211 protein-coding genes, 6 tRNA genes, 5 pseudogenes and 1 riboswitch (1 of these 223 only partly in view) are annotated in these 224,679 nt (G+C 60.2%); of the genes and pseudogenes, 141 read left to right on the top strand and 81 right to left on the bottom strand.

Annotation, left to right across the window (positions count from 1 at the left end; all coding sequences use genetic code 11):
• Nucleotides 1-660 carry the 5' portion of a PQQ-dependent sugar dehydrogenase gene (locus tag AC6I6U_RS29515; RefSeq protein ID WP_497879483.1) on the bottom strand. Its footprint begins 654 nt before the window's first position, so the window shows 660 of its 1,314 coding nt (coding positions 1-660); it begins with the start codon at nt 658-660; its stop codon lies off the left edge, out of view.
• A 292-nt stretch (nt 661-952) separates the two neighbouring features.
• Nucleotides 953-1,172: riboswitch (cobalamin riboswitch) on the top strand.
• An 83-nt stretch (nt 1,173-1,255) separates the two neighbouring features.
• Between AC6I6U_RS29515 and cobO the strand changes: the two genes are divergently transcribed.
• From cobO to AC6I6U_RS29445, 14 genes are all read left to right on the top strand, one after another.
• The gene (cobO, locus tag AC6I6U_RS29510) at nt 1,256-1,867 is read left to right on the top strand and encodes a cob(I)yrinic acid a,c-diamide adenosyltransferase (RefSeq protein WP_497879482.1); all 612 of its coding nucleotides are present in this window, start codon (nt 1,256-1,258) and stop codon (nt 1,865-1,867) included.
• Nucleotides 1,864-3,252 (top strand): cobyrinic acid a,c-diamide synthase CobB, encoded by a 1,389-nt coding sequence (locus AC6I6U_RS29505; protein WP_497879481.1) that lies wholly within the window; start codon nt 1,864-1,866, stop codon nt 3,250-3,252. The genes cobO and AC6I6U_RS29505 overlap by 4 nt, the downstream gene beginning before the upstream one ends.
• Nucleotides 3,249-3,899 (top strand): 5,6-dimethylbenzimidazole synthase, encoded by a 651-nt coding sequence (gene bluB, locus AC6I6U_RS29500; protein ID WP_497879480.1) that lies wholly within the window; start codon nt 3,249-3,251, stop codon nt 3,897-3,899. Before AC6I6U_RS29505 ends, bluB begins: the two co-directional genes overlap by 4 nt.
• Complete coding sequence (cbiB, locus tag AC6I6U_RS29495; RefSeq protein ID WP_497879479.1) at nt 3,896-4,804, top strand: adenosylcobinamide-phosphate synthase CbiB; 909 nt, start codon at nt 3,896-3,898, stop codon at nt 4,802-4,804. The genes bluB and cbiB overlap by 4 nt, the downstream gene beginning before the upstream one ends.
• Nucleotides 4,797-5,789: a threonine-phosphate decarboxylase CobD gene (gene cobD, locus AC6I6U_RS29490; protein WP_497879478.1), complete on the top strand. Its 993-nt coding sequence runs from the start codon at nt 4,797-4,799 to the stop codon at nt 5,787-5,789. Before cbiB ends, cobD begins: the two co-directional genes overlap by 8 nt.
• Nucleotides 5,786-7,240 (top strand): cobyric acid synthase, encoded by a 1,455-nt coding sequence (locus AC6I6U_RS29485; protein WP_497879477.1) that lies wholly within the window; start codon nt 5,786-5,788, stop codon nt 7,238-7,240. Before cobD ends, AC6I6U_RS29485 begins: the two co-directional genes overlap by 4 nt.
• A gap of 15 nt (nt 7,241-7,255) precedes the next feature.
• On the top strand, nt 7,256-7,777 hold the full coding sequence (gene cobU, locus AC6I6U_RS29480; RefSeq protein WP_497879476.1) for a bifunctional adenosylcobinamide kinase/adenosylcobinamide-phosphate guanylyltransferase: 522 nt from the start codon (nt 7,256-7,258) through the stop codon (nt 7,775-7,777).
• Nucleotides 7,774-8,829, top strand: coding sequence for a nicotinate-nucleotide--dimethylbenzimidazole phosphoribosyltransferase (gene cobT / locus AC6I6U_RS29475; RefSeq protein WP_497879475.1), 1,056 nt, complete (start codon nt 7,774-7,776; stop codon nt 8,827-8,829). The genes cobU and cobT overlap by 4 nt, the downstream gene beginning before the upstream one ends.
• A complete protein-coding gene (cobC, locus tag AC6I6U_RS29470; protein WP_497879474.1) occupies nt 8,826-9,404 on the top strand; it encodes an alpha-ribazole phosphatase family protein in 579 nt (192 codons plus the stop codon). The genes cobT and cobC overlap by 4 nt, the downstream gene beginning before the upstream one ends.
• A 2-nt stretch (nt 9,405-9,406) precedes the next feature.
• Nucleotides 9,407-10,138 carry an adenosylcobinamide-GDP ribazoletransferase gene (locus AC6I6U_RS29465; protein ID WP_497883131.1) on the top strand — a complete coding sequence of 244 codons (732 nt, stop codon included), beginning with the start codon at nt 9,407-9,409 and terminating at the stop codon, nt 10,136-10,138.
• 170 nt (nt 10,139-10,308) lie between these two features.
• Nucleotides 10,309-10,722 carry a MarR family winged helix-turn-helix transcriptional regulator gene (locus tag AC6I6U_RS29460; RefSeq protein WP_497879473.1) on the top strand — a complete coding sequence of 138 codons (414 nt, stop codon included), beginning with the start codon at nt 10,309-10,311 and terminating at the stop codon, nt 10,720-10,722.
• Nucleotides 10,723-10,775: 53 nt separating this feature from the next.
• Entirely contained in the window at nt 10,776-11,984 is a 1,209-nt protein-coding gene (locus tag AC6I6U_RS29455) for an MFS transporter (RefSeq protein ID WP_497879472.1), read from the top strand.
• Nucleotides 11,981-12,103, top strand: a complete 123-nt coding sequence (locus AC6I6U_RS29450) for a hypothetical protein (protein WP_497883164.1) — start codon at nt 11,981-11,983, stop codon at nt 12,101-12,103. Before AC6I6U_RS29455 ends, AC6I6U_RS29450 begins: the two co-directional genes overlap by 4 nt.
• Nucleotides 12,104-12,188: 85 nt before the next feature.
• Nucleotides 12,189-12,740 (top strand): glutathione peroxidase, encoded by a 552-nt coding sequence (locus AC6I6U_RS29445; RefSeq protein WP_497879471.1) that lies wholly within the window; start codon nt 12,189-12,191, stop codon nt 12,738-12,740.
• 76 nt (nt 12,741-12,816) lie between these two features.
• Here AC6I6U_RS29445 and AC6I6U_RS29440 read toward each other — a convergent pair whose 3' ends face one another.
• The 3 genes from AC6I6U_RS29440 to AC6I6U_RS29430 form a co-directional block, all read right to left on the bottom strand.
• Nucleotides 12,817-14,097 (bottom strand): OmpP1/FadL family transporter, encoded by a 1,281-nt coding sequence (locus tag AC6I6U_RS29440; RefSeq protein ID WP_497879470.1) that lies wholly within the window; start codon nt 14,095-14,097, stop codon nt 12,817-12,819.
• 144 nt (nt 14,098-14,241) lie between these two features.
• Entirely contained in the window at nt 14,242-14,724 is a 483-nt protein-coding gene (locus AC6I6U_RS29435; protein ID WP_497879469.1) for a hypothetical protein, read from the bottom strand.
• A 280-nt stretch (nt 14,725-15,004) separates the two neighbouring features.
• Nucleotides 15,005-15,229, bottom strand: coding sequence for a hypothetical protein (locus AC6I6U_RS29430; RefSeq protein WP_497879468.1), 225 nt, complete (start codon nt 15,227-15,229; stop codon nt 15,005-15,007).
• A 943-nt stretch (nt 15,230-16,172) separates the two neighbouring features.
• On the opposite strand from AC6I6U_RS29430, the gene AC6I6U_RS29425 reads away from it, so the two are divergent.
• Nucleotides 16,173-16,496, top strand: a complete 324-nt coding sequence (locus tag AC6I6U_RS29425; protein WP_497879467.1) for a sel1 repeat family protein — start codon at nt 16,173-16,175, stop codon at nt 16,494-16,496.
• 180 nt (nt 16,497-16,676) lie between these two features.
• Nucleotides 16,677-18,041 (top strand): DNA recombination protein RmuC, encoded by a 1,365-nt coding sequence (locus AC6I6U_RS29420; protein ID WP_497883130.1) that lies wholly within the window; start codon nt 16,677-16,679, stop codon nt 18,039-18,041.
• Nucleotides 18,042-18,166: 125 nt separating this feature from the next.
• Here the strand turns inward: AC6I6U_RS29420 and AC6I6U_RS29415 are convergent, their stop codons facing one another.
• Nucleotides 18,167-21,637 (bottom strand): hybrid sensor histidine kinase/response regulator, encoded by a 3,471-nt coding sequence (locus AC6I6U_RS29415; RefSeq protein WP_497879466.1) that lies wholly within the window; start codon nt 21,635-21,637, stop codon nt 18,167-18,169.
• Nucleotides 21,638-21,757: 120 nt separating this feature from the next.
• Nucleotides 21,758-22,306, bottom strand: a complete 549-nt coding sequence (locus AC6I6U_RS29410; protein WP_497879465.1) for a TetR/AcrR family transcriptional regulator — start codon at nt 22,304-22,306, stop codon at nt 21,758-21,760.
• Nucleotides 22,307-22,397: 91 nt separating this feature from the next.
• Between AC6I6U_RS29410 and AC6I6U_RS29405 the strand changes: the two genes are divergently transcribed.
• Together AC6I6U_RS29405 and AC6I6U_RS29400 are read left to right on the top strand one after the other, a co-directional pair.
• Nucleotides 22,398-23,594, top strand: coding sequence for an MFS transporter (locus AC6I6U_RS29405; protein WP_497879464.1), 1,197 nt, complete (start codon nt 22,398-22,400; stop codon nt 23,592-23,594).
• Nucleotides 23,595-23,684: 90 nt separating this feature from the next.
• Nucleotides 23,685-24,440, top strand: a complete 756-nt coding sequence (locus AC6I6U_RS29400; protein ID WP_497879463.1) for a hypothetical protein — start codon at nt 23,685-23,687, stop codon at nt 24,438-24,440.
• On the opposite strand, the gene AC6I6U_RS29395 is transcribed toward AC6I6U_RS29400, so the two are convergent.
• A complete protein-coding gene (locus AC6I6U_RS29395; RefSeq protein ID WP_497879462.1) occupies nt 24,427-25,383 on the bottom strand; it encodes a GlxA family transcriptional regulator in 957 nt (318 codons plus the stop codon). The genes AC6I6U_RS29400 and AC6I6U_RS29395 overlap by 14 nt on opposite strands.
• A 122-nt stretch (nt 25,384-25,505) precedes the next feature.
• Here AC6I6U_RS29395 and AC6I6U_RS29390 point away from each other — a divergent pair, with 122 nt between their 5' ends.
• The 4 genes from AC6I6U_RS29390 to AC6I6U_RS29375 all read left to right on the top strand — a co-directional run bounded on the left by AC6I6U_RS29390 (nt 25,506) and on the right by AC6I6U_RS29375 (nt 29,667).
• Complete coding sequence (locus tag AC6I6U_RS29390; RefSeq protein WP_497879461.1) at nt 25,506-26,132, top strand: cysteine hydrolase family protein; 627 nt, start codon at nt 25,506-25,508, stop codon at nt 26,130-26,132.
• Entirely contained in the window at nt 26,129-26,440 is a 312-nt protein-coding gene (locus AC6I6U_RS29385) for a cupin domain-containing protein (RefSeq protein WP_497879460.1), read from the top strand. The genes AC6I6U_RS29390 and AC6I6U_RS29385 overlap by 4 nt, the downstream gene beginning before the upstream one ends.
• 104 nt (nt 26,441-26,544) lie before the next feature.
• Nucleotides 26,545-27,699, top strand: a complete 1,155-nt coding sequence (locus AC6I6U_RS29380) for a TDT family transporter (protein WP_497879459.1) — start codon at nt 26,545-26,547, stop codon at nt 27,697-27,699.
• A 90-nt stretch (nt 27,700-27,789) separates the two neighbouring features.
• The gene (locus tag AC6I6U_RS29375; RefSeq protein WP_497879458.1) at nt 27,790-29,667 is read left to right on the top strand and encodes an MFS transporter; all 1,878 of its coding nucleotides are present in this window, start codon (nt 27,790-27,792) and stop codon (nt 29,665-29,667) included.
• 59 nt (nt 29,668-29,726) lie between these two features.
• Here AC6I6U_RS29375 and sugE read toward each other — a convergent pair whose 3' ends face one another.
• The 3 genes from sugE to rdgC form a co-directional block, all read right to left on the bottom strand.
• Nucleotides 29,727-30,044, bottom strand: a complete 318-nt coding sequence (sugE, locus tag AC6I6U_RS29370; protein WP_497879457.1) for a quaternary ammonium compound efflux SMR transporter SugE — start codon at nt 30,042-30,044, stop codon at nt 29,727-29,729.
• Between the two features lie 117 nt (nt 30,045-30,161).
• Nucleotides 30,162-31,112 carry a bile acid:sodium symporter family protein gene (locus tag AC6I6U_RS29365; RefSeq protein WP_497879456.1) on the bottom strand — a complete coding sequence of 317 codons (951 nt, stop codon included), beginning with the start codon at nt 31,110-31,112 and terminating at the stop codon, nt 30,162-30,164.
• A 143-nt stretch (nt 31,113-31,255) separates the two neighbouring features.
• A complete protein-coding gene (gene rdgC / locus AC6I6U_RS29360) occupies nt 31,256-32,176 on the bottom strand; it encodes a recombination-associated protein RdgC (RefSeq protein ID WP_497879455.1) in 921 nt (306 codons plus the stop codon).
• 159 nt (nt 32,177-32,335) lie between these two features.
• Between rdgC and AC6I6U_RS29355 the strand changes: the two genes are divergently transcribed.
• The 4 genes from AC6I6U_RS29355 (at nt 32,336) to AC6I6U_RS29340 (ending at nt 32,843) form a co-directional block, all read left to right on the top strand.
• A tRNA-Val gene (locus tag AC6I6U_RS29355) sits at nt 32,336-32,411 on the top strand.
• 19 nt (nt 32,412-32,430) lie between these two features.
• Nucleotides 32,431-32,507: transfer RNA gene (locus tag AC6I6U_RS29350), tRNA-Asp, on the top strand.
• Nucleotides 32,508-32,672: 165 nt separating this feature from the next.
• A tRNA-Val gene (locus tag AC6I6U_RS29345) sits at nt 32,673-32,748 on the top strand.
• An 18-nt stretch (nt 32,749-32,766) separates the two neighbouring features.
• A tRNA-Asp gene (locus AC6I6U_RS29340) sits at nt 32,767-32,843 on the top strand.
• A 278-nt stretch (nt 32,844-33,121) separates the two neighbouring features.
• On the opposite strand, the gene AC6I6U_RS29335 is transcribed toward AC6I6U_RS29340, so the two are convergent.
• Together AC6I6U_RS29335 and AC6I6U_RS29330 are read right to left on the bottom strand one after the other, a co-directional pair.
• Complete coding sequence (locus tag AC6I6U_RS29335; RefSeq protein ID WP_497879454.1) at nt 33,122-34,258, bottom strand: catalase family protein; 1,137 nt, start codon at nt 34,256-34,258, stop codon at nt 33,122-33,124.
• Nucleotides 34,259-34,295: 37 nt separating this feature from the next.
• A complete protein-coding gene (locus tag AC6I6U_RS29330; RefSeq protein ID WP_497879453.1) occupies nt 34,296-36,104 on the bottom strand; it encodes a di-heme-cytochrome C peroxidase in 1,809 nt (602 codons plus the stop codon).
• 268 nt (nt 36,105-36,372) lie between these two features.
• Here AC6I6U_RS29330 and bamJ point away from each other — a divergent pair, with 268 nt between their 5' ends.
• The 4 genes from bamJ (at nt 36,373) to AC6I6U_RS29310 (ending at nt 38,710) form a co-directional block, all read left to right on the top strand.
• Nucleotides 36,373-37,134 carry a BamJ family beta-barrel-assembly machinery protein gene (gene bamJ, locus AC6I6U_RS29325; protein WP_497879452.1) on the top strand — a complete coding sequence of 254 codons (762 nt, stop codon included), beginning with the start codon at nt 36,373-36,375 and terminating at the stop codon, nt 37,132-37,134.
• Nucleotides 37,135-37,431: 297 nt separating this feature from the next.
• Nucleotides 37,432-37,887, top strand: coding sequence for a YkvA family protein (locus AC6I6U_RS29320; RefSeq protein ID WP_497879451.1), 456 nt, complete (start codon nt 37,432-37,434; stop codon nt 37,885-37,887).
• Between the two features lie 113 nt (nt 37,888-38,000).
• A complete protein-coding gene (locus tag AC6I6U_RS29315) occupies nt 38,001-38,342 on the top strand; it encodes a helix-turn-helix domain-containing protein (protein WP_497879450.1) in 342 nt (113 codons plus the stop codon).
• Complete coding sequence (locus AC6I6U_RS29310; protein WP_150640253.1) at nt 38,339-38,710, top strand: hypothetical protein; 372 nt, start codon at nt 38,339-38,341, stop codon at nt 38,708-38,710. The genes AC6I6U_RS29315 and AC6I6U_RS29310 overlap by 4 nt, the downstream gene beginning before the upstream one ends.
• 15 nt (nt 38,711-38,725) lie before the next feature.
• On the opposite strand, the gene AC6I6U_RS29305 is transcribed toward AC6I6U_RS29310, so the two are convergent.
• Complete coding sequence (locus AC6I6U_RS29305) at nt 38,726-40,501, bottom strand: bifunctional diguanylate cyclase/phosphodiesterase (protein ID WP_497879449.1); 1,776 nt, start codon at nt 40,499-40,501, stop codon at nt 38,726-38,728.
• 135 nt (nt 40,502-40,636) lie between these two features.
• On the bottom strand, nt 40,637-42,721 hold the full coding sequence (locus AC6I6U_RS29300) for a carboxy terminal-processing peptidase (RefSeq protein WP_497879448.1): 2,085 nt from the start codon (nt 42,719-42,721) through the stop codon (nt 40,637-40,639).
• A gap of 182 nt (nt 42,722-42,903) precedes the next feature.
• On the opposite strand from AC6I6U_RS29300, the gene AC6I6U_RS29295 reads away from it, so the two are divergent.
• Complete coding sequence (locus AC6I6U_RS29295; protein ID WP_497879447.1) at nt 42,904-43,866, top strand: zinc-binding dehydrogenase; 963 nt, start codon at nt 42,904-42,906, stop codon at nt 43,864-43,866.
• Nucleotides 43,867-43,884: 18 nt separating this feature from the next.
• Here the strand turns inward: AC6I6U_RS29295 and AC6I6U_RS29290 are convergent, their stop codons facing one another.
• Complete coding sequence (locus tag AC6I6U_RS29290) at nt 43,885-44,889, bottom strand: DUF4917 family protein (RefSeq protein ID WP_497879446.1); 1,005 nt, start codon at nt 44,887-44,889, stop codon at nt 43,885-43,887.
• Nucleotides 44,890-45,042: 153 nt separating this feature from the next.
• Between AC6I6U_RS29290 and yiaY the strand changes: the two genes are divergently transcribed.
• Nucleotides 45,043-46,191, top strand: a complete 1,149-nt coding sequence (gene yiaY / locus AC6I6U_RS29285; RefSeq protein WP_497879445.1) for an L-threonine dehydrogenase — start codon at nt 45,043-45,045, stop codon at nt 46,189-46,191.
• Nucleotides 46,192-46,296: 105 nt separating this feature from the next.
• Here yiaY and AC6I6U_RS29280 read toward each other — a convergent pair whose 3' ends face one another.
• On the bottom strand, nt 46,297-46,791 hold the full coding sequence (locus tag AC6I6U_RS29280; RefSeq protein ID WP_497879444.1) for a DMT family transporter: 495 nt from the start codon (nt 46,789-46,791) through the stop codon (nt 46,297-46,299).
• Nucleotides 46,792-46,903: 112 nt separating this feature from the next.
• On the opposite strand from AC6I6U_RS29280, the gene AC6I6U_RS29275 reads away from it, so the two are divergent.
• Nucleotides 46,904-47,800, top strand: coding sequence for a LysR family transcriptional regulator (locus tag AC6I6U_RS29275; RefSeq protein WP_497879443.1), 897 nt, complete (start codon nt 46,904-46,906; stop codon nt 47,798-47,800).
• A gap of 66 nt (nt 47,801-47,866) precedes the next feature.
• Here AC6I6U_RS29275 and AC6I6U_RS29270 read toward each other — a convergent pair whose 3' ends face one another.
• Nucleotides 47,867-49,390, bottom strand: a complete 1,524-nt coding sequence (locus tag AC6I6U_RS29270) for a fumarate hydratase (RefSeq protein WP_497879442.1) — start codon at nt 49,388-49,390, stop codon at nt 47,867-47,869.
• 332 nt (nt 49,391-49,722) lie between these two features.
• Between AC6I6U_RS29270 and AC6I6U_RS29265 the strand changes: the two genes are divergently transcribed.
• From AC6I6U_RS29265 to AC6I6U_RS29255, 3 genes are all read left to right on the top strand, one after another.
• Nucleotides 49,723-50,829, top strand: a complete 1,107-nt coding sequence (locus tag AC6I6U_RS29265; protein WP_497883129.1) for a GGDEF domain-containing protein — start codon at nt 49,723-49,725, stop codon at nt 50,827-50,829.
• On the top strand, nt 50,822-51,760 hold the full coding sequence (locus tag AC6I6U_RS29260; RefSeq protein WP_497879441.1) for an iron-sulfur-binding ferredoxin reductase: 939 nt from the start codon (nt 50,822-50,824) through the stop codon (nt 51,758-51,760). Before AC6I6U_RS29265 ends, AC6I6U_RS29260 begins: the two co-directional genes overlap by 8 nt.
• Nucleotides 51,761-51,822: 62 nt before the next feature.
• A complete protein-coding gene (locus AC6I6U_RS29255) occupies nt 51,823-52,572 on the top strand; it encodes an enoyl-CoA hydratase-related protein (RefSeq protein ID WP_497879440.1) in 750 nt (249 codons plus the stop codon).
• A 9-nt stretch (nt 52,573-52,581) separates the two neighbouring features.
• On the opposite strand, the gene AC6I6U_RS29250 is transcribed toward AC6I6U_RS29255, so the two are convergent.
• The 3 genes from AC6I6U_RS29250 to pyk all read right to left on the bottom strand — a co-directional run bounded on the left by AC6I6U_RS29250 (nt 52,582) and on the right by pyk (nt 54,776).
• On the bottom strand, nt 52,582-52,902 hold the full coding sequence (locus AC6I6U_RS29250) for a hypothetical protein (protein WP_497879439.1): 321 nt from the start codon (nt 52,900-52,902) through the stop codon (nt 52,582-52,584).
• Between the two features lie 24 nt (nt 52,903-52,926).
• Nucleotides 52,927-53,112, bottom strand: coding sequence for a hypothetical protein (locus tag AC6I6U_RS29245; protein ID WP_497879438.1), 186 nt, complete (start codon nt 53,110-53,112; stop codon nt 52,927-52,929).
• 212 nt (nt 53,113-53,324) lie between these two features.
• Nucleotides 53,325-54,776 (bottom strand): pyruvate kinase, encoded by a 1,452-nt coding sequence (gene pyk / locus AC6I6U_RS29240; RefSeq protein ID WP_497879437.1) that lies wholly within the window; start codon nt 54,774-54,776, stop codon nt 53,325-53,327.
• Nucleotides 54,777-54,948: 172 nt separating this feature from the next.
• Here pyk and AC6I6U_RS29235 point away from each other — a divergent pair, with 172 nt between their 5' ends.
• Together AC6I6U_RS29235 and AC6I6U_RS29230 are read left to right on the top strand one after the other, a co-directional pair.
• Complete coding sequence (locus AC6I6U_RS29235) at nt 54,949-55,323, top strand: tetratricopeptide repeat protein (protein WP_497879436.1); 375 nt, start codon at nt 54,949-54,951, stop codon at nt 55,321-55,323.
• 226 nt (nt 55,324-55,549) lie between these two features.
• On the top strand, nt 55,550-55,909 hold the full coding sequence (locus AC6I6U_RS29230) for a PilZ domain-containing protein (protein ID WP_497879435.1): 360 nt from the start codon (nt 55,550-55,552) through the stop codon (nt 55,907-55,909).
• 178 nt (nt 55,910-56,087) lie between these two features.
• Here AC6I6U_RS29230 and AC6I6U_RS29225 read toward each other — a convergent pair whose 3' ends face one another.
• From AC6I6U_RS29225 to AC6I6U_RS29200, 6 genes are read right to left on the bottom strand one after another with little or no spacing between them, the layout of a single operon-like run.
• Complete coding sequence (locus AC6I6U_RS29225) at nt 56,088-57,419, bottom strand: DUF58 domain-containing protein (protein ID WP_497879434.1); 1,332 nt, start codon at nt 57,417-57,419, stop codon at nt 56,088-56,090.
• Between the two features lie 13 nt (nt 57,420-57,432).
• Nucleotides 57,433-58,449, bottom strand: a complete 1,017-nt coding sequence (locus tag AC6I6U_RS29220; protein WP_497879433.1) for an AAA family ATPase — start codon at nt 58,447-58,449, stop codon at nt 57,433-57,435.
• A complete protein-coding gene (locus tag AC6I6U_RS29215) occupies nt 58,446-59,609 on the bottom strand; it encodes a DUF4350 domain-containing protein (protein WP_497879432.1) in 1,164 nt (387 codons plus the stop codon). Before AC6I6U_RS29215 ends, AC6I6U_RS29220 begins: the two co-directional genes overlap by 4 nt.
• Entirely contained in the window at nt 59,606-61,138 is a 1,533-nt protein-coding gene (locus tag AC6I6U_RS29210) for a DUF4129 domain-containing protein (protein WP_497879431.1), read from the bottom strand. Before AC6I6U_RS29210 ends, AC6I6U_RS29215 begins: the two co-directional genes overlap by 4 nt.
• Entirely contained in the window at nt 61,125-62,105 is a 981-nt protein-coding gene (locus tag AC6I6U_RS29205) for a stage II sporulation protein M (RefSeq protein WP_497879430.1), read from the bottom strand. Before AC6I6U_RS29205 ends, AC6I6U_RS29210 begins: the two co-directional genes overlap by 14 nt.
• A complete protein-coding gene (locus AC6I6U_RS29200; protein ID WP_497883128.1) occupies nt 62,102-62,827 on the bottom strand; it encodes an RDD family protein in 726 nt (241 codons plus the stop codon). The genes AC6I6U_RS29205 and AC6I6U_RS29200 overlap by 4 nt, the downstream gene beginning before the upstream one ends.
• Nucleotides 62,828-62,982: 155 nt before the next feature.
• Between AC6I6U_RS29200 and sbcB the strand changes: the two genes are divergently transcribed.
• Nucleotides 62,983-64,419, top strand: coding sequence for an exodeoxyribonuclease I (gene sbcB, locus AC6I6U_RS29195; RefSeq protein WP_497879429.1), 1,437 nt, complete (start codon nt 62,983-62,985; stop codon nt 64,417-64,419).
• Between the two features lie 93 nt (nt 64,420-64,512).
• Here the strand turns inward: sbcB and mvaT are convergent, their stop codons facing one another.
• Nucleotides 64,513-64,890, bottom strand: a complete 378-nt coding sequence (gene mvaT, locus AC6I6U_RS29190) for a histone-like nucleoid-structuring protein MvaT (RefSeq protein WP_497879428.1) — start codon at nt 64,888-64,890, stop codon at nt 64,513-64,515.
• 338 nt (nt 64,891-65,228) lie between these two features.
• On the opposite strand from mvaT, the gene purU reads away from it, so the two are divergent.
• From purU to AC6I6U_RS29175, 3 genes are all read left to right on the top strand, one after another.
• Nucleotides 65,229-66,077 (top strand): formyltetrahydrofolate deformylase, encoded by an 849-nt coding sequence (gene purU / locus AC6I6U_RS29185; protein ID WP_054061143.1) that lies wholly within the window; start codon nt 65,229-65,231, stop codon nt 66,075-66,077.
• A gap of 29 nt (nt 66,078-66,106) precedes the next feature.
• A complete protein-coding gene (locus AC6I6U_RS29180) occupies nt 66,107-66,283 on the top strand; it encodes a hypothetical protein (RefSeq protein ID WP_497879427.1) in 177 nt (58 codons plus the stop codon).
• A 285-nt stretch (nt 66,284-66,568) separates the two neighbouring features.
• The gene (locus tag AC6I6U_RS29175; protein ID WP_497879426.1) at nt 66,569-68,056 is read left to right on the top strand and encodes a helicase HerA-like domain-containing protein; all 1,488 of its coding nucleotides are present in this window, start codon (nt 66,569-66,571) and stop codon (nt 68,054-68,056) included.
• Nucleotides 68,057-68,060: 4 nt separating this feature from the next.
• On the opposite strand, the gene AC6I6U_RS29170 is transcribed toward AC6I6U_RS29175, so the two are convergent.
• The gene (locus AC6I6U_RS29170) at nt 68,061-68,516 is read right to left on the bottom strand and encodes a DUF721 domain-containing protein (protein WP_497879425.1); all 456 of its coding nucleotides are present in this window, start codon (nt 68,514-68,516) and stop codon (nt 68,061-68,063) included.
• Between the two features lie 308 nt (nt 68,517-68,824).
• On the opposite strand from AC6I6U_RS29170, the gene secA reads away from it, so the two are divergent.
• The 3 genes from secA to AC6I6U_RS29155 all read left to right on the top strand — a co-directional run bounded on the left by secA (nt 68,825) and on the right by AC6I6U_RS29155 (nt 73,922).
• Nucleotides 68,825-71,566: a preprotein translocase subunit SecA gene (gene secA, locus AC6I6U_RS29165; RefSeq protein ID WP_497879424.1), complete on the top strand. Its 2,742-nt coding sequence runs from the start codon at nt 68,825-68,827 to the stop codon at nt 71,564-71,566.
• 120 nt (nt 71,567-71,686) lie between these two features.
• Nucleotides 71,687-72,904 (top strand): bifunctional glutamate N-acetyltransferase/amino-acid acetyltransferase ArgJ, encoded by a 1,218-nt coding sequence (argJ, locus tag AC6I6U_RS29160; RefSeq protein WP_497879423.1) that lies wholly within the window; start codon nt 71,687-71,689, stop codon nt 72,902-72,904.
• 76 nt (nt 72,905-72,980) lie between these two features.
• Nucleotides 72,981-73,922 (top strand): Nudix family hydrolase, encoded by a 942-nt coding sequence (locus tag AC6I6U_RS29155; RefSeq protein ID WP_497879422.1) that lies wholly within the window; start codon nt 72,981-72,983, stop codon nt 73,920-73,922.
• Nucleotides 73,923-74,110: 188 nt separating this feature from the next.
• Here the strand turns inward: AC6I6U_RS29155 and AC6I6U_RS29150 are convergent, their stop codons facing one another.
• From AC6I6U_RS29150 to AC6I6U_RS29135, 4 genes are all read right to left on the bottom strand, one after another.
• Nucleotides 74,111-74,695 (bottom strand): cob(I)yrinic acid a,c-diamide adenosyltransferase, encoded by a 585-nt coding sequence (locus AC6I6U_RS29150; RefSeq protein WP_497879421.1) that lies wholly within the window; start codon nt 74,693-74,695, stop codon nt 74,111-74,113.
• A gap of 2 nt (nt 74,696-74,697) precedes the next feature.
• Entirely contained in the window at nt 74,698-76,734 is a 2,037-nt protein-coding gene (locus AC6I6U_RS29145) for a sensor histidine kinase (protein ID WP_497879420.1), read from the bottom strand.
• 156 nt (nt 76,735-76,890) lie between these two features.
• Nucleotides 76,891-77,808 carry a putative 2-dehydropantoate 2-reductase gene (locus AC6I6U_RS29140; RefSeq protein ID WP_497879419.1) on the bottom strand — a complete coding sequence of 306 codons (918 nt, stop codon included), beginning with the start codon at nt 77,806-77,808 and terminating at the stop codon, nt 76,891-76,893.
• The gene (locus AC6I6U_RS29135) at nt 77,808-78,761 is read right to left on the bottom strand and encodes a diguanylate cyclase domain-containing protein (RefSeq protein ID WP_497879418.1); all 954 of its coding nucleotides are present in this window, start codon (nt 78,759-78,761) and stop codon (nt 77,808-77,810) included. Before AC6I6U_RS29135 ends, AC6I6U_RS29140 begins: the two co-directional genes overlap by 1 nt.
• 117 nt (nt 78,762-78,878) lie before the next feature.
• Here AC6I6U_RS29135 and AC6I6U_RS29130 point away from each other — a divergent pair, with 117 nt between their 5' ends.
• Complete coding sequence (locus AC6I6U_RS29130; RefSeq protein WP_497879417.1) at nt 78,879-79,364, top strand: YajQ family cyclic di-GMP-binding protein; 486 nt, start codon at nt 78,879-78,881, stop codon at nt 79,362-79,364.
• 123 nt (nt 79,365-79,487) lie between these two features.
• Nucleotides 79,488-80,330: a mechanosensitive ion channel family protein gene (locus AC6I6U_RS29125; protein WP_497879416.1), complete on the top strand. Its 843-nt coding sequence runs from the start codon at nt 79,488-79,490 to the stop codon at nt 80,328-80,330.
• A gap of 275 nt (nt 80,331-80,605) precedes the next feature.
• On the opposite strand, the gene AC6I6U_RS29120 is transcribed toward AC6I6U_RS29125, so the two are convergent.
• Nucleotides 80,606-81,958, bottom strand: a complete 1,353-nt coding sequence (locus AC6I6U_RS29120) for an OprD family porin (protein WP_497879415.1) — start codon at nt 81,956-81,958, stop codon at nt 80,606-80,608.
• Nucleotides 81,959-82,919: 961 nt separating this feature from the next.
• Between AC6I6U_RS29120 and AC6I6U_RS29115 the strand changes: the two genes are divergently transcribed.
• Together AC6I6U_RS29115 and AC6I6U_RS29110 are read left to right on the top strand one after the other, a co-directional pair.
• A complete protein-coding gene (locus AC6I6U_RS29115; protein WP_497879414.1) occupies nt 82,920-83,351 on the top strand; it encodes an HIT family protein in 432 nt (143 codons plus the stop codon).
• On the top strand, nt 83,348-83,554 hold the full coding sequence (locus tag AC6I6U_RS29110; RefSeq protein WP_497879413.1) for a SlyX family protein: 207 nt from the start codon (nt 83,348-83,350) through the stop codon (nt 83,552-83,554). The genes AC6I6U_RS29115 and AC6I6U_RS29110 overlap by 4 nt, the downstream gene beginning before the upstream one ends.
• Nucleotides 83,555-83,634: 80 nt before the next feature.
• Here AC6I6U_RS29110 and AC6I6U_RS29105 read toward each other — a convergent pair whose 3' ends face one another.
• Complete coding sequence (locus AC6I6U_RS29105) at nt 83,635-84,237, bottom strand: cold-shock protein (RefSeq protein WP_497879412.1); 603 nt, start codon at nt 84,235-84,237, stop codon at nt 83,635-83,637.
• A 308-nt stretch (nt 84,238-84,545) separates the two neighbouring features.
• Here AC6I6U_RS29105 and AC6I6U_RS29100 point away from each other — a divergent pair, with 308 nt between their 5' ends.
• The 22 genes and pseudogenes from AC6I6U_RS29100 (at nt 84,546) to AC6I6U_RS28995 (ending at nt 112,297) form a co-directional block, all read left to right on the top strand.
• Nucleotides 84,546-85,016, top strand: coding sequence for a Dps family protein (locus AC6I6U_RS29100; protein ID WP_497879411.1), 471 nt, complete (start codon nt 84,546-84,548; stop codon nt 85,014-85,016).
• 240 nt (nt 85,017-85,256) lie between these two features.
• Nucleotides 85,257-85,592, top strand: coding sequence for a ribbon-helix-helix domain-containing protein (locus AC6I6U_RS29095; RefSeq protein WP_497879410.1), 336 nt, complete (start codon nt 85,257-85,259; stop codon nt 85,590-85,592).
• Between the two features lie 180 nt (nt 85,593-85,772).
• Complete coding sequence (locus AC6I6U_RS29090; RefSeq protein ID WP_010444257.1) at nt 85,773-85,994, top strand: FmdB family zinc ribbon protein; 222 nt, start codon at nt 85,773-85,775, stop codon at nt 85,992-85,994.
• Nucleotides 85,995-86,088: 94 nt separating this feature from the next.
• Nucleotides 86,089-87,864, top strand: a complete 1,776-nt coding sequence (gene aspS, locus AC6I6U_RS29085; protein WP_497879409.1) for an aspartate--tRNA ligase — start codon at nt 86,089-86,091, stop codon at nt 87,862-87,864.
• A 135-nt stretch (nt 87,865-87,999) separates the two neighbouring features.
• Nucleotides 88,000-88,746 carry a YebC/PmpR family DNA-binding transcriptional regulator gene (locus AC6I6U_RS29080; RefSeq protein ID WP_497879408.1) on the top strand — a complete coding sequence of 249 codons (747 nt, stop codon included), beginning with the start codon at nt 88,000-88,002 and terminating at the stop codon, nt 88,744-88,746.
• 149 nt (nt 88,747-88,895) lie between these two features.
• Nucleotides 88,896-89,420: a crossover junction endodeoxyribonuclease RuvC gene (gene ruvC / locus AC6I6U_RS29075; RefSeq protein WP_177057207.1), complete on the top strand. Its 525-nt coding sequence runs from the start codon at nt 88,896-88,898 to the stop codon at nt 89,418-89,420.
• Nucleotides 89,421-89,534: 114 nt separating this feature from the next.
• Nucleotides 89,535-90,149, top strand: a complete 615-nt coding sequence (gene ruvA, locus AC6I6U_RS29070; protein WP_497879407.1) for a Holliday junction branch migration protein RuvA — start codon at nt 89,535-89,537, stop codon at nt 90,147-90,149.
• On the top strand, nt 90,150-91,208 hold the full coding sequence (gene ruvB / locus AC6I6U_RS29065; protein WP_497879406.1) for a Holliday junction branch migration DNA helicase RuvB: 1,059 nt from the start codon (nt 90,150-90,152) through the stop codon (nt 91,206-91,208).
• A gap of 138 nt (nt 91,209-91,346) precedes the next feature.
• Nucleotides 91,347-91,814: a tol-pal system-associated acyl-CoA thioesterase gene (gene ybgC / locus AC6I6U_RS29060; protein ID WP_497879405.1), complete on the top strand. Its 468-nt coding sequence runs from the start codon at nt 91,347-91,349 to the stop codon at nt 91,812-91,814.
• Nucleotides 91,804-92,499 carry a protein TolQ gene (gene tolQ, locus AC6I6U_RS29055; protein WP_497879404.1) on the top strand — a complete coding sequence of 232 codons (696 nt, stop codon included), beginning with the start codon at nt 91,804-91,806 and terminating at the stop codon, nt 92,497-92,499. The genes ybgC and tolQ overlap by 11 nt, the downstream gene beginning before the upstream one ends.
• A gap of 14 nt (nt 92,500-92,513) precedes the next feature.
• Nucleotides 92,514-92,966: a protein TolR gene (tolR, locus tag AC6I6U_RS29050; RefSeq protein WP_010444249.1), complete on the top strand. Its 453-nt coding sequence runs from the start codon at nt 92,514-92,516 to the stop codon at nt 92,964-92,966.
• Nucleotides 92,966-94,042, top strand: a complete 1,077-nt coding sequence (tolA, locus tag AC6I6U_RS29045; RefSeq protein WP_497879403.1) for a cell envelope integrity protein TolA — start codon at nt 92,966-92,968, stop codon at nt 94,040-94,042. The genes tolR and tolA overlap by 1 nt, the downstream gene beginning before the upstream one ends.
• A gap of 47 nt (nt 94,043-94,089) precedes the next feature.
• Entirely contained in the window at nt 94,090-95,340 is a 1,251-nt protein-coding gene (gene tolB, locus AC6I6U_RS29040) for a Tol-Pal system beta propeller repeat protein TolB (RefSeq protein ID WP_497883127.1), read from the top strand.
• A 52-nt stretch (nt 95,341-95,392) separates the two neighbouring features.
• Nucleotides 95,393-95,890 (top strand): peptidoglycan-associated lipoprotein Pal, encoded by a 498-nt coding sequence (gene pal / locus AC6I6U_RS29035; RefSeq protein WP_177057203.1) that lies wholly within the window; start codon nt 95,393-95,395, stop codon nt 95,888-95,890.
• A gap of 6 nt (nt 95,891-95,896) precedes the next feature.
• A complete protein-coding gene (gene ybgF / locus AC6I6U_RS29030) occupies nt 95,897-96,721 on the top strand; it encodes a tol-pal system protein YbgF (protein ID WP_497879402.1) in 825 nt (274 codons plus the stop codon).
• 164 nt (nt 96,722-96,885) lie between these two features.
• The gene (gene queE, locus AC6I6U_RS29025) at nt 96,886-97,533 is read left to right on the top strand and encodes a 7-carboxy-7-deazaguanine synthase QueE (protein WP_497879401.1); all 648 of its coding nucleotides are present in this window, start codon (nt 96,886-96,888) and stop codon (nt 97,531-97,533) included.
• 1 nt (nt 97,534) lies between these two features.
• A complete protein-coding gene (gene queC, locus AC6I6U_RS29020; protein WP_497879400.1) occupies nt 97,535-98,224 on the top strand; it encodes a 7-cyano-7-deazaguanine synthase QueC in 690 nt (229 codons plus the stop codon).
• 63 nt (nt 98,225-98,287) lie between these two features.
• A tRNA-Lys gene (locus AC6I6U_RS29015) sits at nt 98,288-98,363 on the top strand.
• A gap of 363 nt (nt 98,364-98,726) precedes the next feature.
• Nucleotides 98,727-110,120, top strand: coding sequence for a two-partner secretion domain-containing protein (locus AC6I6U_RS29010; protein ID WP_497879399.1), 11,394 nt, complete (start codon nt 98,727-98,729; stop codon nt 110,118-110,120).
• 47 nt (nt 110,121-110,167) lie between these two features.
• Complete coding sequence (locus tag AC6I6U_RS29005) at nt 110,168-110,557, top strand: hypothetical protein (RefSeq protein ID WP_497879398.1); 390 nt, start codon at nt 110,168-110,170, stop codon at nt 110,555-110,557.
• Between the two features lie 225 nt (nt 110,558-110,782).
• A pseudogene (locus AC6I6U_RS29000) lies at nt 110,783-111,220 on the top strand (cache domain-containing protein); the annotation flags it as partial.
• Between the two features lie 213 nt (nt 111,221-111,433).
• Nucleotides 111,434-112,297 carry a methyl-accepting chemotaxis protein gene (locus AC6I6U_RS28995; RefSeq protein ID WP_497883126.1) on the top strand — a complete coding sequence of 288 codons (864 nt, stop codon included), beginning with the start codon at nt 111,434-111,436 and terminating at the stop codon, nt 112,295-112,297.
• Between the two features lie 39 nt (nt 112,298-112,336).
• On the opposite strand, the gene coaA is transcribed toward AC6I6U_RS28995, so the two are convergent.
• Nucleotides 112,337-113,263: a type I pantothenate kinase gene (coaA, locus tag AC6I6U_RS28990; RefSeq protein ID WP_497879397.1), complete on the bottom strand. Its 927-nt coding sequence runs from the start codon at nt 113,261-113,263 to the stop codon at nt 112,337-112,339.
• A 248-nt stretch (nt 113,264-113,511) separates the two neighbouring features.
• Between coaA and nadA the strand changes: the two genes are divergently transcribed.
• Complete coding sequence (gene nadA / locus AC6I6U_RS28985) at nt 113,512-114,570, top strand: quinolinate synthase NadA (RefSeq protein WP_497879396.1); 1,059 nt, start codon at nt 113,512-113,514, stop codon at nt 114,568-114,570.
• A gap of 19 nt (nt 114,571-114,589) precedes the next feature.
• On the opposite strand, the gene AC6I6U_RS28980 is transcribed toward nadA, so the two are convergent.
• Nucleotides 114,590-116,023 (bottom strand): M48 family metalloprotease, encoded by a 1,434-nt coding sequence (locus AC6I6U_RS28980; protein ID WP_497879395.1) that lies wholly within the window; start codon nt 116,021-116,023, stop codon nt 114,590-114,592.
• 129 nt (nt 116,024-116,152) lie between these two features.
• On the opposite strand from AC6I6U_RS28980, the gene AC6I6U_RS28975 reads away from it, so the two are divergent.
• Both AC6I6U_RS28975 and AC6I6U_RS28970 read left to right on the top strand, forming a co-directional pair.
• Nucleotides 116,153-116,392 (top strand): sulfurtransferase TusA family protein, encoded by a 240-nt coding sequence (locus AC6I6U_RS28975; protein WP_497879394.1) that lies wholly within the window; start codon nt 116,153-116,155, stop codon nt 116,390-116,392.
• Nucleotides 116,393-116,424: 32 nt separating this feature from the next.
• Nucleotides 116,425-117,495 (top strand): AI-2E family transporter, encoded by a 1,071-nt coding sequence (locus tag AC6I6U_RS28970; RefSeq protein ID WP_497879393.1) that lies wholly within the window; start codon nt 116,425-116,427, stop codon nt 117,493-117,495.
• Nucleotides 117,496-117,642: 147 nt separating this feature from the next.
• Here AC6I6U_RS28970 and AC6I6U_RS28965 read toward each other — a convergent pair whose 3' ends face one another.
• On the bottom strand, nt 117,643-118,116 hold the full coding sequence (locus AC6I6U_RS28965) for a peroxiredoxin (RefSeq protein WP_497879392.1): 474 nt from the start codon (nt 118,114-118,116) through the stop codon (nt 117,643-117,645).
• A gap of 9 nt (nt 118,117-118,125) precedes the next feature.
• Nucleotides 118,126-118,686, bottom strand: coding sequence for a glycine cleavage system transcriptional repressor (locus AC6I6U_RS28960; RefSeq protein WP_497879391.1), 561 nt, complete (start codon nt 118,684-118,686; stop codon nt 118,126-118,128).
• Nucleotides 118,687-119,013: 327 nt separating this feature from the next.
• On the opposite strand from AC6I6U_RS28960, the gene dapA reads away from it, so the two are divergent.
• The 5 genes from dapA (at nt 119,014) to AC6I6U_RS28935 (ending at nt 122,703) form a co-directional block, all read left to right on the top strand.
• Nucleotides 119,014-119,892 carry a 4-hydroxy-tetrahydrodipicolinate synthase gene (dapA, locus tag AC6I6U_RS28955; protein WP_497879390.1) on the top strand — a complete coding sequence of 293 codons (879 nt, stop codon included), beginning with the start codon at nt 119,014-119,016 and terminating at the stop codon, nt 119,890-119,892.
• A 17-nt stretch (nt 119,893-119,909) separates the two neighbouring features.
• Complete coding sequence (gene bamC / locus AC6I6U_RS28950; RefSeq protein WP_497879389.1) at nt 119,910-121,022, top strand: NlpB/DapX family lipoprotein; 1,113 nt, start codon at nt 119,910-119,912, stop codon at nt 121,020-121,022.
• Between the two features lie 6 nt (nt 121,023-121,028).
• Nucleotides 121,029-121,829, top strand: coding sequence for an MBL fold metallo-hydrolase (locus AC6I6U_RS28945; protein WP_497879388.1), 801 nt, complete (start codon nt 121,029-121,031; stop codon nt 121,827-121,829).
• Complete coding sequence (purC, locus tag AC6I6U_RS28940) at nt 121,816-122,529, top strand: phosphoribosylaminoimidazolesuccinocarboxamide synthase (RefSeq protein WP_010450180.1); 714 nt, start codon at nt 121,816-121,818, stop codon at nt 122,527-122,529. The genes AC6I6U_RS28945 and purC overlap by 14 nt, the downstream gene beginning before the upstream one ends.
• An 84-nt stretch (nt 122,530-122,613) precedes the next feature.
• A tRNA-Ser gene (locus AC6I6U_RS28935) sits at nt 122,614-122,703 on the top strand.
• 111 nt (nt 122,704-122,814) lie between these two features.
• Here the strand turns inward: AC6I6U_RS28935 and AC6I6U_RS28930 are convergent.
• The 4 genes from AC6I6U_RS28930 to AC6I6U_RS28915 all read right to left on the bottom strand — a co-directional run bounded on the left by AC6I6U_RS28930 (nt 122,815) and on the right by AC6I6U_RS28915 (nt 125,104).
• Nucleotides 122,815-123,282: a tyrosine-type recombinase/integrase gene (locus tag AC6I6U_RS28930; RefSeq protein WP_497883125.1), complete on the bottom strand. Its 468-nt coding sequence runs from the start codon at nt 123,280-123,282 to the stop codon at nt 122,815-122,817.
• A 240-nt stretch (nt 123,283-123,522) separates the two neighbouring features.
• Complete coding sequence (locus AC6I6U_RS28925) at nt 123,523-123,945, bottom strand: hypothetical protein (protein ID WP_497879387.1); 423 nt, start codon at nt 123,943-123,945, stop codon at nt 123,523-123,525.
• Nucleotides 123,946-124,406: 461 nt separating this feature from the next.
• Entirely contained in the window at nt 124,407-124,784 is a 378-nt protein-coding gene (locus AC6I6U_RS28920) for an addiction module antidote protein (protein WP_497879386.1), read from the bottom strand.
• On the bottom strand, nt 124,781-125,104 hold the full coding sequence (locus AC6I6U_RS28915) for a type II toxin-antitoxin system RelE/ParE family toxin (protein WP_497879385.1): 324 nt from the start codon (nt 125,102-125,104) through the stop codon (nt 124,781-124,783). The genes AC6I6U_RS28920 and AC6I6U_RS28915 overlap by 4 nt, the downstream gene beginning before the upstream one ends.
• Before the next feature lie 353 nt (nt 125,105-125,457).
• Here AC6I6U_RS28915 and AC6I6U_RS28910 point away from each other — a divergent pair, with 353 nt between their 5' ends.
• The 7 genes from AC6I6U_RS28910 to AC6I6U_RS28880 all read left to right on the top strand — a co-directional run bounded on the left by AC6I6U_RS28910 (nt 125,458) and on the right by AC6I6U_RS28880 (nt 132,027).
• Complete coding sequence (locus AC6I6U_RS28910) at nt 125,458-126,381, top strand: LysR family transcriptional regulator (protein ID WP_497879384.1); 924 nt, start codon at nt 125,458-125,460, stop codon at nt 126,379-126,381.
• A gap of 74 nt (nt 126,382-126,455) precedes the next feature.
• Nucleotides 126,456-126,815 (top strand): 5-carboxymethyl-2-hydroxymuconate Delta-isomerase, encoded by a 360-nt coding sequence (locus AC6I6U_RS28905; protein ID WP_497879383.1) that lies wholly within the window; start codon nt 126,456-126,458, stop codon nt 126,813-126,815.
• Nucleotides 126,816-127,200: 385 nt separating this feature from the next.
• Nucleotides 127,201-128,583, top strand: a complete 1,383-nt coding sequence (locus AC6I6U_RS28900; RefSeq protein ID WP_497879382.1) for a glutamine synthetase family protein — start codon at nt 127,201-127,203, stop codon at nt 128,581-128,583.
• A 142-nt stretch (nt 128,584-128,725) separates the two neighbouring features.
• The gene (locus AC6I6U_RS28895) at nt 128,726-129,403 is read left to right on the top strand and encodes a class I SAM-dependent methyltransferase (RefSeq protein WP_497879381.1); all 678 of its coding nucleotides are present in this window, start codon (nt 128,726-128,728) and stop codon (nt 129,401-129,403) included.
• Nucleotides 129,404-129,544: 141 nt separating this feature from the next.
• A complete protein-coding gene (gene rnd, locus AC6I6U_RS28890) occupies nt 129,545-130,678 on the top strand; it encodes a ribonuclease D (RefSeq protein ID WP_497879380.1) in 1,134 nt (377 codons plus the stop codon).
• A complete protein-coding gene (locus AC6I6U_RS28885) occupies nt 130,675-130,968 on the top strand; it encodes a YcgL domain-containing protein (protein WP_497879379.1) in 294 nt (97 codons plus the stop codon). The genes rnd and AC6I6U_RS28885 overlap by 4 nt, the downstream gene beginning before the upstream one ends.
• A 126-nt stretch (nt 130,969-131,094) precedes the next feature.
• On the top strand, nt 131,095-132,027 hold the full coding sequence (locus AC6I6U_RS28880; RefSeq protein ID WP_497879378.1) for a D-2-hydroxyacid dehydrogenase: 933 nt from the start codon (nt 131,095-131,097) through the stop codon (nt 132,025-132,027).
• Nucleotides 132,028-132,216: 189 nt separating this feature from the next.
• Here the strand turns inward: AC6I6U_RS28880 and AC6I6U_RS28875 are convergent, their stop codons facing one another.
• On the bottom strand, nt 132,217-132,810 hold the full coding sequence (locus AC6I6U_RS28875; protein WP_497879377.1) for a nitroreductase family protein: 594 nt from the start codon (nt 132,808-132,810) through the stop codon (nt 132,217-132,219).
• 279 nt (nt 132,811-133,089) lie between these two features.
• Here AC6I6U_RS28875 and AC6I6U_RS28870 point away from each other — a divergent pair, with 279 nt between their 5' ends.
• Nucleotides 133,090-133,539: a YcgN family cysteine cluster protein gene (locus AC6I6U_RS28870; protein ID WP_497879376.1), complete on the top strand. Its 450-nt coding sequence runs from the start codon at nt 133,090-133,092 to the stop codon at nt 133,537-133,539.
• A 25-nt stretch (nt 133,540-133,564) separates the two neighbouring features.
• A complete protein-coding gene (locus tag AC6I6U_RS28865) occupies nt 133,565-134,803 on the top strand; it encodes a hypothetical protein (RefSeq protein ID WP_497879375.1) in 1,239 nt (412 codons plus the stop codon).
• Between the two features lie 151 nt (nt 134,804-134,954).
• Here AC6I6U_RS28865 and AC6I6U_RS28860 read toward each other — a convergent pair whose 3' ends face one another.
• From AC6I6U_RS28860 to AC6I6U_RS28850, 3 genes are all read right to left on the bottom strand, one after another.
• Nucleotides 134,955-135,329, bottom strand: a complete 375-nt coding sequence (locus tag AC6I6U_RS28860; protein WP_497879374.1) for a YgaP family membrane protein — start codon at nt 135,327-135,329, stop codon at nt 134,955-134,957.
• A gap of 70 nt (nt 135,330-135,399) precedes the next feature.
• Nucleotides 135,400-135,867, bottom strand: a complete 468-nt coding sequence (locus AC6I6U_RS28855; protein ID WP_011059840.1) for an RNA methyltransferase — start codon at nt 135,865-135,867, stop codon at nt 135,400-135,402.
• A 120-nt stretch (nt 135,868-135,987) separates the two neighbouring features.
• Nucleotides 135,988-136,362: a YajD family HNH nuclease gene (locus tag AC6I6U_RS28850; RefSeq protein WP_010450148.1), complete on the bottom strand. Its 375-nt coding sequence runs from the start codon at nt 136,360-136,362 to the stop codon at nt 135,988-135,990.
• 179 nt (nt 136,363-136,541) lie between these two features.
• On the opposite strand from AC6I6U_RS28850, the gene AC6I6U_RS28845 reads away from it, so the two are divergent.
• Nucleotides 136,542-136,814, top strand: coding sequence for a hypothetical protein (locus AC6I6U_RS28845; RefSeq protein ID WP_497879373.1), 273 nt, complete (start codon nt 136,542-136,544; stop codon nt 136,812-136,814).
• Here AC6I6U_RS28845 and AC6I6U_RS28840 read toward each other — a convergent pair.
• Nucleotides 136,811-137,284 carry a cyclic nucleotide-binding domain-containing protein gene (locus AC6I6U_RS28840; RefSeq protein ID WP_497879372.1) on the bottom strand — a complete coding sequence of 158 codons (474 nt, stop codon included), beginning with the start codon at nt 137,282-137,284 and terminating at the stop codon, nt 136,811-136,813. The genes AC6I6U_RS28845 and AC6I6U_RS28840 overlap by 4 nt on opposite strands.
• 83 nt (nt 137,285-137,367) lie before the next feature.
• On the bottom strand, nt 137,368-139,419 hold the full coding sequence (locus tag AC6I6U_RS28835; RefSeq protein ID WP_497879371.1) for a S9 family peptidase: 2,052 nt from the start codon (nt 139,417-139,419) through the stop codon (nt 137,368-137,370).
• Nucleotides 139,420-139,509: 90 nt separating this feature from the next.
• Between AC6I6U_RS28835 and AC6I6U_RS28830 the strand changes: the two genes are divergently transcribed.
• From AC6I6U_RS28830 to AC6I6U_RS28820, 3 genes are read left to right on the top strand one after another with little or no spacing between them, the layout of a single operon-like run.
• Nucleotides 139,510-140,010 carry an MFS transporter gene (locus AC6I6U_RS28830; protein WP_497879370.1) on the top strand — a complete coding sequence of 167 codons (501 nt, stop codon included), beginning with the start codon at nt 139,510-139,512 and terminating at the stop codon, nt 140,008-140,010.
• Nucleotides 140,011-140,042: 32 nt separating this feature from the next.
• Nucleotides 140,043-140,819, top strand: a complete 777-nt coding sequence (locus AC6I6U_RS28825) for a class II glutamine amidotransferase (RefSeq protein ID WP_497879369.1) — start codon at nt 140,043-140,045, stop codon at nt 140,817-140,819.
• A 12-nt stretch (nt 140,820-140,831) separates the two neighbouring features.
• On the top strand, nt 140,832-141,365 hold the full coding sequence (locus AC6I6U_RS28820) for a DUF2937 family protein (protein ID WP_497879368.1): 534 nt from the start codon (nt 140,832-140,834) through the stop codon (nt 141,363-141,365).
• A 41-nt stretch (nt 141,366-141,406) separates the two neighbouring features.
• Here AC6I6U_RS28820 and AC6I6U_RS28815 read toward each other — a convergent pair whose 3' ends face one another.
• Entirely contained in the window at nt 141,407-142,327 is a 921-nt protein-coding gene (locus tag AC6I6U_RS28815) for a LysR family transcriptional regulator (RefSeq protein ID WP_497879367.1), read from the bottom strand.
• A 142-nt stretch (nt 142,328-142,469) separates the two neighbouring features.
• Between AC6I6U_RS28815 and AC6I6U_RS28810 the strand changes: the two genes are divergently transcribed.
• From AC6I6U_RS28810 to AC6I6U_RS28800, 3 genes are read left to right on the top strand one after another with little or no spacing between them, the layout of a single operon-like run.
• The gene (locus tag AC6I6U_RS28810) at nt 142,470-143,222 is read left to right on the top strand and encodes a 5-oxoprolinase subunit PxpA (RefSeq protein WP_497879366.1); all 753 of its coding nucleotides are present in this window, start codon (nt 142,470-142,472) and stop codon (nt 143,220-143,222) included.
• 11 nt (nt 143,223-143,233) lie between these two features.
• On the top strand, nt 143,234-143,938 hold the full coding sequence (locus AC6I6U_RS28805; protein ID WP_497883124.1) for a 5-oxoprolinase subunit B family protein: 705 nt from the start codon (nt 143,234-143,236) through the stop codon (nt 143,936-143,938).
• Nucleotides 143,935-144,852 (top strand): 5-oxoprolinase subunit C family protein, encoded by a 918-nt coding sequence (locus AC6I6U_RS28800; protein ID WP_497879365.1) that lies wholly within the window; start codon nt 143,935-143,937, stop codon nt 144,850-144,852. Before AC6I6U_RS28805 ends, AC6I6U_RS28800 begins: the two co-directional genes overlap by 4 nt.
• 51 nt (nt 144,853-144,903) lie before the next feature.
• Here the strand turns inward: AC6I6U_RS28800 and AC6I6U_RS28795 are convergent, their stop codons facing one another.
• The 3 genes from AC6I6U_RS28795 to AC6I6U_RS28785 all read right to left on the bottom strand — a co-directional run bounded on the left by AC6I6U_RS28795 (nt 144,904) and on the right by AC6I6U_RS28785 (nt 148,178).
• Nucleotides 144,904-146,082 carry a vWA domain-containing protein gene (locus tag AC6I6U_RS28795; RefSeq protein WP_497879364.1) on the bottom strand — a complete coding sequence of 393 codons (1,179 nt, stop codon included), beginning with the start codon at nt 146,080-146,082 and terminating at the stop codon, nt 144,904-144,906.
• 20 nt (nt 146,083-146,102) lie between these two features.
• On the bottom strand, nt 146,103-146,948 hold the full coding sequence (locus tag AC6I6U_RS28790; RefSeq protein ID WP_497879363.1) for an AAA family ATPase: 846 nt from the start codon (nt 146,946-146,948) through the stop codon (nt 146,103-146,105).
• 147 nt (nt 146,949-147,095) lie between these two features.
• Nucleotides 147,096-148,178, bottom strand: a complete 1,083-nt coding sequence (locus AC6I6U_RS28785; RefSeq protein ID WP_497879362.1) for a DUF748 domain-containing protein — start codon at nt 148,176-148,178, stop codon at nt 147,096-147,098.
• Between the two features lie 129 nt (nt 148,179-148,307).
• On the opposite strand from AC6I6U_RS28785, the gene cysK reads away from it, so the two are divergent.
• Together cysK and AC6I6U_RS28775 are read left to right on the top strand one after the other, a co-directional pair.
• A complete protein-coding gene (cysK, locus tag AC6I6U_RS28780; protein WP_497879361.1) occupies nt 148,308-149,282 on the top strand; it encodes a cysteine synthase A in 975 nt (324 codons plus the stop codon).
• A 247-nt stretch (nt 149,283-149,529) separates the two neighbouring features.
• On the top strand, nt 149,530-150,468 hold the full coding sequence (locus AC6I6U_RS28775) for an aspartyl/asparaginyl beta-hydroxylase domain-containing protein (RefSeq protein ID WP_497879360.1): 939 nt from the start codon (nt 149,530-149,532) through the stop codon (nt 150,466-150,468).
• A gap of 57 nt (nt 150,469-150,525) precedes the next feature.
• Here the strand turns inward: AC6I6U_RS28775 and AC6I6U_RS28770 are convergent, their stop codons facing one another.
• A complete protein-coding gene (locus tag AC6I6U_RS28770; RefSeq protein ID WP_497879359.1) occupies nt 150,526-150,651 on the bottom strand; it encodes a hypothetical protein in 126 nt (41 codons plus the stop codon).
• 174 nt (nt 150,652-150,825) lie between these two features.
• On the opposite strand from AC6I6U_RS28770, the gene AC6I6U_RS28765 reads away from it, so the two are divergent.
• The gene (locus AC6I6U_RS28765) at nt 150,826-151,689 is read left to right on the top strand and encodes a DMT family transporter (protein ID WP_497879358.1); all 864 of its coding nucleotides are present in this window, start codon (nt 150,826-150,828) and stop codon (nt 151,687-151,689) included.
• Between the two features lie 119 nt (nt 151,690-151,808).
• On the opposite strand, the gene AC6I6U_RS28760 is transcribed toward AC6I6U_RS28765, so the two are convergent.
• A complete protein-coding gene (locus AC6I6U_RS28760; protein ID WP_497879357.1) occupies nt 151,809-152,717 on the bottom strand; it encodes a DMT family transporter in 909 nt (302 codons plus the stop codon).
• Nucleotides 152,718-152,861: 144 nt separating this feature from the next.
• Here AC6I6U_RS28760 and aceK point away from each other — a divergent pair, with 144 nt between their 5' ends.
• The 7 genes from aceK to AC6I6U_RS28725 all read left to right on the top strand — a co-directional run bounded on the left by aceK (nt 152,862) and on the right by AC6I6U_RS28725 (nt 163,879).
• Nucleotides 152,862-154,583: a bifunctional isocitrate dehydrogenase kinase/phosphatase gene (gene aceK / locus AC6I6U_RS28755; RefSeq protein ID WP_497879356.1), complete on the top strand. Its 1,722-nt coding sequence runs from the start codon at nt 152,862-152,864 to the stop codon at nt 154,581-154,583.
• 107 nt (nt 154,584-154,690) lie between these two features.
• The gene (hrpA, locus tag AC6I6U_RS28750) at nt 154,691-158,602 is read left to right on the top strand and encodes an ATP-dependent RNA helicase HrpA (protein ID WP_497879355.1); all 3,912 of its coding nucleotides are present in this window, start codon (nt 154,691-154,693) and stop codon (nt 158,600-158,602) included.
• 202 nt (nt 158,603-158,804) lie between these two features.
• A complete protein-coding gene (locus AC6I6U_RS28745; protein WP_497879354.1) occupies nt 158,805-159,926 on the top strand; it encodes a beta-ketoacyl-ACP synthase III in 1,122 nt (373 codons plus the stop codon).
• Nucleotides 159,927-159,928: 2 nt separating this feature from the next.
• Nucleotides 159,929-160,531 (top strand): RNA polymerase sigma factor, encoded by a 603-nt coding sequence (locus AC6I6U_RS28740; RefSeq protein ID WP_497879353.1) that lies wholly within the window; start codon nt 159,929-159,931, stop codon nt 160,529-160,531.
• Nucleotides 160,525-160,764 (top strand): anti-sigma factor family protein, encoded by a 240-nt coding sequence (locus AC6I6U_RS28735; protein ID WP_497879352.1) that lies wholly within the window; start codon nt 160,525-160,527, stop codon nt 160,762-160,764. Before AC6I6U_RS28740 ends, AC6I6U_RS28735 begins: the two co-directional genes overlap by 7 nt.
• A 253-nt stretch (nt 160,765-161,017) precedes the next feature.
• On the top strand, nt 161,018-162,385 hold the full coding sequence (locus AC6I6U_RS28730; protein ID WP_497879351.1) for an OprD family porin: 1,368 nt from the start codon (nt 161,018-161,020) through the stop codon (nt 162,383-162,385).
• A 369-nt stretch (nt 162,386-162,754) separates the two neighbouring features.
• Nucleotides 162,755-163,879, top strand: coding sequence for a GNAT family N-acetyltransferase (locus AC6I6U_RS28725; RefSeq protein ID WP_497879350.1), 1,125 nt, complete (start codon nt 162,755-162,757; stop codon nt 163,877-163,879).
• Between the two features lie 218 nt (nt 163,880-164,097).
• On the opposite strand, the gene AC6I6U_RS28720 is transcribed toward AC6I6U_RS28725, so the two are convergent.
• From AC6I6U_RS28720 to AC6I6U_RS28705, 4 genes are all read right to left on the bottom strand, one after another.
• The gene (locus tag AC6I6U_RS28720) at nt 164,098-165,930 is read right to left on the bottom strand and encodes an ABC transporter ATP-binding protein (protein ID WP_497879349.1); all 1,833 of its coding nucleotides are present in this window, start codon (nt 165,928-165,930) and stop codon (nt 164,098-164,100) included.
• 84 nt (nt 165,931-166,014) lie between these two features.
• Nucleotides 166,015-166,581: a peptidylprolyl isomerase gene (locus AC6I6U_RS28715; protein ID WP_497879348.1), complete on the bottom strand. Its 567-nt coding sequence runs from the start codon at nt 166,579-166,581 to the stop codon at nt 166,015-166,017.
• A 3-nt stretch (nt 166,582-166,584) separates the two neighbouring features.
• Nucleotides 166,585-167,388: an alpha/beta fold hydrolase gene (locus AC6I6U_RS28710; protein ID WP_497879347.1), complete on the bottom strand. Its 804-nt coding sequence runs from the start codon at nt 167,386-167,388 to the stop codon at nt 166,585-166,587.
• Between the two features lie 14 nt (nt 167,389-167,402).
• Nucleotides 167,403-168,326: a PA3225 family LysR-type transcriptional regulator gene (locus AC6I6U_RS28705; protein ID WP_497879346.1), complete on the bottom strand. Its 924-nt coding sequence runs from the start codon at nt 168,324-168,326 to the stop codon at nt 167,403-167,405.
• Nucleotides 168,327-168,375: 49 nt separating this feature from the next.
• On the opposite strand from AC6I6U_RS28705, the gene AC6I6U_RS28700 reads away from it, so the two are divergent.
• From AC6I6U_RS28700 to AC6I6U_RS28690, 3 genes are all read left to right on the top strand, one after another.
• Entirely contained in the window at nt 168,376-168,690 is a 315-nt protein-coding gene (locus AC6I6U_RS28700; protein ID WP_497879345.1) for a 3-phosphoglycerate kinase, read from the top strand.
• Nucleotides 168,691-168,837: 147 nt separating this feature from the next.
• Entirely contained in the window at nt 168,838-169,437 is a 600-nt protein-coding gene (locus AC6I6U_RS28695) for an FMN-dependent NADH-azoreductase (RefSeq protein WP_497879344.1), read from the top strand.
• A gap of 407 nt (nt 169,438-169,844) precedes the next feature.
• A complete protein-coding gene (locus AC6I6U_RS28690; RefSeq protein ID WP_497879343.1) occupies nt 169,845-170,702 on the top strand; it encodes a carboxylate/amino acid/amine transporter in 858 nt (285 codons plus the stop codon).
• 10 nt (nt 170,703-170,712) lie between these two features.
• On the opposite strand, the gene AC6I6U_RS28685 is transcribed toward AC6I6U_RS28690, so the two are convergent.
• The 3 genes from AC6I6U_RS28685 to AC6I6U_RS28675 all read right to left on the bottom strand — a co-directional run bounded on the left by AC6I6U_RS28685 (nt 170,713) and on the right by AC6I6U_RS28675 (nt 173,755).
• The gene (locus tag AC6I6U_RS28685; RefSeq protein WP_497879342.1) at nt 170,713-171,159 is read right to left on the bottom strand and encodes a hypothetical protein; all 447 of its coding nucleotides are present in this window, start codon (nt 171,157-171,159) and stop codon (nt 170,713-170,715) included.
• Between the two features lie 90 nt (nt 171,160-171,249).
• Complete coding sequence (locus tag AC6I6U_RS28680) at nt 171,250-172,572, bottom strand: NAD(P)/FAD-dependent oxidoreductase (protein WP_497883123.1); 1,323 nt, start codon at nt 172,570-172,572, stop codon at nt 171,250-171,252.
• A 532-nt stretch (nt 172,573-173,104) separates the two neighbouring features.
• Nucleotides 173,105-173,755, bottom strand: coding sequence for an LbetaH domain-containing protein (locus tag AC6I6U_RS28675; RefSeq protein WP_497879341.1), 651 nt, complete (start codon nt 173,753-173,755; stop codon nt 173,105-173,107).
• Between the two features lie 200 nt (nt 173,756-173,955).
• Between AC6I6U_RS28675 and AC6I6U_RS28670 the strand changes: the two genes are divergently transcribed.
• Entirely contained in the window at nt 173,956-174,288 is a 333-nt protein-coding gene (locus AC6I6U_RS28670; RefSeq protein ID WP_497879340.1) for a hypothetical protein, read from the top strand.
• 273 nt (nt 174,289-174,561) lie between these two features.
• Nucleotides 174,562-174,942 (top strand): NUDIX hydrolase, encoded by a 381-nt coding sequence (locus AC6I6U_RS28665; protein WP_497879339.1) that lies wholly within the window; start codon nt 174,562-174,564, stop codon nt 174,940-174,942.
• Nucleotides 174,943-174,953: 11 nt separating this feature from the next.
• Here AC6I6U_RS28665 and AC6I6U_RS28660 read toward each other — a convergent pair.
• The 4 genes and pseudogenes from AC6I6U_RS28660 to AC6I6U_RS28645 form a co-directional block, all read right to left on the bottom strand.
• Nucleotides 174,954-175,529 (bottom strand): annotated as a pseudogene (locus AC6I6U_RS28660) (mechanosensitive ion channel family protein); the annotation flags it as partial.
• Between the two features lie 351 nt (nt 175,530-175,880).
• On the bottom strand, nt 175,881-176,468 hold the full coding sequence (locus AC6I6U_RS28655; protein WP_497879338.1) for an HAD family hydrolase: 588 nt from the start codon (nt 176,466-176,468) through the stop codon (nt 175,881-175,883).
• Between the two features lie 32 nt (nt 176,469-176,500).
• On the bottom strand, nt 176,501-177,496 hold the full coding sequence (locus tag AC6I6U_RS28650; protein ID WP_497879337.1) for a Gfo/Idh/MocA family protein: 996 nt from the start codon (nt 177,494-177,496) through the stop codon (nt 176,501-176,503).
• 190 nt (nt 177,497-177,686) lie between these two features.
• Nucleotides 177,687-177,989, bottom strand: a complete 303-nt coding sequence (locus tag AC6I6U_RS28645) for a putative quinol monooxygenase (RefSeq protein WP_497879336.1) — start codon at nt 177,987-177,989, stop codon at nt 177,687-177,689.
• Between the two features lie 150 nt (nt 177,990-178,139).
• Here AC6I6U_RS28645 and AC6I6U_RS28640 point away from each other — a divergent pair, with 150 nt between their 5' ends.
• The 3 genes from AC6I6U_RS28640 (at nt 178,140) to AC6I6U_RS28630 (ending at nt 180,533) form a co-directional block, all read left to right on the top strand.
• Nucleotides 178,140-178,865, top strand: coding sequence for an IclR family transcriptional regulator (locus tag AC6I6U_RS28640; protein ID WP_497879335.1), 726 nt, complete (start codon nt 178,140-178,142; stop codon nt 178,863-178,865).
• Between the two features lie 82 nt (nt 178,866-178,947).
• Entirely contained in the window at nt 178,948-179,337 is a 390-nt protein-coding gene (locus AC6I6U_RS28635; RefSeq protein WP_497879334.1) for a GlcG/HbpS family heme-binding protein, read from the top strand.
• Nucleotides 179,334-180,533 (top strand): MFS transporter, encoded by a 1,200-nt coding sequence (locus tag AC6I6U_RS28630; RefSeq protein ID WP_497879333.1) that lies wholly within the window; start codon nt 179,334-179,336, stop codon nt 180,531-180,533. The genes AC6I6U_RS28635 and AC6I6U_RS28630 overlap by 4 nt, the downstream gene beginning before the upstream one ends.
• A 22-nt stretch (nt 180,534-180,555) precedes the next feature.
• Here AC6I6U_RS28630 and AC6I6U_RS28625 read toward each other — a convergent pair whose 3' ends face one another.
• Entirely contained in the window at nt 180,556-181,593 is a 1,038-nt protein-coding gene (locus tag AC6I6U_RS28625; protein WP_497879332.1) for a LacI family DNA-binding transcriptional regulator, read from the bottom strand.
• A gap of 511 nt (nt 181,594-182,104) precedes the next feature.
• Between AC6I6U_RS28625 and AC6I6U_RS28620 the strand changes: the two genes are divergently transcribed.
• The 11 genes from AC6I6U_RS28620 (at nt 182,105) to AC6I6U_RS28570 (ending at nt 196,177) form a co-directional block, all read left to right on the top strand.
• On the top strand, nt 182,105-183,691 hold the full coding sequence (locus tag AC6I6U_RS28620; protein WP_497879331.1) for an acyl CoA:acetate/3-ketoacid CoA transferase: 1,587 nt from the start codon (nt 182,105-182,107) through the stop codon (nt 183,689-183,691).
• Nucleotides 183,688-184,470: an enoyl-CoA hydratase/isomerase family protein gene (locus AC6I6U_RS28615; RefSeq protein WP_497879330.1), complete on the top strand. Its 783-nt coding sequence runs from the start codon at nt 183,688-183,690 to the stop codon at nt 184,468-184,470. The genes AC6I6U_RS28620 and AC6I6U_RS28615 overlap by 4 nt, the downstream gene beginning before the upstream one ends.
• Before the next feature lies 1 nt (nt 184,471).
• Entirely contained in the window at nt 184,472-185,983 is a 1,512-nt protein-coding gene (locus AC6I6U_RS28610; RefSeq protein WP_497879329.1) for an aldehyde dehydrogenase family protein, read from the top strand.
• A 58-nt stretch (nt 185,984-186,041) separates the two neighbouring features.
• Nucleotides 186,042-186,827 (top strand): 3-ketoacyl-ACP reductase, encoded by a 786-nt coding sequence (locus AC6I6U_RS28605; protein WP_497879328.1) that lies wholly within the window; start codon nt 186,042-186,044, stop codon nt 186,825-186,827.
• Between the two features lie 8 nt (nt 186,828-186,835).
• Nucleotides 186,836-188,470 carry a GMC family oxidoreductase gene (locus AC6I6U_RS28600; RefSeq protein WP_497879327.1) on the top strand — a complete coding sequence of 545 codons (1,635 nt, stop codon included), beginning with the start codon at nt 186,836-186,838 and terminating at the stop codon, nt 188,468-188,470.
• Nucleotides 188,445-189,617, top strand: coding sequence for a dihydrodipicolinate synthase family protein (locus tag AC6I6U_RS28595; RefSeq protein WP_497879326.1), 1,173 nt, complete (start codon nt 188,445-188,447; stop codon nt 189,615-189,617). Before AC6I6U_RS28600 ends, AC6I6U_RS28595 begins: the two co-directional genes overlap by 26 nt.
• 78 nt (nt 189,618-189,695) lie before the next feature.
• On the top strand, nt 189,696-191,024 hold the full coding sequence (locus AC6I6U_RS28590; RefSeq protein ID WP_497879325.1) for an MFS transporter: 1,329 nt from the start codon (nt 189,696-189,698) through the stop codon (nt 191,022-191,024).
• Nucleotides 191,025-191,066: 42 nt separating this feature from the next.
• Nucleotides 191,067-192,299 carry a sugar MFS transporter gene (locus tag AC6I6U_RS28585; RefSeq protein WP_497879324.1) on the top strand — a complete coding sequence of 411 codons (1,233 nt, stop codon included), beginning with the start codon at nt 191,067-191,069 and terminating at the stop codon, nt 192,297-192,299.
• A gap of 253 nt (nt 192,300-192,552) precedes the next feature.
• Nucleotides 192,553-193,779 (top strand): maltoporin, encoded by a 1,227-nt coding sequence (locus tag AC6I6U_RS28580; protein ID WP_497879323.1) that lies wholly within the window; start codon nt 192,553-192,555, stop codon nt 193,777-193,779.
• A 78-nt stretch (nt 193,780-193,857) separates the two neighbouring features.
• The gene (locus AC6I6U_RS28575; protein ID WP_497879322.1) at nt 193,858-195,216 is read left to right on the top strand and encodes an MFS transporter; all 1,359 of its coding nucleotides are present in this window, start codon (nt 193,858-193,860) and stop codon (nt 195,214-195,216) included.
• A 199-nt stretch (nt 195,217-195,415) separates the two neighbouring features.
• Nucleotides 195,416-196,177: a helix-turn-helix domain-containing protein gene (locus AC6I6U_RS28570; RefSeq protein ID WP_497879321.1), complete on the top strand. Its 762-nt coding sequence runs from the start codon at nt 195,416-195,418 to the stop codon at nt 196,175-196,177.
• Nucleotides 196,178-196,261: 84 nt separating this feature from the next.
• On the opposite strand, the pseudogene AC6I6U_RS28565 reads toward AC6I6U_RS28570, so the two are convergent.
• A pseudogene (locus tag AC6I6U_RS28565) lies at nt 196,262-196,684 on the bottom strand (transposase); the annotation flags it as partial.
• A 50-nt stretch (nt 196,685-196,734) separates the two neighbouring features.
• Here AC6I6U_RS28565 and AC6I6U_RS28560 point away from each other — a divergent pair.
• The gene (locus tag AC6I6U_RS28560) at nt 196,735-196,950 is read left to right on the top strand and encodes a hypothetical protein (RefSeq protein ID WP_497879320.1); all 216 of its coding nucleotides are present in this window, start codon (nt 196,735-196,737) and stop codon (nt 196,948-196,950) included.
• Nucleotides 196,951-196,953: 3 nt separating this feature from the next.
• Nucleotides 196,954-197,604, top strand: coding sequence for a DUF7002 family protein (locus AC6I6U_RS28555; RefSeq protein ID WP_497879319.1), 651 nt, complete (start codon nt 196,954-196,956; stop codon nt 197,602-197,604).
• A gap of 216 nt (nt 197,605-197,820) precedes the next feature.
• Here AC6I6U_RS28555 and AC6I6U_RS28550 read toward each other — a convergent pair whose 3' ends face one another.
• From AC6I6U_RS28550 to AC6I6U_RS28535, 4 genes and pseudogenes are all read right to left on the bottom strand, one after another.
• Nucleotides 197,821-198,165, bottom strand: a complete 345-nt coding sequence (locus AC6I6U_RS28550) for a DUF6124 family protein (RefSeq protein ID WP_497879318.1) — start codon at nt 198,163-198,165, stop codon at nt 197,821-197,823.
• 435 nt (nt 198,166-198,600) lie between these two features.
• Nucleotides 198,601-199,206, bottom strand: a pseudogene (locus tag AC6I6U_RS28545) (mechanosensitive ion channel family protein); the annotation flags it as partial.
• A 212-nt stretch (nt 199,207-199,418) separates the two neighbouring features.
• Entirely contained in the window at nt 199,419-200,714 is a 1,296-nt protein-coding gene (locus tag AC6I6U_RS28540; protein ID WP_497879317.1) for a restriction endonuclease, read from the bottom strand.
• An 81-nt stretch (nt 200,715-200,795) separates the two neighbouring features.
• Nucleotides 200,796-201,287 carry a helix-turn-helix domain-containing protein gene (locus tag AC6I6U_RS28535; RefSeq protein WP_497879316.1) on the bottom strand — a complete coding sequence of 164 codons (492 nt, stop codon included), beginning with the start codon at nt 201,285-201,287 and terminating at the stop codon, nt 200,796-200,798.
• A 191-nt stretch (nt 201,288-201,478) separates the two neighbouring features.
• On the opposite strand from AC6I6U_RS28535, the gene AC6I6U_RS28530 reads away from it, so the two are divergent.
• The 4 genes from AC6I6U_RS28530 to AC6I6U_RS28515 all read left to right on the top strand — a co-directional run bounded on the left by AC6I6U_RS28530 (nt 201,479) and on the right by AC6I6U_RS28515 (nt 203,445).
• Nucleotides 201,479-201,871: a DUF6957 family protein gene (locus AC6I6U_RS28530; RefSeq protein ID WP_497879315.1), complete on the top strand. Its 393-nt coding sequence runs from the start codon at nt 201,479-201,481 to the stop codon at nt 201,869-201,871.
• 48 nt (nt 201,872-201,919) lie between these two features.
• Nucleotides 201,920-202,390 carry a hypothetical protein gene (locus AC6I6U_RS28525; protein ID WP_497879314.1) on the top strand — a complete coding sequence of 157 codons (471 nt, stop codon included), beginning with the start codon at nt 201,920-201,922 and terminating at the stop codon, nt 202,388-202,390.
• 2 nt (nt 202,391-202,392) lie between these two features.
• Nucleotides 202,393-202,767: a hypothetical protein gene (locus AC6I6U_RS28520; protein WP_497879313.1), complete on the top strand. Its 375-nt coding sequence runs from the start codon at nt 202,393-202,395 to the stop codon at nt 202,765-202,767.
• Nucleotides 202,768-202,863: 96 nt separating this feature from the next.
• The gene (locus AC6I6U_RS28515) at nt 202,864-203,445 is read left to right on the top strand and encodes a hypothetical protein (RefSeq protein ID WP_497879312.1); all 582 of its coding nucleotides are present in this window, start codon (nt 202,864-202,866) and stop codon (nt 203,443-203,445) included.
• 168 nt (nt 203,446-203,613) lie between these two features.
• Here the strand turns inward: AC6I6U_RS28515 and AC6I6U_RS28510 are convergent, their stop codons facing one another.
• The gene (locus tag AC6I6U_RS28510) at nt 203,614-206,595 is read right to left on the bottom strand and encodes a TrlF family AAA-like ATPase (protein WP_497879311.1); all 2,982 of its coding nucleotides are present in this window, start codon (nt 206,593-206,595) and stop codon (nt 203,614-203,616) included.
• A 391-nt stretch (nt 206,596-206,986) separates the two neighbouring features.
• On the opposite strand from AC6I6U_RS28510, the gene AC6I6U_RS28505 reads away from it, so the two are divergent.
• Complete coding sequence (locus AC6I6U_RS28505; RefSeq protein WP_497879310.1) at nt 206,987-207,922, top strand: restriction endonuclease; 936 nt, start codon at nt 206,987-206,989, stop codon at nt 207,920-207,922.
• A gap of 110 nt (nt 207,923-208,032) precedes the next feature.
• Here the strand turns inward: AC6I6U_RS28505 and AC6I6U_RS28500 are convergent, their stop codons facing one another.
• The 3 genes and pseudogenes from AC6I6U_RS28500 to AC6I6U_RS28490 form a co-directional block, all read right to left on the bottom strand.
• Nucleotides 208,033-208,893: a DUF4238 domain-containing protein gene (locus tag AC6I6U_RS28500; protein ID WP_497879309.1), complete on the bottom strand. Its 861-nt coding sequence runs from the start codon at nt 208,891-208,893 to the stop codon at nt 208,033-208,035.
• A gap of 221 nt (nt 208,894-209,114) precedes the next feature.
• Nucleotides 209,115-210,179, bottom strand: a complete 1,065-nt coding sequence (locus AC6I6U_RS28495; protein WP_497879308.1) for a hypothetical protein — start codon at nt 210,177-210,179, stop codon at nt 209,115-209,117.
• Between the two features lie 339 nt (nt 210,180-210,518).
• Nucleotides 210,519-210,617: pseudogene (locus tag AC6I6U_RS28490) on the bottom strand (DNA-binding response regulator); the annotation flags it as partial.
• Nucleotides 210,618-211,247: 630 nt separating this feature from the next.
• Here AC6I6U_RS28490 and AC6I6U_RS28485 point away from each other — a divergent pair.
• The 6 genes from AC6I6U_RS28485 to AC6I6U_RS28460 all read left to right on the top strand — a co-directional run bounded on the left by AC6I6U_RS28485 (nt 211,248) and on the right by AC6I6U_RS28460 (nt 215,755).
• Nucleotides 211,248-211,547: a hypothetical protein gene (locus tag AC6I6U_RS28485; protein WP_181088199.1), complete on the top strand. Its 300-nt coding sequence runs from the start codon at nt 211,248-211,250 to the stop codon at nt 211,545-211,547.
• Between the two features lie 3 nt (nt 211,548-211,550).
• Nucleotides 211,551-212,141 carry a hypothetical protein gene (locus AC6I6U_RS28480; protein ID WP_497879307.1) on the top strand — a complete coding sequence of 197 codons (591 nt, stop codon included), beginning with the start codon at nt 211,551-211,553 and terminating at the stop codon, nt 212,139-212,141.
• A complete protein-coding gene (locus AC6I6U_RS28475; RefSeq protein ID WP_497879306.1) occupies nt 212,138-212,374 on the top strand; it encodes an ABC-three component system middle component 6 in 237 nt (78 codons plus the stop codon). The genes AC6I6U_RS28480 and AC6I6U_RS28475 overlap by 4 nt, the downstream gene beginning before the upstream one ends.
• Nucleotides 212,365-214,059: a DUF2326 domain-containing protein gene (locus AC6I6U_RS28470; protein WP_497879305.1), complete on the top strand. Its 1,695-nt coding sequence runs from the start codon at nt 212,365-212,367 to the stop codon at nt 214,057-214,059. The genes AC6I6U_RS28475 and AC6I6U_RS28470 overlap by 10 nt, the downstream gene beginning before the upstream one ends.
• 136 nt (nt 214,060-214,195) lie before the next feature.
• The gene (locus tag AC6I6U_RS28465) at nt 214,196-214,564 is read left to right on the top strand and encodes a histone-like nucleoid-structuring protein, MvaT/MvaU family (protein WP_497879304.1); all 369 of its coding nucleotides are present in this window, start codon (nt 214,196-214,198) and stop codon (nt 214,562-214,564) included.
• A gap of 75 nt (nt 214,565-214,639) precedes the next feature.
• Entirely contained in the window at nt 214,640-215,755 is a 1,116-nt protein-coding gene (locus tag AC6I6U_RS28460; protein ID WP_497879303.1) for a GIY-YIG nuclease family protein, read from the top strand.
• A gap of 29 nt (nt 215,756-215,784) precedes the next feature.
• Here AC6I6U_RS28460 and AC6I6U_RS28455 read toward each other — a convergent pair whose 3' ends face one another.
• Nucleotides 215,785-216,222 (bottom strand): hypothetical protein, encoded by a 438-nt coding sequence (locus AC6I6U_RS28455; RefSeq protein ID WP_497879302.1) that lies wholly within the window; start codon nt 216,220-216,222, stop codon nt 215,785-215,787.
• A gap of 274 nt (nt 216,223-216,496) precedes the next feature.
• Between AC6I6U_RS28455 and AC6I6U_RS28450 the strand changes: the two genes are divergently transcribed.
• The 3 genes from AC6I6U_RS28450 to AC6I6U_RS28440 all read left to right on the top strand — a co-directional run bounded on the left by AC6I6U_RS28450 (nt 216,497) and on the right by AC6I6U_RS28440 (nt 219,698).
• The gene (locus tag AC6I6U_RS28450) at nt 216,497-219,079 is read left to right on the top strand and encodes a UvrD-helicase domain-containing protein (RefSeq protein WP_497879301.1); all 2,583 of its coding nucleotides are present in this window, start codon (nt 216,497-216,499) and stop codon (nt 219,077-219,079) included.
• A 190-nt stretch (nt 219,080-219,269) separates the two neighbouring features.
• Complete coding sequence (locus tag AC6I6U_RS28445; RefSeq protein WP_497879300.1) at nt 219,270-219,458, top strand: hypothetical protein; 189 nt, start codon at nt 219,270-219,272, stop codon at nt 219,456-219,458.
• Between the two features lie 30 nt (nt 219,459-219,488).
• Nucleotides 219,489-219,698, top strand: coding sequence for a hypothetical protein (locus AC6I6U_RS28440; protein ID WP_497879299.1), 210 nt, complete (start codon nt 219,489-219,491; stop codon nt 219,696-219,698).
• 342 nt (nt 219,699-220,040) lie between these two features.
• On the opposite strand, the gene AC6I6U_RS28435 is transcribed toward AC6I6U_RS28440, so the two are convergent.
• Nucleotides 220,041-220,202, bottom strand: coding sequence for a hypothetical protein (locus AC6I6U_RS28435; RefSeq protein ID WP_497883122.1), 162 nt, complete (start codon nt 220,200-220,202; stop codon nt 220,041-220,043).
• 64 nt (nt 220,203-220,266) lie between these two features.
• Between AC6I6U_RS28435 and AC6I6U_RS28430 the strand changes: the two genes are divergently transcribed.
• Nucleotides 220,267-221,435 (top strand): IS3 family transposase gene (locus AC6I6U_RS28430; protein WP_497878044.1). Its coding sequence is split into 2 segments (ribosomal slippage): nt 220,267-220,528 and nt 220,528-221,435, totalling 1,170 coding nucleotides; the frame shifts between segments, so codons are not numbered across the junction.
• Here the strand turns inward: AC6I6U_RS28430 and AC6I6U_RS28425 are convergent.
• The 4 genes from AC6I6U_RS28425 to AC6I6U_RS28410 all read right to left on the bottom strand — a co-directional run bounded on the left by AC6I6U_RS28425 (nt 221,366) and on the right by AC6I6U_RS28410 (nt 224,369).
• Nucleotides 221,366-222,184, bottom strand: a complete 819-nt coding sequence (locus tag AC6I6U_RS28425) for an abortive infection family protein (RefSeq protein WP_497879298.1) — start codon at nt 222,182-222,184, stop codon at nt 221,366-221,368. The genes AC6I6U_RS28430 and AC6I6U_RS28425 overlap by 70 nt on opposite strands.
• Nucleotides 222,185-222,286: 102 nt before the next feature.
• Nucleotides 222,287-223,096 carry a DUF5677 domain-containing protein gene (locus AC6I6U_RS28420; protein ID WP_497879297.1) on the bottom strand — a complete coding sequence of 270 codons (810 nt, stop codon included), beginning with the start codon at nt 223,094-223,096 and terminating at the stop codon, nt 222,287-222,289.
• Nucleotides 223,093-223,284, bottom strand: a complete 192-nt coding sequence (locus AC6I6U_RS28415) for a hypothetical protein (RefSeq protein WP_497879296.1) — start codon at nt 223,282-223,284, stop codon at nt 223,093-223,095. Before AC6I6U_RS28415 ends, AC6I6U_RS28420 begins: the two co-directional genes overlap by 4 nt.
• 74 nt (nt 223,285-223,358) lie before the next feature.
• Nucleotides 223,359-224,369, bottom strand: a complete 1,011-nt coding sequence (locus AC6I6U_RS28410) for a metallophosphoesterase (RefSeq protein WP_497879295.1) — start codon at nt 224,367-224,369, stop codon at nt 223,359-223,361.
• Nucleotides 224,370-224,679: the final 310 nt, after the last annotated feature.

The following is a 224,679-nucleotide window of genomic DNA, read 5'->3' as shown; positions in this document are numbered from 1 at the left end:
GGTGACGTAGAGCCTGCTGCCGTCCCGGCTGGCGATGACGTTTTTGGTCCAGTGGTGGTTGAGGGTGCCGCCGGGCAGATCGACGACCTTCTGTGGCTGGGCCTTGATTGCGATTTCGCCCTCTTCGTAGTGAAAGCGCAGCAGGGCATCGGTGTCGGCCACATACAGGTCATTGCCCACCAATGTCATGCCGAACGGAGAGTTCAGGCCTTCGATGAAGGTCGTGCGTGTTTCCGCGATCCCATCGTGATTGGCATCGCGCAACAGGGTGATGCGATTCGCGCTGGGCACGCCGGCTCCGGCGCGATCCATGACCTTGTTTGCAATCCAGCCGCGCAGCCCCTGATTGTCATCGGGTCTGGAGGGGGCATTGCTCTCGGCGACCAGCACATCGCCATTGGGCAATACGTACAGCCAGCGTGGATGGTCGAGGTTTTCGGCGAATGCGTTGACCTGGGTTCCGCTGGCAGCCATGGGGCGGGTGCCTTCGGGCCAGCCGACGGCCGGGGCGATGTTGACTGTGGGAATCAGGGTCTTGTTCGGTTCCGGGAGCTTGGGCGATGGGCCGGTTCCATCGGACACAGACAGGCTGGAACTTTCGCCACAAGCAGCCAATCCGCTGGCAAGCAGAATGATCACGGCGTGTTTCTGCTGGAACATGTTGAATCTCCATTAATCCTTGTATTTGCCCAGCAGTAGATGGGGTGGATTGACGCAGGTTCAATCCCTCCTTTGGCGAGTTGCTCCTGGCCGCCTTGGAAATGGTCATCCGTCATGACAGGTATTCCCGGAGCTCGTTGGGCAGGGCCAGATATCCAGGGCCCCGGTGATGGGTTCGATGAGCAAGGCCGCCACGGCGTCGGCACCGACCTGGCCCATTTCGCCTGTTCATGTCCCGGTTCGCCGAGGTTGGCGGTCGGCTTCAATTGACGCTCCCCCCCCAACCCTCTAACCTTCGCGGTTTGTTTCAGGTGCTCTGTGGCGATCCGTCGACAGGGTGAAACAGGGAAGCCGGTGAGCCCTCAGGTAGGCGCGAGCCCGGCGCTGCCCCCGCAACGGTAAATGAGTCAAGACTGCGCTTTTTGCCACTGTGCCACTGGCACGGGAAGGCGCGCGGTCCCGCGTTCGCGCCGCTCATGAGTCCGGAGACCGGCCTGATCCATTCCACAGCGTCACGGCGGGCGATGCTGGACGGCTTCGGCCGTGCCTGTGTCTGCTCGCCGTTTGCCTTATCCAGCCCCAACGGAGAGCTGCCATGAACGAATCCCCCGATCGCGACGAACGCCACCTGGCGCGCATGCAGCGCAAGAAGGCGGTGATCGACGAGCGTATCGCCAACGCCCCGAATGAATGCGGCCTGCTGCTGGTGCTGACCGGCAACGGCAAGGGCAAGAGCAGCTCGGCCTTCGGCATGCTCGCCCGGGCCATGGGCCACGGCATGCAGTGCGGCGTGGTGCAGTTCATCAAGGGCCGCAACAGCACGGGAGAGGAGCTGTTTTTCCGCCGTTTCCCCGAGCAGGTGCGCTTTCACGTGATGGGCGAGGGCTTCACCTGGGAGACCCAGGACCGCCAGCGAGACATCGCGGCCGCCGAAGCTGCGTGGGCGGTCTCTCGGGAAATGCTCGCCAATCCGGACATCGGCCTGGTGGTACTGGATGAGCTGAACATCGCCCTCAAGCACGGTTATCTGGATCTGGACCAGGTGCTCAGCGACTTGCAAGCACGACCGCCGATGCAGCATGTGCTGGTCACCGGCCGCGGTGCCAAGCCGGAACTGATCGACCTGGCCGACACCGTCACCGAAATGGGCCTGCTCAAGCACGCGTTCCAGGCCGGGATCAAGGCGCAGAAAGGCATCGAACTATGAGTCAGCCGCGTCATTGCCCGGCGGTGCTGATCGCCGCGCCGGCTTCCGGCCAGGGCAAGACCACGGTGACGGCCGCGCTGGCGCGCCTGCACCGGAACCAAGGGCGCAAGGTCCGGGTGTTCAAGTGTGGCCCGGACTTTCTCGATCCGATGATTCACGAGCGTGCCAGCGGTGCGCCGGTGTACCAGCTCGACCTGTGGATGGTCGGTGCCGAGGAAAGTCGTCGGTTGCTCTGGGAGGCGGCGGGCGAGGCTGACCTGATCCTGATCGAAGGCGTCATGGGGCTGTTCGATGGAACGCCGTCGAGCGCCGATCTGGCGCGGCACTTCGGCGTGCCGGTGCTGGCGGTGATCGATGGCACGGCCATGGCCCAGACCTTTGGTGCCCTGGCCCTGGGCCTGGCGCGTTACCAGGCGGACCTGCCGTTTGCCGGGGTGTTGGCCAACCGGGTCGGCACCCCGCGGCATGCGCAATTGCTTGAAGGCAGCCTGACCGAAGGCCTGCGCTGGTATGGCGCACTCTCCCGCGAGACCGGGATCGAGCTGCCGAGCCGCCATCTCGGGCTGGTCCAGGCCAGCGAACTGAATGATCTGGACCGCCGCCTCGATGTTGCGGCCGAGGCCCTGGGGGCCAGTTGCGAAGTCGCCTTGCCGCCGGCGGTCGAGTTCGCAGCACCGCAGGTCGTCTCCATCGAGCCGCTGTTGGCCGGAGTACGTATCGCGGTCGCCCACGACGAGGCGTTCGCTTTCATCTATGGCGCCAACCTGGATCTGTTGCGGACATTGGGCGCTGAGCTGAGCTTCTTCTCGCCGATTCACGATCACGGGCTGCCGGACGCCGATAGTCTGTACCTGCCGGGTGGTTACCCGGAGCTGCACCATCTGACACTGACGCAGAACCAGCTGATGTTGGCGGCGATCCGTGCGCACCATGCCGCAGGCAAGCCGCTGCTCGCCGAATGCGGCGGCATGCTTTACCTGCTCGATGCGTTGACCGACGTCGACGGCCAGCGTGCCGAACTGCTTGGCCTGCTGGCCGGCGAGGCGGTGATGCAGAAGCGCCTGGCGGCCCTGGCCTTGCAGACCGTGGAACTGCCGGAAGGCGTGCTGCGTGGGCATACCTATCACCACTCGTTGACCAGCACCGAGCTGACGCCGATTGCCCGTGGGCTGAGCCCCAATGGCGGGCGCGGGGCAGAGGCGGTCTACCGTGTGGGGCGCACGACTGCCTCCTACGTGCATTTCTATTTTCCGTCCAATCCCCGGGCGGTTGCCGCGCTGTTGGCACCGCAGTCGGTGGATTGCTCTCCTGATCATGCCAAGGCCGGCGGTTTCGATGTGGACGCAGGCTTGCCGGGATGCCGGGCCACTGCGAAGAGGCAATGACAGACAAGGTTTTTTCCCTAGAGGAGCGCGAGGCAATCTACCGCGCCATCGCCGAGCGCCGCGACATGCGGCACTTCGCCGGCGGCACGGTGGCGCCAGAGCTGTTGGCGCGGTTGCTGGAAGCTGCACACCAGGCACCGAGTGTTGGCCTGATGCAGCCCTGGCGATTCATCCGGATCAGTGATCGCGCCTTGCGCGGGCAGATCCAGCAGTTGGTGGAAGAGGAGCGGGTGCGTACTGCCGAGGCCCTGGGCGAGCGCTCAGATGAGTTCATGAAGTTGAAGGTCGAGGGCATCAACGACTGTGCCGAGGTATTGGTTGCGGCGCTGATGGACGGACGTGAGCGGCATATTTTCGGTCGTCGGACACTGCCGGAGATGGACATGGCATCGTTGTCCTGCGCGATCCAGAACCTCTGGCTGGCCTCGCGGGCCGAAGGCCTGGGCATGGGCTGGGTATCATTGTTCGAGCCGCAGGCACTGGCCGACCTGCTCGGGCTGCCGGCCGGAGCCAAGCCGCTGGCGGTGCTGTGCCTGGGGCCGGTCGAGGCATTCTACCCGGCACCGATGCTGGTGCTGGAAGGCTGGGCGCAACCGCGTCCGTTGAGCGAGTTGCTGTACGAAAACTATTGGGGAGTGAGTCAATGAGTGTGGCGTTGTTGAGTGTCGCCGGGGTTGCGCTGGATGCGCTGCTGGGCGAACCCAGACGCTGGCATCCGCTGGTGGCGTTCGGTCGCCTGGCCGATCGCATCGAACAACGTTTCAACTCCGGCGGCCGTGGCTGGCGCAGCCATGGCGTGACCGCCTGGGTGCTGGCGGTGGTGCCGTTGACGCTGCTGGCCACCGCGCTGTCGTGGGCGCCCTATGTCGGCTGGGTTGTCGAGATCCTGTTTCTCTACTGTGCCCTCGGCATGCGCAGCCTCGGCGAACACGTGGCGCCGGTGGCCCAGGCTTTGCGCGGTGGCGACCTGGAACGGGCTCGCCAGCGCGTCGGCTACCTGGTCAGTCGCCAGACCTCGGAGCTGGATGAAGCTGCGGTGGCTCGCGCGGCGACCGAATCGGTACTGGAGAACGGCAGCGATGCGATTTTCGCCGCGCTGTTCTGGTTCGCGGTGGCCGGGGTGCCAGGTGTGGTGTTGTACCGGCTGAGCAATACCCTTGACGCAATGTGGGGCTATCGTAACGAGCGCTTCGAGCGTTTCGGCTGGGCGGCGGCCAGGATCGACGACTTGCTCAACTATATTCCTGCCCGGCTGGTGGCGTTGACCTACGCTCTGCTGGGTAAAACCCGACTGTCGCTGAAGTGTTGGCGTACTCAGGGACCGACCTGGGACAGCCCGAATGCCGGGCCGGTGATGGCCGCTGGTGCGGGTGCCTTGGGCGTCGAACTGGGTGGTGCGGCGATCTATCACGGCGAGCTGCACCAGCGCCCGCGGTTGGGTGAAGGCCCGGCTGCGGATGCCGACGCGATCGACCGCGGCTGGCAATTGGTGCAGCGCGGGGTATGGCTATGGTTGCTGATTCTCTGTCTGGGAGCTGAGTTTTATGCTTGAGCACGGCGGGCGGTTGCGCAAGGCGGCGGAACACTACGGGATTGCCGAGGCGGATTGGCTGGACCTGTCCAGCGGCCTGGCACCCTGGCCCTGGCCGATCCCGGCGATTCCCGAGCGTGCGTGGGCGCGCCTGCCGGAAACCGATGACGGTCTGGAGCGGGCCGCCTGCACCTATTACGGTGCACCGTTGGCGCTGCCCGTACCCGGTTCCCAGGCGGCGATCCAGGCGTTGCCGCAATTGCGCCGCACCGGCAAGGTCGGCGTGCTCTCGCCCTGCTATGCCGAACATGCCGAGGCCTGGCGTCGTAGCGGCTACATTGTCCGTGAAGTGCTGGAACACGAGATCGACTTCTTTCTCGACAGCCTCGACGTGCTGGTGGTGGTCAACCCGAACAATCCCACGGGTCTGCGGCTGTTGCCGGAACAGCTGCTGGAGTGGCATGGGCGGCTGGCCCAGCGCGGCGGCTGGCTGGTGGTCGACGAAGCGTTCATGGACAACACCCCGGAGCAGAGCCTGGCGGCGCATACCCACAAGGTCGGCCTGATCGTACTGCGTTCGTTCGGCAAGTTCTTCGGCCTGGCCGGTGTGCGGCTGGGTTTCGCCCTGGCCGAACGCAAGCTGCTCAAGCTGCTGGCCGAGCAGATCGGCCCCTGGGCCGTTGCCGGGCCGACGCGGGTGCTGGGGCAGGTCTGCCTGGCTGACGGTGAAGGTCATGTTCGGCAACGGCAACGCACGGAACAGGCCAGTCAGCGCCTGGTGGCCCTGTTGACGGAGCACGGCCTTGCTCCTCAGGGCGGCTGTGCACTGTTCCAATGGCTGATCACCAGCCGTGCCGAACATTTGCATGAATTCATGGCACGGCGCGGGATCCTGTTGCGCCTGTTTGTCCAGAACAGCAGCCTGCGTTTCGGCCTGCCACCGGATGAGGCCGGCTGGTCGCGACTGGAGCAGGCGTTCAAGGCCTATAACGAGGAACATCCATGAGCACCCTGATGGTCCAGGGCACCACTTCGGACGCCGGCAAGAGTACGCTGGTGACGGCCCTGTGCCGCTGGCTGACTCGCCAGGGCGTCCGGGTGGTGCCGTTCAAGCCACAGAACATGGCGCTCAACAGCGCGGTCACCGCCGACGGTGGCGAAATCGGTCGGGCCCAGGCGGTCCAGGCCCAGGCCGCCGGGCTGCAACCGCACACCGACATGAACCCGGTGCTGCTCAAGCCCAACAGCGACACCGGGGCCCAGGTGATCGTCCATGGCCGCGCCGTGACCACCATGAACGCTGTCGCCTATCACGACTACAAGGCCATCGCCATGCAGGCAGTGCTGGCCTCGCACCAGCGCTTGAGCCGCGACTATCCGGTGGTGATGGTCGAGGGCGCCGGCTCGCCGGCGGAGATCAACCTGCGTGCCGGTGATATTGCCAACATGGGCTTTGCCGAGGCGGTGGATTGCCCGGTACTGCTGATCGCCGATATCAATCGCGGCGGTGTGTTCGCCCATCTGGTGGGCACCCTGGAGCTGCTGTCGCCGAGCGAGCAGGCACGGGTCAAGGGCTTCATCATCAACCGTTTTCGCGGTGACATCGCACTGCTGCAGCCCGGCCTGGACTGGCTGGAAGCGCGTACCGGCAAGCCGGTGATCGGCGTGTTGCCCTATGTCATGGACCTGCACCTGGAAGCCGAGGATGGCCTGGATCGACGCCAGACCGAAAAGCTCGACCAGGTCTTGAAGGTGGTGGTGCCGGTGTTGCCGCGCATCAGCAACCATACCGATTTCGATCCGCTGCGCCTGCACCCGCAGGTCGACCTGCAGTTTGTCGGCCCTGGCGAGGCAATCCCGGCGGCGGACCTGATCGTCCTGCCCGGCTCGAAAAGCGTGCGCAGCGACCTGGCCTATCTGCGCCAGAACGGCTGGGAAACCGCGATCAACCGACACCTGCGCTATGGCGGCAAGCTGCTGGGAATCTGTGGTGGCCTGCAGATGCTCGGCGAACAGGTGCACGACCCGTTGGGTCTTGAAGGGCCTGCGGGTTCCAGCGACGGTTTCGGGCTGCTGGCCTTCAGCACCGAGCTGGAGCGGGAGAAGCAGTTGCGCAATGTACACGGGCACCTGACGCTGGAGAATGCCGAGGTCAGCGGCTACGAGATTCACGCTGGCGTGACCACCGGGGCGGCGCTGGAGCAGCCGGCGGTATTGCTGGATGACGGCCGTTGCGATGGTGCCCGCAGTGTCGACGGACAGATTCTGGGTACTTATCTGCACGGCCTGTTCGAATCGCCGATGTCCTGCGCCGCGCTGTTGCGCTGGGCAGGCCTGGAGGCGGTGCAGGAAGTGGACTACCACGCCCTGCGCGAGCGGGATATCGAACGCCTGGCCGATCTGGTCGAGCGGCATCTGGACACGGCTCGCCTGCGCGAGCTGTGCGGTCTTGGTTAAGCGGATCGACTGAATATGCAGCAACTGATTCTGGGCGGTGCCCGTTCCGGCAAGAGTCGCCTGGCCGAGCGCCTGGCGGCGGAAAGCGGGCGACAGGTCATCTATGTCGCCACCAGCCAGCCGCTGGATGGCGAGCTGAGTGCTCGGGTCGCCTTGCATCGCGAGCGGCGCCCGGCCCATTGGGGGCTGGTCGAGGAGCCGTTGCAATTGGCGCAGGTCTTGCGCGACAACGCCAGCGCCGATAGCTGCCTGCTGGTGGACTGCCTGACCCTGTGGCTGACCAACCTGCTGATGCAGGAAGATTCGTCGCGCCTGCAAGCCGAGCGTGACGCGTTGCTGGAGTGCCTGGCGCATTTGCCGGGCGAAATCATTTTTGTCAGCAACGAGAGCGGCCTGGGTGTCGTGCCGCTGGGCGAATTGACTCGCCGTTATGTCGATGAAGCCGGTTGGCTGCATCAAGCCCTGGCCGAACGTTGTCAGCGTGTCGTGCTGACCGTTGCCGGCCTGCCCCTGACTTTGAAAGGACCTGCGTTATGAATCAATTGTGGTGGCTGGAGCCCTGCAGGGCAATCGACGGGCAAGCCCGTGAGGCGGCGTTCGAGCGTCAGCAGCAGTTGACCAAGCCGACCGGCTCCCTTGGCCTGCTGGAGCAGGTGGCGGTGCAACTGGCGGGCCTGCAGGGCCGGCTCAAGCCGCGGGTCGACCATCTGTGGATCGCGATTTTCGCCGGTGATCATGGCGTGGTCGCGGAGGGGGTGTCGGCCTATCCCCAGGAAGTCACCGGGCAGATGCTCGCCAACTTCGTCAGTGGTGGCGCGGCGATCAGCGTGCTGGCGCGACAACTGGGCGCGCAACTGGATGTGAATGACCTCGGCACCGTCACGCCGATGCTCAATCTGCCCGGCGTACGCCACCTGCAGATCGGTGCAGGTACGGCGAACTTCACCCAGGGCCCGGCGATGACCGAGGCCCAGGGGCTGTTGGCCCTGGAGGCCGGGCGCGATAGCGTACGCCGGGCGGTGGCGGCCGGTAGCGAGCTGTTCATCGGGGGCGAGATGGGCATTGGCAACACTGCTGCGGCGAGCGCCGTGGCCTGTGCCTTGCTGGGCTGTCCGGCGAGCCTGCTTGCCGGGCCGGGCACCGGCCTGGACCCGGCCGGAGTCAGTCACAAGGCCCAGGTGATCGAGCGGGCGCTGGCGCTGCATGCCGGACATTCGAGTGATCCGTTGCAGGCCTTGTTCCGTCTTGGCGGCTTCGAGGTCGCGGCGCTGACCGGGGCTTACCTGGCTTGCGCGCAGGAGGGTGTGGCGGCGCTGGTCGATGGTTTCATCTGCAGCGTGGCGGCGATGGTTGCCGTGCGGCTGAATCCCGACTGCCGGGATTGGCTGATCTTTGGCCATCGCGGTGCCGAACTGGGCCACCGGCATGTCCTCGAAAGCCTGCTGGCCGAGCCATTGCTGGAGCTGGGCCTGCGCCTTGGCGAAGGCAGCGGCGCGGCCCTGGCGGTGCCCCTGGTGCGCCTGGCCTGCGACCTGCACGGCCAGATGGCGACCTTTGCCGAGGCGGCGGTGGCGGATCGTCCGGCATGACGACGTTGCACCTGGACCTGCTGCGCCATGGCGAAACCGAGCTGGGCGGTGGCTTGCGTGGCAGTCTGGATGATGCCTTGACCGACAAGGGCTGGGAGCAGATGCGCCAGGCGGTATTGGCGAGTGGTCCCTGGAGCCGGGTGGTGAGTTCGCCGTTGCAGCGTTGCGCGCGTTTTGCCGTGGAACTGGGTGAGCGGCTCGGGCTGCCCGTCGAGTTGGAAAAAGACCTGCAGGAGCTGCACTTCGGCGCCTGGGAAGGGCAGAGTGCGGCGGCGTTGATGGAGACCGATGCCGAAGCCCTGGGGCGCTTCTGGAGCGATCCCTATGGCTTCACTCCGCCCGCAGGCGAGCCTGTGTCGCGATTTGCCGAGCGGGTGCTGGTGGCGGTCGAGCGTCTGCAGCAACGCCATGCGGGAGAGCGGGTATTGCTGGTCAGCCATGGCGGGGTGATGAAGTTGCTGCTGGCTCGGGCACGAGGGTTGCCTCGTGAACAACTGCTGCAGGTCGAGGTAGCCCATGGTGCCTTGTTCAGCTTGCAGGTATCGGCTGACGGCCAACTGAGGGAAGGTTCGTGAGCCTGTTGCCATTCTGGATTGCCCTGCAGTTTCTCAGCAGCCTGCCGATTCGCCTGCCGGGCATGCCGCAACCCCAGGAGTTGGGGCGCTCGTTGCTCTGGTATCCACTGGTTGGCTTGCTGCTGGGCGGCGGACTGTATGGAGCCGATTGGCTGCTGTCATCGGCGCCAGCGTTGCTACACGCGGCCTTGCTGCTGACGATCTGGGTGCTGTTCAGCGGCGGTCTCCATCTCGATGGCCTGGCTGACAGCGCGGACGCCTGGTTGGGCGGATTTGGCGATCGCGAGCGTACGCTGACGATCATGAAGGACCCGCGCAGCGGGCCGATTGCCGTGGTGACCCTGATCCTGGTGCTGCTGTTGAAGTTCTGTGCCTTGCTGGCACTGATCGAACAGCAGCAGACCATCGCCTTGGTCCTCGCTCCCTTGATCGGGCGCAGCGCGCTGCTGGGGCTGTTTCTGCTGACGCCATACGTGCGGGCAGGTGGATTGGGCCAGGCGTTGGCCGACCATCTTCCGCGACGGGCCGGCTGGCAGGTTTTGCTGGTCAGTGTACTCGCTTGTTTGGGGCTGGCCGGATGGCACGGGGCGCTGGCGCTGCTGCTGGCGGCAGGGTGTTTCTGCTGGTTGCGACACCTGATGATTCGGCGCCTGGGCGGAACGACGGGCGATACCGCCGGGGCTTTGCTGGAGTTGCTGGAGATGGCGGTTCTCGTGGGGTTAGCGCTGGTCTGAGGTGTTTCGGGTGCCCCTTCGCGGATAAATCCGGCTCCCACAGAGAGCGGGCCAGGCAGGTGCTTGGTGTACACCTGTGGGAGCCGGATTTATCCGCGAAGGAGTACCCCGCATATCCCTGGACATTGATTAAACTTGTATTTGGAAAGTAACGGGTATATACACGCATCATGTTATCCACCGACTGCTTATGCATCAGCCTGCGTCGCGCCGCTCGTGGCGTCAGCAGGCATTACGACGGCGCTCTCGACGGCTTCGGGATCAACGTTGCGCAGTATTCCTTGCTGTGCAATCTGCGGCGCCTGGAGAAACCGAGCATTTCCGGCCTGGCCGAGGCGATGGGCCTGGATCGCAGTACATTGGGCCGCAATCTGCGGGTACTTGAAGGCGAAGGCCTGGTGACGATGAGCGAAGGCGCTGACCAGCGCAATCGCCTGGTCTGCCTGACGGAAACCGGTGCCAAGCGGTTGGAGGAAGCTTTCCCGGCCTGGGAGGCGGCGCAGCAGCGCCTGGCCGACCGTCTGGGCGAGGAAAAGCGCGCAGCCTTGCTTGCGTTACTGGATGAACTGGCGGAGGGCGAGTAATCGCCTTTTTATTTGGTTTGAAACGGGTATATACCCGATAGCGGAGAACAATAATGACATCGCTTTGGCGTAGCAGTGGCTGGATTCTTCTTGGGAGTGCGCTGATCCTGGCGTTGTCGCTGGGGGTGCGGCACGGCTTCGGTCTGTTCCTGCCGCCGATGAGTGCGCAGTTCGGCTGGGGGCGCGAGGTCTTCGCCTTCGCCATTGCCTTGCAGAACCTGATCTGGGGGCTGGCCCAGCCCTTTACCGGGGCCCTGGCCGATCGTTTTGGTGCCGCCCGGGTGGTGTTGATTGGTGGTGTGCTGTACGCCCTTGGCCTGGTCTTCATGGGGTTGTCGGATTCGGCCTTGAGCCTGTCGCTGAGCGCTGGCCTGCTGATCGGCGTTGGTCTGTCGGGCACTTCCTTCTCGGTGATTCTCGGCGTGGTCGGAAGAGCTGTCGCACCGGAGAAACGCAGTATCGCCATGGGCATTGCCAGTGCCGCCGGTTCATTCGGTCAATTTGCGATGTTGCCGGGCACCCTGGGGCTGATCGGTTGGCTGGGCTGGTCGACGGCCCTGCTGGTACTCGGGGTGCTGGTGGCGCTGATCGTGCCGCTGGTGGCCATGCTCAAGGACAAGCCACTGCCGGTCATGGCCGGCGAGCAGACCCTGGCTGAAGCCCTGCGCGAAGCCTGTGCCCATCCCGGCTTCTGGCTGCTGGCGTTCGGTTTCTTCGTCTGTGGCTTCCAGGTGGTGTTCATCGGCGTGCACCTGCCGGCCTACCTGGTCGACCAGCATCTGCCGGCGAGTGTCGGCACCACGGTGCTGGCGCTGATCGGCCTGTTCAATATCTTCGGTACCTATACCGCCGGCTGGCTCGGTGGGCGGATGTCCAAGCCACGCCTGCTGACTGCCTTGTACCTGGCCCGGGCTGCGGTGATCGGGTTGTTCCTCTGGCTGCCGGTGACCGAGACCAGCGCTTACCTGTTCGGCATGGCCATGGGGTTTCTCTGGTTGTCGACGGTACCGCTGACCAATGGCACCGTGGCGACGCTCTTTGGTGTGCGAAATCTATCCATGTTGGGTGGGATCGTTTTCCTGTTCCACCAGTTGGGCTCTTTCCTTGGCGGTTGGCTGGGCGGTGTTGTCTATGACCGCATGGGCAGCTACGACCTGATCTGGCAGGTGGCGATTCTTCTGAGTCTGTTGGCCGCAGCCTTGAATTGGCCGGTGCGTGAGCGGCCGGTTGCGCGCTTGCAGGCGCAACTGGGGGCAGTGTGAGTTCGCGCTGGTCGAAGCTGTCGACCCTGGCGATTCTGGCACTGCTGCTCGCGCTGGCGTGGTGGGGCTGGCATCGCGGCGGCCTGGCGTTGATGCAGTTGGGCATGGGGCTTTGCTAGTAGTTGCCTACCGGTACCCGCTTGCTAGGGGAGTGCACAGGCGAGTAACGTCGGGGTGTGATCTCTTTACCTGAGGATGCAGGATATGGCGATGCGCTGGTTGTGGGTGCCGATGGCTTTGCTGGCTTTTTCGGGGGCTGCTGCTGCGGCTGATTGTCCCGAGTTGTTGCAGGGGCAGTTGCCCAAGTTGCGGGCCAAGGAGTCCATCGATCTGTGCCAGAAGTTCGCCGGCAAGCCGTTGGTGATCGTCAACACCGCCAGCTTCTGTGGCTTTGCGCCGCAGTTCAAGGGGCTGGAAGCGCTGTATCAGCGTTACAAGGGGCAGGGCCTGGAACTGATCGGCGTGCCGTCCAATGACTTCAAGCAGGAGTCCAAGGATGGTGCCGAGACGGCCAAGGTCTGCTATGTGAATTACGGTGTCACCTTCACCATGACCGAGCCGCAGGTGGTCAAGGGTGATAATGCCGTCCACCTGTTCAAGGTGCTGGGCGAGCAGGGTGGTGCGCCGAAGTGGAATTTCTACAAGTATGTGGTGGATCGCCAGGGCAAGGTGATCGCGCATTTTTCCAGCCTGACCAAACCGGATAGTCCGGAGCTGATCGAGGCAGTGGAAAAGGCGATTGCTTCGAAGCCCTGAGATAGACAGCCATAAAAAACCCGCCGAGGCGGGTTTTTTTCTGTTCAACCGATAAGCCGTTCAGGCTTGCAGCGGATCAGAACTTGTACGTTGCGCCCAGGCCATAGCCCCATGCGCTGTTTTCGTACTTGGCGCTGTAGCTTGCCAGAGTATTGCTTTTATTGACGGTAACGTCTTCTTCCTTGAGATAGGAAATGGCCGCGTCAATAATCAGGTTGTCGCTGATTGCGTAGCCCAGACCAGCACTGATAATGGTGCGATCGCCGGTCGGAATGCGTGGCGAGCGATCAGTGTTGTTGGTCGGCGACTGATCGAAGGTCAGGCCGGTGCGCACTATCCACTGTTTGTTCAACTGGTAGGAGGTGCCCACAGCATAGGCCCAGGTGTCGTGCCAATTCTGTGGCTCACTGATAGAGCCGAACAGGGTGGGCGCCACTCCAATCGGCGAAGAGGCGGTGACACCTTCGTTGTTGACCGTGATGTCCTTCAGGCGGCTCCAGCGGGTCCAGGTTGCACCTGCGTAAACTTTCCATGCATCGTTCACGTCCTGGGTAACCGACAGGTCGTAGGATTCAGGTGTCTCGATTTTCAGCGAGGCGTCATAGCGGGCGCTACGCAACAGGGCTCCAGGAGTACCAGCACCCGCGGTAACGTCAGTGTGCCCCTCAAGCTTGTACTTCACTTTCGAGTGATAGGTCAGGCCTACGCGCGTGGTATCGGTCGCTTGTACCAGGATACCGGCGTTGAAGCCCAGGGCGGTGTCATCACCCTTGATCCTGACATTGGTATCGCCGAAGGCCGGGTTGAGCGTCAGGTCCGATTGTAATTCACCGGAGATACGGTTGATGGTCGGACCGAAACCGATCGAAACCTTATCGTTGAAAGCATAACTGACGGTAGGTTGCAAGGTGACGACCTTTACCTCGCTCTTGCTACCGAATCCACGACCGCGGAAGCCGCCTTCATAGTCGGTAACGAGGCCGAACGGCGCATAGATGCCGACACCCGCGCTCCATTGATCGTTGATCTGGTTGGTGTAGAAACCCATCGGAACGGAAGTGAACGGGACCATGTCACCGTCGTTGCTGCCACTGGAGCGGCCGCCTGGGTTCTTGATATCGGTTTTGGCATCAATAGAGGCTACCCCGACGGTGACTTGCTGGCCCTTCAGGCGTGCCATACCAGCAGGGTTGCCATAAACAGTGCTTGCATCATCGGCAGAGGAGGATCGACCCGCAAAACCAGTACCCATCCCGCTGATGCTCTGTTCGTTGAGGGCGAAGCCGCTTGCGAACAGTTGGGTGGATGCCAGGGTAACGGCGAGGCTGAGTGTGGTCTTGAGCATTACTTTTTTCATTATTAGAACTCCGTGGTGATCACCGAGGCGAAAACTACCAACATTTTTGCTTCGGCGCTATAGGCTGTATCGCAGGAGATAGAGCGGTTTTGTAGGACAATCCAACCAAAATTGTCAGATTTTTCTGAATTTGAAATCGTATGACTAACAGGCGACAAAACTGACCGATGAGTCACAATTTTTCCAGGCGCGGGTGAAGTCCCGCAGGCGCCCTTGTGGCTGGAAAGTCTGTCGCCAGATACGGGCCATTCCGAGCAGGTCGTCGAGGGCGGGCAGTCGCATTTGCTGTTGTTCTATCAGCAGCCAGGCAATGGCTGTGGCGTAGCGCAGATTCACGGTCAGTTCGAGGTGTGGGCTGCTGAGGAAGGCGTGTTGGCTGGCGAGGCCGCGAACCAGGCTGGCCAGTTCCGGGTCATGGGCCAGGTAATGGTCCCAGAGTTCGGCGTGGCGGCGTTCGCCGATTCGATACAGGCCGTGGCCACCCCGATTGTGCAGGGCTGAGCCCAGGTCCGATTGACTGGCGGCGATGCCCAGCAACAGTGCTTCTGCACATTGGCTGTGACGGCCCAGGTACTGCAAGGTCGGGCGAATCACATAAAGGCGCAGTTCCCTCGCGGCAATACCCATGACATCCTCAAGACTGCTTGTGATTTTGTAATCGGCCGGCGAGACCTGGCGCTTGGCAGCGATGGATCGAGCAGGTCTGCCGGAAGCGACCCAAGCCGCTTGAGTTGAAGTGTAGTGTCATATCCTTGCTGTAAAGGACTGTTTTTAAAATATTTAAAACCCGCATCTCCAGCTTGATATATTTATTAGTGATTAGGCTGAACGGCAAAATCGCGAAATTCCAGGCAATAAAAAGCCCCGCTTGCAGGGCGGGGCTGGTGTGTTGCCGTTCGTCCGAACTTCAGGCAACCAATGCCTGGCGGGTGCGTTCGATCACCGCCTGCAGGGGTTCTGCGCTGGAGTATTGCTCCGGGTACAGACGCTCGCTGTGACGAGCGATCCCGTGTTCGTTGACCAGTGTGAAGCTGAAGCAGCCCTTGCGGGCAGCCATGATCAGGCAGTTCATTGGCGCAAAGGCGTTGGTCAGCGTGCGAATGGCGTCCTGGGTGTGGATTTGAGTCGACATAATTATTGGTGTTCCTACAAATGACACGGTATCTGAACCGTGCAGCGTTAAAACGTTCCAGTAATGCCGTGCCACCATTGGCCGGAAAAAGAACCTGACTGGAACAAGGCAGCCAGTTTGCAGCGCTTGAAATATAAGTGGCGCTCGGGCTGGCAGGTAGGTACTCAGGAGGGCAGGCAATCACGACAGGGGCAAAGGTTCTGGGCCCGGGGTGAAGATCCTGATCAATTTGCAGGTTGGTTCGGTCGGAGAAAAAATCCTTGGCAACACCCTTTGCTATCGATTCAAAGGCTGTGTTCGCGCAAGTTTTACCTGGAAACCATCGAGGTGGTCGTTCCCTGTTTTCAGTCGCCGGCTTCTTCGAAGGGGCAGGCCAAGGGATATGTTCGACCAGAATTGACTTTCAGCTTGGTACTAACGGCGCGAATACTAGCGTATTGATAAGCGAAAGGGAAGGCTTTCTTGCAAAAAATGCCGTGGTGCTCATGGCTAGGCCTCGGCGTTTTTTGGCCTGCTCGATAGGGAGGCACTCGATCTCATTCTGGATCAGGTCACCAGTCTTGCCGCAGGGCCTTGCCCCATCAGCTTGTGCAAAAAAGGTGCGCCGATATAACCACGCACGTATCACTTGTGCACATTATCGGCCCGGCCTGTCACCTCATTGTCATCTAACTCTCCGGGCCCGCGAATGCCTGTATTGGAAATACAAGTCAATGAAAAATATCGTCTTTTTTTATTGGTGAAAAAATCGACAGTTTGACTGCGAGCCCCGTTCCATGGGGCTTTGCGGGGGTTAAAGGGGGGTTGTCCACTGAGTTATCCACAGCTTCTGTGGATTGTCCCAAGCGCTTGCTCTAGCACGGGCGTGTCGCTTTTTTTCGGCTTTACCTTCGCGAAAAAAAGAGTAGAGTGGCGCGCCCTGCGATTTGCCCTACTGCCTGATATGAAGTTTCGTTCGACCTCATCATCTCCATCTTCGTCCAATACGATTTCGGCCAAGCCAAAGCGTTTTTCGCTGCGTGTCGCTCTCTGGTTGCTGGACAGCCCGAGCCTGGGCCACAACCCCAACGTCAAGCATTTTGCCGGCCGCCTGTTGAAGCAGCCGGCACGCCAGGGCGTCGTGCTGGCCCAACGACGCCTGGGGCAGTTGATGTGCCGTGATTGCGGCAGTTCCCGCGAGCGGAGGATCGGTCACGACCTGCTGCGCCAGGCGGCGCGTGCTGGCGACCAGGTTGCACGACGCGAACTGGGCCTGCTCGAAGACTGAGCTGTCCCTGGCGTAGCGTGTTCGCTACCCTTGACCCTTTGAGTCCGGTGTTGGGCGGGAGTTCTTATGGCGTTGGATCTGACCAGTCTGTTGCTCGGTTTGGCGGGAGCGTCGCTGCCACTGTTGGCGTTTGCCTGGCAACTACAGCGCCGTGGCAGCGCAGCGCAGGCCGAGCTGGCCATGCAGGATGAACGCCTGGCCAATGCGCAACTGGCCCAGGACGGCCTCAACGCTCAATTGGATGCCTGCCGTGACGAGGTCAGCGACCTGGGCCAGGCCAATGCGGCCAAGCAGGCGGAGTTGGCGGCGCTGCGGCGCGAGGTCGAGTTGCTGCAGATCGAGCGCGACAATGCCCGTGATGCCGCCCACGCCTGGAATCTGGAGCGTAACAACAAAGAGGTCGAGCTGCGCCGTCTCGATGCGCAGGTGGCGTCGCTGAGTGCCGAGTTGCGCGAGCAACAGGAAGGCCATCAGCAGCGGCTCGATGACCTGCAAGGCTCGCGGGACGAACTGCGGGCGCAGTTCGCCGAGATGGCTGGAAAGATCTTCGATGAGCGTGAAGCGCGTTTTGCGCAAAGTAGCCAGGAACGTCTCGGGCAGTTGCTCGACCCGTTGAAGGAACGCATCCAGTCCTTCGAGAAGCGCGTCGAGGAGAGCTACCAGGCCGAGGCCCGCGAACGTTTTTCCCTGGGCAAGGAGCTGGAGCGCCTGCAGCAGTTGAACCTGCGCCTGAGCGATGAGGCGACCAACCTGACCCAGGCGCTCAAGGGCCAGAAGACCCAAGGCAACTGGGGTGAGCTGATTCTTGAGCGGGTACTCGAACACGCTGGCCTGGAAAAGGGCCGCGAGTACCAGACCCAGGTCAGCCTCAAGGGGCCCGATGGCGAGCGTTTCCAGCCGGACGTGCTGATCCTGCTGCCCGGCGACAAGCAGGTGGTGGTGGATTCCAAGGTCAGCCTGACGGCCTACCAGCAATATGTCGGTGCGGCCGACGATGTGATCGCCCAGGCGGCGCTCAAGCAGCATGTGCTGTCGCTGCGCAACCACGTCAAGGGCTTGTCCGGCAAGGACTACAAGCGCCTGGAGGGCCTGCACAGCCTGGACTTCGTCCTGCTGTTCGTGCCGATCGAGGCGGCGTTCTCGGCGGCCTTGCAGGCGGAGCCGAATCTGTTCCAGGAAGCCTTCGACCGGCAGATCGTGATCGTCAGTCCAACCACGCTGCTCGCCACCTTGCGGGTGATCGACAGCCTGTGGAAACAGGAGCGCCAGAGCCAGAACGCGCGGGAAATCGCCGAGCGTGCCGGTTGGCTGTATGACAAGTTCGTGCTGTTCATCCAGGACCTGGATGAGGTGGGCAACCGTCTCCAGCAGTTGGACAAGGCCTACGCGGCGGCGCGCAATAAACTGACAGAAGGGCGCGGCAACCTGATCAGTCGCAGCGAGCAGCTCAAGCTGCTGGGAGCCCGTGCAAGCAAGAGCCTGCCTGCGGACCTGCTGGAGCGGGCGATGACCGATGCCGATGGTGTGGTCGAGCTGCCGGAGTAGACCCGCGCGAGTTTGTGCTGGTCTGTTCGCGGATGAATCCTGCTCCCACAGGTTTCGCGGCCTACACAATACCTGTGCCTGGCGCGGTCATTGTGGGCGCCGGATTCATCCGCGAACAGGCACACTCAAAGCGTCAGGTGCCGGCTCAAGAGGGCTCTCAGCGCCGCCGGCTTTACCGGCTTGGCCAGGTAGTCCAGACCTCTGCCATGGACCTGCGCAACGGTCTCCGGCCGGCCATCGGCGCTGATCACCACGCCGGGCAACGGTTCGTTCAGACGGGCCCGCAGCCAGGCCATCAGGTCGGTGCCGGTCTCGCCGTCATCCAGGTGATAGTCCACCAGCGCCAGTTGTGGGCGAATACCCTTTTGCAGTAGTGCCTCGCATTCCTGCCGGTTGCGTGCAGTCCACACCTGGCAGCCCCAGCGGCTGAGCAGACTGTGCATGCCGATCAGGATGCTGTCCTCGTTATCTATACACAGGACCTGGGCACCGCTCATGGGCTGTCCATGGCTCGCCGGGCCGGCACCGGCCACCGATGCCGGTGTGCGGGCCAGCGGTACGCTGACGCTGAAGACGCTGCCTCGTCCCGGCCAGGAGCGCACCTGCAACTGGTGCCCGAGCACCCGGCACAGCCCATCGGCGATCGCGAGACCCAGCCCCAGGCCTTTTTCCGCGCGGGTCTGGTGGCTGTCCAGGCGCTTGAACTCCTCGAAGATCACCTGGCGCTTGTCCTCGGGGATTCCTGGGCCGCGATCCCAGACCTCCAGCAGCAACTGCTCGCCACGTCGGCGGATACCCAGCAGTACCGGGCCCTTGGCATAGCGGAAGGCATTGGTCAGGAAGTTCTGCAGGATCCTTCGTAGCAGCTTGATATCGCTGTCGATCCGCAGGCGGCTGCCACGCACGCGGAACTTGAGGCCCTGTTCCTGGGCCAGGAGCTTGAATTCCGCGCCCAGGGTATCGAACAGTTCATTGACCACGAACGGCTTCGAGTCCGGTGTGATCTTGCCGTTTTCCAGGCGCGAGATATCCAGCAGATCGCTGATCAGGTCTTCTGCAGAACGCAATGAGCTGTCCAGATGCTGCACCAGTTGCTGGGCTTCCTCGGAAAGTCCTTCCTCCTGATGCGACAGCGCGGCGGAAAACAGCCGGGCGGCGTTCAGCGGTTGCATCAGGTCGTGACTGACCGCGGCGAGAAAACGCGTCTTGGACTGGTTGGCCGACTCGGCGTTGCCCTTGGCCTCGGTCAGCGCCAGGTTGAGTTGCGACAGTTCGTGGGTCCGTTCGGCTACTCGCTGTTCCAGGCCTTCGTTGGCTTCGGTGAGGGCCTGCTCGGCCTCGCGGAACGCGGTGATGTCGGTGAAGCTCATGACGAACCCGCCGCCAGGCATCGGGTTGCCGATCAGTTCGATCACCCGGCCATTGGGGAACAGCCGCTCGGAAGTATGTGCACGCCCCTGGCGCATCCAGTGCAGGCGCCGGGCGACATGAACCTCTGCCTCGCCCGGCCCACAGAGCCCGCGTTCGGCGTTGTAGCGGATGATATCGGCAATCGGTCGCCCGACGCTGATCAGCCCGTCCGGGTAGTTGAACAGTTCCAGGTAGCGGCGGTTCCAGGCCACCAGCTTCAGTGACTGGTCGACCACGCTGATGCCCTGGGTGATGTTCTCGATGGCGCCTTGCAGCAGGGCGCGGTTGAATTGCAGCACTTCGGACGCCTCGTCGGCGATGCGCACCACGTCTTCCAGCTGCATCTCCCGGCCCTCGATGGCCGCCTTGACCACTGCCCGGGTCGAGGATGCACCCAGGACACCTGCCAGCAGTCGTTCGGTATGGGCGATCCAATCGCTGTCGGCATTCTGGTTCGGGTTGAAGCCCTTGCCCTGGCGATAGGCGAAGCGGATGAAGCTCTGGCGTGCCCGTTCCTCACCGACGAAGCGCGCAGCGAGGGTCAGCAGGTCTTCGATCTGCACCGCCAGCATCGAGCGTGCGCTGGGACGGGCGCTGATTTCCTGGCCAATGAAGCGCCCGGCCTGCCAGTGCTCCGAGACGCGGGTCCGGGACAGTACAGAAACCCAGGCGAACAGCGTGAAGTTGCCGGCCAGCGACAACACCACGCCCTGGGTCAGTGGCGAAATGGGCAGGTTCAGCGGATTGCCATGCAGCCAGGCGAGGCCGGGGAAACTGCCCAGCGACCAGCCCATGCTGTGGGCGGCAATCGGCAGGACCAAGGTGTAGAACCAGATGAAGGTACCGCCGGCGATCCCGGCGAATACCCCGCGCCGGTTGGCCTGTTTCCAGTACAGTGCCCCGAGCATGGCCGGCGCCAGTTGGGTAACGGCGGCGAAGGCGATCTGGCCGATGGTCGCCAGGCTGGCGGTGGAGCCCAGCAGGCGGTAGCTGACATACGCCAGCAGCAGGATGGCGACAATGCTCACCCGGCGCACCGACAGCATCCAGTGGCGGAACACCTCGAATGGTCGCTCGGAGTTGTTACGGCGCAGCAGCCAGGGCAGCAGCATGTCGTTGGAGACCATGGTCGACAGGGCCACGCTGGCGACGATCACCATGCCGGTAGCCGCCGAGGCGCCACCGATGAAGGCCAGCAATGCCAGGGAAGGGTGGGCCTGGGCCAGTGGCAAGCTGATCACGTAGGAGTCGCGCAGGACCTCGACAGGCAGCATCATCCGCCCGGCCAGGGCGATGGGCACCACGAACAGCGCGGCGAGAATCAGATAGGTGGGAAACACCCACTTGGCCAGTCGCAGGTCCTGGGGTTCGATGTTCTCCACCACGGTGACGTGAAATTGCCGCGGCAGGCAAATGATAGCCATCATCGCCACGCCGGTCTGGACTACCATGGACGGCCAGTTGACCGTTTCTTTCCAGTACTCGGTCAGTAGTGCCGAGTTGCGGGCCTGGTCGAACAGGTCGTCGAAACCCTCGTAGACGCCGTAGGTGATGTAGGCGCCGACCGCGAGAAAGGCCAGTAGCTTGACCAGGGATTCGAAGGCGATCGCCAGCACCATGCCGCGGTGGTGTTCGGTGGCGTCGAGGTTGCGGGTACCGAAAAGGATGGTGAACAGCGCCAGTACCAGCGAAACGATCAGCGCCGTGTCCTGGGCGCGCACGCCCATGGCGTCGGCCCCGGCACCGATCAGCAGGTTCACCCCGAGAACGATGGCCTTGAGCTGCAGGGCGATGTAAGGCAGCACCCCGACCAGGCAGATCAGTGCCACCACTACCGCCAGTGACTGTGACTTGCCGTAGCGGGCGGCAATGAAGTCGGCGATCGAGGTGATGTTCTCCTGCTTGCTGATCAGCACCATCTTCTGCAGGACCCAGGGTGCAAATACCAGCAACAGCACCGGGCCGAGGTAGATCGGCAGGAAGGCCCAGAGCTGGTCGGCGGCCTGGCCGACCGCACCGAAGAAGGTCCAGCTGGTGCAGTAGACCGCCAGCGACAGGCTATAGACCCAGGCGCGAACCCGCGGCGGCAATGGCGCGCTGCGACGGTCGCCATAGAAAGCGATGGCGAACATGATGGCCATATAGGCCAGGGCGACGACGGCGATCAGCCCGCTGGACAGCGACATGTAAACTCCCGGCAAAAGACATCCCGAGGGCAGTCCGGCCCCGGGCCCCCAGTCTCGCACGATGGCCGGGCGGCGTCAGTGTCGACCAAGGTCGCAGCGTGGCCTGGTGTCGCAGCCTGCTCAGGTGTCCAGGGCGATGTCGATCAGGCGGTGCAGTTCTTCGACGGTCAGGTGGGCATTGGAAAACAGTACCCGAAACACCGTCGGCGCGACGATCAGGTTGATCAGGTGATCGATGGCGGGCAGGGGCTGGCCGTCCTGTCGGTAGCGATCGAGAATGATCCGCAACTGTGCACTGAGGATTTCCACGCAGTGGCAGGGGATGGACGCGCTGTTCTGCACGTCGCGCATCATGTTGCGTCCCGGCTGCGAACTGATCTCGTCCAGGTACTGTTCGGCCCAGGCTCGCAGGTCGCCGAGTAGGCTGCCGGTGTCCAACGGTGGGCGGTCCGGCTGCATGCGCGCCAGGGCGACGTCGGCCAGCAGCTCGGACAGGTCGCCCCAGCGTCGATAGATGGTCGACGGGGTAACGCCGGCCAGGCTGGCGATCTGTGGCACGGTGATGCTGGAGCGCTCCTGTTCTTCAAGAAGCGTACGAACGGCCGCATGAATCGATTCCTGGACCCGGGCGCTGCGGCCACCGGGGCGGATACTCTCTTTTATCGCCATGGATAAAACCTTAACACAAAGAATTTGCTTTAAGCGAAAACCAGTAGCACACTCCACAAAAGCAAAAATTTAGCTTTTGTGGAGTGTGCCCATGTCCAACCGTGCTGAACTGCCTGTCTCGAATCGTTCCGGGCTGGTGTTCCTGTCGATCACCTTGCTGACCTTTCTCGCCGCGTCCAGCGCGCCGACTCCGTTGTATCACCTGTACCAGGAAACAATGGGGTTTTCCGCAGCGACCCTGACGCTGATTTTCGGCGTCTATGCATTGAGTCTGCTGGCCGCCTTGCTGACGGTCGGTTCGTTATCCGATTACCTGGGACGCAAGCCGATGATTTTCAGTGCATTGCTGCTGGAGATCATCGCCATGGGCCTGTTCATCATGGCCGACAGCATACCGTTGTTGATCGCCGCCCGCGTGCTGCAGGGCTTTGCGACCGGGATGGCCACCAGTGTGCTCGGTGCAGCGCTGCTGGACCGCGACAACCGCAGGGGGCCGCTGGTCAACAGCCTGGCGCCGCTGCTGGGGATGGCGTGCGGAGGTTTGGGTTCCGGTCTGTTGGTGGAGTTTTGCCCACGGCCGACGCAGTTGGTGTACGAGCTGTTGTGCGCCTTGCTCCTGTTCCAGGCCCTGTATGTCTGGCGCCTGTCGGAGAGTGTCAGTGCACAATCTGGCGCGCTGGCATCCCTGCGGCCGACCCTGCATGTGCCGCCACAGGCACGGCGGGCGCTCTGGTTGTCGTTGCCGGTGGATGTCGCGGTGTGGATGGTCGGTGGTTTCTACTCATCCCTGGCGCCGTCGCTGGTCCGGGCAGTCACCGGTTCGACCTCGAACCTGATCGGCGGTGGCCTGGTGGCGATCCTGACCCTGAGCGGCGCCGCCGCGATTTTTGCCCTGCGCGAGCGGGCGGCGGACAAGGTTCTGCAATTGGGGGCCGGCTTGCTGGCGGTCGGTGTGGTACTGGTGTTGGTCGCCGTGTACGAGGCGAGCCTGTCGTTGTTCTTTGTCGGCACGCTGATCACCGGCAGTGGCTTCGGTGCCGGTTTCCTCGGTGCGCTGCGCAGCGTCGTGCCATTGGCGCTGCCCCATGAGCGGGCGGGGCTGCTGTCGGCATTCTATGTGCTCAGCTACCTGGCCTTCTGCATGCCGGCGTTCCTTGCCGGGAGCCTCAGTCGCAGCCTGGGTCTGATCGTCACGACGCAAGGGTACGGCGCTGTGCTGATCCTGCTGTTGCTGGGCGCCCTGCTGGTGTTGCGCTTGCAGCGTCCGGCCAAGGCGTGCGCTGCCTGAGGGTTGCTGGCGGGCGCTAATTGAAAGTCGTGGAGACGGGCGGCGGGCGATCCTGTTACGGATTCATTATCCGCTTGCCTCAGGACGCTCATGCCTGCCTCCATCTCCCGGACGTTCCCGCTGGACGCCGATCACCTGGCGCGCCAACTCGCGGGCGCGAATCTGTCGCAAACCTTCACCCTGGTCCTTGAGATAGCCGAGCAGCCCTTGTCCCGCCAGGCGGTGCTGCTATTGGGCACGGGTGTGTTGTCGGCTCTCGGGCGGCAGTTGCGGCACGTCCTGCCTGGAGCGGCGATGCGGTCGCGCGGGGCGTTGCCCCTGGCCTACGCGCTCCACACCCTGCGTGAGGCCATGCTATTGGAACCGGATCCCAGGCGGCGGGTGTTGCTGGCCCATGAATGCATCGATTGTTTGCTGGCAGGTCGACGTGGGCGTTCGATCGGCAGGCGCATGGCCGTGCTCCACGGCCTGGAGTCGATGGACCTGGTGGTACAAGGCTTTATCGCCCTGGTGGAAGTCTGTGCCTCGATCCTCAGGGATCACGCTTTCATCATGGCGCGCCTGGGTATCGCTGCCGGCTGGTTCGGTGGTGATGCCGGCGTTGCGAGGAAGTTGGGGCGACCGGCTTTTTATGGTTCGGGTGGGCATATCAGCCGGGCGCGCTTCGCAATCATGCGCAATATGCTGCTGCGTGGCGATGAAATACGGCGACCGGCGCCGGGTATGGAGCCGCTGCTGGATCTCTCCTGGTTAAGTCGGGAATACCAGATGGATCTTTACCAGGGCCTGCCCGGCACCGTGGAGTCGCCGCCGGAGGCAACCGTGACCTGGCTCAGCGCCCGATGAATTGCGCGCGGTAGGCCGACGGCGAAATATGCAGCGAAGCATTGAAGTGCTGGCGCAGCGACAGTGCGCTGCCGAAGCCGGATTCCACGGCGATGGCCTCGATACTCTTGGCGCTGCTTTCCAGCAGGCGCTGGGCATGACTCAGGCGTTGCCCCAGCAGCCACTGGCCAATGGTGGTCCCGGTCATCTGTCGAAAGTGCCGGGTCAGTGAGCGACGGCTCATGGCCGCGCGCTCCGCCAGTTCATCCAGGGAGTGGTCGCGGGTGAAATGCTGCCCCAGCCATTGCAGTAGCTGGCCGATGCGGTCCTGTTCGCCGGCGGTGGTGATCGGCCGCTCGATGAATTGTGCCTGTCCGCCCGAGCGATGGGGCGCGATCACCAGTCGACGGGCCACCTTGTGCGTAGCTTCGGCCCCACACAGTTGCTGCATCAGGTATAGGCAGCAATCAAGCCCCGCAGCAGTGCCGGCCGAAGTCAGCAGGTGGTCGGACTCGGCATACAGCACATCGGCATCAAGCTGGACTTGCGGGTAGCGCCGGGCAAAGGCCGTGGCCCAGTTCCAGTGGGTAGTGGCCCTGCGGCCGTCGAGCAGGCCGGCCTCGGCCAGCACGAAGGCGCCCAGGCACAGGCCGACGATCCGCCTGCCCCGGGCATGTGCTTGGCGCAAGGCAGCGAGCAGGGGCTCGGGCGCTCGTTCCTCGGTGTCGCGCCAAGACGGCATGATGATCACATCGGCCTGCTCCAGCACGTCCAGCCCGTGGTGCACCTGGATATCGAAACCGGCAGAGGTACTGAGCGGCCCCGGTTCGAACCCGCAGACCTTGAGGGCAAAGCGCGGCATATCGATGCCTTCACGCTGCTCGGCGAACACCAGGGCCGGCACGGACAGGTGGAACGGGCTGATGCCGTTGAAGGCGATCACGGCGATATGAATGGTACTCATCGAGATGGCCTCGGGCGGATGGGTTTGGCCTGATCTTATCGAATATTGTCTTTCAGGCCACTTATACGTTTTGCGGTAGCAGGCAATCATGGGCTCCCGAAACCACTACCAGGTGCAGCACCATGTCCCAAGCTCCCCGTCGTGCGCTGATCGTGATTGATGTGCAGAACGAATACGTCAGCGGCAACCTGCTGATCGAATACCCGCCGGTCAGCGAGTCGCTGGCCAACATCGGCAAGGCCATCGATGCGGCCAATGCCGCGGGTATTCCGGTGGTAGTCGTGCAGAACGATGCTCCGGCCACCTCGCCACTGTTCGCCATTGGCTCGCCAGGCTGGGAGTTGCATCCGGTGGTCGCCTCGCGCCGCCATGATCATCGGCTGAACAAGACCCTGCCGAGTGCCTTCGCCGGCACCGACCTCACCCAGTGGCTGGCGCAACGCGAAATCGACACCCTGAGCGTGGTCGGCTACATGACCCACAACTGCAACGCCTCGACTATCTTCGAAGCCACCCACCTTGGCCTGGCGGTCGAGTTCCTCGAGGATGCCACCGGTTCGCTGCCCTATGCCAACGAAGCGGGGCGAGCCAGTGCCGAGGAAATCCATCGGGTGTTCAGCGTGGTGTTCCATACCCGCTTCGCCGCCGTGGCCAGCACCGCGCAATGGCTGTCGGCGGTGGAGCAGGGCGTGGCCCTGTCGCGCTCTTCGATCCCGGCCTCCAACCAACAGGCACTGCAGCAATCATGACAGTCATCCGCAGTCGAGATTTTACCGGTGCCCGTCCCTGGGCGGCACTGGACATTGCCAGCATGAACGGCATCAGTACCCGCCTGCACTGGACCGACCAGCCCTACATCTGGCACGTCAACGACGGGCAGGAAGTATTCGTGGTGCTGGATGGTCAGGTGTGCATGCGTTATCGCCAGGACGGTGTTGAACAGGTCATGATGCTGGAGGCCGGCGATATCTTCTACGCGGGTATCGGCTGCGAGCATCTGGCCGAGCCGCAAGGCCCGGCGCGGGTGCTGGTGATCGAGAGTGAGGGCAGTATCTGAGGTATATCTTTAAAATAGATAAGTTATAGAGAAAATACCCGTTATATAGATATTCGATACGGTTCTATGATGGCTGCAACCTCACCTGAGGACAGGAGCCAATCATGCAAGCCTGCACCAACAGCATCAAACCCGGACTGCGGCCATTGAGCCATTTGCAGCATCCACTCGAAGCCATTCGCCAGTTCACCCCCAACTGGTTCGCCGCAACCATGGGCACCGGTGTCCTGGCCCTGGCCCTGGCGCAACTGCCTGTCGCGGTGCCAGGCCTGCGTACCGTGGCGGAGGGCCTGTGGCTGTTCAACATCCTGCTGTTCAGCGTGTTCAGCCTCCTCTATGGCGCACGCTGGGTGTTGTTCTTCGATGAGGCGCGGCGGATCTTCGGTCACTCCACTGTTTCGATGTTCTTCGGCACCATTCCCATGGGGCTGGCCACCATCATCAACGGTTTCCTGTTGTTCGGCATACCGCACTGGGGCGACAACGCGGTACGCATCGCCGAGACGTTGTGGTGGGTCGATGTGGCGATGTCGCTGGCCTGCGGGGTGCTGATTCCCTACATGATGTTCACGCGCCAGGAACACAGCATCGACCAGATGACCGCGGTCTGGCTGCTGCCGGTGGTCGCGGCGGAAGTGGCGGCGGCCAGCGGTGCGTTGCTGGCGCCGCATCTGGCTGACCAGGCCATGCCGTTCAGGGTGCTGATCACCAGCTATGTGCTCTGGGCTTTCTCGGTGCCCGTGGCGTTCAGCATCCTGGCGATCCTGCTGTTGCGCATGGCGTTGCACAAGCTGCCCCATGAGAACATGGCGGCGTCGAGTTGGTTGGCCCTGGGGCCGATCGGTACGGGTGCATTGGGCATGTTGTTGCTGGGTGCGGACTCGCCAGCGGTGTTCGCCGCCAACGGGCTGCCGGGTATCGGCGAGATCGCCAATGGCCTGGGGCTGGTTGCCGGGATCATCCTCTGGGGCTTCGGCCTGTGGTGGATGCTGATGGCGGTGCTGATCACCCTGCGCTACCTGCGCAGCGGCATTCCGTTCAATCTCGGCTGGTGGGGATTCACCTTCCCCCTGGGTGTCTATTCCCTGACCACGCTAAAACTGGGCAGCGTTCTGCACCTGGGCTTTTTCAACGGTTTTGGCCTGGTGCTGGTTGGCTTGCTGGCGGTGTTGTGGCTGATCGTCGGGGCTCGCACACTGCGTGGCGCTTATAAAGGCGAGTTGTTCGTTTCACCCTGCATTGCAGGAATCGCGAAATAAATCTTCAGGATTAGGTAATGTTGTGGCCTGGAGCGGTGATCCGCACTCCAATAAGAAAGCCGCTCTCGGCGCCACTCAGGACCATGGAAGATGAGTCACCCCTCGCAGTTCAGTCTGTTGCGTACACGGCGTTTCCTGCCGTTCTTCGTGACCCAGTCGCTTGGTGCGTTCAACGACAACGTGTTCAAGCAGTCGCTGATTCTCGCCATCCTCTACAAACTGAGCATCGACGGTGAGCGTGGCATCTGGGTCAACCTCTGCGCCTTGCTGTTCATCCTGCCGTTCTTCCTGTTCTCGGCCCTGGCCGGGCAATTTGGCGAGAAGTTCGCCAAGGATTCGCTGATCCGCGTGATCAAGCTCGCGGAGATCGCCATCATGGCAATCGGCGCGGTGGGATTCATGTTCGATCACCTGTCGTTGATGCTGCTGACGCTGTTCGCCATGGGCACCCACTCGGCACTGTTCGGGCCGGTGAAGTATTCGATCCTGCCCCAGGCATTGCGCGAGGACGAGCTGGTCGGCGGTAATGGCCTGGTGGAAATGGGCACGTTCCTGGCGATCCTCGCCGGGACCATCAGCGCCGGGGTCATGATGTCTTCGGCACATTACGCGACCATTGTTTCCGCAGCCATCGTGTTGGTGGCGGTGCTTGGCTATCTGGCCAGTCGCGGCATTCCGCGGGCGGCTGCATCCAGCCCGGAACTGCGCCTGGACTGGAATATTTTCAGCCAGTCCTGGGCCACCCTTCGCCTGGGGCTGGGCCAGACCCCGGCGGTTTCCCGCTCGATCGTCGGCAACTCGTGGTTCTGGTTCGTCGGGGCGATCTACCTGACGCAGATTCCCGCCTATGCCAAGGAGTGGATGTACGGCGACGAAAGCGTGGTGACGCTGATTCTCACCGTGTTCTCGGTGGGCATCGCCGCTGGCTCCATGCTCTGCGAGCGCCTGTCCGGGCGCAAGGTGGAGATCGGCCTGGTACCGTTCGGCTCGTTCGGCCTGACCCTGTTCGGGCTGCTGCTGTGGTGGCATTCGGGCAATCTGCCGCAGAACGTCCAGGCCAATGATTGGTTGGCGTTGCTGCACTTCAGTCAAGCCTGGTGGGTACTGCTCGACATCCTCGGGCTGGGCGTATTCGGCGGTTTCTACATCGTGCCGCTGTATGCGCTGATCCAGTCGCGTACCGCGGAAAACGAGCGGGCCCGGGTGATTGCCGCGAACAACATTCTCAATGCGCTGTTCATGGTGGTTTCGGCGATTGCCTCGATTTTGCTGCTGAGCGTGGCAAAACTGTCGATTCCGGAGTTGTTCCTGGTGGTGTCGCTGATGAACATCGCGGTCAACACCTACATCTTCAAGATTGTCCCCGAGTTCAGCATGCGCTTCATGATCTGGCTGCTCAGCCATTCCATGTACAGGGTCGAACATCGCAACCTCGAACTGATCCCCGATGAGGGACCGGCGCTGCTGGTGTGCAACCACGTTTCGTTCGTCGATGCGTTGCTGATCGGTGGCGCGGTACGGCGGCCGATCCGTTTCGTCATGTATTACAAGATCTACCGGCTGCCGGTCCTCAACTTCATTTTCCGTACCGCTGGCGCCATTCCGATTGCCGGGCGGGGCGAGGACCCGGAAATCTACGAGCAGGCCTTCAGGAGAATCGCCGAGTACCTCAAGGAGGGCGAGCTGGTGTGTATCTTCCCCGAAGGCAAGTTGACCAGCGATGGCGAGATCAACGAGTTCAAGGGCGGCACGATGCGCATACTCGAGGAAACACCGGTGCCGGTGATCCCGTTGGCACTGCAGGGCTTGTGGGGCAGTTTCTTCAGTCGTGATCCCGGCAAGGGTTTCCTGCGGCGTCTGTGGTCGCGGGTGACGTTGGTAGCCGGGCCAGCGGTGGCGGCCGAGGGGGCGCTGCCGTCGAAGCTGCGTGAACAGGTGTTGGAACTGCGCGGGATGGTCCGCCGCTAGGCTGCATCTCCTGCGTCTGGATAGGTGGGAGCCCGTGAGCGGATTCCCACCTGCGCAACTCAGGAGGCCGAGACCTTCAGGCCGATCAACCCGGCGATGATCAGGGCCACGCTCGCCAGCCGCACCAGCGCCATCGACTCGCCGAACAGGATGATCCCGGCGATCACCGTGCCCACCGCACCGACTCCGGTCCACACCGCATAAGCGGTGCCCAGCGGCAGTTCCTTCACGGCGAGGCCGAGCAGGCCAAGGCTGATAACCATGGCGCCAACGGTGAGTACGGTGGGGAGTGGACGGCTGAAGCCATCGGTGTATTTCAGGCCAACGGCCCAGCCGACTTCAAACAGGCCGGCGCAGAACAGAATGATCCAGGACATGTGAACCTCCATCGATTGATGGGGCCGTCCCCGGATTGAATAGCTCGAGTGAGCCGCAGGGTCGTCCCTGCCTTGCGCATTTTATTGCACATTATTCATCCGGGGAGCAAGTCTCTCTCAATCGGCTGCTTGCCGTTCCTGTCCGTCGGTCATCCGGCGGAACCAGGTTGAAAGCAGGGCGCCGGAAATGTTGTGCCAGACGCTGAACAGCGCGCTCGGCACTGCCGCCAGTGGCGAGAAATGCGCACTGGCCAGTGCTGCACCCAAGCCGGAGTTCTGCATGCCGACTTCCAGGGCCAGCGATTTGCGCTGGGCCAGCGGCAGTTTGAACAGGCGACCGGTGAAGTAGCCCAGCAGATAGCCGAAGCTGTTGTGCAGCATCACCACGGCCATGATCAGCAGGCCCGATTCGGCGATCTTCGCCTGGCTGGCGGCGACCACCGCCGCGACGATGATCACGATGCTCACCACCGATACCAGCGGCAGCACATCGACCGCGTGGCGTACCCGTTCACCCAACAGGCGCTGGGCAATCACGCCGAGCACGATCGGCAGCAGCACCACCTGCAAGATCGACCAGAACAATTCCATGAACGAGACCGGCAACCAGGCCGAGGCCAGCAGCCAGATCAGTGCGGGGGTCAGCAACGGGGCGAGCAGGGTGGTGACGGCGGCGATGGCCACCGACAGCGCCAGGTCGCCGCGGGCCAGCCAGGTCATTACGTTGGAGGCGGTGCCGCTCGGGCAGCAGCCGACCAGAATCACTCCGACGGCGATTTCTGGTGGCAGGTGGAAAATCCGGCAGAGCAGCCAGGCCACACCAGGCATGATGATGAAGTGGGCGACCACGCCCAGGGCCACGCGCCAGGGATGGCGTGCGACTTCGGCGAAGTCTTCGAGTTTGAGCGTCAGTCCCATGCCGAACATCACCAGGCCGAGCAATGGCACGATGGCGACTTTCAGGCTGAGGAACCAGCCAGGCTGCAGGAACGCCAGCACAGCGAAAATCAGGACCCAGTAGGCGAAGGTGTTACCGACAAAACGACTCAGGGCCGCCAGTGCACGCATGGTGTTTTCCTTGTTATGTGCGGTGTCGGGCCAGACAAGCGCCTATCTGTAGGAGCCTGGCTTGTGAGCGAAGCTCTTTATCGGCCTCATGGCCTCTTCGCCGGTAAGCCGGGCTCCTGCTGGGCAATGTCTGGCTCGGGTTATCAGATACCCTGCGGGATCTCTTCGCCGCCCAGGGCCTCGAACAGTTCCGGCAGGAACTCGCCGAAGGTCAGCATCATCAGGGTGAAGCTGGCATCCAGTTGGCCCAGGGCCTCGTCTCCACCGTCCTGTTCGGCCTGGTCCTGCAGCAGGTCCTCGAACTTCAGGCGCTTGACCACCATCTTGTCATCGAGCACGAAGGACAACTTGTCCTGCCAAGCCAGGGCCAGTTGGGTCACCATCTTGCCGGTACTCAGGTGCAGCTGGATTTCATCGCCGGTCAGGTCCTGGCGCTTGCAGCGGACGATGCCGCCATCTTCCTGGGTGTCGCGCAGCTCGCATTCGTCGAGCACATAGAAGTTCTCGGCGGCCTTGAGGGTCTTGACCCAGTCGGTCATCACGGCAGTCGGCGCGATCTTCACGGTCAGCGGGCGAACCGGCAGGGTGCCGAGTACTTCACGCAGGGTCGACAGCAGGTCTTCGGCACGTTTCGGGCTGGCCGAGTTGACCAGGATCAGGCCCTGTTTCGGTGCGATTGCCGCGAAGGTTGCCGAACGACGGATAAAGGCGCGTGGCAGGAAGGCCTGGATGATTTCATCCTTGAGCTGGTCGCGCTCCTTCTTATAGACCTTGCGCATCTGTTCGGCTTCGATCTCCTCGACCTTTTCCTTCAGTGCGTCACGCACCACGCTGCCAGGCAGGATGCGTTCTTCCTTACGGGCCGAAACCAGCAGGAAATCGCCGCTGACATGCACCAGCGGTGCGTCTTCGCCCTTGCCGAACGGCGCGACGAAGCCATAGGTGGTCAACTCCTGGCTTGCGCAGGGGCGGGCCGGTTTGGTCGCCAGCGCGGCCTCCAGGGCCTCGGCGTCAAAAGGCAGATCCTGGGTCAGGCGGTAGATCAGCAGGTTCTTGAACCACATGGGGCGAATCTCTCCTTTATACAAAGGAGGGCATTATTGTCTTCGTGGCTCGATAGGCCAACCCTCTGCTAAGTCTTTGGAAGGCCTGAAAAAAATATTGAAGAAAGTGCTTGCCAGAGTGGGTGCTGCTCCGTAGAATGCGCGCCACACCGAAGCGAAGGGTGATTAGCTCAGCCGGGAGAGCATCTGCCTTACAAGCAGAGGGTCGGCGGTTCGATCCCGTCATCACCCACCATTCGATATCAGTGTTTAGCGCAGCGGTAGTTCAGTCGGTTAGAATACCGGCCTGTCACGCCGGGGGTCGCGGGTTCGAGTCCCGTCCGCTGCGCCATATTCGATGTTCTGGACCACTGAACGCCAGAGCATCACGGAAAGCCCGCCTAGTGCGGGCTTTTTGCTGTCTGGTGTATGGGAAAATCCACGGTTTAAAATTTTTTTATTTAAATCAGTGCTTTATGGATTTTTTGTGGCATAATGCGCACACACCGGAAGCGAAGGGTGATTAGCTCAGCCGGGAGAGCATCTGCCTTACAAGCAGAGGGTCGGCGGTTCGATCCCGTCATCACCCACCATTCGTTTCAGTGTTTAGCGCAGCGGTAGTTCAGTCGGTTAGAATACCGGCCTGTCACGCCGGGGGTCGCGGGTTCGAGTCCCGTCCGCTGCGCCATATTCGATGTCTTGGACCACTGAACGCCACGACATCACGGAAAGCCCGCCTAGTGCGGGCTTTTTTCGTCTGCGGTTCTTGTGGCGCCTCTTCGCGGACAAATCCCGCTCCCACAAGGTATCGTGAGCCCCCCTGTGGCGAGCGGGCTTGCCCGCGCTCGACGGCGAAGCCGTCGCAAAACCGGCGCTGGGATCTGCCTGATGCATCGCAATCCCTGATTTTAGGGCTGCTTTGCAGCCCAGCGCAGCACGCCCGCCACAAGGGACGTGCGGCTGCTCTCATCGCTCGGCGTTGCGGCTATGCCGGTAATCGCTGACCGCGTCATACACCGCCTTGCGCAGGCGGTTGATCCCGCCGATGGGGCGATGTGCCTCCAGCCCGTGCCATGGGCTGAACGACTGATTGTCACAGGCGATGTTCTGTTCCAGCGTGTCGAAGTCCTGGGCCGGAATCCGGATATGCGCCACGGTCTCGAACGGCGCGTCGCTTTCCTTCCACTCGATACTGGTGTCTTCGATCGGCATGTAGCGGTTGGCGTTCTGGCGCTGGATCTGCAGCACGAAACACGCTGGTACCCGGTCTGTGGATAGCTGCTGGATCAGGGCACTGCGCAAGAAGTTCGGCAGGTCCTCGTTCTGCTGGGGCAGTTCGTAGCCTGGGCAGCTCTGCGGGTCGGGTGCGACCCGGAACTTGGCGTTGGCACTGCCGAACTTGTAGGGCGATACGGAAAAGTAGGTTGTCTGCGTCGGTGTTTTCGGTGCCGGCGCCAAGGTTGCCAAGGCAATGAACAGATGGCGGATCTGCCAGGTGCCCGGATTCCAGCTCGGGAAGAACGCCAGCACTTTCTTGCCGTCGGCCTGGGCGCCGATGTTCTGCTGGTATTCGGCGACGTCGCTGACGAAGAAGTTCGGGTGGCTGAACATCACGAAATCCTGTTCATGACGCCCTTGTTGCCCGGCCAGGAGTTGCTTGCCCGGCACATCCAGCAGCTTGATCGCCATGCCGCGGGCATCGCGGATGCTGTCGAACTGCGGGTAGGCGTTGCCATTGGATAGCCGGATCAGTGCCTGCCAGGTCTTGCCCGGTTCGGCGAACACGCCTTGGCGCAGGTCGCTGCCCAGGCCGTCGAGTACCTGAACCTCAGCGTTCACGCAGCCATGGGCCTTGGCGTGGGCATCGCGCAGATAGCGGGTGCCCTCGCGGTGCTGGTCGACGATGCGCACGGCGGTCTGGATGATGTCCTGGGTCCTGGCGGCTTCATCGCTGGGTACCTGTTCTACCGTCGGCACCGGCCCACTGTGGCGCCAGGCGTACCAACCGGTGGCCAGGGCCCAGCCCAGCAGGCCAAGGCCGGCCAGGAGCAGCAGGCTCTTGCCAAGAAAGGCGCCGAGGCGCAGCCAGAGTCGCTTCAGCATGGGAACATCCTTTCAATCTCATTGTTATGTCGTGGGGTCATGGCAGCTGTTGCTCCAGCGGGCCACCCAACACTTTCAGGTATTCGAGCAGGGCCCAGCGTTCCTCGGGCTGCAGCAGGCGACCGATCACACCATTGCCACGCTTGCCGGCGCGGAATTCGTGACCACTGTTGTGGTTGCCGCTGATCCGGGTATCGAACAGGAAGCCATTCTCGAAGGCTTTCTGGCGATAACCCAGATGGCGTGGATCGTATTCGAAGCTACCTCGATAGAAGGTGGTGGAGCGCTCGTCCTGTGGCGACAGCAGTTGATAGAGGCTCGGCACCGAGCCGTTATGCAGGTATGGCGGCGTGGCCCACACGCCTGCCAATGGCCGGGCCTTGTAGGCCCGTTGTTCGAGCACGCCGATGGGCAGGCCGAACCCATCGAGCTGTGGGCGTTCGGTGGGCGTCACGCCAGCGTCGCGGTAGGCTCGCTCTTCCACGAATGCGGTGACATAGGCCAGGCCCTTGGCCACTGACAGTTGGCTCAGGTCCAGCGGCTGGTCGGTCTTGGGGTGCAGTTCCACCGGCAGCTTGGCCAGTTCCGCCGGGTCCCATTGCAGCGCGCTGAGGTCGTAGCGGTGGTCGGCGATGTTGTTTGCTGTATTGGGATCGGTTCCGATAGCCGCCAGGGGGATGCTGGTGAGGTGTTGCACCGGCCGACCGTTCTCCTCGGTCACCGAGGGTGCGTGACAGCTGGCGCAGTTCTCGGCAAACAGTGCACGGCCCTGGGCGGCACGGGTCAGGTCGACCTTGCCGAACAGCGCTTCTGGCCAGGTCGGTGGCTTGAGGCGCTGCAGGGTTTCCTCGATCTTGTGCAGGTCACGTACCCGCACGCTGGAGGCGTAGCGCTCATCGCCACGCAGCGGTTGGCCGTTGGCGTCGAAGAAGTTCAGTGTGGCGCCGACCCCCAGGGCTTCACCGATATTGCGCGCCATCGGCTGCTGGGCCGAGGCGGTCCATTGGACCCAGTCGAATGTCCAGATGTCCCACAGCTGCGGATAGTCCACGGGGGCGTTGGCGACGCGGTAGTTTTTATCGGAGATGGCATCGCCAAAGCTGGCGTTGGCGATCCGGCCGAAAGCGTCGGTCCGCCCCGGGCCCTCGAGGGTCGGATAGAGGCCACGATGGGTATCGTTCCAGGCCACATGAAGGAAGGTATCGAGGGATTGTTTCACCGCAACCCTCAGCTCGGCGTGGCGCGCTTCATAGTTGTTGCCCAGCACCTTGCGGGCGAAGCGCTCGAACTTCCAGGGGTTGTAGTAGGTGGCGGCGAGGCTGGCGACCAGCGCCTGGCCAAAGCTGCCGCCACGCACCGTCGGTACGCTGGATGGCAGCACATGCTGCGCCGAGCCACCATCGATCCGCAGGGCCTGGCCCTTGTAGCGCAGTTCGCCGGTGTGGCAGGCGGCGCAAGTGATATCCAGATACTGTTCGTCGCTGCCGGCGTTCTGATGGCGGGTGAAACCGACCGGCAGGTTGCCGGGGTTGTCCGCCGTGGCCTGCTGCCGGGGATCGACCAGGAAACCGAAGCGCCCCAGGTATTCCGGTGCCGCAAAGCGTTGTTCGGAGAAGGGCAGTTCCAGGGCGGTGAACCACTCATAGCGCAATCCTTTTACCTGGGTGCCTTGGGGCGTGTAGTAGAAGGTCTGGCGGTCGGCCTGGCTCCATTGCTCCAGGTAGTGCACCTGTTCCGCTGGTACGTATGCCGGCAGTTTCGGATTGGCGGTGTAGTACAAGATCACCGCAAGGCCTAGGCCAAGCAGCAATATCAGGGCTAGTAACACACGGTAAAAAATGCGCAAGATAACGATCCTTGTCGAGTTGTGATGCACTTATGCCTGAGCTGCTGCCGGGCATCAAGTGGCCGTGATGGCCGCCAATACTGGCCCTCTGTGCAAAGTGGCGGCCCTGCTGGACGTAAACAGAATGTCAGGGCTATGTAAAATGCTTTGCCGGCATGAACTTATCGGTTGTTTTTGGCTCTGATCCCGGTAGCCATTGGTCGCGGCCGCCTGATAAGCTCGCGACTTTATTCGATTGCCCTTATAGGCGCATGAACAAGGAAATAGCATGAAACAGCATCGGTTGGCGGCGGCGGTGGCCCTGGTTAGCCTGGTACTCGCGGGCTGCGATTCGCACTCCAGCGTAGAGCTGAAAACCCCGGCGCAAAAAGCTTCCTACGGTATCGGTCTGAACATGGGCAAGAGCCTGGCCCAGGAAGGCATGGATGACCTGGATTCCAAGGCCGTGGCCCAGGGCATCGAAGATGCCATCGGCAAGAAAGAGCAGAAGCTCAAGGATGAAGAGCTGGTCGAGGCTTTCGCCGCGCTGCAGAAGCGTGCCGAAGAGCGCATGGCCAAGCTGAGCGAAGAGTCGGCAGCGGCCGGCAAGAAATTCCTCGAGGAGAACGGCAAGAAGCCTGGCGTCGTGACCACCGCTTCCGGCCTGCAGTATGAAGTCGTCAAGAAAGCCGACGGCCCGCAGCCCAAGCCTACCGACGTAGTGACCGTTCACTACACCGGCAAATTGACCAACGGCACCACCTTCGACAGCTCCGTGGATCGCGGCAGCCCGATCGACCTGCCAGTGAGCGGCGTGATTCCAGGTTGGGTCGAAGGCCTGCAACTGATGCACGTTGGTGAGAAGTACAAGCTGTACATCCCATCCGACCTGGCCTACGGTGCGCAGAGCCCGAGCCCGGCGATCCCGGCCAACTCGGTTCTGGTCTTCGACCTGGAACTGCTGGCGATCAAGGATCCGACCAAGGCTGACGATGCAGAGGCCCCTGCTGCCAAGCCTGCCGGCAAAACTGCCGAGAAAGCTGCCAAGTAATCCTCCGATTGCTTGCCCCAACGCCCCGCCCTGCGGGGCGTTGTCGTTTCCGGGGCATGATTGGTTGCAATAAACCGAACATACACTACCGATTGCAGTCTTAACATTGAGCTAATCGACCTATTCTTAGACTGTGGTCAAGTCAATGAAATTATGGGTTTTTTTAGTGAGTAAAAAACGCCCGATCTGAGTCGGGCCCTTGTGCTACGGGGCTTTCAGCTGTGAAATGCTGCTCTGTTCACAAGGTTATCCACAATTTGTGTGGATAACATTGTGTGCACGATCGTTGGAGTGATGATGAAGGCACCCTGGAATTTTGCCCGTTTCCTGCCCCTGGCCCAGCGTCTGCTGGTTCGCGGGCGGCTGCCCACTTTACTGTTCGCCGTGGCGAGCAAGAGTGCCCGTGAAGGTGGGCGACTCGGCAAGCTCAAGGAGGACCTGAGGCTGCTGCAGTCCCTCGGCCTGGCCTACTGGCGTGGTGAGTACCGGGCGGTAAGCGCCAAGTCGATGGTCATCGTCGTCGCGGGCCTGATGTATTTCCTCAGCCCGATCGATGCGATTCCGGATTTCATCCCGATGTTCGGCATGCTCGACGACATCGCGGTCCTGGCCTGGGTGATGAATACCCTGGATCAGGAGTTGAACGCATTCCGGGCCTGGCGTGAACGCCAGGTGCCGGAACACCTGGTGGTTGTCGAGCGTCTGCCGGACACTGCGCAGCAGTTGCAGCTCGAACGCGACGATAAAAATTGACCCAAGTCCCCCTGTTCGAAGATCAAGCACACTAGCGACCCTGGCGGCTGTTAATATGACGCTACTAGGAAAGCGCTGACTCGCTATGTGTAATCGTCCTACGGGGTGTAGTAATGGATCTTCAAATAATTACACGCGACGGTGAACCGGAATATGCGGTTCTGCCTTGGGCTCAGTATCAGGATCTGCTCAAGGCTGCCGGTTTGCGCAGCCAACAACCCCCGCCAACGTCCCCTGAAACGCCTGTGCAGCCGGTCGCCGAGCTGCCGGGCTTCGATCAGTTGCGCACGCTGCGCGAAGCCAAGGGGCTGGCGATCGAGGCTTTGGCTCGGACTGTCGGTATCAGCCCGTCGTACCTGGGGCTGATCGAGAGCGGTGAGCGCCAGCCGGATGCCGCGATTCGCCGCAGCCTGGCCTGGGAGCTGGGTGTCGCCGGGTGGAGGGATGCATCGTGAGCGTGCGCATCAGTCGTCAGCATTGGGATGGCTTGCTGGGGGAGCTCGACCAGGCGCGCCGCCAGCGGCATCTGCTGACCTATCGAGCGTTGCTCGAGCGTCTGCAGTTGCCCAGCCCGGCCATGCAGACCCTGACGGCAGCGCTGGAACACCTGGCGGCCCTCGATGCCAGGGCCGAGCAGCCGCTGCGTAGCTCACTGGTGATCAGTCAAGGCGCCAGTCGCCTGCCGCGAACCGGCTTCTTCGAGTGTGTCGAGCGCCTGGGGCGCTTTTCCGGCCCGTCCGATGGGGTGGCGGCAGCCTCCTGGCATGCTTCGGAAGTGGTGCGGGTGTTCGAGTACGACTATCCCGAGTCGGCCGAGGCCTGAGGTCGCGGCCGGGTATCAGGCGCTGTCATCCAGCGACGTGATCTCGCTGCTGTCGATGACGTGGATGCTGTAGCCCGGCACGTTTTTGGCGTGGTGCTTGGCCTGTGAAGCCAGCTCTGCCAGCTGACTGGCATCCAGCAGCCCGCAGGATTGCGGTTTCAGGTGCACCGCGCCGATGGACAGGGACAGCAGTGGAAACTCCTGGCGCAGACCCTGGCGGTTCGAGGCGATGAAACAGCCAGCTTCCAGGTGCTCGGCCCGGTAGAAGCGACGGCACTGGTTCTGGAAGTCATCGACCAGATGATCCAGGCGTTTCTGCCAGTCGTCCGAGCCCAGCACCAGCAGGAAATCATCGCCGCCGATATGCCCGACGAAGTCGCGGCTCGGGTCGACCCGCTCGTTCAGGCACTGTGCCAGGCACAGCAACACTTCATCACCACGGCCATAGCCGTAGATATCGTTGAAGGGCTTGAAACTGTCGATATCCACGTAGCAGATCATCGCTTCGCGTTGCTGCTGGAGCAGGCGCGCCAAGCATTGCTGGATCGGCACGTTGCCGGGCAGCAGGGTCAGCGGGTTGGCGTAGCGGGCCTGCTGGATCTTCAGTTCGGTGATCAGTTTCAGCACATCGATCACCCGCCCCAGACCCAGGTAGCAGCCATTGTGGGTGATGATGAAATCTTCCTCGATGCGTTGCCGGGCGCGGCTGGTCAGCAGCCGGCTGACCTGTTGCAGCGACTGGCTCGACTCGACCGCCAGGAAGTCATCGCTCATCAATCGGCTGATTGGCTTGCGGGCGAACAGGTCGGTGGCGAACGGTTTGAGCAGCGCATCCGACAGGGAATGCCGGTGGACAATGCCGCAGGGCCGATTCTGCTCGTCCAGTACTGCCAGGGAGTTGAGGTTGGCCTGACGGCGGAAGGCCTCCAGCACGGCGGCCGTGGCGGTGTTCTGAGTCACTGCCGGTTGCTCGTTGAGCAGGGCGCTGAGGTCGCTGCCGTCCTCGCTCAAGGTAATGGAGGTGTTTTCCAGCTTGGGCAACAGGGCGTGGGCATCCTGTGGCGGGTGTTCCTGTGGTCGGCAGAGCAGGTAGCCCTGGACCAGGTCGACGCCCATTTCAGTCAGCACCGCCAGCTCTTCCGGCAACTCGATGCCCTCGGCAATCACCTGGGCACGCGAGGCCTTGGCGATTTGCAGGATGGAACCGACGAACTCACGCTTGAGGCCGTCCTGATGGATTCCGTCGATGAAGTGCCGGTCGATCTTGACGTAGTCCGGGCGCAGTTCCGACCAGAGGCGCAGGCTGGAGTAGCCGGCCCCCAGATCGTCCAGGGCGATCGAGAAGCCCATGTCGCGGTAGTGATGCAGGGCGTTCTGCAGCAGCTGGAAGTCGTCGGTGGGGGTTTGCTCGGTCAGTTCGATGACCACGTTGCTGGGGTCGATGCCGAAGTCCTGCAACCATTGCAGGGTGCGCCCCGGTGGGTGGCTCGGCTCCAGCAGGGATTCTGGGGAGACGTTGAGGAACAGCTTGCCAGGGAGTTTCTGCTCGCTGAAACGACGGCAGGCACTCAGGCGACAGGCCATCTCCAGCTCGCTCAGGCGCCCGGCCTGGCGGGCCACGGCGAACAGGCTGATGGGCGAGTGCAGCGGGCTGTTGGAGGGCCCGCGACTGAGCGCCTCATAACCGACGATGCGCCGCTCGGACAGCGAAATGATCGGTTGGAACAGGCTGTGCAGACCATTCTGAGCCAGGATTGAACTCAAGGCGTTCAGCTGTTCGGTCATGGTCATGGCAGTCTCTGTCGAAAAAAAAGGACCGGAGGCGGCTCCCGGTCCGGGAGGCGCCTCCAGTCCTTTATTTCACGACAGAATGATGACTGTTTGATGACGCTCCGAAGAGCAATCACATTAAATTGCTATCACCCGTTAGTGCTTGGCCACCGCCGTATTCAGACGCAAGTAATCGAGCAGGATGCGCCCGGTTTCACTCAGGTAGGCGTCGTCTTCCGGCTTGGTTTTCTTGTCTGGATCAGGCGGCAGGGCGTCCTCGTCCTCTTTCTTGAGTTCCTTGAGCGCATCTTCGCCCTTGGCCTTGCGGCGGGCGTTTTCCATGGCCAGTTGCTTGGCATCGATATCGGCGCGCTGGGCGCGACGCTCGGCCTCGTTCAGGCTGACGGTCTTTTCCTTCAACAGCTTCTCGGCCAGGGCCAGCTTGTCGCGGATGAAGATGAACTCCGCATCCTTCGCCGCACGGGCTTCGTGGTCAGCCTTGAGCTGGGCCAGGAACGGCTTGAACGGGTCTACCGCCGGCTTGATCGAAGGACGGATGGTGTCCCACGGCATGGCTTCCGGCAGTGCGCTCTCGCCGATTTCCTTGGTGTCGATGATCGACGGGAAGTCCACGTCCGGCAGTACGCCCTGGTGCTGGGTGCTCTGTCCGGAAACCCGGTAGAACTTGGCCAGGGTCAGTTTCAGCTCGCCATGGTTGAGTGGCTGGATGGTCTGCACGGTGCCCTTGCCGAAGGTCTGGCCACCGATGATCAGCGCACGATGGTAGTCCTGCATGGCACCGGCGAAGATCTCCGAGGCCGAGGCCGACAGGCGGTTGACCAGCAGCGCCATCGGGCCCTTGTAGAAGGCGCCAGGGTTCTCGTCCTCGAGCACGTCGACCTTGCCGTCGGCGTTACGCACCAGCACGGTGGGGCCCTTGTCGATGAACAGGCTGGTCAGCTCGGTGGCTTCCTGCAGGGAGCCGCCGCCGTTGTTGCGCAAGTCGATGACCACGCCGTCGACGCCTTCCTTCTGCAACTCGCCCAGCAGTTTCTTGACGTCGCGGGTAGTGCTCTTGTAGTTCGGGTCGCCAGCACGGAACGCCTTGAAGTCCAGGTAGAAGGCCGGGATGTCGATCACCCCGAGCTTGTAGTCCTTGCCGTCCTGTTTCAGGTGCAGGATCGACTTGCTCGCGGCCTGGTCTTCCAGTTTCACCGCTTCGCGGGTGATGGAAACGATCTTGCTGGTCTGGTCGTTCGGTGCGTTGCTCGCCGGGATGACTTCCAGGCGGACCACCGAGCCCTTCGGACCACGGATCAGCTTGACCACTTCGTCCAGGCGCCAGCCGACCACGTCGACCATTTCCTTGTCGCCCTGGGCGACGCCGATGATCTTGTCGGACGGGGCAACCTGCTTGGTCTTGTCGGCCGGGCCCGATGGCACCAGTCGGACCACCTTGACCTGATCGTTGTCGCTTTGCAGCACGGCGCCGATGCCCTCGAGGGACAGGCTCATGTTGATGTCGAAGTTTTCCGCGCTATCAGGAGACAGATAGTTGGTGTGCGGGTCGTAGGACATCGCAAAGGTGTTGATGTAGGCCTGGAAGATATCCTCGGCCCGGGTCTGGTCCAGGCGGGCCAGCTGGTTCTTGTAGCGCTTGACCAGCAGTTCCTGGATCGCCTTGGGATCCTTGCCGGCGATCTTCAGGCGCAGCACTTCGTCCTTGACGCGTTTGCGCCACAGGTCGTCAAGTTCGGCGGTGCTCTTGAGCCACGGAGCATCCTTGCGGTCGATCAGCAGGGTCTCGTGGGTGTTGAAGTCGATCTTGTCGACGCCCTTGTTCAGCTCGGCCAGAGCGAAGTCCAGACGGCCCTTGACCCGATCCAGGTAGCGCTTGTAGATGGTGAAGCCGGCATTCAGGTCGCCGCTCTTGAGGAAGTCGCCGAACTGGCTTTTCCACTTGTCGAATTCGGCGAGGTCACTGGCCAGAAAATAGCTGCGCGACGGGTCGAGCAACTTGATGTAGCTGTCGTAGATGATCACCGAGCGCGCGGCGTCGAGCGGTGGCTTGCTGTAGTGGTGGCGCTTGAGCAACTCGACGACGTTCAGGCTGGCAATCACCTCGTCACGGTCGGGCTGAAGATTGTCCCAGCTGTTGGCTGCGAACGTGTTGCCCGAGAACGTGGAAACGCCAAGGCCGATGAAAAGGGCAAGTGCAGTGCCGGGGAACAAATGCTTCATGCTGAGTCGACGCGGGGACAATTGATCACGCATATTAGGCCGTCTTTAAAGTCGCCGGTTCCGTGGGACTACGTGTCAAAACCGCGGTTGTGGGTTTCGCACGGACCTCGGACCGGTCGCATAATGCAAGAAAGCCCGGTGCTACTGCTCCGGGCCCAGTCCAGACTCACTATGGAGGCACTGTGAAGGCATTGCAAGGCGTTGAAGGTCAAGTGGAGTGGCTCGAGGGACCGAATCCGGGCTGTGATGTGGGACAAGTGCGCATTCGCGTGGCGGCCGCAGGGCTCAATCGGGCCGACTTGTTGCAGAAGGCCGGGCTCTATCCGCCGCCGCCCGGAGCCAGCCAGGCGCTGGGCCTGGAGTGTTCCGGCGTGATCGTCGAAGTGGGCGCCGGCTCTGCCTGGCAGGTCGGTGATCGGGTCTGTGCGCTGCTGGCCGGTGGCGGGATGGCCGAGGAAGTGGTGGTCGATGGGCGACATGTGTTGCCGGTGCCGGAAGGCCTGAGCCTGGTCGAAGCGGCCGCGCTGCCTGAGGTCTACGCCACGGCGTGGTTGAATCTGTTCCAGCTGGCAGGGCTCAAGCCGGGCGAAAAGGTCCTGTTGCACGCTGGTGCCAGTGGTGTCGGTTCGGCGGCGATCCAGCTGTGCAAGGCCTTCGGCAACCCCTGCTGGGTCACTGTCGGTTCGGCGGATCGGCTGGCCTATTGCGAGGCGCTGGGAGCCCAGGGCGGGGCGATTCGCGGCGACGATATCGAGAGCCTGAACGACTTCGCGCCTTTCGATGTGATTCTCGATCCGGTGGGTGCAAGCTACGCGGCGCTCAACGTGAAACTTTTGTCAGCTGACGGGCGGTGGGTGCTGATCGGCCTGATGGGCGGGCGGGAAACCCAACTGGACCTGGCGAAGATCCTCGCCAAGCGCATCCAGTTGCTGGGCTCGACCTTGCGCAGCCGTGATGCGCAATTCAAGGCGGATCTGCTCAGCGACCTGAACCAGCATGTCTGGCCGCTGTTTGCCGATAAACGCCTCCGCCCGCAACTGGCCAAGGTGTTCCCGATCCGCGATGCCGAGCTGGCGTTCACTGAACTTGCCGGCAACCAGGTGGCCGGCAAGTTGGTGCTGGTGATCGACGAATCCCTGGCCTGAGCCTTTCGGGGCGCGGCTTCAGGCCTCAGGCGTGACCAGCAGCCCGGGGTTGCCCAATGGGTGGCTCTGGGCATCGAAGAAACGCAAGGTCATGTCACGGCCTGCGAACAGTTTCGCGAAGTGGCGCTTCTGGTGCTGGATGAAGGCCTTGCTGCGTGGATAGATCGAGATCGCCAGGGTCTCGACGCGGGCGTCGTGCACGGCCTGGACGATGTGCCGGTCCTGCTCGCCAAGGCTGTGGCCGAAAATGCACAGCGCGCCCTGGTGCTGGCCCAGTTGTCCGTAGCAGTACGACAGGTAGTCCGAGTTGCGGATCGCCTTGAGCTTGTCTTCGGCGCTGCCTTCGCTGACGAACAGCGGCACGTCGCCCAAGGCATTGACTGCGAAGCTGCCCAGCAGGGTACTTTCCGAAGACAGCAGCTTGCGTGTACTGCCATCAAGGTTCTTCACCAGGTGCAGGCCGCCGTGCAGGTACAGGACTCGCGTGCCCTGGGCCTGGGTATTGCCCAGGTCGAACGTCGCCTCGTCATTCCAGAACAGATCCTTGAACGACTGTGGCGCCTGCATGATCGCCCAGTAGTTGAGCAGGTCGTAATTGGTGGAATAGAGCGTGCGGTAGTTACCCAGTTCGGTGTTGATCAACGCCAAACTTTCGGGCTGCACCAGCTTCCAGGGAATGTGCACGGCGCGAACGGCGTGGATCAGTGCTTCCTTGATCGCGAAGTAGCGATTGCGTGGTGACGAGGAACTGATGGACAGGGCAGCGTTGACCTTGATGGCGCTCTTCAGCGCACTGAGCGCCTGCTCGAAGTTGCTGGTCTCGAGGGCCTTGAACACGGCCAGTTCGCTCAGCCCCAGCGGACGGTTTTTCGTGCGCTGGGCGTTTTCGAACAATGAGTCATAGGCAAAACCGGGCCACACCGCGAGGCTCGCCCCGTTGCCGAGCAACAGGCCGGTGAACGGGGTATCGGCACGCACGGCGTTCCAGTCTTCAAGTTCGGCGTCAAATTCCTGGAATTCCATAATCGCTATTCGTTGTCTCAAGGCAGAAGGTGGACAGGCGGCGACTTTATCACGACCCGGCGTTGAGCCAGATCAACAACCCTCGGGGGCAGGCGGTCGATGCTGTGGTCATCGCGGGGCAGGCAGCCCCGATCAACGCCGAGAGGATTCGCCATGAGCAGTACATTCTTCATCCCCGCCGTGAACATCATGGGCATCGATTGCCTGGACGAAGCGATGGATGCCATCCGCAATCATGGTTTTCGCAAAGCCTTGATCGTCACCGATAGCGGGTTGGCGAAGGCGGGCGTGGCGACGCGGATTGCCGATGCGCTGGCACTGCGTGACATCGATTCGCTGGTGTTCGACGGTGCCAAGCCCAACCCGAGCATCGCCAATGTCGAACAGGGCCTGGCTGCGCTAAAGGACGGCAAGTGTGATTTCGTGGTGTCGCTGGGCGGTGGCTCGCCCCATGATTGCGCCAAGGGGATCGCGCTGTGCGCCACCAACGGTGGGCACATCCGTGACTATGAGGGTGTCGATCGCTCGGCGAAACCACAGCTGCCGCTGGTAGCGATCAATACCACTGCAGGTACCGCCAGCGAAATGACCCGTTTCTGCATCATTACCGACGAGTCGCGACATGTGAAGATGGCTATCGTCGATCGCAATGTCACGCCGCTGCTGTCGGTCAACGATCCGGCGCTGATGGTCGCCATGCCCAAGGGCCTGACAGCGGCAACCGGCATGGACGCGCTGACCCATGCGATCGAGGCCTATGTCTCGACGGCAGCCTCGCCGATCACCGATGCCTGTGCGATCAAGGCCATCGAGCTGATCAGCGCCAACCTGCGGCTGGCGGTGCGTGACGGCAATGACCTGAAGTCGCGGGAAAACATGGCCTATGCGCAGTTCCTCGCGGGCATGGCGTTCAACAACGCCTCCCTGGGTTATGTGCATGCGATGGCGCACCAGTTGGGCGGTTTCTATGACCTGCCGCATGGCGTGTGTAACGCAGTGCTGTTGCCCCATGTGCAGACCTTCAACGCCTCGGTTTGTCCGCGCCGCCTGAGCGACGTGGCCAGGGCTCTGGGGACGGATGTCGCTGGGCTGAGCCCGGAGGAGGGCGCCCAGGCCGCTATCGCGGCGATTCGTTGCCTGGCCAGGGATGTGGAAATCCCCGCCGGCCTGCGTGAGCTGGGCGCCAAGTTGCCAGATATCCCGGTACTGGCGGCCAATGCCCTCAAGGATGCCTGCGGCCTGACCAATCCGCGTGTGGCGGACCAGCGGCAGATCGAGGAGATCTTCCGCAACGCGTTCTAGCCTCCAGCACCTGTTCGCGGGCAAACCTATTCTCACAGTTGACCGCCTGCGTCGAAGTTGCGCGGTTTCCTTGTGGGGGGGGGCGGGCCTGCCCGTGAAAGCCACCTAATGTCGTGCCCCGGCCAGCGCACCGGTGACTATGGTGGGGCCGAACTGCACCGTCACCACGCCAGCCACCAGCAGCAGCGCACCGACCAGTCGCACACCCTCGATCGGGCGCACGGCCAGTCCGAACAGGCCGAAGTGGTCCAGGACCAGCGACGCCAGCACCTGGCCGGCCAGCGCCAGGGCGACGAAGCCCCCGGCGCCCAGTCTTGGTACCAGCAAGACCGCCAGGGCCACGAAGCAGACCCCGAACACCCCTCCCAGCCAGACCCATGCCGGTGTCTTGGCGGCGAAGGCCAGGTCCGGCAAGGGCAGGCGCAGGGCAAGGATCACCGGCAGCAGCACTGTCAGGCTCACCAGCAGGGAAATCAGGGTGGCCCACAACGGATGGCCGAGGCTGCGCGCCAGGTTGGCGTTGATTGCACTCTGAAACGGTACCACCGCCCCGGCTATCGCAGCGAGGGACAGCAGGCCCATCCAACTCAAGGTATTCATGTTCGTTCTCCAACAGGCATCGCCAGAAGTGAGCGGTTATGTTCGAGACAGGATGCTAGGGTATTCGTCATGCAAATTTAAATTCGAAGAAAATATACGGAACATGCATGAGATGAATGATCTTCGCCGCGTCGATCTCAACCTGCTGGTGGTGCTCGATGCGTTGCTCGCCGAGCGGCATGTCACCCGCGCCGCAGAACGCCTGCACCTGAGCCAGCCGGCGGTCAGTCATGCCCTGGCCCGGCTGCGAGACCTGCTGGGTGATCCATTGCTGGTGCGGGTCGGTGGTACCCTGGTACCGACGGCCCGGGCGCTGGAGGTGGCCCAACCGCTGCACGATACCTTGGGAAGGGTGCAGGACCTGTTGGCACCGCCTGGGTTCGATCCCGCCTCGGCCATTCGCAGCTTTCGACTGGCCATGTCGGATTACGGCGCGGCAATGTTGCTGCCGGGCCTGGTACCGGTGTTGCGCAGCCAGGCGCCGGGTGTCGACCTGCAGATCACCCAGGCCAGTCGCGAGGGCATGCTGGAACTGTTGCTCAATGGCGATATCGATGCCGCAGCCGGGGTGTTTCCCGATCTGTCGCCGCAGTTGCGCAGCGTCCATCTGTTTCGCGAGCGCTATGCCTGCCTGGTGGATCGGGAAAGTCTGGCGGAGAAAGAGGATTTCGACCTTGCGGAATATCTGTCCCGGCCGCATGTCCTGCTGGAAATGCGTGGCAGCGGCACGGCAGAGATCGAACGGGCGCTGAGTGCGATTCATCAGCGGCGTCGGGTGGCGATCAGCCTGCCGCACTGGAGCGTGGCGCCGCGGTTGATCGCCGGTACGGACTTGATCCTCACCGTGGCCTCGCGCAACCTGCGGGCGATCGATCACCAGCGTATGGTGGTGTTGCCGCCACCGTTCGAGATTCCGGCGTTCGATTTCATCTTCGTCTGGCATCAGCGCCGGGAAGGCGACCAGGCCTTGAAGTGGTTGCGAGAGCAGATGCAGGCAGTGTCCGACTGAGTTTCCTGCGGGCAAAAAAAACGGCCCGGATCAACCGGGCCGTTCCTGTTACTGCAACGAAAATGCTTACTGCACTTCCACCGCCAGGCTATCGCTGATCTTCTTCTGCCAGATCGCCGGGCCGGTGATGTGCACCGACTCGCCGCTGGCATCGACGGCGACGGTCACCGGCATGTCCTTGACCTCGAACTCGTAGATCGCTTCCATGCCCAGTTCGGCGAAGGCGACGACCTTGGATTTCTTGATCGCCTGAGCCACCAGGTAGGCAGCGCCACCCACGGCCATCAGGTAGACAGCCTTGTGCTCCTTGATCGCCTCGATGGCGGTCGGGCCACGCTCGGACTTGCCGATCATGCCCAGCAGGCCGGTCTGGTCGAGGATCTGCCGGGTGAACTTGTCCATGCGGGTGGCAGTGGTCGGGCCGGCTGGGCCAACGACTTCCTCGCGTACCGGGTCAACCGGGCCGACGTAGTAGATGAAGCGACCCTTGAGGTCCACCGGCAGGGTTTCGCCCTTGTTGAGCATCTCGACCATGCGCTTGTGCGCAGCGTCGCGACCGGTGAGCATCTTGCCGTTGAGCAAGACGGTTTCACCCGGCTTCCAGCTCTGTACTTCTTCCGGCGTCAGGGTGTCGAGGTTGACACGACGCGCCGATGGGCCGGCTTCCCAGACGATTTCCGGGTAGGCGTCCAGCGACGGTGCCTCAAGTTCAGCCGGGCCGGAGCCGTCGAGCACGAAATGCGCATGGCGGGTGGCCGCGCAGTTGGGGATCATGCACACCGGCAGGGAGGCGGCGTGGGTCGGGTAGTCCATGATCTTCACGTCGAGCACGGTGGTCAGGCCACCCAGGCCCTGGGCGCCGATGCCCAACTGGTTGACCTTGTCGAACAGCTCCAGGCGCAGTTCTTCGATACGGTTGGACGGACCACGCTTTTTCAGCTCATGGATGTCGATGGACTCCATCAACACTTCCTTGGCCATGACCGCGGCCTTCTCGGCGGTACCGCCGATGCCGATGCCCAGCATGCCCGGTGGGCACCAGCCGGCACCCATGGTCGGAACGGTCTTGAGCACCCAGTCGACGATCGAGTCGGACGGGTTGAGCATGGCCATCTTCGACTTGTTCTCGGAACCACCGCCCTTGGCCGCCACGTCCACTTCCACGGTGTTGCCGGGGACGATGGAGTAGTGGATGACCGCCGGGGTGTTGTCCTTGGTGTTCTTGCGGCTACCGGCCGGGTCGGCCAGGATCGAGGCGCGCAGGACGTTGTCCGGCAGGTTGTAGGCGCGACGCACGCCCTCGTTGATCATGTCGTCCAGGCTCATGGTCGCACCATCCCAGCGTACGTCCATGCCGACGCGGACGAACACGGTGACGATCCCGGTGTCCTGGCAGATCGGGCGGTGGCCGGTGGCGCACATGCGCGAGTTGATCAGGATCTGGGCAATCGAATCACGGGCGGCTGGCGACTCTTCCCGCAGGTAGGCCTCGTGCATGGCCTGGATGAAATCCACGGGATGGTAGTAGGAAATGAACTGAAGGGCGTCAGCAACGCTCTGTATCAGGTCGTCTTGCTTGATCACGGTCATGGGTCGCGCTCCTCTATAAAGACGGGAACATTTAAGTAAGGTGTTTGCGACCTTTTTACATCTGGTCTGTCGAAAACATCTTTTGCAGCAGGCCGGGCACGCAGGACCGGCACAAAAACGGCGCGGCAGTATAACCCGCCCGGCTGTCGGGCACATCCGTCAGTGGTCAAACCATGGTCGGGTGGTCGTCGGCATCGTTCTTGCCTTCTGGTGCAGCGAAGGCTGTACAAGTTGTAAATTGAATGGTTATTTTTGATCCGGATCACTAGAGTGGCAAGTGGCCTGTACGGGAAGGAAGTCCCATGAGCCCTCAGCGCACGGTGAGTCATAGATTGACCCATAAAGCCATACAGAGTCTTTTACGCAAGCGTTTCGCCCTGGCTGCCGGTACCTACGGGCTGGCATTGCTGTTGTTCTGGGCGGCGATTTTTACCGGTTACCACCGGGCCAGCCTGACCCATGGCCTGGTCACCACCGGCTTGGTGGTCGCCAGCCAGGGCGTGCTCGGCTGGCTGTTTTTCAGCGGCCGCAACCTGCGCTTTCGCGACCCCAGCCTGACCGAGTTCCAGGTACTTTTGGGGCTGGCCTGGCAAACCTGGATGATGACCAGCCTCGAACATGCCCGCGGCACCTTCCTGGTGTTCTATCCGTTGATATTGCTGTTCGGGCTGTTTCATCTGCCGCGGCGCAAGTTCGTGCGCTGTGCGGCGCTGGTATTCTTCAGTTTTGCTGCGCTCAATCTGTGGGAGGGTTATCAGTTCCGCCTGCCCGATCCGGGGCTGGCAGCGCTGCAGGTGGGTGTGCTGTTCGTGGTGCTGGTGTGGTTGTGCCTGTATGCGAGCTATGTGCAGGCGTCGCGCCTGCGCATGCGCCAGCGGCGGTTTGCGCTGCAGGCGCACCAGGACACCTTGCGCGGCATGATGCGCCAGTTGGAAGACCTGGTGGCCACCGACGAACTGACCGGCCTGTACAATCGACGGCACTTCCTGCGCCTGGCGTCCCGTGAGCTGGAATTGATGGATCCGGGTACGGTACATGGCCTGGCGTTGATCGATCTGGATCACTTCAAGCGGATCAACGATGTGCACGGGCATGCAGCTGGCGACCAGGTGCTGCAGGCTTTTGCCGGTGTGGCAGGTGCCTGCGTACGCGAGGGCGATGTGCTGGCGCGCTACGGTGGCGAGGAGTTCGTATTGTTGCTGCCCAATGCCGACCCCGATCGTCTGAGGGCGTGTTGCGAGCGTTTGCGCCAGGCGTTTACCCAGGTTGAGCTGGTGGGGCTGGCCGTCGGCAACCTGAGCCTGTCGGTGGGCATGACCCTGGTCAGTGAAGATGACGATCTCGACGACGCCTTGCAGCGTGCCGACCAGGCGCTCTATCGCGCCAAGCGGGATGGGCGCAATCGCTGTTGTGCGGCCTGGGAGTTCAGCGATGCCTGAGTTGCGGGTTGGAGAACGGGCCTGGTCGGTGGCCGCGGGCAGCAATCTGCTCGATGCCCTCAACCAGGCCGGAGTCAGGGTTCCTTACAGTTGCCGGGCCGGGAGTTGTCACGCTTGCCTGGTCCACTGCCTGCAGGGCGAGCCGCAGGACCGTCAGCCGGATGCCCTGGGTTTCGAGCAGCGTGAACGTGGCTGGCGCCTGGCTTGCCAGTGCCAGGTGCACGAGGATTTGCGCCTGGAAGTATTCGATCCACTGCGTGATGGCAGGTTGGCCCATATCACCGAGGTCGCTTGGCTGAGTTCGACGGTTCTGCGTCTTCGCGTTCAGCCGGAGCATGCCTTGCGTTACCGCGCTGGCCAGCATCTGGTGCTGTGGACGGCCCAAGGCGTGGCGCGCCCCTACTCGTTGGCGAGCCTGCCGCAGGAAGATCGTGATCTGGAATTTCATCTCGATTGTCGTCAGCCCGGCGAGTTCTGCGACGCGGCCCGGCTTTTCAGCCTGGGTGAGGTGATTCGCCTCGGCGAGTTGCGGGGTGGCGCCTTGCACTACGATCCCGACTGGCACGCCAGGCCGCTTTGGCTGCTGGCGGCTGGTACCGGTCTTGGGCCATTGTGGGGAGTGCTGCGCGAGGCCTTGCGCCAGGGGCATGAAGGTCCCCTGCGTCTGGTGCACCTGGCCCACGACAGCACTGAACATTATCTGGCCGCCAAGTTGGCTGCGTTGTCGGCGAACCATGCCAATCTCACAGTCGAGTGCCTGAGCGCTGCCGAACTGCCGGAGTTTCTGGCCAAACTGCGGCTTGTTTCCCGGCAAACCCTCGCTCTACTCTGTGGTGCCCCGACCAGTGTCGAAGCCTTTGCCCGGCGCCTGTACCTGGCCGGATTGCCGCGCAGCCAGCTGTTGGCGGACGTGTTCCTGCCACGCGGTTGAGCCTTGCTGTGCAGAATTCGCTTTGTGCGAATGCAGAGCCCATGAATAACAAGAGAGCCGAGATGACTGACGCGATTGTAATTGAGCGCGAAGGCGGTCTGTTGACCCTGCGCCTGAACCGTGCCGACAAGAAGAACGCCCTGACACGCGCCATGTACAGTCAATTGGGCGAGGCCCTGCGGCAGGCCGATGAAGACCCGGCAATCAGCGCCGTGCTGATTCGCGGCAGCGATGAGTGCTTCACCAGTGGCAATGACATCGCCGATTTCCTCGAGGAACCGCCCAGCGATCTCGACAGCCCTGTTTTCCATTTCATGCGCAGCCTGCTCGATTGCCGCAAGCCGGTGATCGCCGCCGTGGCCGGACCGGCAGTGGGTATCGGCACGACGCTGCTACTGCATTGCGACCTGGCCTATGTCAGTGTCGACGCCCGGTTGCGCATGCCGTTCGTCAATCTTGGGCTGTGTCCTGAATTCGGTTCCAGCCTGTTGCTGCCGCGCCTGGTGGGGCACGCCAGGGCAGCCGAGTTGTTGCTGCTGGGCGAGGGCTTCAGTGGCGCGCAAGCGGCGGCCTGGGGGATGGCAACCGCAGCCTTGCCGAGTGGCGCCGAAACGCTGCTGAAGGCCAGGGAAGTCGCTTTGCGTTTCGAACAGTTGGCGCCGGCGGCGGTGCAGGTCAGCAAGGCCTTGATGAAGGCACCGGACCGTGAGCAACTGCGCCAGGTGGTAGAGGCCGAGGGCAAGCTGTTTGTCCAGCGTCTGCGTTCGCCCGAGGCGGTTGCGGCGCTCTCAGGGTTCTTGACCAAGCGCTGAGAGCGCTTGTCAGTTTGGCTTGGGCAACTTTGCCTGGCGCCTGGGCTGCATGACACTCGAGTAAGCCGAGGTGACCGATACCCAGGTCAGGGCCAGGGCTCCGACGAACAGGTTGCCTTTCTGTTCCTGCAGGATGCCTAGATCTTCCCTGCTGGAAAAGAAACCCAGCGTCCCCAGCATGAAGGCGCTGACCACGCCTGATGAGGCGGTCATGATGATTACGGCATGGATCAGGTCTGCCGATCGTCGATGATAAAGGGCGTGTCCCAGATAGATAGCGATGAAGGTCAGCCCGATGAGGATCGAGCAGCGTGTCTGGTCCAATGGCATATAACCCTTCCTTGGGTATTTTGATCAGGGTGTTGCGGTTGTCTGAAAGGCGGCAAATGCTCCCACCAGTGCACCTGCCAGGGCGCTTACCAGGCCGGGAAAGAGCATGTTGGCCAGGCAGGCGCCGCCGAGGGTCGGGCCGATCATGCGTGGGTCCATGAGCCTGTCCAAGGGGATGTTGATCATCTGACGGCTGTTGCGATCTTTCATGAGCAGCTTTCTCCGTAACTCCGTTGCATTGAGGTTGCAAGGTCGTTGCTGAGAACAAGGCTAACCTGCCTGAATGGCTCTGTGTGGGCAGCACTGGAAAAAGAGAAAGAGCCTACAGCGTTCGCCTGGCCAGACGAGTTGGCGTCATTTTCCGGGCATGAAAAAGCCTCGCCGCAAGGTGCGGCGAGGCTTCGGGTAGAGCAAGAGGTCAATCAGACCATCGGGTCGCCGACATGCAGGATCTTCATGCCGTTGGTGCCACCGATGGTGTGGTAGCTGTCGCCCTTGGTCAGGATTACCCAGTCGCCTTGCTCGACCACGCCGCGCTTGAGCAACTCGTCGACTGCAGCCTGGCTGACCTGCTCGGGCGGTAGCGAAGCCGGGTCGAACGGGATGGTGTAAACACCACGGAACAGCGCCGCGCGAGCCTGGGTTTCACGGTGCGGGGAGAACGCGTAGATCGGCACGGAGGAGCGGATCCGCGACATGATCAACGGCGTGTAGCCACTTTCGGTCAGGGCGATGATCGCCTTGACGCCCGGGAAGTGGTTGGCGGTGTACATGGCTGCCAGGGCAATGCTCTGGTCGCAGCGTTCGAAAACTTTGCCGATACGGTGGCTGGAGGTCTTGCTGGTCGGGTGCTTTTCCGCGCCGGCACAGATGCGTGCCATGGCCTGCACCGCTTCGAGCGGGTAGGCTCCGGCGGCGCTTTCGGCCGACAGCATGACCGCGTCGGTGTAGTCCAGCACGGCGTTGGAGACGTCGGACACTTCGGCGCGGGTCGGCATCGGGTTCTGGATCATCGACTCCATCATCTGGGTCGCCACGATCACGGCCTTGTTGTGGCGGCGTGCGTGCAGGATGATCTTCTTCTGGATACCCACCAGCTCGGCGTCGCCGATTTCCACGCCGAGGTCGCCACGGGCAACCATGACGGCATCGCTGGCCTGGATCAGGCCGTCGAGGGTTTCGTCATCGGCCACGGCTTCGGCGCGTTCGATCTTCGCGACCAGCCAGGCGGTGCCGCCGGCTTCGTCGCGCAGCTTGCGGGCGTATTCCATGTCGGCGGCGTCACGGGGGAAGGACACCGCGAGGTAGTCCACTTCCATTTCCGCGGCGAGCTTGATGTCGGCCTTGTCCTTGTCGGTCAGGGCCGGAGCGGTCAGGCCGCCGCCACGACGGTTGATGCCCTTGTGGTCGGACAGCGGTCCGCCAATGGTCACCACGCAGCGCAGTTCTGTTGCGGTAGCGGTTTCAACACGCATGACCACGCGACCGTCGTCGAGCAGCAGTTCGTCGCCTACGCCGCAATCCTTCACCAGGTCCGGGTAGTCGATGCCGACGACCTGCTGGTTGCCTTCGGTCAGCGGATGGCTGGTGGAGAAGGTAAAGTGATCACCGATCTTGAGTTCGATACGCTTGTTGGCGAATTTGGCGATACGGATCTTCGGGCCCTGCAGGTCACCCAGGAGCGCGACGAAGCGCCCGTGCTTGGCAGCGAGGTCGCGCACCAGCTTGGCGCGAGCCTTGTGCTCGTCGGGGGTACCGTGGGAAAAGTTCAGGCGGGCGACGTCCAGGCCAGCCAGAATCAGCTGTTCCAGAACTTCCGGCGAGTTGCTGGCCGGGCCCAGTGTGGCGACGATTTTTGTACGACGAACGGACATGCAGAGACTCCTGAGTTCAAGCGCAACGAGAGGCTACTATGGTCCCGTGCTGTAGTCATTGTTCATTTGCACTACTTTTCAATGAAGAAGTTTTTTTCGGATATGTTGTTTGGCGAACACTCTGAAGATTTTCGCCAACGGGTCGATACACTGCCAAGAACAGGAGATACCCATGCGAATTTTGCTCGTTTTAGCCTTGGCTGCCAGTGTCGTCGGCTGCACCCGCTGGTCGATGAACAGTCACTTGAATAATGCCTACCGCTCCTACGATCGCGGCAACTGTGAAGACGTGATGCTGCAACTGTCCCAGGTCGATCGCGAAAGCCGCACCCGGCCCTACGTGCAGCCGGAGGTCTCGATGCTGCGCGGTCAGTGCCTGGAGCGCCAGAAGCTGTTCGTTGATGCGATCCAGACCTATCGCTTCATCATTACCCAGTACCCGTACAGCGAGTATGCCTACCGCGCCCAGGCGCGCCTGGAAACGTTGCGCCAGTTGGGGCATGCGGACGCCGCAGTACCGGCGCAGCCACGTCCTGCACCGTTGTGATGTCAAGCGAAATATGAACTGGCTCTCTGCCAGCTTTCAGCTAGAGTTCGGGGGTATGGTTTCAGTTTTATCAATTCATTTGAGTTGAAAACCATGGCTCGGTAGAGGTCTGCGACGGGGTGCATAGCTGCCGTCGCGCCGAGGCCAAGGGAGAGCGGGGCTTATCGGCTCGGCTCCGAAGCACTAGCGCGGCCATGCTGAATGGTCTTGTATAGCGATTATCAACATGCCTACCGAGCGTCGAATCGAGCGGCACCAATTGCCGTACTTTCTTAAGGTGTTCAACCGTTTCACCGACAAGCCCATTGGCTACCTGGGCAATGTTTCCGACGATGGGCTGATGCTGATCAGCCAATTGCCGCTGTTGGTCAATGCGGACTTTGAACTGCAGTTGAAACTTCCCGGCCCCGACGACATCGTTCAGCTCATTGATTTGAATGCCCGTTGCTTGTGGTCCCATGAAGAGGCGACGCCCTGTTACTACGACTCCGGTTTCGTCCTGCGCGAGCCGCCCGAGGCGTATCACAAGCTGGTAGAGGCGTTGCAGCACTACTTCAGTTTCTACCCGTTGGAGGCCTCGGCGTAGTGTCCTGTGTGGCTAATTCGCATACTCAACTCCGGGTCCATGGCTTCGCCAGACTGCGTTGCCATTCCTCGCCGTAGCCGTGCTACGACTCGTCATGGCGCCTTGCCTGGCAAACCCCTGGACCCAAATTTGAATATTCGAATTAACCGTACAGGACACTAGTTGTCCTGGCGTGGCCTCAGAGGGTGCCGGCCTTTTTCCAGCTCAGGTAACGGCTGACCAGTTCGGCGCCGAGTTCGCCCGGGCGGGCGTCGAGCACTGGCACGCCGTGGGCGCCCAGGCGTTCGTGCAGGTTGGCCCGGGCATTCAGGTAGTCGATCGTGCCACAGTAGGCGAGGGCTTCGGCCAGCGTCTGCACCGGGCCCTGGCACAGCTGGTCGAGGATTTCCTCGCGCAGGCTGGCGACCAGTACCCGGTGTTGACGGCCCAGGCGCTTGACCGCCGTAAGCAGTTCCTCATCGTCTTCGTCGCGCAGGTTGGTGACCAGCACGACCAGGGCGCGGCGTTTCTGCCGGGCCAGGACCTGGCTGGCGGCAGCCTGGTAGTCGGCGGGCCGCTGGCTGCTGTCGAGGTCGTAGACGGCATTGAGCAGTACGTTGAGCTGGCCCTGGCCCTTGAGTGGTGCCAGGAAACGTGGCTGGTCGCCAGCGAAGGTACTCAGGCCGACCGCGTCGCCCTGGCGCAGGGCAACATAACTCAGCAGCAGGCACGCATTGAGCGCGTGGTCGAAATGCGCCAGTTCACCGTCCTGGCTGCGCATGCGGCGGCCGCAGTCGAGCATGAAGATGATCTGCTGGTCGCGTTCATCCTGGTATTCGCGGGCAATCGGCGTGCGTTGCCGTGCCGTGGCTTTCCAGTCGATCTGGCGCAGGCTGTCGCCTTCGCGAAACTCGCGTAGCTGGTTGAATTCCAGCCCCAGTCCACGTCGCTGGCGCTGGCGTACTCCGAGTTGGCTGAGCCAGTTGTCTACCGCCAACAGGCGGGCACCGTAGAGCCGGGCGAAGTCCGGGTAGACCCGGGTGGCATCGTTGATTGCCAGGTAGCGCCGGCCGGACCAGAGGCCCAGCGGGCTCGGCAGCTCGATTTCACAGCGTTCGAAGGTGAAATGCCCGCGACGCACGGGGCGCACCCGGTAGCCCAGCTCACCTTTTTCCCCGGGTCGCAGAACGATGGACTGCGGCAGGTGTTCGAAACCCAGGCCCTCGGGGACATGGTCGAAAAGCTGCAGTTGTTGCTCCGCCGGGTAGTCGTGTAGCACCTCCAGGCGGATTTCGCCCCAGCGCCCGAGTGCGAGGCTACCGGGTACCTGCCGTTGCAGGCGAGGTGATGGCAGACGCCGCAGCCGTACTGCATCCAGCAGGGCCAGCAGTAGCAGTGCCAGCAGCAGGCCCCAACCAATCGAGTCGAGGCTCTCCGGCAGTTCGACGTCGAGCGCCTTGAGCGATCCGAGCAGGACGCCAAGCCCGAGTAGCACGCCCAGCCAGGTCAGCAGCAGTCGTGACGGTTTCATTGCGCCGGCCTGTTCACAGGCGTGGCGCCGGGACCTGGTCGAGCAGTTGCCGCAGCACCTGCTCGACCGACAGGCCTTCAATATCCAGTTCCGGTGCGATGCGCACCCGGTGGCGCAATACCGCCAGGGCGCAGCCCTTGACGTCATCCGGAATCACGAACTCGCCACCGCGCAACAGGGCTCGGGCGCGGGCACCGCGGACCAGGGCGATCGACGCCCGCGGGCCGGCACCGAGGGTCAGGCCGGGCCAGGTGCGGGTGGCTCGGGCCAGGCGTACGGCATAGTCGAGGACCTGCTCGTCCAGGGGCAGGTCGCTGGCAATCCGCTGTACCACCAGCACATCCTTGGCCTGCAGCACGGTGCGCAGCGGCTGTACGTCGAGCATGTCGGCCTTGGTCGAGCGGGCGACCTGGCGGACCATCTCCAGTTCCTGCAAGGCGTCCGGATAATCCATGCGCAGCTTGAGCATGAAGCGGTCCAGCTCGGCCTCTGGCAACGGGTAGGTGCCTTCCTGCTCGATCGGGTTCTGCGTCGCCAGCACCATGAACGGCTGGGCGATGGGCAGGGCGCGGCCTTCCAGGGTGACCTGGCGTTCCTGCATGGCTTCGAGCAGCGCCGCCTGCGTCTTGGCTGGGGCCCGGTTGATTTCGTCGGCCAGCAGCAGATTGGTGAACAACGGCCCCTTGCGCAATTTGAACTGCTCGGTTTGCAGATCGTAGACGGCGTGGCCGGTGACATCGCTGGGCATCAGGTCCGGAGTAAACTGGATACGCGCGAATTCGCCACCGAAGCAGCGCGCCAAGGCGCGGACCAGCAGGGTCTTGCCCAGGCCCGGAACGCCTTCTAGCAGGACGTGGCCGCCGGCGATCAGCGCGGTGAGCACATCATCGATCACCGCATCCTGGCCGATCAGGGCCTTGCGCAGCTCATGGCGCACCGCCTGAACCAGCTGGCTGGCGCGGTGGCGCTGCTGCAGGGCATGGGCTTCGGCGTCGACCGGGGTCGACGGTTCCGTTGGATCTTCGCTCATAGGGCATTCCTGAGAGTTTGCAGGTGGGCGACCTGGCGGCTGAAATCGGCGCTGGACAGCCGCTGTTTTGGTCGCGGGCGCAAGGCTTGGCTGATGGCACTGGTGGGTTGGCGGGTCAGGCGGGCAAGCACCTGCCACTGGTCGGCGACCGCCAGCCGTTCGAAACCGGGGTGACGCTGGCGGGCACGGCGCAGGATGTCCTGTTGCAGGGCTCGCAGCAGCACCTCCTGGCCACTGCGGCGCAGCAGGAAGTCGGCGCTGGCCCGCAGGTGTTCCTGCAGCTGCCGCCGGGCTCTTGTGGCCGGGGCCTGCAACGGGCCGTGGCGCAGGCCGACATGCCATAGCCAGGCCACGATCAGTGCGGCAAGTGCCGCCAGCGCGTGAGGGAAATAGCGCAACAAGAGGCTGAACAGGCTGTCGTGGGCAGTGTTGAACAGCAGGGTGACGGCGCTGTCCTGGCCCAGGTACCAGAGCAGCCAGGCGTTGTCGTAGCGACCGATGGTGGCGTTGGTCCAGAGGTCGGCGTCAGTGAGCACGGTGACCGAGCCCAGTCCGTAGTTCAACTGCATCAGGTGCGTGGAGGTGGCGCTGTTGGCCCAGGATTGTGCCAGGTTCTTCGGGTCGGACAGATGGAAAGCGGTGTCAAAGCTGAAGTAGGCGGGGGCGTCTTCATCTTCCAGGTACATCCGGGTCAGTTGCGGGTAGTACTTGTCTTCGGGCTCCGGGCCATTGCCCTTGAGGTTCCTGCTCAGGGACTGGCGCAATTGCACGCGGTCCAGCAGCAGGTCGCCGCTGCGCCCCAGCTTGGGGTCCCACAGGGCTTCGGCGATGAACAGCAGGCGACCGCCGGCGCGGGCCCAGTTGAGTAATTGGTCGGCTTGGCGCGGGGTCATGTCCGAGCGGTCGCCGAGCAGCATCAGGGTGTGATGGCGCGGGTCGAGTCCTGGCAGGATTCGCAGGTCGTTGGCGTGGTTGACCTCGATACCGCGTTCGCGCAGGAAGTTTTCTGCGGCGAGATAAGGGTAGGCACGAACCTCGGGCGAGGGACCATGATCGACGACCACCTCATAGGGTTCGGCCCGGTGGTAGAGGTACAGGCCCAGGCCAAGCAGCAGACCGAATGCCAGCAGGGCCCCAAGCAGCCACGAGCGGCGTTTCATGGGCGCACCTGCGGGCCGAACAGCTCGCGCCAGCCGTTGCACAGCTCCTGTTGCAGATGTGTCGGCGGCAGGCGGTGGCCGTAGGCGAGATTCTGCCAGTGGCCGGTGAGGTGCTGGCTGAAGGCCTGGAGGGCCGGTTGTTGCAGTTGCGCAACCCGCGCCAGGACCTCGCTCTCGGTATAGGCGCTCTTCAAGGGCAATTGGAAATCATGTAGCAACCGGCTCAGCAGGCCGCGATAGAGGAGGCTCATTGCCTCGCGTGGTTGACTGGACCAGAGCGCTTCGGCGCGGGCGGCGATATCTTCGGGCAGGCTTTCGACGCCGAGGTCGAGCCCGAAAAGTTGAGCCGGGGCATCGGCGCGTGGCTTCAGCGGTTTGCTCTGCGGCCGGCTGACAAAGGCCCGCAGCCAACCGCGATAGCGCCAGGCCAGCCAGACGACCAGGCCGAACAGCGTGGCCCAGAGCAATACCGACAGGCCATCGGCGAGTCGGCTGAAGGCTCGACTGTCGAGTTGCCCAAGGAGTGTCTTCATCCAGTCTGGGGCTGCCTTGGGCTGCTTTTCTTCGGGAGCTTGCGTCAATCGCCAGCGGGTGATGGTTTCGCGGTTCTTGAAGGGGGGCGCGTCGACCAACGCCCTGATCGAGTCGTGGGCCTGCTGGCTGGTCAACGGTTGTTGCAACAGACGTGGACTGCTCGGGGCCGGCGGTTCGGCGGCCATGCTCGGAGCCGGGCTGCCGACCAGCAGCAGGCCGCCGATCATCAGGCTGGCAAGCACTGGCACCAGGCGCTGGCGCAATTGGCGGAAGATCAACTCGATGTCCCACGCCTCCAGTACCGTGCGCCGATTCAGGTAGAGGCTGAAGCCGCAGGCGACATACACCGGTTCCCAGGCAATCAGGATCAGTGCGTAGAACAGGTTGGTCAGGTGCTCCAGCCACCACCAATCGTACTGGGCGGCGAGCACCACCTTTTGCCAATCCCAGTCGAGTTCAACCTGGCGGGGCAGGAGCAGGTAGAACAGGGCCATGCAGCCGATCCAGAGTACCGTTTCCAGATGCACGCCGATCAGCGTCAGCCAGTGTGCACCGCGGCCCGCCTGCGGTAGCAGCACACGCAGGCGCTGCTGGCGGGCCAGGCCGCCGAGCCCTTCGAGCTGTTGGACGGGCAGGGTGAAACTGCGGCTCAGGCTCAGGCGGCGCCAGGTCAGGCTCGCCAACAGTTGCGGCTTGAGCAGGCGCGGCCAGGCCAGCAACGCCTGTTTCAAGCTTGGAGTCTCGCCGAACAGGGCCTTGGACAGGATGTGCAGTGGCAGGCGCTCGAAGGCCGGTTTCAGCCACCAGAACAGCAGCATGGCAATTGAAGGATGCTCCCAGAACAGCAGGCTGAGCAGGGCGAAAACCGGCAGGGTGACGATCGCCCAACTGGCCGTCAGCAAGCCACGGTGCTGGCGTGCGAGCAGGATGCCGAGGTCCATGGCTTCCCAGGTGCTGCGTGGGCGGATGGCGACGCTGGCGTCAGTCAGGCGCATGGCGGTTCCGTCCGGCGAAGAGCAGGTAGCCGATTACCAGCAGCCATAAACTGCCACCCACCAGGTATTTGACCTGGTTCGTCGGCCGTGTCAGTGAGGACCAGTAGGCTTCGATGAAGGCGGCGATCAGCAGGAACAGGATGACCCCGGCGATCATCCGGATGCTGCTTTTCGCCGCCAGGCGCAGCGCCTCGCCACGGGGCAGCCGGCCTGGCGCCAGCAATGACCAGCCCAGTTGCAGTCCGGCGGCGCCGGCCAACGCGATGGCAGTCAGCTCGAAGGCACCGTGGCCGATGACGAACGACCAGAAGGTCTGGCCGAAGCCGATCTGGGTCAGGTGGCCGGCCACCGCACCGATGGTCAGCCCGTTGAACAGCAGGAAGAACAGGCTGCCGAGGCCGAACAGCAGGCCGCCGGCGAAGGTCTGGAAGGCGATGCCGATGTTGTTCATGATGTAGTAGCCGAACATCGCCCAGTCTTCGCTGGAGGCCCGCGCGGTGGTGCGCCCCAGGCGGCTGGAGTCGGGGTCGTACATGCTCTGCATGTCGGCGACCTGTTGCGGGCTGACGATGCTGTAGACGAGGTCGGGAAACAGGTAGACCAACATGCCGGTCAGCAGCAGGCTGCCGAAGAACAGCAGGCAGGCGGCGAGAACGAACGGCCATTGCTGGCGCACCAGCCGGGGAAAGTCGGCCAGGATGAAGCCCAGCAGTTGGCTGCCCAGGCGGCTGCGGTGGCGATAGAGCTGCTGGTGCCCGCGCAGGGCCAGTTGCTGCAGCGGATCGACCAGATGGCTGCTGTAGCCGCGCTCCTGGGCCAGGGCCAGTTGATGGCACAACCGTCGGTAGGCCGCAGGAAACTCGCTGCCCGCATCGGCCTTGGCCTTGCCGCGCTCCAACTGCTCAAGCAACTCGCCGAATCGCTGCCATTCCGGCTGATGACGGCTTTCGAAAAGACCCTGTTTCATGTCGGCCCCAACAGGCCACGAGCGATGCCGTTCAGCTCATTCACTGCCTGCGAAGGGGGGACGCGCAGCGCCGGGGCCAGCAAACCGGCCAGCTCGTCGACCCGTTCGGTGGACAGTTCGCCCTGGCGCTCGGCAAAGCTCAGCACCGCCCGTTGTTCGTTCAGGCGCAGGGCGAGTGCGGCAGTGCGGGGCGTGGCGTCCGGCAGGCTGGGGCGCTTCAACGCTTGTTCGCGGTAGATCACCAGGGTGCCGGCGGCCAAGTCGCCCAGGCGCTTGAAGGTCGGATGTTGCAGGCAACTGAGGGCGCCCAGACAATAGCCGAACGGCAGCATGTCGACGAAGCGCAGCAGGTTGCGAGTCAGCGAGGCGGACCAGCCGATCGGCGTGCCATCGTCATGTACCACCCTTAGTCCCATCAGTTGCTTGCCGGGGGAACGGCCCTGGTTGAGTACCTCGAACAGCACCATGTACCACCAACTGACGAGGAACAGCAGGATCGAGCCGAGACCGGCCCCCAGCTTGTCCAACAATGCCAGCACCGATAGCAATGCACCGAGTATCACCCCGCGTACGCCGAGGTCCATGGCAAAGGCAACCGCCCGCACCGGCAGGCCGGCCGGGCGCAGGGGCAGGTCGATACCCTCCGGGGTTTCGATCTGGTAACGGGTGTCCAGTGGCGTTTGCAGCGATGCATTCCTTGTCGGGCGTGATATCTGGTACATGATCGACATGTTGGCCGATCCTAGCCAGCGCTGGCGGGCGACGCAACTGAACTCTTGTGCCAGCAATCGGTTGCATGGATAAGTTGTATCGTGCGTCTGGCCGGTGGGGCAGTCGAGCGCCTAGACTGCTCCGGTCTTTTGTACAGGAACCCACCGTGACCTCCATCTTCTGGTACGACTATGAAACCACCGGGATCAATCCGCGTAACGATCGCGCCTTGCAGGTGGCAGGCATCCGTACCGATGCCGAGCTCAACGAGATCGACGAACCGGTCAACCTCTATTGCCGGCCCAGCGAGGACATCCTGCCTCATCCGGCCGCCTGCCTGATTACTGGTATCACCCCGAGCCTGCTGGCCAGCCAGGGCCTCGACGAAGCCGATTTCATGACCCGGGTGCATGCCCAACTGGCGCAGCCGGGAACCTGCGGTGCCGGCTACAACACGCTGCGCTTCGACGACGAGGTGACTCGCTACAGTCTGTATCGCAACTTCTTCGATCCCTATGCCCGCGAGTGGCAGGGCGGCAACAGCCGTTGGGACCTGATCGACGTGGTACGTGCCGCCTATGCGCTGCGTCCGGAGGGAATCGTCTGGCCGCAAGAGGATGGCCGGGTCACCCTCAGGCTCGAGCGGCTGACTGCGGCCAACGGCATCGACCATGGTCATGCCCACGAAGCCTTGTCCGATGTGCGGGCGACCATTGCACTGGCCCGGCTGATCCGGGAAAAACAACCGCGGCTCTATGACTGGTTGTTCCAATTGCGTAGCAAGCAGCGTGTACTCGACCAGATTCGCCTGTTACAGCCGATGGTGCACATTTCCGGGCGTTTTTCGGCGGCGCGCAATTACCTGGGGGTAGTGTTGCCGCTGGCCTGGCATCCGCGCAACCGCAATGCACTGATTGTCTGTGACTTGCATGAAGACCCGCAGCCGCTGCTGGATCTCGATGCCGAATCGTTGCGTCGATATCTTTATACCCGCCGCGAGGACATGGCCGAGGGGCAGTTGCCGGTGCCGCTCAAGTTGATTCATGTAAACCGTTGCCCGGTAGTCGCGCCGATGAATGTTCTGCGCCAGCCGGATCAGCAACGTTTGCAACTGGACATGGCGCTTTATGAGGCTCGGTGCCTGCGACTCAATGACGCACGGGAAGTTTGGCAGGATAAAGTCCAGGCGATTTATGCGGCTGAAGATTTCACGCCCAGTGAGGATCCGGAGCAGCAGTTGTACGACGGTTTTCTCGGTGACCGGGATCGTCGTTTATGTGAACAAGTCCGCAATTGTGGGCCGGAGCAGTTGGCCCGCGAGCAGTGGCCTTTCGATGATGAGCGCTTGCCTGAATTACTCTTCCGTTATCGAGCGCGTAACTTTCCCGGGAGCTTGAGTGAAAAAGAGCAAGAGCGCTGGCAGGAATTTTGTCGGCAACGCCTGAGCGACGCGAGCTGGGGCGCGCCGAATACCCTTGGGGAATTTCAGCAGGCACTCACCAGCAGTTTCGCCAATGCTACGCCGGGGCAGGCACAAGTGCTCGATGAATGGCGACGTCACGCACAGTATTTGTGCACTCGCTTTAACATTCCGCTGGATTGAGTGGATAGGCGAGGCAGAGTCGCGACAATAAAAAAACGCCAGCAAGCTGGCGTTTTCTTGAAGGAGCGCAGGGCTCTATGACGGGTGTTTCGCTTAGCCCAGCAGAGTGGCCCAGCTTTCAACCACGTCACCACCCCACTTGGCTTTCCACTCTTTCAGAGTCTTGTGGTTGCCACCTTTGGTTTCGATGACTTCACCGTTGTGTGGGTTCTTGTACTGCTTGACCTTGCGCGCACGCTTGGTGCCGGGAGCTTTTACCGCGCCGCCACGTGGGGTTTTTTCTTTGGCATGTGGGTCGAGGATCAATTGGCAGTCACGCAGCGACTTGCCGTACTTGGCCAGCAGCGCACGCAGTTGCTCTTCGAATTCCATTTCCTTTTTCAGGGCGCCGTCTTTTTCCATCGCAGCCATCTGGGCTTGCAGTTCTTTGATAGCTTCTTCCGTGGCGCGGTATTTGTTGATCAGGGACATGAGGACTACCTTATGTGATTCGTGTATGACAGGGACAGTGCTGTAATAGTAGTCAGACAATTTGCCCAAGTAAACAATTAAGAGAATGTTTGTTGCATTTGATATTTTGAACTTTATCGATTGCCGATGTGTGTCAGTTAGATGTTGTGCCTGGTTGCCCCGAGAATAGACTTGCGAATCGGCGGGAGAACTATCGGAATTGCCGCGATGGACGTTGCTGAATGCACCGGGGCGATTCACGGGAAAGGCCCGGTGGGCGCGGTCTTGCAAGGAGTACTGCAGTTTTGCCGCGCAATCGCTAGAATAGCCGCCTTTGCGAAGTTCTGGAGTTTCCCCCCATGCGCACTTTCCGGCTGGTGATCGCTTGCCCCGACCGCGTTGGCATCGTTGCCAAAGTCAGTAATTTTTTGGCGTCCTACAACGGCTGGATCACTGAAGCGAGCCATCATTCCGACAACCAGAGCGGCTGGTTCTTCATGCGTCACGAGATTCGTGCCGACAGCCTGCCGTTCGGCCTGGAGGCTTTTCGCGAGGCATTCGCCCCGATCGCCGAAGAGTTTTCCATGACCTGGCGCATCACCGACACCGAGCAGAAGAAGCGCGTGGTGCTGATGGCCAGCCGCGAGTCCCACTGCCTGGCCGACCTGCTGCACCGCTGGCACAGTGACGAACTGGACTGCGATATCGCCTGTGTGATTTCCAACCACGACGACCTGCGCAGCATGGTCGAATGGCACGGCATTCCTTATTACCACGTGCCGGTGAACCCGCAGGACAAGGCCCCGGCATTCGCCGAGGTCTCGCGCCTGGTCAAGCATCACGAAGCCGATGTGGTGGTGCTGGCGCGCTACATGCAGATCCTGCCGCCCCAGTTGTGCCAGGAATACGCACACCAGGTGATCAACATCCACCACAGCTTCCTGCCGTCTTTCGTCGGTGCGAAGCCGTACCACCAGGCTTCCATGCGTGGGGTGAAACTGATCGGTGCGACCTGCCACTACGTGACCGAAGAGCTGGACGCCGGCCCGATCATCGAGCAGGACGTGGTCCGGGTCAGCCACAGTGATAGTATCGAAGACATGGTGCGTTTCGGTCGCGATGTCGAGAAGATGGTGCTGGCTCGCGGCCTGCGTTATCACCTGGAAGACCGTGTGCTGGTGCACGGCAACAAGACCGTGGTGTTCTGACCGCCCGCTGGCGGGCCTGGAGGTTGGTGATGAGCGATCCATTCGACAAGGCAACCTCCAAGGCCCCGCCTACCCTGGGTGAAGGCTGTCTCAGCCGTTACGACCCAGATGCCATGAGCAGTGAGGATGGCACCGAGTTTCCGGGTGCCGCCGAGCTGTGGCGGCAATTGCAGGAAGAGCCTGAGGCTGAACCTGCCAAGCCTTGAGTGCGCTTGCGTGGTTTCCCGGCGTTTCCCCATGTTCCCCTTTTCATTAGTCCGGGCCGGTGCGTGGCATTTTGTCGTGTCCGGTCGCTTTGTGCCGATCGGGCACCTGCCGAGCTTGCAGTGCCCAGGCAGGCGATGGAAGGTCGCGTGCGCCGGACGAGATTGAGCCTAAGCTGATAAGGCCTTTGCTCCCCAGGGGAAGACCGGCACATGGTTTGGCTCCAGCCGGATCGACACCCCTCGCTTTCAGTTGGGCAGGCTCGACAATCAACCGGGGGAGATGACATGAATGATGTTTCGCAACTTGTGCTGGGGGCTGGCACGGACGGTCTAGCCGTTGGCCAGGCCTTGAGCCTGGCCAATCGCCACGGTCTCATCGCCGGCGCCACTGGCACCGGCAAGACCGTTACCCTGCAACGGCTCGCGGAGGCCTTCAGCGATGCAGGGGTGGCGGTGTTCGCCGCGGATATCAAGGGCGATCTCTGTGGCCTCGGTGCGGCAGGCAACCCCCAGGGCAAGATTGCCGAACGGATTGCCGGGATGCCCTGGCTCGACTATCAGCCCGGCGCCTACCCGCTCACCTTGTGGGATGTCTTCGGGCACTCCGGTCATCCGTTGCGCACCACCCTGAGTGAAATGGGGCCGTTGCTGATCGGTGCCCTGCTGGAGCTGACGGATAGCCAGCAGGCGGCCCTGTATGCCGCCTTTAAAGTGGCCGATCGCGAAGGTTTGCTGTTGCTCGACCTGAAGGACCTCAAGGCGCTGCTCAACTATCTGAAGGATCATCCGCAACTGCTCGGCGAGGATGCCGCCTTGATGACCAGCGGCTCCACCCAGGCGCTGTTGCGGCGCCTGGCAACCCTTGAGCAGCAGGGCGCCGAGGCATTGTTCGGCGAGCCGGCGCTGCAACTGGAGGACATCCTGCAACCGGCTGGCGATGGCCGGGGAAGGATTCATCTGCTCGATGCCAGTCGCCTGGTGCACGAGGCGCCCAAGGTGTATGCAACGTTCCTGTTGTGGCTGCTGGCCGAGTTGTTCGAGCAACTGCCCGAGCGTGGCGATGCCGAGAAACCCCTGTTGGCGCTGTTTTTCGACGAAGCGCACCTGCTGTTTGCCGGCACCCCGAAAGCCCTGCAGGAGCGCTTGGAGCAGGTGGTCCGGTTGATCCGTTCCAAGGGGGTCGGCGTGTACTTCGTCACGCAGTCGCCCGGTGATCTGCCGGACGGTATCCTGGCGCAGCTGGGCTTGCGCATTCAGCACGGCCTGCGGGCCTTCACCGCGCGGGAGCAGAAATCACTGCGGGCGGTCGCCGAAGGGTTTCGCCCGAATCCGGCGTTCGATGCGTTGTCGGTCCTGACGCAGTTGGGGATCGGCGAGGCGCTGGTGGGCACCTTGCAGGACAAGGGCACGCCAGAGATTGTCAGGCGCGTGCTGGTCGCACCACCGCAATCACGGATAGGTCCGTTGAGCGAGGTCGAGCGGAGCGCGCTGATCGCCGGTTCGCCGTTACTTGGGCGTTATGACAAACCCGTCGACCGTGAGTCGGCCTATGAAATCCTGCTGGCGCGCAAGGCCCCCGCAACCGCCCCTGAATCCTCCGTCGGCACGCCGGCTGCGCAAGAACCGAGCCTGGCGGACAAGGCCGGCGAGTTCCTCGGTTCGGCGGCCGGGCAGGCGCTCAAGTCCGTCGTGCGCCAGGCCGCCACTCAGTTGGGCCGACAACTGGTGCGCGGCCTTATGGGCTCGCTGCTCGGGGGCAGCAAGCGTCGCTGAGGCGTCAGGCCTTGGGGCGGGCGTGGCTGGCCAGGCGTTCGAGGGCGGCACGCAGTTTCGGGTCGCTGATACCTTCGGCCGTTTCCTGGATGGTTTGTGCCGCCTGGGTCGACAGGTCCATGGTGTGGCCTGTTGCGCCCCGCTGGACCGTCGGTGGTTGTACCTTGAACAGAATGCGCATCAGGCCGCTGAACACGTCGAAGGCCTGCAGTTGCCGTTGCAGGCGTTTTTGCTGATAGCGCAGGCGGGTTGCCCAATGCCCGTCGGTAACGATCAGCAGCAGGGTGCCTTCACGCCACGAAGCCACATGGCAGTGTTCACGGGCGGCGGGCTGCAACTGGGTTTCCAGCAGGCGCTGCAGATGGGCGAGGCGCTGGGCGTGGCTGAAAATCGCCTTCAGCGGCTTGGCTTCGCGAAGCAGGACGGCGGGCGCCCGGGCCGGGAGGGGGCGAAATGCCATGATTCAGACACCTTAGGTAACAGAGCCGCCATGGTAGCAGAAACCGTGCCCGTGGCCGGTCCCCATTGATGCGGGCCGGCTTTGCCCCTAAAGTCTGCACCCAAGTCCCGGCCTTGATGGCTTGAAGTTCGGGAAAAAGACCTTATTTTAGAGTGGCCCCGTAAAAGCGCTGTGCCAGCATCGTGGAATAACGCCACTTTTCTCACCATCGTTTCCGGGTAGAATACTCGTTCGCATGCGGCCATGAGGGCTGCTCGGGCGACTCTTGGGGCCGCCCTCCATCCCTATGTGTGGAAGAACCTGCCGATATGTTTGCGCCTTTGTTAAAGAAACTTTTTGGAAGCAAGAACGAGCGTGAAGTCAAACGCATGCTCAAGACGGTACAGATCGTCAATGCCTTCGAAGAGCAAATGGTGGCCCTTTCGGACGAGCAGTTGCGCGCCAAGACTGGAGAGTTCAAGGCCCGCATAGCCAAAGGTGAAACCCTCGACAAGCTCCTGCCGGAGGCTTTCGCCGTCGCCCGTGAGGCTGGCAAGCGTGTCATGGGCATGCGCCACTTCGACGTCCAGTTGATCGGCGGCATGACCTTGCACGAAGGCAAGATCGCGGAGATGCGTACTGGTGAAGGCAAGACCCTGGTGGCAACCCTGGGTGTATACCTCAATGCGCTGTCCGGCAAGGGTGTGCACGTGGTCACGGTGAACGACTACCTCGCCCGCCGTGACGCCAACTGGATGCGTCCATTGTACGAATTCCTCGGCCTGTCGGTCGGCGTGGTCACGCCGTTCCAGCCGCCAGAGGAGAAGCGTGCCGCCTACGCCGCCGACATCACCTACGGCACCAACAACGAATTCGGTTTCGACTACCTGCGCGACAACATGGCGTTCAGCGTCGAAGAGAAGTTCCAGCGTGAGCTGAACTTCGCAGTGATCGACGAAGTCGACTCCATCCTGATCGACGAAGCGCGTACCCCGCTGATCATCTCCGGCCAGGCCGAAGACAGCTCGCGGCTGTACACTGAGATCAACAAGCTGATCCCGCGCCTGACCCAGCACATCGAGGAAGTCGAGGGCGTGGTGACCAAAGAAGGTCATTTCTCCGTTGACGAGAAGACCCGCCAGGTCGAGCTGAACGAGGCCGGTCACCAGTACATCGAGGAGATGCTCACCCAGGTCGGCCTGCTGGCCGAGGGCGAGAGCCTGTACTCGGCGCACAACCTGGGCCTGCTGACCCACGTCTATGCCGGCCTGCGTGCGCACAAGCTGTTCAACCGCAACATCGAGTACATCGTGCAAGATGGCCAGGTGGTCCTGGTTGACGAGCACACCGGTCGTACCATGCCGGGTCGTCGCCTGTCCGAGGGCCTGCACCAGGCCATCGAGGCCAAGGAAAACCTCAATATCCAGGCTGAAAGCCAGACGTTGGCTTCGACCACCTTCCAGAACTACTTCCGCCTGTATACCAAGCTGTCCGGCATGACCGGTACCGCCGATACCGAGGCGTTCGAGTTCCATCAGATCTACGGCCTGTCGGTGATGGTCATCCCGCCGAACAAGCCGCTGGCGCGCAAGGACTACAACGACCTGGTATTCCTGACCGCCGACGAGAAATACGCGGCGATCATTGCCGACATCGAGGAGTCGCTCAAGCAGGGCCGTCCGGTGCTGGTGGGTACCGCGACCATCGAAACCTCCGAGCACATGTCCAACCTGCTCAAGCAGAAGGGCATCGAGCACAAGGTCCTCAACGCCAAGTTCCACGAGAAGGAAGCGGAAATCATCGCCCAGGCCGGTCGTCCGGGTGCGCTGACCATCGCCACCAACATGGCCGGCCGTGGTACCGACATCCTGTTGGGCGGCAACTGGGAAGTCGAAGTTGCCTCCCTGGAAAACCCGACACCGGAGCAGATCGCACAGATCAAGGCCGATTGGCAGAAACGCCACCAGCAAGTGCTCGAGTCGGGCGGCCTGCAGGTGATTGCCTCCGAGCGTCACGAATCGCGTCGTATCGACAACCAGCTGCGTGGCCGCGCCGGTCGCCAGGGTGACGCCGGTTCCAGCCGCTTCTATTTGTCGCTGGAAGACAGCCTGATGCGGATCTTCGCCTCTGATCGAGTGAAGAACTTCATGAAGGCCCTGGGTATGCAGCCGGGCGAGGCGATCGAGCATCGCATGGTGACCAACGCTATCGAAAAGGCCCAGCGCAAGGTCGAGGGCCGCAACTTCGATATCCGCAAACAACTGCTCGAGTTCGACGACGTCAACAACGAACAGCGTAAAGTGATCTATCACATGCGTAACACGTTGCTGGCTGCCGACAACATCGGCGAAACCATCGCCGACTTCCGCCAGGACGTGCTCAACGCCACTGTCAGCGCCCATATTCCTCCGCAGTCGCTGCCGGAGCAGTGGGATGTGGCGGGACTGGAGTCGGCCATCGAAAGCGATTTCGGCGTGAAACTGCCGATCCAGCAGTGGCTCGACGAAGACGACCACCTGTACGAGGAAACCCTGCGCGAGAAGCTGCTCAATGAGCTGCTGGCGGCCTACAACGAGAAGGAAGAGCAGGCGAGCGCCGAAGCCCTGCGTACCTTCGAGAAGCAGATCGTCCTGCGGGTGCTGGACGACCTGTGGAAAGACCACCTGTCGACCATGGACCACCTGCGCCACGGTATCCACCTGCGTGGTTATGCGCAGAAGAACCCGAAGCAGGAGTACAAGCGCGAGTCGTTCACCCTGTTCTCCGAACTGCTGGACTCGATCAAGCGCGATTCGATTCGTGTGCTCTCCCACGTCCAGGTTCGCCGCGAGGATCCTGCCGAAGAAGAAGCCCGTCTGCGTCGCGAAGCCGAGGCACTGGCCGAACGCATGCAGTTCCAGCACGCCGAGGCCCCAGGCCTGGAGGCGGTGGACGCCGAGCCACAGGGTGAAGAGGTCGATGTTGCCCTGGCCACTGCCCCGGTACGCAACGAGCAGAAACTGGGTCGCAACGAACTGTGCCACTGCGGTTCGGGCAAGAAGTACAAACACTGTCACGGGCAGATCAACTAAGGTTCCTGCCGGACACTGAAACATCCGCGCCGCGACCGGCATCAGCCGTCGCGGCGTTTTTCCATTTGAAGCACTGTCCGTTGTGGCGACAGTGGATATCACCTTGAGAGGAGCGCATTCATGGCTGTTGGTCTTGGTCCTTTGCCAACGTTGCACCCGGTTGCCGGTTTTGAACTCGGTATCGCCTCGGCGGGCATCAAGCGCCCTGGGCGCAAGGATGTGGTGGTGATGCGTTGCGCCGAAGGCTCCACGGTGGCGGGCGTATTCACCCTGAACGCCTTCTGCGCGGCGCCAGTGATTCTTGCCAAGCAGCGCGTGCAGGGGCCGGTCCGTTACCTGCTGACCAACACCGGCAACGCCAACGCCGGTACCGGTGAGCCCGGCCTGGTTGCCGCGGCGCGTACCTGTGCCAAGCTGGCCGAGCTGGCAGGTGTCAATGCGGAAGCAGTGCTGCCGTACTCGACTGGCGTGATTGGCGAGCCGCTGCCGGTCGAGAAGATCGAGGGTGCCTTGCAGGCTGCCCTGGATGACTTGTCCGTGGATAACTGGGCGGCAGCTGCCACCGGCATCATGACCACCGACACCCTGCCCAAGGGCGCCAGTCGCCAGTTCCAGCACGATGGCGTGACCATCACCGTGACCGGTATCAGCAAGGGCGCCGGGATGATCCGGCCGAACATGGCAACCATGCTCGGCTACATCGCCACCGATGCCAAGGTGTCCCGCGAAGTGCTGCAGAACCTCATGCTCGACGGCGCCAACAAGTCGTTCAACCGCATCACCATCGATGGCGATACCTCGACCAACGACTGCTGCATGCTGATCGCCACCGGCCAGGCCAACCTGCCGGAAATCACCGAAGCCAGCGGCCCGCTGTTCGCTGCCCTGAAGCAGGCGGTCTTCGAGGTTTGCATGGAAGTGGCCCAGGCCATTGTTCGTGATGGCGAAGGCGCGACCAAGTTCGTCACCGTCGAAGTCAACGGCGGCGGCACGCACCAGGAATGCCTGGATGTCGGCTACACCGTGGCCCACTCGCCGCTGATCAAGACCGCATTGTTCGCTTCCGACCCGAACTGGGGTCGTATCCTGGCTGCAGTCGGTCGTGCCGGCGTGCCGAACCTGGATGTGAGCAAGATCGACGTGTTCCTGGGGGAGGTGTGCATCGCCAGCCGTGGCGCCCGTGCCACGACCTACACCGAGGAGCAGGGATCGGCGGTGATGTCCCGTGAGGAAATCACCATTCGCATCGAGCTGGGCCGCGGTGATTGCAGCGAAACCATCTGGACCACCGATCTGTCCCACGAATACGTGAAGATCAACGCGGAATACCGTACGTAAGTGCACCGCAATGCGGTTTGTCGAGGGCGTCGGCTCGGTGTTCTCGACAAACGGCAGATTTGAAGGAGCTTTCAGCGTGAAACGCGTACATGTGGCTGCGGCCGTTATCCGAGGCAACGATGGGCGCATCCTGATCGCCCGGCGTGCCGATTCCCAGCATCAGGGCGGCCTGTGGGAATTCCCCGGCGGCAAGGTCGAGGCGGGCGAAGCCGTCCAGGCGGCATTGGCCCGTGAGCTGCAGGAAGAGTTGGGCATCGTGGTCACCCAGGCTCGTCCGTTGATCAAGGTGCAGCATGACTACCCGGACAAGCAGGTGTTGCTGGATGTCTGGGAGGTTTCGGCCTTCACTGGCGAACCTCATGGTGCCGAGGGCCAGCCCCTGGCCTGGGTGACGACGCGGGAATTGCCGAGTTACGAGTTCCCCGCGGCGAACCAGCCGATCGTTGCTGCTGCCCGTTTGCCAGGTGAGTACCTGATCACTCCGGAGGGGCTGGAGACTCCGCAGTTGCTGCAGGGCATCCAGAAGGCGATTGCCGGCGGTATCAAGTTGATCCAACTGCGCGCACCGAATGGTTTCGACCCCAAGTACCGCGATCTGGCGGTTGATGCGGTCGGGCTGTGTGCCGGCAAGGCACAATTGATGCTCAAGGGACCGTTCGAATGGTTGGGCGACTTCCCCTCGGCCGGCTGGCATATCACTGCGGCGCAACTGCGCAAGCATGCGGCTGCCGGGCGTCCGCTGCCCAGGGAGCGTTGGTTGGCTGCCTCCTGCCATGATGCCGAGGAATTGGCGTTGGCCGAGCAGATGGGCGTGGATTTCGTCACCCTGTCGCCGGTGCAGCCGACCCTGACTCATCCGGGGGCGCAGCCTTTGGGTTGGGAAAAGGCCGGGCAGTTGATTGCCGGCTTCAACAAGCCGGTGTATCTGCTGGGCGGGGTCGGGCCTGCCGAGTCGTCACGCGCCTGGGAAACCGGGGCGCAGGGCGTCGCAGGTATTCGGGCGTTCTGGCCGCAATAATCGACCAGGTGCCTGGGTAGGCAGCTCTTGTGGCGAGCGGGCTTGCCCGCGCTCGACTGCGAAGCGGTCGTAAAACCAGCGCCCCGGTCTTGCTGGCAAACGGGGTCTGCTGTTTTGGGGGGACCTCGCCCCCCAGCGCGGGCAAGCCCGCTCACCAAGGGTATCGGCTTATCTCACTTGTCCGGGTTTCAGTGGGAAACCGGCTTCTTCGCCGCTTCCCACAAAATCTCGGCAATCTTCTCACGCCGGGCAATCAATCTGGCGGCCACGAAAAACAGATCCGACAGTCGATTGATATAGGCCAGCCCCACACCGCCTAGCGGCTCCAGGGCGTTGAGCTGCTGGCAACGACGTTCGGCACTGCGTGCCTGGCTACGGCAGACATGGGCCTGGGCTATCAACGTCGAGCCGCCCGGCAGGATGAAGTTTTCCAACGGTCCGAGTTCCTCGTTCCAGCGGTCGATAACAGCCTCCAGTCGTTCGATTTCGCTTTTATCCAGTGCCTGGTAGTCCGGCATGGCCAGCTCACCGCCGAGGTCGAACAGCCGGTGCTGGCAAGGCGAAAGCACTTCGATCACCTCTTCCAGTTCCGGGTGAATCACCACCAGCTCGGCCAACCCTGCCAGCAGCAATCCCAGCTGGCTGTTGAGGCTGTCGACCTCACCGATGGCTTCGATCCGGGGATGATCCTTGGGCACGCGACGACCGTCGCCCAACCCCGTTTCACCGGTGTCACCGGTCCTTGTGTAAATCTTCGACAGGCGAAAACCCATGGTTACTGCTCCATTTTACTGAGTTCGGGAAGCAGGGCCTGGTTGCTGGCCAGCGGTAGGCGCAGGGTGAAGCACGTGCCCTGGCCGGGCGTCGACTGCACTTCCATCTGGCCCTTGTGGTTGTTGGTGATGATGAAATAGGAAACCGACAGCCCGAGGCCGGTGCCCTGGCCAATTTCCTTGGTGGTGAAGAACGGCTCGAAAGTGCGCTTGCGGATGCTTTCGGGCATCCCGATGCCGTTATCTTCGACCTGGATTTCCGCCCAAGGCGGATTCAGCCGGGTTCGCAGGGTGATACGCCCGGGCTCGCGGTCGTCGTTACGCTGGTGGATGGCCTGGGCCGCGTTTTTCAACAGGTTCAGCAGCACTTGCTCCAATTCGTTGGCGGTGCCGGGAACCGGACCAAGCAAGGGGTCGAACTGGCGCGTGATGGCTTGGCCCTTGAAGTCGAAGCCGATGGCCAGGTCGAAGTCGTTGCCGGCAATCTCCACCGCCTGGTCGATCAGTGCCGGCAGGTCGCACGGCGCCATTTCCCGCTTGCTGCGCCGACTGAAGCTGAGCATGTGGGTGACGATCTTCGCCGCACGTGCTCCGGCCTGCTGGATGCCATCGAGCAATTGAGGCACTTCGCGACTCTTGAGGTACAGGTTGACGGTGTCCAGGTCGATACCGGCCTGCTCGGCGTACTCAAGGTTCTTCGGCAGCTCCGAGGACAATCGCCGACGAATGTTCTGTACGTTGTGCAGGATCGCGCCGAGCGGATTGTTGATTTCATGGGCCATGCCGGCGGCCAGTCCGCCGACGGAAAGCATTTTTTCCGACTGCACCATCATTTCTTCCAGGGACAGGCGCTGGGTGATGTCATCGATCCGGATCACCACGCCACGTCCGGCACCGCCCATCAGCGGGTAGAAAGTCAGCGCATAGTGGCGGGCCTCGTCGTCCTTTACCCAGGTAACGCGCTCGATTTTCGCCACTGTGTGTTGTTCGACGGTGTCCTTGAGCTGTGGCAGGAAGGGTTTGAGGGGTTCGAAGGCGAGGAAGATCGGCTGGTTCAGCGCTTCGTCAAGCCGGGTCCCGGAAAGGGCGCTGGCTTCCTGGTTCCACTGGGTGACATACAGTTGCTCGTCGAGGGCGATCAGTGCGGAAGGCATCGAGTCGATGATGCTGTTGAGGTAATTCTGGAAACCGGTGAGTTTCTTCTCGATCTTGCTGCGAACCTGGACTTCCAGTTCGAGCTTGCGGTTGGTATGCCGGGTTTCCTCGGCCAGGCCCTGGGCCTGGTCGTAGGCCGCCTGGGACTCGTCGCGTGCGCGCTTGAGCTGCTGTTCGCGGGCCTCGATGCGCGACAGCATGGTGTTGAAGGCCTCGGCCAGGCTGCCGATCTCGTCGTGGTTGCCCCGTGACGCGCGCAGTGAATAGTTTTCCTCGCGGGTGACCTGGCGCGAAAGCTCCTCGAGTTCATGGATGGGGCGGGTAATCAGTCGCTTGATCTGCCGGGCGATGATCATCCACAACAGGATACTGAAAATCAGGATACCCAGGCTGGCGGTAAAGGTCCCGGTGTAGAAGGCCACCGGCAGTTCGCTGCTGGCCACCAGGAGCAGGTGTCCCGGTGCCTGGCCGGGGTGGGGCATGTCGATGACCTGGTTACTGCGAAATTCGGTCAGGCGCCAAGCCTCGACGTGCCGATAGCGCTCCGGTAGTTTCAGGCGGTCGCTATGTTGCAACTGGGCCAGGCGGTCGCCCTTGCCGTCATAGATGGCGGCAGCCCGTAGCGGCGAATAGGTGTTGAGTTCCTTGAGCAGGGCCTCGGCATTTTCCGGAGACTCCAGGGCCTGGCTGGCGAGGTTCGGGTTCGACACCAGTCGGCCGATGGTCTGCAGCGCCTGCGGCGCCATGCTTTCCTGGGAGATCCAATAGGCGGCACTGATGAAGGTCAGGTTGGCGACCAGTAGCACGGTAATCAGCAGTACCAGCAGCGCGGCGAGGAGTTTCTGACCGACCGGGAGGTTTTCTAGGCGCTGGCGCAGGGGCATCGCGGGTCCTGTCTGCAAAAAAATAAAAGGAGCGGCGGGCCTCGATCGACACCCGACCGTGATTGAGTGTATCAAACCGTCGGTTTTTACCGCGGGCTTTTGCCAAGTGACGGATTGAACAGGTCGAGCAGTGGGAAGGGGCAGTGGGAGAGAGGCTCAGTCGCTTGGCAAGCCGTGTTCGGCAAGATGCGCAGTCAGCCGCACCCGCAGTTGTTCGAGATGGGGCAAACCGAGGTGGTGGCGTGCCGCTGCCGAGCAAGCGTAGCCCAGGAGGTAGCTGATTTCGGTACGCCGGCCATGGGCGACGTCCTGGTACATGGAGGAATAGTTCGCGGCCGTGGCCTGTATCACCCGTTGCACTTCCTCGTGCAGGTTCTCGGCGGCGGCGGGTTGGCCGCAGCATTGCAGCAACTCCGTCAGTTCGGCGCAGAGGGTGGCGACTTCGCAGTGATGCTCCAGCAGGCCACCGTTACGGCAGTCGTGGAGCACGGTCAGTGGGTTGATGGCACAGTTGAGCGCCAGCTTGCGCCACAGCCGGGTCAGGATCTGGGTGTTCCATTCGTGGGGAATTCCCGCTTGGGCCAGCTCATCCAGCCAGAGCGGCGGCATCGGTTGGATGACATCGCCCAGCCAGGTAAAGCCATGGCCGGCGAACACTACCTGCCAGTCCGCTTCACGGAAGGCGCCTTCGGTGCTGGAGGCGAAGATACAGCGCGCTCCGGGAGCCAGGGCCGCGACCGCATCCTGGCTGCCCAGGCCGTTCTGCAGCAGTACCAGTTCGACATGCTCGCTGAGACGCGGGAGCAGTCGAGCAACGGCGGCCTGCGCGTCATAGGCCTTGCAGGCGACCAGCAGGCGGGTAATCGGCTCGGCGGCGTCGAAGGTCTCGGCAGGAATGGCAAACTGTTGTGCCTGGCCTTGTTCGACCAGGGTCAGTCCGCCGCTTGCCTCATAGGCTGCCAGGCGTACCGGGTCGCGCAGGATCAGCCTGACCGGCAGCCCGGCGCGCGCCAGGCGGGCGGCCCATAAGCTGCCCAGGCTGCCGGCACCGAGAACATGCCAGGTGCTGCTCATCAGTCGCGGGCCGGCAGGCGCTTGGCGCTGACCACGCCATCGGCATAGGACTGGGCCAGCAGCTGGGCGGCTTCATCGAACAGGGTCTGCTGGTCCAGTGGCAGGCACTTGCTGTCCAGGCCCACCAGGCTGATGCCGGCTTTCAACTCCACAGGCCCTTCATTGGTCATGAACGGCTTGAGGTTCAGCCCGTCATACAGGCGCTTGAAGCTGCTCGGGGCACAATCGCGCAGGTCAGGCGGCATGGTCATCAGCACGAAGTGCTGGTCGTCCAGCCGTGCCAGCACGTCCAGCGGCCGCACCAGTTGTTGCAGGCGCCGGGCGACGCCCTGCAGCAGCTCGTCGTAGAAGTCGTTGCCGTACTCGCGCTGCAGCTCGCCCGCCTGCTGGACGCCGATGAGCAGGTAGCAGATCGCGCCGCCACGGGCCTGCACCTGGCGAAGGCTGTCGGTCAGCTTCTGGCGCAGGTAGCGGGAGTTGCCCAGGCCGGTCAGGGAGTCGACGAGGTTGCGCTGTTCGAGGCTGGCGATGTTCTGGCGCAACAGGCGGTTTTCCTGGCGCAGCCGCTGCAGGGTGCTCCATTGGCGGTCGGCGGCCAGTACCCGGGTCAGCAGCAGGCGTTCGACGTCCTCGGGGGCGATCAGGTCATCGATATCGTTGGGCGATGTGTCGTCGAGCAGGGCAAGGGGCGCCTCGGCACTGATCAGCAACACATAGGTGTAGTGATCGTTCATCTCGTCGCGCTGCCTGATCTTTTCCGCCAGCTTCAGGCCGGCGTCTGCGGCGCAGACCACTACGCTGGCGGTCCGCTGGTCGATTTGCTCGAGGGCCAGGACGGCGTCATTGGCGTGGCGTATGTCCTGGTATCCCGCGCGCTGGAGGTTGCTGCCGAGGGCGCTGCTCACCAGATGGCCATCACTCACCAGCAAAATGCTCAGATCCGGATTAGGCATGGGGGGCTCGTAAGTGAATGAGTCGGAAGAACCGTTATAATGCTGGCGGATTTTAACCGTCAAACCAGGCGCACTCCATCGGTATTGGGGCGCCAAGATGAAATTTGGAGAAATGACATGCCGTCGTTCGACGTGGTATCCGAACTGGACAAACACGAAGTCACCAACGCCGTCGAGAACGCCGTCAAGGAGCTGGACCGCCGTTACGACCTGAAGGGCAAGGGCTCCTTCGAGTTCAAGGACAAGGAACAGACCGTCAGCATGACGGCCGAAGCCGAGTTCCAGCTGGAGGCGATGCTGGACATCCTGCGCATGGCCCTGGTCAAGCGCAAGATCGATGTGAAATGCCTCGAGGTCAAGGATGCCTATGCGTCCGGCAAGCTGATGAAGCAGGACGCGACCTTCAAGGAAGGCATCGATAAGGAGATGGCGAAGAAGATCGTTGCGCACATCAAGGAGGCCAAGCTGAAAGTGCAGGCGGCCATCCAGGGTGAGCAGGTCCGTGTCACGGGCAAGAAGCGTGACGACTTGCAGGAGGCGATTGCCAATCTGCGGGCCAAGGAATTCGACCTGCCACTGCAATTCAACAACTTCCGCGACTGATCCGGTCCGCCAGGGAACCTCTGGAAGTTATCGGCGTCGGAGGGCCCAGGCGCGGCAGAAACGGTTGAGCCAGCAAGGTTTCGATCGTTTCGCCGGGCAATCGCACGATAACAGGAGAGAACAATGGACCTGAACGCAGAAATGGATCATCTCATCAAGGCCTCCCAGGCCTGGATTCCGATGATCATGGAATACGGCAGCCGGGTGCTGCTTGCAGTCCTTACCCTGGCCGTGGGTTGGTGGCTGATCAACCGGCTGACCGGCAAGCTGAGCAAGTTGCTGGCGTTGCGCAATGCGGACCTGGCGTTGCAGGGCTTCATCAGCAACTTGTCGAACATTGCCCTGAAAATCATGCTCAGCATCAGCGTGGCGTCGATGATCGGTGTGGCCACCACGTCGTTCGTGGCGGCGATCGGTGCTGCAAGCTTGACCATCGGCCTAGCGTTGCAGGGCAGCCTGGCGAACTTCGCCGGTGGCGTGCTGATCCTGATGTTCCGGCCGTTCCGCATCGGTGACACGATCACCGCGCAGGGCATTACCGGCACTGTCGACAACGTCCAGATCTTCCACACCATCCTGCGTACCGGCGACAACCAGACGGTGATCATGCCCAACGGCAGCCTGTCGAACGGCATCATCACCAACATCAACCGCCAGCCGACCCGCAAGGTGGTGTTCGATATCGGGGTGGACTACGAGGCGGACCTGCAGAAGGCTCGCGAGGTGTTGCTGGAATTGGCCAGGGATGAGCGCGTGCTGGCTGATCCGGCTCCGGCTGCGGTGGTTTCGGCACTGGGTGACAGTTCCATTACCATTTCCCTGCGCGTATGGGCGAAGACTGCCGATTGTGGGGACTTGGCCTCCAAGTTCAACGAGCAGGCTCGCGATCGTCTCAAGGACGCTGGAGTGGCGCTGGCATTTGCGCCGCGGGTGTTTCGAGTTGTCCAGGAAGTACCGGGCAAGTAATCCGGTCGATATTTGGCCTAGTAGTCAGATATCAATGAAAGGGCGCCGCGAGGGGCCCTTTTTGTTGTTAGCATTTTAATGATTTGCCAGTCTCGCGGTGAATCTAGTTGGTGCTGATTTGTATCAGCTACAAAACAAAATGGGAATTATCTTTAAATTCAATGGGTTCTTTTGTTAGCTGGCTATTCAATAGTTTGCGATGATTTATCTTTCGGTCTGTGCAATAAAAAAGGCCCATCACCAGGATGGGCCTTTCTTCAAGCGAGTATCGCTAATTACTTCTTGGCGATAGCCATCAGGTCGAGTGGGTACTCGGTGATCAGGCGGAACTCGTTGATGTTGCTGTCGCCGGCCTCGTTGTTAGCACGGTGCCATGCTTGGCGTGCACGGAAGGACAGGTCCTTCAGAGGACCGGACTGGACAACGTATTTGGCTTCCAGGTTGGTTTCGAAGTGACGACCATCCTTGCCGTAGGAGTTGTTCGCAGCATAGATGGAGTTCATGTGCGTTCCATCGATGCCTTCGCCATGGATGTAGCGACCCATGAAGCTCAGGCCTGGAATGCCGTATTCAGCCATCTTGATGTCATAACGGGCCTGGACCGATTTCTCGCCTGGGCCGTTGAAGTCAGAGTACTGGATGGAGTTGGCCAGGAAAATCGAGTCACCGCCACGGTTGTTGTCACCCACGCCGATGTAGTCGAATGGGTTGTCACCACGAACCTGTTGGTAAGCCAGGGTAATGGTGTGAGCCTTCAGGAAGGAGTAGGCGGTTGCGAACGAGTAGGTGGTGTTGCTGATGTTACCCGCCAGCTTCTTGCCGGTATCGGTGGTGCGATACAGGTTGAGGTCGAAGTTCAGCGACTGGTCCGAACCCAGGCCCAGGGTGTAGTTCACGTTGGCGTAGTACTGGTTCCAGATATCCTCGAGCTTGGCGCCGTAGAGCGATGCGGTCAGGTCTGGATTGATTGCATACTTGCCGCCGACGTAGTCGATGCTCTTGGCTGCAACGTTTGCGTAGTTGGCATACAGGTCGCCGTTGTGGCGAGTCTGGTCCTGGCTGCTGCCACCGGTGAAGTGGCCGGCTTCGAGGTCAAGGTCTTTGACTTCACTGCTTTGCAGTTGCAGGCCGCTGGCGGTTTGTTGGAACAGACGGGAGCCACCTACAGCGAATACCGGAGCGGTGCTAGGCTGGAAATCACCGATTTTCAGCTCGGTCTTGGAGATGCGGAACTTGATGGCTGCGCCAGCTTTGCCGAAGCTGTCATTGTTGTCACGAATGCCATTGACGGCTTTGCTGCGGCTGATGTTACCCGAGCCAGACTCTTTGTCTTCGCCACTGAGCAGGTAGCCAGCATCGCCATAGCCTTCAACGGCCACACCCACGGTGCCCTGGGTGTAACCCGAGCTGAACTTGCCCAGAATGCCTTGGGTCCAGTCTTCCTGGTCCTTGCTGGTGTCCTTGCGGTCCCGGTTGAAGTAGTAGTTCTTCAGAACCACACCTGCCGAAGCGCCTTCAACGAAACCCTTGGCATCAGCCTGGTCGGTCACGAAAGGTTCGGCCATTGCCAGTTGAGTGCCTGCTGCCGAAACAGCCAGGGCGATCATGCTCCACTTCATCACGCGCATCGTGATTTGCTCCTTTGGTTTTAGGAAGAGTACTGCCGTCCCACCTGTATTTTTATCTGGGCGGCTCTTTCTTTTTGTGTCGGCGCAAACTTATATCACGCTGACAAACTTGGCGATACTTGCTCACCTATCCTTGCGGCTTCTTTACGAGCGTGTCGCAAAAAGCTCGCTCCATGTCGCAAATACACAGCCTTTTTATTGGCTGTACAACTTCAGCGCATTGTCGAACACCAGAGCATAGATAAGAAAAACTCATGTTCAAGTGTCGCGCTGTCCCTCGTTGCACTGTACTGCGTTGTTACTGTGTCGCGGAGCTTCAGCGTCCGATCAGGCCCTCTGTGGCGACTGTACGTGTAGCAATGCAACAAGCATGCACAAAGTTGAAAAATCGCCAGAAAATATTTCCATGACTGGTCGGTCGCTCTGAAACCCTTATGAAACCTGGGGTCAGCACCTCGATTTGTGGTGCTTGACGTATTACTTTCCCTTGTGCTGCTAATCCATTGATTATCGGTGGAAAGCCCAAAACGTTACCGCTCCACACCGTAGGCTGGGTAACGGATGGATAAAAATTGCACCAAGAATAGCCGCTTTGTGTAATTTTGGTGCAAGGCTGTCCGTTCGCTGTTCAGGCTCGGACACTGGTGCTTTTCCGGTCATGCTGTTCCCGCAGTAGGCGATCCGTTGCAGTGCGAATCAGGGAGGGTTGCAGGAAAAGATGACGGTTTGATTATCCGGGGGCATTTTTCCACGGCTGGCCCGGAATGGTGCGGCCTGCGTCCGCGATGGTGCATCATCGCGCCACAAACACCATTGCGGCTGTTTTGGTGGCTCGTATGCAGTGATCTACCGGCATGCGGTGAATTGAAGCGCGAAGGCAGGTATCCTCAGCGCTCTGTTTCCGGCTCGTTGTCGAATGGCGATCCGGACACGCAAAATCAGTCAAGCAGGAGTGTTTACGGTGTTCGTTCTCGATTCGCGTCTTCAACAAGACACCTTGCCGATGGGCGACTTTCCGTTGTGTCGCCTGCTGTTGTCCAATGACTCGAACTACCCCTGGTTCATTTTGGTGCCGCGGCGTGTGGAGGTCAGTGAAGTGTTCGATCTGGACGCGGCGGACCAGGCGCAACTGTGGCTTGAAACCAGCGAATTGGCACAGGCGCTCAAGCAGGCGTTCAATGCGGACAAGATGAATGTCGCGACGTTGGGTAATGTGGTCAGCCAGTTGCACATGCATGTGATTGTTCGCCATCGGGGCGATGCGGCCTGGCCTGCGCCGGTCTGGGGCAAGCATCCGGCAAAGCCTTATGCCGAGGCGGAGGTCGTCGCGATTCGCGAGCGGCTGCAGGTGCTGCTGGCCGAGGGCTTTTCCCCTGTGCAGGTACAGTCATGAGCCTTGAAGCGCGTGTAACCGAGTTGGAAACCCGCCTGGCATTTCAGGATGACACCATCCAGGCGCTGAATGATGTGCTGGTGGCGCAGCAGCGTGAGGTGGAGCGCCTGCAATTGCAGATGACCGCCTTGCTCAAGCGCCATGAGGAAATGATGGGACAATTTGGTATTGCCGAGGATGAGGCGCCGCCGCCGCATTACTGAGTCGTTCGATAATTGGCAGGCATGAAAAAACCGCGAGCTGTCTTACGGCATCGCGGTTTTTTTTCAAGCCGGGAAATGACTCAGCGACGTGGCGATGCCGCTACCACGTCTTCGGCCTGCAGGCCCTTGTCCCGGTTCATGACCGAGAACTCCACGCGCTGTCCTTCGACCAGGACACGGTGGCCCTCGCCACGAATGGCGCGAAAGTGCACGAAGATATCGTCGCCGGAATCACGCGAGATAAAGCCGAACCCCTTGGAGGTGTTGAACCACTTCACGGTCCCGGTATCCCGGTTGCTCATGTCGTAGTTGTGCGAAGCGGTGGATGGTGAGGACTTGTAGAAGCTGACCGTCAGGTGCAACAGCACGGCGATCACCGCCGCCGTCAGACCCGGCAGTACGGCAGGCTGGCCTGCGACCATCGACAGCGGCGCGAGCAGCACGACGATCTGCAGGACGACAGCGAGGATCAGCAGGGCGCTGACCAGGTTTTGCAGTTGGTGACGAGGACCCTTGTTCCAGTAGGGAATCACTGGTGCGAGGATCAGGTTGAGCAAGCCGAAGAATGCCAGGTAAAGCGCATCGGGTTGTTGCAGGTAAGGCAGTGCTTCGGATCGCAGGCTGGGTATAAAGGAGAGCAGCAGGGCGACGGCGCCCGTTAGCAGATGGACGATTTTCAACATTTTGATGACTCACTCAAGATTGATCGCAAGGAAGAGCTGGCAGCCCACGGTTCGCTTCTGAGAAAAAAAGGTGAGGCGTTGGGCACGTGTGTCTACCAGCCTATGCGCCGCGCCAACATGCGACGTGACGACACGCTGTCTATTTAACAGCAAAGCCCGAGCCTTCTCAAATCAACGGCTTGAGCGACATCGGCGGGCTCCGGCGAGGGCTCTGGGACGCGGCACCCGATGCTGCATGTGGCGGCGACTCTTGCTAGAGTGGTCCTACACCTTCAGGGTGTGACTTCATTCACGTCAAGGGGATGCATATGGCTATTGATATCGGTATCAGCGAAGCAGACCGCAAGTCCATCGTCGAAGGACTGTCCCGCCTGCTGTCGGATACCTATGTACTTTATCTGAAGACCCACAACTTCCATTGGAACGTCAGTGGCCCGATGTTTCGGACACTGCACTTGATGTTTGAAGAACAATATAACGAGCTGGCGCTGGCGGTGGACCTGATCGCCGAGCGGATCAGGGCGCTGGGGTTCCCCGCGCCAGGTACCTATTCGACCTATGCCCGGCTGTCTTCCATCAAGGAAGAGGAAGGGGTCCCGGCTGCCGAGGAAATGATCCGGCAACTGGTGCAGGGGCAGGAGGCGGTGACCCGCACCGCACGTGGAATATTTCCGTTGCTGGACAAGGTCAGCGATGAGCCGACCGCCGACCTGTTGACCCAGCGCATGCAGGTTCATGAGAAAACCGCCTGGATGCTGCGGGCCCTGCTGGAAGAGTGAAGCATGACGCACGGGTGAGCCATGGGCTCATTCGTGCAAATGCCGTCGCCGCTTGCCCTGCGGGTGCGCCTGTGCTCGTTCTGGCGCGCCGCGCTGATGTTCCTCGTTTGCTGGTCGCTTCATCCTACGCGGGGGATGGCCCGGTCTGCTGGATAAGGAATTTTGCCTAATGTTTCATTTAGGCGAGATTTTCCAAGAGCGCCCTTATTCAAGGGCGTGCAGCGACGGAGTGCGAGGAAGATGGTGCAGTTGAATCAATGTTTGGGGGAGTCTGGTCTGTTCCGCAAGGCCAGGACTGATCCGATGTTGCTGGAATTTGATATCGGATTGGCAAAACCGGTTTCCCGGTCCGTTCGCCTGAATGGGTTTGCAACCTGCTTGCGCCTTGAGGAGGTGTACTGGAAAGTATTGGCCGACATGGCCGGTATCAACCGGTGCACGGTCAATGCGCTACTTTCCAATGTGGATATGGAGGTGCATCTGCGTTATGGCGGGGTGAAGAATTTCAGTGGACTGATTCGCGTCGTCTGCATGGTGCACCTGCTGACGCTGGGTGGCCTGCAACATTCGACCTGATCGTGTCCCGATCGGGCCGCAGCCGCTGGTCGTTGCCGGGCAGGCGACTGAAGGGAGCGGGATGACCGGTCACACGGCTGCAAAGCCTCGATTTAACAGATATAATCCCGCTCTTTGCTGCATGGCCCGACTCTGGGCTCGGGCAGCAGTGATGTCGTTATCTGATTGTCGAGACGCCCCATGCCCATGTACGACTACCAATGCGCTTCCTGCGGTCATCAGCTGGAAGCCATTCAAAAAATCAGCGCCGCTCCTCTGGTCGATTGCCCTGCCTGCCAGGCGCCAGAGCTGAAAAAAATGCTTTCCATGCCGGGCTTCCGCCTCAGCGGTACCGGTTGGTACGAAACCGATTTCAAGACCGGCGCCAAGAAAAACCTGGCCGGTGGCGACAAAGCCGACTGAAAACAAGCGACACGAGCGGGCTCTGGCACCCCAAGGACATCGGGGTGTGCCAGACCTCCACCGAATTCGAATTACGAGAAGTGAAACCACGACCATGATGCGCAGCCATTATTGCGGCCAACTGAACGAGAGCCTGGAAGGCCAGGAAGTCACCCTTTGCGGATGGGTCCACCGTCGTCGCGACCATGGCGGGGTGATTTTCCTCGATATCCGTGACCGCGAAGGTCTGGCCCAGGTGGTTTTCGACCCGGATCGCGCCGAAACCTTCGCCGCTGCCGATCGCGTGCGCAGCGAGTATGTGGTGAAGATCACCGGCAAGGTGCGTCTGCGTCCGGCGGGTGCCGGCAACGCCAACATGGCTTCCGGCGCCATCGAAGTGCTGGGTTATGAACTGGAAGTGCTGAACGAAGCGGAAACTCCGCCGTTCCCGCTCAACGAGTACTCCGACGTTGGCGAGGAAACCCGCCTGCGTTACCGCTTCATCGACCTGCGTCGTCCGGAAATGGCCGAGAAGCTGCGTCTGCGTTCGCGCATGACCACCAGCATCCGTCGCTTCCTGGACGAGAACGGCTTCCTCGACGTCGAGACGCCGATCCTGACTCGCGCGACTCCGGAAGGCGCCCGCGACTACCTGGTCCCGAGCCGTACCCACGCGGGCAGCTTCTTCGCCCTGCCGCAATCTCCGCAACTGTTCAAGCAGTTGCTGATGGTGGCCGGTTTCGACCGTTACTACCAGATCGCCAAGTGCTTCCGCGACGAAGACCTGCGTGCCGATCGCCAGCCGGAATTCACCCAGATCGACATCGAGACCAGCTTCCTCGATGAAAAAGACATCATGGGCCTCACCGAAAGCATGATCCGCAACCTGTTCAAGGAAGTGCTGGGTCTGGAATTCGGCGAATTCCCGCACATGACCTTCGAAGAGGCCATGCGTCGCTACGGTTCGGACAAGCCCGACCTGCGTATCCCGCTGGAACTGGTCGACGTGGCCGACCAGCTCAAGGAAGTCGAGTTCAAGGTGTTCAGCGGCCCGGCCAACGACCCTAAGTGCCGCATCGCCGCGCTGCGCGTTCCTGGCGGTGCGAGCATGCCGCGCAAGCAGATCGACGACTACACCAAGTTCGTCGGCATCTACGGTGCCAAGGGCCTGGCGTACATTAAGGTCAACGAGCGTGCTGCCGGTGTTGACGGCCTGCAATCGCCGATCGTCAAGAACATCCCGGAAGCCAACCTGAACGTGATCCTCGATCGCGTTGGTGCGGTCGATGGCGATATCGTGTTCTTCGGCGCCGACAAGGCCAAGATCGTCAGCGAGGCCCTGGGTGCGCTGCGTATCAAGCTCGGTCACGACCTGAACTTGCTGACCTGCGAATGGGCACCGATGTGGGTCGTCGACTTCCCGATGTTCGAAGAGAACGACGACGGCAGCTTCACTGCTCTGCATCACCCGTTCACCGCGCCGAAGTGCACGCCTGAAGAGCTGGAAGCCAACCCGGCTACCGCTTTGTCGCGCGCTTACGACATGGTTCTGAACGGCACCGAGCTGGGTGGCGGTTCGATCCGTATCCACCGCAAGGAAATGCAACAGGCGGTGTTCCGTCTGCTGGGCATCAACGAAGCGGAGCAGGAAGAAAAGTTCGGCTTCCTGCTCGACGCCCTGAAGTACGGTGCTCCGCCCCATGGTGGCCTGGCCTTCGGCCTGGATCGCCTGGTGATGCTGATGACCGGCGCCCAGTCGATCCGTGAAGTGATCGCCTTCCCGAAAACCCAGAGCGCGGCCTGTGTCATGACCCAGGCTCCAGGCGTTGTGGACACCAAGGCGCTGCGCGAGTTGCACATTCGCCTGCGTGAGTCGCCAAAGGCTGAGTAAGGCCGCTGCGTGAAAGCGCGATAAGGTTTTACACGGTCAAAAAAGGCGCATCTTCGGATGCGCCTTTGCGTTAAAGGGATGGGTCCTGCCTGGGGGCGGGGCCGTCGAGGTTTCTAGAGAATTCGGAGTTGTGTAATGGCTGGCCATTCCAAGTGGGCGAACATCAAGCACCGCAAAGAGCGTCAGGATGCCAAGAAAGGCAAGATTTTCACCAAGTGGATTCGCGAGCTGACCGTCGCCGCTCGCCAGGGTGGCGCTGACCCGGGCTCCAACCCGCGCTTGCGGCTGGCTTTGGACAAGGCCCTGGGCGCCAACATGAGCCGTGACATCATCGACCGCGCCGTGGCCCGTGGGGCCGGGGCGGCCGACACCGACGACATGGTCGAACTGAGCTATGAAGGCTACGGCCCGGGCGGCGTGGCGGTGATGGTCGAGTGCATGACCGACAACCGCAACCGTACCGCCGCTGCCGTGCGCCATGCGTTCAGCAAGTGTGGCGGCAACCTCGGCACCGATGGGTCGGTGGCCTACCTGTTCGAACGCAAGGGGCAGATATCCTTTGCGCCGGGCATCGACGAGGACGCGCTGATGGAAGCCGCGATGGAGGCAGACGCCGATGACGTGGTGACCAACGAAGACGGCTCCATCGATGTCTTCACCTCGTTCGCCGGTTTCTATGCCGTGCGCAATGCCCTGGAAGCCTCCGGCTTCAAGGCTGGCGACGCGGAAATCGTCATGCTGCCGACCACCAGTGCCGAACTCGATCTCGATGGGGCGGAAAAGGTCTTGAAGCTGATCGATATGCTCGAAGATTTGGATGACGTGCAAAACGTCTACTCCAACGCCGACATCCCCCAGGCGGTGCTGGAACAGCTCGGCTGACAGTACCGGCCCCTGTTCCCGCAGGGGCTTCATCCATTGTCCGGGAGGGTTGGGCAGCCGACCTCCCGACAGTACTCTATCGACCTGCATGCATATACAGTAGATACTGCGCGTCATTGGCAGGTTTTCTCGATCGAACTGCAGGCGTTATGACTCTTATTCTTGGTATCGACCCAGGTTCGCGGATCACCGGTTACGGTGTGGTGCGCGATACCGGGCGTGGTTGTGTCTATGTGGCGTCGGGCTGCATCCGTACCGGCAGCGGCGAGCTGCATGAGCGTTTGCAGGTGGTCTACCGCAGCGTGCGTGAGGTTATCCAGACCTACGGCCCGGTGACCATGGGGATTGAAAAGGTCTTCATGGCGAAGAATGCCGACTCGGCGCTCAAGCTCGGCCAGGCCCGCGGCGCGGCGATCGTCGCCGGGGCCGAGGAAAACCTGGAGATTGCCGAGTACACGGCGACCCAGGTCAAGCAGGCGGTTGCCGGCACGGGTGGAGCGAACAAGGAGCAGGTGATGATGATGGTGATGCATCTGCTCAAATTGACCAGCAAGCCACAGATCGATGCCTCCGACGCCCTGGCGATTGCCCTGTGCCATGCCCATACGCGCTCGAGCCTGCTGCCTCACGGGCTGGGAGCGGCAAGGACCCGTGGCGGCCGCCTGCGTCTCTGATAGCATCATCAGCTTAAACAATTTTGCTTGCCGACAGCGCCTCTTGCCGGATGATGGCGGGCCTGTCGTTCTGTTCACCCGCCACCGGCCTGGCTGAAAATAAGGACCTGATACGTGATTGGACGCTTGCGCGGCACCTTGGCTGAAAAACAGCCGCCGCACCTTATCCTCGATGTGAATGGCCTGGGCTATGAGGTGGAAGTCCCCATGACCACGCTCTACCGCCTGCCGTCGGTCGGCGAACCGCTGACGCTGCACACACATTTGGTCGTGCGCGAGGATGCCCAGTTACTCTATGGTTTTGTCGGCAAGCGCGAGCGCGACTTCTTTCGCGAGCTGATCCGGCTGAATGGCGTGGGGCCCAAGCTGGCGCTGGCCCTGATGTCCAGCCTGGAAGTCGATGAACTGGTGCGCTGCGTGTCGGCCCAGGATACTTCTGCGCTGGTGAAGGTGCCGGGTGTCGGCAAGAAGACCGCCGAGCGCTTGCTGGTCGAACTCAAGGACCGGTTCAAGGCCTGGGAAACCGTGCCAAGCATGTTCGCGCTGGTGCCAAACCAGCCGGATGGGGTCGCCCCAACGCCGGTCGCCAGTGCCGAGACCGATGCGGTCAGTGCGCTGATTTCCCTGGGCTACAAGCCCCAGGAGGCGAGCAAGGCGGTTTCGGCCATCAAGGAAAAAGGCTTGAGCAGCGAAGAGATGATTCGTCGCGCCCTGAGGGGAATGATTTAAGTGATTGAAGCCGATCGTTTGATAACCGCTTCCAGCGGGCGAGACCGTGAGGAGGTCCAGGACCGGGCGATTCGTCCGCTGAGCCTGGCCGAATATATCGGTCAGCCCACGGTCCGGGAGCAGATGGAACTGTTCATCCAGGCTGCCCGTGCGCGTGGCGAGTCCCTGGACCATACGCTGATCTTCGGCCCGCCGGGGCTGGGCAAGACCACCCTGGCCAACATCATCGCCCAGGAAATGGGCGTGTCGATCAAGAGCACTTCCGGGCCGGTGCTGGAACGGGCGGGGGACCTGGCGGCGCTGCTGACCAACCTTGAGCCCCACGATGTGCTGTTCATCGACGAAATCCATCGTCTGTCACCGGTTGTCGAGGAAGTCCTTTACCCGGCGATGGAAGACTTCCAGCTCGACATCATGATCGGTGAGGGGCCAGCCGCGCGCTCGATCAAGCTCGACCTGCCGCCGTTCACCCTGGTCGGGGCGACCACCCGTGCCGGCATGCTGACCAATCCGCTACGTGACCGCTTCGGTATCGTCCAGCGTCTTGAGTTCTATAACACGGCGGACCTGGCGACGATCGTCAGTCGTTCGGCGGGCATTCTCGGGCTGCCGCTGGATCCTGATGGCGCCTTCGAGATCGCCCGTCGTGCACGGGGTACGCCACGGATCGCCAACCGTTTGCTGCGGCGTGTGCGCGACTTTGCCGAAGTGCGGGCCAAGGGGCATATCACCAAGGCGGTTGCGGACCTGGCGCTGAACCTGCTGGATGTCGACGAGCACGGTTTCGATCACCAGGATCGGCGCCTGCTGTTGACCATGATCGAGAAGTTCGACGGCGGTCCGGTAGGGGTCGACAGCCTGGCGGCGGCGATCGGCGAGGAGCGGCATACGATCGAGGATGTACTGGAACCGTACCTGATCCAGCAGGGCTACATCATGCGTACGCCGCGCGGGCGGGTGGTGACGCGGCATGCGTACCTGCACTTCGGCTTGAACGTGCCGTCGCGGTTGGGCGAGACGCCTGTGGCAGACGAGTTTCTCGATGCATTGGACGGCTGAATGGGCGACTCCAAGTGATTTATTGGTGGTTCGTGCTGTCCTAGAGGCTGGCATCACGATTCTTCATGTAAAAAGTCGTATAAGTATGAAAAACAGTTGCCTGGCCGGATTGGCAACCTGAGGAGTAAGCACTAGAGTATGCGCGCGCAAAACGGGGTTCAGTCGTTCGCACATCGCTGTCGCGTTTATTACGAGGACACCGATGCCGGCGGCATCGTGTATTACGTCAATTACCTAAAGTTCATGGAGCGGGCTCGAACCGAGCGGCTACGGGCGTTGGGCTTTGCCCAATCCGAGCTGGTGGGGGAGAACCTGTTGTTCGTCGTGCATTCCAGCGAAGCGCGTTACCACGTGCCGGCGCGACTGGACGACGAGCTGCTGGTCAGTGCGGATGTCATTGAACTGAACCGTGCGAGCCTGCGCTTCAAGCAGCAGGTTCGACGTGCAACGGATTTAACGCTGCTCTGTGAAGGGCAGTTCCTGGTGGCCTGTGTGCGCGCCGACAGTTTGAAACCCCGGGCCATTCCAGAAGCCTTGCGATCGGCCTTTGCCGACACAGGTGGCGCGGGTACTCACTTAGAGCAGGAGATAAAGCGTGGAAGCTAACGTCGTCGACCATTCCTCCATGTGGAGTTTGGTCAGCAATGCCAGCATCGTGGTGCAATTGGTCATGCTGATCCTGGTGGCTGCCTCAGTCACCTCGTGGATCATGATTTTCCAGCGCAGCAATTTGCTGCGCGCCGGCCGTCGTGCCCTGGAGAGCTTCGAGGAGCGCTTCTGGTCGGGGATCGATTTGTCCAAGCTGTACCGCCAGGCCGGTAGCAACCCGGATCCGGACTCGGGTGTCGAGCAGATCTTCCGCGCCGGCTTCAAGGAGTTCTCCCGCCTGCGCCAGCAACCGGGCGTCGAGCCTGAAGCGGTCATGGAAGGCGTGGCTCGTGCCATGCGCGTAGCCATCTCCCGTGAAGAGGAAAAGCTCGAGCAGAGCCTGCCGTTCCTCGCCACCGTGGGTTCGGTCAGCCCGTACGTCGGTCTGTTCGGCACCGTGTGGGGGATCATGAACTCCTTCCGTGGCCTGGCTACCGCGCAGCAGGCGACCCTCGCCACCGTCGCTCCGGGCATCGCCGAAGCCCTGGTCGCCACCGCGATCGGCCTGTTCGCTGCGATCCCGGCCGTTGTCGCCTACAACCGCTTTGCGGCCCGTGGCGAAAACCTGATCGGTCGTTACTACACCTTCGCCGACGAATTCCAGGCGATCCTGCACCGTAAAGTGCACACCAGCGAAGAGTGAGCAGGTAAATCCCCATGGCCCGAGTTCGGCACAAACGCAAGCCGGTCGCCGAGATGAACGTGGTGCCATACATCGACGTGATGTTGGTATTGCTGGTTATCTTCATGGTTACCGCACCGATGCTCAACCAGGGTGTTAAGGTCGATCTGCCCAAGGTTTCCAGCGAAGCCTTGCCGCAGGACAACAACACCCAGGTCCTGACCATTTCGATCAAGGCTGACAAGACCTACTACTGGAATCTTGGCAGCGAAGTCGACACCGACAAGCAGCAGGACAAGGCAATGACCTTGCCGCAGATGACCGATGCGGTCACCAAGATCATTCGTGCCGGCAACGAAGCCGGCAAGCACACCCAGGTCTTCATTCGTGGCGACAAGAGTGTCGACTATGGCGCCGTCATGGGTGCCATGGGTGGTCTGCAGAAAGCGGGTGTCGGTAACGTCGGTCTGATTACCGAGGCGCCCTGATGCACCAACAGAGAGAGCCGTCCGCCTCGGAAAGCTACTTCTGGCCCAGCGTCTGGGCGATTGGCCTGCACGTCCTGATCTTTGGCATGCTGTTCGTCAGCTTTGCCATGACTCCGGAATTGCCCCCGGCCAAACCGATTGTCCAGGCGACCCTGTACCAACTGAAATCGAAAAGTCAGGCAACCACCCAGACCAATCAGAAGATTGCGGGTGAGGCGAAGAAATCCGCCGCGCGCCAGACCGAAGTCGAGCAGATGGAGCAGAAGAAGGTCGAGCAGGAAGCGATAAAGGCGGCGGAACAAAAGAAAGAAGACGCGGCTCAAAAGGCCGAAGAGGCGAAGAAGGCCGACGAAGCCAAGAAAGCGGACGAGGCGAAGAAGGCTGATGAAGCCAAGAAAGCCGATGACGCGAAGAAGGCTGCCGAAGCCAAGAAGGCCGAAGAGAAACAATTGGCTGATATAGCCAAGAAGAAGGCCGAGGAAGAGGCCAAGAAAGCCGCTGAAGAAGAGGCCAAGAAAAAGGCCGCTGAAGAAGCGAAGAAGAAAATCGTCGAGGACGCGAAGAAGAAAGCCGCGGAAGACGCCAAGAAGAAAGCTGACGCTGAAGAGGCGAAGAAGAAGATCGCCGAAGACGCGAAGAAGAAAGCAGCAGCCGACGCGGCCAAGAAGAAGCAGGACGCCGCACGTAAATCGGCTGAAGAGAAGAAGGCGCAAGCCCTGGCCGACTTGCTTTCTGACACGCCGCAGCGCCAACAGGCCTTGGCGGATGAGCAGGGTGATGAAACTGCGGGCAGTTTCGATGATCTGATTCGCGCTCGGGCAGCGGAAGGCTGGGCTCGTCCACCTTCGGCGCGTAAGGGTATGACGGTGGTGCTGCAGATCGGCATGTTGCCGGACGGTACCGTGACCACGGTCTCGGTGGCCAAGTCCAGTGGCGACGGCCCGTTTGACGCATCGGCGGTAGCGGCGGTCAAGAATATTGGTCGCCTGACGGAAATGCAGGGAATGAAACCGAGCGATTTTGCTCCTTATCGTTCGTTCAAGATGACATTTACACCTGAGGATCTAGCCTTGTGAGAAACCTTCTTCGAGGAATGCTTGTCCTGATCTGCTGCCTGGCAGGGATGGCAGTGGCAGATGAAAAGAACATTCTGGTCACCAGCGGCAGCGACCGGGCGACCCCGATCGCCGTCGTACCGTTCGGTTGGCAGGGCGGTAGCGTCCTGCCTGACGACATGGCCCAGATCATCGGTGACGACCTGCGTAACTCCGGTTACTACTCGCCGATTCCCAAGCAGAACATGATCAGCCTGCCAACCCAGGGCAGCGAAGTCATTTACCGTGACTGGAAGGCCCTGGGCGCGCAGTACATCATGGTCGGCAGCATCGTTCCTGCGGGTGGTCGCCTGCAGGTGCAATATGCCCTGTTCAACGTCGCCACCGAGCAGCAAGTGCTGACCGGTAGCGTGTCGGGCACTGTCGACCAACTGCGCGACATGTCGCACTACATCTCCGACCAGTCGTTCGAAAAACTCACCGGTATCAAAGGTGCGTTCTCGACTCGGATGCTGTACGTGACGGCCGAGCGCTTCTCGGTGAACAACACGCGCTACACCCTGCAGCGTTCCGACTACGACGGTGCACGTGCAGTGACCCTGCTGCAGTCGCGCGAGCCGATCCTGTCGCCGCGTTTCGCGCCGGATGGCAAGCGTATCGCCTATGTTTCGTTCGAGCAGAAGCGTCCGCGCATCTTCATCCAGCACATCGATACCGGTCGCCGTGAACAGCTGACCAACTTCGAAGGCCTGAATGGTGCTCCAGCCTGGTCGCCGGATGGTTCGCGCCTGGCGTTCGTGCTGTCCAAGGACGGCAACCCGGACATCTACGTGATGAATCTGGCTTCGCGCCAGATCAGCCGCGTCACCAGTGGCCAGGGCATCAACACCGAACCGTTCTGGGGCAAGGATGGCTCGACCATCTACTTCACCTCCGACCGCGGTGGCAAGCCACAGATCTATAAAACCAACGTCAATGGCGGTGGTGCCGAGCGCGTAACGTTCATCGGCAACTACAACGCCAACCCGAAACTTTCGGCTGACGAAAAAACCCTGGTAATGATCCACCGCCAGGACGGTTTCACCAACTTCCGGGTGGCGGCTCAGGATTTGCAGCGCGGTAGCGTAAAAATCCTTACAGACACCAACCTTGATGAGTCAGCTACTGTTGCGCCAAACGGCACCATGGTAATCTACGCCACCGCCCAGCAGGGCCGGGGAGTCTTGATGCTCGTGTCCATCAACGGACGCGTAAGGCTCCCGCTTCCTACCGCTCAAGGCGAAGTCAGAGAACCTTCCTGGTCCCCTTACCTGAACTGACGCGGCGCTATACGTTTTACTTAACACACTGGGGTTCATTAGGAGTTTCACGATGGAAATGCTGAAGTTTGGTAAATTTGCTGCGCTGGCTCTGGCCATGGCTGTAGCTGTAGGTTGCTCCTCCAAAGGCGGCGACAACGCTGGTCAAGGCGCTGTTGATCCTAACGCTGGCTACGGTGCAAACACCGGTGCCGTTGACGGTTCCCTGAGCGAAGAAGCTGCTCTGCGCGCAATCACCACCTTCTACTTCGAATACGACAGCTCGGACCTGAAGCCAGAAGCCATGCGCTCCCTGGACGTTCACGCCAAGGACCTGAAAGCCAACGGCGCTCGCGTCGTCCTGGAAGGCAACACCGACGAACGTGGTACTCGTGAGTACAACATGGCACTGGGCGAGCGTCGTGCGAAAGCCGTTCAGCGCTACCTGGTACTGCAAGGTGTTTCCCCAGCTCAGTTGGAGCTGGTTTCCTACGGTAAAGAGCGTCCAGTTGCTACTGGCCACGACGAGCAGTCCTGGGCTCAAAACCGTCGCGTCGAACTGCGTAAGTAATTCGTCATGCGAACGTGCCGTCGTGCTGTAACTGTATTGGCTCTCAGCATCATGCCGCTTGCGGCATGGGCTGCGGTTCCTGTGGTCGATGACAACTCCGGCTATAACAATAGCGGTGGAAGTTATCCGCCAGCGGGTTACGGTACGAACGGCGCCTATGCCGGGTCAGGGGCTGCGGCTCCTGTCTCGGCACAGGGCGAACTGTTCAACCAATTGCAACGGATGCAAGACCAGATTGCGCAGCAGCAGGGCGTGATCGAAGTACTGCAAAATGATGTAGCGCGCATGAAGCAGGAAAACCTGGAGCGATACCAGGATCTTGATCGGCGCATAGGCAGTGGCGTCGCTCCGGCGGCTGCGGCTCCTGATAATTCTTCCAGCGGTGGCAACACGAATGCCGCCGCCGGCGCAGCACCTGCTGCCCAGGCCCCAGCGGCCAGCAGCGAACCTGGCGATCCAGCGAAGGAAAAGCTCTATTACGATGCTGCCTTCGACCTGATCAAGGCCAAGGATTTCGACAAGGCCAGCCAGGCGTTTGGCGCCTTTCTACGCAAATACCCGAACAGCCAGTACGCCGGCAATGCCCAGTACTGGTTGGGTGAGGTGAACCTGGCCAAGGGCGACCTGCAAGGTGCCGGCCAGGCTTTTGCCAAGGTCAGCCAGTTGTACCCCAAGCACGCCAAGGTGCCTGACTCGCTGTACAAACTGGCTGACGTAGAGCGTCGCCTGGGTCACGCCGATAAGGTCAAGGGTATTCTGCAGCAGGTGGTTTCCCAGTATCCGGGAACTTCGGCAGCCCAGTTGGCCCAGCGGGATCTGCAACGCATGTAAGGCGTTGTCGACTCGAATCAAGAAACCCGCGCTTGTCGCGGGTTTTTTCGTTAGAATTGTTGCCCTTTTTATGAAACACGCCGTTCTGGACTGTGCGATTGCAGGTTCATGACGGTGCCTGACGGAGGCGGACAGCCTGTTTAGCTGTTACGCCCGTGGCGGATATGCAAGACACATTGAGAATCACCGAAGTTTTTTACTCGTTACAGGGTGAAACGCGGACTGCTGGGCTGCCCACAGTATTCGTGCGCCTGACGGGTTGCCCCCTGCGCTGCCAGTATTGCGACAGCGCCTATGCCTTCAGCGGCGGCACCATCATGTCGCTGGACAGCATCCTCGAACAGGTCGCCGGCTACCGGCCGCGCTATGTCTGCGTAACCGGCGGCGAGCCGCTGGCCCAGCCCAATGCCATTCCGCTGCTCAAGCGGCTCTGTGACGCTGGCTATGAGGTGTCCATCGAGACCAGTGGCTCGATGGACATATCGCCGGTGGATACCCGCGTCAGCCGTGTGGTCGACCTGAAGACCCCGGGCTCGAAAGAAGTTCATCGCAACCGCTACGAGAACATCGAGCAACTGACCGGCAACGACCAGGTCAAATTCGTCATCTGTTCCCGCGAAGACTATGACTGGTCGGTATCCAAGCTGATCCAGTACGGTCTGGAGAAGCGGGCAGGGGAAGTGTTGTTCTCGCCGAGCCACCACGACTTGCCGGCCCGCGAACTGGCGGACTGGATCGTCGCGGACAACCTGCCGGTACGGTTGCAGATGCAGTTGCACAAATATCTTTGGAATGACGAGCCGGGGCGCTGACATGACCACTCAAGCAAGCACTGAAAAGAAAGCGGTAATCCTGCTGTCCGGCGGCCTCGATTCGGCGACCGTTGTAGCCATGGCGCGTGCCGAGGGCTACAGCTGCTACACCATGAGCTTCGACTACGGCCAGCGCCATCGCGCCGAGCTGCAGGCTGCCGAGCGGGTTGCCCGTGACTTGGGGGCGATCGAGCACAAGGTTATCGGCCTCAACCTCAACGGCATTGGTGGCTCGGCGCTGACCGATAGCTCCATCGACGTACCCGAGACACCGGGCGAAGGCATTCCGGTTACTTATGTGCCGGCTCGCAACACGGTGTTCCTGTCCCTGGCACTGGGTTGGGCCGAGGTGCTGGGCGCGCGGGACATCTTCATCGGCGTGAATGCCGTGGACTATTCCGGCTACCCGGATTGCCGTCCCGAGTTCGTCGAGGCTTTCGAAACCCTGGCCAATCTGGCGACCAAGGCCGGTGTCGAGGGTGACGGCTTCCGTATCCAGGCGCCGCTGCAGAACCTGAGCAAGGCCGATATCGTCCGGGCGGGCATGCGCCTCGGGGTCGACTATTCGCTGACGGTATCCTGCTATCAAGCGGATGCCAGCGGCTTTGCATGTGGGAAATGTGACAGCTGCCGCCTGCGTGCGGAAGGCTTCAACGCGGCCGGAATTGCCGACCCAACCAACTATTTTTGATTTTTTTCGCGTAGGGTGTTGAATTCCCGTTATAAATCAGTATTATACGCGCCACCACACAGCGGGTCGTTAGCTCAGTTGGTAGAGCAGTTGGCTTTTAACCAATTGGTCGTAGGTTCGAATCCTACACGACCCACCATATTCAGCAGTAATAGAAGAATCCGGAAGGCCCACGATAGTGAGGATTTCCGGATTTTTTTTCGTCTGCGAAAAAGTGCTTCGAATGCTGTTGCTCTTGCCCCGCCTCTCGTTCATAACCCGCTCTGCGACGGTTGTTTCAGCCCGCTGCTGCCTGATTGGGTGCATGGCATGCGCGCCGGTGCCTCCTGTATTCCCAAGGATACAACTCGTAGCATTTTGTTGACGCCATAGATACGTCTCTCTACCATCGCGACATCATATTGATATCAATCTCTGCTTCTAGGAATCGGTCTCTCTGCACTCGCGTCAGACGAGGTGAGGGGTTGTGAACTCTTAACCGCCTTCGCGCATCGAGACACACATGGACGTTCGTCAGTTCGCCTTCGTTGCGGCTCAGTCTTCTGCTGGCCTAAAAAACCGTGATCACTTCCTGGGGCTGCCCAAACGCGGACTGGCCTTCCTGCTGGCGAACGTCATGTTCTGGCAGCCGTTGTGGGCGCAGGCGGAGGGGATCGTGGTCAGCAACCCTGCGACGACGTTGGGGCAGGCGGCAAATGGAGTGCCGATCGTCAATATCGCTGCGCCGAATGCCAGTGGGCTGTCGCACAACCAGTTCCATGACTACAACGTCGGGACCAATGGCCTCATTCTCAACAATTCGACGCAGAACCTGCAAAACACCCAACTGGGTGGCCACATCATCGGCAACAGCAACCTCAATGGCCGCGCAGCCTCCACCATCCTCAACGAGGTCAACGGCGGGAGTCCCAGTCAACTGCGTGGCTATACCGAGGTAGCGGGGCAATCGGCCCACGTGATCGTCGCCAACCCCTATGGCATCACCTGTAATGGTTGCGGCTTCATCAACACACCGCAGGCCACGCTGACCACTGGCAAGCCGGTCGTTGAAAACGGCCAGGTCAGTCGCTATCAGGTCGACCAGGGCAGTGTCTCCATCGAAGGCGCAGGCCTGAATGCCAACAACATCGACCGCTTCGAGATCATCACCCGCTCGGCCAAGCTCAACGCCGAGATTCAGGCGAAGAACCTGGCGATCATCGCTGGCGCCAACGATGTCGATGCCAAGACTCTCAAGGCCACGGCTCGTGCCACCGACCCGGCTGCGGCTCCGCAACTGGCGATCGACTCCTCGGCACTGGGCGGCATGTACGCCGGAGCGATCAAACTGGTCGGCACCGAAGCCGGCGTCGGGGTCAAGCTTGACGGCAAGATGGTCGCCAGCGCAGGTGATATCCAGCTCGACGCCAACGGCCACCTGAGCATGGTCGACATGGCCGCGACCGGGGCTGTCATCGTCCAGGCCCAGACTCTGGAGGCCAAGGGCCCGTTATACGCCGGTACTGCATTGGCCGTGACCACCCAGGGCGACCTGACCAGCCAGAACAACCTGGTGGCCAAGGACCGAATCAGCCTGAACAGCGGCGGCCAACTGACCAACAACGGCATCATTGAAGCCGGAGTCAACGCTGATGACAGCCGCAACGCTGAAGGTGACGTCGAAGTCACCGCGCAGAACTTCAACAACTCTGGCAAGAGCGTGGTCGCCAGCCGCGACTTGAAAGTCAGCACCACCCAGGTCTTGAACAACCAGGGCGGAACCCTGAGTGGCCAACGGCAGACGAACGTCAAGGCCGGCACCTTCGACAACCAGGGCAAGGGGCGGGTGCTGAGCGCTGATAGCCTGGACCTGACCGCCTATACGGTTCTGAACGGGCAGGGCGGCCTGATCAACAGCGTCGGCCCACTGACCGCTACCCTCGGCCACCTGAACAACGATGCCGGTGAAGTCTCCAGCAAGACCAGCAACACGCTGGTTCTCGGTTCGATGGACAACCTCACCGGCCTGGTGATGGCCGAGAATATTCTGGATATCACCGCCAGCGGCACGGTCAACAACCAGGGTGGTCGCATTGGCTCGAACCAGACCCTGGTCTTCAAGGGCCAGGCGTTGGACAACACCGGCCAGGGCCGCATCACTGCCCAGCAGAAACTGGACCTGAGTGCGACCCATCTGGACAACTCGGCGGGCTCGCTGATCACCAACGGCCCGCTGAGCTTGACGGCCAATACCGTGGACAACGCCAAGGGGCGTATCTCCAGCAAGGACGACCTGACCGCCACCGTCACCACCTTCAACCAGCAGGACGGCGCCTTGCTGACCGAGGGCAACCTGACCCTCAATGGCGCTAGCCTGGACAACAGTAATGCAGGCCTGATCTCGGCTAAAAAACTGCTGGTCCTCAACGTCGACAGCATCGACAACCGGGCCGGCGAAATCTCCAGCGTGCAGTCGGTCAACCTGAACGGCCAGAAGCTGAACAACAGCGAAGGCGGCAAGGTACTCTCTGATACTGGGTTGGAAATCAAGGTCACGCAGGTGATCAACCAGAGCCTGGGACAACTGGTCAGCCAGGGCAGCGCCACGCTGCTGGGTACCACGCTGGACAACAGCGGCGGCCAGTTGAGTGCGCAGTCCGGCTTGATCATCACTCTCGATGGCGCCCTGACCAATCAGTTGGGGGGCCTGATCAGTAGCGAAGGCACCCTGACGGCCCATGCCGGCAGCCTGGACAACAGCGGTGGCAGTTTCTCCAGTGCCGGTGTGCTGCAAGTGACCAGTGCTGGTGCCTTGGTCAACCAGGGGGGCCGGCTGGTCACCGATAGCAGCATCGAGCTGCACAGCGCCAGTCTCGATAACCGCCAGAAAGGCACGATCAGCGGCCTGGGGCCGGTGGCGATCCATACCGGCGATTTCGACAACAGCCACGATGGTTTGCTCAGCAGCGGCGATGGCCTTGACCTGACCTCCGCGCAACTGACCAACCAGGATGGCGGCCGTATCGGCGCGGCCAAGGCGCTGATCGCCAGCGTCACCGGGTTGGACCAGCAAGGTGGCCAGCTCAAGGGCGATACCTCGATCAGCCTGGACCTCAACCAGGGCCAACTGAACAACCAGGGTGGATTGATCAACGCGCCGCTGCTGGTACTCGACAACCTCAAGGGCGTGAACAACCAGGGCGGTGAAATCTCCAGTGCCCAGGCTTTCACCCTGGCGGCGCACAACCTGAACAACGACAGCGGCAAGTTGCTGAGCAACCAGGCACTGACGCTGCGGGTGGAACAGGCCCTGAGCAGCATCAAGGGCATGATCGCGGCGGCCGCGCTGGACGTGCGCGTCGGCAGCCTCGACAACAGTAGCGGTACGTTGACCAGCCGCGCCGGTCTTGACCTGCTCGCCATTGGCCTGGTCACCAACCGCGACCACGGACTGATCAACGCCACCAACGGCCTGACGCTCACCAGCAGCGGTCTCGACAACCGGGGCGGCAGCCTGCTGGGCAGCGCGATCGCCATCGACTTTGGCGGCGCCACTGGCGATCTGAACAACGCCGGTGGCCAGATCACCACGGCGGGTAACCTGAGCCTTGCGCACTTGCGTGACTTGAACAACCAGGCCGGCGAACTGAGCAGCGCCCAAAGCCTCGACCTGACGGCCCGGACCCTGGACAACAGCAATGCTGGCAAGCTGATCAGCAACAACCTGCTGAACCTGACGGCCGACAGAATCATCAACCAGGGTGCTGGCCTGCTCTCGGGTTGGCAAGGCGTGACGCTCAACGGCGCTAGCCTGGACAACCGCGCTAACGGCACTGTTTCCAGCCGCAGCGGCAATGTTGACGTGACCTTGAGCGGGGCGTTGCTCAACAGCGACGCCGGGGCGCTGGTCAGCCAGAAGGTGTTGAGCGTCAAGGCCGCCAGCCTGGACAACAGCAACAAAGGCATTCTTTCCAGTGCCGCCGGGCAAACCCTGGCCGTCACCGGCCTGCTGGACAACACCCAAGGTGGTTTGATCGACAGCGGTGCGGCTCTGGCACTGAATGCCATGGCCCTGAACAACGCTGGCACCATCAGTGCGCAGCAGGTCCTGAGCTTTACGGGCACCACGCTGGACAACACCAGCGGTATCCTGGTTGGCAACAGCGCGGTCACCCTGGACCTGCTGGGTGCCCTGACCAACACCAACGGTAAATTGTCCGCCGTTGGGCCATTGCTCATCCAGCGCAGCACGCAGATCAACAACCAGGGCGGCGAGCTCTCCAGCCAGGGGCTGCTGAGCGTGTTGACCGCCAGCCTTGACAACAGCAACCGGGGCACGTTCGCGGCTGCCGACAAACTCAGCATCACCTCGACCGGGGGTGTGCAAAATGGCAATGCCGGCTTGATCGCCAGCGTCAACGGCGATCTGCAACTCACTGCCGCCAGCCTCGGTAATGCCAAGGGGTCTCTACAGGGCAAGGGTGTAGTGAACCTGGAGGTCAGTGGCGATATCGACAACCAGAGCGGCAAGGTCATTGCCCAGGACGGTCGTCTGTTCATCAAGGCCGCCAATCTCGACAACCGGGGGGGCGTGTTGTCCAGCGTCAGGAATGCCCTGGAAACGCGCATTGTCGGTGTGCTGAAAAATGGCTATGACCTGAGCAACAACCGCCAGAACGGCAGCGTGCAAGCCCAGAGCCTGAACCTCAACGCGCTCGGCGGTATAGACAATCATGGCGGGCGTATTGCCGCCCGTGCCGGGGAAGCGGTACTTACCGCCGCCAATGTCGACAACCGCAATGGTGGTCTCTATTCCAGCGGCCTGCTCAAGGTCAGCAGTGGCAACTTCGACAACGGCGGCGACCTGGGTGGCCAGGTCGCCGGCGGCCAGATCGACTTGAGTCTGGATGGCGCTTTCACCAACCGCAAGGGGGTTGTCGAAAGCGACAGTAGCCTGTCGATCAGGGCAACGGCCCTGGATAACCAGGCTGGGCAACTGCGGGCGTTGGGCTCCAGCGGCACGACATCGTTCAGCGTCGGCGGCCTGCTCGACAATCGCAACGGTGTTCTGGAAACCCGCAATTTCGATCTTGGCCTGGAGGCTGGCAGTTTCCTGAATCAGGGCGGCAGTCTGTTGCACGCAGGGCTTGGTACCTTTGATATTTCCATGGGCAACCTCACTGGGGCCGGCGGGACCCTGGTTACCCGCGGCGGCCTGACCCTGGGGGCCGACAACTGGACCAACAGCAGCGTGATTCAGGCCGGACGCCTGACCATCAACGTCAACAACCTGTATCAGACGGGTAGCGGGCAATTGCTTGCTTCCAACAGCCTGACCGGCACCGGCGGTAACTGGACCAATGATGGGCTGATCGCCAGTGACGGCACGGTCAACCTGAGCTTGGGGGGCAACTATGGCGGTAATGGCCGGCTCTCCAGTCTTGGTAACCTGGGTCTGAGGGCGGCACAGTTGAACCTGGGTGCCAGCACCCGTATTGCCGGTGGTGGTGATACCACGATCAATGTCAGCGGATTGCTTGGCAACTATGGTCGTGTCACTTCGGCGGCGGGAATGACGGTGACCGCCGGCGGGATCAACAACTACGGGACGCTGGGGGCAACCGGCAACCTGCGGTTGAACACTTCGAGCCTGCTGAACGAGAGAGGCCTGATTTTCAGTGGCGGGGATATGGCGCTGCGCCTCGACACGTTCACCAACCGCTATGCCGATGTCTACAGCTTTGGCAACCTCGGCATTGCCAGGGATGACAGCAATGGCCTGAGTACCTCGATCAACAACATTTCCTCGACGATGGAGAGTGGTGGGGACCTTAACCTTTCGGCCAGCCATATCGAGAACCGCAAGGACGTCTTTCAGGCTACGGGCGGGATGGTTTCATCGTACATCGGCATACGTTGCTACAGCTGTTCGGAGTTCGTGCCCGTGGTGGGTTACCAGGAAGACGGCTTTCTGGTCTGGGTCCAGAACTACAAATCGCAGATCATCCAGGATTCGGCATCCGCCACCATGACTGCAGGTAGAAACTTCCTCGCCAATGGCCAGGACTTTCTCAACTCGGCCTCCACGGTCACTGCCGGCAATAACCTGAGCATGAATCTGCAGACGTTCACCAACCAGGGGGCATCCGTCGGCGACTACAGCATCAGGCGTTCTTTCCTGCCCAATGTCGATCTTCGCAATATGAACTTCTGGGTGTCGGTGATGAACTACAACGCCGCCAATGATCCTTCCGTGGTCTATTTGCGAGGCTTGCCCTCACTGCATACCTGGAACGCCAGCAATAACGAGTCCTCTCTCCCGGTTATATCCAAGCCGGGTGGCCGGGGTGATAACCCGTATACGTCTTTCGGCATCGTCCATGTTGACGGGGCCCCTGATCCCAGGAGCCTCGCTGCCGCCCACTACAACCCGGACGGCCCTTTTGCCGAGGCCCCTGCCGCCGTGCAGGGCGCGAACTTCTTTGAAGACATCATGACCTACAACACGCCATCGGCCTATGCCAATGCCGTCGTCCAGGCTGGCGGAGCGGTGAATATCTCGGCGTCCAAAAACCTGACCAACAGTGTCATCCGTGAAGGCGTAACGGTTGACGGGGTAGCTGCTCACACCAGCTCGACACAGGTCAACAGCAGTTCCACGATCGTCAACATCAACCGTCAACTGCCTCCCGATCTTGCCCAGCAGCAGGTCAACCCGCTGACGCTGCCGGGCTTCAGCCTGCCGACCGGGCAGAACGGCCTGTTCCGTCTCAGTGGCGCGGCCAGCAACGTGCCCGCCGACAGGGGGGCGCAGAGCTGGACGCTGGGTGGCACTCAAGTGGGCGCCGCCCAGCGCGAACAGGTCCAGGCGGGGGCCCAGTCGACTCATGTTCAATTGACCGACAATACCCAGACTCTTGGCGCCGGTCCTGTCACCATTGCCCGGGTCCAGGGATTGCCCAGCACGAGCGGCCAGTCTCGTCCGCAGAAGTACCTGATCGAAACCAATCCGGCGCTCACCGATCTCAAGCAGTTCGTCAACTCGGACTATCTGCTCTCCCGCCTGGGCTACAACCCTGACGACAGCATCAAGCGCCTGGGTGATGGTTTCTATGAGCAGAAGCTGATCCAGCAAGCGGTGGTTGCACGCACTGGCCAGCGCTTCATCGACGGGCAGACCTCCGATGAGGCACTGTTCAAGCACCTGATGGACAACGCCATCAGCAGCAAGCAGCAACTCAACCTGAGCATGGGGGTCAGCCTGACTTCCGAGCAGGTCGCGGCACTGACCCATGACATCGTCTGGATGGAGAAGCAGGTGGTCAATGGCGAGGAAGTGTTGGTGCCGGTGCTCTACCTGGCCCAGGCCAACAATCGCCTGGCGCCAAATGGAGCCTTGATCCAGGGCAGCGACGTGACCCTGATTGCCGGCGAGGACCTGAACAACTCCGGAACCCTGCGAGCCAGCAACAGCCTGTTGGCAGCTGCCGGCAACGACCAGGTCAACAGCGGCTTGCTCGAGGCCGGCGAGCGTCTCGCGGCACTGGCGGGGAACAATCTGAGCAACAAGGCCGGGGGGATCATTGCCGGCCGTGATGTCAGCATCACGGCCGTCAATGGCGACGTGATCAACGAGCGCACCGTGACCAGTCGCCAGAGCAGCAATGGCTATCTGACCGAGCAACGCGACTTTCTCGACAGCGCTGCTCGGATCGAGGCGGCCAACAGTCTCACGGTCAGCGCCGGACGTGATATCAACAACAGCGGCAGTGTACTCAAGAGCGGCGGGGATACCCTGCTCAGGGCCGGTCGCGACGTCAATATCGGCGCGACCAAAGAGGTGCAGGGCAATAGCCTGGGAGGTAGTTATCGGGACGACACGATCACCCACCATGGCTCCAGCGTTTCTGCCGGCCGGGATCTCATGATCAGCGCCGGGCGTGACTTGAGCGTGGTTGCCAGTCAGATCGATGCCAAGCGTGACGTGGCGTTTTCGGCCGTAGGGGACCTGACCCTGTCCTCGGCGGCGGATGAGCAGCACTCGTATGCCAAAAGCAAGAAAGTCAGCAGCCAGGAGGATCATGAACAGCAGGTGAGCAGTAGCGTGACGGCCGGCGGTAACGTACTGATGAGCGCTGGCAAGGACTTGGCCCTCGTTGCAAGCACCGTGAGTGCCGGGCGCGAAGCCTACTTGAGCGCGGGCGCCAACCTGTTGCTGCAAAGCGCGGCAGACGAAGACTACAGTTTCTACAGCAAGACCAAGAAAAGCTCATCGGGCAAGAAGAGCCAGCTGGATGAGTTGCAAAGCACCACTCATATCGCCAGCTCGGTCTCCAGCGGCACCAACACCACCCTGGTGGCGGGTAACGATCTGATCGTCAAGGGCAGTCAGGTGTCGGCCGAGAAGGGCCGCACCCAATTGGCCGCCGGCAACGATGTGCAGATTCTCGCGGTCACCGACTCCACCCGTGTACGTCACGAAAGCAGCACCAGTAAAAGCAGTTGGGGAGGGCTCAAGTCGAGCAAGGTCGAGGACAAGGTCTCGGAAACCCAGACCACGGCGGTGGGCAGTCTCATTTCTGGCAATACGGTCGACGTGAGCGCCAAGCGCGATGTCACCATCACCGGCTCGGCCCTGGTGAGTACCAAGGACCTGACGGTCCAGGCCGGTCGCGACCTGACCATCAACGCCGCAGAGAACACCTTTACCCGCAATGAAATGCACAAGGAAAAGGGGCATGACTTCACCGGAGTCCTCACGGCCAACAAGCTGGGGGTCGATGACATTACCGGCAACCAGCATTTGAACCTGAGCAGCAGCAAGCATAACGGTCAGGCCACCCAAACGACGCTGACCGGCAGCACCCTCGGGTCCAGTGCCGGTAATGTCAGTCTCAATGCCGGGCGCAACCTGGGCGTGGTGGCCAGTGACCTGGTCAGCACTCGCAACATGAGCCTGACCGGCTCCAGCGTGAGCATCCTGGCTGGTATGGAGAGCGCCAGCCAGAGCAGCCAGGACAAGTCTTCCAGCCTTGGCGTCGGGCGGGTGATGGGTGGTTCGGTGATCAGTACGCTCAACACCCTCTACAATCTGCGGGAGTCAGCGCAGGCCACCCGGGAAATCGACGATCCTCGGCTCAGGGCGGTGAAGCAGGCGCAATTGCTGATGACGGTGGGAAGTATCGATCCTTCTGCAACGTACTCGGATCTCAACGGTGCCCTGACGAATTACGCAGACAAGAAGGGCGGTAGTGGTTCGCTGATCAAGATCGGCACGGAATTGGCCAACACCCACACCAGGGACAGCAAGCAGCAGGACAGTCAGACAGCCCGGCAGAGTTCGATCAATGCTGGTGGCGGCCTGGCCATTATCGCCACGGGCAATGCGGCGGGCACCGCCGGTGATATTCATGTGGTCGGCAGCACCCTCAAGGCGACCAATACGGTACTGGACGCGAAGAACGACATCACCTTTGAAAGCGCCCAGAACACCGTGGACAGTTCAAGCCACGGCAGCAACAGCCGCACCGCCATCGGCGCCAGTTTCAACCTGGGGGCACAGAACGGCTTCACTCTCGACCTGGGGGCGCAGGTGGGCAAGAACATGGGAGATGGGCACTCGGTCACCCAGGTCAATACGACGCTGGATACCGGTGCCCTGGTGCTGCGCAGCGGCAATGACACCACCTTGGCCGGTGCCCAGGTCAAGGCCGACAGTATCAACGCGGTGATAGGCGGCAATCTTGATATCAGCTCACGGCAGGATACCGAGAGTCGTACCAGCAAGCAGAGCAGTGCCGGGTTCGGTGCCAGCATCTGTGTCCCTCCATTCTGCTATGGCGCAACGGTCACGGGCTCGGCCAACCTGTCTGCCGGTAACATGAACAGCGACTACAAGGCCGTGACCGACCAGAGCGGCCTGTTTGCCGGTAGCGGTGGCTACAACATCCATGTCGGACAGAACACCACCCTGCTGGGCGCGGTGATCGCCAGCGAGGCCACGGCCGACAAGAACAAGCTCAGTACCGATCGTCTGATCGTCAGTGATATCAAGAACAAGAGCGAGGCCAGCAGCCAGTCGGCGGGCATTTCGCTTTCCTATAGCAGCGGTGGGGACGGTCTTGGTTTCGGTGGGATGATTCCGTTGGCGCTCAGTGAATCGGACCAGAGCAAGACCCGCAGCGCGGTCAGCAACGGGACTATTATCGTGCGCAATGCCGAGGGTGCGAATGACCTGGTTGGTCTCAACCGAGACACCGCCAACGCCAATGAAAAACTCGACAAGCCGGATGTGGGCGCCCTGCAGACTCGCATGGAACTGATCCGCAGCTCGATCGCGCTGACTCAGTCAGTGATTGGCAAGGTTGCCGACACCGAGAAGAAGAGGGCTCAGGAACGCCTGGAGAAAGCCACTACCGGAGCGGAGATCGCAGCGGCCAGGGACAACCTGAAATACGTCAACGAAAGCTGGGCGCCCGGCGGCGAAAAGCGGGTACTCGTCGATATCGTCAGCGGCCTGATTGGTGCCGCGTTGGGTGGGGCGGGTGGTGCCACGGCGCTGGGTATCGTGGCTAATACCACGGCGGCGGACACCTACAAGCTGATCGGCGACTATGCCTCCCAGCAGCGTGACAAGGCCACTGACAGCACTACCCGTGCTGCGTGGGACGAAGGGGGAGCGGCGCGAGTGATGCTCCATATGCTGGCGGGTGGAATACAGGGGCTGGCTGGCGGTACGGTCAGCGGCAGCGCCCTGGGAGCCGGTGCGGCGGCGCTGACGGCACCGTTGATTGCCGAGAAGGTGGCCCAGATGGATCTACCCGTGGACGTGAAGAAGTCGCTGATCCTGGGGACTTCCGGTCTGGTTTCCGCCGGTGTCGGTGGTATCAACGGCGCGAGTGCCGGTTTGCAGGAAGTCCAGAACAACTATCTCACGCATGAGGATATCGAGGTGCTGTCTCGGCAGTTGGCTCTCTGTGCCGCTGACAACACCGCTTGTCGCATGCGCGTGCAACTTGAAGCCAAACGGCGCAGTGACATCAATGACGCCGCACTCATGGCCTGCCAGGACCAGGGTTGCCTTGACGCGCACATCAGGCAGATCGTTGAAGGGGCCAAGAGCTTTGGGCAGTTGTATGCGGCGGACCAGGCCCTGGATGCCAAGGACAAGACGGCCTTTGGTGCGATCAGCGATATCGAGACCAACAGCCTGCTGATCGCGGCCAACGTGGCGGCAGCGTTGCCTGGCTATAAGGAGTGGGCTGCGAATAACTGCGAGGCGGTAGGCGCATCGGCCTGCCAGGGCAAGTTCACCGAGGCCGTGAAGAGCGGCCAGTTCATCAACGCCAAGGGGCAGACGGGCGGTGGCATACCGGCCGCGTTCGCCGGCTATGAAGCGGTGTTGGGCAGCACCAAGCAACCCCACGAGTACGATGATGTCTCGAGTGGCTGCCTGGTGAAGCTGGGTGGTTGTGGCACGTTGGACCAGGAGTACGAAGCCCTCAAGCGAAACGCCGGGCCTGGCGGCGATGGCGTCAAGGTGGTCGGCAGCGGCGACGTGAGCGAGTTGTACTTGATGGGGCTCAAGCTGGGTTATGTCGCGCATCTGACGGATGAAAGCAGCAAGAGTGTGATCAACGTGACTCTTCCAGGCATGCATGCCCTGGATCCCGGGTTTGTAGTGCGTACGGTGGTGCCCACGACGTCGGGTGGCTTCGACATCGAAACTCATGGTTGGGGAACGGGTAGCAGCCCGCTGTTCAACTCCAATAGCTGGATGGCGGGGATGGTCTGGGGCGGCAACACTCAATTCATCAGCGGGCAGGAGTTCATGAACAACAGCCCGGTCATCAATTACCTCAAGAATGCGCCGTTGTTCAATTGGAACAGCGGTCCCCAGCCTGCCGGGAACCAATGAAGCCTGCACGTCACCACCTTAGGGCAGGAGGGAGAAGACGGTCGATCATGGCTGTCCCGCTGGCTGCGGGATTGGCTTTGGGAAGCGTGGCCTGCGCACTCTTCTTCAGGGGGGCGGAAATTCTGCCGGGTGCTGTCCTTTTCTTCTTTATCGGGGCACTGCTCGGCATGTTGGTCGGCTGGCCGGTGCTGTGGCTGGTCGAGCGATTTCTGGTCACGCCCTGGCGGTACGTCATCGGCGGGGCGGGCAGCGGCTTGCTGATCTGGATGGGGAGTGTGGCGCCGCTAATCATCAGTCGTCCTATATCGCTGCTCACAGGAGTCGAGCCCCTGCCGCCGCTGTTCTGGGTAGGCCCTTTCGTATTCGTGGCCAGCGGCTTACTGGCTGGAGCGCTGTATACCGCGCTTGAATGGCGATGCGGTCGGGCTGACTCCTGAGGCCGAGATGCGAGTGTATTTTGGATCCAAAATTCTCAAGTCCTACGACGAGTGGCCGATAGCCATTACCTGACAAATACAACCAACACCCCCAAATGACTCCAATTCGGGTGTTTAACGGAGTAGGACGTGAAGCTCTCTCATCGTTTGATTATCCTGGTACTAACGTCAATTCTCGGCCTCGCGATCGTTGGTGGCCTGGCACTCAATACCCTGCATTCGACCATGCAGGAGGACAAGCGCAGCGAAATTCACTCCGTCCTGGCCATGGCCGCCAAGCAGGTCGGCTATTTCCAGGGGCTGGAAAAGAGCGGCAAGCTCAGCCGGGCCGATGCCCAGGCCAAAGCCGTCGAGGCGCTCTCGAACATGCGCTACGGCACCACCACCTACGTGTGGGCCAGGAACATCGAAGGCCTGGGGCTGGTGCACGCCATCGCCGACAAGGTCGGCAAGGTCGACCTCGGCAAGGCGCCGAACGGCAAGACCAGCATCCAGAACTACATCGATAACACCGTCAACACCCCGTTCTATTACTACGATGACTTCACCAAGAACCCGGATACCGGCGAAATGGCGCCGAAGCTCAACGGCATCACCCGTATTGGCGATTGGAACTGGTTTGTCGGCTTCGGCATGTTCACTTCCGATATCGACAAGGCCTACTGGAAGTTGGCGTTCAATTTCATCCTGATCGGGATTGTCGTGATCCTGGTAGTGATCGTTGTCGCCTGGCGTATCTCCAAAAGCATCTACAGCAGCCTCGGCGGCGAGCCGGCCTACGCCGCCAGTGTGGTCGGCAGCATCACCAATGGCGACCTGAGCCAGACCATCAGCCATCGGCCCGGCGAGCGCAGCCTGCTCACCCTGGTGGCGCAGATGCAGAGGAACCTGCGGGAAATGATCACCTCCATTCAGCATGGCGCCGAACAGTTGGGTACTGCTGCCGAGGGCCTGTCGGGCCAGATGCACCAGCTCGATTCGGCTTCCCAGCAGACCTCTGACGCGACCACGGCAACCGCCGCCGCCATTGAGGAAATGTCCGTTACCATCGAGCATATTTCCTACAGCGCCGGTGAAACGGAAAAGAACTCCGCAAGCTCCACCCAATTGGCGGCCGACGGCGAGCAACTGGTCAACGATGCGGCCAAGGCCATCCAGGATGTTTCGCTCAAGGTCGAGGATGCATCGGTGATGATCGAGGGCCTGGTCAAGCGTACCCATGAAATCGACAGCATTGCCGGTGTGATCCAGAACATTGCCAGTCAAACCAACCTGTTGGCCCTCAACGCGGCCATCGAGGCCGCCCGTGCAGGCGAGCAGGGGCGCGGTTTCGCCGTGGTCGCCGAAGAGGTGCGCAACCTGGCGCAGCGCACCTCGCTGGCCACCGAGGAGATCACTACCATGATCACCTCAATTCAGAATGACACCGGTTCGGTGGTGGTCAGCATGAATGCGGTCACGCCGCAGGTGATGCAGGGGGTGCAACTGGCCGAGAAGGCGGCGGATGCCCTGCGTGATATCAACCGGGAGGCGTCCGCTACCCTGGTTCAGGTTCGCGAGGTGGCCACGTCTACCACCGAGCAGAGCCTGGCCAGCGCCAGCGTGGCGGAAAACATCGAGCGTATTTCCAACATGGTCGAGGCCACGGCGGAATCGGTGACGCATGCCAACAGCAACGTCCAGTCGCTGGAGCGCCTGGCGCAAGGGCTGAGGGCTTCGGTCTCGCGGTTCGTCCTGTAAGGCCAGGAGGGGGCAGCGGCGCGGCTCCCCTCGTCAGTGTCAGCGCAGCCAGATCTCGCTGACCGAATGGTCGCGGGATTTGCGTACCACCAGGTCGGCGCGTTCGCGGGTTGGCAGGATGTTTTCCAGTAGGTTGACTCGGTTGATGTCGTGCCAGATCTGCCGTGCGGCCTCCGGGGCTTCCTCGGGTGGCAGGTCGGCCAGCTTGCGGAAGTAGGCGCCACGGGCGCGAAAGGCGGTCTTCTGCAGCAGCAGGAAGCGGTCGACGTACCACTGCTCGATATCCTGCTCATCGGCATCCAGGTAGATCGAGAAGTCGAAGAAGTCGGAGACGATGGTGCTCGGCTTTGGCCCGTCGGTGCCGTCGGTCTGCAGTACGTTCAATCCTTCGAAGATCAGGATGTCCGGGCGATCCACCGCCTGGTAGCGGTCCGGGACGATGTCGTAGCTGACATGGGAATAGACGGGCGCCCGCACTTCGCCTTCGGCGGCCTTGATGTCGGCGAGAAACTTGACCATCTGCCGACGATCGTAGCTTTCCGGGAAACCCTTGCGGTGCATGATGCCGTCGGCAACCAGCTTGCTGTTGGGGTAGAGAAAACCGTCGGTGGTGACCAGCGCCACGTTCGGGTGATCCGGCCAGCGCGCCATCAGCGCCTGCAACACACGGGCGAAGGTGCTCTTGCCCACCGCGACGCTACCGGCAATGGCCAGGATGTAGGGACCGCGCGGACTGGCCCGGCCGAGAAAGGTGTCCTTGATCCCGGCCAGGTTGCGAGCGGCGCCGACATGCAGGCTGATCAGTCGCGATAGTGGCAGGTAGACATTGGCAACGTCTTCGAGGGAAATGTCCTCGTTGACTCCGCGCAGGGCCGCCAGGTCTTCTTCCGACAGTGTCAGCGGGGTGCTGGCGCGCAAGCCGGCCCACTCCGTGCGGCTCATTACCAGATAGTCGTCAGCGGTCATCGGTTACTGTCCCACGTCTTGTTCAATCGGCTGATTATCCAACGAGTTGCCCCTGTCTGTCCGAAGGTCAGAATAATCTTTTGAATCCATTGGATATTCTGTAGCCTTGCGGCGCTGAAAAGCACTCCATGCCTGATGGATTCACCTTCCCGGTCGCCGTGCGCTTCACCTAATATCCTGTCTCGGAAAGAGACAGGGGCCGGGGTATACTCGACTTTCGCGCTCACGCGCCTGCAGGTCTTGCGAACATGACGCAAATTTCCGAACGTCTTCTGGTTCAAGCCCATCTCGACGCCAAGCAACCCAAACCGTTGAGTGCCGAGCAGGAGGCGACGCTGCGTGCCGAGATCGCCGCCGAGCTCAAGGCTCAGGACGCGGTGCTGGTAGCCCACTTCTACTGCGACCCGATCATTCAGGCCCTGGCCGAAGAAACCGGTGGTTGCGTGTCCGATTCCCTGGAAATGGCCCGTTTCGGCGCCGCGCATCCAGCCAAGACCGTGTTGGTGGCGGGTGTGCGGTTCATGGGCGAGACAGCGAAAATCCTTACGCCGGAAAAACGCATCCTGATGCCGACCCTGGAGGCGACCTGCTCGCTCGACCTGGGCTGCCCGGTGGACGAGTTTTCCGCGTTCTGCGACCAGCATCCGGAGCGCACGGTGGTCGTGTATGCCAACACTTCGGCGGCGGTCAAGGCGCGGGCGGACTGGGTCGTGACCTCCAGCTGCGCGCTGGAAATCGTCGAAAGCCTGATGGACAACGGCGAGAAGATCATCTGGGCGCCGGACAAGCACCTGGGGCGTTACATCCAGAAGCAGACCGGTGCCGACATGCTGCTGTGGGACGGTGCCTGCATCGTTCACGAGGAGTTCAAGTCCCGGCAGTTGGAAGACATGAAGGCGCTGTATCCCGATGCGGCGATCCTGGTCCACCCGGAGTCCCCCGAGTCGGTGATCGACCTGGCCGATGCGGTCGGCTCCACCAGCCAGTTGATCAAGGCCGCGCAGACCTTGCCGAACAAGACGTTTATCGTCGCCACTGACCGCGGCATCTTCTACAAGATGCAGCAGTTGTGCCCCGACAAGGTTTTCATCGAGGCCCCAACGGCCGGTAACGGTGCGGCCTGCCGCAGCTGCGCCCATTGCCCCTGGATGGCCATGAACACCCTGGAGCGCACGCTGCAGTGCCTGCGCGAGGGCAGCAACGAGATCTTCGTCGACCCGTCGGTCGTGCCCAAGGCGGTGCGCCCGCTCAAGCGCATGCTGGACTTCACCCAGGCGGCGCGGATGAAGTTGAGCGGTAACGCCTGAGTCGGTTGGGGGCGCTGGCTCAGCCCCCCATCATGTCCTTGACCAGCCGTTCCTGGTCGATCATTTCCTTCTGCCGCGCATCGATGCGCGACGCCAATTGGAAGTTCGGTGCCCGGCGCTTGGCGAAGTCCAGTTGCTGGATCGCCTGCTTGTAGTCGCCAACCAGGGCGAAGTACTCGGCACGGGCCTGGTGCAGGCCGATGATGTTGCCGGACTGGCCGCGGGTTTCGGCGATCTGGTACCAGATATCCGGATCGTCTGCGCGGGTCTTGAGCAGGTCGACCAGCACCTTCTCGGCCTCGGCCGGCTTGTTCTGTTTGCCCAGCAGGTCGACCTGCAACTGCTTCAGCGGATAGTTGCCCGGATACAGGGCCAGCATCCGCTCGGTGCGTTGCACGGCATCCGGCAGATGACCGCTGCTGATGTCGAGCTCGATCTGGGCCAGGTTGTAGATAACCTCGTTGGGCGACTTGGCCAGCAGCGGCTTGAGGTTTTCCCGTGCGTCATTCAACTGGCTGCCCTTGATCTGGGCAATGGCCAGGCCATAGCGGGCGATGTCGGACTTGGGATTCTCGTCCAGCTGGGCGCGGAAGCGCTTGGCTGCCAGGCCGGGTGAGTCCTCATAGGAAAGCATCACGCGGGCGCGGATCAATTGGTAGCGCAGGCTATCCTCGATGCCGCCGGGCTTGGCCTGTTCGGCGCGGTTGCGGGTGTCGGCGATCCGAGACTCGGTGACCGGGTGGGTCAGGAGGAATTCCGGCGGCTTGGCGTCGAAACGGTAGATGCGCATCAGGCGCTCGAACATGGTCGGCATGTTGCGCGGGTCGTAGCCGGCCTTCTCCAGGTTGAGGATGCCGATCCGGTCGGCTTCCTGCTCGTTCTGGCGGGAGAAGCGCTGTTTTTCCTGGAAGGCGGCGGCCTGGGTCCCGGCGATGGTGGCGATACCGGCGTCACCACCGCCGGCCGCAGCGACGATGATCCCGGTGAGCAGGGCCGCCATCATCGGCAGTTGCATGCGTTGCTGGGCTTCTACGCCCCGGGCGAAGTGGCGCTGCGACAAGTGCGCCAGTTCGTGGGCCAGTACCGAGGCGTATTCGCCCTCGGTCTGGGCATTGAGGAACAGGCCGCCGTTGATCCCGATGATCCCGCCTGGCGCGGCGAAGGCGTTGAGCTGGTTGCTGTCGATCAGGATGAACTCCAGGCGCCGGTCCTGCACCTGGCTGGTTTCGACCAGCTTGTAGACCGTGGTTTCCACGTAGTCCTTGAGCTGCGGGTCGTTCAGTTGCTTGACCTGGCTGCGCAGCAGGCTCAGCCAGGCCCGGCCCAACTGGTATTCCTGCTGCGGCGAGACGATGGCGGAACTGGCGTCACCAAGTGACGGCAGGTCGTCGGCGAAGCCGGGGGAGGCGAGCAGGCAGGCGAGCGTCAGCAGGGTGGGGCGCAGAAATGTCATGCACAGGGCTCTAGGTCGGCAAAGCCCTTACTGTAGCTGCACGCCACGCCGACGACCAGAGGTGGCACCGCTTGGGGTATCCTAGACGGCTCGAACCAACCGATCCGGCGCGCCGCCAGGAGTGAAGCAATGACTGACGCTGTAGAGTACGACGCCGAGCTGGATGCCAGCGGCCTGAACTGTCCGCTGCCGCTGCTCAAGGCCAAGCTTGAGCTCAATCGCCTGGCCAGTGGCGCGGTACTCAAGGTCATCGCCACCGATGCCGGCTCGCAAAGGGATTTCCGTACCTTCGCCAAACTGGCCGGGCACGATCTGCTGCGCGAAGAGGAAGAAGCCGGGGTCTATCGCTACTGGCTGCGCAAAGCCTGAATTTCCAGCACTGAAATCGTTAGGGATTATTGATGTTCAAAGTGTTACGTGACTGGATCCAACGCTATTTCTCCGATGAGGAAGCGGTGGTATTGGCGGTCCTGCTGTTCCTGGCATTCACTGCCGTGTTGACCCTCGGCAAGATGCTCGCCCCGGTATTGGCCGGCATGGTCCTGGCCTACCTGATGCAGGGGCTGGTGTTTGGCCTGGAACGCATGCGCCTGCCCGGTGCGGCTGCGGTCGGCCTGGTGTTCGCGTTGTTCATGGGCGGCTTGCTGTTGTTCATGCTGGTGGTGGTGCCGCTGCTCTGGCACCAGTTGATCACGCTGTTCAACGAACTGCCGGGGATGTTGGCCAAGTGGCAGTCGTTGCTGCTGTTGCTGCCGGAGCGTTATCCGCACCTGGTGTCCGACGAGCAGGTGCTGCAGGCCATCGAGGTGGCGCGTGGCGAAATCGGCAAGTTCGGCCAGTGGGCGCTGACGTTCTCGCTGTCCAGCCTACCGTTGCTGGTCAACATGATGATCTACCTGGTACTGGTGCCGATCCTGGTGTTCTTCTTCCTCAAGGATCGGGCGAAGATCCGTGACTGGGTGCGTGGCTACCTGCCGCGCGAGCGGGCGCTGATCACTCGGGTGGCGGAGGAAATGAACCGGCAGATCGCCAACTACATCCGTGGCAAGGTGATCGAGATCATCATCTGCGGTGGCGTGACCTACATCGCTTTCGTCGCGCTGGGCCTCAACTATGCCGCGCTGCTCGCGCTGCTGGTGGGGCTTTCGGTGGTGGTGCCCTATGTCGGCGCGGTGGTGGTGACCGTGCCGGTGACGCTGATCGCGCTGTTCCAGTGGGGCTGGAGCGACCAGTTCATCTACCTGATGGCGGTCTACGGGATCATCCAGACGCTGGATGGCAACGTGCTGGTGCCGTTGCTGTTCTCCGGGGCGGTGAACCTGCATCCGGTGGCGATCATTTGTGCAGTGCTGTTGTTCGGCGGGCTGTGGGGCTTCTGGGGCGTGTTCTTCGCCATACCGCTGGCAACGCTGTTCAAGGCCGTGCTGGATGCCTGGCCGCGCAAGGAACCGATCGTGGCGCCGTTGCTGTAGGCGAGAGTCTGTGGTGTTTTTTTCTTGGGCAAGCCCTGCTCCTGCAGGTTTGTGTTGATCACAGGCTTTGCGTGCGACATCAACCTGTAGGAGCGGGGCCCTGTAGGAGCAGGGCTTGCCCGCGAAGCTTCCAGCAGTCCAACCCGGTCAGGCCTTGTTCAGCGCCTGTGCCGCTGCCAGTACCGCATCCACGTGGCCTGGCACCTTCACGCCGCGCCATTCCTGGCGCAACACGCCTTTGGCATCGATCAGGAAGGTGCTGCGGTCGACGCCCAGGTATTCCTTGCCATAGAGCTTCTTCAGCTTGATCACGTCGAACAGCTGGCAGACCGCTTCATCCTTGTCGCTGATCAGCTCGAAGGGAAACTCCTGCTTGCACTTGAAGTTCTCGTGGGACTTCAGGCTGTCGCGCGACACCCCGAAAACTTCGGTGTTGGCCGCCTGGAAGGCCGCGTACTGGTCGCGAAAGCCCTGGCCTTCGGTGGTGCAGCCGGGAGTGCTGTCCTTGGGATAGAAGTAGATCACCACCTGCTTGCCCTTCAGGCCCGACAGGCTGACGGTCTGCCCGCTGGTGGCCTGGGCCTGGAAATCGGTTACGGCTTCATTGATGACGACGGCCATGCTGGCTCCTTACATGGGGTTCTGTGGGCGCCACGGTTCGATCAGCGCATCGAGGTTCATCGCGTCGGCGAAGTCCAGGAACTGGTCGCGCAGCCAGCTGATCTGCACGCCGGGCGGCAGGGTCACGGTGAAGGTGGCGTTGAGCATGGTGCCGCCGGTGTGCGGTGCCAGGTAGGTATCGCAGGTCAGGTTCTCCAGGTCGACATTGTGGTCGATGAAGAACTGGCACAGCTCGTTGATGATGTCCGAACGGTAGGCCGAGCTGACATAGGCGACATACGGCAGGGCCTGGGGACGATTTTCCAGGGCACCGCTGCGCACCACGTTGACGATGAAGGCATGCTTCTTCGCCAGGTTCGGCAGGAGAGCCTCGAGCCGGGCCAGGGCATCCCAACTGCCGGAAATCTGCAGGACCAGCGCGCTGTACTCGCCATGGCGGGTCAGGCGCGAGGTCGAGACCGCGCAGCGGTTTTCATGGCTGGCGCGGCACAGGACGTTGGTCAGCTCCATGGGATTGGGGCCGAGGGCACTGATGACAAGGAATTGTTCGCGGACAGTGGGGGTGGACATGCAGCATTCCTAAAGCGATGAGCGGTCGGTATGTCTGGCAACAGTATGGATCGGGTTTCGACTGCGCAGGTCGCCGGCGAGGACCGGTCAAGCGCTTGCAGCAACCTCTCGAGCACGGGCGAGAGCGGGCGGCGGCAGGGCTGGATCGGGTTTCGGGCGGTGAAAAGGGAGTCTGGAACCCGGCACATGACTGAGTCAGTACCGATCAAAGTCTGAAGGGTAGCGAAAACCGGCGCCAAGGGGAATGCTCATGGCGAGTACTTCGCTTGTACAAGGCTGATGGCGCCAGTACCATTACCGCTCTCTTTTTCCGGCAGGAGCGGTTGCATGATTGCGGGCAGTATGGTGGCACTGGTCACACCCATGGATGCACAGGGTAATCTTGACTGGGACAGCCTGAGCAAGCTGGTGGACTTCCACCTGCAAAACGGCACCAATGCCATTGTTGCGGTCGGCACCACGGGTGAGTCGGCGACACTTGATGTGCACGAGCACATCGAAGTCATTCGTCGCGTGGTCGACCAGGTTGCCGGGCGCGTCCCGGTGATCGCCGGCACAGGTGCCAACTCGACGCGCGAAGCGATCGAGCTGACCACCAACGCCAAGAGCGCCGGCGCCGATGCCTGCCTGCTGGTAACCCCGTACTACAACAAGCCGACCCAGGAAGGCCTGTACCAGCATTTCCGTGCGGTCGCCGAAGCGGTCGATATCCCGCAGATCCTCTACAACGTACCGGGCCGCACCGCTTGCGACATGCAGGCCGAGACCGTGATCCGCCTGTCGAGCGTGCCAAACATCATCGGCATCAAGGAAGCCACCGGCGACCTCGACCGTGCCAAGGCGATCCTGGCCGGCGTGGCCAGTGATTTCCTGGTCTACTCCGGTGACGATGCCACTGCGGTCGAGCTGATGCTGCTCGGTGGCAAGGGCAACATCTCGGTGACCGCCAACGTCGCCCCGCGTGACATGAGCGACCTCTGCGCCGCCGCGCTGCGTGGCGATGCCGACACCGCGCGTGCGCTGCACCAGAAACTGATGCCGCTGAACAAGACACTGTTCATCGAATCCAACCCTATCCCCGTGAAATGGGCGCTGCATGAGATGGGCCTGATGCCGGACGGTATCCGTCTGCCGCTCACCTGGCTCAGCGCTGCCAGTCACGAACCGCTGCGGCAGGCCATGCGCCAGTCCGGCGTCCTGGTTTAATTGAGGAAACACACCGCATGAAGCGATTGGCCGGACTTTCCGCACTTGCCTTGATTATCACCAGCACCAGCGGTTGCAGCTGGATCTGGGGCCCGGAAGGTTATTTCCGCGACCGTGGCAGCGATTACCTGGAGGCACAACAGACGCCAGCCATGCAACTGCCGCCGGATGTTTCCACCAGCAAGCGGCTCGACCCGCTGCTGCCGATCCCGCGCAACGTTGCCAGCGAAACCGTCAAGGGCCCGTACGAAGTGCCACGCCCGCAACCATTGCAGGTCGCGGCCAGTGCCAGCGACTACAGCCTGCAGAAGAGCGGCGACTCGAGCTGGATCCTGGGTCAGCACCCGCCGGCCGAAGTCTGGTCGGTGGCCATCCAGTTCTTCCAGGACAACGGTTTCCGTATCGACTCGCAACGTCCGCAGACCGGTGAATTCACCACCGCCTGGCAGCACTCCGACGAGCTGTCGGCGAGCCTGGCCAAGCGCCTGGGCAGCAGCGGCGCAGCCGGCAACGAAACCCGCGTGCGGGTCCGTATCGAGCCGGGTGTGCAGCGCAACACCAGCGAAATCTACGTGGTCAGCGCCGAGCGTCCGGTTGGCAGCAGTGCCAACGTCGACTTCACCGCCCGTTCGGTCAATGCCGGGCTGGATTCGGCCCTGGTCGACGAGATGCTCTCGAGCATGAGCCGCAGCGCCGAGAAAGGCGGTTCGGTATCCCTGCTGGCCGCCCGCGACTTCGACACCCCGAGCCGCGTCAGCCTGAGCCAGGACGGCAGCGGCAACCCGGTGCTGAACGTCGGCGAAGACCTCGATCGTGCCTGGTCCAGCGTCGGTCGTGCCCTGGAGCAGGGCCAATGGCGCGTTGAAGACATCAACCGCAGCCTGGGCCTGTACTACATCAACCTGGCGGAGAAGGCCGAGCGCAAGAACGAAGAGCCTGGCTTCTTCGGCAAGCTGTTCGGCAGCAAGCCGGCCAAGGAAGAGATCGAAGCCCGTGCCGAGCGTTACCAGGTTCGCCTGAGCAAGGTCGGCGACAGCGTGCAGGTCACCGTAGAGAAAGACATCAACACCGTGGCGCCGGCTGACGTGGCGCGCCGTGTACTGGGTGTGATTCAGGACAACCTGGGCTGATTGACTATGCGTTTTGCCGTTCTCGGCAGTGGTAGCCAAGGGAACGGCACACTGATAGCCAGTGGCGACACCTGTGTACTGGTCGATTGTGGTTTCTCCCTGCGGGAAACCGAGCGGCGCCTGGCGCGCCTGGGGATGCATCCGGCGCAACTGAGCGCGATCCTGGTAACCCACGAACATGCCGACCATGTGCATGGCGTGGGTTTGCTGTCTCGGCGCTACAATCTACCGGTGTACCTCAGTCGCGGTACCTTGCGCGGGATGCGCAAGCCTGTCGAGCCCGCAGGGTTCGTGGCAGGAGGTGAAACCTTGCGCATCGGCTCGCTGGCGATCGACGTCGTCGCCGTGGCCCACGATGCCCAGGAGCCGACGCAGTACGTGTTCAGCGATGGTCAGCGGCGTTTCGGCCTGCTGACCGACCTGGGGTCGTACTGCTCGACCGTCATGGACAGCTACAGCGACCTCGATGCACTGATGATCGAGTCGAATCATTGCCGCGACCTGCTGGCACGGGGGCATTACCCGTACTTTCTCAAGCAGCGGGTGGGTGGCACGCAAGGACATTTGAACAACCATCAGGCCGCAAGCCTGGTGGCCGAGCTGGGCTGGCAGGGCTTGCAGCATTTGGTGCTGGCCCACCTGAGCAGCAAGAACAACCTGCCGCAGCTGGCCCGGCAATGTTTTGTCGACACCCTTGGGTGCGACCCGGACTGGCTGCAACTGGCCGATCAAGATTCAGGGCTCGACTGGCGACACATCGCCGGGCCCAACAACTTAACAAGCGGAGCCCATCATGGAAAAACGTGAAGAACTCTACCGCGGCAAAGCCAAGTCGGTGTACAAGACCGACGACGCCGACCGCTTGATCCTGCTGTTTCGCAACGACACCTCGGCGTTCGACGGCAAGCGTATCGAACAACTCGATCGCAAGGGCATGGTGAACAACAAGTTCAACGCCTTCATCATGCAGAAACTCGAAGCGGCCGGCGTACCGACCCAGTTCGACAAGCTGCTGGGCGACAACGAGTCGCTGGTGAAGAAGCTAGACATGATCCCTGTGGAGTGCGTGGTGCGTAACTACGCAGCCGGCAGCCTGGTCAAGCGCCTGGGTGTGGAAGAGGGCATGAAGCTCAACCCCTACACCTTCGAACTGTTCCTGAAGGACGACGCCAAGGGCGACCCGTTCATCAACGAATCCCACGTCGTGGCATTCGGCTGGGGTACCGCCGAGCAACTGGCGCGCATGAAAGAGCTGTCGCTCAAGGTCAACGAGATCCTGAGCAAGCTGTTCGATGACGCTGGTCTGCTGCTGGTCGACTTCAAGCTGGAGTTCGGCGTGTTCAGCGACGGCTCCATCGTCCTGGGCGACGAGTTCAGCCCGGACGGCTGCCGCCTGTGGGACAAGGACACCAAGAAAAAAATGGACAAGGACCGCTTCCGCCAGGGCCTCGGTGACGTCATCGAAGCCTACGAAGAAGTTGCCCATCGCCTGGGTGTACCGCTGTAATCGACGCAAGCATCTGATAGCACGGAATTTTTTTGCATCAGGGGGTTCGCTTCCGGCAAAAGTGTTGGTATGATGCGCGCCATTGGAGAGATGCCAGAGTGGCCGAATGGGACGGATTCGAAATCCGTTGTACCTTCGCGGGTACCTAGGGTTCGAATCCCTATCTCTCCGCCATACATGAATACGTCTAAGCCCCTGAAAATGTTGAAGTTTTCAGGGGCTTTTTCGTTTCTTGCTTTCAGCTTAGGGCAAATCTAGGGCAAAAGAGTCTCGCTGTAGGCTGCCTCAATCCGCTCTAAACCCGAGCATTTTCGACACAATGCCGGCCATGCTCTTGGTGTCCTTCGGGATCCAGCGGCCATAGTGTTTTCTGACCATGGTCGTGTCCGCGTGACCGAGCTGGCGGGCGACCCACTCAACGGGGACGTAGCTCGACAGCATCTGGCTGGCGAAGGTGTGTCGGCACTGGTTGGCGCCGCGGTGCCTGATGCCTGCTTTTTTCAGGTGGGCTGTGAACCACTTGCTCAGTATCTTGCTGTTCCACATCAGGCCGCTGGCGGTGCTGTGGAACAGGAAGGTGACCTTCTGCTTCTTGGGCGTGATGTTTTCTCGTTGAATTACCGAGATTTCGGTTGGGTGTTCGTTGCGGGCTTCTGTCAGGATCTCGCGTATCAGTTCGAGGGCGGGGTCAATCAGTTCAACGACCCGAACCCTTGACCGTTCCTTCGGGGGCTTGAACTCGCCGACGACCAGGGCGCGGTGAACTTGAATGTTGCCAGCAGCCAGGTCGACGTCCTCCTTGCAGCAACTGACCAGTCAAGAGCCAGGGGCTAGAGTGCGAGGCGGCCTACGACTCTCTGATGGGTGGGGCAAAAATGGGGCATTCCGTTCGCCAAGCCATGCCATTCAATGCCCAGTAGCGCAAATCTTGCAGTTATCGACCCCCCCCTACACCCCTTGTATTTCGAGGTGTAGGGCTTTTTTCGTTGTTACTCAAACACAATTGGGGTGTTTGAGGGCTTCCACTTCGAGACGGTGGACATCCGCTACACCACGGGCAGTCAGCGGTAGGGCAAGACCGAGGTGACTGGCGAGTTGTTGGGGGGAGCGGCTGTCCCAGGGTGTCGGCTGTTCGTGAATATCGTTGGCGGCGCGTCGTGTCGCCGGAATGCGGACAGCGCGAGGTTGTGGCGACTCCAGCCGTTGAAAGGCCAACGCGTAGAGAGCGATGCCATCGGCGATCAGGCGGTGGGCGAGGCGTTCCTGTTCCGAATCGTGAAAGGCTACGCAGCGGGCACCGTCCAGGCAGAACCTGGCGGCAATGCGGAACTGTGCGGCCGCCTCAAGAGGGTGCAGTGAGGCCAGTCGAATCAGGTCGGGCGGTGGCAGGCGGGACAGTAACGAGCGATCAATCATGGAGAAGGCCTCCGTGATTGCGATGCAGTGAAACCGGACGTAGCGGGCGGTGCCCGTGCGTAAAAGGGGGGTAGGCCATTATCCTTATCTCCTCAGACGGGTTAAGGAACTGCCATCTATCGTTGCGACACGGAAAGGGTGGCAGACCGTACGAGGGTCGCAAACCGGCGTCTGAGGAAACCGGCCAGGCCGAAGCCTGCCCCGCACGGTCCGCCATAGGAATGCACTAGCCGGACACCAGAAGCGCCAGCCAGACAGCTATGGCGCGAAACCGCGCCTCAGACACACAGAGCAGGTTGCGACACCCGGCCACAGGATTGACTGTGGCGAAACTAGGCTAGTGGCGGCGATGCCAATCTAATAGTCAGGCATCGGCTACGCAATGGAAGTGCGGGTCTTATTGTTTTGTAGGAGTTTTCGCGTTGCGGGGCACCAGTTGTCCCCCTTCATCGATCGGCCTGTTACGGATTCACCTGATGTCCGTTGCACGCCGTATGGGGCTCCGCGTTTTCTGCTGGCGGGCCGGAGCGGTGAGAGATCACCTTTGACAGGCCCACTCCCAGGGCCTGCATCACTCGCAGGACAGTCGACAGTTTCGGGTCGCCGCCGGTCGCCAGGGACCGGTAGAGATTCGGCCTGGCGAGGCCAGTGCTCTGAGAGAGGCTGCTCATGCCACCTCTCGCCTCTACCAGGCGGCGGATGGCGATGAGAAACGCGTCTTCCCCGCCGGCTTCATCGATTTCCTCGAGTGTGACAGACAGGTATTCAAGGGCAAATGTTTCGTCGTCTCGAAGCATCTCAAGGACGCTGTCTTCGTGAGAGCGGGTCCGGGTTGTCATTTTCCTTTCACCTTGTGAGTTATCCAGAGAGCCTTGGCTTGATTGATGTCGTTCTGCTGCCTGTCCTTCGAGCCTCCACCTAGCAGGAAAATGACCTTGCTACCCGCTATTGCGTAATAGATTCGATAGCCAGGACCCCAGTCGAGCTTCATCTCAAAAACGCCATCACCTACCGGTTCGGTGACCCCGAAGTGACCGAGGGAGGCCCGGTCTACCCGAGTGGTGATTCTTGCCCTGGTTTGGACATCACGCAGGCTATCGAGCCAAGCCTGGTAGATATCCACTCCATTGGCAGACAGTAAGTGTTCTACTTCGTACATTTCGATTGTACCTTAAAAGATACACTTGATTGATTGGATTTTTGCATGGGTTGCGATGAGTGGGGGAGGTGACCCCTATTGGCATCGCCGCAAGGTGTCCTGCTGGTGGTCGTGGAAGGCCAGGACGCGTCGAGGGCGAGGCCCGAAGGAGCGGTGATGGAACCAGGCTAGCGCTGGCGGTATTGGCCTGGCAGTCAGGCGCAGGCTACACGTCATCCAGTGCGGCTCTTGTTGCTTCGTAGGTTTTTTCGCCATGCGAGCGCTGTGCGGGTCCGCGCGCCCGTTACTGTGCGGGATTTCCTGAAACACCCCTTGTACACTGGTCGGTGTTTGTGGGGAGAGGGGAGTAACGGATGAATCGCAACGAGCTGCGCAAGGCCGACATCAACCTGATGGTGGTGTTCGAGGCGCTGATGCTGGAACGCAATGTCACGCGGGTGGCGGAAAAGCTCTTCCTAGGCCAGCCAACCATCAGTTCGGCGCTCAATCGCCTGCGGGCGATGTTCAACGATCCGTTGTTCATCCGTGTCGGCCACCGCATGGAGCCGACTGCCCGGGCCGAGGAGCTCATCCAGTATCTGTCGCCGGCCCTGGACTCGTTGTCCAACGCTCTGAGTTTGACCCACGATTTCGATCCGGCCAGCAGCACCATGACCTTCCGTATCGGCCTGTCGGACGACGTCGAGTTCGGCCTGTTGCCCAACCTGCTGCGGGCCCTGCGCCAGGAGGCGCCGAATGTGATGATCGTGGTCCAGCACGTCGACTACTGGCGTATCCCGGACCTGCTCGCTTCCGGCGATATCACCGTCGGCATCAGCCAGACCCGCGGCCTGCCGGCCAATGCCAAGCGCAAGCTGCTGCGGCATATCCAGCCGATGCTGCTGCGCGCAGACGCTTCGTCGACGCCCATGAGCCTGGATGAATACTGCGCCCGCCCGCATGTGCTGGTGTCCCACACGGCGAACGTCAGCAGCCTGGCCGATGAGTGGCTGGCGGAAATCGGCCGCAAGCGTCATGTGGTGCTGTCGGTACCGCAATACAGTGCCTTGCCGGCCCTGCTGGCCGGGACCGACCTGATCGCCGGTCTGCCCGACTACACCGCCCTGGCCATGGCGGCCTCGGGCTCGCTGTTCGCCGAGCCGCTGCCGTTCAAGGCGCCGACATTGGACCTGTCGATGGTCTGGCTGGGTATCGTCGATACCGATCCGGCCGAGCGTTGGCTGCGTTCGCGGCTGGAGAAATTCATGAGCGATCGCTTGCCCCAGGGCCTGTCGTGACGTTTTTCTGACCGTTGCGGCAGGTTGCGTGTTATACCTTGCGTCTTCCCCACTGATAGTTCGGAGCCTGCGCAATGCCCCACGTTTTCCTGGAGTACACCTCGAGCCTGACCGACTTCGAAGCCGACAAGGCCTTGCTGCGTATCAACCATGCGCTGGTGGCGTCCGGGCAGTTCGCGGCTGAGTTCGATATCAAGGCGCGGGCGACGAAACTCGACACCTTCCGGGTTGGAACCAGCCTGAACGAGCGGGGCTTCGTGCATGTGAAGCTGGCGCTGTTGAGCGGGCGCTCGCCACAGGTCAAGGCCCAGTTGGCCGAGAGCCTGCTGGCCGGCCTGCAGGACCTCGGCGGTTGGCCGGCATCGGTCGAGGTGCAGTTGTCTGTGGAGGTGGTGGATCTGGATCGCGAGTCATACAGAAAAGTCGCTCTCTGATCGGGTAATGTTTAGCCGCTGGGTACCCGAGCATTGTAAAAACTGCATTTAACGGCGTATCCCGGCATGTGAGTCTGCAACCCTTCTGTTCATTACGGCAGGCTCATGGACGCGCGCACTAACACGATCAGGCATGCAGTTTCGGCTGGCGCCCAGGCGCCCGGCTACGGCACTGCCTGTCTGTCGATAGCGGCCATTCCCATCGCGGTCGCGTTGCCTTGCGAGCTGGCCTTCTGGGCGTTGTGGCACTGCCGCCATGCGCGGCCGCCGGATGTTCTCCCTTTCCGTTGAGTCATTTCACTGACCGTGGGCGACCCTTGTCGGTCGCCCGGGTTGAAGCGGTGGGCGCTGTTGTGCCTGCCTGACGCGGATATGAGAGTCCCCCATGAGTGTTGCCTATCAGTCCTTCGCTGCCCCGGAAGAAGCCCGGTCGTTCCTGGAACAGAACCCGGATGTCGAAATGTTCGAGCTGTTCATCATCGATAACAACGGCGTCCCGCGGGGCAAGCTGTTGCATCGGGACGAACTGCTGGCGGTCTATGCCGATGGTCGCCCCTTGCCGAGTACCATTCTCGGCCTGACCCTCAACGGCGACGATGTGGAAAATTCCGGGCTGGTCTGGGACGTCGGCGATGTCGATTGCCGCGCCTATCCCATTGCCGGCAGCCTGCAACGCATGCCCTGGCGGCGGATACCGACTGCGGCGGTACAGGTCGGCATGCACCCCAGCGAAGGCTTGCCGGCAGCAGTGGCCGACCCGCGCCAGTTGCTGGCCAGGGTGGTCGGGCAACTGCAGGCCGCCGGTTATTACCCGGTGATGGCGGCCGAGCTGGAGTTCTACCTGCTTGACCAGCAACGCGACAGCAATGGTCGCCCACAGCCGGCCCGCGATGCCGATGGCGGGCGGCCGCGGACGACGCAGGTCTACGGCCTGCGCGAGCTGGAGCAGATCGAACCGTTTCTCGCCGATCTTTATGACGCCTGCAAGCTCCAGGGCATTCCCGCGCGCACGGCGATTTCCGAATACGCTCCCGGCCAGGTGGAAATCACCCTGGAGCACCGCGCCGATGCCCTGCAGGCCATGGATGAGGCCGTACGCTACAAGCGGCTGGTGAAGGGCGTGGCCCACAAGCACGGGATGATTGCCTGCTTCATGGCCAAGCCGTTTGACGATCTGGCGGGCACGGGCATGCATATGCACGTCAGCCTGGCCGACCGGGAGGGGAATAACCTGTTCGCCAGCGAAGCACCCGAGGGAACGCCACTCCTGAGAAAGGCGGTGGGCGGCATGCTCGTGACCCTGTTGGATTCGTTGCTGCTGTTTTGTCCCAATGCCAACTCCTACCGGCGTTTCCAGAGCAACAGTTATGCGCCGCTGGCGGCGACTTGGGGTGTCGACAACCGCACCGTGAGCCTGCGAGTGCCGGGCGGGCCGGTGGCGTCACGGCATATCGAACACCGGATCTGCGGCGCCGATGCCAATCCGTACCTGGCGGCCGCGGCGATCCTGGCCGGCATCCACCACGGAATTGCCGCGCAACTGGACCCTGGCGCGCCGATCGAGGGCAACGGTTATGCACAGTCCAGTGAGCGCCTGCCCACCGACTGGCTGACCAGTCTGCAGGCCCTGGAAGGTTCCAGTTGGGCTCGCGATACCTTTGGCAGCGAGTTTCTTGGTGTCTATCTGGCGGTCAAGCGCGCCGAATATCGGCAGTTCATGGGCGAGGTGGGGGAGCAGGACTGGCGCTGGTACCTGCACCAGGCCTGAAACTCTCGGCTTGATCCGGCAGCGGTGTATTTTTCACGAAATGTTGATGCCTGCCTGACTAAGGTTCGAGTGCTGTCGGAGCGGTATCCTTGCTAGCGACAGCGCTTCCGATCGTCGGTCAAGGCAGCAGAGTCCGTCAGAAATGTCAGCGCCATCGCCCTCACATGTCGAGCTTGAGTTTACCCGCCAACACGCGCGTGAACATGCACGGGTGTGCCGCAGTATTCATCCCGAGGGTTTGTTCTCGCGCCTGGAGCATTGGCGCGAGGAATGCCTGGTGCGCCAGGCCTTGAAGATGGCCGGCGAACCGGGCCTGGTGCTGGACCTGCCCTGCGGCGCCGGGCGCTTCTGGCCGGTACTGGCGCAACGGGGCAACCGTGTGGTGCTGGCGGCGGACTCATCGCGGGAAATGCTCGACCACTGCGCGGTGCATCATCCTCCCGAGTTGTTCAAGCGGGTCAGGACACTGCACAGCTCCGCGTTCACGATCGGCCTGCCGGAAAATGCGGTGGATTGCATTTTCTGCATGCCATTCTTCGCCCACGTCGCCGAACAGGAGCACCGCCTGGCGATACTTCGCGAGTTTCACCGGGTCAGCCGCGACACGGTGATCGTTTCCCTGTGCCTGGATGGCAACTTCATGGCTTGGCGTCGTCGACATAGGGCTGCCCGCACGAGCCAGGGTCACCGTGCAGTGGTGCTGGCCAAGGTACAGGTCGAGAGCGAGTTTCAGGCGGCGGGTTTCGAGATTGTCGGCCACCGCGATTTCCTTTCAGGGTATGCCATGCGTCGGGTCTATGTCCTGCGCAAGGACAACTGACACCTTCCGGTTCCTGCGAACGTGACGAGTAAGACTATTCTTTCAGCGCGGCAGGGCATTCACTCACGCACTTGCAGCGCGAATGCGCGGAAATCGCCTGTGGCGATATATACTGCGCGCCATTCTTCAAGGGAGAGCCGTGTGGCCATCGATATTCACTGGATTCGCGACAACGATAGCCTCGGTCGGCATTGCACTGAATGGCAGCAGTTACCGTTTGTTGCCCTCGACACCGAATTCATGCGGGTCGACACCTTTTATCCCATTGCCGGGTTGATCCAGATCGGTGATGGCGCGCGCGCTTACCTGATCGACCCGTTGATCATCGACAACTGGCAACCCCTGGCCGCGCTGCTGGACAACCCGGCGGTGGTCAAGGTCGTGCATGCTTGCAGCGAAGACCTCGAGGTGCTGTTGCGCCTGACCGGCAGCCTGCCGGCACCGTTGTTCGACACCCAACTGGCCGCGGGCTACCTGAACCTGGGCTTCTCCATGGGCTATTCGCGCCTGGTCCAGGAAGTGCTCGGTATCGAGCTGCCCAAGGGCGAAACCCGCTCCGACTGGCTGCAACGCCCGTTGTCGGAAACCCAGGTCAGCTATGCCGCCGAGGACGCGCTGCACCTGGCTGAAGTGTTCAGCCGCCTGCGCCCGCAACTGTCGGATGACAAGTACGCGTGGGTGCTGGAGGACGGTGCCGAGCTGGTCGCCAACCTGCGCCGCGAGGTCGATCCCTACGAGGTCTACCGTGACGCCAAGCTGGCCTGGAAACTGTCCCGTGCCCAACTGGCGGTGCTGCGTGAACTCTGCGCCTGGCGTGAGCGCGAGGCGCGTGCCCGCGACCTGCCGCGCAACCGGATTATCCGCGAGCATTCGTTGTGGCCGTTGGCCAAGAGCCAGCCGGACAACCTGGTGACCCTGGCCCGTATCGAGGACATGCACCCGCGCACCGTGCGCCAGGACGGCGAGTTCCTGCTCGACCTGATCAAGCGTACCGCCAACCTGCCGATGGACCAGTGGCCGCCGGCGGTGCCCGAGCCCCTGCCGATCGAGGCCGGAGCGCTGGTCAAGCGCCTGCGTGCGGTGGGCCAGGCAGCGGCCGAGCGCATGAGCATCGTGCCGGAGCTGATGCTGCGCAAGAAAACCCTGGAAGCGCTGATCAAGAGCGGCTTCCCTGAGGGACCCTATCAATTGCCCGATTCGCTGCGTGGCTGGCGCCGCGAGTTGCTGGGCCAGGCCTTGCTCGATAGCCTGGCGACTGCCGGAGAACAGCCTTGAAACACATCTGCTCGATCTATCGCAGCCCCCGCAAGAACGAAATGTACCTCTACGTGCTCAAGAGTGATGCTCTGGAGCGTGTGCCGGAAACCCTACTGCAAGCGTTCGGCAAGCCGCAGCATGCCTTCGACCTGGTGCTGACGCCGGAGCGCACGCTGGCGCGCGAAGATATCCACAAGGTGCTGGAAAATCTCGACAAGCAGGGTTACCACCTGCAGATGCCGCCGGCCGAGGAAGAGTACATCGAGCACTTGCCGGAAGAGTTGTTGCGCCGCAATGACCCGGTCTGAGCGATATCCCTGAGCACCCTGTCCGGGGTGCTCCACTTCAATGGAATGCATTTTCTGGCGATCGTCAAGCACGATGGAGAGCGCTTCATCGGCGATTGCCTGCACCGTTTTGGAAAGGTTTGAACCATGCGCGTTCTGATTGCCGAACACGACCACGCCGTGTATGCCCGCTTGCTGCAACAGGCGATGCCCGAACTTGAAGTCATGACCAGCGGCGACTCGGCCAAGCTATCGGGGATGGCGGCCGACTGCCCGGTGTGGCTCGGGCAGCCGGACCTGATGGCCAGCCTGTTGCGTCAGGGGCACCGGCCACAGTGGCTGCAATCGACCTGGGCGGGGATCACGCCGCTGCTGGCTGACGGGTTGCCGCGCGACTATCGTCTGACCCGCGCCGTGGGCATCTTCGGTCAGGCGATGGCCGAATACGTCCTGACCTACATGCTCGGCCATGAGCGCGAGGTTCTGGCGCGTTTGGTCAGCCAGGTCGAGCGCAAGTGGGACAATCGCACCGGCCAGGGGCTGGCTGGGCGCAAGGTGCTGATCGTCGGTGCGGGCGACATCGGCCAGAGCGTGGCGCAGTTCCTGCTGCCGTTCGGCGTCGAGTTGTACGGGATCGCCAGCGAGGCTCGCGAGCAGGCACCGTTCATCCGGGTCGATGGCCTGGAGGCTCTGGGTGAGCGGGTGGGGGAGATGGACTACGTGGTCAACCTGTTGCCCAACACCCCGGCGACCCATGACCTGTACGATGCGGTGATGTTCAAGCGCTTCAAGCCGACCGGCCTGTTCATCAACGCTGGACGCGGCGTGGCGGTGGTCGATGCGGACCTGGTGGAGGCGTTGAAAGAGGGCCATCTGGCCGGTGCGGTGATCGATGTCTGCCGCCAGGAGCCATTGCCGCAGCGCCACCCGTTCTGGACCGCCTGGGGCCTGCTGCTGACCGGCCACAGTTCGGCGCCGACGTCGCCCTCGATGATGGTGCAGTTGTTCGTCGAGAACCTGCGGGCGTATCAGGCGAGCGAATCGTTGCGGGGCGAGGTGGAGTTCGAGCGTGGTTACTAGGGTTTGAATCCACACAACAGTCGGACTCGACAATGTGGCGAGCGGGCTCGCCCGCGCCGGGCTGCGTAGCAGCCCTAAAGCCAGACACCTCGCTTGGTCAGATACACCGAGCTTGCTGATTTTTGGGCTGCCTTGCAGCCCGGCGCGGGCAAGCCCGCTCGCCACAGTCTGCCTCTCGCAGGCCAATGCTTACAGGCTGAAATCACCCTCGGCCGCCAGCGCACTCACCGGCTCGCGTGGGCTTGGGACTTCCCGGGCCTGCAGGTATTCGGCAAGGTTGGCCTTGTCGCCCAGCTTGCCAACGGCCACTGCCGCGTGCAGGGCGTAACCTTCCGGAATCTTCAATTCCTTGCGGGTCAGTTCCTGGTCGAAACCGGCCATGCCGTGGGTGTGCCAGCCGCTCTGGCTGGCCTGCAAGGCCAGGTACGCCCAGGCCGAACCGGTGTCGAAGGTGTGCCACAGGGCCGGGGTTTCCTCGGCGGCGCCAGGTACCTTGAAGGTGGTTTTCGAGATCACGATCACCAGTGCCGAAGCGTGCTGCGCCCAGCCGCGGTTGAATTCGTTGAGCAGGCCGAGGAAGCGCTCCCAGTTCGGCGTATCACGACGCGCGTAGAGAAAACGCCATGGCTGCGAGTTGTAGGCCGACGGCGCCCAGCGCGCGGCTTCGAAGAAGCTCAGCAGGGTTTCTTCCGGAATGGCTTCGCCAGTGAAGGCGCGAGGCGACCAGCGTTGGGTGAATTGGGCATCGATAGGATAATCGGCGACACGTGGGTTGGCACTCATGGGAGATTCCTGGCTAGAGTCCGAAGTGAAGGGTGTAAGGTTGACCCTGGCCGCTGGAGCGGTGCCCGGTCGTCATCGTCTGGCCCGCCCTGGGTCTGCTTCGTGCGGCGCGGTGGAGCGCTAATGGCAGTTGGCTAGGGGGCATCAAGGTCAACAAAGCTACTGCGCGCGCAGGCGCCTGACAAGCCTTCTTCAACCGGTAGTCGCCAACGCTTGGCCCTTTGCGGCGCGGGCACTAGACTGGCGACCTTTTCACTAGCCGATGTAGATGTCTGAACCATGGCCGCAAGAGTCGAACCCTTCTGGATACGCAAGACCCTCGATCAACTCGATCCGGAGGAATGGGAGTCGCTGTGCGACGGCTGCGGCCTGTGCTGTCTGCAAAAGCTCGAGGATGAAGAGGACAACAGCGTCTACTACACGCGTATCGCCTGCAAGCTGCTGGACCTCAAGACCTGCCAGTGCAGCGACTACAGCAATCGTCGCGACTCGGTCCCCGACTGCATCCAGCTTACTCCGGGCAAGGCCGACGAGTTCAAGTGGCTGCCGCCGACCTGCGGTTACCGGCTGGTCAGCGAGGGCAAGGACCTGCCGCTCTGGCACCACCTGGTCTGTGGCGACCACGACGCGGTTCACCACGAGCGCATTTCCCAGTCCGGGCGGATGCTCGCCGAAGGCAGCGTGCCCGAGGACGACTGGGAAGACCATCTGATTTTCCGCGCCGGTTGATCCAGGCGAACCCGAGGAAGTGTCTATGCCGGTGCGTTGCCGACTGTTGCCGGGGTTGCTGCTGCTGATGCTGGCCGGCTCCGCCTGGGCGGGGAAAAAAGTCGACCTGGATTACCACTTGCGCTTGCTGCCGCAGAGCGATCAGGTGGAAGTGCGGGTGACCCTGGCCCAGGGGGCGGCAGTGCGCAGCCTGGATTTCGACCTGGGCGCCCAAGGCTACTACACCGATTTCAAGGCCGACGGCCAGTGGTTGACGCAGCCCGACCAGGCCGGCACCAGCAGCCGCGGGATTTGGCGCCCGGCCGCGGGCAAGGCCAGCCTCAGCTATCGGGTGAGCATCAGTCATCCGCGCCGCAACGGCAGCTTCGACACCCGCATGACCAGCCACTGGGCACTGCTGCGTGGCGAGGAGTTGGTGCCGCCGGCACACCTGGATCAGCAGGACGGTACCGAGTTGGTGTCGCGTCTGGAGATCGAGTTGCCCAACGGCTGGAAAAGCGTCGAGACCGCTTGGCCGCGAATTGGCAAGTATCGTTTTCGTGTCGATAACGTCTCGCGCCTGTTCGACCGGCCGACCGGCTGGATCCTGGCCGGTAATCTTGGCAGCCGCCGCACGCGGCTGGGGGAAACCGAGGTGACGGTCACCGCGCCGCGTGGTGAGGGCATGCGGCGGATGGATGTGCTGACGCTGCTGACCTTCGTTTGGCCCAAGGTGCAGGAAGTGTTCCCACGTAATCCGCCGAAACTGCTGGTGGTCGGCGCAGGCGAGTCGATGATGCGCGGCGCCAGGGCAGGCCATGATTCGATCTACGTGCACAGCACCGGGGCGCTGATCGGCGAATCGGGCGCGAGCCCACTGGTGCGCGAATTGGTGCATGTGTTCGGCAGGATCAATGACAGTCATGGTAGCGATTGGATTGGCGAGGGCCTGGCCGAGTATTACGCGATCGAGCTGGTGCGTCGGGCCGGTGGGATAAGCGAGGAGCGCTACCAGGCGCTCCAGGCGCGGATGACCCGTATCAGTCACTCGGTGACCAGCCTGCGCGGCGACCAGGTCAGCGGACCGACGCTGGCCCGTGCGGTATTGCTGTTGCAGGCACTGGATCGGGAGATTCGCCAGCAGACCGGCGGCAAGCATTCACTGGACGATGTGAGTCGGGCGGCAATGCGCCTGGATACGGTAACCACCCAGGAGTTCGTCCAGCTCAGCGAAAGCGTATTGGGAGAGCCGTCCAAGGTATTGGCGACGGATCTGTTGAAGTAGGTACTTGGGCTTTGGGGCGAGCTGGAGCGCCTGTTCGCGGGCAAGCCCGGCTCCTGTAGTACGGTGGCGTACTCTCGATTGATGCTTGGCGCTGTTTGGCGCTGTACTGTGGGAGCAGGGCTTGCCCGCGAAGGCATGCCCAATGGCACTATCAGGCCTTTGGCGTTTCCAGCGAATCATTCCCCGTCACGGTCGCGGTACGTGTCGCCATCTCGGCACTGGCTTTCATCTGCCGCAGTTCCTCTGCTGCCCGCTCGACCTTGGTGCGGACGCCGTGCAGGTCCTGGCGACCCTTCTCCAGCAGGCTCTTGGCCGAACTGTGGCCGGTGATGCCACGGGCCAGCGCCACGCCGCCGATGGCGACCTGGATCAGGCCGAACACGCCGCCACGCCGCAGGCCCTTGCCCATCATCACCACGCCGCCGGCCAGCGAGCCGATACGCTCCCAACCCTGGACGTTCTGCTGCGCTGCCGATGACTGGAACGGGGTGGAGTCGATGCGTTGCAGGGTTTTGCTGTCGCTCATGATCTGTCTCCAAACTGTGGCTGGTGGATAGAGTGCAGACTTCGGCAAAGTCCGGCTTGTTCCGCAAAGATCAGAATTTTGGGCCCGAGCGGGTGTTGTTGCCCTTGGCCAGGCGATCGTAGAGCACCACGTTGACCGTGGCCGCCAGGTTCATGCAGCCGGTGGTGGGGATGTACACCACATCCTCGCACCAGTCGCGAATCTCCTTGTCCAGCGAGCCGTCTTCCGGGCCGAAGATGTACAGCGCACGATCCGGATGAGTGTATTCCGGCAGCGGTCGGGCGCCCTCCACCAGCTCGACGGCGACCGGGATGCAGCCCAGGGGCAGGATCTTCTTCAGGTCATCGATGCCGATCAGCGGAATGTCCTGGTGCACCTTCTTGGTATCGGTGACGAAGTCGCGGGCCCGCTCGTAGCGCTTGCCGGTATAGAACACCGAAGCCACGCCGTAGCAGCCAGCTGCACGCATCACCGAACCGACGTTTTCCGGTGATTTGGGGTTATACAAACCAATGCAGCTGTACCTTTTGTTTGCCACGAGCCGAGCGCCTTCCAGAAAAAAGACGCGAGTATACCGGCAACGCCACCGGGCGTGATGGCTGTCTCGATCAAGGGCGGCAAAGCTGCCACGCCTGGTGGCGGGCAGCGGGGCGGGGGATTACTCGTCTTTCTTCAACATGCCGGCCAAAGCAGCGAACGGGTTGTGGGTGGCCTTGGCAATGGTCGGGCTGCTTAGGGAACTGTCGCCGAAATACTGCTGGTCGGTGTAGCGCGAGTGCTCGTTGTCATGGCAGAACAGGCAGAGCAGCTCCCAGTTGGAACCGTCCTGCGGGTTGTTGTCGTGGTTGTGGTCGCGGTGATGCACGGTCAGTTCGCTCAGGCGCTTGCCGGAAAATTCACGGGCGCAGCGACCGCAGACGTGCGGGTACATCTTCAGTGCCTTGTCACGATAGCCCATCTCTTTATCGCGTTTCGCATCGGCGAGGATGCGGTCCAGCTTGGCGGTATGGGAGGGTGGATTGGCCGAACTCATGGGTTCACCTTGTCGTATGGGTTAATGACGGTTATGCCCTGAAGTCTAGCGCAGTTCCCTGGCGTTTCGGTGATTGGTGGATGGGTGCCCCACGGCTCGATGCCATTGAAATGTGATTGAGCGAGGCAAAATGTTCGCGTTGCGAGTAGCCTGTAGCAGACAGATTGCTGGAGCTATCGATGAAAGGCATTACCCTGGCGGCCGCGGTGTTGGCCGCGCTGACGATAACGACGGCATGGGCCGAGGATATCGCGCCGGCCCCCGTGACACCGGCTCCGGGCTCTGCGGGTACCGCGACGCCGACGCCCTACCCGCAGATCACCCCGCGTACGCCACCCAAGCCCGGTGAGCCGCTGCCGAGCATCGAGTTGCCGTCGCCACCCAAGGACCAGACGCTGCCGGGCCTGGAGCAGAACGACAAGGCGGACAAGGCCAAGCCAAGCTCGAGTTAAATCTGCTGCGAGAGCAACTGCCCGTCGACCATGCGCAGGCGCTTGGACATTGCGATGGCGATGGCGCGAATGATCTTGGCGGCAATCTTCGGCGCATCGTTGAGCATCTTTTCCAGGGAGTCCTTGCCCAGGTTCAACAAGTGGCAGTTGCTGGCCGCCACGCAGGTGGCCGAACGCCGCTCGCCATCGAGTACCGCCATCTCGCCGAAGGCCCGGCCGGCGCGCAGGGTGGCGATCACCACCGGTTGGCCGGCCTCGTTGAGCTTCTGCACATTGACGCTGCCGTGATGGATGATGCACATGAAGGTGCCAGCATCGCCCTCATGGAAGATTTCCTCGCCCTTGTCCACGCTGCTGATGCTGAAGTAGCCGGAGGCCGCCTGGCAGTCGGCGGGCAGGAGTTGGCTGAACAGACCGCAGTCCATCAGCATGTCGCGAATTTCGTTATTCAGTGAAGTCGGTTCTGACATGTTTCACGGTCTATTGTTGTTTTCTATATCCGGCCCGGCGGCCCAGCGTCATGGTCTATGACAATGGCGCCGGGCAGAGTTCCTCAGGCGATGCCCAGAACCTTGAAGACAAATCCATATTCGAGCGCTACGTCACGCAATCCCTGGTAGCGCCCGCTCATGCCGCCATGGCCGGCGCCCAGTTCGGTCTTGAGCAGCAGCAGGTTTTCGTCGGTGCGGGTTGCGCGCAATCTTGCCACCCACTTGGCCGCTTCCCAATACTGCACGCGGCTGTCGTTATAGCCGGCGATCACCAGCATCGCCGGATAGGCCTGGGCACTGACGTTCTCGTAGGGCGCGTAGGCCTTGAGCCGCGCGTGCACCTCGGGCTCCTGCGGGTTGCCCCATTCATCGTATTCGGTGACGGTCAGCGGCAGGTCGGGGTCGAGCATGGTGTTCAGCACATCGACGAACGGCACTTCGGCGATTGCCGCCTGGAACAGTTCGGGACGCTGGTTGAGCACCGCGCCGATCAGCAGGCCACCGGCGCTGCCGCCGCTGATCACCAGTTGCCCTGAGCTGGTCAGGCCCTCGGCGACCAGATGCTCGGCGCAGGCGATGAAGTCGTCGAAGGTGTTCTGCTTGTGTTCCTGCTTGCCGGCGCGATACCAGGCTTCGCCCAGTTCGCCGCCGCCGCGCACGTGGGCGATGGCGAAGGCCACGCCGCGCTCGAGCAGGCTCAGACGGGCATGGGAGAACCACGGGTCGAGGCTTTCGCCGTAGGCGCCATAACCGTAGAGGTAGAGCGGGGTGGCCTGGCCGAGCAGTTCGCGCTTGACCACCAGGCTGATCGGCACCTGGGTACCGTCCGGCGCCTTGGCCCACAGGCGTTGGCTGACGTAGGCGTCGGCATCGAACGGGCCGAGTACCGGGGTCTGCTTGAGTACGGTCTGTTCGCCACTGGCCAGGTTCAGTTGGCGAACCTGGGCCGGGCGGTTGAGGGCTTCGTAGCGCAGGCGTATGCAGTCGCTGGTGAACTCCAGGCTGTCCTGCACGTAGAGGCTGTAGGCCGCATCCGGCAGTTGCACCCGGTAGGCCGGCAGCCCCTCGGGACGCACCTCGATGATCGGCAGGCCGCCTTCGCGCAGGCTCAGGCACAGGGCCTGGGCATTCAGGGTCACGCCTTCGAGCATCACCTGGTCGCTGTGCGGGACCAGCAACTGCCAGTCTTCGCGCCGAGGGATGCCAGCGTCCGCGGCCTGGAACAGGGCGAAGTTGATGCCGTCCTGGTTGCTGCGGATGAACCAGCGCCACTGACCCTGGTAGCGGCCGTGGTCGACGAAATATTCGTGGCCCTCGACCCGTGGCGCCAGGCAGGCGAAGGGTTGCTCGGGGGTCTCGGCATCGAGCACCCAGGCTTCGCTGGTGGTCTTGCTGCCCAGCAGCGCCACCAGTTGCCGCTCGGAACTGCTGCGGTAGCAGTGCAGGAAGAAACGCCCGTCGGGCTCGTGCAGGACTTCTTCGGCGGTGCCTTGGCCCAGCACATGGCGATACAGCTTGTGCGGGCGATGGGTTTCGTCCAGCTCGCTGAAAAACAGCGTGCGGCTGTCGTTGGCCCAGGTCATGCTGCCATCGCAGTCGTCGAAGGGCAGTTCGCTGACGCTGTCGCCGTCGAGTTCCTTGACGTACAGGCGGTAGACTTCGTCGCCGCTGGTATCCAGGCTGTAGGCCAGGCGCTGGTGGTCCGGGCTGACGCTGAAGCTGCCCAGGGACAGGAAGCCGCCAGCGGCCAGGACGTTGGGGTCGAGCAGCAACTGTTCGGCACCTTCGTCCACCGTCAGGCTGTCATCGGCCGGGCGCGGGCAGCGATAGTGGCGGGCGTACTCGTCGCCGGCGGTGGTGCGCGTGTAGTACAGGAACGGGCCCCAGGGCGAGGGCAGGGACAGGTCGGTCTCGAGGATCCGCCCCTTGATCTCCTCGAACAGCGTCTCGCGCAGTTCGGCCTGGCCGGCCAGTTGCGCCTGCTGGTAGCTGTTTTCAGCCTTGAGATAGTCGAGCACCGCCTCGCTGTCGCGTTCCTGCAACCAGGCGTAGGGATCGGGGCCAGGGCCTTTGTGAGCAATCGGGGCGCTGTTGACGGCGGCTTTGCGAGACATGGGCAACTCTCTATCTTGAGGATCGCTGACGGCGGTGCAGCCGGGCCGGCGAAAAGCCGTTATCATAAGCTTCTATTTGCCAGCCTTGCCATGGACACCATGACCGAGAACGACTATCTGATCGCCTGGGGTTGCTACGCCTTTGCCGCCTTGGGTTGCCTGTTGGTGTGGTTTCGCCTGACCCGCTGGACCTGGCGCTGGCTGCGCGAGCCGCTGCGCTTGCTGATGGCGGTGCTGCTGTTCAGCCCGACCGTCCTCGACCCGGTGAAGGAACGCTTTGCCCCGGCCGTCGCCATTACCGCTCTCGACCTGCTGTTCAAGGTCGGCAACAACGCCTGGCGCGCAGTCTCCGACCTGTTCATGTACCTGGTGATCGGCGCTGGCGTGTACCTGGTCTTCGTCCTGATCCGCTGGCTGATCGAGCGCGCGAGCAAGGCCCGCAAGCTGCAGTCCGAGGCGGCCGCAGCCGCTGCCCGCGCCGAGATCGAGGCGGACGACCAGCCTTTCACCGGCGCCGATCGCCAGGAACGTCCGCGTCGCCCGCCGCCTGCCAGCAGCGCCGGTCGGCAGCGGGTCGAGCCGCGTCTGTAAGCGCGTTCCAGCATTGAAGCGAGAGTCCGAGCATGTGTGAATTGTTGGGCATGAGCGCCAATGTACCGACCGACATCGTTTTCAGCTTTACCGGGCTGATGCAGCGCGGCGGGCGCACTGGCCCGCATCGCGATGGTTGGGGAATCGGGTTCTACGAGGGGCGCGGGTTGCGGTTGTTCCAGGACCCGGCGGCGAGTTGCGATTCGGAGGTGGCGCAGCTGGTGCAGCGCTATCCGATCAAGAGCGAAGTGGTGATCGGCCATATCCGCCAGGCCAACGTCGGCAAGGTCTGCCTGTCCAACACCCATCCGTTCGTCCGTGAACTGTGGGGCCGCAACTGGTGTTTTGCGCACAACGGCCAGTTGGCGGACTTCCAGCCGCGACCGAGTTTCTACCGCCCGGTGGGCGATACCGACAGTGAGGCGGCCTTCTGCGACCTGCTCAATCGCGTTCGCGAGGCGTTTCCCGAACCGGTCGAAGTGGAAGAACTGCTACCCTCGCTGGTGGCCGCCTGCGCCGAGTATCGCGGCAAGGGTGTGTTCAACTGCCTGCTCAGCGATGGTGACTGGTTATTCTGCTACTGCTCGACCAAGCTGGCGCAGATTACCCGACGCGCGCCGTTTGGCCCGGCGCGCCTGAAAGATGTCGACGTGATTGTCGACTTCCAGGCCGAGACCACACCCAACGACGTGGTCACGGTGATCGCCACCGAACCCCTCACCGAAAACGAGACCTGGACCCGCTACGAACCGGGTCAATGGAGCCTTTGGCGGCGCGGTGAATGCGTCAGCCAGGGCCGGACTGAATAAGGACACCCTGTCATGTGGTTGAGTTACCTGCGGTTGATACTGTTTACCCTGGGCCTGCTGATCGGCGTCCAGGTGCCTGGTTTTCTCAGCGACTACACCAAGCGGGTCGAGGCGCACCTGATCGAGGCGCAGACCAGCCTGCAGGGCTTCCAGAAGACCGCCGAGCAATTCTTTGGCGGCGACCTGCAGAAACTGGTGGCGCATTACCGTGCCAGCGACGACCCGGTGTTTCGCAGCGATGCCGACAGCCTCGGCAACCTGTTGACTCGCCAACGGCTGCTCGACGACCAGTTCCAGGCGATGCAGGGCCCGTGGTACAAGCGCGCCTTGCAGGTGGCCTATGCCGCCGACCCGGCGATCCGCCAGGAAACCCTGCAGGGCTACAGCTACCAGGTGCTGCTCTCGCCCGAGGCGATCGGCTGGGCCATGGGCGGCGCGCTGCTGTTCTCCTTCATCATCGAAGGTTTCTTCCGGCTGGTGGACTGGGTGGTGCTGGGCGGCAAGCGCCAGCGTGAGCGCCTGGCACGGCGGGAGCGGGGCTGGTAAGGGTAACTCTTCTTGTGTGGCGAGCCCGCTCGCCACGAGTGTCAGTGAGGCTTGCTCAACAGTACATACTGCTCGCCCACCTTGTCGGCATAATCGTGCAGTACCTGCTGGCACAGTGCGACGATTTCCTCCACCAACTCCACGCCGATCCGCCAGGACACCACCAATTCCAGGTTCGGCGGCCGCACCTGTAGTGCCAGCAGGGTCAGTTCATCGCGCGCCAGTTCCTCACTGACCAGCGCCAGCGGTAGCGCACCGATTCCGAAGCCATCGCGCAGCAGGCGGGTAATCGCCGACACCGAGTTCACGCAATTGAGCCGTGGCGCAGAGACCCCATGGGCTTGCAGTAGCGCGAGCAGCTCCTGGTGCGGCCGGGAGTTCTTCGAGAAGGTCACGATCCGCTCCTGCGAAAGGTCCTCCAGGCTGGCGTACTCGCGGTTGTAGATCGAGTGGCTGGCCACCACCCAGGCCATCGGGTAGCTGGCCAGTTCCAGGCTGCGGATGGACTCCTGGCGCAGTGGGTCAGTTTGCAGGATCAGGTCGACAAAACCCTTGTGCAACTGATCGGCGAGGTTCAGCGCCGTGTCGGCCACCAACTCGATTTCCACCCTTGGAAAACGTTCGGTCATTTCCGCCACCAGCGGGCTGAGCCAGGTGTGGATCACCGTGTCCATCACGCCGATCCGCAGGCGCCCGACCTTGGTCGAGCCGGGCTCGATCGAGTGCCTGAGCGCCTGCAGGGTGTCGATCATCTGCTCGGCATAGTCGAGTACCTTGAGCCCTTCGGGCGTCAGCCGGACGCCGCGCGAATCCCGCAGGAACAGCTTCACCCCGAGTTCGCCCTCGAGCACGGCAATCCGGCTGGAAATCGAGGCCTGGGTGGTGAACAGCTTGTCCGCGGTCAGGCGGAAACTCTTGAGCCGGGCGACCCAGACGAAGGTTTCGAGAAACTTGAGGTTCATGCAATCAACTTTTCTTATGTCTGGGGACGGCTTTTATTAGTTGGACGCGCAGGCCGGGCACAATCAAGAATGGCCCTGGACTGATGAATCACCATAAGCATTGCCGACCACCAGGGCAATGCCCACAACAGGAGCAGCTACCGTGAGCCGCCTGCTACTCAACTGCGACATCGGTGAAAGCTACGGCAACTGGACCATGGGCCTGGATGCGCAAGTGATGCCCTTCATCGACTGCGCCAACGTCGCCTGTGGTTATCACGCCGGCGACCCGAGCATCATGCGCAAGACCGTCACCCTGGCCCTGGCCAATGATGTACGGATCGGTGCCCATCCGGCCTACCCGGACCTGGTCGGCTTCGGTCGCCGCTCCATGGCCTGCACCTCCCAGGAAATCCAGGACCTGCTGCATTACCAGATCGGCGCACTGGACGGTATCTGCCGGGCCCAGGGTGCGCGGGTCAGCTACGTCAAACCCCACGGCGCGCTGTACAACGACATGATGGCCAACCCACAGCAACTGCGCTCGGTGATCCAGGCGATTGCCGACTACGACCCTGGGTTGCCGCTGATGCTGCTGGCCATGCGTGACAACAGCACGGCACAGGCCCTGGCCGATGAGTTCGGCGTGACCCTGTGGTTCGAAGCCTTTGCCGACCGTGCCTACGACCCGCAAGGGCGGCTGGTGTCCCGGCAGTTGCCAGGGGCGGTGCACCATGAGCCGGAACGGATCATCGAGCAGGCCCTGACCATCGCCCGTGGCGATAACCTGACAGCCAGCGACGGCAGCGCCCTGCGCCTGCACGCCGACACCTTGTGCGTGCACGGCGACAACGCCAGTTCGGTCGATGCCGTGCAGCGCATTCGTGAGGCTCTGGATCGGCAGGCGAACCCATGAGCCCAAACCCGATGAAGCCGCGTATCGAAGTGGTGGCAATCGATTGCCTGATGGTGCGTCTGTTCGAGGTGATCGCCGAGGAGAACATGCCATGGATGCTCGCCGCCAGCGAGCGCCTGCGCGCCGATTTCGCCGAGCGGCTGGTCGACCTGGTGCCGTCCTATACCACGCTGATGGTGCATTACGACCTGGCGCAACTGAGCCCGGCCCAGGCCCGGGAGCTGATTGCCGGGGCCCTGGCCGGCCTGCAGCCGAACGCCACGACCAGCGGCCAATGCCACGTGCTGCCGGTGTGGTACGACCCGAGTGTCGGCCCGGAGCTGGAATTGTTGTCCGAGCGTAGTGGCTGGTCGGTGAGCGAGGTGATTCGCCGTCACAGCGAGCGCGAGTACCAGGTGTTCGCCCTCGGCTTCGCGCCGGGCTTCGCTTTCATGGGGCTGGTGGTGGAGCCGCTGGCGGCGCCACGGCTCGCTACCCCGCGCAAGAAGGTCGCGGCCGGCAGCGTCGGCATTGCCGAGCGGCAGACTGCGGCCTATCCGGTGGTGTCGCCGGGTGGCTGGAATCTGATCGGCCGCACCCCAAGCAGGTTGTTCGACCGCGAGCGTGATGGCTACAGCCTGATGCAACCGGGTGATACGGTGCGGTTTGCGGCGGTCGAACATGCCGAGTTCATCAGCTTGGGCGGCGACGATACGCCTTTGGAGGCCCTGGCATGAGTCATCTGTCGATCGAGGCCAGCACTCGGCTGTGCCTGTTGCAGGACCGTGGCCGGTTCGGCGTACGTCATCTGGGCGTGACCCAGGGCGGGGCGCTGGACTGGGTGTCGATGTCCTGGGCCAACCGGTTGCTGGGCAATTCACTGGATGCGCCGGTGGTGGAGATCACCCTGGGTGGTTTTACCGTGGTAGCGCGGGAAACCTGTTGCCTGGCCCTGGCCGGGGCCGATCTTGGCGCCCAGGTGGACGGCCAGGCGTTGGCGCCTTGGCGCAGCTTTGTTCTCGAAGCTGGGCAGCGCCTGCAGTTCACCCAACCGCTATCGGGCGCGCGGGCTTACCTGGCGGCGCCGGCTGGCTTCGTTGCTCCAAAGGTGCTAGGCAGCAGCGCCTGTGTGGTGCGTGAGGAATTGGGCGGTCTGGATGGATTGGGGCAGCCGTTGAGCAAGGGCGACAGCCTGCGCTATTCGGGCGCGGCGGTGACGCCGGCTGTGGTACCGACTGCGCAGATTCCCGACTTCCAGGCTGCAGTCGCGTTGCAGGTTGTCCTGGGTGCGCAGATCGGCGAGTTCAGTGGGCAGAGCCTGTTCGATGCCTTCAACACGGCCTGGACCCTCGACAGCCGTGGCGACCGCATGGGCATTCGCCTGCTGGGTGCCGAGCTGAAGTACCAGGGACGGCCGATGATTTCCGAGGGGATTCCGTTGGGCGCGATCCAGGTGCCGCCGGATGGGCAGCCTATCGTGCTGCTCAATGACCGGCAGACCATTGGCGGTTACCCGCGCCTGGGGGCCCTGACGCCGCTGTCGTTGGCACGGTTGGCGCAGTGCTTGCCGGGGAGCGAGGTGCGATTGGTGCCGACAGTGCAGGAGTCGGCGCACCGGCAGCACGTCGAGTACATCAGCCGGTTTGCCTGAGCCAGGTTTGTATGTGGCGAGCGGGCAAGCCCGCCGCCACAAGGTCGCTTGTCACTTGGACAGGAATCGCATCCCTTCTTCCAACCCCCGCAAGGTCAACGGATACATCTGGTCCTCGATCAGGTCGCGAACGATATTGGTCGAAGCCGTATACCCCCAGGTGTCCTTGGGATACGGGTTGATCCAGATGAGTTTCTTGTATTTCTCCATGAACCGCTGCATCCACACGTAGCCCGGCTCTTCGTTCCAGTGCTCGACACTGCCGCCGGCCTGGGTGATTTCATAGGGCGCCATAGCCGCATCGCCAATGAAGATCACCTTGTAGTCGGCGCCGTACTTGTGCAGCAGGTCCTGGGTCGACGTCCGTTCCGAACCCCGGCGCAGGTTGTTCTTCCACACCGATTCGTAGATGAAGTTGTGGAAGTAGAAGTACTCCAGGTGCTTGAACTCGGTCTTGCAGGCCGAGAACAGTTCCTCGCAGATCTTTACATGCGCATCCATCGAACCGCCGATATCGAACAGCAGCAACAGCTTGACGGTGTTGCGCCGCTCCGGCCGCATCTGGATGTTCAGCAGGCCGGCATCGCGGGCGGTGTGGTCGATGGTGCCATTGATGTCCAGCTCCTCCGCCGCGCCCTGGCGGGCAAACTTGCGCAGGCGGCGCAGGGCTACCTTGATGTTGCGCGTGCCCAGTTCGACCTGGTCGTCGAGGTTCTTGTACTCGCGCTGGTCCCAGACCTTGACCGCCTTGCCCTGGCGCTTGCCGGCATCGCCGACGCGGATGCCTTCCGGGTTGAAACCGCCCGAGCCGAACGGGCTGGTGCCGCCGGTACCGATCCACTTGTTGCCGCCGGCATGGCGTTCCTTCTGTTCTTCCAGGCGTTTCTTGAACTCTTCGATCAGCTTGTCCAGGCCGCCCAGGGACTGGATCTGCGCGCGTTCCTCGTCGCTCAGCGAGCGCTCGAACTCCTTGCGCAGCCAGTCTTCGGGAATCAGCGCCTGCAAGTGGTCGTCGAGCTTTTCCAGGCCGTTGAAGTAGGCGCCGAAGGCCCGGTCGAACTTGTCGAAATGCCGTTCGTCCTTGACCAGGATCGCCCGCGACAGGTAGTAGAACTCGTCCATGTCGGCGAAGGTCACGCGCTGTTTCAGCGCGTTGATCAGGTCGAGCAGCTCACGCACCGACACCGGCACCTTGGCCGCACGCATTTCATTGAACAGGTTGAGCAGCATGGCTATTGCCCTTCAATGATTTAACGGCTGCCGCGGCGGCTCATGAACGCGAGACGTTCCAGTAGCTGCACGTCCTGCTCGTTCTTGACCAGCGCGCCGGCCAGCGGCGGAATGGCCTTGGTCGGATCGCGTTCGCGCAGCACCGCCTCGCCGATGTTGTCGGCCATCAGGAGCTTCAGCCAGTCCACCAGTTCCGAGGTCGACGGCTTCTTCTTCAGGCCCGGCACCTTGCGCACGTCGAAGAACACGTCGAGGGCTTCGCTGACCAGGTCCTTCTTGATGTCCGGGTAGTGGACGTCGACGATCTTCTGCAGGGTTTCGCGATCGGGGAAGGCGATGTAGTGGAAGAAGCAGCGGCGCAGGAAGGCGTCCGGCAGTTCCTTCTCATTGTTGGAGGTAATGATGATGATCGGGCGCTGCCTGGCCTTGATGGTTTCGTCGGTCTCGTAGACGTAGAACTCCATCTTGTCGAGTTCCTGCAGCAGGTCGTTGGGGAACTCGATGTCGGCCTTGTCGATCTCGTCGATCAGCAGGATCACCCGCTCCTCGGACTCGAACGCCTCCCAGAGCTTGCCTTTCTTCAGGTAGTTGCGCACATCGTGGACCTTGTCCACGCCCAGTTGCGAATCGCGCAGGCGGCTGACCGCGTCGTACTCGTAGAGGCCCTGGTGCGCCTTGGTGGTGGACTTGATGTGCCAGGTGATCAGCTTGGCGCCGAAGGACTCGGCCAACTGTTCGGCGAGCATGGTCTTGCCTGTGCCGGGTTCGCCCTTGACCAGCAGCGGACGCTCCAGGGTAATGGCGGCGTTGACGGCCAGCTTCAGGTCAGCGGTGGCGACATAGGCCTGGGTGCCTTCGAACTTCATCTGTGCTTCCTCGAACGGTAGCGCCGGCCCGGCAGCGGGCGGCGGGGAAATTCCATGTTCCGACTATAACGCGGTGTCCGGTCGAGTGTGAACGCAGACGGCTTATTCAGTCTCTGAATGGAGCGTCACATCCTGACCTGGTCAGTGCTACTGGCCGGTGGTCGGCTTGGGTTGTTCGTAGCGGGCGTTGAAGGCCTGGATGAAACCGTTACGCAATATCTGCAAAAAGGCAGCGAACGCGCTGATATCCTGCTGATGAACGTTGCCGCTGAGTTCGACACGGGTGGCGAACTGGTTCTTCTTCTGGTTCTTCAGCAGGGTTTCGCTGGCACCGACGATGGCTTCCCAGACCGAGCGCAACAGGCCCTTGTCCTGGTTCTCGACGTCCTGCTGCCAATCGAACACTTCGACATCGTGCAGCAGCGGCTTGATATAGCCGGTCAGTTGGCCTTTCTCGGCCTGGGCCTCGATCACCACGTCGCCGCTGCCGCCGTTGAAGTCGAACTTTCCGTAGGCCGAGGCGAAATCGTTGACCTTGCGCAGCTCGATGCCGGTGGCGCGCAGGCGGAATTCGAAGTCCTCGAAGTTGCTCAATGGGTCGAAAGTGGCGGTGGTTTCCAGGGCAGCATGGCCGAGCAGCAGGGCCTTACCTTCGAAACGAGCGTCGCGCCGGCCCTTGACGTCGACGACGTTGGTCAGGTTGTAGAGACTGGCATTGACCTCGGTGGCTTGCAGGTTGACCGGCGGTTTGGAACTGAAATTGCGGAAGGTGATGCGGCCATTGTCGATCCGCACTTCATTGAGGGTGATCGGCAGCAACTTGCCCAGTTGCGCCCGCCAGTCGGTGCCCCGGCCGGTCTGGGACGCCTGGCGGTTGTTGGCCCCACCGTCGACGAAGTTCAGCTCCGGTTCGCTGAACTGTACCTCGGCCACCACCGCGTGGTTTTCCCAGAGGGATTTCCAGCTCACCGACAGGTCGATCAGCGGCGCCTTGAGAAACGGCACCGGCACCTTGCCGCTGACCTTGACGATTTCCAGGCCGTTGATCCGGTAGGCGCCCCGCCAAAGGGCCAGGTCGACATCGGCCACCTGGCCGCGGTAATCGCCCATGTCGGCGAGCTTTTCATTCAGGTAGTTGCGCACCAGGTAGGGCAAGGCCAGGTTTACGGCGACGACGACCAGCACCACGATTGCCACCCCCCACAACGGCCAACTGTAACGACGTCTCATCCCGGATGCTCCTGCAGGCTGTTCCTTAGCGATGGACCCCTGGCAAGCGCGGACGTTCGCCATCACTGGACGCCTGCTTCCCCGGGACATACCCTTGAGAGCCAATTCACCATCGCCCAAGGACTCGTCATGAGCCGTATTTTCGCCGACAACGCCCATTCCATCGGTAATACGCCCCTGGTTCAGATCAATCGCATCGCACCGCGCGGCGTGACCATCCTGGCCAAGATCGAAGGGCGCAACCCGGGGTATTCGGTGAAATGCCGAATCGGGGCGAACATGGTCTGGGAGGCCGAAAGCAGCGGCCGGCTCAAGCCGGGCATGACCATCGTCGAGCCGACCTCCGGCAACACCGGGATCGGCCTGGCCTTTGTCGCCGCTGCCCGTGGCTACAAACTGCTGCTGACCATGCCGGCATCCATGAGCATCGAGCGGCGCAAGGTGCTCAAGGCCCTGGGGGCCGAGCTGGTCCTGACCGAACCAACCAAGGGCATGAAGGGCGCCATCGAGAAGGCGACCGAACTCGCCAACAGCGATCCGGCGCAGTACTTCATGCCGGCGCAGTTCGATAACCCGGCCAACCCGGCGATCCATGAGAAGACCACCGGCCCGGAAATCTGGAACGACACCGATGGCGCGGTCGACGTGCTGGTCGCCGGCGTCGGCACTGGCGGTACCATCAGTGGTGTTTCGCGCTACATCAAGCAGACCCAGGGCAAGCCGATTCTGTCGGTGGCTGTTGAGCCGGTGACTTCGCCGGTGATCAGCCAGACCCTGGCGGGGGAGGAGGTCAAGCCGTCGCCGCACAAGATCCAGGGCATCGGTGCCGGTTTCGTGCCGAAGAACCTCGACCTGTCACTGGTCGACCGGGTCGAGCTGGTCACCGACGAGGAATCCAAGGCCATGGCCCTGCGCCTGATGCAGGAGGAGGGCATCCTCTGCGGCATTTCCTGTGGTGCGGCGATGGCGGTGGCCGTTCGCCTGGCGGAAACTCCGGAAATGCAGGGCAAGACCATTGTCGTGGTGCTGCCGGACTCCGGTGAGCGTTATCTGTCGAGCATGCTCTTCAGCGACCTGTTCACCGAGCAGGAAAACCAGCAGTAAGGGTCGCCAGCGAGGCAGGCCCGGTGTTTCGCCGCACCGGACCTGCCAGTGATCCTGCCGGGTACTGATCTGCATCAGCCCGTATTCAGGCGCTTTATGCTAATTAACGCGTTGTTGCGTAGCGCTTAACGCCGATTGTTAAGTCGCGCGGGTTTTTCCTGCGGTCGGTAATGTTTATCATGGCCGGCTGCCACGTCTCGTGGATTTTTTCCCTACCCGGACGTCGCCCACTTTCAAGGAGTGCTGAATGACCTTTTCTTTCGCCGCCAAGGCCGCCGTGTTGCTGCTGTTCGTAGGCAGCACGCTCTACGTGCACCTGCGGGGCAAGGCGCGTTTGCCGGTATTGCGCCAGTTCGTCAATCATTCGGCGCTGTTCGCTCCGTACAACGCCCTGATGTACCTGTTTTCCGCGGTGCCTTCCAAACCGTACCTGGACCGCAGCAAGTTCCCCGAGCTGGATGTGCTCAGGGACAACTGGCAGGTGATCCGCGAGGAAGCCATGCACCTGTTCGACGAAGGCTACATTCGTGCGGCCGAGAAGAACAATGACGCCGGTTTCGGTTCGTTCTTCAAGAAGGGCTGGAAGCGCTTCTACCTGAAATGGTACGACAAGCCGCTGCCGTCGGCCGAAACCCTCTGCCCGAAAACCGTCGCACTGGTCAGCAGCATCCCCAACGTCAAGGGCGCGATGTTCGCCCTGCTGCCCGGTGGCAGCCACCTGAATCCGCATCGCGATCCCTTCGCCGGTTCGCTGCGTTATCACCTGGGGCTGTCGACGCCGAACTCCGACGACTGCCGGATTTTCGTCGATGGCCAGGTCTACGCCTGGCGCGACGGTGAAGACGTGATGTTCGACGAGACCTACGTGCACTGGGTCAAGAACGAAACCGAGCAGACCCGGGTCATCCTGTTCTGCGACGTCGAGCGGCCGTTGAGCAACCGCCTGATGACGTCGATCAACCGTTCGGTCAGCGCCTTCCTCGGGCGGGCCACCGCGCCACAGAACGTCGATGAAGAGCGCGTCGGCGGGATCAACCAGGCCTACGCCTGGAGCAAGAAGTTCAGCGACAGCTTCAGCGGCGTGGTCAAGCAGTGGAAGCGCAAGCATCCCAAGGCCTACCGCATCCTGCGTCCGGTGCTGGCGATCGTGGTGGCCTGGGCCCTGGGCTACTGGCTGTTCGGCTGACCTGTTGCAATGGATGTCGAGCGCTGGTTATAGTCAGCGCTCGGTGCATCGCCTGATTCACCGTTGTTCCCCTTCAAAGAAGATCTGCACATGCCAGGTTCCTCCCTCAACGCAGTCGTCGTTCCAGCGCTCAACGCTGGCGTAGTGCCGTGCGGGAGCCAGCAACCGGTGCAGATCAGTCATTACCCACCACCTGTCAGTAGCACGCCGGTGTACGCAGTTGTATCACCGCCGGGCGTTGGCATTCGGGCCTGATCAGCAAAGGTTGCTGTTCTCCTATCTGCCCGCCTGAAAAAACCTACTGAATCTTCAGCTTCATAGCTGAGTTGGCATTTGCCTGAATCACAGGTGGTATCCATGTTGCTCATTTCAAAGCAATCCGCGACCGCGGCGGCTTCGACGAGTCTGTTTGTGCTGCTCTGGAGCAGCGGGGCGATCTTCTCCAAGTGGGGCCTGGCCCACGCCTCGCCGTTCGCTTTTCTGCTGGTGCGCTTTTCCATTGCCCTGCTGGGCTTGCTGTTGCTGGGCCCGTTGCTCAAGTTCAAGTTGCCCAGGCGTGGCAAGCCGCTGCTCTATGCCGCGGCAACCGGGCTGGTGTTGCTCGGCGCCTACCAGATCTTCTATCTGCTGGCGCTGGACCTGAAGGTCACGCCGGGCGTCATGGCGACGATCATGGGCGTGCAGCCGATCCTCACGGCGGTGCTGATGGAACGCCAGCGCTCCTGGAGCCGGATGTTCGGCCTGGGGCTGGGGTTGGCCGGGCTGGTCCTGGTGGTCTACCAGGGCATTGGCCTCGCGGGCATGTCGCTGGCCGGGATGCTCTTCGGGCTGCTGGCGCTGGCGAGCATGACCTTTGGTTCAATCATGCAGAAACGCATTACCGACAATCCCCTGGGTACGCTGCCAGTGCAGTATCTGGTCGGGCTGCTGTTGTGCTCGGCATTCGTGCCGTTCCAGCCGTTTCATGTCGAAACCAATAGCGGTTTCATCATTCCGGCGCTATGGATGGGGCTGGTGGTGTCGGTATTGGCCACGTTGTTGCTGTACCGGCTGATTGCGCGGGGCAACCTGGTGAACGTGACCAGCCTGTTCTACCTGGTGCCGGCTGTGACGGCGATCATGGATTACCTGATTTTTGGCAACCGCTTGGCGTGGCTGAGCATGCTGGGGATGGGATTGATCATCGTCGGCCTGGTGTTCGTATTCCGCAAGGCAGGTTAAGGCGTCTGTTCCGGCCCCTTCGCGGGCAAGCCCGGCTCCTACAGGTCATCGGTCGTCCACGACGCTACTCTGTAGGAGCCGGGCTTGCCCGCGAAGGGGGCGTCGGATTCTCTACAGAACTACCGCTGTGCCACGGCGCTGGGCTTCACCACCGCCGGCTTCAGCACCAGCCACAACGCCAGCGCAATCAACACCCCGCCATACAGATGCGCCATCGACAACGGCTCGTCGAGAAACAACGCCCCCCACAACACCCCGAAAGCCGGAATCATGAATGTCACGGTCATCGATTTCACCGGCCCGATGTTGCTCAGCAGCTTGAAATACACGATATAGGCGAATGCCGTACAGATCAGGCCGAGCCCGAGCAGAGCACCCCAGACCTCAAGCCCGCCCCAGCTTGCCGGAGGATGGGTCACGGCGCTGAAAGCAAAGAACGGCAGGATCACCAGCGTCGCCCCGAACATGCTGCCCAGGGCTGACAAGCGCGGGTCGAGCCCGCCCTGGTGGTCGAGCCAGCGTCGGGTCAGGAACCCGGCAAACCCATAGCTGGTGGTGGCCAGCAGGCAGGCGCCCGCGCCCATCAGCAGGTCGAGGTCGAAGGTCACCGGGCCGGCACGGGTCAGCACCGCGACACCGAACAGGCCGAGGAAAATCCCCAGCAGCTTGTTCAGGCTGAGTTTCTCGTGGAAAAACAGCCCGCCGATCAGCACGCCCATCAGCGGCGTGGTGGCGTTGAAGATCGACGAGTAGCCGGCCGGCAGCACCTTGGCTGCCACTGAATACAGCGTGGCCGGTAGCCCCGAGTTGATCACCCCGAGCAGCAGGCAGACCTTGAACTTGCCCTTGAAATCCCATTTGACTCGCATCAGCGCAAGGATCACCAGCAAGCCGACGGCCGCGATCGATACACGAAAGAACGCGGTGGGAAACGCACCCAGCACGGGAGCAATGATGCGCATGAACAGGAAACTGGCGCCCCAGACGGCAGCCAGGCTGAACATGCGCATGATATCGACGGGATTCACGGTGGGGATCCTTGGCAGGGTAGAGCGGGCAAGTGTGTCGGGATGTTATCTCCAGGGCAAGGTTGCGCAACACGACGACTGGCTTCTAAGCTCAACGGGCTCGCGATCAGAACAACTATCGAAAAATCCCGCAGAGGTTTGACTATGCCGCAGCAATGGCCGGCCGCCGATATCGCCCGCATGATCCTGGATGGCTTTGATAACTATCGCGAGCACTTTCGCCAGATCACCGACGGCGCCCGCGCCCGTTTCGAGGGCGCGCGCTGGCAGGAGGCACAGGTCGCGTCGGCGGCCCGGATCAATCTCTATGAGGAGAAGGTTGCCGAGGTCAACGACCGGCTGCGGGCCGGGTTCGACACCGAAGCATTGCTCGACGTCGGCATCTGGCCGCTGGTGAAAAGCGCCTACATCAGCCTGATCGACCTGCGTTTCGACGATGAGCTGGCGGAAACCTGGTACAACTCGGCTTTCTGCAGCCTGTTCAGCCACGACCTGATCAGCGATGGCTGCATGTTCATCCACACTACCCGGCCGTCCCTGCGCCGGGCGCGGGCGGCGCAGACCAGGACCTACCGCCCACAGGGCGAACTGCCGGGCATGCTCGAGCAGATCTTCACCGACTACCGCTTTAGCCAGGACTACGCCGACCTGCCGGGTGACCTGCAGCGGCTGGAGGCGCAACTGCACGAAAGCCTGCCGGACTGGGTATGCAAGGACCCGGAGCTAAGCGTCGAACTGTTTTCCTCGGTGCTCTACCGCAACAAGGGCGCCTATCTGGTGGGGCGTATCTACACCCACGACGAGCAGTGGCCGCTGGTGATTCCGCTGCTGCACCGCGAAGGTCACGGGATCCGCATCGATGCGTTGATCACCGACGAGGCCGAGGTGTCGATCATCTTTTCCTTCACCCGTTCCTATTTCATGGTCGATATACCGGTGCCGGCGGAGTTCGTCGGTTTTCTCAAGCGCATCCTGCCGGGCAAGCACGTTGCCGAGCTGTACACCTCGATCGGTTTCTACAAGCACGGCAAGTCGGAGTTCTACCGGGCGCTGATCGACCACCTGGCCAACACCGACGACCGTTTCATCATGGCGCCGGGTGTCCGTGGCATGGTCATGAGCGTATTTACCCTGCCGGGCTTCAACACGGTGTTCAAGATCATCAAGGACCGCTTTTCGCCGTCGAAGAACGTTGATCGGGCGACGGTGATCGAGAAGTACCGTCTGGTGAAAAGCGTCGACCGGGTCGGGCGGATGGCCGATACCCAGGAGTTCGCCGATTTCCGCTTTCCCCTGGGCAAGTTCGATCCGGCCTGCCTGGAGGAACTGCTGGAGGTGGCGCCGTCCACGGTGCAGGTCGAGGGCGATACGGTGCTGATCCGCCACTGCTGGACCGAGCGGCGCATGACCCCGCTGAACCTTTACCTCGACAACGCCAATGACGCCCAGGTGCGCGAGGCCCTGGATGACTACGGCCTGGCGATCAAACAGTTGGCGGCGGCGAACATCTTCCCCGGCGACATGCTGCTGAAGAACTTCGGCGTCACCCGCCATGGTCGGGTGGTGTTCTACGACTATGACGAGATCTGCTACCTCACCGAGGCCAACTTCCGCCATATCCCTGCACCGCGGACCCCGGAGGACGAAATGGCCTCCGAGCCCTGGTACTCCATCGGCCCGCTGGATGTGTTCCCGGAGGAGTTCCCGCCGTTCCTGTTCGCCGATATCGGCCAGCGCCGGCTGTTCAACCAACTGCACGGCGAGTTGTACGATGCCGATTACTGGAAGGGGCTGCAGGAGGCGATTCTCGCTGGCAAGGTCATCGACGTGTTCCCGTATCGGCGCCGGGCACTGGACAGCGACTGAGGCAGCCAGCGCGGACCTGATGTGGCGAGCGGTCCCAGCTCGCCACAGAGGGGAGCAAATCTGCGACAATCCGCCCCCTGCCTAAATAGACGACCCTTGCCGACCCGATGACCGACGAATCGCCCGCTATCGACCAACTGCTGAAAAACCTCGACCTTGCCATGATCGCCGACCGCCACCGCCTGCGGCGGCAACTGCTCGAACTGCGCAAGAAACCCGATGAGGCCAAGCTGGCCCAGTGGGTCGAGAGAATGCAGGCCTCCTGTGCGCTGGTCACGGCGCGGCGCGAGAGCGTGCCGACGATTCGCTACGATGACAACCTGCCCATCGCCGCCAAGCGCGACGAAATCAAGGCGGCGCTGCTCAAGCACCAGGTGCTGGTCATCGCCGGCGAGACCGGTTCGGGCAAGACCACCCAATTACCGAAAATCTGCCTGGAAATCGGCCGCGGCCAGCATGGCCTGATCGGCCATACCCAGCCTCGCCGAATCGCTGCCCGCAGCGTGGCAAGCCGGGTCGCCGAGGAACTGGCGACGCCGCTGGGCAGCCTGGTCGGCTACCAGGTGCGTTTCGAGGACCAGAGCGATTCCAACACCCTGGTCAAGCTGATGACCGACGGTATCCTGCTGGCGGAAACCCAGAACGACCGCTATCTCGAGCGCTACGACACGATCATCGTCGACGAAGCCCACGAGCGCAGCCTGAACATCGACTTCCTGCTTGGCTATCTGAAGACCTTGCTGCCACGGCGCCCGGACCTGAAGGTGATCATCACTTCGGCGACCATCGACCTGGAGCGCTTCTCCAGGCACTTCAACGATGCGCCGATCGTCGAGGTTTCCGGGCGCACCTTCCCGGTGGAAACCTGGTACCGGCCAATGACCTCCGAGCAGGACGAGGAGGGCAACCGCGTCGAGGACGACCTCACCGTCGACCAGGCGATTCTCGCCACCCTCGACGAAATCGCCGCCCATGAGCGCAGCGAGCGCAAGAGTCCGGGCGACGTGCTGGTGTTCCTGCCGGGCGAGCGCGAGATTCGCGATGCCGCCGAAGTCTTGCGCAAGGCCCAGCTCAAGCACACCGAGATTCTTCCTCTATATGCGCGGTTGTCACCGGCCGAGCAGCAGCGGATCTTCCAATCCCATCCGGGGCGGCGGGTCGTGCTGGCGACCAACGTCGCAGAAACCTCGCTCACCGTGCCGGGCATCCGCTACGTGATCGACAGCGGTACCGCGCGTATCAGCCGCTACAGCTACCGCGCCAAGGTCCAGCGCCTGCCCATCGAGGCGATCTCCCAGGCCAGCGCCAACCAGCGCAAGGGCCGTTGCGGACGGGTCGAGCCGGGGATCTGCGTGCGCCTGTACAGCGAAGAGGATTTCAACGGCCGACCGGAATTCACCGACCCGGAGATCCTGCGGACCAACCTGGCGGCGGTGATCCTGCAGATGCTTCACCTGCGCCTCGGTGAAATCACTGCGTTCCCGTTCATCGAACCGCCGGATGGCAAGGCCATCAGTGACGGTTTCAACCTGTTGCAGGAACTCTCGGCGGTCACCCGCGAGAACCAGCTGACCCCGCTCGGCCGTCAACTGGCCCGGCTGCCGGTGGACCCGCGCATGGGCCGCATGCTGCTGGAGGCGGCCAAGCTCGGCAGCCTGCAGGAAGTGCTGATCGTCGCCAGTGCCATGTCGGTGCAGGACCCGCGCGAGCGTCCGCCCGAGCGCCAGCAGGCCGCCGACCAGGCCCACGCGCAGTGGAAGGACGCCGATTCGGATTTCGCCGGGCTGATCAACGTCTGGCGCGGTTTCGAGGAGCAGCGCCAGGCCCTTGGCGCGAGCGCCTTGCGCAACTGGTGCCGGAAGAACTTCCTCAACTACCTGCGCATGCGCGAGTGGCGTGATTCCCATCGCCAATTGGCGCTGATCTGCCGCGACTTGCAGTTGGGCATCAACAAGGAACCGGCCGATTACCCCAAGCTGCACAAGGCGGTGCTGTCCGGCCTGTTGAGCCAGATCGGCCAGAAAACCGAGGAAGGCGACTACCTCGGTGCGCGCCAGCGGCGCTTCTGGGTCCATCCGTCCTCGGGCCTGGGCCGCAAGCGTCCGCAGTGGCTGATGACCGCCGAATTGGTGGAAACCACCAAGCTCTACGCGCGCATGGTCGCCAAGATCGAGCCGGACTGGATCGAGCCGCTGGCCGGGCACCTGATCAAGAAGAACCACTTCGAACCGCACTGGGAGAAGAAGCGCGGCCAGGTGGTGGCGTTCGAGCAGATCACCCTGTTCGGCCTGATCGTGGTGGGTCGTCGTCCGGTGCATTTCGGCCCGGTCGATCCGGTGGTGTCCCGCGAGCTGTTCATCCGTGAGGCGCTGGTGCGCGGCGAAATCCAGTCCAAGGCCAAGTGCCTGGGCGCCAATACCCGCCTGCTTGAGCAGCTTGACGAACTGGAAGCCAAGGCTCGTCGACGCGACATCCTCGCCGACGAGGAAACCCTGTTCGCCTTCTACGATGCGCGCCTGCCGGCGGAAATCCACCAGACTGCGACCTTCGACAGTTGGTACCGCGTCCATAGCCAGAAAGACCCGCAACTGCTGGTCATGCGCGAGGAAGACGTGCTGGCCCGCGAGGCCAGTGAAGTCACCGCCATGCAGTACCCGGACACCCTGCACCTGGGCGACCTGACCCTGGCCCTGAGCTATCACTTCGAACCGAATCATCCGCGCGATGGCGTGACCTTGCGGGTGCCGGCACCGTTGTTGCCGATGTTGCCCGCCGAGCGCCTGGAGTGGCTGGTGCCGGGCCTGATCGAAGCCAAGTGCATCGCCCTGGTGCGCAACCTGCCCAAGGCGCTGCGCAAGAACTTCGTCCCGGTGCCGGACTTCGTCAAGGCGGCGCTGCAGCGTATCGAGTTTGCCGAGGGTTCGCTGCCCCAGTCGCTGGGGCGCGAGCTGTTGCGCATGACCGGGGCGCGGGTCAGCGACGAGGCCTGGGCCGAAGCGGCGCAGCAGGTGGAAAACCACCTGAAGATGAACCTCGAAGTGGTCGATGCCCAAGGCAAGTTTCTCGGCGAGGGCCGTGACCTGGCGGAACTGACCGCGCGTTTTGCCCAGGCCAGCCAGGCGGCCTTGGCCGTGCCGCAGACTGCGAAGAGCCAGCAGCCGGTCGAGGCCAAGGGCTTCGCCGCGGTCGCCGAGACCACCCAACAAAAGATCGCCGGGCTGTCGATGACGGTCTATCCGGCACTGGTGGAAGAGGCCGGCACCGTCAAGGAAGGTCGCTTCTCCACGCCGGCTGAAGCCGAGTTCCAGCATCGCCGGGCGTTGCAGCGGTTGCTGCTGCAGCAATTGGCCGAGTCGGCGAAGTTCCTGCGTGGCAAGCTGCCGGGCCTGACCGAGCTGGGCCTGCTGTATCGCGAGCTGGGGCGTGTTGAAGCGCTGGTGGAGGACATCCTGCTGGCCAGCCTCGACAGTTGCATTCTGGACGGCGAAGACCCGCTGCCCCGCGACGGTGCCGGCCTGGCGTCCCTGGCCGAGCGCAAGCGCGGCAGTTGGACCGAGCATGCCGAGCGCCTGGCACGTCTGACCTTGGAAATCCTCAAGCTCTGGCACAGCCTGCAGAAGCGTTTCAAGGGCAAGATCGACCTGGCCCAGGCGGTGGCGCTCAACGATATCAAGCAGCAACTGAGCCAACTGGTCTATGCCGGGTTCGTCCGGGAAACCCCTGGGCTGTGGCTGAAGGAGTTGCCCCGCTATCTCAAGGCGATCGAGTTGCGCCTGGAGAAGTTGCCGGCCCAGGTGCAGAAGGATCGGGTCTGGAGTACCGAACTGGGTGGCTTGTGGAGCCAGTACCAGGCCCGCTCGGCCAAGCACGCCCAGGAAGGCAAGCGCGACCCGCAACTGGAGCTGTACCGCTGGTGGCTGGAAGAGTACCGGGTGTCGCTGTTCGCCCAGCAGTTGGGAACCAAGGCGCCGATCTCGGACAAGCGCCTGGGCAAGCAGTGGAGCCAGGTCGAGGGCTAGCCGTTCGGATAGGGCCCATTGATCTTCACAATGGGCCAAACTCCCGTGTTTATGGCACACTTGGCGGATAAATACCCGGTTCAGCGATCGAGTCGGGAGAACACCATACGGAGCCAGCCCCTTTGCCAAGGGGGTGGCCTTTTTACATGTTGGTACGACTGTACCAATGCCTTCTGCCTGAACAGAACATAGAGGAACGACCGTGCATAACGTCGTCATCAGCGGCACCGGCCTGTACACCCCGGCCAACAGCATTTCCAACGAAGAGCTGGTGCACTCTTTCAATACTTATGTACAGCTGTTCAATGAAGAAAATGCGGCAGCCATCGAGCGCGGCGAGGTTCAGGCCTTGACCGAGTCCAGCGCCGCCTTCATCGAAAAGGCCTCCGGCATCAAGAGCCGCTTCGTCATGGACAAGGACGGCATCCTCGATCCACGGCGCATGAAGCCGCGTCTGCCCGAGCGCAGCAATGACGAATGGTCGATCCTCTGCCAGATGTCCGTGGCCGCCGCCGAACAGGCCTTGCAACGGGCCGGCAAGACCGCCGCGGACATCGACGGGGTGATCGTCGCCTGCTCCAACCTGCAACGGCCGTACCCGGCGGTGGCGATCGAGGTGCAGGCAGCCCTCGGCATCCAGGGCTTCGGTTTCGACATGAACGTCGCCTGTTCCTCGGCGACCTTTGGTATCCAGAACGCCTGCAACAGCGTGCAACTGGGCCAGGCCCGGGCGATCCTGATGGTCAACCCGGAAATCTGCACCGGCCACCTGAACTTCCGTGACCGCGACAGCCACTTCATCTTCGGTGATGCGGCGACCGCGGTGATCATCGAACGGGCGGACCTGGCGACCTCGCCCTACCAGTTCGACATCGTCAGCACCAAGCTGCTGACCCAGTTCTCCAACAACATTCGCAACAACTTCGGCTTTCTCAACCGCGCGGCGGAAGAGGGCGTCGATGCCCGCGACAAGCTGTTCGTCCAGGAAGGGCGCAAGGTGTTCCGCGACGTCTGCCCGATGGTCGCCGAGCTGATTGGCGACCATCTGCAGGAGAACCAGCTGAATGTCGGCGACGTGAAGCGCTTCTGGCTGCACCAGGCCAACCTGAGCATGAACCACCTGATCGTCAAGAAGCTGCTGGGCCGCGAGGCCACGGAAGAGGAAGCACCGGTGATCCTCGACAGCTACGCCAACACCAGCTCGGCCGGTTCCGTGATTTCGTTCCACAAGAACCAGGATGACCTGGCGGCGGGCTCCCTGGCGGTGCTCAGTTCGTTTGGTGCTGGCTATTCGATCGGCAGCGTGATCCTGCGCAAGCGCTGATCGTGGAAGACGCTCAGTTGCTCGAACGGTTGCTGGCGGGCGAGCAGCAAGCCTACAAGGAACTGGTCGGCACCTATCAGGGCGCGATGCGCGCCGTGGCCCATGCGATCGTCGGCAGCCGCCAGGCCGACGAAGCGGTCCAGGATGCCTGGCTGGCGGTGGTGCGCAACCTCGCGGGCTTCCAGGGCCGTTCCAGCCTCAAGACCTGGCTGCTGACCATCACCGCGAACGCCGCCAAGAACCGCCTCAGGCAGAGTCGTCGGGAAGTGCTGCTCGAAGACTTGCCCGCGCCCCACGGCACCGTCGGCGACGAGCGCTTTACCGGTGACGGGCATTGGGCGCTGGCCCCGTTCGCCTGGCATGAAGACACGCCCGAGGCCCTGCTCAGCGAGGACCAGTTGCGCGAGTGCCTGGAACACACGCTGCTGAGCCTTTCCCAATTGCAGGGCAGTGTGTTGCTGTTGCGCGACCGCCAGGGGCTGGAGCTGGAGCAGATCTGTAATCTTCTCGACCTCTCGCTCTCCAATGTTCGTGTGCTGCTGCACAGGGCTCGACTGAAAGTCTTCGCGAGCGTGGAGCATTTTGAGGAGACCGGCGAATGCTGACCTGCAAGGAACAAGTGGCGCGTTCCAGTGATTATCTCGATGGCCAATTGAGCTTTCGTGAGCGACTGATGGTGCGTCACCACCTGATGTTCTGCCCCAACTGCCGCCGTTTCATCCGCCAGATGCGCCTGATGCGGGGCATGCTGGAGAAAATGCCTGAACCACCGGTGGAAAATCTCGATGCCCTGGCGCAACGCCTGGCGGACGAGCGGCGCAACGCCAAAAAGCCCTGAGCACAATAGTCTCAAAAAGCCACTATTTTTTCGGCAAAGCCTCTGCATCGCGGGCTTCAAGCCGATGTTGGTTTGTTTCAAAAAGTTCCGTTGTCATAAAACCTTAACCTCGTGGCAACTCCTCTGAAATAACCCCACGCCAAGATTCCCTCCCAACAAAGCGGGTCCGAGCCCGGCAATGGCCGTGCCCCCGCGCGATGACAGCGGACGTCGCATAAAGACCCGAAGCGTTTGAATCCAGAGGAGCGAAACAATGAACAAGTGCACCTTGGCCCTGGCAGTGGCCGTAGGGGTTTTGTCCCAACAAGCATTTGCCGAGAGCCAGGCTGACGCCAAAGGTTTCATCGAAGGTGCTACGTCGACCCTGGGTCTGCGTAACTACTACATCAACACCGATAACCGCAGCGGCAAGCCAGCCCAGAGCGTTGTTTCGGAATGGGGCCAAGGCTTCGACCTGCGCTTCAACTCCGGCTACACCCAGGGTACCGTTGGTTTCGGTCTGGATGTGATCGCTCTGGAAGGTATTCGCCTGGATTCCGGCCGTGGCAGCAACGGTGCTACCACCACTTCCTATGGCAGCAGTGTGTTCCCGGCTGAGTCCACCAGCGGCAAGAACGCCAAGGCCGTCAACGATTTCGGCAGCCTGGGCGTGACCGGCAAGGTCCGCGTTTCGCAGACCGAGCTGAAGGTCGGTACCCTGCTGCCGAACAACCCGGTCATCAAGTACAACGACGGCCGCCTGCTGCCACAGACCTTCACCGGTGGCGAGCTGAAGTCGAACGAAATCAAGGACCTGACCCTGGTTGCTGGCCAAGTGGAAGCAGCCAAGGGGCGTAACTCGAGCAACGACGAAGGCCTGTCCATCGCCGGTGCCAACAGCCCGACTGCAACTGGCCGTCGCAGCAACAAATTCTACTACGGTGGTGCCGACTACAAGATCACCAAGGACCTGACCGCGTCGTTCTACCACGGCGAACTGAAGGACTTCTACTCGCAGAACTTCCTGGGCCTGGTGCACAACTGGGCAATCGGTCCTGGCGTGCTGAAGAGCGACCTGCGCTACTACCGCAGCCGTGACAACGGCGCCAACGGTGACACCAGCGCCTATTTCACCTCTGGCTACTACGATGACAAGCCAGCCAACAGTCGTACCAAGGGCAAGGTCGACAACGACCTGTACAGCTACCTGGCCTTGTACTCGGTTGAAGGCCACACCTTCGGTGCTGGCTACCAGTACACCAAGGGTGACAGTGACTTCCCTTGGCTGAACCAGGGTGACGGTTCGTCCAACAGCACCATCACCGACGCCCAGATCCAGAAGTTCGCCCGTGCTGGCGAGCGTACCTGGCAACTGCGTTATGCCTATGACTTCGCCAAGGTTGGCGTGCCTGGCCTGACCGCTGGTGTGACCTACCTGCACGGCGACAACATCCAGAACGCTGCGGGTGACCAAAGCGAATGGGAACGCGATATCAGCCTGGCCTACGTGATTCCGACAGGCACGTTCAAGAACCTGGGCTTTGCCTGGAAGAACGGCATGTGGCGCACCAACTCCGCGGTGGCTTCCAGCACCCAGGACGAAAACCGCCTGATCGTCAGCTACTCGATTCCACTGATGTAATCGTTTTTCTGTAGGCTCTTTTTCACTTCACGCCCTGCTTGGCGCAATGCCGGCGGGGCGTTTTTTTGCCTTTTGCGGTGTCATTACGGACGTCTTCGCGGCGGTTCGGCGCCCCGACAAGCCCTGCTCCTACAGCGTCGCGTCTTGCACGAGTCCTGCACACGGCGCTGCCCTGTAGGAGCAGGGCTTGCCCGCGAAGAGGCCCGCACAATCGCTACAAATCCCGTTAGCCAATCATCTCGGCAGTTTCTGTCTGAACCCGTGGCACCATGGTGTTCCCACACCCGTTCCCAGTCCAATGAAATAGTTTTTAATATCCTTTCCCTGCGCGATACTGCCCCGGCGAATGCACCTGCCCTGGGGATATCGATGCCGCTACAACGCCTGCAAAGCCTTTGCGAGATCGCACCCGCGGATTGGGATGCGCTGGTGCCGTCGGGGCAACCGTTCCTGCGCCACGCGTTCCTCAGCACCCTGGAGGAGAGTGGGAGCCTCGGCGGGCGTTCCGGTTGGCAGCCCGAGCATCTGTTGCACGTCGAGCAGGGACGGCTGATCGCCGCGCTGCCCAGTTATCGCAAATGGCACTCCTATGGCGAGTACGTGTTCGACCACGGTTGGGCCGACGCCTGCCAGCGCGCCGGCATCGCCTACTATCCCAAGCTGCTCACCGCCGTGCCGTTCAGCCCGGTCGGCGGCCCACGCCTGCTGGCGGCCAGCGTCGAGGACGGCTTCGAACTGCTGGCAGCACTGCCGGGCTACCTGGAGATCGAAGAGCTTTCGAGCGCGCATATCAACTTCACCGACGCTCTCACCGATGCGGCCCTGGCCGAGCAGCCGGGTTGGTTGCAGCGCCTGGGCTGCCAGTACCATTGGCAGAACCGCGACTACCGCGATTTCCAGGACTTCCTCGACGCCTTGAGTTCGCGCAAGCGCAAGCAGATGCGCAAGGAACGCGAGCAGGTGGCGGCACAGGGCTTTGAGTTCGAATGGCTGGAGGGCAGGGCGCTGAGCGAGGCGCAATGGGACTTCGTCTACGCCTGCTATGCCAACACCTACGCGGTGCGACGCCAGACGCCCTACCTGACCCGGTCGTTCTTCAGCCTGCTGGCCGAGCGCATGCCGGAAGCGATCCGAGTGGTCATGGCCCATCAGGATGGGCGGCCGGTGGCCATGGCTTTCAGCCTGGTCGGTGGCGACAGCTTCTACGGTCGCTACTGGGGCTGCCTGGCCGAATTCGACCGCCTGCATTTCGAGACCTGCTTCTATCAGGGCATGGACTACGCCATCGCCCATGGCCTCAAGCGTTTCGACGCCGGCGCCCAGGGCGAGCACAAGCTGATTCGCGGCTTCGAGCCGGTGATCACCCATTCCTGGCATTACCTGCGCCACCCCGGCCTCAAGGCGGCGGTGGCGGACTTCCTCGAACGGGAGCGGGTCGGCATCCTGGAATATGCTGAAGAGGCGAGGGCGGCACTGCCTTACCGGCAGGCCTGAGGTTTCTGTGACTGGCAGGCGTTTATGCTTGTGGCTTGGCAGGCTTTTGTGGCGAGCGGGCTTGCCCGCGCTGGGCTGCAAAGCGGCCCCTGAGCCAGGCACATCGGTGTATCAGTGGAAGCAGGGTGGCCGGCCTCAGGGCCGCTTTGCGCCCCAGCGCGGGCAAGCCCGCTCGCCACAAGGGCCCTGTTCACCAAGCTTCCAGCGAGCACCTTTATTCAGTCGATACCAACAAAGCCACCGGTCTGATGCTGCCACAACCGAGCATACAGCCCGCCACGCGCCAGCAGCTCGGCATGGCTGCCGGTCTCGGCGATCCGACCATGCTCCAGCACCACCAGGCGGTCCATGCGGGCGATGGTCGAGAGGCGGTGGGCGATGGCGATTACCGTCTTGCCTTCCATCAGCGTTTCCAGGCTTTCCTGGATCGCCGCTTCCACTTCCGAGTCCAGCGCCGACGTCGCTTCGTCCATGATCAGGATCGGCGCATTCTTGAGCAGTACCCGGGCAATGGCGATGCGCTGGCGCTGGCCGCCGGAGAGCTTCACCCCACGCTCGCCGACATGCGCGTCGAAGCCGGTGCGTCCCTCGGCATCCGAGAGCAGTGGAATGAACTCGTCGGCGCGAGCCTTGAGTACCGCCTCGTAGAGTTGCGCGTCGCTGGCATCAGGCTTGCCGTACAGCAGGTTGTCGCGAATCGAGCGGTGCAGCAGCGAGGTGTCCTGGGTAATCATGCCGATACTTTCGCGCAGGCTTTCCTGGGCGACCAGGGCGATGTCCTGGCCATCTATCAGGATTCGCCCCCCCTGCACGTCGTACAAGCGCAGCAGCAGGTTAACCAGGGTCGACTTGCCGGCACCGGAAGGGCCGATCAGGCCGATCTTCTCGCCAGGGCGAATGGTCAGGTTGAGGCCGGAAATCACCCCGCTGCGCTTGCCGTAGTGGAAGTCCACCTGTTCGAAACGTACCTCGCCGCGATCCACCGCCAGGCGCGGTGCCTGTTCGCGATCGGTGACGCTGATGGGTTGGGCGATGGTTTGCAGGCCGTCCTGGACCATGCCGATGTTTTCGAAGATGCCGTTGACCACCCACATGATCCAGCCGGACATGTTGACGATGCGGATCACCAGGCCGGTGGTCAGCGCAATCGCGCCGACCGATACCAGCGACTGTGTCCACAGCCACATCGCCAGGCCGGTGGTGCTGACGATCAGCAGGCCGTTCATGCTGGTGATGGCGACGTCCATGCTGGTCACCACGCGTGAGGCCAACTGGGTTTTCTCGGTCTGTTCCACCAGCGCCTCGCGGGCGTACTGCTGCTCGGACTGGGTGTGGGCGAACAACTTCAGGGTGGTGATGTTGGTGTAGCCGTCGACGATCCGCCCCATCAGCTTGGAGCGCGCGTCGGAAGACTCCACCGAGCGTTGCTTTACCCGCGGCACGAAGTAGTAGAGTGCGCCGCAGTAGCCGGCCAGCCACAGCAGCAGCGGGATCATCAGGCGCCAGTCAGCCTCGACGAACAGCACCAGTGCGCTGATCACGTAGATCAGCACGTGCCACAGCGCATCGACCGCCTGTACGGCGGAGTCGCGCAGCGAGTTGCCGGTCTGCATGATGCGCTGGGCGATGCGGCCGGCGAAGTCGTTCTGGAAGAAGTTCAGGCTCTGTCTGAGCACGTAGCTGTGGTTCTGCCAGCGGATCAGGCTGGTCATGCCGGGGCTGATGGTCTGGTGCACCAGCAGGTCGTGCAGGGCAAAGAAGATCGGCCGCAGGACCAGTGCGACCACTGCCATCCACAGCAGCTCACCGCCATGCAGCTCGAAGAATTCGGTATTGGGTGTGGCCTGGGCCAGGTCGATGATCCGGCTCAGATAGCTGAACAGTGCCACTTCGATCAGCGAAGCGAACAGCCCGACGATCAGCAGCGCGGCGAAGCTCGGCCAGACCTGGCGCAGGTAGTACAGGTAGAAGGGCAGGACCTTGTCGGGCGGTGCGGCCGTGGGAGGCTCGCGAAAGATATCGATCAGTTGTTCGAAGCGACGATAGAGCATGAGGTCTGATGCCCGTCAGGCGGGCTCTCCTTGCAAGTGATGCAGTGCCGGCCGGGGATTCCTGTCCACGGCCGGCCTCTGCCGTTAGTCGATGCGCTTGGCCGACTTGATGAACACCGGGTCTACCGGTACGTCGGACATCCCGCCTTTGTTGGTGGTCTGCGAGTTGACGATGATGTCGACCACCTCCATGCCCTTGACCACCTTGCCGAACACCGCATAGCCGGCGTCGCGGCCCGGGTCGAGGAAGTCATTGTCCTTGACGTTGATGAAGAACTGGCTGGTGGCCGAGTTCGGGTCGGAGGTGCGGGCCATGGACAGGGTGCCACGGACGTTGTGCAGGCCATTGCTGGCTTCGTTCCTGATCGGGTCCTGGGTCGGTTTCTGCGTCATCTGCGCGGTGAAACCGCCACCCTGGACCATGAAACCGGGGATCACCCGGTGGAAAATCGTGTTGTTGTAGAAGCCGCTGTCGACGTAGGACAGGAAGTTTTTGGTACTGATCGGCGCCTTGACCGGGTCCAGTTCGATCTCGATGGTGCCGTTGGTGGTCACCAGTTGTACGTGAGGCGCCTTGGCCGCTTCGGTGGCAGCCATCAGGTTGGCGGCGAACAGCACGGAGCCAGTGAACAGGGCGATTTTTTTCAGCATGGGTCAGTGATCCTGGGTGGTGGTTTCGACTGCGCTCAGAAATTCGAGCAGGGTCCGGTTGAAGACCGTGGGTTGGTCCAGTGGGGTAGCGTGACGGGAATCGGCAATGACGACCAGTCGCGCATCGGGAATAAGTTTGACATAGCTTTGCTTGAGCGAAACCGGCGTGTAGTCGCGGTCGGCGCTGACGATGAGAGTTGGACAGGCAATCGCCGACAGTCGTTCCTGAACGCCCCAGCCGACGATGGCGTCGAAGCTGGCGAGATAGGCGCGCTTGTCGTTCCTGGCCCAGCGTTCGGTCATCTTGCGGCGCAGGTCGGCTTGCTCGGGCTTGGGAAACAGCATCGAGCCCAGGGCCTTGCCGATGCTGTTCAGGCTCAGCAGGCGCGCCAGGCTCCAGCGCTTGGCCCATTGCCAGTAATCGTTGGCGCTGCGCACCTTGACCTCCGGCGCACTGTTGACCACGCACAGGCTGCGCAACAGCCGGGGGCGATCGACCGCCAGCTGGAAACCGATCATGCCCCCCATCGACAGGCCCACCACATGGGTCGGGCCCAGTTCCAGGTGTTCGATCAGTGCCACGATATCGGCGGTGAAGCCGGCGATGCTGTAGCGCTGGCGCGGCTTGTCGGAGTGGCCGTGGCCGCGGATGTCGACGACGACCACCCGATAGTGCTCGGCCAGTACCGGCACCTGCATCTCCCAGTCCTGGGCACTCGAGCCCAGGCCATGGATCAGCAGCACCGGCGCGCCCTGGCCGTGCTCTTCATAATGCAGCCGGCAACCGTCGTGTTCGAAATAGGCCATGGGTCAACATCCTGTCAGGCTTGCAGGGGAGCGGCGAACGGTGCGTCCAGCGGTGCGGTGTCGAAGGTGCGCAGCAGTTCGACGAGGATCTGCGTCGCCGGTCCCAGGGGTTTGTCCTTGTTCGAGTACAGGTAGAACGTCGGGTGGCGGCTGCCCCCCTGGTCCAAGGGTAGTTGCTTGAGCAGGCCTTCGCGGATTTCCCGCTCGATCAGGTGGCGCGGCAGCCAGGCGAAGCCCAGGCCATTGCCGACGAAGCTGGCTGCGGTGGCCAGGCTGCCGACGGTCCAGCGCTGTTCGGCGCCGAGCCAGCCGACATCCCGTGGCTGCTGGCGGCCGGAGTCGCGGATCACCACTTGCAGCTGGCTTTCCAGGTCCTGGAAGGTCAGTTGCCGCTGCAGGCGGTGCAGGGCGTGTTCCGGGTGGGCGACGGCGACGAACTCCACCGCGCTCATTTCGGTGCCCAGGTAGCCGGGAATATTGAAACCGCTGATGGCGAGGTCGGCGACGCCTTCGAGCAGCACCTCCTCGACCCCGGACAGTACCTCTTCACGCAGCCTGACCCGGCAACCGCGGCTCTGCGGCATGAACGCGGTCAGGGCACGTACCAGCCGGGCGTTGGGGTAGGCCGCGTCGACCACCAGGCGCACTTCGGCCTCCCACCCTTGCTCCATGTGGTGCGCGAGGTCTTCGAGCTGGCTGGCCTGTTTCACCAACTGCCGAGAACGCCGCAACAGCACCTCGCCAGCTTCGGTCAGCACCGCCTTGCGCCCGTCGATGCGCAGCAGCGGCACGCCGAGCTGATCCTGCATGCGGGCCACGGTGTAGCTGACGGATGACTGCGAGCGGTGCAGGGCTTCGGCCGCCTGGGCGAAGCCGCCGTGATCGACCACGGCCTGCAACGTTCGCCATTGATCGAGGGTCACGCGGGGCGCTTTCAAGTTGGGTTCCTCTTGTCCTAAGCTGGCGGTCCACATTGGAGACCGCCGAATGAGAAAGTTCTGTTGTGTGTTGCTTGCCCTGTTGCCGCTCAGTGCCTTTGCCTACCCGATCGATGTCGAGAAACAACTGAATGGGCTGAGCATCGACTACACGGCCCATGACACCGACCAGGACATCGGCTCCATCCAGTTGAACAACTATGGCAAGACCGATGCACTGTGCCGGGTCGTGTTCACCAACGGTCCCGAGGCGCCGCGGACCCGCCAGGTGGAGGTGGCCGCCGGGAAAACCGTGAACGTCACCGCCAAGTTCAACCGCCAGATCATCCGGCTGCGGATGAACCTCAGCTGTACGGCGAAATAAAAGCACGGGCGCATTACCAACAAGCATGCGCCATCTATGAACAAATTTATAGATAGGTTGTAGCAGGTTTTTCCGCTTTTTAATCGATATCGTCCTGTTTAATCTTTGCTCCATCGACTTAACGCATTTACCGATGGAGCACTTCCCATGTCCCGCGTACTGATCATCGAAAGCAGCGCCCGCCAGCAAGACTCGATTTCCCGTCAGCTGACCCAACAGTTCATCAGCCAGTGGAAAGCTGCGCACCCCGCCGACGAAATCACCGTGCGTGACCTGGCGCAGAACCCGGTTCCACATCTGGACATCAACCTGCTGGGTGGCTGGATGAAGCCGCAGGAACAGCGTAACGAGATCGAACAGGCCTCCCTGGAGCGCTCCAACGAACTGACCGACGAACTGCTGGCCGCCGACGTGCTGGTACTGGCTGCGCCGATGTACAACTTCGCCATTCCCAGCACCCTCAAGGCCTGGCTCGACCACGTACTACGCGCTGGCGTGACCTTCAAGTACACCGAAACCGGCCCGCAGGGGCTGCTGACCGGCAAGCAAGCCTACGTCCTGACCGCCCGTGGCGGGTTGTATGCCGGTGGCACCAATGATCACCAGGAACCCTACCTGCGCCAGGTGCTGGCCTTCATCGGCATCCATGACGTCGACTTCATCCACGCCGAAGGCCTGAACATGGGCGGCGACCTCCACGAGAAGGGCCTGAACCAGGCGAAAGCGCGCCTGGCCCAGATTGCCTGAGGTCTTAATCTTCAGCTAATCGCGAAGGGGTTAACTGTCTGCAAGTTCTTCAGACAGCCCCTTCAAGTTGTTTGCGCATCGAACCTCCCTTTGCACTGGTTGCTCCTGAGTGCATGTAACCCGATCCGGCCCCGGTGCCCGATCGGGTTTTTTTATGGCCGCGCGGCGCAAAAGCCGCTAAGGTCGCGACCATTCTTTGAGTGGCACGGCTTTTTGTGGCGAGCGTGCTTGTCGGGACGCCGAACCGCCACTCTCGGCTGCGCAGCAGTCGCAAAACCGCTCATCTCGATTCATCTGACAGACCTGCCTTTGCCGGTTTCAGGAGCGCTTCGCGCTCCAGCGCGGGCAAGCCCGCTCGCCACAGCGTTGGTCAGGTCGAAATTATCCCGCAACATGTGTGAGGCCTCATGGGTTATCTGCTTATCGTCACGCTGATCCAGGCGTTTTCCTTCAACCTGATCGGCGAATACCTTGCCGGTCACGTCGACAGCTATTTCGCGGTGCTGGTGCGGGTGGTACTCGCGGGCCTGATCTTCATCCCGCTGACCCGCTGGCGCCAGGTGCCACCGGCCTTCATGCGCGGCATGCTGCTGATCGGCGCCCTACAGTTTGGCATCACCTACGTCTGCCTGTACCTGAGCTTCCGCGTGCTGACGGTGCCGGAAGTGCTGCTGTTCACCATTCTTACCCCGTTGCACGTGACCCTGATCGAGGACGCCCTCAACCGCCGCTTCAACCCCTGGGCACTGGTCGCGGCCCTGGTGGCGGTCAGCGGCGCCGCAGTGATCCGCTATGACCGGATCAACCCGGACTTCTTCATGGGCTTTGTGCTGCTGCAACTGGCCAACTTCACCTACGCCGCCGGTCAGGTCATGTACAAGCACCTGGTCGCACGCCATCCGAGTGACCAGCCGCACTACCGGCATTTCGGCTACTTCTTCCTGGGGGCATTGGCGGTGGCGTTGCCGGCATTCCTGTTGTTCGGCAAGGCCCACTATTTGCCGGACGGCACTGCGCAGTGGCTGGTGCTGGTGTTCCTCGGCCTGGTCGCCACGGCATTGGGGATGTATTGGTGGAACAAGGGCGCGTGCCTGGTCAACGGCGGCACCCTGGCGGTGATGAACAACCTGCATGTGCCGGTGGGGCTATTGATGAACCTGCTGATCTGGAACATGCACGAGGACCTGGTGCGGCTGTTCGTGGGCGGCGGTGTCATCCTGGGCGCTGTGTGGATCAGCCGCCTGGGTGCCCGCCGCGCCGGATGACTCCGAGATTTCAAGCGGGGTGGATCATGACGTTGATCCGCCGCCGCTCGATGACCTTGAGCGCGCCGGTGCCGCCGGTGAGCTTGTCGAAGGTGACGGTCACGTCCGCGTTCTTCGCCGGGCTCGGCACGACCTTGATGACCTGGTAGGTCTTGCCATCCACGACTTCGGTCGCGGCAGCGTCCTGGAGTTTGATCGTCGCGGCATCCGACGTGCTGGCAACCCAGGTTTCACCCTGCTTGACCATCAGTTTGGCACTGTAGGCATCGCCGGCGACACTGTGGAAGGTGCAGCCATCGAAGGCTTCAGTCCGCGTCTCGCAGTACGGTGCCTTTGCTCCCGGACGCAGCGGATTCTCGATCGCATAGGCGACGTCTTCGGCTTTGCCGGGTGGGTTGGCGAAGGCGCAGGTGCAGGCCAGGGCGCTGATGAGACTGATGGAAAGTTTGCTGATCATTGCAGGCATCCTCAAGTGATCGACACTTGAACCCGCGCACGGCTGGCCGGCGCGGGTTCGACTGTTTCTTCGATAAAACCCCTCGGGGTCTCAGGCTTCGAGCCCGGCGCGGGCCTGGCCGGTACGCAGCGTGAAATTCACGCCGATCGACAGCGCTGGCTCTGGCGGATTCCAGTTTGGCTTCGGTGCCGCCAGCAGGAACTCGGTCAGGCTCTCGTTCTTGCCCGCCAGCATGTTGGCCAGCAGCGTACCGGTGGCGGTCCCCCGCACCGTGCCCAGGCCGTTGCAACCCAATGCGCCATAGACGTTCTCACGCAATTGGCCGAAGAAGCCCTGGCCGTTGCGGGTCATCGCCAGACCGCCGCCCCAGGTGTGCTCGAACTCGACGTTGCTCAGCGTCGGGAAGCGACGTTCGAACGACAGCCGGTGAGACTGGCGAACCTTGTCGGTGTAGCCCGGCTTGTGGCGACCATCAGCGTTGAAGCTGAAGCTGTTGCGCACCAGGATCCGATTGTCGTGGGTACGACGCAGGGTGCTGCCGAACGGGTCGGCCGGGATCACGCCCCAGAACTCCTTGCCGCCGATGCTGGCCTGTTCGGCAGCGGTCAGCGGGCGGGTCAGGCTGCCGTAGGTGAAGATCGGCAGCATGCGGCCCTGCAGGAAACCGAAGTACTGGCCGAAGGCGTTGTTGGCGAGGATCAGCTTGTCGGCGATGATCCGGCCGGTCGGGTGGTGCAGGGTGGTTTTCTGACCGTAGTCGACCGCGGTGATCGGCGTGTCTTCGTACAGCTTGACGTTCTCCGGCAGGCTGTCGGCCAGGCCTTTGACCAGCGCCGAAGGCTGGACCAGCATGGTGCCGCCGGTGAACAGCGCCTTGCGATAGAACGAGGTGCCGATGTGCTCTTTCAGCTCGTCGCCCTCGATCATCTGTACCTTCTCGCCGAGTTTCTCCAGGCCGCCACGATAGGCGTTGAGTACCGCGATGCCCTTGTCCTCGATGGCCGCCTGGTACTTGCCGGAGTGGCGCAGTTGGGCGTCGACGATGTTGTGCTGTTCCACCAGGTCACGAAGGATGTGCTGGCCGCGCTGGTTCAGCGCCAGGATGTTCTTGGCGTTGGCCTGGTCACCGATGTAGTCCGGTGCGCCGATGTCGTGAGGCACGTCGATGAGGAAACCGGCGTTACGGCCCGAAGTGCCGAAACCGACCTGCTGCGCTTCCACGAGAATGACGGTGTCGTTGGGGAAGTTCAGCGCCAACTGGCGGGCGGCCGCGAGGCCGGTGAAGCCACCCCCGATCACCACCCACGGTGCCTGGGCATCGCCAATCAGCGGCGGACGCGGCTGACGCAGGCGGCTGGTGTGGAACCAGCCCGGGGAAGAGTCATCGGAAGGCAGCGAGCCAACGCGCTGCAGGCTGTCCGGGTCTTTCGGCAAGCCATCGGAAAGCAGCGAGGCAGCGCCTCCGGCTGCAACGAGGCCGGCACCTACACCTGCGCCAATCAGTACATTTCTTCGTGAGACGGTCATTTCGGGTCAACTCTAGGGAAGGGAAAGCTTTTTCAAAACGTCGCCAGGCACACGGATTCGAATGACGCCCCGCGCCCTGGTGTGCTGAATTTGTTGATGCAGATCAATGAATTCACAATGTATACATAATGTATAATTGTGAGTTGGCACAGTCAAACCTTTGCTCGGCCTCGATGGCCAAGGCTCGTGGTTTGAAGGGGATTTGGTCGTTGCGAAGGCGTCAGGCTTGGGTTGGTCGGGGTCTTGGAGGTGGGCAGAGCTTCAGTGGAATCGAGGCCGTGCTGTACGAAGTCTTAGTGCGGTCGGCCGCATTTGGAATCAAGCACATTCTGGAAGGGTGAGCCCGGCGGTTATGGGGCGACCAGGGCAGATGGCGCATCTCCAATGTGGTCTCCTCTGATGTCAGCCAGTCAACAGGTTAAATCCGAAAGAAGTCTTCGATGATATTTCGCTTGAGCGGTTTGCAAATAATCGAGTTATTTCCAGAGAAAACCATGCAGCGACCTGGAGTGTCATGATTCACCACGCTCACGCCTTGAGCGATGATTGAGTCGGCGGCAATATTGCATCTTCCAATAATGGCCGAGTTTGGATACAGGATCACGCCTTCGCCCAGTGAAGGCGCCACTCCGTGATTTTTGCCTACCGTTGAATTCTGATAGATGACCAGATAGTTACTGTAGTCTGCCTTCGCCAGCACGATACCGGTTGAGTGCCCGATAAAGAAAATATCCGGCATGGCGATCTCGTAGAACATGTCGATGCCATTCAGAAGTTTGTTTAACAGGAACAGCTTCGTGGGTATTTCGATTTCCTGAGTATTGCGCCATACGGTATTGGCGAGGAAGTACAGGTAGGTGCAGTACTGGGAGGAGTGCAGGTAGTTGAAGCTGTCCTGCTCCCAGGTTTTAACGGCGTTGATACACCGTTGCAGGCGTTCCAGAGCCTCGTCGATATGTTGCTCGATAATGCCTTTTATAGGAGCACTTCTTCCATCTGGAAAAAAGACAGTCAACTGCCCAGTAGTAAAGTCAACCAGTTCACGACGACTGCTATTAACGAGTTTCATAATGCTCTTCAACGATGGATGTTGCCCGCCAGAGGAGCAGCCATCTTTACCCCAGTCCCTGCAGAAAGCAAGTGGCTCAAGGGGCGAGCAGGGATTTGGCCAGTTTCATTCTTATGCTATCGAATTTAAATCCAGACCCTTACGAAGCATCGGGCGGTTCTGATCTGTCTATATGAGGACGGATAGAATGGAGAGCATCAATGAGGTATCCGCAGACTCCAGACGGTAGATATTTTGTGGTCAGGGACCGGCTTTGGCGGTGCTCAAATCCCGCGTTGCCCGATTCGTTGCGCCGGCAGTATGTGAACGACCTCATGCAGGCCCGTCGAGACGTCAAGCAGGCGATGGCCGATGGCGATGCCAGCGGAGTCAGTGACGCCAGGGTACGAGTCGATGCGGCGAAAGTGGCGCTAGGCGAACGCGGTGCGCCTTGGTGGACCGATGGTAGTCCCGATTACAACCGGCACTATGTTAGGCGGACACCCTATGCGCAGTGGTATGAGTCGTTGGGTGTTTCAACGGATGGAAGATAAGTCATTTTTTCTCTTTCAGCTAACGTCAGGCCGAGGTTTTCCTGGCCTGCCTTTTTGGTTTCAGCCTGCTGTCAGCGGTTTATCTTCCATTAGCGGGTCGACCATGCTTTATGCCAGCTCCGATACGGCAGAACTCACGTGCAGGCGGGGAATTGTCCAGAAACAGCCAGTTGCCACCGTCATCCAATCGACATCTTGAACCATTAGGCTTGGATAAGGCTCTTTCAATAGACGCCAGTCCGGCCACCGATTTCGAGATGACGTATGAAGGCAATGGACACTGCTACAGCCAAAAGGAAAGGGATCAAGCTCCGTGCGACGGTGATCTACCGCAAGGACGGCGAGGTGCTCTTCGTGCGCAAGCGCAATTCCAAGTGGAACCTGCCCGGTGGCACCGTCGAACGCGATGAAACGCCCTTGCAGGCGGCGCATCGGGAGATGGCCGAGGAGACGGGATTGGCCTTCGATGAACTGCGCTACATTTCCGAATTCCGCGAGGACAAGGTCATCCACTACCTGTTCGAGGCCCGCAAGGCGGCTTCGAAACCTCGACCGTGCAACGAGATCGAGGCGTGCCGCTGGATCAGCGCCCGACAGGTCTCGAAGCGCCGGGTGCGGCGCCCGATCAAGACCATTCTCAAGCGCTGCGCCTGATCAGGGCGCCGCTACAGCGCCCGGCTCTGCGGCTCCGGAATATGGCTGGCCCCCAGCAGCGCCGGCAGCATCCCCGAGCGCAAGTCGCCGCCACTCGGCTGCTGGTACAGGCTCAGGCCGAACTCCGGCAGTACCGCCAGCAGGTAGTCGAAGATATCCCCCTGGATCCGCTCGTAATCGGCCCACACGGTGGTGCGGGTGAAGCAGTAGATCTCCAGCGGCACGCCCTGGGCGGTGGTCTGCATCTGGCGGACCATGCAGGTCATGTTCTGCTGGATCTCCGGGTGGTTCTTGATATACGCCAGGGCATAGGCACGGAAGGTGCCGAGGTTGGTCATCCTCCGGCGGTTGGCCGACATCGCGGCGACGTTGCCCTGGGCTTCGTTCCAGGTTTTCAGCTCGGCCTGCTTGCGGCCGATGTAGTCGGTGAGCAGGCGCACCTGCGTCAGGCGTTGCTCCTCGTCGTCATGCAGGAAGCGGATGCCGCTGGCGTCGATGAACAGGCTGCGCTTGATCCGCCGCCCGCCGGACTGCTGCATGCCGCGCCAGTTGCGGAACGATTCGGACATCAGGCGCCAGGTCGGGATCTCCGATGGATCCTCGCGAAATCAGACTCTGTTATGGCTATCAAATCGAACGCATCAGTCGCAAGAAGGAGGCCAGGTATCTATTGTCCAGCTTGGTTGAGGACTATGACTACATTCTTCTGGATTTGAACCGCGATCTCTATCGGACGCTGCTGCTCTCGAACGTGATCGCCCTGATTCTCGATAATGGCTGTTTACCTTCAATCAGAACAGCCCCTGTCCGGCTGGACATCAAATGGGCCCGTGTAACCCACCTTCAATTCAGCCAACAAATCAAAGCGGATGAAGCTTCGCTAAGATTGGGACTCTTTGTGCTCATCCCACCTGGCAATCCAAGGCAGGTGAGGGCATTTATAGTGTCCGAATGTCGCAGCAAGGCATGTTTGTCCGGCGAGCGGCTTCGATACCTTGAGGGCTATCCTCGAACACCAGGCAGGACTTATTGGAGATGTTGAGACGCCTTGCCGCTTCGAGGAACAGGTCTGGGCCGGGTTTAGCCACACCGACATCGTCGAAGGTGACAACAGTGTCGAAAAGGTCGAAGAGCCCCAGCGCGTGCAGAGACGCCTCAACAATTTCCTTCGAGCCACCTGACGCTACGGCGGTTGGCATCCTCCCCGAAAACCGCCTCGCAATGGCTGTAACTGCGGCCACCTCCTGCAGATGCGTTTTCAGAACCTGCAGGTAGTGATGCCTCATAGTGCTGATGACATGATCACGGCACAGAACGACCCCGTGCTCGCTCTCGAATTGATCCATGAGCACGTGTTCGGACAATCCGTTGCGTGAGGCATACCAGGTGTGACTCATCTCAACCCCGGACACTGCGAACCCAATTGCCCAAGCTGCCGAGTAGGCGGCACCGCTGTCTACGAGGGTTCCATCGCAGTCGAAGATCAGCCCTTTGGCATCACTCAGCATTTCCTCGAGCAGTGTCATTTCTGGTATGCGCCTTCTGTTTCGCCCTGTAGTTAATCAAGTGCCACTGGTGTGGCTTGTCCGGATTTTGCTGCTTGGACAACGGCCAGGCCGGTAGCCAGAGACCAGAGTCCATCCAGTCCCGAAGCGGCAGGTTGAGAGCGCCCAGCTACAGCTTCGCTGAAGTCGCGAACCCCGGTCTCGTAAAGGTTGGCGTGCTCGAGGATCAGCTTGCGAGAACCCTCAGCGTTGATCAACACCACTTCGCCTGTTGGCTGCTGTGTCATCACGTTGCGAGCGACCAGCGTGCCTTTCGTACCAATGATCTCGATACCGGTCTCAGCATATTTCGCTGTGAAAGAATCGTGGAACTGGGCCAATAGACCTGACTTGAAGCGAATCACACCCATCACGGTGTCGGCCACACCGTTGACGCTCAGTTCGCCAGCTTGAGTAAACGCTGTCACCTCTACAGGGTCATCATTCAAGATGAACCGAAGGGTGTCCGTGTCGTGAACTGTGATGTCCAGGATAACGCCGCCACCGTTATCCGAATCGGCGATTCGCCAACCTTGAAGGTGTGGAGGGAGGGCCACAGCATGGAAAACACGGGCGGCCACAGGGTTGCCAATGAGACCACCTTGGACTGCTCGCTTCAGAGCCTTGTGGCTTTCAGCATTGCGCAGGTGATGGTTTGTCGCAAAGACTACGCCAGCCTCTTTGGCAGCCGTGACCATCTCGGCGGCATCCGCGACGCTCAAGGCCAATGGCTTTTCGCAAAGAACATGTTTGCCGGCTTTAATTGCCTTAAGCGACTGCTCTTTGTGCAGGTGATTTTGCGTAGAGATATAAATGGCTTGAATTTCCGGATCCAACAGCAGTTCGTCGACGCTGGTTCCGTATTTCTTGATGTCGTTGTTCTTTGCGAACTCTTGGGCGCGAGATTCGCTTGCGCTGACTACGGCAGAGACTTCGTCTCCAATGCTACGAATCGCTTCGATCATCCACTCTTTCGCGATTGTGCTTGCCCCGATTAGTCCCCACTTCATGAGTTAGTACCTTTTATACTTGAAATGTGTAGTACAAATGAACGAAGCCTTGCTGGTCATGTTGCCGGAGAAGGACGAGCTTCGGGAGGTTCGTATTCGGCGTGTTTTGATACTATTGAGGCGACTTCGTGAAAGGCGTCCCTGCTGCATGGTTAGCAGGTGCAGACGCGCAGGGCCGGGTTCGGCGGAGTCAACGGTCGAACCAGTTCACTTGCTGGATTTCTACCGTAAGGCATAGCGGGCGGAGTCGGTTGACTCCGCTGACGAAGTGCTCCGTGCTTTCATGATGTTTGTGGGCCTCAGCACTTGCCCAGCGCTCCTGCAGGAGCATGACGTCGGACAGTGGTACCGTTTCCGCGATTCGATAGTGTAGGCAGCCTTCTTCTTTAAGAGACGCATCTTGGAGGTCATGTAGAACCTCCCTGAGAGCTAAAGCGCACCCATCACGTGCCTGGAGAGTTACAAGTAAATCGATGTATGTTGCCTGGGTCATTCTGTCTTGCCTGTGAAGATAATAAATTTGAAGCTTACACAGGCGGGCAGCACTATGGGCGCTAGATCAGTAATTTTGCAGAAGGTTTGACAATGTCAAACAGCAGAGAAGACCATCTTATGTTTATAACTACTGGGCAGGCTTCAGGGTATGGCAACGGTTAACGAGAGCAAGGGCATCCAATCTGTCGAGCGAGCCATGGCCGTCCTTGAAGTGATTGCCACTGCAGGCGGGGAGTTGCGCCTGGTCGACTTGGTGGACGCGCTCGGTCTGCACAAGAGTACGCTGCATGGCTTGTTGAACACGCTCTGTGCTCTGGGCTACATCTCCAGGCGCGGATCTCGGTACGCCCTGGGGTTGCGGCTACGAGAAATCGCTCAGCCGCTCAGTGACGCTGATGATCTGCTGAAGGTTGCCTTTGGCCCTGCTCTGAATGCTTTGGCTGATATGACGGGTGAGAACTGCTACCTCGCAGTCCCCTGCGGGACACGCCACTACCTCTACATTGATGCGATTCTCCAGAAGGGAAGTGCGACAAGCAGCTCGCCGCGTGGTAGGCGAGAAGGGCTCAGGACTTCTGCAATTGGGAAGGTGTTTTTAGCCCTTGATGGAGATCTATCGAGGAGCCTACGCAAGGCAGGAATGCTCGAGTCTGGCCTGGAGCAAGAGCTTCACTCGATCACCGAAAAGGGGTATGCGCTGGATCTGGAGCAGGCGGAGGAGGGGCTCAACTGCTTAGCGCTCCCACTACGTCAGCAAGGCAGGTTGGTCGCTTCTTTCTCAGTCGCCGGGCCCGTTGAACGGTTACCTCAGCAAAGGCTGGAAGCGCTTGCAGGGAGGGTAATGCGTGAGATGTACGACATGGTCAAACTTTAGCTTCCAGTTGATGTAAACAGTTTTTTTCGCTGTGGCGTGCAGTGATCATCGGGGCTCACATCAATGAATTGCGGAGCTCGCCATGTTGGAAAAGATCGTTGAAAACGTCATTGCTCGTGCTAAAGGCTTGGCTCAAGAGCATGGGGTTTCTGTGTGCGTCAGCGTGGTCGACGCTTCAGGCCTGCAGGCTGGTTTTCTGCGGATGGATGATGCGATCCCTGGTGCCATCGACATCGCTATCAAGAAGGCTCGTACCTCTGCATTGTTCCATACAGATAGTGCGTTGTTTGCTGAGGGTGCGCGGCCATTGGGTTCGATTCACAGCCTGGAGGCCAGCAATGGCGGGTTGATCAGTTTTGGCGGCGGTGTTCCTTTGCGGGATGCCCAAGGCAAAGTAATCGGTGGTGTGGGCATTTCAGGCGCAACCGTGGAAGCGGATCAGCTGATCGCGGTGGGAGCCGCTCAGCTATGAGTTATGCCCAGCAACGGCTCCATCCAAGCGTGTGGGCGCTGGCGGTTACCGCGTTTGCGATTGGTGTGGCTGAGTTCATTGTGGTGGGGATATTGCCCACCATTTCTGATGAGCTCCAGGTGCCTCTATCGCGAGCCGGCAGTCTGGTGGGCCTCTATGCGCTTGCGCTTGCTGTCGGCACGCCTCTGATGGTGCTTCTGTTGGCCAGATTTCCTCGCAAACCAGTGCTCCTGGGGCTGATCGCGGTCTTCTTGTTTGGAAATCTGCTGTCTGCTCTATCAGGTGATTACTCTTCATTGCTAGTCGGTCGAGTAGTCACTGCGGTGGCACATGGGAGCTTCTTCGCCATAGGTGCCACCGTAGCGGCGCGTTTGGCTCCGAAAGGCCAAGAGAGCAGCGCTATCGCGGTCATGTTCGCCGGTCTTACGTTGGCGATGGTAATTGGTGTACCTCTTGGCAGTTTCCTGGGCAACGGATTCGGCTGGAGATTGCCTTTCTTCGCTGTGGTGGGACTGGCTGCTGCAGGGTTCATCGCCACGCTGTGCTGGTTGCCCAAACTCGATGCACCGGCAGGCGTAAAGCCGGTGACGCAGTTGGCTGCAGCAGTTAACCCAGCGATCCTGACGATGATGGCAATCACGATCCTGGGTTTTGGCGCTTCGTTTGCGGCATTTACGTTCATCACTCCGATCCTCACAGACATCACTGGTTTTTCGGGCAATGTAGCGAGCATGTTGCTCGTGGTGTTCGGAGGTGCAACGCTCGTTGGCAACTTGCTGGGAGGGCGACTCGCGTCAGCAATCGGCTGGCAGGCCGCGCTTCGATGGCTGCTCCTGGCGTTGGCCGTGGCATTGGTTGCTGTCGCGCTACTGCTGCCTCGCCAGGGGGCGATGGCGTTCCTTCTGTTTGCCTGGGGTGGTCTGGCGTTTGGGATCTCTCCCGCCGTACAAGGTGGGATGCTTGCCACTGCCCAGCGCTTTACTCCCAAGGCAGTGGATTTCGCCTCGGCGTTGAACATCTCCGCGTTCAATCTCGGCATCAGCTTGGGAGAGGTTACGGGGAGCGCCATGGTTGGGCATGGACTCATGGCGCTCACGCCTTGGGCTGGTGTTGCAGCTGCAATCTTTGCTCAACTGCCACTGGCATGGCTGGTGAGGCATGAGCGTCGTTCAACTGTGAGCATGGCCCTGAACTGAGGCTGGCTTCAGTCACCTCGGCTTAGCGTTGCGCCCGTTTCGCGCCGCAGGTATCACGAACTATCAGCTTGGGTTTGAGCAGGTACTTCATGGGTGGCGCGTCAGGGTTTTTCAGGCGCGACAACAGCATTTCACTTGCGACCTCTCCGAGACGCTCTGGCTCTAGGGCGAGTGTCGTCAGGGGAGGGCTGCAGTAGGCCGAGGCGGCAGTTCCATCACTGCCGACCAGGGCTATATCCTCTCCGGCTTTCAGACCGCGATTGCCCAGTTCGCTCAGGGCGCCTGTAGCGATGAGGTCGTTGTAACAGACCACGCCAGTAGGACGGTGCTCCTGGTCGAGTAGTCTGCTCATGCCGTCCTTGCCACCTGCGAGGCTGATTGCTGTCTCGATCATCCAGTCGGTGTTTGGTGTGATGCCATTTTTCTCAAGGCAATCACTGTATCCACGCAGACGCTCCATGCTGACCGCGTAGGTGCTGTTTCGACCGATAAATGCGATGTCCCTATGGCCGAGGTCGATCAGATGCTGAGTCGCCATCTGGATGCCCAGGTAGTTGTCTGCACCTACGAAATCGGTGTCTTCTCCTCCCAGCGCCCGCATGACGGTGACGAAGGGCAATCCCCATTGCCGGAGCGAGGTTACGAGCTCTACTGGGGTTTCGAATGTTGGGCAGATGATGATGCCCGCAGCTTTGTGCTCTCGCATCGACGCCAGTACCTGACGCTGTACGTCCTGATCTTCAGCCGTATGGGCGAGTAGGGTGATGTAGCTGGACTCAAGCAGTTTCCGCTCGGCGCCAATGAGTAGCTCCACAAAAAAGGAGTTGCTCAGGTCGTTCACCACCATCCCGATGACGTTGGACACGCCCTGGCGTAGGTTCGCGGCGCTTCGGTTGTACACGTAGCCGAGCTGTTCAGCAGTAGCGCGAACCTTCTCCGCAGTCGCAGGGCGGACAAGGGGGCTGTTGTTCAGAACCAGCGAAACGGTTGATTTCGATACACCGCTCGCCTTGGCGATATCGGTGATGGTGACCTTTTCGTCGCTTGGGCGCGTGCTCAACGGAAAAATCTCTACTTATGGCGGGATAGGAACGTTCCAAAAGTACCAATTTTATGCCGTTCATTGCTAGCCAGTTATCGACGATCTTACCGATTCTGAGCGTTTTTCTCGTACAGATCGTTTGAATTTCTCACCATTCCAGCTCAGGTCATCCTACCTCCAGCCGACGAAGGGTGTTGACAGCTTAAATCAGGCAATTTACCTTTTTGGAACGTTCCAAAAACAATATGGAACGATTTAATAACAAAAATGGTGACCGTCATGAACGTTGTCTACTCTCTGCTTTCCCTGCTCCGCTTGCGTACCTGTGCGCGTCCTTCTGCTTCGCATCCATCCACGACCAGCTCCCCGGCTACTGCTCAATCTGCCCTCACTGAAGTGAGCGCGGATCCGTTCGCAGGCGCCTTGGGCTTGGCCGTACTCGCGAACATCGCAAGTCTCAGCCCAAGACATTGAGGGACAGCCGCTCCTGAGCGCTGCCATTCCAAAATTCCATACGGCGTAAGGATTTATGAAAAAGCTCATCACTGCTGAACAGGCTGCGAGCCTTATCCACGACGGCGACACGGTTACCGTCAGCTCTTCCAGTGGTCTTGCATGCCCTGATGCAGTGCTGGCCGCCCTCGGGCAACGCTACCGTGACACTGCTCATCCTGCTGGCCTCACCATGCTGCATCCGATTGCTGCAGGTGACATGTACGGCATCAAAGGGATCGAGCACCTCGCACAACCTGGCCTGATCAGTAAGGTGATGGCAGGTTCTTACCCAAGCGGCCCTTCGTCGCTGCCGATGCCAGAGATCTGGCGGATGATCACCGACAACGAGATCGCCGCGTACAACGTTCCTAGCGGCATCATGTTCGATCTGCACAAAGATGCTGCCGCTAAACGTCCTGGCGTGCTAACCAAAGTGGGTCTCGACACGTTCGCTGATCCATCACGCCAGGGCTGTGCGATGAACGATCTCGGCGCCGAGCATCCGATTGTCGAAAAGGTAAACTTCGCTGGCGAAGATTGGCTCTTCTTCCCAACCATCGTCCCGAAGGTCGCAATCATTCGTGCGACCACTGCTGATGAACGCGGCAACCTCTCGTTCGAGCACGAGGGCGGTCTGCTCGGTGCGCTTGATCAAGCTCTGGCCGTGCGCAACAACGGTGGCATCGTCATTGCCCAGGTCAAACGCGTCGTTCGGGCCGGTTCGCTCAAACCTCATCACGTTCATGTGCCTTGCAACCTGGTCGATCACGTAGTTGTAGATCCCAACCAAATGCAAACCACCCAGGTCTCCTACGACCCGGCCATCAGCGGTGAAATCCAGCAGCCAGAATCGGCTTTCGAAACCGCGCCGTTCAATCCGGAAAAAGTCATTGCCCGTCGCGCTGCTCTGCATGTCGAGCAGGGCATGGCGGTCAACCTGGGCTTCGGCATCTCTGCCAACGTCCCACGTGTTCTTCTCGAGGAAGGGCATAACGGGGCTGCAACCTGGGTAATCGAGCAAGGCGCTGTTGGCGGCATGCCGCTGCTGGGCTTCGCCTTTGGCTGCGCGGCTAACGCCGATGCGATCATGCCGTCCTCGGCCCAGTTCACGTACTTCCAAGGCGGCGGTTTCGATCTGACCCTGCTGTCCTTCCTGCAGATCGACCGTCACGGCAACGTGAACGTTTCGAAGTTGCCAGGCAAACCATACCTGACTGCAGGTTGCGGCGGTTTTGTGGACATCACCACCCATGCCAAGCGGATTGTGTTCTCTGGCTTCTTCACTGCCGGCGCCAAGCTCGAAGCAGGTAACGGCGAACTGCAGATCCTGCAACAAGGCAAATCCCGCAAATTGGTAGAAGCCGTAGATCACGTCACCTTCAGTGGCCGTATGGCTCTCGAGCGTGGCCAAGACGTGACCTATGTGACTGAGCGCTGCGTGATGAAGCTCACCCCAGAGGGCCTCATGGTCACTGAAGTCGCCCCAGGGATCGATCTCGAGAAAGACGTGCTCGCCCAAGCCGAGTTCCCACTGCTGGTCGCTGACAACGTCAGTGTCATGAACCCAGCACTGTTCACTGACGCCCTCATGGGCCTGCAACTGAAGGAGCGCCAAGCATGAGCGCCGAAGGCATTGTCTCCCTTGAGATCCAAGGGCATGTGGCAATCGTCACGCTTGAGCGTCCAGCCAAGCTGAACGCCCTGACTCCTGAAATGATCACCGCCCTGGGCAACGTTGCGAGTGATCTCGACAAACGTACCGATCTGCGGGCGGTGGTTCTGACTGCCAGTGGCGAACGCGCTTTCTGTGTCGGCGCCGATATCCGGGTTTGGTCGGGCTTGCAGCCTCTGGACATGTGGCGTCAGTGGGTTCGTGACGGTCATCGCGTGTTCGATGCCTGGGCCAACCTTCGCCTGCCTGTGATCGCAGCCATCAATGGGCATGCGTTCGGTGGCGGCCTGGAGCTGCTTGCTACGGCTGACATTCGCGTATCGGAGCTCTCCGCGACATTCGCACTTCCGGAGGCTGGTATCGCGACTTGCCCGGGCTGGTCGGGCACCCAGCGATTGGTCAAGTTGATCGGGCCGAGCCAAGTGAAATTGATGGCTTTGACTGGTCGTCGTATCGACGCCAACGAGGCGCAGCGAGTAGGACTCGTCCAAGACATCTGTGAGCCTGGCAACGCTCTGGCCCATGCCTTGGAACTGGCGCAACAAATCAGCAAGCAGGCACCGATCTCGGTGCAACTGACGAAGCAACTTATCGACGCGGGCACCGGCATCAATGTAGCCGCAGTGCTCGAGGGAATGGCCGGCGCACTCGCCGCCACCACCGCAGATGCAAGAGAAGGCTTGGCCAGCTTCAGCGAGCGTCGTCCAGCAGATTACCAAGGAGTATGAAATGCAATTTTTGACCGTTGAAAACACCACCCAGATCATTGGCCAGCCTTACAAAGGCCGCATGCTGATTGACGGCGAATTGTGTGAAGCTCACAGCGGTGCTATCGCTGAACGTCGTAGCCCAGCCCATGACGTGGTGGTGGGTATCTACCCTGACGCCGCTCAAGGTGACGCTGAGCGCGCTGTAGATGCTGCACGTGCCGCGTTCGATGAAGGCACCTGGCCAAACATGTCGGGCCGTGAGCGTGCTGAAGTGCTGCTCAAGGTTGCCGAGGGTATCTCTGCACGCGTCGAAGAAATGGCTCTGATCGAATGCCTGGAGACTGGTAAGCCGCTGAGCCAAGCACGTGGTGAAGTAAGCGGCTGCGTTGACCTGTGGAAGTATGCTGCCTCGCTCGCTCGCACCCTGCACGGCGAGAGCTACAACACCCTGGGTGACTCGCATCTGGGCGTTGTACTGCGTCAGCCTGTGGGCGTGGTCTCGATGATCACTCCTTGGAACTTCCCAATCTGGATCTTGAGCCAGAAGCTGCCCTTCGCTCTGGCGGCTGGGTGCACCACCGTTATCAAACCGAGCGAACTCACCAATGGTACCACCCTGATGCTGGGCGAGATCCTGGTTGAAGCCGGCCTGCCGAAAGGCGTCGTGAACATCGTAACCGGCCTGGGCCCAGCGGTAGGCCAGCCGCTGGTTGGTCACCCGAAAGTCGACATGGTTTCGTTCACTGGCTCCACTCGTGTAGGCCGTCTGATCGCCGCCGAAGCCGGCGCTGCTCTGAAAAAGGTATCGCTGGAGCTGGGTGGTAAGAACCCACAGATCATCTTCCCTGACTGCGACTGGGACGCTGCCGTGGATGCTGTTGTCTTCGGCGTGTACTTCAACGCGGGTGAGTGCTGCAACAGCGGCAGCCGCATCCTGGTACACAAAGACATCGCCGAGCGCTTCTCCGATGCTGTCATCGAACGTGCCCGCCAAGTACCGGTTGGTGACCCACTGCACCCAGACGTGAAAGTCGGCGCCATCATCAGTGAGATGCAACTGGGTGGTATCCAGGCTGCAATCGAAGAGGCTCGTAAAGCAGGTGCGACCATCAGCTTGGGTGGCGAGCGTCACGAGACCGAGCGTGGCCTTTACCTGCAGCCGACCATCGTCACCGGTGTAACTCCGGAGATGACCATCGCCCGTGAGGAAGTATTCGGCCCTGTGCTCTCGGTACTGACCTTCGAATCGGTGGACGAAGCAATCGCCCTGGCCAACGACACCTGCTACGGCCTGTCGGCTGCGGTCTGGAGCAAAGACATTGATGTCTGCCTGAAGGCTGCTCGGAAAATTGATGCCGGTACCGTATGGGTCAACACCTTCCTGGACGGCTTCGCTGAACTGCCATTCGGTGGCTTCCGCGATTCCGGGCTGGGCCGTGAGCTGGGCCAGCACGCTGTTGAAGATTACACCGAGCAAAAGACCGTCCAATTGCACATCGGCGAGCGCCAAAACTGGTGGCTTCCGAAGTAAAACGCCGAGCTTTATTGCATAAAAATTGGAACGTTCCAAAAAAGTTGAGAATGCAGCCATGACAAACAACAACAATATTTCGCAACGTCCCATCGCACTGGTCACCGGAGGCCGGCGCGGAATCGGCGCCGCCATCGTGCTTCGACTGGCTCGTGATGGTTTCGACGTTGCCTTTACCTGCCGTAGTGAAGACGAAGTGGCTCAGCAGCTGTGTGCTGAGATCGAGTCGCTGGGCGGGCGAGGACTGGCAGTCGCCAGTGAGTTGCAGAGCCTGGAAGCCCACGCGCAGTTGCTCGAGCGTGTTCAGGCGTGGGGTGGTGCAGTCGATTGCTTGGTAAACAACGCTGGCATCGGCTCGCCGTCCCGTGGCGATCTTTTGGCAATGAAACCCGAGGCATTCGATGTTGTGCTGGCAACCAACCTGCGCGGGACTTTTTTCCTGACGCAGCAGGTGGCTAAGCAGATGCTCGAGAACCCCTCGTCGCATCCCCGCAGCATCGTCAATGTTTCCAGCGTGAGCGTAGAGCTTGCTTCTCCAGAGCGTGGCGAATACTGCATGTCCAAGGCTGCCTTGGGCATGTCCACCAAGCTGTTTGCCTTGCGCTTGGCGCCGGTGAACATCGGCGTATTCGAAGTGCGTCCGGGTGTTATCCGTACCGACATGACTGCTGGCGTGGCTGACAAGTACGAGCAGCGCTTCAAGGATGGACTGGTACCGATGGCTCGCTGGGGCGAAACCAGTGACATTGCTTCCATCGTCAGTTCGCTGGCCAGTGGGCAGTTTGGCTTTGCCACAGGCTCTGTCATTCACGCCGATGGCGGCCTCGCCATCCCACGTCTGTGAGTGCCGTCATGACTTACGACTACATCATTGTCGGAGGCGGTTCGGCGGGCTGTGTGCTCGCCAATCGACTCAGCGAAAATCCAAGCAATAAAGTGCTGCTGCTGGAAGCTGGAGGAGGGGATCGCCATCCCCTGTTCAGCATGCCGGCTGGCTTCGCCAAAATGACCAAAGGACGGGGCTCCTGGGGCTGGTCGACAGTGCCTCAGAAGCACCTGAAAAATCGGGTGCTGCATTTCACCCAGGCCAAGGTCATCGGCGGAGGCTCTTCGGTCAACGCGCAGATCTACACCCGTGGCGCGGCTGCTGACTATGACGAGTGGGCTAGCGAGCATGGTGCTGATGGTTGGGCGTACAAAGACGTTCTGCCTTACTTCAAACGTGCTGAAAACAACCAGCGCTATGCCAACAAGTACCACGGGTACGAAGGGCCCCTGGGCGTTTCGAATCCGATCAGCCCCTTGCCGATCTGCGAAGCATTTTTCCAGGCAGGTCAGGAGTTGGGCATTCCGTTCAACCCCGACTTCAATGGCGCCGAACAGGACGGACTGGGGTACTACCAGCTGACCCAGTTGAACGCCAAGCGCTCTTCGACTTCGGTGGCTTACCTGCGCCCGGTTATGAGCCGCTCGAACCTGACCGTAGTGCTCGATGCTTTGACCCATCGAGTCGTGCTTGAGGATAAACGTGCAGTTGGCGTTGAAGTGTCCGTGCAGGGTGCGACCCCAGTGCTCTACAAGGCTTCGCGAGAAGTCATCATCAGTAGTGGTGCTATCGGGTCGCCGAAGCTGCTCCTGCAGTCCGGCATTGGCCCGGAAGATCACCTTCGTGAAGTGGGTGTGAAAGTTGAACATGCATTGTCCGGCGTGGGCAGCAACCTCCAGGATCACCTGGATCTGTTCGCCATCGCTGAATGCACCGGTAACCATACCTATGATCCATACGGCAAACCGCATATGGCCGCGTGGGCTGGTCTCCAGTACCTGCTGCTGAAGAAAGGCCCTGTTGCGTCCAGCCTGTTTGAAACAGGTGGGTTCTGGTATGCCGATCCTGCAGCCCGCTCGCCTGACATCCAGTTCCACCTCGGTCTGGGCTCTGGCATCGAAGCCGGTGTCGCCCAGATGAGCAATCCGGGTGTGACCCTCAACTCGGCGTTCCTGCGTCCTCGCTCACGCGGCACCGTTCGGTTGGCCAGTGCCAACCCCACCGATGCTCCGCTGATTGATCCGAACTATTTCGCCGATCCCTACGACCGCGAAATGTCGATCAAGGGCCTACGTCTGGCTCGTGAAATTCTCGCGCAACCAGCGCTCAAGCGCTTCGTCTTGGCCGAGCGCCTGCCTGGTCTCGACAAGCTCAGCGACGAACAGTTGTTCGAATACGCCTGCGCGAATGCCAAGACCGATCACCACCCAGCTGGCACCTGCCGTATGGGCCACGGTGATGATGCGGTGGTCTCGACCGACCTCAAGGTTCATGGCCTCACCGGCCTGCGGGTTGTGGACGCGTCGATCATGCCTCGTCTGAACAGCAGCAACACCAACGCCCCGACCATCATGATCGCCGAGAAAGCGGCAGATCTCATTCTTGGCAAAGCCCCCCAGTCAGAGGAAAAGTCTCGTGAATATTCTGTTGCCCACGCTTGATGGCCGTATTGACCGCTACGAGCTGAAAAACGCTGACGCGCCTTTTGCCAAGTTCGAGAAGCGCCCGCTGAGCCGCATCGCCTACGCCGCCGCTCACGTAGTGATTGATCCTGCTCGTCCAGCCAACCCATGGGACGAAACTGTCGCCATCGACTGGGACAAGACGCTGGGCTTCCGCGAGTACCTGTGGAGTCTCGGCTTCAAGATCGCCGAGGCGATGGATACCGCTCAACGCGGCATGGGCCTGGGCTGGAAAGAGTCTGCTGAACTGATCCGCCGTAGCGTCACCCACGCTCGCCAGATCGAGGGTGCTGACCTGAGCTGTGGCGTGGGTACCGACCAGTTGGTCGTAACCCCATCGACCACCCTGGACGACGTACTGACCGCCTACCGCGAGCAGTTCGAAGTGGTCGACAGCGTAGGTGGCAGCGCCATCCTGATGGCCAGCCGTGCACTCTGCGCGGTAGCCAAGGGTGGTGAAGACTACGAGAAGGTCTATTCGACCCTGCTGGGCGAAGCTCGTCAGAAGGTCGTACTGCACTGGCTGGGCGAAGCTTTCGACTCCAACCTGCGCGGCTACTGGGGCAGCACCGATGTGCCGACCGCGATGAACACTGTGCTGTCGATCATTGAGTCCAACGTCGACAAGGTCGACGGCATCAAGATCTCGCTGCTTGAAGCTGAGTGGGAGATTGAACTGCGTCGCCGTCTGCCAGAGGGCGTCAAGCTCTACACCGGCGACGACTTCAACTTCGGCGAGCTGATCGCAGGTGATGCCACTCATCACTCGCATGCACTGCTGGGCATCTTCGACCCGATTGCCCCAGTTGCTGCTCATGCGCTGGCTGCCCTGACCGATGGCGACCTGGCGCGCTATCACGCCCTGATGAACCCAACCGTTGCACTGTCTCGCGAGATCTTCAAGGCCCCGACTCGCTACTACAAGGCAGGCGTCGTGCTGCTGGCTTGGCTGAACGGTCACCAGGATCACTTCACCATGCTGGGTGGTATGCAGTCGGCTCGCTCGCTCTCGCATTACAGCGAAGTGTTCCGTTTGGCGGATCAAGCCGGCGTCCTGATTCAACCTGAGCTGGCTGTTGAGAGAATGAAGGGACTGGCTTCGGTGTACGGAGGCATCACTGGCTGATTGACGCAGCACAACCGGGCGTAGGGTTCGTGCGTGCGAACCCTACTGTGCGACACAAGAACAATAAGGGGATCCCCCATGAGCACCATAGCCGATAGCGTTTCGGACACTGCGACTGTTGCTGAGACGGTCGACAAGAAGGATCTACACCGGGTCATCGTGGCGAGCATCGCCGGGAGCGCCATGGAGTGGTACGACTTCTCGATCTATGGCACAGCGTCAGCTTTGATTTTCTCCGAGCTGTTTTTTCCAGGGCTCGACAAAGTCACTGCGCTGCTGGCGATCTTCGCCACCTACGCAGTCGGGTTTGTTGCGCGGCCATTCGGCGGACTGTTCTTTGGTCGTGTGGGCGACCGTAAAGGCCGGAAGTTTGTATTGGTCTCCACCGTACTGTTGATGGGTGTATCCACGCTGTTGATCGGATTGCTGCCCACCTATACGCAGATCGGCGCCTGGGCGACAGGATTATTGGTGATTTTGCGACTGCTGCAGGGGTTTGGCTCTGGAGCCGAGCAAGCAGGTGCCTCGCTGATTGTGGCGGAGTTTGCTCCCAAAGAGACCCGAGGCTTCTACGCCTCGCTGCCTTTCGCCGGCATCATCATTGGCATTCTGCTGGCGGCAGGGATGTTCTCTCTGGTGCAACAGATGCCCCATGACGATTTCATTGCGTGGGGCTGGCGGATCCCTTTCTTGTTCAGTGTTGTGGTCATTGCTGTCGGCATCATCATCCGGTTGCGGGTTAAGGAAAGTCCGGTCTTCGAGGAGATGAAGCGCAAGAAGCTCGCGAGCAAGCAGCCTGTGAAAGACCTGCTTCGCTACTCCCGCAAGAACCTGATCGTGGCTTGCTGCCTGCGTATGGGTGAAAACGGCACCTCGTACCTCTATCAGGTGTTCGCCTTGAGCTACTTGGCGAAGGTACTGCTGATTGATAAGTCGGTAGGCACATTGGGGCTGATTGCTGCTGCAGCTATATCGGTGTTCACGATTCCTTTTATTGGCTACCTGTCGGATCGCCTGGGTCGTCGCGTGATGTACCGGGTGACAGCACTGATCGCTGCGCTGTGGGCATTCCCTGCCTTCTGGCTGTTCAACACGATGGACTCGACACTGATCGTATTGAGCATGGTGGTTGCGATCAGCCTGGGTGCCTTTGGCATGTATTCGGTGCAAGCCGCGTACTTCCCTGAATTGTTTGATGCGAGATATCGCTACACCGGTATCGCTGTAAGCAAGGAGTTTGCTGCTCTGGCTTCTGGTGGCATCGCCCCGTTCGTTGCCGCTGCGTTGCTGAGCTGGTCGGGTAATCACTACTGGCCTGTAGCTGCTTACGTCATGTTGCTGGCGGGTATCTCTTTCGTGGCCACTTTCTTCGCACCCGAGACACGCGGTTCTGAGATCAGCATCTGATCTCAGCGATTACACCTATCCAATAAAAAAAGTGAGGCGTGTATGACTGTTCAACTCGAAATGCCTGTGCAGGCCAAGGCCATTGCACCGTCTGCGACCAAAATTGCCTTCATTTTGGTCACCAGCTTGTTCTTTATGTGGGGGCTTTCCCACGGTTTGCTGGATGTGCTTAACAAGCATTTCCAGGACACGTTGAATGTGAGCAAAGCTCAGTCGGGCTACCTGCAGGCGGCGTACTTCGGTGCCTACTTCATCGTCGCTTTGCCTGTTGGTATCTTCATGGATCGCTTTGGCTACAAGGCTGGGATCCAGGTGGGGCTGGCTCTCTTCGCGCTGGGCGCACTGCTGTTCATTCCAGCCACTGGCGCCGGCACATTCTTCGCCTTCCTCGGAGCCTTGTTTGTCTTGGCTTGTGGTTTGGGCTGCCTGGAAACGGCTGCGAACCTCTATGCTGCGGTGCTGGGCAAACCGGAAAATGCTGCTCGCCGACTGAACCTCGCACAGTCATTCAACGGGCTGGGTGCGTTCGTAGGCCCACTGATTGGCGGCTCGCTGTTTTTTGCTCCCCCGGTTGCTTTGGTTGGCTTCACCATCGATCCCGTCATGCTGACTTATGTCTGCCTCGGTTTGGTTGTCGTCTTGATGATGGTCGTGTTCGCGGCGGTGCCACTGCCTGAAATTCAGGCCGAGGGTTCGTCGTCCGGGAAGGAGGGGAATGGCCGCTCGCTGTGGTCGCACTCGAACTTCACTGGGGCCTTGGTTGCGCAGTTCTTCTACATTGCTGCTCAAGTTGGTGTTGGCGCGTTTTTCATCAACTACGCCATTGAGCACTGGAGCGGCTTGACCACGCAGAAAGCGTCGTACTTGCTGTCTATTGCGATGCTCAGCTTCATGATCGGTCGCTTTGTCAGCACCTGGCTGATGCGCTTCATCCCTGCCACCACGATGCTCATTGCATACGCATTGTTCAACGCTGTTCTGTGTGCTGTGGCCGTGTCGGGTATTCAGGAGCTCTCGGTGTATGCCCTGGTCGGTGTGTTCTTCTTCATGTCCATTCTCTACCCCTGCATCTTTGCCATGGGGGTTCGTAACTTGGGTGCGCACACCAAGAAGGCTGGTTCGTACCTGGTCATGACGCTGGTAGGTGGCGCTATCGCTCCTTACTGCATGGGGGCCATCGCTGACGTATACGGCACTGCTACGGCGTTCCTTGTTCCCCTCTTATGCTTCCTCGTTATCGCTGGCTACGGCATTAAGCAGCGTCGCGAGATTTAATTGCTGGTGTTTGATCGTACCTAACTAACTCGGTATCTCGATCAGCCACTTGCTACCTGTGGTCATTTTGCACCGGCATTACCTGGGACTTTCTCACGCTTTTGCCTGAGGTAATCCGGTGCCTTTTTTTCCTGTTCTAACTCGTACTTGGTGCGATGGGGATCGCTCTGGGTAGGCAACTCTATGCAACTGACTAAATATCTTTGCTGCTCGCTGACCTTGACGAACAAATAAAATAATTAAAGGTTTTTTCATGAAATTCAAAACTCTCGGTGTTGTTCTGGGTGCGCTCTCTTCTGCTGCTTTTCTCCCCGGAGAAGTTTATGCAACTAATTTCAGCGGTTATTTCAGGACTGGAGTAGGGGATTCCACTGAGGGAGGTAAGCAGTCATGCTTCCAATTGCCAGGCGCTGGTTCAAAGTACCGTCTTGGTAACGAATGTGAGCAGTATCTTGAGCTGGATCTGCGTCAGGATCTCTTGACCTTGGAAGATGGTTCGGTAGTGAGCGTGGAGGGCATGGCTCAGTTTTTTAACGAGTATGGGCATGCCCCAAAATTCGACGGTGAATACGGCTACACCCGGATGGCCCAGCTCTATGCCGAGTGGAGCAAGATGCCAGCTTTGAATGGTGGTTCGTTCTGGGCGGGTCGGCGTTACTACAACCGAAACGACATTCACATCACTGACTACTACTACTGGAACCAGAGCTCGACTGGATTCGGCTTTGATCAGGTTGCCCTGGGTGACCTCAAGTACAGCTACGTCTTCTCGCGGAAGGACAACGTATTTCAGAAGGAAATGGTCACCCGGCATGACCTGACCGTTAGTGGTTTCAATACCAATCCGGGTGGGGAGCTGCAATTCGGTGTCAGCTATCTGGATAAGCCAAGCCGTGAAGGTGCCCATCAGGGCTGGTCGGTTATCGCTCAGCACAAGCAGACCGAGTTCCTCGGCGGCGTGAACAAGTTCGCGGTGCAGTATGGCCAGGGCTCTGGTACCGCCCTGAGCTACACCGGCGACACCTCACTGGATCAGGCAAACAAAAGCTGGCGGGTAGTCGAGTTCTTCGACTGGCAGATGACGCGTGCTTTCAGCGGTCAGGTGCAGTTGGTCTATCAGAAGGACGTGCGTCCGGATGGCGATGATCAAAACTGGCTGTCGGTCGGTATCCGTCCGGTCTACGCGATCACTGATCAGTTCAAATTTGTCACCGAGGTTGGCCGTGATCAGGTGGAGGCGCCTGGAGGTACACGCAAGCTCACCAAGTACACCATCGCACCTACCTGGTCGCCCAAAGGGCCAGGCTTCTGGGACAGACCAGAGATTCGCCTCTATTACACCTACGCAACCTGGAACAAAGCAGCCCAGCGCGCTGCAAGCTTGCTGTCTCCTGGCTCAGCACTTTCCGACACAGGCTCATTCGGCACCGATCTGCACGGATCCAACGTGGGCGTTCAAGTCGAGTATTGGTGGAAGTAGAAAAGCCACCGCAGCTCCTTTTGGTAGGGCTGACGCGGTGTTAGCCCTACAGTCGGAAATCATGAAAGGACGTCGATCATGCAACGATCACTAGATGTTCAGGGCTTTCTTGATGAACAACCATTCGGGCGCTTTCATTGGCGGATTTTGCTGCTTTGCGTGACAGTGTTGGTGCTGGATGGTTTTGATGTAGTCGCCATGGGGTTTATCGCTCCAGCGATAGTTGCTGACTGGGGCGTTCCGCGAGAGGCGCTCGGGATTGTCATGAGCGCCGGCCTTTTTGGCCTGGCTATCGGTGCACTGGTGGGCGGGCCATTGGCTGATCGCTTCGGGCGCCGTAAGGTCATCATCGGAGCAGTTCTCTTCTTCGGTTCGATGAGCGTATTGAGCGTCTGGGCACCTAACATCGAGCTGCTTTCCATCTTGAGGTTCCTTACTGGCCTCGGGTTGGGCGCATCACAGCCCAATGCGGCCACCCTTGCGAGTGAATATGCACCCCGGCGGTACAGATCGCTGATGGTTGCCGTTGTCTATTGCGGGTTCACACTGGGTGCAGCGGGAGGTGGTTTCTTGGCTACCTCAGTGATGGCGGTTTATGGGTGGCACTCAATCCTGCTGATTGGCGGTGTGGTACCCATCTTGTTTGCCTTGGCACTGTGCGTGCTTCTGCCAGAGTCAGTGAAATTCCTGGTGGTGAAACAGGCAAACCGGTTGAGCCTGGAACGCATCATCAACCAGATTGAACCTGGTCGAGCAGATGCTCACACCGTATTCGTCACACCCGAGGGGCGCAAATCTGATGAGAAAACTGTTCGGCTGATCCTCTCTCCCAGGCACCGGTACGTCACATATGCGCTCTGGGTGGGCCTGTTCATGAATCTCATGACTGTCTATTTCTTGAATAGTTGGCTGCCCATCATCATCAAAGACGACGGTTTCACGATGGCCGACGCAGCACTCATGGGAGCGATGATGCAGATCGGTGGAACCTTCGGAAATTTCGCTATCGGCTGGGAGATGGATCGCTTTAAGCCACACAGGGCCATGATCGGAACGCTCCTGGGAGCTGGTGTGTTCACTGTCGCGTTAGGCAGCTATGACGTCGGCTACTACGGATTGATGGCCTTGGTGTTTTCGTTGGGCTTTTGCGTCAACTCGTCCAATACCGGTTGGACTGCAATGGCTGCCGGATACTACGCCACTGAAATGCGAGCCACCGGAACGAGCTGGATGACAGGGATAGGTCGTTTCGGTGCGATCTCAGGCGCCTATATCGGATCGGTGCTGCTAGGCCTCAACTGGGATCTGCGGCAGCTCTTCCTGGTTCTCACTGTCCCGATTGGTATCGCGATGCTTGCGGCGTATGCCAAGGGGCGTGCCGCTTCCTCGCCTGGTGCCGGCACCAGTAGGCGGATGGCCGGGGAAAAAGTGGCCTGAGCTGGAAATACTCGGCGGAGGGCTTGCTGGCCTCTGCAGAGTCGAGAAATGACCTCCAACCTATCTACAGAAATCACCATGCGTTATGCGACCTACCTTTGAAGCCGTTGCAATCGAACCTACCGCCTCATGGTCGTTCACTCATCGAGAGTTGAGCGAGGGTATCCCTTTCGAGTGGCATTACCACCCGGAGTACGAATTGACCCTGACTCTGAACAGTCGGGGCTACCGGTACATAGGGGATGACGTCAGTGAGTACGGTGATACCGACCTGGTGTTGGTGGGTGCCGGAACTCCTCATAGCTGGCGTTCGGTCGAGGAGGTCAGTAGTGGAGCGGGGCATCGAGTTGCGGTGATCAAGTTTTCTCAGGATTGGCTTGATCGGCTTCTCAGCAGCTTTCCGGATATGTCCGAGATCAAGGGCCTCTTCGACAATCCGTTCCAAGCGCTGGTGTTCTCCGAAGAGGTCAGGTGTCGAGTCGCCCCGCTCATCCTTGGAATGCAGGACAAGCCGCATTCACTGCGGTTTATAAGCCTTCTTGAGGTGCTGTTTGAATTGTCCTGCGATGCCGCAGCCAGAGCCGTGAGGAGTGCCACGCCGGCCAAGGTCTGTTGCTCCAGTGAGCAGAGAATCGTCAAGGCGCTGGAGTACCTACATGAAAATTTCCAGCGAGCGATCAAGGTAGGAGAGCTGGCCGACGTATCTTGCCTAAGCGTCTCTGGGTTTCAGCGTATGTTCAAGCGACATACCAATACCTGCCCTGTCGACTACCTGATGAACTTGAGGGTCGCCAAGGCCTGCGTGTTATTGATCAGCACAAACCATCCGGTCAGCTACGTGGCAAATGAGGTCGGCTACTCAAATCTGTCCCTATTCAATCGACAGTTTTTTAAGCTGAAAAACGAAACTCCCAGGGCTTTCCGAAGCAGGCACGAAAGTGCGATTGCCGCGTCCGCTTAGCTCCGAATAACTACCTCAACATTCGACTGGAAAGTTGTCTAGTCCTGAAATAGGTTTACACCTGCTCAGGTAGGCCGACAGGCCTCAAAACGCCCGATGCACTGCATCGGGCGTTTTGTTTTTCAGGGCCATATGGGGCCGTTCTGTGTTGTAGATCTGCACCGCCTCATCAACCATCTGCCTCGCTTGCTCAAGATCTTCAGGGCTGCTCAACAGCAGCTCCATCTTGAGGATTCCGTTGATTCGCTCGGCCAGCGCGTTCTGGTAGCAGTCATACCCATCAGTCATGGAGCACTGAATATCGTGCCGGCGGTGCAGTGACTGGTATAACTCCGAGCAATATTGGATGCCTCGATCCGAATGGTGGACTAATGGCTGGCGACGACGTCGCTTTCGTAATGCCTGCTTGAAGGCCTGCGCCACTGACTCGGCATGCAGGCTTTCATGGACGTGGTGACCAACAATTTTCCTGGAGTACGCATCCGTTACTAGGCTCAGGTACTGAGTGGGATCAATTCCGCAAGGCCTGTGCGCTCAATGCGCCCACCGATATCGTTTTGACGTTCGCGGATTACCTCAACTCTTCTAACAGCAAGGCACGTAGATTTGAGCAACTCGATCCAGACACCATCAAGTTTGTGGAGGAGCTGGAGCGTGTTTCCCAAGCTCCGGTCTCGCTGATCAACACCCGATTTTCTCGCGACACAGGTGCCACCGATCTGCGCTCGCTGATCGACCGGCGTAACTGGACTGCACGATCGGGCAGGAAATAACGGATGAACGTGGAAAAGTTGATTGAGCTGTACCCGCGTGTGTATCACATGGCAGAGCGCGGTGCTTGGGGCAACATTCGTGCCCATGGGTTGATGAGCACCACTGCCGTGCTCGACCATCTCAAAGTTCAGGGCGATGACCGGGCGCGGTTTGAGAGCGAGCACCGCGATCAGAAAATGGATGTGAGGGCAGGGCACCCGTCGAACATCGTGCTACGGGATCAAAAAACCATGCCCGAAGGGCGTCTACTTAAGGCGCTCACGGACGGGACAACCCCTCAGCAGTGGTATGAGCTCATTAACGAGAAAGTCTTTTTCTGGGTGGAAGAAGAAAGGCTGCATCGTCTGCTGGGTGCCCGCGACTATCGGAATCTTGAGCACGACGTGCTGACGCTGAACTCAGAGGAACTGATTCAGGCTTACGCTGACAAGATTTGGCTTTGCCACATGAATTCTGGCAACACTTGGCCCGTTCCTCACCGACGTGGCACCGAGGTGTTCCGCAGGATTGCAGACTACCCTGTGAAGGCGTCAGGCAGGCCTGCCAAGGCTGTTGTAGAGCTCGTGGTCGATTACGCCGTGCCTAACATCGCAGATTACGTGCTGGAGGTTCGCCGGATGAAAGGCAGTGAGGTGTTGGGCATCATTGAATAGCGGATGTCTTTCTGATAACCCATTCATCACTTGGCACACGCAGGTTTCAGGCGTTCGATAATGATTGCGACGGGGTGTGGGCGGCAGACGTCTAACACCGTCATTGGCGATTAGTGCGGACGCCCGTTTTCCAAGCGAGTTTGAGAGCTATCACTTCGCGCCTGACGATCACTGAGAAAGCCAGGTCGGCGTTTCCGTAGGCCTGGCTTTTGGGAATCAGCCTGCTGGCAGCGGCTCCTCTTCCAGCAACGAGTCGACCATCCGTTGCGCCAGCTCGATCAGATGCACTACGCCCAGCGCCACCTTGCGGTTCGAACCGGTGAGGTTATCGGCATTTTCGTAGGCGGTGGCGGCTGCGGATTCCAGGATGGCGCTGGCGTTGACCAGGGTTTCTTCGCGATAGTGGGAGGCAGGCAGGGGCCTGGCACTTGTCGCCGGGATGGTTTTTCTTCGCTGACGGCCTGGCGGCAGTTCGCAATGGGCAAAGGCACGGTCGGCCGCGTGGGTGTCCAGTGTTTCCTGAGAGGGTAAACCCGGTGGGTTCGGGGTGACCTTGAACATGGCAAATCTCCAATCCGGTGGTTGGAGCCGTCACGCCATCGCTACCAAACGATATTGGGTGGCGGCTGTACACAGGTTGGTAGACCGGAAGATTGGAGAAACCGGCGCACCCGAAGGTGCCCTGCGCACAGCCACCATGAAATGCAGGCGATGAAACACACCTGAACTCAGGGGGCGCCGTGCGCCAATCTATCGCGGGCTACCAAACCCGATCACTGAGGTGCAGTGATGGGCTGACGATAGACAGCGGGATTGGCTTGCACAAGCGATTGGGATTTTCTAGGAAATTTCAGGCGAGGAAAAGGGAGGGGGCTTGCTGGCGTTAGGTGATCATTGCGCCGAACGCTCTGTTTCAAGTAGAGCGTTCGTCTATGTTCGCATGCCTAGGGGGCACCGTGGCGCCCCGGTGGGACGCCATCGCCAGCAAGCCGGCTCCTACAGAGCCCGGCTCTGTGGCTCGGGAATATGGCTGGCCCCGAGCAGCGCCGGCAGCATCCCCGAGCGCAAGTCGCCGCCACTCGGCTGCTGGTACAGGCTCAGGCCGAACTCCGGCAGCACCGCCAGCAGGTAGTCGAAGATATCCCCCTGGATCCGCTCGTAGTCGGCCCACACGGTGGTGCGGGTGAAGCAGTAGATCTCCAGCGGCACTCCCTGTGCAGTGGTCTGCATCTGGCGGACCATGCAGGTCATGTTCTGCTGGATCTCCGGGTGGTTCTTGATATACGCCAGGGCATAGGCACGGAAGGTGCCGAGGTTGGTCATCCTCCGGCGGTTGGCCGACATCGCGGCGACGTTGCCTTGGGCTTCGTTCCAGGTTTTCAGCTCGGCCTGCTTGCGGCCGATGTAGTCGGTGAGCAGGCGCACCTGCGTCAGGCGTTGCTCCTCGTCGTCATGCAGGAAGCGGATGCCGCTGGCGTCGATGAACAGGCTGCGCTTGATCCGCCGCCCGCCGGACTGCTGCATGCCGCGCCAGTTGCGGAATGATTCGGACATCAGGCGCCAGGTCGGGATCGAGACGATGGTCTTGTCGAATCTGTCTAATAGTGAGCTTTTTAGAATATGGACAGCATTCCAGCCAATGAAACCGGGCTAGACCCTAAAAATCACCTGTCATGATTTTTTGAGACCAAAATGGACAGCTCCTCCAGATAGCATGACACGGTCGCGCTGGCACCGCATACGAATCGTTCGGCACCATAGAGGCTAGGCCGTCGCCGCTGGCGGTCTCACCTCTCCTGAGGCTGCTCCTGGTCTCAATCCGAGCTGACGTTCGCGGCTGCTTTTTCAGCCTGACTTTTCTGCCAACAGTCCATGCGGTAGCTGAAGATTTGCTTGGCAATTTGGAGGAAATTTTCCAGGTTCTTGAGAGAAAAGTCGGACTCCATAAATGGGCAGCGGTCATCAGGACGCTTGCATAGCCCAACCGCGCATGGCTCCATTCTCTGCTCAATCCAGAGGATCCTGTCATCCTCAACGCGTGGGTAGCCTTCCCGCTCGAAGCGGTACCAATAGGTGGCGAGATCGTGATCATCACCCATCCGATCATCCCGGCTTATGCGATAAACGCGGGTACATGTAGGGACACAAATGCTCGCGATTTCTTGATCCACGTACTGAAGAACGGGTTCTAGCACCACCTCTATCGCACCCTCTGGCATAGGCTTGCTGGCCCATTCTGAAGCAAACGCCTGCAGCATCTCGCTGACCAACTCTGCCGAATACTCTCTTAGAGCGATGAGGATCAAATGGCTCAAAGACTTGAATATTGGGGAGTCGTTGACGCCACTGCGAAGGATCTTGAGAAATAGGTAATAGAGGTTGGCCAGGGCAATATCGAGGGTTTGTAAGACTTGCTCCGGGGTAGTTGCTGATGCCCATGGGCGCAGCTCAAGGCTTCGGTTCGAGCACTCGTTCGCTATCAAGGCGAAACGCTGGAGAGGGGTTAATTCGAGCTCGTTACGAGCCTCCCAGAGCTCTTCCAGGAGCCTGACAGGTGTGTACTCAAATCGCTCCCAGAAGCGGGTGGTGAGAGCTTGTAAGCGCCCATCCAGGCTCAGGGAGCGATCAAACAGTCTTAAGGCGACACTGGGGTGGCGACACAGCATTTGCTCTAGTTTTATGCGATCCCAAAGCTGTACCTTCACTCGATGGAGCGGATCTTTGTTCCACTCCTTGACCCAGTCAGTTGTCGGATTGGAGAAGGTGGTATTGGTAACGACCACCATAGTGTCCACGCGGTGGCTGTGGGCCAAGGCATGGATTGCTGCGTTATGGACTACATTGGCAGGAACTGTACCTTTCCTGCCTTTGCACTCGAACCAAAATGTCCTCGAGGAAAGCTCCCCGTCTGGAGAGGTCACCAGAAGCTGCGCCTCCAAATCTCTACCACCATCAGGGGCACCGCCTCCTGTGCCGCCAATCCGCCATTCGATGTTCTGGGCGCCCATAGCATCAAGGAGCCAAAAGAGACATTCCTCCAAGTCCTTCGCTTTGAGGTGCTCGAAGGGGATTGCGGAAGGGATGATCCAGTCCGGGGAAATTGTCGTCATTGTTCTGCTCAGTAGGGAGACCTTGGCAATTTGCCACAAAAGGACTTCCTGCGCTGGGACAGCAGAGCGCTTCCCGGCTGTTCAATCTGCAGCGTCCTCGGCCTCAATCCGCTTCCAATGTCGATTTACGATTGTGGGGGAAAGCTCGAGCTCCTGGGCAATTTGAGCCTGGGTCATTCCGGACGCTTTCAACTCCCTGACTGCATTTAGATTGTCCGTGTTCATGGGTTTCCCACGCGTCCGCTGCACGAGCTCACCGTCAACAAACTGATCTGCAAGTAACACAAAGCCCCCATCGGCCTCAAAGGCCTCAAGCTGCTCGCGTGCTTTCTCGATGAGGGAAGGGTAGGGCGTGCCAAGCCGTGCGGACATGCACAATGCCAACAGGGCCAATGGCTCAATGCCGAGGGCCTGGGCAAGGCTCTCGAATCTTTCCAAGGTGACACTGGTTTCGCCGCGCTCGAGGGCACTTACCTTGGACTTTGGGCCGGCATCTGAGAGTTGTTCATACCGAAGACGCCGGTTGAGCCGAAGGGCTCGGAGGGTGCCAGCTAGGGCTATTTTGAGATGCATGGCTTGACCAAATGTCAGGATATAGCCACACCGAAGGGATTACGATAAACATCAATATCGGGTATTATTGTGTATAAAGGGTTCAGGGCGATCACTGCTCGAGCCATCCGCAGTGGCTGAACTGACAAGTCAGCAGGGCCAGCGCTGGGGGTTAACCATTATTTCGATATTGCTGTGGTGAGGTGCTGCACGTGGATTTACCCATCAATGACGGCCTGCTTGGCGACGGAGTAGAGCTGATGGGCGCTGAGCAATCGCTCAGTGAAATCGTGGAGTTGGCTCGACGCACGTACAAGTGGATGCCTCTTTGCGTTGTCGAAGATTGGGTGATCCTGGATGCCATCCTCACGGAAGATGAGCAGGCCAAGGTAGCTGCAGCTGGATGCCAGCCCATGTTCTTGTTTGCCCACAACGTCGTGCATGACGAACAGCGGCGCTTTGAGCCTGGCGAATGGGTGCGGTCGACAATCGCTCGAACCTTCAATGATGGGTACATCTTCGAGACCAGGAACACCGTCTACCTGCTTAAGGGGCCAGGCCAACGGAAGTCGTCTTCGCTGCAAGGCATCTTCTCAATCTTCTAGGTGTCACGGCCCCGCTAGTGACGACTCGACTGTTTCAGAGATCAAGATATGTTCCGTTCACACCAAGCTGACATGGCCGGCATCCCAGACATGTTTGGCGATGGACTCATGCATTGGCACGGCGTTTCCCGAGCGCTCGCTACCCACTGGTACCACGTGAGCGTTCAGCGTCTCCATGAAGGACAATTCAGGAATTATGAGGAGATGCTCAATGATGAGGCCCGGCTCGTTGAGCTGCTGTTAGCCCAGGATGAGAGCCTGGTTGTCCGTGAAGTCCAAGCGGTCACACCCGGCTGGATGAACAAAGGCGATTGCTGGAAGATGGAGAAGCTGATGTCACTTTCCATGGGATTCGGCATGGATGAAGTGCCTGTCTCGATCCTTGAGGTTGAGGGTGGTGAGGTTTACATCGACACGCATGAACCAGGCCTCAACGTCGATTCCCTGACTGGGCTGAAAGAGCTGTATCGCAGTCGTACCTCGACGTCCGCTTCAGCTGCAGGGCTTGGGAGGCATTAACCGTGGCAGAGAACAGCGAAGTGGAAGTCGACTTCTACGTCAAACGGTACTCCGATTTTGATCTGCTTCGGATTGCTCGGGCGGTTGGGCAGGGCTTCGAAAAAGAGGTCACGGCGGTTCTTGTAAATGTCCACATCAGTAGGCACAGCGCGGTTGGTGTTGTGTTTGGGCATACCAAGAAGGGGCCGCACGGGCGATACGCGGATGGCCACCTTATCCAAACTTCCGACATCCTCGGTACGGCCAAGGAGGGGAGGTTCTGGGTGATCACCACGATCCATTTTCGCTACGCTATCGCCACATTCCAACGCGATGGAGGGCGGCGCAGCTTCAATGAATTCCGGCGCCTGGTGGGTAATCGCTACCCCAACACCTAAACGCGGAAGTCAATTTTAGAAATGAGCCAGGGGTGTGAATGTGTCATGCCCTAGGTATCTCTGTGCCTGAGTTTTGGCAAAAGCAAGGAGCTTCAAGTGATTAAGTTCGAATATCTGCGTTTTAAAGGGCGGCTGGACGATATACGTGTGTTCAACACCTATTCGGATAACGTGGAGGTGATCATGAAGGTGGATGATGTGCTGATTCCAAACTTCAGAATGCCTACAAAGATTTACGAGGAAGTTGATAGTGGCAAGGAGTACGAGTTTTACGGCCTGGTACAGAAGTCTCGAAATAAAGTAAAAAACAAAGGCTTTGTTTTTGCGGTGAAGCCGGAGGATGGCAAGGTCATAGAGGTGCCAAGTCTGAGGTATACGGCACAACTTGGGATCTGGGCCAACGGGGCGGTAATTTCCGCAGTGGCTTTTGTTGTGGCTTGGATCGCATTTTTCTTTGGCTTGGGCTCGATTGTTGATGGTTATCACTATAGCTCTGTGAATGGGTTCGCAGAATATGCCGGGGATGTAACGCGTTGTGCATTTACTCTTGCGTGCTTAATTGCGGCATTTTTTGTAGGGATGGGAATTAATCTGTTCTACAAGACCACCGCACTTGAAACTTGGCAGTCGATTGCTCCTGCAAAGTTAGTAGAGCGATTCAGTAAGCTGCACCGCTGATTTGGGTGACCCTTCGGGTACGGCTGTCGTAAACCAAGCCCAGTTAAACTGGGCTTGGCCCTGCGGGCTTCCATCGTCACCTCGCCGGCCATCGTGGCCTGCGCGCTCCGCTTGCTTGGCGATCTGGGAGGCGGGTTGGAACCATCTTGAACGCCCAATGCCTTACTGCTAGCGTTCCAGGCGCACCCGAAGTCTCCGAGCTCTCTCTCTGAAGGCCTTATCACCGCCCTCCAGAATTTCACAGACTGCCTCCCGAATTGCGGCGTTTTCTAGGCCACCGGACTGGTAGCTAATGGACGGCAACCCACCTGGTTGGTGATTCCCTGCCGTCGCAATAATGATCTGATCGGCATCAGTGTTAATAACTAGGTTGGCGTTATGAGTGACCATGATCACTTGACGCTTTGTTTTGGCGGCAATGAAAAGTGATACCAGCTCATCGAAGACAGATTTCGGGTCGAGGTTTTCTTCTGGCTGGTCGATGATCAATGGTCGATCATCGGCGTCGTCGAGCGCCAAGTAAAGCAGCAGCAGAACGATCCCCCGTGTGCCTGGAGAGAGTTTCTGTATCTCGATACCGTCATAAGCGATCTCGTATCGCACTGTAATGTGGTCGGAGCTGAACAACCAATGAGCCATATCTTTGGCCCATGTCCGGAATTCGCTCTGTTGCTGAGGCCCATAGGGAGCGTGCTTGAGTAAGTCGGGCTGATGAAGCATCAAGAAGCTTTTCATCGCATTCTTGATGTCCTCAGCGGAGCCTGTTTCCCATGCTGGCTTTAGAAGCTTCTCGGCTATTGCTACCAGCGAGCCGCGTCCGTTGAATGGCCCAGCTTTGCGGCGATCTAGTAACTGCTCCTCCGCCTTGATTGCCCACGTGGCCGCATCTGCGATTCTGCGGACGGTAAAATTGAGCTTCTTCAACGTACCTGACGAAGCAGCTAGGCGCTGCATGAGTGGCTCATACAGCGCCTCCAAAGCGGTTTGCTCTTGAATGATCGCATCGAAGACTCGTTCGTAAGCCTCCTCACGGTCAGTTTGTAGAGCCTTTCTGCGTGCGATAGCGCCTTGAGCATCTTCAAGTTTGACCTTTGAACTCTGCAGAGTGATGTTTTCTTGGCCAATACGTTTCGTCAAAGCGGCAAATTGATCGCGGACTAATTTGTCGGCGCTGAGCAGGGCTTCTAGGCGAGTCATCTCAGCGGTGAGCCGTGAAAGCGGTACCGTATCTAGGTCTACCCCGGCCCCGATGAGCTCGACATTCGGATCACCACCAGGCGGCAGGGGGACACCATTGAGTTGAGCTATCTGGGTGTCAGCCCAAGCAAGATAGCCTGTTAGGCTTTTATCGACATCCCCTTGGTAGGTGAGCAGGAAATCTGCCCATTGCTCTTGGCTCAGCCCGCTGTTGAGGTGCCTGGTTTGCGCCTGGCGCAACATCTCAGGAGCTTGAGTGACTCGCATGCTTTTGACTTCATCCTGCAGCGCCACGAATGTACGGCGTTGGCCAGTGAAGGCTTGGATCTTAGTGCGTACCTTCTGCGCTGCCAGGTTGAGCGCTGTGTGCCTGGCCACCTGTTGCTCTGTGCCTTTCACAACCAACTTCCCAAGGTCGGAGTTGTAGCCTGAGATGAGCTTCTCCTTCTGCTGTACCTGGGTCGTGAGCGTTCCTACCTGATTTTCCTTTTCGTGTTCCGTTGCGATTCTCGAGGAGATGTCGGAGATGCCATCGGCCTCTCGTTCCCTGGCCTGCCGATAACGTCCCACGTGCTGGTCGCGCAGTTCATCGAAGCTTATGGCGCCGTCCTGTGCATCCTGGGTGTGGGATTCGAAAATGACTCGCTCGATTTCGGCGATGAGGCCATCGGAGACGCCATGGGATGAGCAGAGCTCTTCCACGAACTGCTGCGATAGGTAACGGGCTCTGGGGAATGATGTGTGATGGTCAGCATCGCGGCCATCCAGATGGCGCCCAACTGATGCGCCACCTCCCCAAATCAAATTCACCTTGGCGTCGCCTATCAACTCGCGTGCGCGAGCCAAGAACGAGGCGCTGATCTCGGAACCTGACGCCCATCCCAAGTCTGATACAGCATCACACCCTGCTGCGATCATGTCCGCGAGAGCTGTTTTGCCTGACCCACGGGCGCCCACGATGGCAACGAGACCAGAATTCAGGGCGATGGTTGGTGTAGTCATCCAATCCGCGTTTTCAATGGTCACTTCTGTGATCACTTGAGACGGCATTGCAGAGTTTGGGGGCTTTTCCCCCACGAAGGCTCTTCCTTCTGGGTCGATGCACGCTTGCCGAAGGGCGTCGAACTCAAGCCCGCCCTTCACCCAAGAATACCGATTCTCGGTGGGATGGCCAACCGACGCCTGGCTATGAGAGTCGCTGCCGTGAAGGCACGGTTTGCAGCCATCATATCGAGCCAGCAGGACATCCGGAGGGTTGCCTTCCTTCTGCCCTAGCCAGAACTCGCGCTGCGCCGCACTGCTCGAGAAAATGATGTGTGCAAACTTTTCAATTTCCTGTCTAACCGTGCTGTCGGCAGCAAGCCGTAGGCCTGAAGTGCCATCTCCCGCGCCGCCGGCTACGGCGATGAGGATATTCTTTTTTGCCCACTCACTTTCGTGGATGACAGTACGCAGCTCGTTGAAATTGACCTTGAACTGAGTAGCTCCAAGCCTTAGAGCGGCTCCATCATCGGTGATCGTCGGGTCGGTCTTCTTGCCAAGGCGAATGAGCTCGTCTCGGGTGCAATCGTAGCGGTCTTTGTGAGCAGAGAATTGGAGCCTTTTCAGAATCCGCTTCAGTTCCTGGAGGTGATTCTCGTCTTCATTGCTAACTAGAAGATGAATGTTGACGAAGCCGCTCTTTGCGGCCACATCTAAGCGAAGCTCGATGTTTGGGAAAATCAGCTTGATGCCAGTCAGTCTGCCCGTCTTTTTGAATTCTAGTAATGTTTCATAGGTGTCGGTCACGTAGTAGTCGGTGACGGCCATCGCCTCGATGGCAGGGGTCAGCGCTTCAAGACGGTCGAGATAGTCGCTCCATGGATCGCCAGATCCGAACTGGTTATTTAGCACAGTCCCTGGTGCGTGTATGTGTGGCTCCCAGCGATGCCATTCCGAACCCCGACTAGCCATTTTGCATCCCCATCAATCCTGTTATTGACCCCTGTGTAGAGGCATCCAGCCTTCGACCAATCAAACCTGTGGCCACTATTTCGGCATCGCTGAGGTTAGACAAGGTTCTAGATTTTTCCAGGTGAATGGTTTCAGCGTCGAGATAGGGCTTTATACGCCTTTGGTCACTTTCATCATCTCCTGTGGTGTGATTCAATCGTCGATTTGAACTGCGTTTTTTTCTTCAGGCGGTCGAGCATCGGATTTGGTTTAGCTCGATTTGAGCTATAGATTTTCAGCATTTCAGAATCATAGGCTGGTCGGTAGGATAAGTTGTGGAAGTCCACCTAGGAGATGGGTGGTTGGTTAATGTTGGTCATGTGTGTGATTATAATGAGGCTGGCTAAGGTCTATGTTTAAGATTTTGTTGTCTTGGGTGCTAAAAAATGGTTGGAACCTCTTTAGTGTGGTTGGAGTAATAGGTACTTTTTATTTTGCAATCGTATATGTCCCTGATTATGTTAAGGAGATATCAGATAGTAAGATAAGTCTCGCGCGAGAAAGCCTTTCTGCTGATTTGCAAGAGATTCTTTTTTATGACAAGAAAATTGATTACTCTGATGTAGGGTCTCTTATAAGAGGACGAGAGATAAAGCTTGGTTTTAACTATCCTTATTCAGCCAAGGATTTGCTTCTAGAGGTTCAGGATCGATTTGTTAGTAATAAGTTTATTTCGCTAGACAGGCGCCAAGAACTTGTTGCTACTATTGATGGCATAATATCGGGTGCTCCTAAAGATAAGGAGTTGCCCAAGTCAGGCGTCGACTGGTCAATGATAATGGCTTACGTTGTTTCCGTATTTGGTGCAATTATAGCTTCGCTTGGTATGAAAAGCCTGACGAATAAACTTCAGGCAGATCGAGAAATAGAGGTTGACATTGCTGGAGGTGAAATAGTTATAAATCAAGGTTCCGAATCTCCTCTTGTGCAAGCAGTGCGGTACGAAAATTTAGTCTCAGAGGTGCTGAAGGACTTAGGCATACCATTCACTCAGAATGGGTACCCTGACGGTGGTCGCGATTTTGTACTTCATGATGAGACACCTCCTGTTCAAATTGAAGTAAAGGCGTATCGGCAGTTATTAGGGTTGGGGACTGTTAGGGAAGTTTGTTCCTTGCTTGCGCGTCCCGGTTGGAATGGTATATTGGTTGTGAGTTCGGGGCTTACTAAAAATGCTATGAAGTATGTTGAGCAATTTAACCAGATGCATGAGGAAAAGATTCGCGTGGTGATAGGGCGTGATAGAGAACAACTTAAAGAGCAGTTCTTAAGTATTTTGCGGTCTTAGAGTTGTATTGGTGAGCTATTGTGAGGCAGGAGAGATATAGGGATCGCACAGCTTGTGCTGCTGGCAATCCCTTCATTGGCTTCTGATGGTAAAACTCCAATGGCTGGGGCTTACAAGAAATCTTGTGATGCTGAATATATCTGTTCGTGCGACATTTCTCTAACCCAAGAGTTAAGCTCCCTAACTTCACTCTCTGTCAGGGTCTTATCGTGGGACTTTTTCGAAAGCATTATGGCTAATTTAGGCGTGACCGGGTAATAGAGCTCAACTTCTTCAGGGGGCTGTCCATTAGTACCAATAGCGTGAATGTTGAATACAGGTTGATCAGAAGTGATTAGCTCTATCGATGTAGGGTTTTTCATGAAAGATATTTTGTATTCTTTGTTGGCGTAGACTGACAAGGCCATATGTTTGGCGTCTACGTATTTCTCTACTGGCCATATATTTTCGATGTTTAGTCCGAATCGTGCCAGCGGCTCGCGCAAGGCGTTAACTATAGCATCCCGCATGCGCTTAGTTCGTACAAACTGTATCATTAGGTAATGTGAAAAACTTGCGCGATGTTCATTGATTTGGAAGAAGCTGGCGTCCCCTCTTTGGAGCAATGGGAGGTACGCTAAGCCTTGATCCTCAATTACCCCCATGATGTCTTCTTCAAATTCGATAAGCAGAGCAGAGACTTCTGCAGTACGATTAGGCTGTAGTCTTAAGTCGCTAATTGATTTATAGAAACTTACAAAATCGCTATTGACTGAAGCTAAGTCACCTTTGTGCCTGTGTTTGGATTGCTCAAGAATGTAGTCTGCTTCTTGTTGGGAGATGATATTGGTAGCGTAGAAGTCTCTCTCCTGGCCGATGTTCATTAAGCTCGTGTTAAATACCTTCCCATTCCTTTGGCACCATATTTTATCATCTGGTGCCCAAGGCCTGAGATAATTTCGCCATACATAATGTTGTCGCCTTGTGATCATGAATGTTCTCCATGGTAGATAGTTGAATTAATGTCGGCGTCGTAGGAAGTCAGAGCTTCTCGTTATCTATACTCGGCATTATGTGTGCAGGATTTATTTGTTTCCAGTTACAAGTATATCCAGATCAATGGTCGAGGAGGGATAGTTCAGGTGCATCGCGGGCGATTCCGGTTCGACGCCGGAGGTTGCTGCCATCAGTAGATCGTTCACATCATTATTTCCTAGCGTCGATCCATTAGTAAGTTTTTGATGGCCTCTGGTACTGGAAGTGGAGGAGTCACACCTAGTGTTTCAAGGTTCTCTGATACCTCTAAAACTTGATAAGCGTGAGTGGGGTTTAAGCAGTCAGCGAATGATAAATTTACAAGGTACTCTACGGCTTCGAGCATCCGATCTGCATGGGTCATTAGCTTAGAGACTGCAACTCTTGGAGGTTCGATATCAAAAGCGTACATGCCGAAACTTGAGAGTGGGTCGTAATCTTGTTCAAGTTTTTCATGGATCCACTCGCTTCTGTTTTTGCACTCGTGGAGTATTTCCCGCAAAGGCGCAGCTAGCTCGTGAAGCTTCAGGCGAGAAAGCGCTAGAATATGCTTATTGCCATTCATGAGCAGAGCTTGGGCTGCATGCCCCAGTGCTGCAATAAAAAGAGACTTGAAATATACTGAACGTTCTAGCTCACCAGGCATCTTGCTCCACAGATAATACTCTTGTTGTGCTGTTTTAAGTCTTTGATCCCAGTGCAGCTTTTTTTCGTGGAGAGCTTTTTCAGAATTTTGAATTCCAGAAATTACAGAAGGCATATACGCCGATTGCAACTGCTGTTCAATAATGGTGTCGAGGTTTTTTAGGGCAAATTTAAAGTCGCAGCCCGCTTGTTTCAAAGACGCCAGCAGTGAGGTATGAAGATAGGTCAGAATTTCCTTTTGGCCGGCTTCAGTTATTTCCAGGGAGCGATTTAAACAGTCTACCTGATAGGACAGAACATCTAAGTGTCTGCTTATATGGTAGATTGCGCCTATGTCTACTTGCCCGATGGGGGGCGTGAGTTCGATGAATCCCACATGTTCAGCGATGCCGTTGTTGTCGTGAATCATTCCCATCGCAAGCCCGGCTTTCGAACCTTGGGTGTGCCGGGCCAGTTCGAAGTTGGCGTTTCTTGTGCTAATCGCTGCATAGAGTTTGCCATCGCTGAATATACCCGAAACATGGTTGGTGTTGCCAAGGGACAATACTTTGTTTCGCGTTCGGTTTTCTACTTCGCCTAATTGATTTTCTTGATTCATGTGGAGCCGCTCTGAATTGGTGGGTGATCCACTCTATCACGGAGTCGGAGACTCTAGATGAGAGTTTTCGCTAGTCCAGGAGTAGCTAGAGCATCGTCCGATTTTGACCGTAGCGTGTGGCGCCAAATTTTCCAGCCGGATACTACCAGAGCATTCAATTCAAGGTTTAGGAGCTGGATGAGTGTATGTATAGCTTTGCGGTATTCAAATGAATGGGTGTTGAGATGAAAAGTTCGTAGCAAAGGCAACCCCTCATTACGAGGGGCTGAGAGAAGCACGTTTGTGCTTTAAGTTTTCAGTTGGTGATTTCGCGGACGTTATTTTCAGGCAGATCAGGCATGAGGCAGACGGTTTGACCAAGTGTTCATCACCACCAGCCCTTAGGCCCAGGTCACGATCATCTACGTTGCTAAGTGCGCTGACCAAAATGACAGGTGTTCTTCCCCTCTCTAAAGCGCGAAGCGATCAGAAAAAGCGACTACTGGAATTCCAGGGCCGCTTTATTGAAGAGCATAATGCTGAGTATTTTCAGGAAAGGATGCAGTACCAGTTTAGGTGGCGAAACGAGGGAAAAAGCGCGGAAGATTTGAGATGAGGGTCGAGATCACTTCGACTGATGGCTAGGCTTGCTAACCAGAGTGGAGAGACGTAGATGCTCGTCGGCGTCCTAGAGGCGTTGGCCGGGGGCTCCCTTCGATGAGACTCAATGGGGTCGGCAAACGTGCGACTTGGTTTCCCGGTCGGTTGAAGCGGAGTGGGCTTCTCTTGGTAGGCTGTTTCACGCTGATAGTAGTCATGTAGGCGGGCTCATGAAAAAATGCTTCACTGTACGTATGTACAGGTATGGCGTTTCTCGTTATGATCGTCTTCCATGGCGCCCAAGCCGCTGATCACCCGTGTTGCTCCGTCCACCTGTCGCTAGGCTTTCCGCCTTGAACAGATGATCAAGCGGAAAGACGGTTTACTGCCGTTGCTATGGCCGGCTCTCCTTGTGCTAAGCGATGCTTGGTCTGTAGTATCAATATGCCGCCATTTGTCTGGAGCGGCTGCGCTGCCATGGAGACCAGGATGTTCAGTTTTTTGAAGGTTGTAGTTGGAGCCGGTGGGGTTTTCACTGCCCTAGGCGCCGGGATGCTCTACTCGCTCTACGCCGGTTGGTTCAAGTCGGATTTACTCAAAAATCTGCCTAGCGAGTCCATCTATAACTTGTTCCTTTATTCGTTGGGCAGCGCGGTTTTCTGTTTTGTTTTGCTTGTAGTGCTGCAGGCCTGTAGTGGTAAGGGCTCAGCTGTCGCCAAGGCTGGTCGAGGGGGCACCGCAGTGGTCTCGACTGGTAGTGGTAATGTAAACGTAAACAGCAAGCCCTAAGCCATGTTGCCAAGACATAAGGCTGACGCCGACACTGGCGGTATAGCGGTAGTCAATACTGGGCCGGGCAACGTTACCGTTTCCCCTAAGGTTACAGCTGCAGCAGTTTCGTCATTGCTAAATCCGCTATTGCTCAGAATTGTGGAAGGTCATACTCCGTATGGAGACATGGCAGATATTGAGATTGAATATCCTGAAATTGATGAAAAGATCGAATACAATAATGTTTCGATATTTTCAGAGGATATCATCGAGAATGCTGGGTATATGGAGCTAATCGAAAGCTTGATATCCGATATTGATGATGAGGAGCCTGGGGCGCAGAGAAGTTTTCTCTATGCTATTAATCAGAAGTATAGGGTTGCGAAAAAAGCCCTGTTTCTCAGTTTGCCGGAAAGACCCGCCAGCCCTGAGCAGAAGCTGCAGGCAATACGATTGGGGTCTGATCAACTAATTTTGGCAGTGTCCGATCTTATCGTAGATGTGAAAAATGGGTTTCAGGACTTCCCTGTAGAGTTGGTTGAATGGGCCAAGCAGTTGATTGTTTGCTATGGCTTCATTAACTGCAAGATCTTGGAGCCGCCCAAGAAATGATCGTCAAGAACTCAAGCACCCCTCTGAAAAGCCTTTATGTTATTGGTGGGCGGGTTTTATACGTACTTAAAGCTAGCGATTTTGGATTTATGAGTCCGCTGGCCTTGTTTGAAAAGTACAAAGAAGATTTTGAAGGCGTTTCGTTTGCGTACATTTGCTACGCACTTGATTGGCTCTATCTTATAGGATGCGTGGAGCTGACGGAGCAGGGTGATATTTCGTTATGCAACTAATTAAGCTGGCAATTTTTGATGGTGATCGCGAAGTTCGGTCGATTGTTTTTAAGGATGGTATTAATATTATTACCAACCTGGAGCAGACTGGTAACCAGATAGGCAAAAGTACCTCTCTTCGTGCTCTTGCTTTCTGTCTTGGGGGTGGCCACATACCTCTCTGGCAAGATCCAGATAATAAACAAATTAACATCAAGGTGAAGGAATACCTCACCAAAGGGGATGTTAAGTTTGTATTGAGGCTTAAAGTTGCGGGCGTAACTCATACCATTACAAGAGTGCTCTCCACCAAGCCTACCAAATCCGGTGAAACGATCAAGGTTGTCAGTACCATTGATGATGCCGTCTACAAGGGTAATGCTGGATTTGCTCGAGATCTCCCAAGGCTGTTTGGGTACAATCGCGACCAGCCGACCTTTGGATCGATTCGTAGCAAGTTTTTCAGAATTAGTCGGCCTACAAGCAATAATTCGATCAGGTATTTGAGCGTCTATACAAGCGACAGTGATTATGCCCTGATCTATGCGTTCTTGTTTGATTTCGATTGCATTGAATCCATTCGTCAAATCAACTTGATCGAGCAGGAAAGCCTGGTGGAACGGGAGCGAATCAGCACGCTCCTGGGCGCATCCAGACTTGAGGTTTATCAGTCTGACTTACAGGAGATAGACCTTAAATTGGCGACTCTGGAAGCTCAGGAGGAAGAGTATGATCTCCTCGAGTCGCAAAATCACGCAATTGCAGACCTTCGGAAGTCAAGGCATGCTGTTGCAGTTGTGTCGTCGCGAATTGTTGGTTTGGAAACTAAGCTCTACTACAATCAGAAGACAATCGAGCGATACAGAAACAACTTGGCTGAGGTGGATGCAGAGGAGATTGCCGCGCTTTACAGTGAGGCAAAATCTTTGGTTCCTGATCTGAGCAAAACGCTTGAAGAAACTATTGATTTCCATAATTCGATTATGAGCCGTAAGGCAGAGTATGTCGAAGAGCTATCTGAGGAAACAGTAAGTGAGCTTGGCGACCTCAAGGAAAGCCTGGAAGGCTTGCTCGCCGAGGAGAAACGCAAGGTAAAGGATCTATCTCGAGACAGCCAGTTCAGTGGGTTTATTCTTATCGAAAAGCAGATGCAGGAACTGCGAGAAGCTCGTGGTAGGATCTCCTACGTTCTCACAGAGGTCGAGGCTTCTTACAAGAGAATTGCTGATCTGCAAGAAGCAGCTGAATTAGCCAGGAAAAGCATTGAGGTTAAGTATTCTGATTTGAATGCTAAGCTTGATATTTTTAATGAAGTTTATTCAGTGATAACTAAGAAGCTCTTTGTTAAGCACGATAATGAGTTGGTTGTTGCTGCGGGTGATGATGGGAAGCCTATATTTTCGATTACCAATGAAGAGCTAAATACCGGTGATGGCGTTCCTCGCGCAGCGGCTATGGCCTTCGATATGGCCTACGTTGAGTATGTCAAAAAGCAGAAAACAAGATTGCCTGCGTTTACAGCGCAGGACTATCTAGAGTCAGTAGATGAAAGCAAGCTGGCCAAGCTTTTTGATTTTGCGAATGACAATAAAATTCAGACTATTGCTGCGATTTTAAGCGATAAGCTTGATGGCTTTGGTGAGAAATTCCTGGAGGATAATGTGGTTTTGTATCTTCGGAGCGATGAAAAGTTTTTCAAGGTTTGAGGCGGTGATCTAGGTTGTCGTTTTTTGGTTCGGTAGCTGAGCTTTATTGACTGCTTGATGTAAAGCTGGTTGAGTAAAAAGACAAGGCCGTTGGGATGGTTTACCATTGCCAACCATCAAAAATTGAGGAGCTCACATGTCGCGCCTGGCAGAATTTCGACAACTCGAGCAGCAACTCGCCGCCCAGCTTGCAGAACTGGAGGCCCTTAAGGGAAGCTCCGAGCTGCAGAGGGAAATGGAGTTTGAAACCAAACTGCGCAACCTGCTGGCCGAGTATGGCTACAGCCTTCGAGACGTGGTCAGCATCCTGGATCCTGAGGCTAACCGCCGTGCTGCTGCTCCTGCTGCAGCTGAAAAGGCCCCTCGTCGCGCTCGGCAGGTAAAGCTGTACAAAAACCCGCATAACGGCGAGATCATCGAGACCAAAGGCGGCAACCACAAGTTGCTCAAGGAATGGAAGGCTGAATACGGCAACGACACTGTCGAGAGCTGGTTGGCTCATTAATCCATAGACGGCGACAGCGGGAATCACTCCCGCTGTTTTCAAACGCTGATCCAGACATCGTGGGTGGTGTCTTCAATGGTCAAGCTGAACCGCGTTTGGTGGCAACAACTGGCACCTAAATCGATGCATCGCCGCTTGGGCGAAGTCGAAAAGCTGCTATCGAACTGGTGCACCACGGCCTATGGCCAACATTGGCTGAAAGTAGCTCGACTCCCAGGGCACATGCTTAGACTTTTGCCAGGCGACGTTATCCCTGTCGTACACTTCGTCGCTCTCGGAAATCGCCCGGTATTCATCACTCCCCCACGTCCCATGAAGGTCGGCCACAGATTCGTCGGCTCTGATCAATTTGCTTCAGGGCGTCCCCTAGCAGAAAACGAAATTCCCGTCGTTCCTTGGATCCGGCTGGACATCGTTACTGACGAAGCACTGATCAACGGGGCCTTGAAGATGCACCCGACTGGGCATATTCAGGGCGTCAAATCCCCCAGCACCATCTTCTCCATTCCAGCTCATTACTTGCTCTCTCCTCAGCAATGGCCCGATAAGGCCTATGCGCTGTACCAGCACATCTTCGGGATGGGAAACTCGTATCCTGATGACGGTTTCTTCTACGTAGGCATCACCAAACGAAGCTGGCAGACCCGGTGGGCGGAACACATGCGCGCCGTTGAAAACGGGAGCAATCTGGCGTTTCACCGAAAATTTCGGGAAGAGAGGGCTGCGGGTCAGATCACCTACGTCCACCATAAACTGATGGGGATCACCGACGACCTTGAGTCGCTCTACAACTCCGAAAAGTATTTGATTGAAGGGCATTGGGACGACCTACGCCGGCTCAACATGATCCCAGGTGGAAAGGCAGGCCTCAGGTATCTCAGAGAGCACTCGATAGTCAGCAAAGGGGAAATCGTCTCTCCCGATGAGCGAGAAGGTGTCCTGGGCGAATGGTTGAGCAACCAACAGGGGAAGAGCCTCCCTCCGATGAGCCTGGGTGAAAGGTGGCAGGACGAGGCTTGGGCTGCCGCTCAGATCTGCAGTCGCTCAGATCGACTGTCCGTGGCTCAGATTGCTGCGATTCGAGAGCTCGCAGGTCACTTCCATACAGGTGAAATTGCCGAGCGGACAGGGGCGAGTCATCAGCAGATTGTCAGCGTCATTTCCGGTAAGACCTATGCTCGTGTGAGGTGAGAGCCAGATGTGAACTCGAGGCCCCTCTCTCAGAACATGCTGGCGATGATCCGCGCATCCCGCAGCGCATGATGGCGGAGGGGAGCACCATCGTTGACCGTGTCCAGCGTGGTCGCATCCGTAGGCCAATTCCGCACATTGCCAGGCCAGTGCCTGTCTGAGTAGGCCAGCTCACAGAACAGCTCCCAATCGTTTTCCGGTGCGTCGGTGACAATCTCCACCATTTGCGTAAACCCCTCAAGGAATGCCAGGAGTGTGTCCCGTGCGGCCATTACGGGCATCGCGTAGGCCCCGCTCCAGAGCTGGGGAAGCACAATCTCAATCACGAAATCACTGCAGTCTTCAGGCCTCCAAGTGTCCAGCAATTCGACGTAGAATTCGCGCCCATCCTCAGCAACTAAGGCAAGCGAAATCAGCTTTGCTGCCGGCGACAGCTGAGTAAACTCACAATCGAGGTAAAGCTTCATGCTGGTGATTCCTGTCTCATGAGTGATATTGGCTGCCGCCATGTGTCCAGCGCTAGCGTGAATCGTGCCTCCACAGGCTAGCTAGAGCCTTTTTCCTGCCAGAAGCGTATGGCACCGTGCTACCTTCCTCCCCATTGTGCTTTATCTCCAGCGGTCTCACGGTTGAGCAGTGACAAACCAAAAGGTCGTCATTGATTACCGCTGGTGTATGAATTCAGAGCGGCAGGCGATGACTCGCCTGGGTGATAGGAAATCGTAGAAAGGCTGGAACTAAGTGAGTTCTCTACACGAGTCAGGTAGCAAAGCATCCCTTCAGGACGGGGCGAAACACGACCAATCGCATGAGCAATTGGTGCCAGACGCTGGATCATGGCAAAAAAAGGTTCACGGTTTTGCGCAGTGGTTGCTGAAATGGATCAACGCCCATGATGCCAACTCATGGACTGCCGGCAACGCATCTGGATACAAAACCGGCCACGAAGCGGGTAAGCAGCTTGGTCACCTGGAAGGCCGCAAACAAGGCCATCATGAAGGTCGCCAGCAGGGGCACGATGAAGGCCGCGAAGTAGGTCTGCGAGAGGGGTTCGACAGCGGCCACGAAGCAGGCTTTGAGGAGGGGAAGCTCGTACTGGATCTGAACCCCGGTGCGCGCTCTACCGATGTCGCACCTGGCGTGGACATCAATCTCTTTGAGAACTTCGATTTCCCTATTTCTCCGGAGCTCGAGCAACGGATACGTGACGACATCCGAGCAAAGCTCCCGGACTACCAACAGCCAACTGAGCCCCAGTGGCAAATGATCCTGTCTCGACATCCATCGACCTACATTGTGGCCGGCGCCGGCAGTGGCAAGTCCACCACAATGGTGCTCAGGTTGCTTGTTCTCCGACACTACCTGAATGTGCCTGAGGATTTGATCACTGTCGTGACCTTCACCCGTGACTCTCGCTTTGATTTCATTTCCAAGGTCATCAAGGTTTTCAAACTGTGGGAAATCCCCATGGACGAGAAAAAAGGCAAGACGTTTGTCCGAACCTTCCACTCTCGTATTCTAGATTTCTTCGCTTGGTCGCCGAGTCTCCAAGGCTCCAAGGCCTTTGAATTCCTCAGCAAAGACGCTACTGCCGAGGACGAAGAGCCTGAGAACGTACTGGATGTTCGGCTGAACGTCAGGCAGCTAGATCTGATGAATCGCTGCTACCAGAGTCTGTTCGAGAGCAACGAGAAATTCCGCAACCTGATCATTGAGTTGGTGAAATATTCCACCTACATCGGGGAGCCCCTCAATCCTGAGGATCCTGAGCACGCCAAGCGTATAGCAGTGATTAAAAAATGCTCTCGACGTGATCGTGAAACCTGCGAAGCCGTTGAGACACTTTGGCGCAAGGCTGGGCACTGGCCAATGCCTGGCGTGACGACTGATCTCGTACCGATCAAGTTGAAGGGTGAAACCTTCTACGCGAATGGTTACGCAGAAGACTTACAGGCCTTAGTGGTGCTGGGTGTCGACCGAAGTGAGCCAGACACTGTGACGGTGGAGAACGGTAAAACCAAGCTATCACTCGCCATGAACATGAGGCGGCTGTTCTTTAGGCTGTTCTACTCGCAGCGGGTCTTGTACTTCACAAATTACGAGGAGGCCATGTGCTCGCTGGAAACCCTCAGGGGACAGGTCTCTGAGGTTCCCAAATTTGGCTACCAAACTGATGGAGATATCAAACCTGCCCCCATCATGCAGGCTTTCCACAGTGCAGCATCGTTCATTGAGAACTTGGGGCTGGATGTAGCTGAAGCCATCAAAGGGATGAGCTTCACGAAGAGGGATATGGACGGGAAGTTCTTCGAGGCTCTGGGGCTGTTCTGGCCAGCGTTCGAGGACTTCCTGGCCGATCAAAGCCCAAGAATCTTCACCTTCAACAAGATGTTCGCCATGTACAGCGAACATGCTGAAGAAAACCTCAGCAAGCTCCCCGAAAGCGTTTTGAAATCCCAGATGGTCACGCTTGTTGACGAATTCCAGGATTGCGGGGCTAACACAATCAGCTGGCTACGGGGCGTGCTGACAGAGCTACGATTGCGACGAGTGGAGTACCGGTCGCCCCAAGGCCCTATTTACCCATCGCTCATGGCCGTGGGGGATGACTGGCAGAGCATCTACGGATGGCGAGGAAGCTCACCTAAATTCTTCCAGCAGTTCGAGAGCTATTTCCCATCACCCTCGTCTCTGCGAATCCTGATGCAGCAAAACTTCAGGTCACAGCAAATGGTGATCGATGCAGCCGAAAGCATTGTGAAACACACGCGCTCCATAGGTGACAAACACGGCCTGGCCGGGCACCCAGACATGATCGGCTTGAACATCCCAGTGCAGCTGTGGCGGCGAGATGATCAGCGCCTGGTTGATCTTGTCAACGAACACTATCAGGCCGGGGAAGAGGTCATGGTGTTGTCGCGATCCAGGAGCACCCTGGATGAAGTATCGAAGAAGCTAAGGGGCACGCTGCAGCGGGCGAAGTGGGAGAAAAAGCCCGATCATATCCGATTGATGACGTATCACGGTTCGAAGGGTCTTGAAGCAGATGCTGTGTTCCTTGTAGGTGACTGCGAGCAACTATCGTCATCGAACTGGCGAAACCAGGCTTACGCCTCGGCAGGTTTGGTCATGAAAGGCGAGGCCAGGGCCTATGATTTTGCGCAGGGCGAAGAGGTAATGCGGCTAGCATATGTGGCTATCACTCGGGCTAAGGTCAATTGCTACTGGTTCCTCGATCCACCCAAGCCAGCTAGCAAAGGTTTCCCCAGAGCTTCCGCGAAAATCGACAAAGACCAAGCGTTCTTTAGCGATCACAGGCGGTAGTAGTAGGCGCCGGAGCCAGGTGCAAGCTTGCACTGATGACGGCAGATACCATAAGAGAGCCGGAAGCATGCTGAAATGAGCAGCAGGCCTCCGGTTACGGTCTGACTTGGTGTGGCTATCGAAAGGCTGGCCTAACGCCATGGATGAGTAAAATCCGTGAGGGCTTCTTGTGAAGAGAACAATACTTGGCATGGCAGAGGCGGGTGAGCCGCTGCTCCAGCAGGCGCTCGAAGCGAACCATGCCTACCAGGCTGCAGTGGAACAAAGCCGACCGGCAGCGGAGGTTGAGCGCCTCCGCATGGAGGCCGATCACCTCTTCCAGACGGTCATTGATTACCAGCTTTACAAAGACGGCACTTTGGGTGACTCGGTGCACTGACCGACCACCATAATCAGTGGAGTAACCGCGATGAAGAAGGATCTCAGCAATGTCCTGCTTCCCGATCACCCGATGTACACCGAAGCAGTTGAGGCGCTTAAACAGTATCACCAGGCCCAAGCAGATGGCGTCTCCGGGCCAGAGCTTGAGCGCCTGCGCTTGATCGCCGAGAATGGGTTTCAAGCCGTGACGGACTATCAGCTTGGAGCGCTCGGTGGGCTAGCTCCTATAAGCCATTAGCGGGAGCGGCCAGCCCGGAAGGCAGAGGTGGTTTCCTCCCGGTAGGCAACCCCGGGGGTGGGTAAGCACCGGCTCAACCGTTGTCCTGATTCGAAACAAGCGCTCGGAGCTCATTTGCGTGGTCACTTGGATGCGATCCAGGGTCTCTTGTCTTAAGAATGCTGGCCGCTTGCGATTTCGCTTAAGTTCGTATGCATCAGCGGGCTTCTTATCGACCCACCTTCTCGGCTCTGTGGTCGTAGGTGGAGCCTCGGTCATGCAGATGAGTCCAATGGCAGTGTGCTTTTGATAAAGCCACCGCCACACCGCTCAATTGAACACCGTCCGATTTACCAAACGTCTTCACCTAGTTTGTTTCATGTGGGTTTTTAGTTTCTCAAGTATATAAATTGCTATCGACCCGCCCAGGTTGTTAGCAAGACGAGCTTCTGCCTGGTAGGCAACCTTATCACCTCCATGTGCACTGCTAGCATGTGTGCGTAAGACACCAATACCCTGTGCTATTGTAGTGGTCTACTAACCCCGGACACCTTTTTAGGCGAGAATGATCGCCATACAGAGGTGTTCGATGAGCAGACAACGACGTACTTTCACCCCCGCCTTCAAGCGTGAGGCTGCCAGCCTGGTGCTCGATCAAGGCTACAGTTGCCCCGAGGCCGCCAGATCCCTCGACGTGGGTGAGAGCTTGTTGCGTCGCTGGGTCGCCCAGTTGCAACTGGAGCGCGGCGGCATTACCCCCACTGCCAAGGCGCTCACGCCGGAGCAGCAGACGATCCAGGAGCTTCAGGCCCGCATCAACCGGCTGGAGCTTGAGAAGAAAATCTTAAAGGAGGCCACTGCGCTCTTGATGGCCGAGGAACACGGGCGCAGACGTTGAAGTCGATTCGGCAGTTGGCAAGACACTACCCTGTTCAACTGTTGTGTTCGGTCTTCGAACTGCCCCGATCTTGTTACTACGCCCATCTGGCCCGGCGCCGTCGTATCGATGTGCGCCGAGTGAGCCTGCGCAGCCGCGTCAACGAGCTGTTCAGTCAAAGCCGTAGCTCAGCGGGTAGCCGCAGTCTCGTTGCCATGCTCCGGGATGAAGGCGTCGAGGTCGGGCGTTTCAAAGTCAGAAGATTGATGAAGGAGCAGGGTTTGATCAGCAAACAGCCTGGTTCTCATGCCTACAAGAAGGCCACGGTTGAGCGCCCCGACATTCCCAATGTCCTTGATCGGCAGTTCACCGTGGCAGCGCCGAACACGGTCTGGTGCGGTGACATCACCTATATCTGGGCACAGGGTCGATGGAATTACCTGGCCGTTGTATTGGACTTGTTCAGCCGCAGAGTGGTGGGCTGGGCGATGTCGGCCAAGCCTGATGCCGAACTGGTCATCAAGGCGCTCGACAGGGCTTACGAGATGCGTGGCAGACCACGGGGTGTCCTGTTTCACAGCGACCAAGGCAGTCAATATGGCAGCCGTAGTTTTCGCCAGCGGCTCTGGCGCTATCGGATGACCCAAAGCATGAGCCGACGAGGAAATTGTTACGACAATGCCCCCATGGAGCGGCTGTTTCGTAGCCTGAAAACGGAGTGGGTGCCGACGGTGGGTTACATGACGACCGCGTTGGCCGAGCAGGACATCGGCCGCTACCTCATGCAGCGGTACAACTGGATAAGGCCGCATCAGCACAACGGTTTCGTACCGCCGGCGGTGGCGGAAGAAAAACTCAATTCTGTGTCCGGGAATTGTTGACCACTACATATTGACTTCACCCCGCCGAAAAGTGACTTGATGTCGTTGCTGTAATCAGTGCCATCAGGAAGCTTGAGTGCAGGGAAATCACTAACTACGAGCCCTATCAGCTTAGTTATCACTAGCTCTGAAGGGAGTGGCAGTCCTCTTGTGTCGAGATAGTGACGGCACACCGATTCCACAAATGTGTTACTATGGGATATCGAATCAGTGGGGTCAGTTAGAATTGCGATTCGAGCTTTAGCCCATTGTTTTTCTAAATAGTTGCCGTCTATAAATTTAGTTAAGTCGTCGTGAACGCCCTCGCTTTGACTGTTAGAGAATTCAGAAAGCAATTGTGCCGAGCTCGTGGCTTCGCCCAAAAGCTGGGTTAGACGCTGTTCAACGGCACTCCAGATGGAATCAATTGCAGCAGGGGACGCAAGTTTAGTGAGCTTTTCATCACTTAGTTCGTCGATGTTGTTCCAGGTCATATGCCCTTCGTAGGGCGTACCATGGTTCATCATATCGTCCACAGTTGATGAGGTTAAAATTCGAAGATGCTGACCATCGAAAGCAAAGCAGCCATACTCCCAGTCGTCCTCGTCGATGTAGCCTAGGTTGACGTTCTCACCTACGGCGTAGAGGCTCAGCTCCCCCACCGCTTCCCGTAATTCTTTCTCGACTGCTTCCAGACCCGCTCGTATCTCACTGCGAGACTCTCTTACTTTGTTGGCCAATTTGGCGAGGATTTCTTTTCTAGTGGTCATTGGGAGCTCGGATAATCATTTATTATGATGTTTTTACCGCAGAAGGATTGGTTTTGCCGCACTGTTGTATGTAACAGCCAAAATTTCTACGGCCTGCCGGGTTTACTCAGCCTTTGAGGTGATCGTGGAAAGTCTGTCTAGCAAGTGGCTTACCTCTTCATCATATGTTTGATCATCTGTTGCCTCCAGAAATCCCACAATAATTGCAAGGGTGGGAGATGCGCAAAAGTTTGCGGCCCTGAAAACCTCATCTTGTGTGCCAGGGCCAAAACTATAACCGCTCCAAGTGTTGGTTTCCTTGTCGGAGACGATATAGCGCTTTAGAGAGGAAGCTGAGTAGTGCATGGCGTCATCTGAAAGATGCTTGTACATAAGGTATTTATTAGCAAGTGAAGACATTTCGGCGATGTCTTTCCAGTTAAGGTGTCGTCCTTTGTCTCCAGATATTCGCTCATTCATCGCGGCTTCTACATCAACCGTTAAGGAGTAGCTGCCCGATTTCAAGGCTACAGCTTGCCCTCGTTTTGCCGCTATGTTGTCGTGCCTGAGGAGGGGGATGAATTTGTCAGGATTGTCTACTAAGGCACCGATGCAGAAGGAATTCTCATAAAGACACCTTGCCATAATCCTTGCTTCCACCACCATGCCTCTTTCTAAATTCATAATTGCCGATTGAAAGTTGCTTAGTGATCTCAGTGCGGAAAACATTGTCAGGACTTTAACATCCATGGTTCTGCCATGATGCTTTTCGAATCCTGAAAAAACTATCTTTTGTAACAGTTGATTGATATCTCTGAGTAGGGCAAACCATTCTTTATTTTGACTTGTGACGAAATCGATGGTCTGTTGTATATCGTTGTTTATGAAGCCGTGAGTTCTAAAATTGCCGTTTGTCTCTTCTGCTTTGCTCATGGAATCAGGCCCTGAAGTTTTGGCGGGTGAGGAGAAATGTTGGATTTTGCGCCCAGGTCAATAAGCTCTTTCGCATGGTCATGGGCAACACGATCAAGAGTGTCTTGATTCAGGAATTCTGGGCGGGTGCGGCCCTGCTTGCGCTCGTATGAGTCAATGGCTGTACCCTGATCGTCGTTGTGGGGCATCACTTACCGCCTGTTCTGAAGATGGTTAGGAAGCCAAGGCTGAACGTTAGTGTGAGCATTCCTGGCATTCTGACTCACTCAATCTCGGAGCCGAACAGGCGGCGGAGTAAATCACCGGTTGGCGTGCCGGCGTACCGAGCCTGCAGCTCTTCCTGTTTTGCCGAGCGACGCTCCCCGGTCAGAATGCTCAACCCATGTAGAGCGTTCATCAGTTGCTGCATGCCAGCAATTTCGTCCGCCATGTTCAACCAGACTGACCTGATCTGTTTTGCCTTGGTTTCAGCCTCGCGGCTGGTGATCTGCGACTCTATAAGCTTATTTGCATGTACCAGGGTCTTGAGCGAGGAAAGGGATTGCTCGAGCTCGCTCATGTCGTCATCGAGGCGAGCAGCCTGGTCGAGATTGGCTGGCTCTCCGTCGATATAGATGGTGTCTTCCTGAACCGAGTAAATCGCCAGGGAGCCATCACCTCCGCCAGTTACATCCAGAGCAAGGACGTTGCCGAGTCGCAAAGCATGAGGGATCCACGTGTGGCCAACGCAAACACGCCACACGCCAGGCACACCGTCACGGTGATGTTTTTTGATCCGCTCGCGGCCCCACAGGGCAACGTCTTGAAGCTGTGGGTTATCAAGGCTATTGGTGAAGTCACCCCAGCTCAGCCCTAAAGGCACATCCGCGTGCACTACGCCGACCAGGCCTTGTGCTGTTTCCAGCTCGATAGCCAGCGGCAAGCTTTCCAGCTTTTCGATGATCATGGGCTTCGAGCCGTCGTCTATCGTCAGCCACCATCGCGAACCATGGGCAGAGTATGGGAGAGCGGGTTTTTCGCTATAGGCATCGATGAGCATCTGCTCGTGATTGCCCCTGACCGTGAAGAACCAGGGCTCGCCCAAGAGCTTCAGCCCATCGAACATACCTGGGCCACGGTCAATGAGGTCACCAACGGCAATCAGGCGGTCGACCGACTGGTCGAATCCAAGCGCCTTGAGGCCCTTGTGAAGCTCTATGGTTTTGAAGTGAATATCGCCTACGACGAAGTCACGACCGACCAGGTTCTGGGCAAGTTTGAGCAGATGAGGCATGAGCTGCAGGCGCTCCAAAAATCAGTCTAAAAGCCCCCGATATTTTACCTGACACCGGATGGCAAGAGGTGTTGGTAGCGCATCATGTAATGTCCCCGAATGGGATCATTAACGTGTTTTTAGAGCTTAATGTTCCCAAACGGGGACACTATAAGTAGCGCTGATTTGGCAAAGTTGTGGCAGGACTAGCAGAAGGTGCTGGAAACGCACGCGACCGAAATTGGAAGCACCGGATGCATTCGGTAGGGGGCGAATCACAGTCTCCAGAGAGAGCGCATGATCTGCTGCAGGTATTTCAAACAGGGAGGCG

The sequence above is a fragment of the Pseudomonas sp. UTLPPB19802 genome, assembly GCF_059730225.1.
This window is presented reverse-complemented; position numbering and strand designations above follow the sequence as displayed.

Bases quoted from the DNA above. Each gene is read 5' to 3' on its own strand.
- cobO (WP_497879482.1), top strand. From the start codon at position 1,256: ATGAACGAATCCCCCGATCGCGACGAACGCCACCTGGCGCGCATGCAG.
- AC6I6U_RS29505 (WP_497879481.1), top strand. From the start codon at position 1,864: ATGAGTCAGCCGCGTCATTGCCCGGCGGTGCTGATCGCCGCGCCGGCT.
- bluB (WP_497879480.1), top strand. From the start codon at position 3,249: ATGACAGACAAGGTTTTTTCCCTAGAGGAGCGCGAGGCAATCTACCGC.
- cbiB (WP_497879479.1), top strand. From the start codon at position 3,896: ATGAGTGTGGCGTTGTTGAGTGTCGCCGGGGTTGCGCTGGATGCGCTG.
- cobD (WP_497879478.1), top strand. From the start codon at position 4,797: ATGCTTGAGCACGGCGGGCGGTTGCGCAAGGCGGCGGAACACTACGGG.
- AC6I6U_RS29485 (WP_497879477.1), top strand. From the start codon at position 5,786: ATGAGCACCCTGATGGTCCAGGGCACCACTTCGGACGCCGGCAAGAGT.
- cobU (WP_497879476.1), top strand. From the start codon at position 7,256: ATGCAGCAACTGATTCTGGGCGGTGCCCGTTCCGGCAAGAGTCGCCTG.
- cobT (WP_497879475.1), top strand. From the start codon at position 7,774: ATGAATCAATTGTGGTGGCTGGAGCCCTGCAGGGCAATCGACGGGCAA.
- cobC (WP_497879474.1), top strand. From the start codon at position 8,826: ATGACGACGTTGCACCTGGACCTGCTGCGCCATGGCGAAACCGAGCTG.
- AC6I6U_RS29460 (WP_497879473.1), top strand. From the start codon at position 10,309: ATGTTATCCACCGACTGCTTATGCATCAGCCTGCGTCGCGCCGCTCGT.
- AC6I6U_RS29455 (WP_497879472.1), top strand. From the start codon at position 10,776: ATGACATCGCTTTGGCGTAGCAGTGGCTGGATTCTTCTTGGGAGTGCG.
- AC6I6U_RS29445 (WP_497879471.1), top strand. From the start codon at position 12,189: ATGGCGATGCGCTGGTTGTGGGTGCCGATGGCTTTGCTGGCTTTTTCG.
- AC6I6U_RS29440 (WP_497879470.1), bottom strand. From the start codon at position 14,097: ATGAAAAAAGTAATGCTCAAGACCACACTCAGCCTCGCCGTTACCCTG.
- AC6I6U_RS29435 (WP_497879469.1), bottom strand. From the start codon at position 14,724: ATGGGTATTGCCGCGAGGGAACTGCGCCTTTATGTGATTCGCCCGACC.
- AC6I6U_RS29430 (WP_497879468.1), bottom strand. From the start codon at position 15,229: ATGTCGACTCAAATCCACACCCAGGACGCCATTCGCACGCTGACCAAC.
- AC6I6U_RS29425 (WP_497879467.1), top strand. From the start codon at position 16,173: ATGAAGTTTCGTTCGACCTCATCATCTCCATCTTCGTCCAATACGATT.
- AC6I6U_RS29420 (WP_497883130.1), top strand. From the start codon at position 16,677: ATGCAGGATGAACGCCTGGCCAATGCGCAACTGGCCCAGGACGGCCTC.
- AC6I6U_RS29415 (WP_497879466.1), bottom strand. From the start codon at position 21,637: ATGTCGCTGTCCAGCGGGCTGATCGCCGTCGTCGCCCTGGCCTATATG.
- AC6I6U_RS29410 (WP_497879465.1), bottom strand. From the start codon at position 22,306: ATGGCGATAAAAGAGAGTATCCGCCCCGGTGGCCGCAGCGCCCGGGTC.
- AC6I6U_RS29405 (WP_497879464.1), top strand. From the start codon at position 22,398: ATGTCCAACCGTGCTGAACTGCCTGTCTCGAATCGTTCCGGGCTGGTG.
- AC6I6U_RS29400 (WP_497879463.1), top strand. From the start codon at position 23,685: ATGCCTGCCTCCATCTCCCGGACGTTCCCGCTGGACGCCGATCACCTG.
- AC6I6U_RS29395 (WP_497879462.1), bottom strand. From the start codon at position 25,383: ATGAGTACCATTCATATCGCCGTGATCGCCTTCAACGGCATCAGCCCG.
- AC6I6U_RS29390 (WP_497879461.1), top strand. From the start codon at position 25,506: ATGTCCCAAGCTCCCCGTCGTGCGCTGATCGTGATTGATGTGCAGAAC.
- AC6I6U_RS29385 (WP_497879460.1), top strand. From the start codon at position 26,129: ATGACAGTCATCCGCAGTCGAGATTTTACCGGTGCCCGTCCCTGGGCG.
- AC6I6U_RS29380 (WP_497879459.1), top strand. From the start codon at position 26,545: ATGCAAGCCTGCACCAACAGCATCAAACCCGGACTGCGGCCATTGAGC.
- AC6I6U_RS29375 (WP_497879458.1), top strand. From the start codon at position 27,790: ATGAGTCACCCCTCGCAGTTCAGTCTGTTGCGTACACGGCGTTTCCTG.
- sugE (WP_497879457.1), bottom strand. From the start codon at position 30,044: ATGTCCTGGATCATTCTGTTCTGCGCCGGCCTGTTTGAAGTCGGCTGG.
- AC6I6U_RS29365 (WP_497879456.1), bottom strand. From the start codon at position 31,112: ATGCGTGCACTGGCGGCCCTGAGTCGTTTTGTCGGTAACACCTTCGCC.
- rdgC (WP_497879455.1), bottom strand. From the start codon at position 32,176: ATGTGGTTCAAGAACCTGCTGATCTACCGCCTGACCCAGGATCTGCCT.
- AC6I6U_RS29335 (WP_497879454.1), bottom strand. From the start codon at position 34,258: ATGCTGAAGCGACTCTGGCTGCGCCTCGGCGCCTTTCTTGGCAAGAGC.
- bamJ (WP_497879452.1), top strand. From the start codon at position 36,373: ATGAAACAGCATCGGTTGGCGGCGGCGGTGGCCCTGGTTAGCCTGGTA.
- AC6I6U_RS29320 (WP_497879451.1), top strand. From the start codon at position 37,432: ATGAAGGCACCCTGGAATTTTGCCCGTTTCCTGCCCCTGGCCCAGCGT.
- AC6I6U_RS29315 (WP_497879450.1), top strand. From the start codon at position 38,001: ATGGATCTTCAAATAATTACACGCGACGGTGAACCGGAATATGCGGTT.
- AC6I6U_RS29305 (WP_497879449.1), bottom strand. From the start codon at position 40,501: ATGACCATGACCGAACAGCTGAACGCCTTGAGTTCAATCCTGGCTCAG.
- AC6I6U_RS29300 (WP_497879448.1), bottom strand. From the start codon at position 42,721: ATGAAGCATTTGTTCCCCGGCACTGCACTTGCCCTTTTCATCGGCCTT.
- AC6I6U_RS29290 (WP_497879446.1), bottom strand. From the start codon at position 44,889: ATGGAATTCCAGGAATTTGACGCCGAACTTGAAGACTGGAACGCCGTG.
- yiaY (WP_497879445.1), top strand. From the start codon at position 45,043: ATGAGCAGTACATTCTTCATCCCCGCCGTGAACATCATGGGCATCGAT.
- AC6I6U_RS29280 (WP_497879444.1), bottom strand. From the start codon at position 46,791: ATGAATACCTTGAGTTGGATGGGCCTGCTGTCCCTCGCTGCGATAGCC.
- AC6I6U_RS29275 (WP_497879443.1), top strand. From the start codon at position 46,904: ATGAATGATCTTCGCCGCGTCGATCTCAACCTGCTGGTGGTGCTCGAT.
- AC6I6U_RS29270 (WP_497879442.1), bottom strand. From the start codon at position 49,390: ATGACCGTGATCAAGCAAGACGACCTGATACAGAGCGTTGCTGACGCC.
- AC6I6U_RS29260 (WP_497879441.1), top strand. From the start codon at position 50,822: ATGCCTGAGTTGCGGGTTGGAGAACGGGCCTGGTCGGTGGCCGCGGGC.
- AC6I6U_RS29255 (WP_497879440.1), top strand. From the start codon at position 51,823: ATGACTGACGCGATTGTAATTGAGCGCGAAGGCGGTCTGTTGACCCTG.
- AC6I6U_RS29250 (WP_497879439.1), bottom strand. From the start codon at position 52,902: ATGCCATTGGACCAGACACGCTGCTCGATCCTCATCGGGCTGACCTTC.
- AC6I6U_RS29245 (WP_497879438.1), bottom strand. From the start codon at position 53,112: ATGAAAGATCGCAACAGCCGTCAGATGATCAACATCCCCTTGGACAGG.
- pyk (WP_497879437.1), bottom strand. From the start codon at position 54,776: ATGTCCGTTCGTCGTACAAAAATCGTCGCCACACTGGGCCCGGCCAGC.
- AC6I6U_RS29235 (WP_497879436.1), top strand. From the start codon at position 54,949: ATGCGAATTTTGCTCGTTTTAGCCTTGGCTGCCAGTGTCGTCGGCTGC.
- AC6I6U_RS29230 (WP_497879435.1), top strand. From the start codon at position 55,550: ATGCCTACCGAGCGTCGAATCGAGCGGCACCAATTGCCGTACTTTCTT.
- AC6I6U_RS29225 (WP_497879434.1), bottom strand. From the start codon at position 57,419: ATGAAACCGTCACGACTGCTGCTGACCTGGCTGGGCGTGCTACTCGGG.
- AC6I6U_RS29220 (WP_497879433.1), bottom strand. From the start codon at position 58,449: ATGAGCGAAGATCCAACGGAACCGTCGACCCCGGTCGACGCCGAAGCC.
- AC6I6U_RS29215 (WP_497879432.1), bottom strand. From the start codon at position 59,609: ATGAAACGCCGCTCGTGGCTGCTTGGGGCCCTGCTGGCATTCGGTCTG.
- AC6I6U_RS29210 (WP_497879431.1), bottom strand. From the start codon at position 61,138: ATGCGCCTGACTGACGCCAGCGTCGCCATCCGCCCACGCAGCACCTGG.
- AC6I6U_RS29205 (WP_497879430.1), bottom strand. From the start codon at position 62,105: ATGAAACAGGGTCTTTTCGAAAGCCGTCATCAGCCGGAATGGCAGCGA.
- AC6I6U_RS29200 (WP_497883128.1), bottom strand. From the start codon at position 62,827: ATGTACCAGATATCACGCCCGACAAGGAATGCATCGCTGCAAACGCCA.
- mvaT (WP_497879428.1), bottom strand. From the start codon at position 64,890: ATGTCCCTGATCAACAAATACCGCGCCACGGAAGAAGCTATCAAAGAA.
- purU (WP_054061143.1), top strand. From the start codon at position 65,229: ATGCGCACTTTCCGGCTGGTGATCGCTTGCCCCGACCGCGTTGGCATC.
- AC6I6U_RS29180 (WP_497879427.1), top strand. From the start codon at position 66,107: ATGAGCGATCCATTCGACAAGGCAACCTCCAAGGCCCCGCCTACCCTG.
- AC6I6U_RS29175 (WP_497879426.1), top strand. From the start codon at position 66,569: ATGAATGATGTTTCGCAACTTGTGCTGGGGGCTGGCACGGACGGTCTA.
- AC6I6U_RS29170 (WP_497879425.1), bottom strand. From the start codon at position 68,516: ATGGCATTTCGCCCCCTCCCGGCCCGGGCGCCCGCCGTCCTGCTTCGC.
- secA (WP_497879424.1), top strand. From the start codon at position 68,825: ATGTTTGCGCCTTTGTTAAAGAAACTTTTTGGAAGCAAGAACGAGCGT.
- argJ (WP_497879423.1), top strand. From the start codon at position 71,687: ATGGCTGTTGGTCTTGGTCCTTTGCCAACGTTGCACCCGGTTGCCGGT.
- AC6I6U_RS29150 (WP_497879421.1), bottom strand. From the start codon at position 74,695: ATGGGTTTTCGCCTGTCGAAGATTTACACAAGGACCGGTGACACCGGT.
- AC6I6U_RS29145 (WP_497879420.1), bottom strand. From the start codon at position 76,734: ATGCCCCTGCGCCAGCGCCTAGAAAACCTCCCGGTCGGTCAGAAACTC.
- AC6I6U_RS29140 (WP_497879419.1), bottom strand. From the start codon at position 77,808: ATGAGCAGCACCTGGCATGTTCTCGGTGCCGGCAGCCTGGGCAGCTTA.
- AC6I6U_RS29135 (WP_497879418.1), bottom strand. From the start codon at position 78,761: ATGCCTAATCCGGATCTGAGCATTTTGCTGGTGAGTGATGGCCATCTG.
- AC6I6U_RS29130 (WP_497879417.1), top strand. From the start codon at position 78,879: ATGCCGTCGTTCGACGTGGTATCCGAACTGGACAAACACGAAGTCACC.
- AC6I6U_RS29125 (WP_497879416.1), top strand. From the start codon at position 79,488: ATGGACCTGAACGCAGAAATGGATCATCTCATCAAGGCCTCCCAGGCC.
- AC6I6U_RS29120 (WP_497879415.1), bottom strand. From the start codon at position 81,958: ATGCGCGTGATGAAGTGGAGCATGATCGCCCTGGCTGTTTCGGCAGCA.
- AC6I6U_RS29110 (WP_497879413.1), top strand. From the start codon at position 83,348: ATGAGCCTTGAAGCGCGTGTAACCGAGTTGGAAACCCGCCTGGCATTT.
- AC6I6U_RS29105 (WP_497879412.1), bottom strand. From the start codon at position 84,237: ATGTTGAAAATCGTCCATCTGCTAACGGGCGCCGTCGCCCTGCTGCTC.
- AC6I6U_RS29100 (WP_497879411.1), top strand. From the start codon at position 84,546: ATGGCTATTGATATCGGTATCAGCGAAGCAGACCGCAAGTCCATCGTC.
- AC6I6U_RS29095 (WP_497879410.1), top strand. From the start codon at position 85,257: ATGGTGCAGTTGAATCAATGTTTGGGGGAGTCTGGTCTGTTCCGCAAG.
- AC6I6U_RS29090 (WP_010444257.1), top strand. From the start codon at position 85,773: ATGCCCATGTACGACTACCAATGCGCTTCCTGCGGTCATCAGCTGGAA.
- aspS (WP_497879409.1), top strand. From the start codon at position 86,089: ATGATGCGCAGCCATTATTGCGGCCAACTGAACGAGAGCCTGGAAGGC.
- AC6I6U_RS29080 (WP_497879408.1), top strand. From the start codon at position 88,000: ATGGCTGGCCATTCCAAGTGGGCGAACATCAAGCACCGCAAAGAGCGT.
- ruvC (WP_177057207.1), top strand. From the start codon at position 88,896: ATGACTCTTATTCTTGGTATCGACCCAGGTTCGCGGATCACCGGTTAC.
- ybgC (WP_497879405.1), top strand. From the start codon at position 91,347: ATGCGCGCGCAAAACGGGGTTCAGTCGTTCGCACATCGCTGTCGCGTT.
- tolR (WP_010444249.1), top strand. From the start codon at position 92,514: ATGGCCCGAGTTCGGCACAAACGCAAGCCGGTCGCCGAGATGAACGTG.
- tolA (WP_497879403.1), top strand. From the start codon at position 92,966: ATGCACCAACAGAGAGAGCCGTCCGCCTCGGAAAGCTACTTCTGGCCC.
- tolB (WP_497883127.1), top strand. From the start codon at position 94,090: ATGGCAGTGGCAGATGAAAAGAACATTCTGGTCACCAGCGGCAGCGAC.
- pal (WP_177057203.1), top strand. From the start codon at position 95,393: ATGGAAATGCTGAAGTTTGGTAAATTTGCTGCGCTGGCTCTGGCCATG.
- ybgF (WP_497879402.1), top strand. From the start codon at position 95,897: ATGCGAACGTGCCGTCGTGCTGTAACTGTATTGGCTCTCAGCATCATG.
- queE (WP_497879401.1), top strand. From the start codon at position 96,886: ATGCAAGACACATTGAGAATCACCGAAGTTTTTTACTCGTTACAGGGT.
- queC (WP_497879400.1), top strand. From the start codon at position 97,535: ATGACCACTCAAGCAAGCACTGAAAAGAAAGCGGTAATCCTGCTGTCC.
- AC6I6U_RS29010 (WP_497879399.1), top strand. From the start codon at position 98,727: ATGGACGTTCGTCAGTTCGCCTTCGTTGCGGCTCAGTCTTCTGCTGGC.
- AC6I6U_RS29005 (WP_497879398.1), top strand. From the start codon at position 110,168: ATGGCTGTCCCGCTGGCTGCGGGATTGGCTTTGGGAAGCGTGGCCTGC.
- AC6I6U_RS28995 (WP_497883126.1), top strand. From the start codon at position 111,434: ATGCAGAGGAACCTGCGGGAAATGATCACCTCCATTCAGCATGGCGCC.
- coaA (WP_497879397.1), bottom strand. From the start codon at position 113,263: ATGACCGCTGACGACTATCTGGTAATGAGCCGCACGGAGTGGGCCGGC.
- nadA (WP_497879396.1), top strand. From the start codon at position 113,512: ATGACGCAAATTTCCGAACGTCTTCTGGTTCAAGCCCATCTCGACGCC.
- AC6I6U_RS28980 (WP_497879395.1), bottom strand. From the start codon at position 116,023: ATGACATTTCTGCGCCCCACCCTGCTGACGCTCGCCTGCCTGCTCGCC.
- AC6I6U_RS28975 (WP_497879394.1), top strand. From the start codon at position 116,153: ATGACTGACGCTGTAGAGTACGACGCCGAGCTGGATGCCAGCGGCCTG.
- AC6I6U_RS28970 (WP_497879393.1), top strand. From the start codon at position 116,425: ATGTTCAAAGTGTTACGTGACTGGATCCAACGCTATTTCTCCGATGAG.
- AC6I6U_RS28965 (WP_497879392.1), bottom strand. From the start codon at position 118,116: ATGGCCGTCGTCATCAATGAAGCCGTAACCGATTTCCAGGCCCAGGCC.
- AC6I6U_RS28960 (WP_497879391.1), bottom strand. From the start codon at position 118,686: ATGTCCACCCCCACTGTCCGCGAACAATTCCTTGTCATCAGTGCCCTC.
- dapA (WP_497879390.1), top strand. From the start codon at position 119,014: ATGATTGCGGGCAGTATGGTGGCACTGGTCACACCCATGGATGCACAG.
- bamC (WP_497879389.1), top strand. From the start codon at position 119,910: ATGAAGCGATTGGCCGGACTTTCCGCACTTGCCTTGATTATCACCAGC.
- AC6I6U_RS28945 (WP_497879388.1), top strand. From the start codon at position 121,029: ATGCGTTTTGCCGTTCTCGGCAGTGGTAGCCAAGGGAACGGCACACTG.
- purC (WP_010450180.1), top strand. From the start codon at position 121,816: ATGGAAAAACGTGAAGAACTCTACCGCGGCAAAGCCAAGTCGGTGTAC.
- AC6I6U_RS28925 (WP_497879387.1), bottom strand. From the start codon at position 123,945: ATGATTGATCGCTCGTTACTGTCCCGCCTGCCACCGCCCGACCTGATT.
- AC6I6U_RS28920 (WP_497879386.1), bottom strand. From the start codon at position 124,784: ATGACAACCCGGACCCGCTCTCACGAAGACAGCGTCCTTGAGATGCTT.
- AC6I6U_RS28915 (WP_497879385.1), bottom strand. From the start codon at position 125,104: ATGTACGAAGTAGAACACTTACTGTCTGCCAATGGAGTGGATATCTAC.
- AC6I6U_RS28910 (WP_497879384.1), top strand. From the start codon at position 125,458: ATGAATCGCAACGAGCTGCGCAAGGCCGACATCAACCTGATGGTGGTG.
- AC6I6U_RS28905 (WP_497879383.1), top strand. From the start codon at position 126,456: ATGCCCCACGTTTTCCTGGAGTACACCTCGAGCCTGACCGACTTCGAA.
- AC6I6U_RS28900 (WP_497879382.1), top strand. From the start codon at position 127,201: ATGAGTGTTGCCTATCAGTCCTTCGCTGCCCCGGAAGAAGCCCGGTCG.
- AC6I6U_RS28895 (WP_497879381.1), top strand. From the start codon at position 128,726: ATGTCAGCGCCATCGCCCTCACATGTCGAGCTTGAGTTTACCCGCCAA.
- AC6I6U_RS28880 (WP_497879378.1), top strand. From the start codon at position 131,095: ATGCGCGTTCTGATTGCCGAACACGACCACGCCGTGTATGCCCGCTTG.
- AC6I6U_RS28875 (WP_497879377.1), bottom strand. From the start codon at position 132,810: ATGAGTGCCAACCCACGTGTCGCCGATTATCCTATCGATGCCCAATTC.
- AC6I6U_RS28870 (WP_497879376.1), top strand. From the start codon at position 133,090: ATGGCCGCAAGAGTCGAACCCTTCTGGATACGCAAGACCCTCGATCAA.
- AC6I6U_RS28865 (WP_497879375.1), top strand. From the start codon at position 133,565: ATGCCGGTGCGTTGCCGACTGTTGCCGGGGTTGCTGCTGCTGATGCTG.
- AC6I6U_RS28860 (WP_497879374.1), bottom strand. From the start codon at position 135,329: ATGAGCGACAGCAAAACCCTGCAACGCATCGACTCCACCCCGTTCCAG.
- AC6I6U_RS28850 (WP_010450148.1), bottom strand. From the start codon at position 136,362: ATGAGTTCGGCCAATCCACCCTCCCATACCGCCAAGCTGGACCGCATC.
- AC6I6U_RS28845 (WP_497879373.1), top strand. From the start codon at position 136,542: ATGAAAGGCATTACCCTGGCGGCCGCGGTGTTGGCCGCGCTGACGATA.
- AC6I6U_RS28840 (WP_497879372.1), bottom strand. From the start codon at position 137,284: ATGTCAGAACCGACTTCACTGAATAACGAAATTCGCGACATGCTGATG.
- AC6I6U_RS28835 (WP_497879371.1), bottom strand. From the start codon at position 139,419: ATGTCTCGCAAAGCCGCCGTCAACAGCGCCCCGATTGCTCACAAAGGC.
- AC6I6U_RS28830 (WP_497879370.1), top strand. From the start codon at position 139,510: ATGGACACCATGACCGAGAACGACTATCTGATCGCCTGGGGTTGCTAC.
- AC6I6U_RS28825 (WP_497879369.1), top strand. From the start codon at position 140,043: ATGTGTGAATTGTTGGGCATGAGCGCCAATGTACCGACCGACATCGTT.
- AC6I6U_RS28820 (WP_497879368.1), top strand. From the start codon at position 140,832: ATGTGGTTGAGTTACCTGCGGTTGATACTGTTTACCCTGGGCCTGCTG.
- AC6I6U_RS28815 (WP_497879367.1), bottom strand. From the start codon at position 142,327: ATGAACCTCAAGTTTCTCGAAACCTTCGTCTGGGTCGCCCGGCTCAAG.
- AC6I6U_RS28805 (WP_497883124.1), top strand. From the start codon at position 143,234: ATGAAGCCGCGTATCGAAGTGGTGGCAATCGATTGCCTGATGGTGCGT.
- AC6I6U_RS28800 (WP_497879365.1), top strand. From the start codon at position 143,935: ATGAGTCATCTGTCGATCGAGGCCAGCACTCGGCTGTGCCTGTTGCAG.
- AC6I6U_RS28795 (WP_497879364.1), bottom strand. From the start codon at position 146,082: ATGCTGCTCAACCTGTTCAATGAAATGCGTGCGGCCAAGGTGCCGGTG.
- AC6I6U_RS28790 (WP_497879363.1), bottom strand. From the start codon at position 146,948: ATGAAGTTCGAAGGCACCCAGGCCTATGTCGCCACCGCTGACCTGAAG.
- AC6I6U_RS28785 (WP_497879362.1), bottom strand. From the start codon at position 148,178: ATGAGACGTCGTTACAGTTGGCCGTTGTGGGGGGTGGCAATCGTGGTG.
- cysK (WP_497879361.1), top strand. From the start codon at position 148,308: ATGAGCCGTATTTTCGCCGACAACGCCCATTCCATCGGTAATACGCCC.
- AC6I6U_RS28775 (WP_497879360.1), top strand. From the start codon at position 149,530: ATGACCTTTTCTTTCGCCGCCAAGGCCGCCGTGTTGCTGCTGTTCGTA.
- AC6I6U_RS28770 (WP_497879359.1), bottom strand. From the start codon at position 150,651: ATGACTGATCTGCACCGGTTGCTGGCTCCCGCACGGCACTACGCCAGC.
- AC6I6U_RS28765 (WP_497879358.1), top strand. From the start codon at position 150,826: ATGTTGCTCATTTCAAAGCAATCCGCGACCGCGGCGGCTTCGACGAGT.
- aceK (WP_497879356.1), top strand. From the start codon at position 152,862: ATGCCGCAGCAATGGCCGGCCGCCGATATCGCCCGCATGATCCTGGAT.
- hrpA (WP_497879355.1), top strand. From the start codon at position 154,691: ATGACCGACGAATCGCCCGCTATCGACCAACTGCTGAAAAACCTCGAC.
- AC6I6U_RS28735 (WP_497879352.1), top strand. From the start codon at position 160,525: ATGCTGACCTGCAAGGAACAAGTGGCGCGTTCCAGTGATTATCTCGAT.
- AC6I6U_RS28730 (WP_497879351.1), top strand. From the start codon at position 161,018: ATGAACAAGTGCACCTTGGCCCTGGCAGTGGCCGTAGGGGTTTTGTCC.
- AC6I6U_RS28725 (WP_497879350.1), top strand. From the start codon at position 162,755: ATGCCGCTACAACGCCTGCAAAGCCTTTGCGAGATCGCACCCGCGGAT.
- AC6I6U_RS28720 (WP_497879349.1), bottom strand. From the start codon at position 165,930: ATGCTCTATCGTCGCTTCGAACAACTGATCGATATCTTTCGCGAGCCT.
- AC6I6U_RS28715 (WP_497879348.1), bottom strand. From the start codon at position 166,581: ATGCTGAAAAAAATCGCCCTGTTCACTGGCTCCGTGCTGTTCGCCGCC.
- AC6I6U_RS28710 (WP_497879347.1), bottom strand. From the start codon at position 167,388: ATGGCCTATTTCGAACACGACGGTTGCCGGCTGCATTATGAAGAGCAC.
- AC6I6U_RS28700 (WP_497879345.1), top strand. From the start codon at position 168,376: ATGAGAAAGTTCTGTTGTGTGTTGCTTGCCCTGTTGCCGCTCAGTGCC.
- AC6I6U_RS28695 (WP_497879344.1), top strand. From the start codon at position 168,838: ATGTCCCGCGTACTGATCATCGAAAGCAGCGCCCGCCAGCAAGACTCG.
- AC6I6U_RS28690 (WP_497879343.1), top strand. From the start codon at position 169,845: ATGGGTTATCTGCTTATCGTCACGCTGATCCAGGCGTTTTCCTTCAAC.
- AC6I6U_RS28685 (WP_497879342.1), bottom strand. From the start codon at position 171,159: ATGATCAGCAAACTTTCCATCAGTCTCATCAGCGCCCTGGCCTGCACC.
- AC6I6U_RS28675 (WP_497879341.1), bottom strand. From the start codon at position 173,755: ATGAAACTCGTTAATAGCAGTCGTCGTGAACTGGTTGACTTTACTACT.
- AC6I6U_RS28670 (WP_497879340.1), top strand. From the start codon at position 173,956: ATGAGGTATCCGCAGACTCCAGACGGTAGATATTTTGTGGTCAGGGAC.
- AC6I6U_RS28665 (WP_497879339.1), top strand. From the start codon at position 174,562: ATGGACACTGCTACAGCCAAAAGGAAAGGGATCAAGCTCCGTGCGACG.
- AC6I6U_RS28655 (WP_497879338.1), bottom strand. From the start codon at position 176,468: ATGACACTGCTCGAGGAAATGCTGAGTGATGCCAAAGGGCTGATCTTC.
- AC6I6U_RS28650 (WP_497879337.1), bottom strand. From the start codon at position 177,496: ATGAAGTGGGGACTAATCGGGGCAAGCACAATCGCGAAAGAGTGGATG.
- AC6I6U_RS28645 (WP_497879336.1), bottom strand. From the start codon at position 177,989: ATGACCCAGGCAACATACATCGATTTACTTGTAACTCTCCAGGCACGT.
- AC6I6U_RS28640 (WP_497879335.1), top strand. From the start codon at position 178,140: ATGGCAACGGTTAACGAGAGCAAGGGCATCCAATCTGTCGAGCGAGCC.
- AC6I6U_RS28635 (WP_497879334.1), top strand. From the start codon at position 178,948: ATGTTGGAAAAGATCGTTGAAAACGTCATTGCTCGTGCTAAAGGCTTG.
- AC6I6U_RS28630 (WP_497879333.1), top strand. From the start codon at position 179,334: ATGAGTTATGCCCAGCAACGGCTCCATCCAAGCGTGTGGGCGCTGGCG.
- AC6I6U_RS28620 (WP_497879331.1), top strand. From the start codon at position 182,105: ATGAAAAAGCTCATCACTGCTGAACAGGCTGCGAGCCTTATCCACGAC.
- AC6I6U_RS28615 (WP_497879330.1), top strand. From the start codon at position 183,688: ATGAGCGCCGAAGGCATTGTCTCCCTTGAGATCCAAGGGCATGTGGCA.
- AC6I6U_RS28610 (WP_497879329.1), top strand. From the start codon at position 184,472: ATGCAATTTTTGACCGTTGAAAACACCACCCAGATCATTGGCCAGCCT.
- AC6I6U_RS28605 (WP_497879328.1), top strand. From the start codon at position 186,042: ATGACAAACAACAACAATATTTCGCAACGTCCCATCGCACTGGTCACC.
- AC6I6U_RS28600 (WP_497879327.1), top strand. From the start codon at position 186,836: ATGACTTACGACTACATCATTGTCGGAGGCGGTTCGGCGGGCTGTGTG.
- AC6I6U_RS28590 (WP_497879325.1), top strand. From the start codon at position 189,696: ATGAGCACCATAGCCGATAGCGTTTCGGACACTGCGACTGTTGCTGAG.
- AC6I6U_RS28585 (WP_497879324.1), top strand. From the start codon at position 191,067: ATGACTGTTCAACTCGAAATGCCTGTGCAGGCCAAGGCCATTGCACCG.
- AC6I6U_RS28580 (WP_497879323.1), top strand. From the start codon at position 192,553: ATGAAATTCAAAACTCTCGGTGTTGTTCTGGGTGCGCTCTCTTCTGCT.
- AC6I6U_RS28575 (WP_497879322.1), top strand. From the start codon at position 193,858: ATGCAACGATCACTAGATGTTCAGGGCTTTCTTGATGAACAACCATTC.
- AC6I6U_RS28555 (WP_497879319.1), top strand. From the start codon at position 196,954: ATGAACGTGGAAAAGTTGATTGAGCTGTACCCGCGTGTGTATCACATG.
- AC6I6U_RS28550 (WP_497879318.1), bottom strand. From the start codon at position 198,165: ATGTTCAAGGTCACCCCGAACCCACCGGGTTTACCCTCTCAGGAAACA.
- AC6I6U_RS28540 (WP_497879317.1), bottom strand. From the start codon at position 200,714: ATGACGACAATTTCCCCGGACTGGATCATCCCTTCCGCAATCCCCTTC.
- AC6I6U_RS28535 (WP_497879316.1), bottom strand. From the start codon at position 201,287: ATGCATCTCAAAATAGCCCTAGCTGGCACCCTCCGAGCCCTTCGGCTC.
- AC6I6U_RS28525 (WP_497879314.1), top strand. From the start codon at position 201,920: ATGTTCCGTTCACACCAAGCTGACATGGCCGGCATCCCAGACATGTTT.
- AC6I6U_RS28510 (WP_497879311.1), bottom strand. From the start codon at position 206,595: ATGGCTAGTCGGGGTTCGGAATGGCATCGCTGGGAGCCACACATACAC.
- AC6I6U_RS28505 (WP_497879310.1), top strand. From the start codon at position 206,987: ATGTTTAAGATTTTGTTGTCTTGGGTGCTAAAAAATGGTTGGAACCTC.
- AC6I6U_RS28500 (WP_497879309.1), bottom strand. From the start codon at position 208,893: ATGATCACAAGGCGACAACATTATGTATGGCGAAATTATCTCAGGCCT.
- AC6I6U_RS28495 (WP_497879308.1), bottom strand. From the start codon at position 210,179: ATGAATCAAGAAAATCAATTAGGCGAAGTAGAAAACCGAACGCGAAAC.
- AC6I6U_RS28485 (WP_181088199.1), top strand. From the start codon at position 211,248: ATGTTCAGTTTTTTGAAGGTTGTAGTTGGAGCCGGTGGGGTTTTCACT.
- AC6I6U_RS28480 (WP_497879307.1), top strand. From the start codon at position 211,551: ATGTTGCCAAGACATAAGGCTGACGCCGACACTGGCGGTATAGCGGTA.
- AC6I6U_RS28475 (WP_497879306.1), top strand. From the start codon at position 212,138: ATGATCGTCAAGAACTCAAGCACCCCTCTGAAAAGCCTTTATGTTATT.
- AC6I6U_RS28470 (WP_497879305.1), top strand. From the start codon at position 212,365: ATGCAACTAATTAAGCTGGCAATTTTTGATGGTGATCGCGAAGTTCGG.
- AC6I6U_RS28465 (WP_497879304.1), top strand. From the start codon at position 214,196: ATGTCGCGCCTGGCAGAATTTCGACAACTCGAGCAGCAACTCGCCGCC.
- AC6I6U_RS28460 (WP_497879303.1), top strand. From the start codon at position 214,640: ATGGTCAAGCTGAACCGCGTTTGGTGGCAACAACTGGCACCTAAATCG.
- AC6I6U_RS28455 (WP_497879302.1), bottom strand. From the start codon at position 216,222: ATGAAGCTTTACCTCGATTGTGAGTTTACTCAGCTGTCGCCGGCAGCA.
- AC6I6U_RS28445 (WP_497879300.1), top strand. From the start codon at position 219,270: ATGGCAGAGGCGGGTGAGCCGCTGCTCCAGCAGGCGCTCGAAGCGAAC.
- AC6I6U_RS28440 (WP_497879299.1), top strand. From the start codon at position 219,489: ATGAAGAAGGATCTCAGCAATGTCCTGCTTCCCGATCACCCGATGTAC.
- AC6I6U_RS28425 (WP_497879298.1), bottom strand. From the start codon at position 222,184: ATGACCACTAGAAAAGAAATCCTCGCCAAATTGGCCAACAAAGTAAGA.
- AC6I6U_RS28420 (WP_497879297.1), bottom strand. From the start codon at position 223,096: ATGAGCAAAGCAGAAGAGACAAACGGCAATTTTAGAACTCACGGCTTC.
- AC6I6U_RS28415 (WP_497879296.1), bottom strand. From the start codon at position 223,284: ATGCCCCACAACGACGATCAGGGTACAGCCATTGACTCATACGAGCGC.
- AC6I6U_RS28410 (WP_497879295.1), bottom strand. From the start codon at position 224,369: ATGCCTCATCTGCTCAAACTTGCCCAGAACCTGGTCGGTCGTGACTTC.